The organism is Flagellimonas sp. 2504JD4-2 (assembly GCF_053642935.1).
This window is the reverse complement of the sequence record NZ_JBSIOV010000003.1, coordinates 57672-288357: the sequence shown is the minus strand read 5'-3', so window position 1 is coordinate 288357 and position 230686 is coordinate 57672. Positions and strand designations below refer to the sequence as shown.

Sequence of the window (230686 nt, the reverse complement as noted above, 5' to 3'; positions counted from 1 at the left end):
AACCGGAACATGCTTATCCCTATAACAATCGAGGCTTGGCAAAAATAAAATTAGGAAGAACCGAAGAAGGTCTTCAAGATATTGATAAATCCATGAGTTTAGACAAAGACAATTCCTACGCTCATATGAATCTAGGGGTTTACTATTTTGATCTGGGCGATTATTCAAAGGCGTTGGAAAAATTCAATCTAGCTCTGGAATTGGATGAAAACACCTATGAAATAAAAGAACGGATTAAAGAAGCTAAGGAAAAACTTAATCAATAGGCCATTTCATACACTTTCACCTCCCCCACTCTCTCCTTCTTCGCTACTCGAGCTTCGAAGGATTCGCTTGCGGTTTGGTAAACTTGAACCTATAGCAGTCTCTTTGCTCTTGGTTTAAGATCTGTAAGTTCGGATACCTTTATCGGGCGACCGCTCTCAATACTCTTGCGAGCTGCCACTCCAATCAAAATGGACATTGCACCATCCCTTACCCCTGCTGCCCTATCAAAAGGGTCCTTTGCGTCTGGGGTTTCAAATATTTTGTGATGTAACCGCTTATCGCCACCGCCGTGTCCTCCCCGCTCATAGGGAACTTGAATGGTTTTGTGTTGTTCCCATAAATTATGCAGAATCACCGGTTTGTATTGCTCTACCTTGGTGCCAGCTTCCCCTTGGCTCATTTCAAGGGCATGTAGCTCTTCTTGACTTAGCTGCTGGTTGGAGTGATATGGAATATCAAGCCAAGCCTCGATTCTCCCATCGGTTCCATTGAAAGCCACTCTCCATCCCTCAAAAGGTGAATAGGTGGTCAGGGAATAGTTTACCACGGTGTTGTTGGCGTACTTGATTTGAGCGGACATTTTATCGTAAATATTGATTTCATGCCTGAAAACACAATTGTCCCGTATGTATCCGTCGTGTGTTTCATTGTTCACATAGAGTTCCATGTCCCTTTTGCTCTTGGTAATATCCCAGTAATAATCACAGGTATTCGTATGTTCACAATTCCTGCAATTTTTGCCCCTAAAATTGTTGGCGCTGCCATAATGTTCCAAATCGCCATAGGCAAAAATCTCAACAGGATCGGAATCAATCCACCAGTTCAAAAGATCGAAATGATGGGTCGACTTATGAACCCAGAGTGTGCCACCAACCTGACGAAGTCCGTGCCACCTTCTATAATAGGAAGCCCCGTGGTGGGTATTCAAATACCAATGGAAATCCACTGATGTAATTTTCCCGATAGCCCCTTCCGACAGCAATTCCTTTACTTTGGTGCTATAAGGGCTCCAACGGTAGTTAAAGCCTACGATCACCTTATTCTTATACTTTCTTTCCGCATCAATAATTTCTTGACATTTGTCCTCATCCGTGGTCATCGGTTTTTCCGTCAATACATCACAACCTAATTCAAGGCTACGGATGATATATTCATGATGCGTGGCATCCGTTGTGGTAACGATTACAAGGTCGGGTTCGTTTTCAACAATCATTTTATCGAAATCGGTATATGTACCGCATTGGACTCCCATATATTTTTTGGCATAGGATAGTCTTCCTGGGTTGTTGTCGCACAGTCCAACAAATTCCAAGGTATCCGAATAAACATCCACCAATCTTTTGCCCCAAAAACTGGTGCCCCTAACGCCGGTTCCGACCAGAACTACTTTGAGCTTTCTTCCCAAAAATGAGAAGCTCAGTTCGGATGCTTCAACCATGGTGCCAGCCGCCAAAATGGAGACAGCAGATAAAAATCTTCTTCTTGTCTGTGTGGTACCCTTCATTTTAAACAAGCCTAAAGTGATTATTTCTTGAAGATAGCATATTCCCGCCCAAATTTCATAAATCCATTTCTGGTGCGGTACTTTTTAATCACTTAAGGCAGTTGGCCCAGTCATTTCATAATCCTAAAATAAAGTGGAGTTCTATTGCTCAGGTACAAGGCGAATAAGTCTGCCGGGGCCTTCTACCGCAATATAAAGATATCCATCTGTGCCCATTTCCGCGTCACGTACCCTACCTATGCCATCCAAAAGGGTTTCATGGCCAACAACCGAGTTGCCATTCATCTTTAAACGATGGAGGTATTCGAACTTAAGGGAAGCGACAAAGAGGTCATTTCTCCAATTGCCATAAAACTCACTGGATACAAATGTCATCCCACAGGGTGCAATGGACGGTGTCCAGTAATGTACAGGTTGTTCCATGCCAGCCATTTCGGTAAGGTCGGTAAATGTGGTGCCATCATAATTGATACCGTATGAAATCACGGGCCAACCATTGTTATTCCCCGCTTCCAAAAGATTGATCTCGTCACCACCCTGGGGTCCATGCTCGCCTTCCCAAACCGCTCCCGTCTCTGGATGCAAGGTCATGCCTTGGGGATTTCGTGTTCCGTAGGTAAAAATGGAATTGAACGCTCCTGCTGTATTATAAAAGGGATTGTCAGTGGGAATTTGACCGTCGTCATGGATACGGTGTATTTTTCCGATGGCATTGTCCAATTCCTGCGGGTAAACATCACGATATCCACGATCCCCTACCGAAACATATAGGTAGCCGCTGTTATCAAATACCAATCGTGAACCATAATGGTGACTGCTGTTGAGATACGGAAGTGCCGTAAATATATTCTCAACGTCCACCAAGCTGTTTCCCTGCAATCTACCTCTCGCAACTGCTGTGGTTCGCTGGGACCCATTATCAGGATTGGCACGGGAATAGGACAGATAAACATATGCGTTGCTTTCAAAATCTGGATGTATGACAACATCCAATAATCCTCCCTGTCCTTGCGATACAACACCCGGAACACCATTGATTTCCGTTAATTGCTTATCCGTACTTACCAAATACAGTCCTCCCCCACGCTCGGTAACCAAAATTTCACCATTGGGTAATTGTTCTATCCCCCAGGGAATACCGGGAATGTCGTCGGTCATGGTCTCCAATCTGAAGGTCAGATCATCGGATGAGATCAAACCGGACAAATCAGGGTTGTCCTCCTCCAACATCGCTTTGGTCTTTCCATCGATCTCGGTAAGAATGTAGTTGGTAAGATCCTCAATCTGTTGTGCGCTTAAAGTTGAACCGTAGGCTGGCATCCCGTTGCCAGAATATCCATCAGTTATGGATTGAATAACATCTTCCACGGTACTGCCATACGACCAATCGCGTTCCACAAACGAGGCCAGATCTTGTCCATGGCAGCCGCCACACTGATTTCGATACGTGAGGGCTACATCTGTTGGATCAATAATTCCATCGTCCGTACCCATGCCTTCTTCGGGTGATTCGGGATCCTGCGAATTGTTGCAGCCAAACAGGATGAACATGCAGGAGAACAGCACCAATTGCGCTGTTTTTAACCCTCTGCAGGTATATTTGAATTTGAATGTAATTTCAGAAAACGGATTGGAGGTGATTGGGGCCATAACACTTTGTACATCAACGTTATATAAATATAACGATGTTTGGTGGAATAAAGTATTGGGTCTGGACGTTTGGCTTTGCTTCTTTTAGACCTGTATTTGAATTCACGAAAGCATAATGGTACATTTTGCGGTTTTACCAATGGAAATTCTATGGTCCATTGAACAAAAATCAATTTTGTTAAATTTATATACTGGTGCTTGCCACCTTTATAATAACCATTTAGATGCCAACCAACTCTAAGGATATACATCCCGTCAATCCAACCAAGCGTTTTGAAATCATCGATATTATCAGGGGATTTGCTCTGTTTGGTGTGCTTTTGGCAAATATTCGATGGACGAGTCAGGATTTCGCATTGACAAACGCCCAATTGGAAGCTATTTCCTTGACCGAAATCAATGTTTGGTTGGATGGGTTCATTTTGACGTTTATTGAATTCAAATTCTACACCTTGTTTTCAATTTTGTTTGGATTGGGTTTTGCCATGCAGCTTAACAAATCCGAAGAAAAACAGCTGAATATAGTCCCCATTTTTAGAAGACGCATGTTTATACTCTTTGTCATTGGAATAGTGCACGCCACACTGGTATGGTTTGGTGATATACTACATATTTATGCTGCATTGGGGTTTGTTTTGATGCTATTTCGAAATGCCAGCAATGCAACTTTGATTAAATGGATATTAGGAATAGGTATTTTGACAGGATTGTTACCGTTTATTGACTGGTTAATTCAGTCTTATGTGGACCCCGTAGCGAATACTGTAGATTATGAAGCGATTAAAAGCATGCGGTTTGAGAGCTTATCCAGTACAAATTGGATTGACGTAATGCGATTGAATACCGAATGGAACATGGCAGAGTATACCAATTTGCGTATTGGTGGTGATGGTATTTTCTATTGGTACCTAAATGTTTTTTGGAAGTTTTTGTTAGGGTTTTATATGGGTCGAAACCTGATGTTACAACGGGCCCAAGAACAGTTAGGGAAATTTAAAAAACTGTTTGTGTATGGTGGAGTTTTGGGATTGATTGGATGTCTGGCCTGGTCTATTTCTTCCTTTGTTTTTGATAGATGGCTCCCAAGTAATGAATCCCCTTTATCCATTTCAGCACTTCTTTTGGAATTTGGAGTACTAGCCTTATCCATGTCCTATCTGTCGGCATTGGTGTTGTTATATTTTAAAACCGGATTTAGCAAACAATTGGCCTATTTGGCCCCATTGGGACGAATGGCGTTAACCAATTACTTAATGCAGAGTGTATGTATTATTGTTGTTTTTTATGGGGTCGGGCTAAATCAATTGGGTAAAATTGGTACATTTTATTGCCTAGTTGCCACCATTCTCATATTTGGCCTTCAAATCGCAATCAGTAAATGGTGGCTATCCAAATTCAAGTTCGGTCCAATGGAATGGTTATGGCGCAGTTTGACCTATGGTAAATGGCAACGTTTTAGAATTAGATAACTTTAATAGTGCAGGTTACCATTCAAAACTATCACATCCCTACCTCTATTTTGGAGGTTTTCTAAATGATTGCGGTGAAAACATACTTATATTAGTTTAATAATTTGGACTTACCGTAAAAACGTGATTTTCAGCCAACACCAAATACCGCCTCGATTAGAAAAATATGTAGCGGATTTGCTATATCATAAGGACTATTATCCGAAGCACGAAAAGGATAAATACTTACCGGACGGCACTATAAATATGATCTTTGAACTTAGTGATAATCCCAAGTTTATTTATGATAACAATACAGGTAAGAAAGTACAAGAATACAAGGATGTTTGGTTTTCAGGTGTATTGAAAGATTATATCACTATTAGCAGTCATCATGAGGAAATGATGGTGCTTGTCCTAAAACCAGGCGCTGGTTTTCCTTTAACAAACAGGAATGTCTCAAAATTTACAAATCAGGTTATACCTGCCGAACAGGTTTTCGGAACTGACATTCTTAAATTATTGCAAGAATTAAAATTACCATCTAAACCACAAAAAAAATTCTTGGCCATTGAAAACTGGTTAGACGGACAATTAAGGGAGGACGATTTCTATCTAGAAGTCATCCGATATTCCATTGAGGCTATAGAAGAGTCTCCAACACAGATCAACCTAGGGGAGCTTTCTGAAAAATTGGGATATTCCCAAAAACAGTTTATCCAATTGTTTAAAAAGTACGTAGGCCTAACACCCAAGCAGTTCCATCGAATTGTTCGATTCAACCAAATACTAACCGCTGTAGAGAACAAAGAAAAGATTTCTTGGACTGTTGTTGCTGCGGATTGCGGCTATTTTGATCAAGCACATTTTATCAAGGATTTTCAATCTTTTTCTGGTATCAACCCGAAAAAATACCTTAGCGATATTGAGGATTACCCCAATTTTTTACCTGTTAAATGACATCTTGATTTTTCTGGAGAATATCTGAAGGTAAATTTTTTACAATTTTTAGAAAAGCGCTTCCTATTTCTTTGCGGTGTATTAATCATCAAATAAAGATTTATGGAAACCATGTACATCAATCACATCGCGGTAGTTGTCTGCGCTATATTAAACTTGGTAATAGGAGCCATATGGTATAGTCCTGCACTATTTTACAAAGCTTGGAAAAAGGAAAATGGACTTACGGATGCCGACTTTGAAAATGTCAATATGGGTAAACTGTACGCAATCAGTTTCTTTCTGGCCTTGATCATTAGCTACAACATGGCGTTCTTCTTAGGAGATGCCAGCACTGATTGGATTTGGGGAATGTCAGCAGGCTTCCTTACCGGCTTCGGATTTTGCGCAATGATATTTACCGCCATAGCGCTGTTCGAAAGGAAATCGTGGAAATATATCCTCATCAACGGCGGTTACATCATTTTTTACTTCACCCTCATAGGATTCGTTTTGGGAATCTGGAGATAACTCTGCAATTATGAAAAAATTACTTTTTACAATAGGTCTAGCTTTAACAACATTGAGTTGCCAAGCACAAAAGAAAATAGTTTACAATGTATTGGAAGATGCGGCTACACAGGATTATGAAATCTATGTGATGGATACTGATGGGAAAAATCCCAAGAATATTACCAATTCTAAGTCAGTAGATTGGGTCTATGCAAGTTTTGATGACAAGATCTACTTTCTTTCAGATCGTAACGAGTGTTTTAGATGTCTATACCTCTATGAAATGGATGCTGAAGGAAACAACCTCAGAAAAATAACGGATTTCAGAGTAGCCGACAGTTGGTTCAATAGCCGAAACAATGGCCAACAATTTATTGTTAAACCAGCTGAAGCCAAAGATGCTACATTTTATATCATAGACTTGGAGGGTGAAATTCTTGAAAGGATCAATGTTGATATGGCCTATGCGAACGACCCCTCTTTTTCGCCAGATGGAACGCGTATCGTTTTCCGCGGAAGCGCTAAAAACTCTCCCCGGGAACTTGGTTTTACCGATGCGCTTTATGTAATGGATTTGAAATCCAAAGTGATCAAAAAAATAACCTCACATCCTGACGAAGGAGCTGGCAAGCAGTGGACAGGTTATTTGGCAGGGGCACCGAGATGGCGGGGTGACGGAAAAATTTCCTTTGCTTCAAAACGGGACAACAATTATGATATCTATCTTATCAGTCCAGATGGGACTGGGATGGAATCGGTTACACCCAAAGAAAATAACCAAGTGTTCCACCATTGGAACAATAACGGCGAACTCATCTTTGAGGCCTCTATGAACAACCATTCAGGATACGAGCTATATAAGCGGATGACCGATGGCAAAGTCATCCAACTCACCAATGATGATGTCGAACAGTACGCACCAGTATTTGTCAAATCAAAATAGGAAATCGCAAAAACACAGATATCTACAGAAGGAATGGTTATTGGACTTTAAGTAAATCAGCTATATTTTGATGATAGACTTTTTGCAGAACAGCTTTTGAAAGACCTAGGCCCATCGTTTTTTGGTTTCGTATTTCCAATGAATCCGTACTGCTTAAATACCTCCATTTCTGGCGGTAGGCTTCATGCAGTTCGTTACGCTCTTTTTGAAGTGCATCAGAACTCAATAAATCTTGGGAGCTGTTGTTGCCATAGTCCGTTCCGAACATGATCCTGTCTTGATATTTTTCGAAGAAGGCCCGAACTTTTTTTGAATCCTGACCCGCTAAATCGCCAAATCTAGCTGCTGGTTCGACGTAAATATTTCCAAATTTATCAAGACGTTCCGCAATCATGTCAACATCATGCGACATACTGCCCATATGGGCACACAATATCTTTAGGTCGGGATTTTTTGAGATCCAATTATCCCTCGCCGCAATAATGGTCTCGTAACTGGGAATTTCTGAATGTTTAAAGGCGTGGTATTGTGGATTTTGGGTATAATAACCATAGTGGGGATTGTTGGGGTCATCCAAGGGTCGCCATGCTTGGACTGGTTCGCCAATATGGGCCATGACGGGTATCCCCTTTTCCTTAAGAAAATCCCAGATGGGTTGTAACCGCTCATCATCTATCTGTATGAAAGCTCCACTGGCATCTTTGGTTACCATACCGAAGTTCTTCCAAACCTTGACCATTTTTGCGCCCTGTTCAATTTCCCCGGTAAGACGCTCAATCTCCTTGTTTACAAAATCAGGATCATTTATTCCGACACCGATGAGCGAAGAGCATAACCAAAAAACATCCGGCCTGGCTTTGGACAATTCAACATAATCATTCCAACTTCTCCGAACCCCAGTTGAGTCCTCAATAGCCACATCGACCAATATCCCTTGCATGTTCCATTCCTCGAAAAAGTCTTGTAGGTAATCACGATCGTAGTGATAGTGGGTATGAACGTCTATTTTTTGTATGGATCTCTCATCGAGGTTTATAGTTTCTTTTTTCTCATGATCATTGTTTGACTTTTCCTTACAGGAAGCGATACATATCATGACTACCAGCAAATACACATAATTTTTCATTGAGTGGTTTTTTGGTTATGCATTCAGCTTAATTCCTATTCAAAACATTGCATGACAATGAATATCGGTGATAGGTTTTAGCCAGCTATAATTTAGTGCATTTTTGAATACAAGTAAAATGTACCTTCTCACCAATTAAACCAATGCGTAAACTTTAGGGTAAGGGACCAACTTTTGCCCACATTGGGATCTAACAGCTGGGTATTCGTATACACCAAGAATAGGTCTGATGCCGGTTTATACCGCCACTGAAAGCGTGAATTCAAGTTAAAATTCCGGGATTGCTCATTATATTGGAACAAGGTGGCGAAGAATAGAGTGTTGGTAAAGGTTATATCCACCTCGGAACCGATCAGCCAAAACTCCGTATCGTTCCAGGGCGCAGGCAGACTGATGTGGTTATAACTAAGATTCGCATTTAAGCTTACATAGGGCTGAAACCGATAGCCCAAATTCCCGTTTAGGTTGATACGCTTTCCATCCTGATAATAGCCTCCATAATATCCGCCTGCGGTATAGGTGAACATACTCTGGGGCTTGGATGCATAATCCATTCGCACACCACTCCAACGATGTTTGGTGCCCGTTGCCAGGGAATCCTTGCCCGAACGTGTCGGGTCAAAAGGTTCCAACAGTTCCACATACTCATCCACATAGCCTACCTCAAAACTGCTGCGGTTTCGGAAACTCAACAAATATTCCAATTCGGTAAAGTCATCCGTTCGCTCCCATTTCTGGTTTAGAAAATAGCTGCTGTTGATTTTTGGACCATGACTCACCACTTTCCCCTCCTCATTCTTTGGAAAAAAGGTATGTCCCACAAAAGCATTGAGGTTGATAAAATCCTTACGGGGCACAAAACCTACTTCGGCCGTATAGTTTTCCCCTACCGATTGCTGCTGCACGCCCCAGTTCCAGGTGCGGCTCTTATACTCCAAATTGGCAGCTTGCGTAATCCCATTTCCATTTACTCGGCCGGGTGCGAAGGATTTTAATACAAAAGCCTTACCTGTCCAAAGGTTGTTGGAGGACGCCAGGTTGTATTCCACGCCCAAATTCCTGTTGAACTTTGGAAAAACCGTTCGCAATGAATCAGTTTCCTGCGGATAATTAAGCGACTCTTTGTTCACCAACAACAATCCAAGGCTTGATCGGCTAAACATCTTACGTTGCAATGAAAGCACGGCAAAATTCTGGCTGGGACGTCCGGTTTCGTCAACACTGGCCGTTTGCATGTCCATCACTCCCAAACGCCAATTCTCGTTCAGGTTTCCACTGAGCCTCGCCCCTGCCCGTATGGGGACACCTAAACCAATGCGCCTAGAGAAAAAAGGCCGTATGGTGGAATAGCCAAAACTGGCAAAGAGATCTGCGTTTTCAAGGAAAAATTGACGTCGTTCAGGGAAAAACAGTTCAAATCGGTCCAAATTGGTGACCTGACGGTCCACTTCGACCTGTGAGAAATCGGGATTTACGGTCAAATCCAGATTCAAGGAAGAACTTAAACTGATCTTTACGTCGCCCCCTACCCTTTTTTCAAACACTTCTCCCTCGTCAAAATCCTGGATCACTTCGCCCAACACATAGGGAATCACCGAAAAATTGGTTTTAGGCGTTGGAGGTGGTTCATCCCAGACCAACACACCCGTATAGGCCAAGGAAGCTGTTGGGAATTGTCGGGGTATGGGGGTCCAACTGGATTTTTCGCTGGATTTTAGATCTAACCTACTAAAATTGATGCCCCATTCGGTTACTCCATCCTTGTAGCGAATAGATTTAAAGGGGATGGCCATTTCCACCACCCATTTATCAGGGTCTTGTTTGACTTTGGATATCCATTTGGTGTCCCAATTCAGATCCACCCGGCCACCGTCGAACATGGTACCATCCCATTGTGCTCCGGACGCATTGGAACCAAAGGAAAACCCAGTGGTCTGATTGTTGAAAGGATCCATGAACAGCAAAAAGTTATCATTCTTTCCGAAGGAAAAATCACGCCGTAGCGATTCCACAAAATATTGGCCATGAACGCTGTTAAAAAAAGTAGCCGCTAGATAGATGTTCTTGACATCGTAGGTCATACGAATCTCGGAAGGTTCGTTGGCCCTTCCGGTATCCATGGGCAATACCATAAAGAAGTCTTTGGCCACATCGGCCACTTGCCAAGCTTGCTCATCCACAACCCCATCGATTATAATCGGTTGCGTTGTTTTTCGAATATGGTAACGAAAATCAGCGTTCTTTTTTTGAGCATTGGTTTGAAATATTCCAACTCCTAATACTAAAAGTAAAATCCCTAAATACCTTGAAAAGTTAAAAGTGCTTTTTAATCCCATACTAAACAGATGGGAAATTAGGGATTTCCTTGGCTAATCCGCTCGCTTTTTATCTGAACGACGTTATTGTGTACCTAAAAGACAGAAGAATCCCTTTCGATTTTCGAAAAATGTTATGATTGCAAACTAACACGAACCGCATTCATTCCTTTTTGACCTTTTTCCAGTTCAAACGTCACCGTGTCATTTTCATTGATTTCATCAATTAAGCCAGAAACATGTACGAAGTGTTTTTCTTGGGTTTCCGTGTCCATAATAAAACCAAAACCTTTGGAGTGGTCAAAAAAAGCAACTTTACCCTTACGAACAGGGTCAAACTCCTCTTCCTCTTTTTGCGGAATACCCAAAACAATTTCAGAAGCGTCGATCTCCTCTTCTTCCGATGGTTCCGGGGGAGTTTCGGTAAGATTACCGAACTTATCAACATAGGCAAAGGGTATGCCCTCATCGCTGTCTTTGGCTTCTGCCCTGCGAGCTTCTTTTTTCTTTTGTTTTTCTTCGCGCTTTTTTTGTCTTTGCTTTTCTTTCTCTCGTTTACTATAAGTTTGCTGTGATTTTGCCATGTATGGATTTATGCCATTAAGGTAGTGGATTTATTTATTAACCAAGAATTCTTGGAAACAAAAAAGCCCATCTTTCATAGATGGGCGTAAAAAAAAATCGGTTTTATGAATTTAGATGACCTTTACGTTTACTGCATTCAATCCTTTTTTTCCTTGCTCTAAATCAAACTCAACTTGGTCACCTTCGCGAATTTCGTCGATTAATCCAGAAACATGTACAAAGTGCTCTTTGTCTGCACCTTCTTCGTTGATGAAACCAAAACCTTTGGTGTCGTTGAAGAACTTTACTGTTCCTTTACTCATTACTGTTATTTAAAAATTAAAGTGCAAAGGTCGGATTAATTATCCAGTATCCCGTTATTTATTTCAGATTAATTTAATTGTTACCAAGGATTAAGGGATTATGTCATGTTTTAAAGTGAAAGAAATATGACGGAAGAACACTATAGACCACTTCATGATTTGATTACTTGGCATTTTTGCCATTCTTTTTTTTGATGTAATAAAAAATACATTGGATGAGGTAGTCGAGCACAAAAATTCCGATAATTACAGGAATCATCAATAGGTAAATGAAATCACTCCAGACATCTTCTATCCCAACGATATAGGTAATTATTGCGAAAAGAAAAATTACAATGCCAAGCGCATTCAAAACTGTTAATCTGTATTTCATTTAGAATCTATTCTTCTGTTGTAGAACTATGGCAATGGTTTGTGAATATACTAAAACCTAAATGGTCTAATCTACCCCCCCCATTTAAATACCCCTTTTACAACAGCTTTTAGGGTCTTGCCCACATTTTTTTTTCGATTCCACTGTTTTCCGCTTAATTACCATATGTTTTTTGTGTTTTCCCCCGAATTGAAACTTGTGGATAGATTAACGTCCATAGTATTCCTGTTTTGTTTTTCCATTCTTGGCAGTTTTTTGCTTTCTGCCCAGTCAGTCCTGGACACGATTTCTTTTCAACATCTGGAAACAGGGCTTTCCCAAAGTTCTGCAACACAAATATTCGAAGATAGTTCTGGCTTTCTTTGGGTAGGGACTCCAAATGGCTTAAATAAATTCGATGGCACGGAATTTCAAATATTTGACAAAAGTGTCGACGGGAAGTCGGGCTTGACCGATGGATACATTGAAAGCATTTATGAGGATCCTGATGGTGTTCTATACATCGGTACAAATCAGGGATTAAACGTATACGACCATGAATTCAATATTGTAAAACCCTACCCTTTTCAACCCAAAGGAGAATTTTTACAATCCAAGTACATCGGAGCCATCGCCCGTTCCCATAATTGGTTATGGTTGGGGACTGATAATAGTGGTGTCTACAGATATGATCTTAAAACAGGTGAGACCAAACAAATACGTTTTAATCCAATTTATCAGGATGGCCCCAGCAATCAATTCATTGTAGAACTGTTCCCCTTAGAGCAGGATAGATTGATGATTATCACACAAGCTTCGATTTACATCATCAGCAATGAGTTGCAAGTGATTTCCCAAATTCCCAAACCCCAAAATTTAAGCCATGCGCTAAAAATATCAGATGATTTGTACATGCTGGGAAGCTATGATGGAAAATTGATTGAGCTTAGCGTTCAAAAGGACTTTGAACTGGTGGCCAAGGAAATACAGATATTCCCAGGTCACGCCATCCTATCCATCGCTCACGACGATTTCGGTCAAATATGGTTGGGAAGCGAAAATGGCGGTCTGTCCATTTACCAGCCGAAAACTGATAAGGTGACCAACATCAAAGCCAATCTTAGAACTCCAAATTCTATTTCCAGTAATTCCATATGGTCCCTTCATAAAGCCCAAAACGGTGTAATGTGGATCGGACCCTTTAAAAAGGGATTGAGCTTCTATGACCCCGAATATTTTAAATTCAAGCATTATCAGACCCATCCATTTGATTCCAGCAGCCTCAACAATAATATCGTCAATAGCTTCTTGGAAGATAGCAAGGGCAATTTTTGGGTGGGCACGGATGGAGGTGGACTCAATTATTGGAATCGTAAAACCAACAGCTTCGAATCCCTTTCCCTCGCTAACGGAAAACTCAATACCGATGTTGTGCTTTCCCTGATGCAGGATGACCAAAATAGACTGTGGATTGGTTCATGGGCGCATGGTCTGGCTATACTAAACCCTAAGACAAAAAGATTTCAAACCTGGAATAAGTCGAATTCGTTTTTGGGATCCAACAACGTCACTGACATGCTACAGGATAAGAAAGGGCGGATTTGGATCGTGACCCTTTTTGGCGGATTGCATGTGTTCTATCCAGAAAGTGATACCTTCAAACATATACGAATCCGATCCGAAAAAGATGGCTCTGAACCCATAACCCTAGCACGACTTTTTGAAGATGAAAATGGCCAGATTTGGGTTGGATCCCAAACCTCCGGGCTCTTTAGAATCGAAGAATATGAAAGCAAGTGGGTCCCGATTCACTACCACACGCTGCATGATCAAAGAACGATAAGCAACGATTTTATAAACACCATGACCCAGGATGGTGATGGGAATTTTTGGGTGGGCACCCAAGCAGGTTTGAACAAATACATCCCTAAGTCCGATTCATTTACTTCGGTCACAAAAAAAGACGGCCTTCCCAATGATGCCATCAAAGGTATTATTCCCGATGATGGGTATTTATGGCTCAGTACAGGTAAAGGAGTGGTACGATATCACCCAGAAAACCGCGAGGTCGTCGAATATGATGCCAATGATGGTTTGCAGGGCGATGAATTCAATGCAGCTTCATCGTATAAGACTTCCTCGGGAGAATTGCTTTTTGGAGGTAGCAATGGCTTCAATATTTTTAGGCCTCAAGACGTGTTGAAAAGGCAAGATGTCCCTAAGGTCTTCATTTCCAACCTTCGTATTTTCAATAAGCAAATATCCCCAAATGATGAATTTGGCATATTAAAAAAAGATATAAGTCAAACAGATACACTGGTTTTGTGCTATGATCAAGATGTGATTGATTTTGAATTCCATGCGTTGACCTATCGTCATCCCAAGAAGGTCCAATTTGCCTATTTTCTGGAGGGCTTTGAAACAGAATGGAATTATGTGGGAAGAGATCAACATGCAACATACACCAGTTTGAACCCCGGGGACTACACCTTACGTATAAAATCAACAAATTCAGATGGTGTTTGGGTAGATAATGAAACAAAATTACTCTTGAAGATTACGCCTCCTTTCTGGCTAACATGGTGGTTCAGACTGATTTTGGGCACATTTATGATTTTGGCCGTTCTTGTTGTTTATCAATTACGTATCAGAAGTTTGAAAAAAACCCAGGTCAAATTGGAAAAAGAAATTGATCAACGCACCCAGGAATTAAAATTGAAACATCAAAAATTAATGGAAGCGGCAGATCAACTCTCCATTAAGAATGAAGAGATAAAGCGCTTCGCTTTTTCAGTATCGCACGATTTAAAAAGTCCATTGAACAGTATTAAGGGCATTGCCAGTCTCATACCTATGGAGTTGGACATGCAAAAACATCCCGAAATACAGGAGTATGTCGAATACATTGATGATACCTGTGATGTCATGAATAGTTTGATCACGGACATTACAAAAATTGCGAAGCTGGGAAAAATTGAAAATAAATTTGAGTTGATCGATACCAACAAAATTCTTGAAATATCCAAAGGCCTTGTTCAGGGCAGGATAGCTGGCACCAACATCAAACTCTATATTGACAAAAACCTTCCAAAGATTGTGGGGGACAGAAACAGAATGATCCAGGTATTCGAAAACTTGCTGGATAATGCCATTAAATATATGGGCAAGCAGGAATCACCAGCAATACGCGTCGAAGCTTCGAGACTTGAGAATGGGTGTCAATTTATGGTTATTGACAACGGTTCTGGTCTAACTGAAAAAGAACTTGATAAGTTATTTACGCCATTCGAACGTTTTGATGGTACTGTTGAAGGTTCCGGGCTAGGACTTTATATGGTAAAAAAGATTATCGAGGCGCATCACGGAACCATATCTGTAAAATCTGATGGAAAAGGAATGGGTACCACCTTCACAATTGCCTTACCAAATAACATTAAGGCCCATGCTTTGGAAAAGATATGGAAAGATTCGTCGAAGCCATAATTAAGTGCGTATTCCTAATTGTTTCTAGTAAAGCCGTCAAGGAATAAAATCCAAATCTGCGCGACTCATACCTATAATTTCGGGATTGCTGAGTACAATACCCAAAAGGATAAGTATGATTATTATCATGATAATAATCACAAGTCTGTAATTGTTATTTGAATTAGCCATCAGGTATTTTCAGGTAAACACCTATGGGTTAAGATAGTAAAAAGAAATGAATATAGTTTTTGTGGGCTAATATGAAGCCACTTTTTATATAAATTTTAAGGTCTCTTTATCCCTACCACTATGCGTTCCACAATGTCCTTGGCCGTGGTAAGGGTGGACAAGTCGGAATATATCGTTCCATTTTGGGCGGAATGATGCCCGTGCCCAATCAAATCCATTAAGTAATATGCTTTTCCGTCTCCAGAATCGACCAGCGCACTGAATACTATGGACGGCTGCCCCAATTGTCCTGTCCCATTATGAAAGGTTTCATCATCGGGAAAATCATATTCGGAATAGAACTCATTATCATCAAATGCCACATTAAGCTCTACTTTTATGCGGAATTTGGACAGTGGCTCGGTTGACATGGTCAGGATAAAATTATCAACCAGGGTTTCGCCAGTTATGGCATCGGGTAATGGCATATCCCTAGTCGGAACCACCGCGCCATCTTTGTAACGTACCCCTCGTTTATGGGACCAGACCGGTAACGCATTTACACGGCGGAACGAATATGAGCTTTGTTTTTCGGTATCGAATGTTTTAAAGTTTGATTTACTCCTACCTCCAAAAAACAATCCTTTAGCCGTCGCTTTTGAGACAAACAAGGTTTCGATATAATTGCCCACTTCGTCTTCTATCCAAACCGCCATCTGGGGATGCCAATAATGTTCTCCCCTTAAGAGATCAAGGGTTATGTGCATGCCTTTAGAAGTATTCATTTCAACCAATTCGTAGGCTTCAGGGTTCACCATTCTTTCTGAATTGGACTTTGCGCTGGCCCCAAAATCCATAAGTTGCTTAAAGGGAGGGGTTTCGTATTTGGCTCCCACAAAAAATAGAGCTCCTGCACAGACCACAAAAAGGGTCATTTTCCCCTTTGAATATGAGGCCAGGGGCCTAAAGTTATTTTTTAAATGAAATAGAACGCCCACAGTAAACAATAGTCCGAAAACGGTGTGTAAGGTGGCAATGGAACGTGAATAGGTTGTATAGAAGGATAGCAGGCCCGTAATAAACAGTACGACAAAACTTATGCCAATGGACAATCCAATTAGTTTTCTAAACTTCATAAGGGAACAAATAAATCCCCAGTCACATTGCTGGGGATTATTTATGTATACAAATTGTGGTTTAGAGTGAATTTTTAAGATTGGAAATCCTTTCACGCAAAAACTGTATTTGCTTGGCCTTGTTTTCCGGTAATACAAATGCAGAGGTGCTATACTTCAATTTTGAAGCAAAATCTTTTTCTATCAGTTGAACTTCTTTGCTAATGATGTCCAAACTCTGTTCATCCGTTTCCCCTACAATTCCATGAATATCAAAGGTCCGGGCTTCGAATTGAAGAGGTTGATATAGCTCCAGTTCGGACTTGAGTGCAACAAGCTCCTTTCGCAATTCGGTTATGACCTTGGCCTCTCCGAATTTGGTTTGTGCTCCCCTGCAACTGGAAGGCTTGCAACCCGATGTGAGTTCGGTTTTATCCTTCACTTCGCTTGGAGTCGTACATTCAGCGGATTGTGCATAGGTCTTCGCCGAAAAAGGCAAATACATCGCGAAAAATAGGATTGAAAAAGTTGTTTTAAGATTTGATTTCATGCCAATGGGTTTTAAAATTTACTTACCCATTAAGACGATATCAATAAAAAATGATGCAAATTGTTTCCAACTAACAACAACTAGATTTGTTGTTGTAACAAAGGATAGCCCCTCTCCCGCCCTGTTCTACTTGACAGCATTCGGCAAAGAGCTGTTTCAATTTAACCCGCCCACGCTGGATTTTGGAACGCACTGTAACATAGTTCATGTCAAGCCGCTCTGCAATTTCTTTCTGGGGAAGCCCCTCGATCTCATGCAGCTTTAATAGTTGGGCGTAGTCTTCGGGTAGGTATTCTATAAAAGTCTGAACACATTTACTAAGTTCATAAACAGTTGATGCATCGTCCATGCTTTCTGCACTGAATTGTTGTTCCAGCTCGATAAGTTCTATTTTCTTTTTGCGGTAATAATCGATAATGGCATTTCTGGCGACAGCATAAAGCCAGCTCTTTAGGTTATCGATCTTTTCCAGATCTGACTGTGATAGTTTTAAGAAGATATCCTGCAACAGGTCTTCTGCATCCAAGGTGTTGTTGACCCTTTTATTGATGTATCCCAAAAGAGGTTTATAGTAATGGACCAGCGTATCTTCCATAGCTTAAAATTATAAAAATAAGTACCATTAACTATAGACGCACGAATCGGAAAATGATGCATTAAATCTTTGCCAAAATATTTTCTTAGCTCTACGTCCGCTATTGAACTCTTGTTGGCGTCATAAACCATGTTGAACACAAACAAAAAAGTCAAAATTTGTGAACAAGGAACATGGCTAGAATGCTTATTTTTAGCAAAACAAGAATATGTTCCGCACCACCCTACTTATCGCTCTTATAGCGGTGTTTTGCTTTGTTTCTTGCAAGACCGACACAAAAAAGGAAGATCAAACTTGGCATACAAAAAAGAAGGCCATTGAAAACCAAGTACACAATCAATTGCTGGATATTGAAAAAGAACAAGGTTGGACCTTGCTTTTTGATGGTGAAACACTGAATGGATGGCATCTTTACAACAAACCCGACTCTACCCAGTTCTCCGCCTGGGAAGTTCGGGATGGCAATCTTTTTTGCAACGCAACTGATGAGTCCAAAGTCTTCGGGGATTTAGTCACTGATAAAGCATACAAAAACTACGAATTGGTATTCGAATGGCAAATGGCCCTTAGGGGAAATGGCGGTGTTTTTATCAATGTACAGGAGTCTCCAGAGTTTAAGGCTACCTATAATACCGGACCGGAATATCAATTGTTAGAACCGGCTCATTCGGATATAAAAACGCCCCTAAAACGACCTGGTTGTCTATGGGGATTATCTCCTCAACTTAATAAAGTTGAAGCCAAGAAGGTTGGACAGTGGAATACCGCTAAAATTATTCAACAAAACGGAAAGATCCAATTCTACCTTAATGGAAAATTGACCGCCCAAGAAGATATAAAGTCCAACGATTGGAAAAACAAAATTGCCAGTTCTGGCTTCAAGGACTCCCCGGCCTTCGGTAAAGCCACCCATGGGAAAATTGCCCTTCAAAACTGGTATTTTGAAGCTTGGTTCAGAAATATGAAGATTCGCGAGCTTTAGAAAACCTCCTTAAACATTTGTTGTAGACTTGCCCATGATTTTTCATCCGCATCCGCGTCATACGCAAGTGGCATTTGAAACTTTTCACCATTGGCATCAGCTTCCTTCGAAGTAAAACTATGTTTTACCCCAGGATAAGAGACATACTCATAAGTAGCGCCAATAGAATCCATGGCAGATTTAAATGCATCAACAGATTCTGCACTTACAAAGGGGTCATCGGCTCCATTGCACACCAATACGCGGGCTTTAAGTTCCTCACTTGGCATTATCGGTAGCTGAACCCCACTATGAAAAGCGGCTACAGCGTCCAAGTCAGCGCCACTATTGGCCATGGTTAAAGCTACGCTACCTCCAAAACAATATCCAATGGCGGCAATTTTTTCCGGGTCCACGGATTCTTGCTGCTTTAGCAAAGCAACAGCAGCATTAAAACGCGCTGTGGCTTCAGGTAAATTATTTATGACACTCATGGCAAACTTCCCCGCATCATCTGGGTGGTTGGCCTGTTTTCCATCTCCATACATATCCACCGCGATTGCCGTATATCCAAGTTCAGCCAACATATCTGCACGTTCCCTAACATAATTGTTATGCCCCCACCATTCGTGGATGACTAGTATTCCAGGACGCTTACCCTTTTTATTTTCGTCATAGGTGATATACCCCTTAAGGTTGGTGGAATCAGTAGCATAGGCAACCTCGGTTCCCTTCACTTTTGGAGCAAGTTCTTCTACTTCTGGCTTAGTTTCTTTGGATTCCGTTTTTTGCTTACACGAAAAGGTAAGTACGAGAACGGAAAATACGATTACGGTGGAAAGTGTTTTCATTTTCAAATCATTTTAATACCATAAATGTAAGGATTGCCAGCTATAGATGGGCAGTAATAGAGTCTAAATTAATAGGGAAGCCTATTTTGGATATGCCACAATGTTTCCTTATAGATTGCATTCAACGATTCACCTTTGGTAATGGTCGCCCACCTATAGTCCTTGCTTTACTTTTTGATACTCATCCTGAAGTTCGCTCAGTTGGCTTTCGGCTAACTTAATGTTATCCCTTTGGGTTTTTGTAATCTGAGAAGTTTCCCAATGTGCTCCCAACACCCGTTCTATGCGCTCTCGAATTCCAGGTAAATAATATTGAAATCTTTTTCTCTTGGTATCATTACCACCGAGCCTGTACTCCATTTGTAATAACTGTTGACGATTTTCCTCCAATTGTTCTAATTCCTCCACCATATTGATTCCCTTCAAAGCCTGCTTTCTTTTTGCAATGGCATCCAAGGTTTTGCTCAACTCATCCTGAAGTTTTTCAGCTTCCATGGAAAGTATAGCTGTTTTTCCATAGAACTCAAAACGGTCTGCTGCTGGTTTTTCTGAGGTTACTTCCAGTTCTTTCACGTTAAAACTTTGTGGAGAACCCAAGGCTCTCAATTTTCCTTGCTGTAACACAAACAATTGGGCGATGTACTTATCCTTGGGAACAAAATTCAGGGTTCTTGAATAGTCTGCATCATCAGATTTGATCTTTGTCGACAGGTCCCAGTACACTTCCTGAAAACCTTTTCTGTTGGCCACTGGAATAATGGCCACATTCTGGTTTTTCACAGTATTGATCCGAACAAAGATCTCGGTCTTGTCCTCAAAATCCTCTTTTTGTAATGCATCAGATGTGGGGTAGCTTTCTTTGGCGTCTTGCTTTTGCTTTCTAATGCTTGCCAATGAAGGATAGCTTTCATCCAAATACAATCTAATCTTGGCTCCATATTCGGGATTATCAGCAGTAAAACGGTCATCGCCCAGTGATCCCTTTCGTGAATATCCTATATCTCCCCGTTGAAAAAATTGCAATGCATCCTTTATTGGAAACAAATGGTTTCCCGAGACATTTTGAGTATGCCGCAATGGTGTGTAATCGTCCAGTACATAAAATCCCCTTCCAAAGGAAGCGGCCACCAAATCATTTTCACCTTGATGGATTTCCAAATCCCTAAAAGCGATAGTGGGCAATCCACCCTTCATACGCACCCACTGCCCTCCTCCATTTACACTGGCAAAGATTCCGAACTCCGTAGCCGCAAACAGTAGATTGGGATCAACATGATCTTCAACAATACTCCATCCCGTGTGTGAAGCACCAATTCCTGTGTTGATGGAGGTCCATGTTTTTCCCAAATCAACGCTCTTTACAAAATAGGGCCTAAAATCGCCCTCCTTGTGATTGTTGAATACGGCATAAATGGTATTTGTATCATGGTTGGAGGTATACACATCTGCTACATAAGCTTTTTGGGGTACCCCTTTTATATTGTCCGCAACACGCCACGAGGCTCCGTCGTTTTCGGTTATTTGGATAAGTCCATCATCCGTTCCAGCCACAATTAGTCCTTCTTTAATCGGAGATACTGATAACGACACAATAGTTCCGTATGGTGAGGTGAACACGTTTTTGTAGACAGCTTCAGGCGGCCAGACTTTGCCCATAACTTTTCTGTTGTTCCTATTTTCGCCCCTACTTAAATCTCCGCTAATAGGTTGCCAGCTATCTCCCCTATCATCACTTTTAAGAATGCGTTGGGCGGCATAATACAAACGCTTTGAATTATGGGGGCTCAATACCAAAGGAGAATCCCAATGCCAACGAAGCGCGTCATCGCCAAGACCTGGCTGGGGCTGGATGTCTATCCGTTGCCCAGTGCGTTTGTCATACCTAACGATTCCAGCATATTGGTACTGTCCATAGACAATATTTGGATCGTCTGGATCCACACGGGCCTGAAAACCATCTCCTCCTATGACCATCTTCCAATCACGATTTGAAATGCCGTGTCTAGTAGTATTTCGAACAGGAGCATATACGGTTGAATTGTCCTGCGTCCCTCCATAGACATTGTAAAATGGCTTGGCATTGTCTATTCCTACTCTGTAAAACTGGGTGATGGGTAGGTTGGAATGGTATTTCCATTTTTTTCCATAGTCCCAACTTTCGTAAATACCACCATCGCCCCCAACCAATTGATAATCAGGGTCAGTTGGATGGAACATCATCTCGTGTGTATCGCCATGCATATTGTTCATATTGATACGGTTGAATGTTCTTCCTCCATCCGTCGTGCGATGAATTCTGACATCCATGGTGTATACATGGTCAAAGCGATGGGGATCGGGATAAATCTCCCCATAATATTGAGGATCAACCACCGTTTGATTGCTCATCTTTACCCAATTTTCGCCACTATCGGAAGACCGATAAAATCCTCCACCCTCATTATTCATTCCCGGAATAAGAGCATACAACACATTCGACTTTTGAGGTGAGATAGCCAAAGCAGGACGGCCCCAATCCGAAGAAGGAAGCCCCGAGGTCAACTTTTTCCAGGTTTTTCCGGCATCGACAGATTTGTACATCCCTGTTTCCGGGCCACCTCCAATGAGTATGCCCACGTGGCGTCGTCGTTGATAGGATATGGCATAAACAATATCTGGATTTGTGGGGTCCAAAACCACATCCGTTACACCTGTATTCTTACTGATTTTAAGTACCTGCTCCCAAGTCTGTCCCCCGTCAATCGTTTTATACAATCCTCTATCTCCTCCCTCTTTCCATAATGGTCCTTGGGCAGCCACGTAGACAGTATTTCCATCCCTGGGATCAATCAAAATCTTTCCAATATGTTCTGATTTTTTGAGTCCCACATTGGTCCAACTCTTTCCATAATCAATGCTTTTATACACGCCATCACCCCATCCCACGGAACGTTGACTTTGATTCTCCCCTGTACCCAACCAAATAGTTCTACTATTGTTGGCATCGATGGCCAAGCAACCCGTGGAAAAAGATCCTTGGTTGTCAAAAATGGGTGTCCATGTGGTTCCGTTATTTTGGGTTTTCCAAACGTTGCCGGAAGCTACTGCCACGTACCAGGTACTCAAGTCATTGGGGTCTTTCTCAACATCAGCGATTCGTCCGGTCATAAAACCAGGGCCGATATTCCTAAAGGTGATGTTCGAAATGGTTTCTTTGGCCAATTGGGCATTGGTCAAAAAAGTAAATAGAGAGATGGATGCTAAGAGAATATTTTTCATGCTACACGGATATACTATGAATACATCTTAAATGTAGCAATTGGTCAAAAATTAGTAAAAAATATGCCTTCCAAATGAAACAACGGATAATATAGTATCAAATAGAGATAAAATTGAGTTATTTATTAGGTCTAGCTATTGGTTTTATAGCTATCAATATGCCTGGTTATGGCTTTTTCCAATTCTTCATAACTGGTCTGAATCAACCAATGACCTGAGTCCAATTCCAAAAACTCATAATGGTTTTTCATAAACTGATGGCTTTCACCAACGGAATATGCCCCAACAGCTAGGTCTTTGTTTCCCCAAATAAACAATGTTGGGACATGAATATCTCCCAGTATCTGTTCTTTGGCGGCTTTCTTTAGCAACTTGTAGTTGCTTCGATAGTAATTCAAAGTTGCTGTCAATTGCCTTGGATTTCGAAATACCTTTAAGTAATCCTCTATTTCCTCTGGAGGACTGTTCTTCCATAGTCTTTTGAATGCCTTGAAATCATCTTTTCTAAGCCCTCTTTCAGGGAGGTATGGCAGTTGAAAATTTTTAATGTACTGACTCTTTTTTTGTTGCTCTGCATCCGCCATGATCGCTTTTCCAAATGCATGAACATGCGGCACAGAAATCCCTGTCCAACTCAAAACCACCTGGGGATGGTCATGAACCAGCTTCCAACCAATAACAGCACCCCAGTCATGGCCGACCAGATGAAAATTGGGTTTTTTCAGCACTTGGGCAATCCCTAGAGCATCATTGACCAACATATCCAAACCATAGTGTTTTTTTCCTTTCGGACAGGCTCCTTTGCTATACCCTCTTAGATTGGGTGCAATACAATAGAATCCACTCTCTGAAAAATGGGACATTAACTTTTTCCACATGTACGATGTTTCGGGAAAACCATGTAAAAACAGTATCAATTCCCCGGTTTCGTTTCCATCGACTCGACAGTCAAATGTCAAATCTCCAACCTGAACCTGAATGATTTTTTCCATGTCTCATCTAATATTAGTTCGTCATTGCTTTTGTTGTCGATAGAGCTGGAAGTAGCCCCAAGCTGCAACACCTCCAATAAACGAAAATACGGCCAACATCCAAAACACATGCTGGTGCCCTTCCGCACCTGGCGAATTTTCCAAAAGATAGCCCATCGCCGGGCCGGCAAATATATCTGGAGTATATCCGACTAGCGAAATAAGGCCAACGGCGGTACCGGTAAGAACCAAAGGTATCCTACCCTCCTTCATTACTGCAAAGTATAGGGAACGAGCAGCATAGACTCCAGCCGCAACAATTAAAATTGAAATGAAAAATAAGGCCGTTACGGACTGTGTAACCATTCCTGTGGCAAACAATAGTGCCCCAAAAAATGAAACCACAAAACCAATGACCAACCAAAATGTAGTTTGCGTACGGTCCCCCAAAACCCCGATCAATACCCCAATCACTGGGCGGATAAACAATAAAAAGGTGCCAACTTGGGCCGACTCCACTTGATCATATAACATTACATCCTGCGCATATAGGGAAAACACATCCGTCATTTTATAGCCGACATATGCACATAGTATAATGATCATTAACAACCATACAGAGGGTAGACGAGACACTTCCTGTATTTGGGAGATTGTGATTTTCTCCAAAACAATCTCTTTTTCGGATTGTGGGTCAATTTTCAGGAAGAACCATACCAAGATACCAACAAAGGCTACAATTCCGGATGATACCAAAATCACATGTTTAAAGGCTTCCCGAATTTCTGAATCATCTGCTTGAGCAACCTCAGAAGTTATAAAAAATGAGAAAATAAATACCCCCATGGCTCCGAACAATGCACCTACCAATCCCCGTCCACCATCCAAAAATCCAAATGCTTTACCCTGTGAGGTTTCTCCTCCCCAAACCCGGGTAGCCTTGATCATAGGGGCCCAAAACAAAAATATAGTGGTGAAACCCCAATAACCATATAGTATTTTCAATACTGTAAAACTTGGGAAACTAGCATAAACCAATCCTCCAATAGCGGTCGTCCACAATGCTATAGCTATTAATTTTCTAGGAGGAAATTTATCGGCCAATAGACCTCCAAATGGATAGGATAAAAAAGCCACTATACCATATATAGAGCCATAAATGCCTATTTGTATGTTATCTAAATTAAATACTTCCAATACTGTGGGTCTAAAGACCCTTGCCAGGACAAATGGAAGTATAAATACTGACTCCCCGGCCAAGATGAGCAATAGGAGGAAATGCCAAGGGGCCTTTTTTTGACTCATATAGTTTGTGAACTCGTCTTTAAAATCAAGACATAATGATTGCCCCTAAAATAACAATTTGTTATGGTTTTCAAAATGAGTTACAACTCACTAGTGGTTTTCTTTTTTCCTTCAACAAATATTTCCCAAGTATCTATGGTAAGTTCACTTCCGGTGTCCGAATTGGTATATATGATGTACCCCATTTTTAATTTATCATACATTTCGAACTGGCATTTAAAGTCACCATTATTTCCCCCATGGAAAAAAGTGTCTCCATAATCTGTTTTTCGAATAAAAATGCCAAGTCCTGCACCTTCGGTCTTATCTGGGTAATTCCAATATTCTGAATTCGATTCCGTATGAATTGTTAGAAAATCGGAATAGGTCTTTGGTTTCAATCCCTTTCGCTCCAAAATGGTCTGGGCATATTTGGCAAAAGCGTTGGCCTCAGTATGCATGCTGAAGGCCATACCAGCTTCTTGGGGAATGCCCCAATTGGTCGGACGACCGCCTACGTGACCGTTGGACACTACCTCCCGTAACACCTCACTATCACTAAATTCCATGTGATAGAGACCATTGGGTGCAATGAGCTCCTCATCAAGAATTTGTTCAATTGGTTTACCTGTAATTTTTACAACCACTCGTTTAAGATATTCAAATCCTTCACCTGAGTATCCATATTTTTCTCCTGGCTCGTTGATCATCTCGATACCCCAATTCGGTAATCCACTGCGGTGTATCAGAACATGTCTTGCAGTCATTTTTTTGTACTCAGGATATTTTGCAAGTTGCTCGAATGGCAAATATTCATGTAAAGGCTTATCAAGATCAATGATATTGCGATCTGCCAATCTCAATACCACAAAAGCAAAAACCGGTTTGGTAATAGAAGCGGCCTCAAACAGGGTTTTTTCGTTTACAGCTTCTTTTGTTTCTGAATTCTTTACACCATAAGTCTTATGATAGACTACCTGCCCCTCTTTGATCAAGGCCAATGAAACACCTGGAATATTATAGAATTCACGGTAGGCTTCAATAACTTGATCAACCTCTTGTTTGGTGGCATCGTCAAAATCGTGCAATAATCCTTCCGCAGGAATTACATCAGGTTCGGGAAGCATTTCGACCTCGAGTACGGGAAGTGGGTCATGACCATCTTTTCCCAATGAAAATGTAATGGGACTGATCGGTGCCATTCTTTTGAACCTATAATCCACTTCCACAATCTTTGTTGGAATTTCAATTTGATAATCCCCAAGGGGCAATGGGACAGAAAAATTCCCTAGCGAGTCAACCACAGTCTGAACCCACATGTTTTCGTTATCGACACTACTGATTCTAACGCTTACGGGTATGGGTTCTGTGTCGAGTTTAGCCATATCTAGCTTGCCTTTGGCCAAACCTATTTCGGTATTATCCGCTATAAAAATCACATTGCCCAATCTATCTGGGTTTGACACTTTTTGGGTTCCTCTTCCCCAAGAAAGCCAGGTGAAACTATCATCACCATCCTTGTCAATAGCTACCACATCAACCCCCAAGGACATACCTTCATCAATTTTCTTGTCAAGCTTTACCTTCCACTCAACAGTTTTGCCATTTTCAGTGATAACTTTGGCCATTTCTACATTGTCCCATGCTGTTCTTGCACCATAGGCATTGCGATCATTGCCATACTCACTATATTGGGTAACAGGTGAACCTGATTTTAGGCTTTTTTCATTGATATACAGTTCCAATCCATCTTGATTATCCCAAAACGAAACCTCGGGAGATTCAATGACAAGGGATTCATCCATGATTTCCATGGCTATATAAATTTCACCATGTTCACTATTATAGCCAATACGAAAGTTACCTTTGAAGTCTTTGTCATTATCTGGAACTTTCCCTAGTTCAGCATTTTTAATGGGATATTTGACCATATTCGCTGGCCATTCCGATAAATCCCCATCCAAAACAATATCACTCAAAGGTGAGGCATAGGCAATTGCATCATCCGTAATGATGTTTTTGTTCTTTGTTGAATTTTGACACGAAGTCATCAAAAAAACTAAGAGTAAAGGCGCATAAAAAAATGAGTGGATCCGACGGTGACCAAGGAAGGTTTTCATGATACGGGTTTTTAGTTGTATAACTAAAGAGTCACTAAAAATCAAACTGTTACAGTAAAAAATGTAGTTTTTTGACCTCGGTCCTATTCAAGAAATGGCAACAGTTTTTGCAAGGAGGATTTGCCTTTGGAGGCCAAATAAAGATTGGTCTCAAATTGTCTGAGCATTGGAGATTCACACTCATGTTTACCGAAAAGCGTCTTTAAATCCGGTTCAAAGTTCAGTCCGGTTTCACTTCCAGAAGCAAGTATCCATATGGCCTCCATTGCTGTAGCATTCGCCAATGCCTTGTGCATACGTCTGAAATCCTCCTCAAAATAAGGTTTCATATAGTAGATTTCAGGCTTGGTAAACCCTTTCGAAGAGTCTACATTATGTTGCGTTTCAACGACTTCGTATTGAATGGAGACCTCTTTGTACTTTGCCGTATTTTTGGAAGCACAATGGTCTGAAAAATATTCCAAATATATCATCAAGTAGCGCTGGTACTTTTTCATTTCGTTGATCTTGCTAAAGCCGCTCATCAAATTTGGTTCTTGCAAATCATTTAGACCAACGGGAAATCCTTCAAAATCTCCATCATATACCTTTTTCATAAGTGCACCATTTGTATACGATATAAATTCTTGACTTGGTGCGGCATTCCCTTTAATGGTGTTCAAGATAGTTCGCATTTCAGCAGCTTCTCTTTTATAGTCTGCCTCAGTGTTCACCCTATCCTTGGGACTGGCATTATAGGCATTTGGATTTTGTGTTGTAGCTACTGCTCCTCTCCTACTTCTCGTGGCCCTTTGCCGGTTATAGGCTTCTCGTTGTTGCGTAACCCGCTGTTGCTGCGCTCGATTCCGGGATCTGTTTTGAATTTCATATTGGGAAATCCGATCATTTTCTGCTACTGAGCTATTGTTGATGGCTTTTACCTGGCGTTCCCAGGAATAGGCCATGTTTCCATTTTCAAACGCGGTTACAAAACCATTGGCCACATAAGGTTTACCATTTGCACAATGAAGTACATCAGTTTTTATTTTCTCCTTGTCCGTATTGGACAGGTCAGCATAGTTCTTTCCAAATACGGGTTTAAAATGGTCGTTATGAAAAGCTGGGGATGTGAACTTCATAACGGCAAAAGCGGCGAGGTTGTTTATATCAGTACCCTCAGCATAAGATTCCGCCTTTTCCAGCCAGTTATTGATTTTGTTGCAATCTTGAGCATATGCACAAGGAAATCCAGTACAAATCACCAGAAATAGGAAGGATAACGTACAAGTACTATTTTGAAATTTCATATCGATTGAAGATGCTTACTAAAGATACTGTTTTAAAAGATCCTTTTTGCGTTAGATTTCTTCAAAAACATTAATCCCAGTTTCCCCAGGCCTTGAACTCCATTCAAAATGCTCGATCAATCTGATTTTTCCATTGGCTGATAGCTCCAGCTCAGCATTTGAGGTTCCGTTGTCCAATACTCCATCGGTTTGTAGTTGACAATAGCTGAATTTAAGTGTATTGTCTTTTAGCACCCCAACTAGAAAGCCCGCTAAAATCTTTCCACCCTCGTATTTCGCTTCAACAAAATTGTTTTTCTGTTTGAATTCGAAAACGGTTTGGTCGTTCACAACACCATTTTCAGCCGTTTCCACAACGGTCATTTTTATCTTGTCCAGATGTATCATTTGGGTATAATCCTTGACCCTAAGGTAAAAAGTCCATATCACTATGCCTAATACCTAGCATCTCCGGATTACCGAATGCTACCCTAATGGCTACCAAGACAATCAGTATTAGGAGTATAATCAATAATCGATTCGTTTTTTTAGAACCTAGTTTTTTGTGGTTGTCATCTTGCATACCTGAACAAGATTTGTCCTATTCAAGGTACGCAAAACATTGAGAACAAGAAGGTTTTATCTTTTTTAAATTCTATCGCAGCTCAAAATTTCAAACCTTCACCCCAAAATATGAGCTTTAAGGTGTCCGATTATGAATGATTTTCTTTTTTATAGGCGGAGGGAGTGGTTCCCTCAAATTTTTTAAAGGCACTATTGAATGATGACAAGCTGCTAAAGCCCGAATCAAAGGCAATTGAGGAGATGGTATAATTTTTATTTTCCGAGTCGAGAAGCATCCTCTTGGCCTCTTGAACTCTATAATGATTTATAAAATCATTAAAATTCTGTTTGGAATGTTGGTTAATCACCTCAGAAGTTTTCTGGGTACTAATGCCCAAGAGCTTACTTAAGCTTCCCAACGAGACATCGGGTTCAAGATATAAGCTCTTATCCTTGACAAGCTTGGTTATTTGATCAAACAAATTGATGTTGTCATTCTTTTTAAACACATTTCCATCAATATCCGTCACCTTTAGTTGAAAGGCCTTAAAGCTCAAGAAGTAAACAACCGCTGAGTACATCATTGGCCCGATGATATAGGGAATTGTATCTTCAATAATGTTCAAGAAGTAGGAAATCCAGATAATCACAAAACCGATTACCACCAAACTTAGCCATGCTAGAATGGCCTTCTGGGATTTTGTCCGTTGTTCCACAGGAGTACTTCTCTTCGATTTCTTAACGGCCCGACCAACAATAAAAATATAAAAGGCAAAATGTAGATATATAAAAATGAGTCCGCTGCCGAATACGATTATAACTTCCTTGTTATGACTTTCGAACCAATCCCTGGTCACAAAAAGACTGCCTAAAAAGAGTAAGGCAAAGGGTAACAACTCAAAAATGAAGGACTTTGGCAATCTAAAGCCGACCGTTGTCATTCCAGCACTATACCAGCGCAATAATGGGCCTATCAATAACAAAAGGGCCAAGCCCGTAAAAATAAATACGGGCTCTAGATCATTACCAAAATTCAACATTACCGATTTGCCAATCCTAAACGCCATAAAGACGAGAATCAGTGCCAGCAAATAATTGGTCAGCGTTTTTTTCTTTTTGAAAAAACATAGGTATAGCGCAAATGTGATTCCATGCAAAAGACCTGCACTACTTATAATAACAAGAAGTATATCTAAAAAACCCAAATAGCTGTTTTTCCAAATTTACCTATATTTTCTATGTTTTGGATTCACATTTCTTAGCAAAGGAAACCAATCCGATAAGACCGGGGAAATCTGTTAATTCTCCTTTCATCACAGCAATTATACTGTGCTTTGCTATCAAAATTCTATCCACAGGCTCCCCTTTTTTCACCAACATGTTCTCAATCATTTCCTTAGCCTGTTTTTTGCCGTTCTTTTGATACTCCAACAGCACTTTAACTGCATTTTCCTCTCCACTTATTTCCCTATGTTTAGGCGTGTATCCCAATTGTTGGATCATGCGTTCTGCCAAACTCCATGTTGACCAAGGGTTCTGCCCTGTAATCAAATTTTGATCATGGCTTATGTTATCCAAGTACATGGAACCTTCATCAAAATTGGCTCCTTGCTCCTCGATCTTATCTTGCAAGAGAAATGGAAATATGGATTTTGCATCTGAAATCAACAAAAGCTCTTCCTCATTCGTAAACGCGCTAACTTTTTTGTTTTCCAATAGCGGGCGTCCATTGTCCAAAATAACATTCACCAACGCCGATGGTCCATGACAAACTGCACCAATAACTTTATTGGATTGGTAATAATTCTTAACCAGGGATTGAATCGCCGTATTGTTTGGGAAATCAAACATGGCTCCCTTGCCTCCCACAAAATAGACAGCTTTGTAATCGTCGGCAACAACATCCTTCATAGGAATGGTATGACTGGTTTTATGCTGGGCGATTGAATCGTTCAAAAAAGCGAAATCAAAGGCACCCATGTCCTCATCATCGATTACCACAGGGGGCTTCCCTCCTTCCGGACTTGCTACATCAACATCAAAACCATTGGCCATAAAGGTATAATAGGCACGCGCTAGTTCGGTTAACTCATACCCCGTACTTTTATCACTTTCCCCCATTTTATCAGTACTCGTTACAACAGCCAATATCTTTCCGCGGGCAGGAACAATGTTTTCCGATAAATAGGGCAAATCCTTTACCTGTGCGAATTCGACACTTTTATCGATGGGCGGCAGCAGGCTTCTAAACCAAAATCCAAAGCAAACGACCAGAACAACTACACTAAGAATAAAGAGTGATATCCATTTAAGAATCCGATACTTTTTAAACATAATCTTTCGTTTATAATTTTCGGCTAAATAAGAGCAGGTTGCCGACAAAAGCTGTCGAAATGATAATTCCGTCAGAGTAAAAGATTATTTCGAAAGGTATTGGTTAAGCAAAAATTACATCCAAGTTCCTCTGTCTATACTGATTTGGGGTGCATTTTTCATGTTTTTTAAAAACCGATGAAAAATACTGGCTGGTGGTAAAGCCGCATCGATAAGCCACTTCTGTTATGGTAAGATGGGAATCTTCCAACAGCATATTTTTGGACATCTCAAGACGTCTCATCGTCAAATAGCGCATCGGGGTTAGATTGGTGATTTGCTTACAGTGGTAAGTAAAACGGGTCACCCCTACTCCAGCCGACAATGACATGGACTCTATGGTCCAATTTTCGGTCAGGCTGTTTTCCAATTCCTTTAAAAAGAAATTTACGCTTCTGGAACTCTCCATAAGGGATTCGTTCAGCACTATATCGTCAGTATCCAATAAATCGAGCAAAAGTATTAGCAAATAATTGATGTGCAATCGAATTTTTGAAGCGCTACTCCCCGATGTATCGCTATCAATCGCCTTACCAATATTGATAAAGCAGTTCCGTACCTCTTTATTGGTCTTTAGGATGGATTTTTCATTTTGCCGTAATATCGTGGTCAATTTAAGCAAGTCCTTTTCGGTCATGGTAATCCAATCGGGCCATTGCCAATCCTGATGTGGCCTACGTACTCCCAAATCAATAATGACCCAATAAAATTTACCCATGCCGACATGTGGGTTTCCCACCTTGTGTACCTCCCAGGGTCTTGTAATGGTCAAGTAGTCCGGTTTCAGGATAACTTCCTTGTTCTCTTGCGCATACGGCATCGTTCCTGATTCCAAAAAATGAAATTCGATACCTTCATTTCTATGCCAGTCCAATCCCCAGTCCTGCGGTTCGTGTGCATCCCAATATCCAACGCTGTTCAGTCCCAAAGTGTTATCATCCAATCTGTCCCCTGGATAGGTATGTCTGGATAGCATTTTGGATTTAATCTTTTTGCGACGCGCTGCATCCACCAATGGTAGACATTTATCCGCTCGATACACTATTCCCTCTGCCTGGTAAGGTTGAATTTCCTGTACACTTTCTTTCATTGAAATTATTTAAACAAAATCGAATGAAAAGTAACTAAATTTATATGTTCAATCAAATTTGAGTTAAGTTTTAGCAGAAACAGCTTTCATGGAAAATCAAAATAAAACGTTCTCCCTAAAAAAAGTCGTAAATCTTCTTTTGTTTGGTCTTTTCGGTTTGTTTGCTTTCCTTCAACTCAACGACAAGGATGGCTTAATGTGGTTTTCGATCTATGGAGTTGTGGCATTAGTACATTTATACGCTGCTTTTAAATCCTTGAATCGAACATTCCTTTTGGTGTTGCTGATTGGACTGCTATTATATTGCTTGTACCACGCTCCATATTTTTGGGATTGGTTGCAGGTGAATAATAAATCGGAGCTTTTTGGTGAAATGGTTTATGAGAAACCGTACTTGGAAGGTGCCAGGGAATTTCTTGGCCTTCTCATTGCGATAATTTCATTGTCATTTCTACTTAAAAGCACAAAAAAGCGGTGAAATCAAAATCTTTACCGACCTTAATTTGATATGGAGAAATGATCATGAAGGAGATAAAATCACACATAAAAGAGTTGTTATGGCCTAAATTGTTGTCTAAAGAAAAGGAATGGGTCCAAGAAAAAACAGCCTTACCATCGGTTCAGTATAGCCAAAAATTCCCCATATTATTCAGTCAAGCATCCCGATATATTGAAAACCTTCCTACCTTATGGGAGCGTTCGGAGCTGCTGGAAATGCAGCAATTATATCCAGGTTTTGATGAGAATGCATGGACTAAACGAGATTTGGTGAGGGTTTATCTGATGCTGTCCCTAATACAGGATGATAATGGACAAGTCATCAAATCGTTCTTTACAATGGCTGAAATGAACGAACTGGTCGCTTTGTATAAGGGATTATTTTTTCTGGACAATGCCAAAGAGTTTACTGCACAAGTTAAAGAAGGCATCCGTACAAATATGGTCAATGTTTTTGATGCCATTTGTTTGGGGAATCCCTATGCTGCTGAATATTTGGATGAGGCCGCTTGGAACCAGTTGATTCTCAAAGCTGTTTTTATGGAGAGACCCTTGTTCAAGATTCATAATATTGATAAGAGAAAAAATAAAGCCCTGGCTGAAATGCTTCAAGATTACGTCAAGGAACGCTGGGCCGCAAGTAGAGATGTAACCCCCGAGATATGGAGAATGATGGATACCTATTTGAATGAAGATGTTAAAGCACTAATACTGAAGAGAGAGTTAAAAGAATTGGAAAAACAAGCCATAGCTGTAGTTATGCATCAAGATACTGTAGACAATGGGTTTTGGGATTCCGTCGGAAAAATGAACATAACAAAAACATAGCAATGCATTATATAGATCCACACATACATATGGTCTCCAGGACTACGGACGATTACGAAGCCATGAGAGCCGCGGGTATCGTAGCGGTTATCGAGCCCGCCTTTTGGTTGGGACAGCCACGAACTTCCGTTGGTTCGTTTAAAGACTACTATAGCATGTTGGTCGGCTGGGAACGCTTTAGGGCTTCACAATTTGGAATCAAACATTATTGCACCATTGGGTTAAATTCCAAGGAAGCCAACAATGAGGAATTGGCAGAACAGGTAATCGAAATACTACCCCAATTTTTGGTAAAAGAAGGTGTCGTGGCCGTAGGAGAAATTGGATATGACGACCAAACAGAGGCCGAGGACAAATATTTTCGCATTCAACTGGAACTGGCCAAGGAATTCGATTTGCCGGTCATGGTCCACACGCCTCACAGGGATAAAAAGAACGGAACTTCTAGAAGTATGGATGTCATCAAAGAACATGGTATTCCTGAACATATGGTAGTCATTGATCATAACAATGAAGAAACCGTAAAAGAGGTTTTGGACAGAGGCTTTTGGGCAGCTTTTACCATCTATCCCAAAACTAAAATGAGCAAAATGCGTATGGTCAATGTTGTGAACACCTATGGTTCAGAAAGAATAATTGTGGATAGTTCTGCGGATTGGGGAGTGAGTGACCCGCTTTCTGTGGCAAAAACAGCCGCCTTGATGAAGGAAAATGGCATAGCTGACCATCACATTCATATGACCTGTTATCAAAATGCATTGACGGTTTATGGACAAAGTGGACAGTTCAATGAAGCGGATTGGAAAAAAGAACTTACCGTAAACCGGACAGACCTGCATCAGGGAAACAGCGTACTTCGCGGACAAGAAGCCAAGGAAATCAACTTTAAGAATATCGTTGAGGAATAGCATATGGGCTGGTTTGGTTATATACAGCTCGTTCGACCTGCCAATATAATAACGGCCATTGCCGATATTATCGCCGGCGTTTCAATAGCAGGTGTTTTAACATTGGCCACTGACCAGCATGTATTGCTGAATCTAATCCTATTGATAATTTCCACTTCGTGTCTTTATGGGGGTGGCATTGTTTTTAACGATGTGTTCGATATTGAACACGATAAGGTCCATAGACCGGAACGGGTCATCCCATCAGGAAAAGTAAGTCTAAAAAATGCAACCATTTTTGGGATACTACTGTTCGGCTTGGGTATTCTTTTGGCCTTTGGAGTGTCCTACCTCAGTGGTTGCGTCGCTGCTGGGATTGCCTTATGTGCTTTACTGTATGATAAATATGCAAAGCATCATTTTTTATTGGGCCCGTTGACTATGGGTGCTTGCAGGGGAGGAAATTTGATTTTAGGGATGAGTATTTTAGGAAGCATCCCTCATCAATTTTTATGGATTGGGTTGTTACCTGTCATATTTATTGCTGCAATCACACTTACCGCCCAAAAAGAAACCCAAGGGAAAAATAAGATGGCCATTGTGGTTGCCATGTTATTGGATACGCTTATTGCAATTGGTTTTGTGCTGATGGGCAATTATTTTGATTTCTCTATGAAATCTGCTTTGCTATTTATAGTATTTTGGTACATAGTAAATGCCACAGCCAAACTAAAAGCCATTTTGAACAACCGCCCTGAATCCATCCAAAAAGCAGTAAAAACCGGAATATTATCACTTATCCCACTGAATGCGAGCTATGTTGCAGGTTTTAGTTCAGTGTATTTAGGGGTTGCAACCCTCTGTTTATTGCCACTGTCACTATACCTATCAAAAAAGTTTGCTGTAACCTAGTATGAAGAAAGATTTATGAGTCGAGAAAGAGTAATAGAACAAAATTTTCAAGTGAACTTTCACTTCAAAGTGGTGTTTACGGAGGATTTGTTTGACACTAACAATACCGTTCTTTATAATCTGCTATCCAAAGCACCGGAAAAAAGTAAAGCCTTGGTCGTTGTGGATACCGGCGTACTCCAAGCACATCGAATGTTGGAAGGGGCTATCCAAAATTACTTTGACCATTACCAAAATGACTTGGCCTTGCAAGGTGAAATTATACCAATTCCCGGAGGCGAAGCGGCTAAAAACGATGAGCGCTACATTAAAACCATACTGGACCAAGTGAACCATTATGGAATCGACAGACATTCCTATATCATTGCCATCGGAGGTGGTGCCGTATTGGATGCTGTTGGATTTGCAGCCGCAATAGCCCACCGTGGTGTCCGACTTGTTCGAATTCCCACTACGGTTTTGTCTCAAAATGATTCCGGAATTGGCGTAAAAAATGGGGTAAACACCTATGAAAAAAAGAATTTTACCGGAAGCTTTGCATGTCCCTACGCAGTAATCAACGATAGCTCCTTTTTGACCACCTTGGACGATAGGGATTGGAGGGCAGGAATATCCGAAGCAATCAAGGTTGCTTTGATCAAGGATGCTGATTTTTTCCATTGGATTGAGACAAATGCAAATGTTTTACAGCAACGGGATTTGAAAGCGATGAATGACCTTATCTATCACTGCGCGGATTTACATATGCATCATATCCGAACTTCGGGAGATGCTTTCGAACAAGGTTCTTCCAGACCTTTGGATTTTGGGCATTGGGCCGCGCATAAACTGGAACAGTTGTCCAATTTTTCATTACGCCATGGAGAGGCTGTGGCCATTGGTATTGCCGTAGACTGTGCGTATTCCTATTTAAAAAGTTATCTGGATGAGGCTTCCCTCTCCCGTATTCTAAATCTGATGAACAAACTTGGATTTGAACTTTACCATAAGGAACTGACGGATCATATTTTGTTAGGACTGGAAGAGTTCAGGGAACATCTGGGCGGTCAATTGACCATCATGCTGATCAAATCGGTAGGTCATGGATTTGAAGTCCATGAAATGGATAAAAAACTCGTATTGGAAGCCATCGAATACATCAAAGAATATAGCACCCAAAAGCTGGAGATCTAATGCATATTGAAAATAGTGGTCATCTAAGTTACTGCACGAATATTCATCCTGGGGAAAGTTGGGACGAGGTTTTCTCAAGCTTGCAAGAGTATTGTGCGCAGGTAAAGGATAAAATTACGCTAAATGAACCCTTTGGGATTGGTTTGCGACTTTCCCATAGAAGTGCAGAAGAATTGCTGCAAGGCGATGAACTACCAAAGTTTAAAGCCTGGTTGAAAGCCAACAATATGTATGTTTTTACCATGAACGGGTTCCCTTTTGGGGATTTTCATTATGTGGCGGTTAAGGACCAAGTGCACACTCCCGACTGGACCACCGCGGATCGCGTGGTATACACTAAAAATCTGGTCAAAATTTTAGCCTATCTGCTACCAGACCATATGGATGGAGGCATTTCCACCTCTCCACTTTCCTATAAGTTATGGTTTAACAATGAACAGCTGGAAGAAGTCAAAGACAAGGCTACATTTTCATTGATGTCCGTGGTTTTGGACTTAGTACGTGTTTGGGAGGAGACGGGTAAACTTATTCATATTGATATTGAACCGGAACCCGATGGTGTGTTGGAGAACACCCAAGAAGTCATTTCCTTTTATAAAGATTATTTGCTCCAGAAGGGGGCGGATATTGTTCAGGAGCATTTAAATTGTTCCAAAACTGAAGCTCAGGCCCACATCCTGAGACATTTGCAGCTTTGTTATGATGTTTGCCATTTTTCCTTGGCTTATGAAGAACCTAGGGATGTTATTTCCAAACTTCAGAAAGAAGGGATAGGAATCGGGAAAATACAAATCAGTGCATCGATAAAGTGCACCCCATCCAAAGACATATCCTTGGAGGAACAGCAAAAATGCTTGGAACAGTTTGATGAGCCTGTTTATCTGCATCAAGCCATAGTTCAAAAGTCAGATGGTCAACTCGTACATTTCCCCGATTTAAAAGAAGGTATTCAAGCGATGCAGGATGAAAATTTCAAAGAGCTTCGCACACATTTCCATATTCCCATCTTTATTCCTGATTTTCAGGTGTTGGAATCCACACAGGACGACATTATAAAAGCCTTAAATCTCTGGAAAGAAGTCAATTACACCCACCATCTTGAAGTTGAAACGTATACATGGTCCATTTTACCCGACCATCTGCAAACTGATATAACAAATTCAATTGCCAGGGAGCTCGAATGGGTGTTGGATCAATTGAAGCAATAATGCTATGAAGCAAGCCGTAGTTATAAACGTTGTGGGATTGTCCTCTTCCCTGCTCCAATATGAAGATTTATTTTTGGTGAAATGGTTGAAGGACAAGCAGGTTTCCAAAATCAAACCCGTACTTCCGGCAGTAACCTGTGCCGCCCAATCCACCTATTTAACCGGGAAATGGCCCAACAAACACGGAATTGTCTCCAACGGATGGTATTTTAAGGATGAATGTGAGGTAAAATTATGGCGACAGTCCAACCACCTGGTCCAATCACGCAAAATATGGGATATGGCCAAGGCGAAGAATCCTGATTTTACCTGTTCCAATATGTTCTGGTGGTACAATATGTACTCCAACTCGGATTTTAATGTTACCCCGCGACCGCAATACCGTGCGGATGGACAAAAGATTCCTGATTGCTATTCAAAACCCCCTGATTTACGTGATAAACTCCAGAAAACCTTGGGTACATTCCCCCTATTCAGTTTCTGGGGTCCGCGAACAGATATCAAGTCCACCAAATGGATCGCTGATGCTTCCAAATTGGTTCATAATTGGCATGAGCCCACCTTGCAGTTTATCTATCTTCCGCATTTGGACTATGTCCTTCAAAAATCCAATGACGCGTCCACCATCCATAAAAACCTAAAGGAATTGGATACGGTACTTGAGGATTTGATCAAGTTTTATGAAGCAAAAGGGATAGCGCCCATTATACTTTCAGAATACGGCATAAATCCTGTCAAAAAGCCCTTTCATATCAATCGTTTACTGCGGAAAGAGGGCTATATCCATGTACGGGAAGAAAACGGATTGGAAATTTTAGATGCTGGGGCAAGTGAAGCCTTTGCGATGGCGGACCATCAGATTGCCCATGTTTATGTCAATGATAAAACCAAACTATCCCAAATAAAACAGCTTCTTGAAACTTGCCTTGAAATTGATTTGGTTTTGGATGCGGAAGGACAAAAGCAATATCATTTGGATCATGAACGATCTGGAGATCTGGTCGTGGTAGCCAAAAAAGAATATTGGTTCACCTATTATTATTGGTTGGACGATAAAAAAGCACCCGACTTCGCCCGAACGGTTGACATTCACAAAAAACCGGGTTACGATCCCGTGGAAATGTTCACCGACCCGAACAAAAAGATGATGTTGGGTAGAGTGGCCCTTAAACTGCTGAAAAAGAAGCTTGGGTTTCGGACGCTGTTCAATGTAATTCCCTTGCAAGCTGAATTGATCCAGGGATCCCACGGCTCTGTAAATGTTGAAGATGCATATTACCCTTTACTTATTGGCAAAGCAGATGGAAAAACCAAGGCTGAAGAATATCTGGAGCCAACATCTATTTGTGACTACATTTTGGATCACATATTTGAAAAGTAAGTTTCAAAATGAGGTTGATTTTGTATAAAATTTTTCACTGTCCAAATATGAACAGATAAAAACCAATAAATACGTAACTTTCGCTGTTTAAATCCCAACGCTTAAGATAATAATGAATGCAATAAAATATCTGTCCGTACTTCTGTTGCTCAGTACGGTACTTTCCTGTGGAAAAAGTCAAAAAGAAATTTTAGTCCTTAGTAAAACGGCAGGGTTCAGACATGGATCCATTGAAGCCGGAATCACCGCCCTAAAAAAATTAGGGGAAGAAAACGACATTAAGATAGTCTTTACCGAAGATTCCGCTTATATCGTTGAGGATTCCTTGAAAAATTACAATGCAGTGGTATTTCTGAATACTACGGGGGATATTCTAAATGCCGGTCAAGAGGCCGATTTTGAAAGATACATTCAAGCCGGTGGTGGTTTTGTCGGAATTCATGCTGCAACGGATACCGAGTACGATTGGCCTTGGTACAACAAACTTGCCGGGGCTTATTTTATGGGGCATCCGGCGGTGCAATCTGCTACACTCAATGTAGTTAATAGAACCCATCCGACCACCCAAATATTGGACAGCACTTGGGTAAAGGAAGATGAATGGTACAATTTTAAAAACGTCAATAACGACATCAATGTATTGATAGAAATTGATGAAAGCACTTATGAAGGTGGAAACCATGGAGAACATCATCCCATTTCTTGGCATCATGATTATGACGGTGGAAGGGCCTTTTATACGGCCATGGGGCATACCGATGAAACGTTCATCGAGGAGGCCTTTTTAAAACATTTGTTAGCCGGGATACAATATGCCATGGGTAATGGTTCCCTCGATTATGGCAAAGCCAAAACAGACAGGGTTCCGCTAGAGAACCGATTTACCAAGGAAATTCTGGACTTCAACCTGGACGAGCCCATGGAATTGGATGAATTGCCCGGAAAGGGAATTTTATTCATTGAGCGCAGGGGTAGTCTCAAATTGTTTGATTTTAAAACCTCTACCACCAAGGTCATTTCCAAATTGGATTTGTTTTACGGGAATGAAGATGGACTTCTGGGACTGGCGGTAGACCCCAACTATGCTGAGAACAATTGGATCTATCTTTTCTATTCCGCTGCTGATGCAATAGAACAACGTATTTCCAGATTTACCTTAAAAGATGATATACTGGATTTGGATTCCGAAAAGCTCTTGATCCAAATTCCCCTAATACGCGAATGCTGTCATAGTGGTGGTGGATTGGAATTTGGACCGGACGGCAACCTATTTATAGGGACTGGAGATAATACCAATCCTTTTGAATCGCAAGGCTTCGCCCCTATTGACGAACAGGAAGGCAGGGCGCTTTGGGATGCCCAAAAGTCTGCAGCCAATACCAATGATCTTCGGGGTAAAATTCTACGGATAAAACCAGAGAACGACGGTACCTATTCCATTCCCGAAGGGAATTTATTCCCCGAAGGAACGCCAAACACTAGACCGGAAATTTATGTCATGGGTTGTCGTAACCCCTTCAGGTTCCATATTGATTCCAAAACAGGTTATGTGTATTGGGGAGATGTTGGGCCTGATTCTGGGAAGGATCTCGAAGATCGTGGTCCCAAAGGTATGGGTGAATTTGATCAGGCCAGAACAGCAGGATTTTGGGGATGGCCTTATACCCGTGGTAACAATCAGCAATACAACGACTATGATTTTGCCAAGGAAGCATCAGGTCCCAAATTTGACCCCAACAATCTAATCAATGATTCCCCGAACAATACGGGATTACAGAAGCTTCCACCAGCCCAAGAATCCCTTATCTGGTATTCCTATGACCGTTCGGAAGAATTTCCTTGGCTGGGCGAAGGTGGTGTAAATCCCATGGCCGGGGTGGTGTATCATGCCTCAGATTATCCGAATGCAAAGGATGATACTTTTCCAGCATACTTCGAAAACAAATTGTTTGTGTATGAATGGATGCGGGATTGGATCTATGTAGTGACCTTGGATGAGAATCAGAACTATGTAAAAGCCGACCCCTTTATGCCAAGCACGGAATTTTCACATCCCATGGATATGATTTTTGGGTCAGACGGAAATATGTATATGCTGGAATACGGCCAAAAATGGAACTCCCGCAACTTGGATGCCCGTTTGAGTAGAATCTCCTATATCGAAGGAAACCTAACCCCTGTGGCTCAAATAACAGCAAATAAGGAAATCGGAGCTGCCCCCTTATCCGTTGAATTCTCAGGATTGTCCTCCGAAGATTATGATGGTGATGCGTTGCGCTATGAGTGGTTCTTTACCAGTGGTTCAAAAGTTGAGTCTACTGAGGCAACTCCCACCCATACGTTTGAAAAGGAAGGTCTTTACAACGTTCGGTTAAAAGTGTCGGACCCATTTGGGAACGTTGGCACAACCAGCACCAAAATATTGGTGGGCAATACCCCACCAGAGCTCGAAATCCAAATTGAACCAAAGGATTCCATGTATTTCAACAACAAAAAAGTAAACTATAAGGTTGTGGTTGACGATGTAGAGGACGGCAATTCGGAAGCTGGAACCATCGCTTCAGATAAAATCAAGGTGACCTTTAGCTACATTCCTGAAGGTGAGGATATGATCAAAGCTACTGTAGGCCATCAACAAAATGTGGTGCCCGAAGGGAAGGTGATTATGGATGCTACCGATTGCGCCGCCTGCCATGCCATCGATGTGCAAGTAAATGGCCCAAGCTATAGGGAAATTGCGGAAAAATACACCAAGGAAAACCGCAATTACCTGATTGATCGCGTCAAAAAAGGTGGTTCCGGTGTATGGGGAGAGTCCCTGATGTCAGCCCACCCACAGTTGGAGATTGAGGAAATCGGTAAAATGGTCGATTATATCCTATCGCTCAGTCCGGACGAACAGGTGAAGGAAAAATTATTGCCCCTATCCGGAACAGTGGAGTTCAAAGAACATATAAAAGGTGATAGCGGTGGAAAATATGTGTTGATGGCCTCCTATCTGGACCAAGGCAACACCAAAGTGCCTAATTCCGCTTTGGCGACCAGCTCACAGGTCATTTTTAAAGCCTCAAAAATTGAAGCGGAAGAAGCGGATGACATGAGTGAAGATGTTGGGGAATGGGAAGCTGGTGGAGCCGAACTTGTTGGATCTATCAAACATGATAGCTATATCGGCTTTGAAAATATCAACTTAAGTGGGTTAAAAAATATAAGCTTTTCCGCCTTCTATATTGCTGACTATGCATACAAAGGTGTATTGGAACTGCGCGAAGGCTCCCCAACAGGCACAGTGATCGGGAGTACCGCCTTGGGCTATTTCCATGAGACCAAAGAAGGTTTCAAAAGTTATGAAATTCCCGTACGACCTACCGCAGATCTAAGTTCGCTTTATCTAGTGTTTAAAAATCCAGTCGACGAAAAGCAATTTGTGGCCAACGCCAACTGGATTATTCTGAACTATTAAACAAATCATGGCAAAGCCTGCTGTTAATTGCAGGCCTCGTTGGTTTGTTGATAATCGGATAGCTTAAGTGTGGGTATCGATTGTCCGCTATCAATTTGAATGCATAATAAATCAGGATTTCTATTGGCACTTAAGTAGTCCAACGCTCCAAAATTACTGACATCCAAGCTGGTCAATACGTTGCTAAAGCAAGACAGGTACTGCAAGTGCTGTTTTTCACCAAAATCAATTTGGTTCAATTTGTTGTCGCCCACATCAATGGTCTCCAGCAGTTTATTTTGGGTAAGATCTAGTGTTGTCATTTGATTTGTGGGTATAAATATGCTCTCTAAATTCACTGCAGCAGTGGCATCAAAGGTCGTCAGGTCATTATGGCTCATTAAGAAGTTGACCAAACTTGGGTTTTCAATGGTATACGCCTCAAAATAGTTAAAGGAAAGGTTTAACCATTTCAAGTTGGTCGCAGCCGACAGCCCGTTAAGCTCCGTAAGGTCGTTCACTTTTAAATCCAGTCTCACCAAGGCCTTGTTCTTGCTTAGATCAATTGCGGACAAATCATTACCGGATAAATCCAAAGTATCCAAAAGCACATTATTGCTTAAATCAATCTCGGACAAGCGATTTCCAATGGCAAAAAGCCTTTTCAAATTGGGGAAACCTTCAATACCTGTGAGATCATGAATCTCTTCTGATGTTATTTGCGTGGATATATCCAAGTATTCCACTTGGGCAGCATCAGATTTAAGTACTTTTTCATTCACTATTCCGTCGGTGTCTATGCCTAAACTGATCAATTTGGATTCAAACTGGGCATCTGGAACATAGATCTCTGTTTCGGGATCAATACGGTTGGTGTCATTGTCATTGGAACATGCGGCCATAAGCGCAAAAAGCGCAAGCGAAAAGCTCGGAGTTTTGAATTTCATAGGGAAATTTTAGGTTGTTTTTTGATTTGATAAATGCAAAAACAACCGGACAATAACCGTGCCCGAAACGCCGATTTTTTATGTCTCGCTCACAATGAGAAGATTAGAATTTTCAGCACATTTTGTCACCCATGTCCTTTTGACAGGAATGCTTTGGGATACTTTTAACCAGCTCGCTACAGTGCCCGCAAGTTTAATTTCTTACCAAATTTTGCTGAATATTGTCGGGAACCACCTCAAAAGAAGAAAACATCGAATTAAAAGTGGCCTTGCCCTGCGTCAGCGAACGTAAGTTTGTAGAATAACCATAAAGCTCCATCTCGGGTGTGGTACACTTTAAAATCTGGTAACGGTCTTCATTGTCTATTCCAAGGATGGTGGATCTACGGGACTGTAAATCCGTCATTACACTCCCCACCATTTCTTCAGGTACTTTTATGGTCAATTCGCGAATAGGTTCCAAAAGTTTGGGCTTGGCATCTAAAAATGCTGCCTTAAAGGCATGCGCGCCTGCAATTTTAAAAGCGATATCATTCGAATCTACCGAATGCATTCTTCCATCGTAGACCATTACCCTTACATCCCTTACGTATGAACCTGTCAACGGACCTGATTCCATCACTTCCAAAATTCCCTTTTTGATGGAGGGCAAATACCGAAGGTCTATTACCCCTCCCACAATACAGTTATAGAAAACCAGTTTCCCGCCCCAGGGAAGCGTTACTTCTTCCTTTCCCCTTATATTGAAGCCTTCAGGTTCTGGCATGCCCTCGTACCAAGGTTCAATTTTCAAATGTACTTGAGCAAACTGCCCTGCCCCTCCAGATTGTTTTTTATGGCGGTAATTGGCCGTTGAAGAACGTCTTATGGTTTCCCTATAAGCAATCTTTGGCTGTTCAAATTCGGCTTTCACCCCATAACCATTTTCAAGTATCCAGCCAATGGTGGCCAAATGTAACTCACCCTGGCAACCCAAAATTTGTTGTTTCAGCTCTTTGGAATAGTTGACTACTACAGTCGGGTCTTGGCTATGTAGTTTTTTCAGGGCATCACTTAACTTTTCTTCATCGGCCTGCTTTAGGGCCACTACAGATTTACGGGTCCGGGGCTCTGGATAGCTTATGGGCCTTATGGTAACCTGATGTCCTTGCTTGTAAAGCGTATCGGTGGTTTCGGTATGCTTCAATTTTAAGGTAGCACCGATATCCCCCACCATTAGTTTTGAAACCGGTTCCCGCTTTTTTCCGTCCATGATAAAGAGCTGGTGCAGGATTTCCGTCTCTCCGGTACGGGAATTCACCAATTTATCATTGGCATTGACGACACCGGATTTTACTTTAAAAAATGTTAGCTGTCCCAAATTGGGCATATGCACCGTCTTAAAGACGAAAAGGGCCGTTGGAGCCTCTTTGGTGCGTAAAACAGTTTTGTCCTCCACGCTTTGTTCCGGCTTTAAATCTGCGGCCGCGGGAGCTACATTGTCAATAAAGCCCATTAGTCGGCCACTTCCCATATCTTGAAGCGCGGATACACAGAAAACGGGAAAAAGTTCATGGTTCAACATACCTGCTTTAATGCCCTGGCGCATTTCATCTTCGCTCAAGGTTCCTTTTTCAAAAAACAGTTCCATCAGCTCCTCATCGTTCTCTGCTGCTTTTTCCACCAGTTCATTGTGCAATTGGTCAGCCAGTGCTTTTTGGTCATCGGGAATGGGCAACTTTTCAGGCTTTCCACCTTTAGGTGGAAACTTGTAGAGTTTCATTTTTAAAACATCCAGGATGCACTGGGCACCATCAATGACCAAGGGATATTGGATTTTTACGGCATTGTTGCCGACCAATTCTTTGATATCCCGGAAACTATCCTCAAAATTGGCATGCTCATGGTCTATTTGGTTTACGACAAACAGCGTGGGTTTATTATAATGATCAATATGGTTCCAGATGATCTGTGTGCCTATCTCCACCCCATGCCGGGCATTTATTACCGTAACCACGGTATCTGCCACCCTAATGGAAGAAAGTATTTCGCCAATAAAATCATCCAACCCAGGGGTATCTATGATGTTTATTTTGTAATTGCGCCATTCGGTATGCAAAGGTGTTGCAAAAACAGAAGCACCTCTTTGGTGCTCTATTTCATGATAATCGGATACTGTATTTTTACCTTCTACCGTACCCCTTCTATTGATCAGGCCCGCCTCAAAAAGCATGGTCTCGGCCAGGGTGGTCTTACCGCTGTTGTGGGCACCCACAAAAACGATGTTCTTTATGTGTTTGTCATCATATACCTTCATAATCACAACTGTTTAGAACATAAAAATCCCGATTCCTTTTTATAAAAAATATGACATTTCGCATCGCTTTATATGAAATAAGAAATGCTGGCCTGCCTAAAGAGGAGTTATCGGAAGTTTTGGTGTTATTGGATTCACTATCAAGATAATAAATATCTCGTCAGCACGCAATACAAGTTATATACCCCAGGAAACCACTAGCTTTTGGAAACCAATGGAAACACACGTTGCAAATTGGGCATTCTGAGCCATAGGGCCAGCCAGATGACTATCCCAAAAATCACGGGAAGGAAAATATTCAGCATGGGATCTTCGTGGATAACATGCGTAGCAACGGCTCCGCCCAACCAGCCTGTTAGCAATACGGCACCAATAATGGTAGTTTTGGGAATGGCATACAAAAGTGTACTCGCGAGCAGCACAATGCCCAGGCAAAGTACAGAAGATTCAGGGTAGCCCAAATCGGTGGCCCCTGTGATGGCATCTTCCGATTGGAAAATATTGCCTGCGGCTCCCATAAAAAATAATAGGACGATCAAGCCCTGAAGAATGTACGAAGTCCATAAACGGACTTTGGAGGTTTGTTGGTCTGTTGTCATTTTTTGGTGTTTTAGAGGATTGCGGTTCCCTACTAATGTACAAATTAGCTAAGTATGTTATGCAACTTAAACTCCCCGCCTTCAACGGGTTAAAATTGAATTATTCAGGCCATGCCATTTTATTGTAAATGGCCATATATCGAGGATCTTTAGCTTTTCTAAAGGACTGTAACCGGTGTTCCGTTTTAAACCAACAGGTCTCCACTTCTCTTCGTTCATAGGATTTCTGGAGCCATTCAAAAGCTGTGCTGTCCTCTCCAATATAGAAATGATACATGGCCAAAAACCATGCGGGCGAACCGGCCATCCCCTCATCAAATTGGTGTTGTAACATGTCCAAACGTTCCTGGATTTTTGCAGGGTCCGCGCCATCATAGGCCATTTCCACAGCATCATAGTACAGGTGTACGGCGGCCTTGTCCAAGAAGTTTGTGTTAAGAATGTGGTTCATCTCTTTAAAGGCATCCATATTGCCCATGTTCAAGTGTACCATGGCCACATCGCGCATATAAAATTGGTCATTTTTGAATTTGGCATCATAACGTTTCATTAGGCTATCCGCCTTTTTCACTTGCCCGGATAAAAAATGCGCCCGAATCATCTGCGCAAAGCCATTGCCAATCTCTGGAAAGCGTTTCACGTACTTTTCGGCATAACGGATACTCTCCTCAAACCGTCCCATGGTGCTGCAATAAACGGTATAAAAGGCACCATCGGGAAACGAGGGTAAAATGGCCACCAGCGATAAATGTTCATCGACATACTCAAAGTTTTGATCAAAGAAAAATTTAGTGATCAACAAAAACTGGGAAGCCTCCAAATTGGGCTTTAATTCCATGGAACGTTGCAGGTTTTCCGTGGCCTTGGCAGCCGCCAAATCTTGATTAAAAACGCCCCAGATAATTCCGCCCATGGCATAGATCCTACCCAATCCCCTATAGGCTTCGGCAAACTCGGGGTCGAGCTGGATTGCCTTTTCGTACAAAGGAATGGCCTGATAGAACGATTGCTTGTCCATTTTATCCGTTAGGGCATTTGCTTGGAGCACCAATTCGTACGCCTGTTTGTTTTCGGTAATTACCTCGTTGTTCGGAACATAGGCCGTCTGCTGAATATCCTCATTTAACTGTGAAACGATCTCGTTACCGATTACCCGCTGTATTTCCGTTTTATAATTCGCTCCCGAAATATGCAAGTACCGTTGCGACCAGATATATTTTTGTTTCAGGGGATCCACCAAGCGCATATCCAAGCTGTACAAACTATCGGAATGGTGCAGGGCACCTTCCAAAATGTAGCGGACCTCCAAGGCATTCGCCAAATCCTTTAAAGCTCCCCCTCGATTAAGAAAATCATTGACCAAGGAATTGGGCACCACCTTTCCGAGCTCCGATGTGTTGGACAACTGCTGCAAAAGCTCCCCGGTCAAGGATTCGGTCAAAACATCGTTCTGGTCCATGCCCGATAAGTTCTGAATGGGCAAAATGGCAATGGAACTTGAAGGGGTCGTACCTCCCTCCTCTTCCTTAGCACCGGAATTGGAGTTTTTATAAGCAAACAACAAACCTGCTGTTACCACTGCAATCAAAAAAATAAATCCTGCTAATTTTAGGAGTTTACTTTTTCTGTTGACGTTTGAAGTGCCGTCATTTGAAGCAGCTTCCGCTTCCGTTTTATCGTGGGAATCCTCATCGGTCACTTCCGGGACATGGATGGCATTATCATCCAGCGCAAACACAGGAACGGCATCCTTCACGTTTTTAAACTGGAATACCTTTAGGTATTTGGTCTGTATTTTTTTATGGCTGCGCAACTGGTCGTTCACATGGCCCGAGAAAAACACGGCCCCCGGTTCGGCCACCGCTTCAATTCGGGAAGCAATGTTCACGGCATCGCCAATGATATCGTTCTCCATAAAAACAATATCACCCGCATGAATGCCGATTCGTACAGGTATCACAGGTTCCTCCAAAAAAGCCTTCTGCAATTCCAGACCGCACTCCACGGCATCAACCGAGCTGTCAAAAACGGTCAAGGTGCCATCTCCAAAATACTGGATGATCTTCCCGCGATGGGCTTTTGTCCATGACTCAAAAATCTCGCGATGGCGATTGCGAAGTTTGATTGCCGTTTCCTCATCGTCCTGCATCAAAGCGGTATACCCTTGCATGTCGGTGAACATAATGGCCGCTAATTTGCGATGCATGGTCATTGGTTGGTACGGTTTTCAACCCTAAAATAATGAAATGACCCCATAAAACGGTCCGTACGGGTTTAATTCACACTAAATAGAACCTTCCGTTGAAATTCTATGTAACTTTCTGGCACTTTAGCCCGCTCGCAGCATTCCCTACAAATTGTATATCTGAACTATGAGCGTCCGTCCTACCAAGGAACAGAAAATTAAGGTCTTAAATTCTGTTGATGTCTACGATATAATGCAGTAGATACTGCTGCGCGAAAACAAGATCCGCCGCAACCAAGAACATTTTTGGGTGGTGGGGCTCAATACTAAAAACAAGATCCTTTTTATAGAGCTGATCGGCCTTGGTGCGGTAAACCGCGTAAATGCCGATCCGCCCGATGTGTTCCGTATGGCGATTTACAAATTGGCAACCAAGGTAATCTTGGTGCACAACCACCCCAGTGGTGTTGTGGATGCCTCCAAAGGGGACCAGGAGTTTACCGACCGTATTCTTCTTTCTAATCATTAAAGTATCCCTGAAGAGCTTAGACTTAAGAAATACGCTGTTGAATCTCAGCAAACAATTTTTGATAAGTTGGCGTATCAACACTAAAGTGTTGTGCTGCTTTTACCACGTAACCCACCAAGGCCTGTACTTCGGTATTGGCTTTTTTGGCTTTAACATCAGAATGTAGCGAAGAGGTTACCGCATGGGGCAAACTTTCCAGTTTGGCCAATACCTGTTCGGCCATATTGTTGGAGATCTCAATGCCTTTTTGCTTTGCAATCTGGGCCACTTCGTTGACCAGGGCGATCACGGTGTTTCGTTTGTCGGGGTCCGCAACTATGGGGCCTACGGGCTCGTCAAAATAGGTGGTGGCCGTGGCGGTTACGGAGATAAAGACAAACTTTTCCCAGATCACCTTTTTAATCTGTGGGGTCAGGGTCACTTCCATCCCAGCCTCTTGGAACAGCCTTTCCAAAGTATCCAACCGGGCATCGGAAAGGCCCTCCACCCCAAAAAACAGTTTTTTAATATTGCCCAGGTTCTCCACCACCCCTGGTCGTGACAGTCGGGCAATAATGTACACACAGCCATCGCACACCAAGTTGTTGGGCAGCAATTTTTGGATGCGTTCCCTACAGTCCACCCCGTTGAGCAGGGGCAAAATCACGGTTTCAGGGCCAATACAAGGTGCGAGCTGTTGTATGGTTTGCTCCAGATCATAACTCTTGGTAGCAACTATGATATAGTCTACCTCACCAATTTGAGTGGTGTCGTCCGTCGCCAACTTGGGATTGGTCACAAACTGCTCGTCACCTTCAACAACCTGTAATCCTGATTTCCGAATGTGTTCTAGATGTGCTCCACGGGCCAAAAAATGAACCTCCACAGCTTTGCTGTCCTCAAATTGCTTGGCAAGCAGGCCTCCAAAGAAACCTCCCACCCCTCCTATTCCGGCAACAAGGATCTTTGAAGCTGCCACGGTTACATTGCCCTTGGGTTGGGGTAATTATCGGATTGGTCCTCAGTGGTGCGGTCCATGCAGATAAAGTCTTTTTCCACCAACAAGAACAGCTCATTGCCATTGTTAAGGGCCAGGATGTGCTCAAAACCTACCACTTCGTTCTCGTACCAACCTTTGCAGGTGGCCGCGGGCACAATCAAGGTAATAGTGTCGTCCATAAATTCGGCATCCATATGCGTTTTGGTGTCCGATACCTTTACGGCATAGGTAAAGGTTCGACCATTGAACTCTGTGGTTTCGGTAAAATGGCCTGTATTGCAAAAAGTTTCCACCTCGCTGCGTGTAAGTCGATACCGGACGGAATTCCCTTTGATTCTTATTTTCATCTGTTTATTTTTTATTTCTTTTTGGATGTCACCTCGAGCGCCGCACCTTCCGAAGTTTCGTTCGGTGGACAGGCAGTCGAGAGGTCTTTTAAAATTTACCTGTTTAATTAGGTCTCGCCAGCTCCTTCGACAAGCTCAGGATGACAGCTCGACCTGACACTTTTTTTCAACATTTCAACTTAACGATAATTAAGCTGTTTCTGATTCCAGTACTTTCTTTTTCTTGTAGCGCAACTTGCCCAGTTCAATACCAATGGATGTTTTTGCCAACATGGTAAAGACAAAGGCGCCCATGGCCCAGATGCCCAAAGTTACCCAGATTTCAATCCAAGTAGGGGTGTATTCCGCTATTTTTCCGTAGGGCCCGGGGATAAAGCCGGGAACTATAAGACCAAATCCTTTTTCAATCCAAATGGCCACAAACAGCATAAAGCAACAGAAATACAAGACCTTAAAGTTATTGCGAAGTTTATGGAATGTCAATAAAACGGTTGCTAAAATATTCAGGGGGATTGCGGTCCATATCCAAGGCAGCAATGCGGTCTTTCCTTCCAATCCAAAAAACAGGTAATAGGCGCTTTCGCTATGGTGCGTAGGCGCATAAAATTCCTTAAAGAGTTCGGAAACCAACATGATCAGGTTGATCTGCGCCGCAACGGTAACGATCATGGCTATTTTGCTGATGGTCTTATCCTCTATTTTGAATTCTGAAAATTTTCGAATAGCCGCCAATACCAAAATGATCAAGGCAGGACCGGCGGCAAAGGCCGATGCCAAAAACCGGGGACCCAAAAGGGCATTGTTCCAAAACGGACGTGCCTGAAGCCCCTCATACAAGAAAGCGGTAACCAAATGGATGCCCACAGCCCAAAGCACAGATAAAATTGAACCGGGAACATATATTTTGGACTTTGCCTCTTTTCCCTGATAATGCCGAAAAAGAATGTACAGCGGAATGGTAATATTGATAAAGAGGTAGCCATTGAGCACGATAACGTCCCACGCCAGCATGGAATTCGGAAAATTAAAGACCCCAATCCCCGGAATCATATGCCACAATACCGAAGGACCTCCCATATCGGCCACCACAAAGGCCAAACACATAACAAGGGCGGCTACAGCCAGTCCTTCTCCGATCAAGACCGCTTGTTTAAAGTCAATGTCCTTTAGGACATAGGTGGGCATGACCAGCATTACGGCGGCTGCGGCAACCCCGACCAAAAAGGTAAAATTGGAAATGTAAAGCCCCCAGCTTACACGATCGGTCATTCCGGTTACGCTTAGGCCTTCATCCAACTGAATGGAATAGCAATACATACCGATGAGCATGATCACGGTTAAAAATATCATCCAAATATGGTAGGTTTTGGATCCATGGGTGATGTAATCCAAACTGTCCCTCACCATATGTCGAAATGCCCTAAATGTTCCCATTCATTTTATTTTTTTAAGGTTGAAAACCTGCAAACTTGCCCGACGATCCCTAATTTTATTATGGTTACCTTATTTCTATAAACTTTTCACATACAGTTTGTCATTCCGTACTCGATACGGAATCCACTATTTTCTATAGATTCCTGCTTTGCGCCACCGCTAAAGCTTTTGGCGGCACGCGGTCGCAGGAATGACAAATAGATATCAAACAACTTCATTTTTTTATTTAAATATATGGTTTTAATACCCTTATTATCAATATATTACTTTAATCCATAAAATACCAGAACTTCGGCTCGGTTCCCAAATCTTCTTTTAATCGAAATACCTGCTTGTTCTCCAATACCCATCGAATCGTACTATCGGGGTCCAACAAGTTGCCAAAGATTCTAGCGCCCGTTGGACAGGCCTCTACACAAGCAGGATCCTTCCCAGATCTGGAGCGCTGCACACAAAAGGTACATTTTTCCATCACCCCTTTTTTACGCAATCGGTTCCCCAGATAGTGTTGATTTTTATTGATTTCATCTTCGGGTACTTCAGGTTTGCTCCAATTGAAACGTCGACCATCATATGGACAGGCCGCCATACAATAGCGACATCCAATACACCAATCGTAATCCACCACTACAAGACCATCTTCTTCACGCCATGTAGCCTGGACCGGGCAGACATTCACACAGGGGGGATTGTCGCAATGGAAACACTGTGTCCCCATATAAAAATGTCCTTCTGCAGGGACTTCGTGATAATAGTTGTCGTCTGCTTCATTGAATTTAAAGCCTTCCCCATCCTTCATTTCGTGGATGCGGATATATTGCATCTGCGAATTCCGATCCTGATTGTTCTCCTTGACACAGGCACTTACGCAATCCATATAGCCCTGACATTTGGAAATATTAAAGGCGTATCCGAAGAGCACATCTTTTGATGCATCAGCGGCTGACATTTTTATGTTTTCCTTTTTGCGCAATTGATAGGATCGTACCAAACGATCTACAGTAGCCTGTTTTTCTTCTTGGGTCATCAGTTTATAGTTGCCCTTAAACTGTTCCTCCCAATCTATTTGTGCTTTTTCCTTGGCTTCTTCCCCGGCTGTTACGCTACAGGAAGTATGTACGGCTCCTGCACCTACCAACAGGCTTGCCGTGAGTTTGCGAAAGGCAGTTCGTCTATCCATTTTTACATCGAAGACCTGCTGAAAACCATCCTTACGGGTCTGTTCCACCATGGTTTCTCCCATAAGCTCTTGCTCCACAGCGGCATCGAACTCCTCGGCTGAAATGGCGTAGTCATCTTTTGGGGGTTCAACTGCATGTGAGCCACAACCACCGCTTGTTTTACCGCAGCCACAGCTACCGGCCACAACTTGTTTTTTGTTGAGGCCTAGATCCAATTGAAACCATTTCTTTTTATCTCCCATGATACGCGTATTGAATGGTTATTTCCGTTCTTTCTCTTTTTCTGTGTTGAACCGTGCCGGCCATTTTGAGGCAATCTGTGGTTCATGTGGGTTATGACAATTGACACAGGTCATTGCCGCCCTGGGTTTTGCCCATCCACCAATATTTTTGCCGTGGGCACCGCCTTTCCAATCTTCTACCTGATTATTATGGCATTGCGCGCACAATTGATAACTCTGGTTGAAGTCGATGGCATTCCCAGTTAAGCTATGCAGATTATCCATGTCGTTTCCGCTGTGACAGGTGGCACAATTCATCGCATTTGCATTGGCATGATCTATTTTGATATCCCAGTGCGCCTTTTGCTCTCCAGGTCCTTTTTGTAACTGCTTCAAAGGTTTCGAATGGCACTCGGTGCAGGCATATGATTTGATTTGACTCTTGCGTTCCGGAATCAAAAAGGTATGCCCACCTTCGGTAATTTCGATGGTTTTGATGTCACCAATATATGCTTCGGATGAAATCCCTGGGTCTTGGTAGTGTTTCCCCTCCTCCTCAATTTTTTCCTTGAGACTATGGTATTCGCCCTCTTTGTGTTTACAGGAAAACAAGCTGCAAAGTATAAAGAGGCCACAAACTATTCCAAGCTTTTTCATTCTATATTGGTATTGGCCCTTACGAACAGTTCTACATTTTTTACTTCTTGCGCCTTCGGTACATGGCATTGTCTACAATTGACCCGTTCGGGATGGTCTATCCAAAGTTCTTTTACGGCCGCTGGCCCTGCATGGCACGAAAGACAGTTCTCCCGCATCTGCAATTGATGTGGAATGGCGGGAGGACTGCCTGGCAAGGCATTATTGACTCCTACTTCAGGAGCCGGTTTTTTATAAAAATTGGTAGCGACAAAGTTGGACTTTGTTTGTTGCTCTACATGACATTGCTTGCAATTGATCATTTCAGGATGTGGTGTCACTGGTGCGTAGGCATTGAACTTTTCAACAAAACCCCCATTTTGATGACACTGCAAACAGACCTTGGCTCCCATACCGAGTTTTTCCTTAACTGGATGGGGAATACTGGGCGGTGCTCCAACGTAAGCCCTGTTGTTATAATAAGTATCCAAGGTCCGCTGATGGTTTTCATCTACGGGCATATTGAGATAGTCCAAGGCATAGCCAGACCGTTCAAAAACCTTTTTCTCCGAAGGAATAACAGGAATGTCACTTACTTCATGAATAGGAATATAGGCTTCCTCCAAACCCTGATAGTAACTATAGGTCCAGTTTGCTAAAAACCCGATGAACAAAAGGGCAAAAACCAATAAGATTCCGACTCTTTTTTTCATCTTAGGCTTTTTCAACTTTTACGGCACATTTCTTATAGTCCGGTTCTTTGGAAATAGGACAGAATGAATCCAATGTAATGTCATTGATGAGCATATTCTCATCGAAAAAGGGCACAAATACCTGCATGGGTGCTGGCACTCCCCTTTCATTTACAGAAGCCGGTAAAGTGATTTCACCCCTTCGTGTGGTAAGCTTCACGTTATCCCCTGTTCGAATCTGCATCCGCTTGGCATCGTCGGGATGTAATTCCACATAGGCGTGCGGCATGGCTTGGTGCAAAACGGGAATACGTCTTGTCATAGAACCCGTATGCCAATGCTCCACTACCCTTCCGGTGCCCAGCCAGTAAGGGAATTCGGCATCCGGCTCTTCCGCTGCGGGCTCGTAGGGACGTTGCCAGATGATGGCCTTTCCATCCTTCTTTCCATAAAAATGGAAGTCTTTTCCGTTGGAACAAGCCGGGTCATATTTAGCATTAAAACGCCATTTGGTCTCCTTACCATCCACGTACGGCCACATGGCACCTGATTGCGATTTCAATACTTCAAGCGGGGCCATATTGTGTTTTTTGTTATCGTGATGCTTTCGGTATTCGTTATAGATTTCCTCAATATGGGTTTCGTCCTTATAATAGAATTGCTTCTCAAAACCCATACGTTTTGCCACTTCGATCAATTGCATGGTATCGCTCATGGCTTCTCCAGGTGGCTCCACCATTTGTTCAAAATATTGTGTTCGGCGTTCTGAATTTCCATACATACCTTCCCGTTCCACCCACATCGCGGAGGGCAGAATCACATCGGCAATATCCGTGGTCGGAGTTGGATAGATATCCGAAACCACGATAAAACGGCCTTCTTTTTTGGCCCCATCCCGATATCTTTTCAGTTTTGGCATGGTGACCATGGGATTGGTAACCTGGATCCACATAAATCGAATATCACCGCGATCTAAAGCTCGGAACATTTCCACCGTATGATAGGTAGGTTTTGAAGGGATGTTTTCGGCCGGGACATCCCAAATTTTCGCTGCGAATTCTCGGTGCTCTTTGTTCATGACCACACCATGCGGCAGTTTATGGGTCAAAGTACCTACTTCCCGAACGGTCCCACAGGCACTGGGCTGGCCTGTTAACGAAAATGGACTGTTTCCTGGGCTCGAAATTTTTCCTGTGAGTAGATGGATGTTGTACACCAGATTGTTTATCCAAGTTCCCCTAGTGTGTTGGTTCATCCCCATACACCAAAGCGACATTACTTTTTTATTCGGGTCGCCGTAATGCGCAGCCAGATATTTGATGTCCTTTACCGAAACCCTGGATAGTTTGGAAACTTTTTCGGGAGTATAATCTTCTAAAAACTTCTTGAAATCATCCAGCGTTATGGGTTCCGGCTTGTCAGTAAATTTATAGTTGTCCTCCAAACCATATCCCATATTGGTCAGGCCTTTTCTCAGATTACAATGTTCTTCCACAAAAGCCTTGTTCATCCAACCATTATTGATGATCTCGTAACAGATGGCGTTCGCGACGGCTAAATCCGTCTGCGGATTGAAAATGATGGACTTATCCGCAGCCATACTCGTTCTGGTGGTCCGGGTCGCAAAATCTATGATTTTCACACCTCTTTTTAACCGTTGGTCCAATAATCGAGAGAACAGCACGGGATGCATCTCCGCCATGTTATTGCCCCATAATACAAAGGTGTTTGCGTGGTCAATGTCTTCATAGCAACCCATGGGCTCATCAATTCCAAACGAAGTTAAAAATCCAGTAACCGCGCTGGCCATACATAGACGGGCGTTGGCCTCCACGTTATTGGTCCCTATACATCCTTTAAAAAGTTTTGAAGCTACATATCCATCAGGAATGGTCCATTGGCCCGAACCGTAAATTGATACAGCATCCTTACCATGGTCTTTGATGGTCTCCTGCATCTTGGAAGCCACCAAATCCAAAGCCTCTTGCATAGAGGTTTCTACATATCTTCCATTCCTTTTGACCAAAGGTTTCGTCAAACGGTCCTGTCCATACATCGCCATAATGGAATGGTAGCCTTTTACACAACATAGTCCTTTGTTCACCGGTGATTTTGGATCTCCTTTGACAGCAATGGCCTTGCCGTTTTCTGTCCCGATAAGCACTCCACAACCTACACCGCAAAAACGGCATGGGGCTTTCTTCCAATCCAAATTGGCATTGGCCGGGATGCCTCTCTCCTGCTCCTCGGCGAAGACAATTCCCGGGAACATACTGGCCGCAGCTGTCATTGCCGACAACATCGCCATCTTTTTGATAAACTCGCGCCTATTGGTGTGTACGGATTGATACATAATTATGCGTTTTTGGGAGTGTTAAAGCCAGACACCAGCGCCATCAACTTTATATCACTTATTTTTTCAAGGTTTTGCTTCAACTCTTCTTCTTCCTGTTTCGAGTCCGTTTCTGTAATCAAAATCAATACGTCTTCGTTCTCCGCAGGGACTACCTCACAATGTTGCATATTGGCGAGTTCATTGGCCAATGCTTCTTTTTTTCCTTCCGTTGGATGTACCAAATAACTTTTTATCGGCATGATTACTGGTCTAAGGTTGTTTGGAACAGTGTCGGTTTTATGGTCACCATGACCCATCCCCAATAGTTGGCGTTACCGTCAAAATTATTCTTGAGGAATTCCATTCCTTCGGAAGCAAACAAATGGGAATACCCTGCTTTGATGTTCACATCCTTTTTGAAATTATAATTAAGGACAAAATCCGCTTCAATTCCCAATTGTTTGGAGTCGGTACCTGCTAAATCGGCGGCGGCTGAGAAATTATGGATACGCCCGCTTAGAGAAGTCTTTTCTCCCAATCCGACAACAGACCCAATATATACATCCAAAAGCCCTACATTGTTGGCGTGGTTGCCCACAAAAAAGTAATCCATGAGACCATTGAACTTGTGATTGGTGCCATAAAATGGTGTGAAGGCCTTGTTTTCACTATTTGTAACTACTCCATTATCATTACCACTTATCAGTTCACCCCCAAGAATCAAAGACCATTTGGGTTCTATTTTATAGCTTCCTTCAAGAGCCAACAAATAAGCGCTTATGTCATTGTTACCTACATCGTTTCCGAATTGATAATATAGGTTTGCGAACCATCCCAATTTTTCTTTGGCACCTTTGAGGTGGGTGCCAATGGTTTGGCTAAACCTTGTTTCATTATTATCCGCGTTTATGGCATCGGTAAATTGCAATCCGTTGTTCAAGAAAAGAAAACTTGCCGATACGCTCTCCCAATCCTGGTGAAACCAAGCATATTGAAGACTCTTATAAGTATTGGTTGTAAGCAGATTGTTCAGGTTGGCTTCCCCATCTTGATTGAAAGCCGCTCCAATATGGAAACTGGTTTTATCTTTTTTGTATTTCAATAACGCTACATCATGACTTCGGGCTTGCTGCGCCCAGGCCACACCACCAAATATCCGTTGGTCATCATAGTTGAGTACCTGTCTTCCCAATTTCAAGGAAAATTCAGGGGAGAACAGCAATTCGCCCCAAGCTTGGTGTACGCCAAACCCGTTACGGTCAGCTCGGTTCAATTGGGGCACATCGCCCCAAACACGAATATCCTGAACACTGAGATAAAAATTTAAGTATTCATTTTTATATCCCGCGTTCAACCGTGACCGCTGCGAAATAAAAGCGGATGGATCTGCATTATCCGGAAATAGGGATTGAAAACCATGTCTGAATTCAAAACGGGGCCTTAACTCCGCGTCAACCTTAACCTGCGCACGCGCTACCACTATGGCAAATAGAGATAGAAACAAACATGTAGCAGTTCGTATCATTTGGGAGGAGGTTGATTGTTGGAATGCGCTGTTTGAATTTACAAAATTTTTGTAGAAAAATTCCATCAAAATCGAAATATTAAGGGTTTATAAATCGATTGGAAATTTCTGATTTAAAAGGGATTCAAAACATGACAAACATCATGTTTTGTTGGATTGCTTTATTTATCTTACAGCCTCAGCTCCAATGAAATTTTATGTTTGTGCGTATATATTCATCTTTTGTCCAACGAAATAGTTTACCCAAACTGGCCGAATGAAGGTAAAAACAGAAAAAATAAGGGAGCTTATCGCTCAAATAGAAGCCATTTTGGAGGCTATCCGTAAATCAGAACCAAATTATAAAGGTTTTTTAAAGGAGGTAGACCCAGTTTATACAAAAAGTGCAAGAAATCTTGTCCACTATACCACCTTTAGAACATTCGATTTAAGAACGACCCAAAAGAGATTAAAAAATATTGCACTGACAAGACTCTCAAAAGCTGGGGGACATCTAAAATCCAGCTTATTGAAGACAAGATATATTTTATATAGTTTGCTTGGTGAACCCCCTACTCCAAATGACAAAGCCGGTCTATCCATTAAAAATGGAAAAAGGTTGTTAACCCGAAATACAAAAGAACTTTTAGGGTATCGTTCCAAAGGTCGTCGGGTGCGAATTATGGTTACCCAACCAACGGAGGCTGCCATTAATTATAAATTGATCCATGATATGGTGGGTAATGGTATGAACTGTGCGCGAATCAATTGTGCCCATGATGACAAGGAAATCTGGGGAAAGATCATCACCAACATTAAAAAAGCCTCCAAAGCACACGGGAAACAGGTCAAGATTGCTATGGACCTTTCCGGGCCTAAAATTAGGACAGGTAACATTGCACCAGGACCAAAGGTTAGGAAGTTCACTCCGGACCGTGACGACTCTGGAAACATCTTAAGTCCAGCTGAACTCATTTTTGTACCGGAGGTTACGGAGGATTCGGAGCCCAATACCGTACCGGTTCCTTTGGAATGGCTCAAAAAATTGAATCTGGGCGATGAACTAAGGTTAACGGATACACGTCATAAGTTGAGACGACTGAAAATAGTAAACGTAGGTGAGCTACAAGTCCATGCCCATTGCTATGAAACCTCCTACATCGGCACGGGTACGATCATCCGAAGTAAAGATGGTATGCTAGAGGAAGTTGTTGTTGGTGAACTCCCTCCAATTGAACAATACATTCTCCTAAGAACCGGTGATCTACTTACCATTATCAAGGCTAATGTAGATGGCAAGCCCGCAAAATTTGATGAGGATGGAATTCTTATTGAAAGCGCAAATATCTCTTGCCAGTTACCCGAGGTTTTTGATCGCGTAAAAAAGGATGAGGAAGTATTGTTTGATGATGGAAAAATTGAAGGCCGCATAGAAGCTGTGTTTAATGACCATTTTGAAGTACGTATTACCCGTGCAAAAGAAAAAGGATCTAAACTGAAAGCGGAGAAAGGAATGAATTTTCCCAATACGGATTTAGGAATTAGTGGTCTGACTACAAAGGATAAAGAGGATTTGGAATTTGTTGCCAAGCATGCCGACATCGTAAACTTTTCTTTTGTCAACTCCAAAGCTGATGTGGAAGAGTTATTGACTGAACTCGAAAAGTGGAAGGTTACCAACAAATTGAGCATCATTCTTAAAATAGAGACCAAATCAGCCTTTGACAATCTGGTGGAAATACTCCTTACAGCTATGCAAGTGAAATACATTGGTGTAATGATTGCAAGGGGAGATCTTGCTGTCGAAACCGGATGGGATTCCATTGGAAAAGTACAGGAAGAGATATTGGCCATTTGTGAAGCTGCCCACATCCCTGTCGTGTGGGCGACCCAGGTCTTGGAGAATTTCGCAAAGAAAGGGCTTCCCTCAAGAGCTGAGATAACTGATGCCACTGCTTCCTTAAAAGCTGAATGCGTAATGTTGAACAAGGGTGCATATATCAATGAGGTATTGCTCTTGCTTAACAACATCTTATCCGACATGGAACGGTTTCATGACAAAAACGATGCAATGTTGCCTAAAATGGAAAAGGCATAAATTGCCTTCAACCCAAACTTTTTTTCAGCTTAAAGGTGCTTTTTCAAGTTATTCTGTGTCTTCGAAGTTCTAAGTTCGGCCCTTGAATTGGTTGATGTATTTCCCCACCACTGCGGCGGTAATGATCACCAGATAAAACTGTCCCATCAACCCAATCAAAACAGCAGCTTTTTGGGCGAGCGCGGTGGTCGGTAATATATCTCCGTAGCCAATGGTGAGTAAGGTTATAAAGCTATAGTAAAGGAGTCTTTCTGTAAGCTGCTCCGGCCCAGTTTCAATAAGAAACAATCCTTGGAAGGAGCCTGGATAGGTCATTTCAATGCCCAGACAAATAAAAAATCCCAAAAGTCCCAATGAAATATATCCACTAATCAGCCCTAAAATCACATTCTTATTGACCTTTTTTATTGACCATACTTGCGAAATAATTTCGATTGTGACCACTATATAAAACAAAAAGAAAGACGCCATTTGTAAATAATCATAGGCTTTTGAGTCACTTTTCTCGAGTAATGTTGACCCAAATGCAAAAATTGTTACTACCAAAAGAACAATGAAAAACCACATCAATTTTCTTTTTTTGGAAATCAATACAATTCCCGCTGCGAGATTTGTAACAAAAAGTAATGGTGCCAAAATAGTTTCGAAAAATATGGGAGGAAAAATCAAAGAGCCGAATAAAATTGTAATCTGGCTAAAAAAGAAAATCTCGAATCGATAGCGGTATAGCTCTTTAATCATAGTGCCCAATGGAATAGATCTTAATTTCTTTCTTTTTTCCTTTCAACAACACTTCACCAATGGGTTTTGATGAAAAAGTTTCCTTTACGCCCAAATCCTTCAATAACTTTTCGGACAATAGGAAGTTTACATTGTGCTTGTTGCATTCTGCTTGGATACGCGCAGATGTATTGATGACGTCTCCATGGTACGCCAATTCCTTCTTTATAAAACCTACTTCAGCAGCCATTAAGGTGCCTCCATGCATACCGGCCTTAAATTCTGGAAAGACGCCATACTTTTCTAAATAATGATTATTTCTTGATGCCCGTTTTACTTCAAAAGCAAAGAAGATTTCTATACAATTGCTGTTGGACAACCCTCTTTTGTAAGACCAACTTAAAACCGCTTCATCCCCGACATATTGGTAAATCTCAGCTTCATATTTTAGTACTACCTCATTAAGGTCGAAAAAACAATCTTGTATAAACTGACTATACTTATGGTGACCCAACCGTTCTGCAATGGTGGTGGAATCCTTTAAATCCAAAAACATAAAAATACGCTCCTCTTCCTTCGGATTGCTGTAGACCCCCCGTAACATTTTTAGGAAGACACCGCTCCCAAACCGCTCGACCGCCATTTTTAAGGTTGAAAAAACAAGAGATGCAAGCAATAGGTAAAAAAGCAAGCCCCAGACCATTTTTTCCCGTAGCCACCAGCCCGGCTCTACATCAATATGAACAAAGGTGAACACCTTGGAAACTATTGTTGCGGTGATGGTAAGGACTATGATGGTCGAAATAAATTCCAAAAAGGTCTTTACGATCAGCATAAGACCTAGACTTAATCGCTTTGAAATCAGTTTGTCAAATAAAAAATCTATGGAAGCGTAAAGCACTCCCAATACTGCTCCCATAGCTGCAAAGGATGCCAAGGGTTTTAGAAAACCAGTCGGTCCAGCGATATCATCGATTACAGTAATCCCGTTTTCTTCATCCAACCCGAAATAACGAAATATGGCAAAACAAGCTAAAGCGGCACTCCAAAAGATAATGGATTGCCATAGCAGATTCAGGTAGCGTTTAAGGTTATGACCCATAGTAAATGGACTATTCATCCAATAAAGCCTCATTAAACTTATATCCCTTATAACTGACCCTAAAGAGGGCGCTGTATAAAGCCGGTATGAACAATAGGGTGATTATGGTACCAAACAACAATCCAATCATGATGCTCACTGCCATACCTTCCCACATTTCCCCTCCACTGAGATAGAGCGGAATCAAGCCCAATACCGTAGTAAAGGTAGCCAATAAGATCGGCCTGAAGCGCTGTAGACAAGCCCCAATAACAGCATCTTGTTCCGTACGACCCAAATCCCGTTGTTCAATCTCCATTCGGTCAATAAGCACAATGGCATTATTGATCACGATTCCCGCTAAGGAAATAACCCCCAAAAACGGCATGAAACCAAAAGCTTCCTGAAAGACCAACAAACCAATGACAACCCCGATTACCGCCAGCGGGATGGTAAGCACCACCATGGCCATTTTTCTAAAGGAATTGAATTGAATGATCAAGAGCAAAACAATGATAAAGGCCGATATGGGCAAATACCCTATCACAGAGCCCATACTTTCTGCCGTACTTTCTGCATCTCCACCAAATTTATAACTGTAATTATCGGGCCAGTTAATCGATTCTTGATCCAACCAGGGTGTAATTTCAGCGGTTATGGCCGAAGCGTTCGCTCCTTCACGCAACTCACTGCTGATATTGATGGTGCGACGCAAATCCAGGCGTTTTATCTTGGAGTATTGCCAAGCGGGGACAATTGATGCCACCTGCAATAAAGGAACTGTTTTCCCCGAATTTTGCGAATACACATTTAAGGTTTCCAAGGAGGCCAAGGACTGCTGTTGTGAGGCATCACTACGCATAATAATAGGGATTGATTTATCATCCTCTCGGAACTCTCCTGTTTGAAATCCATCCAAAACCGTTTGGAGTGAAGTGGCGATATCCTGACTGGTCACTCCTGCAGTTTGTGCCCTATTCTGATCGATCTCGATCAAAAACTTTTTACTTTTTGGGCCCCAATCATCTTTTACATTTTTGGTTCCAGCAATGCTGGCAAGCTTTAACTTAACCCGCTCAGAGATTTTGGACAATTCATCGGGATCACTCCCAGATACTTTGATTTCTATTGGGGTGCCGCTACCTCCAGACCCCAATGCTCCCACTTTAATATCCGCATTTGGGAAGTTATCAAATGTATATCTGTCCAATTGGGAAATCATGGCATTGTTTTCATTAAAGGAAGAGGTATTGACCAAAATATGGGCGTAGTTGGAATTGGCCTCATCCGGAGAATATCCAAGGTCATAAGATTCAGGTCCCTCGCCGATATAGGAAGACCAATCGACAATACCCAAACTTCGATTAGCATTGGTCTTGAGCGAATCGGTCATAAATTGTTCAATCTTATGAACCACTTCGGTGGTGCGTTCAATCTTATTTCCTTCTGGCAAATTAATATCGACGGTAATCATGTTCCGGTCACTATCCGGGAAAAAGATGAATGGAATCTTGGTGAAACCGTATAGCGAAACGAAAAAAGTAATAATTATGGTAATGATCACTTTGTATTTGTTTGCCAAGGCCATCAAAATCAAATTTTTATAATAGCTCTTACAAGCGTTGATGATTCTATCGACCAAACTTGGCTTTTTCTCTCCTTTGGGAGCAACCTTGAGAAACATATAACAGAACATGGTGATTACCGTAAGCGCAATAATCCATGAAGATGACAAAGCGATGGTTATGACTACAAAAATTGGCCCCACAATGTCTCCCATCGTGGTTGGGGATAGGTAAAATGCCAAAAACGCAGCCGATGTGGTCAAGGTGGATATCAGCAATGGCATCCATAGTTCGGAGAAAGCGTCTACCGCTGCTTTCTTTTTTTCAATCCCCTGTTCCAATTTTACCATAATGGTCTCCGCAACAACTATGGCATTGTCCACCAGCATCCCCAAAGCCATAATCAAAGCTGCAAGTGTTACCTGGTTCAATCCAACATTGATGAGCCCCATGATCATTAAGGTCATAATGGTCACAATGGGGATAAGACTTGCGATAACAAATCCTGTTCTAAAGCCAAGAAAAACCAGCATCACCAATAAAACAATGGAAATGGATTGCAATAGATTATTTATGAAATCGCTCACCTTAACGTCTATGTACGTATCCAGCGAAGAGACCCTTGTCAGTTCCAGTCCAATGGGTAATTTCTTTTTCCAGCCGTCCACAACTTGGTTGACAGCTTCACCCAAAGCAACGATGTTTCTGTTTTCTTTTAGATTGACATGCAATGAGATTGCCTCCCTTCCATTTATGCTCACGATTTGGTTGGGTGGGTCTATATAACCTTTGGTTACGGTGGTAATGTCTCCCAACTTTACTAACTGGGTTCCATTTCCAACGGCGATCAACATATCCCGAATGGCTTCTACGGAATCAAAATTACCCGTAGGTTCCAGTATGATGCGTTCGTCACCCACATTTACCTGACCACCAGAATTTAGAATATTGGTCGCTGAGATGCTCTGCTGTAGTTTGGATGCGGAAAGCCCATATTCCTTTAATCGTGTATTGTCGAACTCAACAAAAACCCGCTCTTCTTGTACGCCACCCAATTCTACTTTGGCAGCATCGGGCAATTTGATGAGTTCATCTTTGATGTCATCGGCATACTCCTTCATCTCGGCATAGGAATATCCGTCAGAGGTCAATCCCACCACAATACCATAAACGTCCCCTACGCCATCATCATTTAAATTTGGATTCACTCCACTCGGCAATCCCTGAATGGCATTCAATTTTCTTCGCAAGCGATCCCAAACAGATTGCATTTTTTCTTTGGATACTTCATCCTTTAGTGTAACGCTGACAATGGAAAGCCCGGTTCGTGACGTACTGTTCACTTCATCAAGCTCGGGAAGTTCCTGGGCTACCTTTTCAATTTTATCGGTTACCAGTTGCTCTACACGTTCTGGGCTGGCCCCTGGAAAGGAAGAGACCACGGTTGCCACACGTACGGTATAGGGCGGCATACTATCCCTTGAAAGTCCAAAATACATGGAAATACCCAGCAAAATAATGGTTGCTAGGACCATGAAGGTTATTCTGTTCTTTTCAATGGAAAACTTAGCTAAATTCATAGGTTGGTTTTAGTGAAAGTGCTCTTTTATTGCAATTTTACCTCTTGTCCATCCAAAAGGGTCTGCAAACCTGCTGTCGCGATTTTTTGTCCTTTTGATAAGCCGGATGTTATTTCGAATCCATCGGCGGCAAGGTCACCAATTACAATGGCTTGCTTTCTTACTTTGGTCATTTCGCCCTCCTCTTCAATCAAAAACACGAAACGGCCGTTGCTGTCCTCGCCCACAGCATGGGCCGGAACAACCAGTCGGTTTTCATCAATTTCATGATCTCCAAAATCAAAGGCAACATTGGCCGCCATACCACTTTTAATGGCCTCACTTGGATTTACTACTGTTACCCTAACCGGATAGGTGGCAGTATTCGCATCTACGGCCGGAGCCACTTCGGTTACCTTGGCCTTAAAGGTTTGATCAGGTATTGCTGAAAAATCGACAGCAACCTCCATACCTTCCTGTACACCGTTGATAACACTCTCGGGCAATCCCAATGAAATTTCCATGTCGGTTCCGGAATTCAGAATTGCTACGGACTGACCGGCTTGGGTGTTCTCATCAATCTCTGCGGAAATCGATGCTATGATACCATCCTCAGGGGCATAGATGTATCCATAGTTTATTTGTTCTTGTTGAATCTCGACACCTCGGTTAGCTGATTTATAACTCTCCTCCGCATTTTTAAAGGAGTTTTTTGCGGCTTCAAAATCGCTCAGCGAGGTACTTCCTTTTTCGTATAGGGAACGAATCCTATTTAAGTTTAACTTACTGGTATTCATTTGTGAAGCTGCGCTGTTTAGCTGGGTAATCGATTGCTCATAAGCCAATCTGGATTGTACATTATCCAATTTGGCCAATAGCTGTCCTTTCTTCACCTTTTGTCCAAGTCTCATATCAAATTGAGTGATAATCCCAGAGCTCCGGAAGCTTAAATTGATGATTTTGTCAGTACGGGCTGTTCCACTAAACGTTCTTACGCGTTCACCTCCCAGAAATCCCACTTCTTGGTATTTGACCGGTCGTAAGAACTTCTCTTCCTTCTTTTGCTCCCCACCGCAGGATAGGATCCATCCTGTTAACAGGAACAACAAGCCTAGTTTTGATATCACTTTCATCAGTCTGTATTTTTTGTCAGTTAATTTCTGGTGTTTAAATATTCAAAGAATCGTTGTCTGAACTCATTGTTTTTCTCCTCAGAGTTCAATAAAAAATAATAGCCTAAAAACCGTTCTACCTGCAACGAATTGATCAAGTAATTATAGGTGGCATTGGCTCTGGCCAACTGGGCATTCAAATAATTGTTCTGTGCATCCAACAATTGGACAATATTGACTGCTCCATTGGAATAAGAGGCTTGGGTCAGTTCCAAAGCTTCCTCAGCTGTTTCTTCGGATATTTTTGAAAGCTGGATATTGGAAACTTGGTTGATCAAATTCAATACAGCATTTCGAATATTCACGGCAATACCGAGTTCCACATTGTTTTTATTGATTTCCAACTGCTCCTTTTGGATGATGGCCGTTTGACGGTTGATATTGGATAAATTCTGATTTACAATGGGAATGGACAGGTTAAGGCCTGCGTTATAGGTATTGTCCAATAGCGAAGTACCTTGTGGAGGGGTACTCCCTGCACCTGATCTGTTGAACGTGGAGCTATATTGTCCCTGCAACGCCAAGGTGGGTAGAAGCCTTCCATAACTATTGAGTTTTATATTTCGCTCGGTTGCAAGCAGGTTGTAGTCCAACGACTTTAATTCGGGAGCATTGGTATAGGCTTCCTCAATCAAGAAATCGATAAAGGGTTCCCGTAATGTGGGGTTATCCAAAAGTTCAAAGAATTCTTCATAATTATATCGTTGAAAAATACCTTCATTCAATTCTACATCCTCGACATCGATCTCAAGGCCCACCTGGTTGTTCAATAATTGATTAAGTACCAAAAAGCCTTGCTCCAATTGGTTGACCGCCTCTATCATGGATTGGGTGTTTTGTGCCATTTCACTTCGGAAACGTAGCATATCTGATTTTCCAGATTGCCCAGCCTCAAAATTTTGCTGCGCGATTTCCAAATTACGCTTGGTTAGGTCAACGTTCCTATTTTGAATCTGCGCATTGACCTTTAATATCAATGCATTGAAATAAGCGTTGGACACATCGAAGATCAGATCCAATTCCGCGGCATTAAAATTGGCCTCTTGTGCCTTCTGCAAGCTCTTTTGTATGGAAATATTGGCATTGGCTGCCTCGGAAAACAGCGTCTGGCTCAGGGTAATATTTCCTCCCGTGGAGAATTCGGGATTCTGGCCTAGACTTGCTTCTGCAGCATCCGGGTCAACATAGGTGGCGGTACCTGCGGCGGTCAAGTTTGGAAGGTAATTGCTGTTCGCTGACTTTATATCCTGTTGGGCCAGCTCCACATCCTTTTGATTGGACAGCAGGGAAAGATTGTTCTCCATTGCATCATTGATAGCGGTCAGGAGGTCATAATCCTTTTCGGAAATAACATTTTTGAATTCCCCAACAAAATCGGTTTGTCCCACTAAACTGTATTTAATAGGGACGCCTATGGCTTCCGCAGTATTGTAATTGATGGTCAGTCGTGGGGTGTAATCAATATAAATGGGAAGTTCCGAGAGTGGCGTACCGGTAACATAGGCTTCAATGGTTAGCGCAATGCGTCTAAAAAACTGATTTAGATTATCATCCGATTGATAGGTCGCCATTATACCATCCTCAACAACTTCGACCCCATTTACGGTAAATGACGGGAGTTTGGCCTGGATAAAAGCGTTGGCCAATTGTTGATTTTCTTCTTTGCTAAAGAAAAAACCTCCTGCCATATAAATGGCGTCAATGCCTTGCAAATTGGAAAGGATATCTTGAACATTATTGAAGGGAATCAAGGTGTATCGAGAATCTATGTTTTTGAATTCCCTATCGAAGGTTTCCTTAAGTGGTAAGATTTCAAGAAAAGGTGCATCCACAGCTATGCCCAGGTTTTCGAAGTTCGTCAATTCATGAAACTTTTTAAAATCCTCTTCATAAGATTCAGATTCTACCAAATAGGTAAAATTTTCTATCCCTGAAGTAGCATTGGTCAAATCGAGGTTATGAAGGTCCCTATTGACCGCGCCAAACAAAATTGTGGGTTTTCTATGGACTTTAAGCGGGCTGATAATTTGATTGTTGACGATGCCAAAGGCCAGAATAATATCCGTACTGTTGTTCAAAAGCTTGTCATAGTTCTGCCTGGCTTTGGTCAAATCGAAATTGTTGACCAGTATATTTTCCTCCGGAAACTGTATTTCAGCATCCTCTCCCACCACCGCAACGATCTCGGATTCTAATTTTTCGAGCAATGGGGACAGCTCTGGGTTTATTTTATCAATAAGTATCCCTATCTGATACGTTTTGTCCGTTTGGGCGGCAAGTGTCAACGAAAAGAACAGGAACAGCAAAGGCAGTATTCGTTTTATATGGAAAGTAGCAACGCAACGGAAATTCCGGTTGATAGTATTCATGGGAGGTTTTTGTGTCTTCTTAAATTTAACAAAAAATATAATGCTCTCCATGTTATGATACACGAAGTTATTTGTTCCGAAATGTATCAAAAAAACAAATGGATATCGTCAATAAAGAAAACTAAATGCGTCTTCTGAGCTAGCCAGTAACTTTTGATTTAGTCCCTTCCGGGATTCTTGGGCAATACTTCCTCTGGAAATGGGAATAGGATCGTCGAGTTCTTTTCAGCGGCTATATTGGACAATGTTTGGTAGAGTCTTAATTTAATGGCTGATGGAGATTGGTCTATTTGAAGTCCCGCCTCTAGAAGTTTGGCGGCGGCCTGTTCCTCGGCCTCAGCAAGTATTATTCGCGCTCTTCTTGAACGCTCAGCCTCAGCTTGGTTGGCCATCATTCGCTTCATGTTCTCGGGCAATTGAATGTCCTTTATCTTAACATCGATAATCTCAATGCCCCAGTGATGGGTTTCGTTTTCAACAATGCTTTTGATATTCTTTCCCATTTCTTCCCTTTTGGACAAAATGGTATCCAGCTCTACCTTTCCACAAACGTCTCTCAGTGCAGCTTGGGAAAGTTGAGTGATTGCAAAATCGTATTCCTCTACTTCTAAAACTGCCTTTTCTGGATTATTTATCTTAAAAAAAACTACTCCATCTATACTGGAAGGTACATTGTCTTCGGTCATGACCTCCTGTGAAGCAATATTGATGGTGATGACTCGGATATCGACCACTTGAATGGTTTCCACCAGTGGTATAATCCATCTAAACCCAGGTTGGAGGGTCTTAACGTACTTTCCAAAGCGAAATTTTAGTGCTCTTTTATACTCAAAAACAATTCGAATTCCTGCCAATAGGACAATGCCAACAAGAATGCTTGCAAACATAGGAAAACCCATACTTTTGATATTATTGGTTTAACGTAAAAATCATCTATAAGTTACGAAAATAATTTGAAACCAAAAAGTATTAAACCGCTGAAAATCAATGTTGAATGACTACCTGGACACTTATAAAGTAGACCTTGTTTTCTCCTTCCATAAAACGTTCTTCATCTTATGGTCTTTGAAAACCTATCCATGCTTTTGTTTTCCCTTGGTTTCAGTTGTATTCCTTAATACGGCTCGCTGATCGCACTAAGTCCTATCAATCAACAGTTTTCAGTCGATCAAAAAGATGTTTTTGTTATTTTTATGGAATCAATTAATCAAAAAACATCTCCAACCCGCAGGATAACATGCCCACTAGTAAGTACGACCTGGAACAACGCATTACCGTAGCAGTGGACTGCATCATTTTCGGATTTGATTCTGAAAACCTAAAACTACTCCTGTTTAAGCGAAAAGTCGATCCCTTTATAAACTCGTGGTCCTTGATTGGATCATTGATCAACAACTATAGCTCTTTGGATGATGGAGCGACAGAAATCCTTTATCGTCTCACAGGTCTTCAGAACGTGTATTTGCAGCAACTAAAAACCTATGGAGAGGTGAACAGGGATCCCTTGGAAAGGGTGATTTCTGTGGCATACTATAGTTTGATACGAATCGAACAGTTCCACCTGGACTCGATTCAAAGCCACGATGCCAAATGGTTTAATTTGGATGAAACCCCAGAACTTATATTGGATCATGGTCAAATGGTAAAAGATGCCATACGAAGGCTTAGGACACAAGCGAGTTATCAGCCCTTTGGTTTTGAGCTTCTACCGGAACTGTTTACCCTGCCGCAATTGCAGACCCTTTACGAGAAGATTTATAATACCTCTTTTGATTCCAGAAATTTCAGGAAGAAGATGCTCTCTTTGGACATTCTTGCAAAAACGGATAAGAAGGATAAATCCTCATCTAAAAAAGGGGCTTTTTTATATAAGTTCAAAAAGAATGGCTCCACCCCTTCGGATTTTGAAATTGAAAGTCATGATTCGTTCAAGCCGATTATTAGACTGTAAAACAGATAATTATAGTTTATTTTGATTTGGATTAGAATGAATGATTTTTCGATTCTTTTTTAAACGTAAAAACTACGCTTATTTGTTTTATCTTAGCTCTGTCCATTCTGGAACCGTTTCCGAAAAACTAGCAAACCCAACGCTCAATCTCATGAATCAATTCAAAAAGATTACCCTATTCACTTTAAAAACTTTCTTGGCACTTTCCTTCCTGATAGCTCCAATGACCCTACTCTACGCACAGGTCAAAGAACCCGCAATAACGACCCAATGGACCAATCAAGTTGATAAGGAAAATCCACTCCAAGAATACCCCCGCCCACAAATGGTGCGATCCAAATGGAAAAATCTCAATGGGCAATGGAACTACACGGTTCAGCGTAGAACTAGTGGTATTCCCAATAATTTTGATGGAAAAATAACCGTTCCCTATCCTATTGAATCCTTTCTATCCGGAGTTCAAAAAAGAGTAGGTTCTGGAGAGGTTGTATGGTATCAAACCAATTTTAAGATTCCCTCAAACTGGAAAAACAAGAATATTCTCCTGCATTTTGGCGCTGTTGACTGGGAAGCGACAGTTTTTGTGAACGGAAAGGAACTCGGGACACATCAAGGTGGCTACGATCCGTTTAGTTTTGATATTACCGGAGCCTTGAACGGTTCTGGCTTGCAGGAGCTTACTGTAAAAGTGTGGGATCCCTCAAGTGAAGGCACCCAACCCAGGGGAAAGCAAGTGACCAAACCCCAAGGTATCTGGTATACCCCGGTTACCGGAATCTGGCAGACCGTATGGCTAGAACCTGTTCCAAAACAAATCATTGAATCTATTCGGATTACACCAGATATTGACCAAGAAAGGGTTTTAGTAGCCGTTAAATCGAATAAAAATCTTGGCAATGACTATGCTATCAACCTCAAGGTATTGGCAGATGGAAAACAAATCGCTTCAACAAAAGGAAAGATTGGGGAAAATATTGCCATACCGATTGCCAATGCCAACTTATGGTCGCCTGACAATCCATTTTTATATGATTTGGAAGTAGAATTATCGAAAGGCAATAGGCAGATTGACAAGGTGTCCAGTTACTTTGGAATGCGAAAAATTTCAACCCAGAAAGACGCCAATGGCCATGTCCGCATGGCATTGAACAATAAAATACTGTTCCAATATGGGACATTGGACCAAGGATGGTGGCCCGACGGACTTTACACTGCTCCTACCGATGAAGCACTGGCTTATGACATCGAGGTAACCAAAAACTTAGGTTTTAATTCCATTAGAAAGCACGTAAAAGTTGAGTCCGCTAGATGGTATTACCACTGCGATAGATTGGGGATGCTGGTTTGGCAGGATATGCCAAATGGCGACAAAAGCGCCGATTGGAGGGCGCCTTCAGGTTATGATGGCAGGGAAATGGAAAGAACTGCACAATCGGAACACCAGTTCTACGCAGAATGGCAACGGATCATGGATGCCTTTTATAACAACCCAAGTATCGTGATGTGGGTACCATTTAATGAAGCTTGGGGACAGTTTAAAACCGTTGAAGTCATCAATTGGACCATGGATTATGACCCATCACGATTGGTAAACGGGCCTAGCGGCGGAAACTATTTTCCAGCAGGACATACCGTTGATGAACACCAATATCCCGGTCCTAGCATGCCAAGGGCCAATCTTCACGCACCGGACATTTTAAATGGAAGAGTCTTACTTTTAGGTGAATTCGGAGGTTTGGGATTGCCCATCAAAGACCATTTATGGCAGAAAGATAAAAATTGGGGATATAGAAATCTCACGGGTAAGGATGAGCTATTACAATCCTATAAAAAGTTGATTGACCAAATGCCTGCGCTAATCAGCAAAGGGTTGGCAGCGGCCATATATACCCAAACCACCGATGTTGAAGGTGAAGTAAACGGATTGATGACCTACGATAGAAAAGTCATTAAGATGGATGTTGAACAAGTAAACAAGATCAATAAGGCATTGATAAATGGACAATAGGACCTAGTTCATTCTTCCCTTGTAAAGGGGACAAACCGGACAGCCATAAGGTCCTTTTTTACAATCTTGTTTTTTTTCTTGTGGATCAGTACTAGTTGACGAACTCCATTGTGGGGGCCGACTGGAATGATCATTCTCCCACCAACCTTTAGTTGGTCAACTAAAGGTTGGGGAATGTATTCCGCTCCTGCGGTCACCATTATCGCGTCAAAAGGTGCTTCTTTCGGCCAACCATTGTAGCCATCTCCCCTTTTGACTTTCACATTGGTATATCCTAGTCGTTTTAAACGTTTTTCCGCACTCAATGCTAAATCCTCAACGATTTCTATGGTAAACACGGCATCCACAACTTTGGATAGTACCGCAGCTTGATATCCAGATCCTGTTCCGATTTCCAACACCTTATAGTTCGACTTCAACTTTAAAGATTGGGTCATAAAAGCCACAATATAAGGTTGGGAAATCGTCTGCCCCTTGCCAATTGGCAAAGCCCTGTCGTAATAAGCAAACTGTTGGATATTCTCAGGTACAAATTCATGTCTTGGAACATTTAACATGGCGTAAAGTGTTCCGAAATCATAAACCCCTCTGGCCTTTATTTGCGTATCGACCATCTGCATTCTCTCGGTAGTAAAGTCAGTTTGCCCAAATGAAGCAGTGGCAGCGAACAAAACACATAAGGTGATGATAATAATCCTGCACATGCTATTCAACTCTAAATCAATCCCTTATAATTTACAAAAAGTTAATGAGATATGCTCGACCTGACCCAAAGTGGAAAAGCCTTAATAAATTAAGGCTTTTCCATGATTTTCATGCTATTCGGAATTTCCACAACACTACTGAAATGAAAGTGAAAATTTATGGGACTGCTCCCATTTCCTTTTTGAAAATCATTTTTGTTCCAAGATCAATTTATTTGAGAGATACATATAATTCGTATACGCCTTGGACCGCTCACCGGCATGTTCATAAGCCTTTCCAAAGTGAAAGACCACTTTCTTTTGATTTCCATCTTTGATGTAATATTCCCCCATGGCCAGATTAGCAATCCAATTGTTAGGGTCTTTTTTGAGCATTCCAGATAAAATTTCAAAAGTCTTAGCCTTGTTTCCTTCAAGCAGTATGAAGCTGAGCGGATAGTAATAATAATATGGGAAGCCTTTTCCCGCGGCTAAAGCCCGTTTTTCATATGCCCTGCTTTCCGATACCTTTCCTTGCTTTGCCAGCAGATTCGATTTTAATATTAGATTCCTAAACTCCTCACCAATTTCAAAGGACTTCTCAACATATTGCAACGCGGCATCCACATCTGAAGGATCTTTTACTATTGTCAACTGGGCTATTTTGACATAATCATCTACATTTTTCTCTTCTTTGGTTTTCAGGTCGGCCAGCACGGTCTCGGTCACATCCACCTCAATCTTAATACCACATTTTAAGTTCGACCACTGCAGCTCCAATACTGCTGACTGAGGCTCTCGAGTCACAAATTCGTAGTTCAACCATTCTTGATAAGCATTTTGCTGTGGGATTGCCGTTACTCGTAGCGCATCCTCTTCTTTTTTATAGCTGAAACTACCCCAACTATCGGCATTTTTCGAAAAAATATAGGTCCACTCCTTCTCTTTCACAAAAATGTGTAATCCGTATTTGCCTTTGGCCAATGGCTTCCCCTGTACCTTCACATCGTGACTGAACTCAACAGTGGTATTCTCGTTGGAACCCGCTCTCCATGGATATTCGACACCATCGACCACAAAATCATACGGCACAATTCCTCCGAAAATCTTTCGCTTCTTTGCAGATGGACTATGATAAACAACAGTGACATCAGTAGTTCCGATACGTTGCATAACTGAAGCCTTTGGGCTTACCTTGGTAGCCACGAGCATATCCTGGGCACTTAAAGTGAAGCTTGCTACACCTATAAAATAGATGCAAAACAGTATGGTATTCTTTATCATGATTGTTCGTTTTTGATTTGTTTTATTTGATTTTGAGACTCTCGGGGTTCGCAAACCTTCCGGTTACAAGCCAACCACCAAAATCCTCGGAAACAGCAATTAGTAAAGTGTTCTTACCCTTCTTTAAATCCAGATAAACAGCATCAAAAAGGCCAATAGTACCCAGATACCTGTAGTCCCTACTTCGAAAGCGATTGGTTCCCTTGTAGATAGGTTTATTGTTTAAAAAGACCAGTGCTCTATCACTATAGCCAAAATCGAAAAGTTTCATCTGATCTTTGTCCGAGGTTATATTCAGCCTGGCAAAAACCGTATTTCCAGGAACATCACCATCAATTTTTATGGCTCGAGCAATGTTGGCGGCCACTCCCTCCTCTACAGAGATTTTATTATTCCATTTTAGGCGCGACACCAAAGAACTTATCGTTTGTGGGTTGTCCAATTCTTTTTCCTCGAACTTGTTGGATACCGTCCACTCCCCTATGACATTTTCAATAGGTTCCCTGGTACCTGGCTTAAAATTTTGGATAACCGGGGTCCGTTGGTCCACTTTGATATTGGCGATGTGAAAGCCGCGAACCAATCCACCTGACAAACTAATACTACCCGCTTTGGGCTCATGGAACAATTGCCAAGAAAGGTGGGGTGTTTCCGAATAATCCAAAAACACTTGTGCTTGACGGTCATTGACGACAATTTTTACATGGGTCCAGGCATCAAAGTTATATTCATGGGGAAAGGAATATTTGGGACCGAAGTAAAACTGCCAATTGGCAAGTCCATTGGTTACCGGCGTAGCTTGGTTGGCATCCGGATTTCCAGATTGATGTGGTCTGATATAAAATTGTTCGGCATTGTCATCGTTAATTCTGAAGTATACCCCTGGGAATCCACGGTCTTCGGTTATGTAAATGTCATATTCGATGGTTCCGTTTAAAAAGGATATATCTTTTAAGCCAACTGTACCTCCTTTAAAATAAATGGTTTGATGACCTTTGAATTCTTCAAATATGTATGATGAAGTATTCATTTTGAGATGGACCGTATCGAGGGGAATAGCTTCTTGACTGAAACCAAAGTATAGGTTGAAAAGAAAGAGAACGGATAAAATGATTGATTTGTTCATGACTGAATATTTTTTTTGATGTATCGAAGCTCCAACAAGAGGCGCAAAATCCAAAAACAAGTTGGTTCAAGTTAATTCATTCCGGTTCAGGAACGCATTTTTTTGTGATCTTTGCTTTTATAACACATAGTTATGTATCCAGAGCATAAATGGGTTCAAAAATGTTTGCAGCAAATAGAAGCACAGCTTGGCTGGGGCGCTTCAAATTCGTGGCATAATGATATGTTCATAGAATTGAGTGAACGCATTCAGCAAAAGACCAAAGTGCTGCTAAGTCCGGTTACCCTTAAGAGAGTTTGGGGCCGAATTGATTATCACAGTGCACCAAGCATCACCACATTGAACACGCTTTCCCAATTTGCCGACTTCGATAACTGGAGGGATTTTAAGGGCCGGTATTCCAAAAAAAAGGGTTCAAGTATATCAAAAAAGATAAGCACCAATTTGGGCGTCATTATGTTGAGTGCCTCCGTAATGACTGTTATTTTCATTTCATTTTATTCTTTAAGAGATCCAAACACCGAGAATACTTCAATTGACATCTCGAAGGTGGTCTTTGAAAGCAGGCCTATTGCCAAAGGATTGCCCAACTCCGTTGTTTTTGAGTTGGATCTAAGTGAAATCAATTCGGATAGCATCCATATTCAACAATATTGGGACCCTACAAAAACCATAGACCTTAGCCCAGGTCAGACGCAGGCAACAGGGCAGTATTACTTTCCTGGATACTTTAGGGCCAAGCTCTTGGTCGATGGCATAGCCATAAAACAACACGACCTCTTTATAAAAACAGAAGGATGGCAAGGCACTTTGGATTATAGGCCAATTCCTAAATATGTCGCTTCACAAGATATCTATGATACAAAACTTTCTTTTCCTTCCGGAATTATAAAAGAGATGTCATCCGAGGAAAACCCTTTGAGTGCCACCTTTCATATGGTCAAGGATTTTGGGACCATTTCGGGTGATAATTTTGAGCTTCGGTCTACGATTCAAAATACCTATAGGGACAAATGGGCCGTTTGCCAAAAAGCTTGGGTCATAATCCTCGGAACAAAAGGTGCTATGGTCATATCATTTTCCATTCCTGGATGTGTTTCTGAACTTGGTGTAATGATGAATGATGTATATGTCAATGGGAAAGAGCATGATCTATCAGGCTTGGGACTGGATTTATCCGAACCGAAAGAAATCTTACTACATGTAAAAGACAAAAAGTTAACCATACTTCTAGAGGACCAAGAACTTTTTTCAAGCAGCTACAATGAAAGTATTGGCCGGGTTGCGGGATTGCGCTATCGCTTTTTAGGAGCTGGTGAAGTTTCAAAAAGTATACTTTCGGACCTTCAAGGCGAAACCACTATTGATTTTTTGGATAGCAGCGTAGTCGCTGACTAGATTTGAATACTTACGGTTTGTTAGGAATATTACTTTATGTTTCATTTTTGAAGAGTTCTTCATTATTACTCATACAATCGCTAATATTGAATGATAAATAATTGGAAATACATGAAAGTGCAAAAGGTATTGGTTGTAGGATGCGGAAATATGGGCACTTCGCATGCCCGAGCTTATCATAAGCTTGAACAATTTGAAATTATTGGATTGGTAAGTCGAAATCCTGAAAGTAGAAACAGATTGTCCAATGAATTAGGCGGACTACCCACGTATTCAGATTTTGATGAAGCGTTGAAAATCACCCAACCCGATGTGGTTTCCATCAACACCTACCCTGAAACTCATGCTGACTACGTAAGGAAAAGTCTAAAGGCCAAAGCCCATGTTTTTGTGGAAAAACCTATTGCAACTACCGTTGAAGATTCCATAGCATTGGCCCAATTGGCCAAGGCCAATAATCTAAAGTTGGTGGTGGGTTATATTTTAAGGGTGCACCCCGCATGGAAAAAATTTGTTTCCCTTGCCCAAGGTTTAGGCAAACCTTTGGTCATGCGCATGAACCTAAATCAGCAAAGTTGTGGTATCCAATGGGAAACGCATAAGAATCTCATGAAATCGATGTCACCTATTGTGGATTGCGGTGTGCATTATGTGGATGTCATGTGTCTTATGACGCAAGCAAAACCCGTAAAGGTCAGTGCCATTGGTGCCAAACTATCCAATGAAATAGATGCCGAAATGTACAACTATGGCCAGTTACAAGTGACCTTTGATGATGGCTCCGTAGGTTGGTATGAAGCCGGCTGGGGGCCTATGATAAGCGAAACTGCCTTTTTTGTGAAGGATGTTATGGGTCCAAACGGAAGTGTGAGCATCGCGGAAAAAACTGATACCGAATCCCAGAATATTGACGAGCATACGCAGACGGGAGCGTTGCATCTGCACTACAGCGATGTGGATGAAAATGGCAATTTTACCAAGAAAGATGAATTGATTCCCATTGAAAATGAACCTTCCCATGATGAGCTTTGCCAATTGGAACAAGAATATCTGATCAAAGCTATTGAAGAAGATTTGGACATGACCCAGCACTTGGACGATGCTGTGAACAGCCTCAATATTGTTCTGGCGGCTGATGAATCGTTTCGAACGGGAAAAACGGTATACCTCGATTAAACCGGGTTCTCGTTCAAAATAAAGCAATCGACATTAGGATGCTTCCACAGCAAAGAGGCTGGGCACATAGGGTCAACTTTTGAAGACAGCAATTGTTTTTTGGCTTCCTCCTTTCCTTCCCCAGAAACCAGAAGCAACACTTTTTTGGAATTCAGGATGTCTCGAATACCCAATGTCATGCCATACTCTGGTTTTTCTGCTTGACCCGCAACCATACTATGTTCCTGGGATAATTGGCTCAATCTGGCCACATGACATTTTTGGGCCGGAGAAGCAGGAGGTTCATTGAATCCAAGATGTCCATTTTTACCGAGACCCAATACACACAAATCAATGGGGCCATGCTGGTTCAACAAATGTCCTATTCGAAGACATTCATCTGTTGGCTCGGTGGTTCGTGCATTAAACGCAATATAATTTTTGTCCGGGATTTCCAGCGGAGCGATAAGTTCCTTTTGCAAATACGCCTCACAGCTTCCATTTTGATTTTCCAATCCCACCCATTCATCCAATTTGATTATGCGCAACTTGTTGTAGCGTTCTTTATAGATTTTGGCATCTTCAACCAATGCACGATACACCGGTAAAGGTGAACTGCCTGTTGCGGTACACATGAGCAAACCCGGGTTCCCATCAATCTCTTGGATTAACAAATCTGCAGCAGCGCCTATGAAATGTTCCTTGTTTTTAAAATGGTGGATCCGCATGTTGTCATTGGGTTTTGACCTTCTCAACCAATCGCAAGGTGAACCATCCACTCAATAGCCCTACCAGCAACAAAACCATTGAAAGCGTATATCTGCCAAGTACCGCGTGGCCAACACTGAAGAGAATACTGTTTAGGAAAACAACACCAAAAGCAAATCCCATCCAACTCTTCTTCGTCCCTTCGCTTTGTGTCTTATTGGAAACTTCTTGAGAGGCTATTGGTGCCCACCACCCTTTTGGTCTTACTTTTTTATAAAAAGAAATAAGCTTGTCATTTGCTACCGGTTTGGTCATAAACGTAACACCTAGACTGATTGCAGTTGATAACAGTAGAATAACCGTTGCCCTGATCAATGCATGCTCATCATTGTACCAAATATTTATTTTGTTGAGGAAAGCTTCATTACACCACCCTATTTTATGAAGTCCTTTGACGATTAAATGTCCATTGGCCAATATCAAAGCTGAAATCATCGCGGTTATTTCCGACCATGCGTTGATTCTCCACCAGAACCATCGGAGCATCAAAATTATAGCAATTCCCGAAACAATTTCAATGATGTAAATCCAAGCTCCAGCGATACTTTCCATTTGCCAAGCCGCCATTGCGGAAAGCAATAGCAAACCCGTAATACCTATTCGCGAAACCAACAGGTAGTGGGAAGCTGTGCCATCTTTCTTTATAAAGCGTTTATAGATATCATTTACAATATAAGATCCTCCCCAACATAGATGCGTATCAACGGTACTCATAAATGCAGCCATAAATGCCGCCACTAAAAGTCCCTTCAAGCCAGCGGGCAATACTTCTAGAATCATCATGGGATACGCCAGTTCTGGATCAGCCAATAAGGCATCAGAAGCTTCTGAAATTGGTAAAATAACAATTGACCCCAAACCAACCACAATCCATGGCCAAGTAAGGATGACCACGCCAGCAACTGCAAACCACAAAGAGGCTTTTATGGCATGCTTTTCCGCTTTGGCAGAAAACAACCGCTGAACGATATAACCATCTCCTTGGGCCTGCCCCAACCATAGAATTCCTATAAGGCATACAAATGCAATCATCTCCGTAGGTCCAATATGTGAAAGGTCGGGTAGCATATCCAGTACGCCTGGTGGCGCATCCGTGCGTGAAGCTATTTGAACGGCCAATTCCGTAGGTCCGCCTACCTGGACCAAAATCAGAATAGCCAATAGTATCGTGCTGATGGTTCCTGCTGAGAAGTGAAGCATGTCCAAAAAAACCACTCCTTTGATGCCTGAAAGCAAGGTGTGAATCAATGCGTAGCTGCATGTAACAACAAGCGCAAATTCAGCACTCCAACCCAACATGATCTGGGAAAACTTCAACATGGCCAACATAACCCAGCCCAATGTGATACAATTCTTGAAAATTCCGTAGAATGCGGCAGTAAATCCACGAAGTGCCGAGGCCGATTTCCCGCTGTACCGCATTTCAATAAGTTCGGCATCGGTCAAGATTTCGGACCTCCGCCAGTATTTGGCATAAAAAAACACCATCATCATAATCCCAAGTCCCAAATACCACCAAAGCCAATTCGCATAAATGCCCTTACTTCTCACTAAAGCGGTCACCGCTAGTGGCGCATCCGTAGCAAACCAGGTTGCCGCAATGGATGTTCCCAACAACCACCAGGGCAAACTTCTTCCGGCCACAAAAAAATCTGTGATGTTCTTGGACTTATGTTTGGCAATAAAAAGACCTATTGTCACGGTAATCAACATATAGAGCACAATAACAACCCAATCCAGTGTTTCAAGCCCCATATATTGCCTTATTTATTTTTTGAAAAGAATATGTCATCAATTTAAGGTAGGTAAAACTTCTTTTTGCAAATCCAACATCTCATTGCACATCGCAATGGCATTTTTATAGGAATCTACCGTAGGTTCAATTAAAATGGCCTGTAACAATTTATCCTTTGATTTTTCTTGATAGGCTTCAACCAATAATTGATGGATGCTTGCATGCAATCGTATGGTGGCAGCGATAGCCTCGGGCATGGCCTCAAGTTGAATCCCCTGGATTCCAGATGCATCACAAAAAGCCGGCACTTCAACAACAAGGTCATCTGGTAAATTGGGAATTGCTCCGTTGTTGGGTATATTAACCGCTTCCAACCATTGTTTTTGGCCCGTGACCATGGATTCCATAATTAGTGTTGCTATTTCCCCTGAGCTTTTAAAGCTGCCATCTTCGTTCTCCAAAACAATTTCTTCAGTGCTTCCGACCGGTAACAGTTTTTTGTTCCAATCCTTCACCCAAGGGCGCTCGTAGTTTACACGGTCCACGGTGTAAACACCTTCAGGAATCTGGTCATTTTCCCATGGGTGCCCATCATATGGATCATAGAAGAATTGCAATTGGGGTATAACAAATTCCTCGGCCCAACGCAGGTATTCCCCATAGTGATTGGACGCTGGCGACGGCCATTGACCAAATCTTCTGAATAAAATCCTTCCCAGTGCCAATTCATGCCATTTTGCAAGCCAATCCCCTTTTTGTTCTATTTCACGCAGTGTTGGATAAAGGTCCTTCCCAGTAGTTTTATGCTTTATTTCTTGGAACCAGGTAAAATGGTTGATTCCACAGGCTTTGGTCTGTAATTCGTCCAAGGGAATGTCCAGCAATTCCGAAAGCTGTTCACGGCCCATGAAAACACCATGGCAAAGTCCAACGGCCTTAATGCTGGTCAATCGAGTTACGGCCTCACATATTTTATGTTCAGGATTGGAAAAATTCAACAATAATGCATTCGGACAAAGTTCTTCCATTGCTCTTGCCAGGTCCATAATAACCTTAATGTTCCGTAATGCATGAAACAGGGAACCCACTCCTCCATTTTCACCATAAACCTGTTTAAACCCATATTTTCTTGGAACATGAAAATCCTGTGACCAGTAGACATTCCGGTCTTTTTCAAGAGCACAGATGACGAAGTCCGCATTTCGGATAGCCTCATCCCTGTTTGTTCCTGAATTGATTTTTACATTTCGATTCAATTTTTCCTTGACGTAGGTTGCATGGGAATGGACATGGTCTAAGTGTGCTTTTTCAATATCCATAAGGTATATTTCCAAGTCGCGGGAACACAACGCTTCGTTTAACAAAATATCTTGAACGATAATTGGACCAAATTGAAGACTTCCAGCTCCTATGTAGGCAATTTTCAACATAGTATTGGTAATTAGTTGGTTATGGACAACCTTTAAAATACGATTCGATTTAAAGTTAGCGTAGTTCCTTCAAATAAAAGAAACAATGGACACAAAAGATTTTATGTTTTAAGGTAAAGGGCTGCGTTCGTAGTTAAAGAAATTATAGGTGTTGAAAAACCTCTTGCAACAGTTCGTTGACCAACTCATATCGCAAAAGTGGTCCATTTTGGGATCTGCTCTGATTATTCAGCATGGCGATGCTGACTTTTGTAGTTGGGTCATAGAACATATAGGAGCCATATCCGCGCATTCCTCCAGTATGTCCCCACAAGGAGCTATTCCCAAAAGTTACCTCCCTTACCCCTAGTCCATACCCAGTAGCGATAGGGTCACCTAGAGGAGTAAAATTCAACATCTTATTTTTGGTAGCTTGTGACAATAGGGAGCCATTGAATAAGTGCTGTGCCCACATGGAGAGGTCGGATGCGGTTGAAAATACGTCAGCTGCTGTATAAAAGACACTATGGTAGGCCGGACCAAATTCAGAGGATATGTCTTGTAAGGTGCCATCTCCGTTGCTATCTCTCCAGGGCGTAGCAATTGGACCAACCAAATTTTCATTTGCAGGAAAATAGGTGTTCCCCAACTGCAAAGGCGTAAATAGTTTTTCCCGAAATACCTCTCCCACTGTTTTTTGGGTGACAGCTTCGATAATCAATCCCAAAATAAGATAATTGGAATTGGAGTATTCAAATCTATCCCCTGGAGCAAATACCGGTTCTCCAACATAGTCTGCCAATTCTACAGGAGGGATCGCAGTTCCGAGATCGCCTTCAACCCTGGGCCAAATATCTGGATGTCTGAAATAACCCAAAAGTCCAGCAAAATGACCTAACAGTTGTTGAATGGTTATGGACTCATCAATATTCACAGAATTAAGCGTCAGCCATTTGCTGATAGGATCATCCAAACTTAATTCACCTTCTTCCTCCAACTTAAGGACAGCAGCTGCAACAAAGGTCTTGGTGATACTGGCGATACCAAAACGCATATCTCCTGTAATGGGAGTGTTATTGTTGGAAATACCTCCTTGCAGCCTCCAACGTTCTTCTCCATCCACTCGAATGGAAACCGATACTCCCAGTAACTTATCCGAACCAATTTTTGAATCGACAACGCCTTGAAGTTCTTCAAGAAATAAGGCCGCTTCATCGATAGGCACCTCATTATTTTCTCCGTCGCTGGAACAGGCAACCAACAGTAAAACGCAAACAAAAGCTTTAAGAGTTTTCATGAATAGAGTACTATTTGAATTCGGCAAAGCCAATTCTAACTTAGAATGCACTTAAAAATAACAGATTTAACCTTTGAATTATAAAGATTCGTCGGCTTTTTTACTTTTAATCCACTCTACCATATATTTAATAAGCTTCCCGTTCACTCCTTCAACCTCCTGGTTAAGGCTACTCTTTTCCGAAGGGGTGTCCAAAAGCCAATGGTCTGCATTGGGAAATTCCTTGTAGGTTGCGATTCCTTTTTGATTTTTATTGACCATTTCGGCAATCAGTTCGTGCTCCTTCCCTGAGGAAACAAAATCTGAACTCCCATGTATGGCCAAAACATCTACTTTGTTTTCGCTCCATGTTTTATAAGTGTCCACATCAGCTACATCCTGAAAATAACTGTAATGCATTGGGTAGTTTTCACAGTTATCGCCCATGGTTTTATCAATTTTTCTGATTTCATCCGGAGTCATCTTCTCTGTAAAAAAATAATGTAGACGTTGTTGTTCCCGCTGCATATGTGCATTCAATTTTTCTGGGGAAATACCACTGAGCCGTGCTTGACGAAAGGTGTTTTCCAATTCATAGGAGTACCAGTCTTTCCCTCCAGTACCATACACCACCATTCCCTTTACATCAATTTCCGATGCCAGCAGAGGTGCCATTATTCCGCCCATACTTATACCGACTATAAAGACATTGGTTTGATCTACATTTTCATAGGATTTAAGTTTTTCCAATCCCGCCTGAAAGTGATTCAAGTCGGTGGTAAAGTTGATGTCCTGGCATGGAGGTCCTTGGCTATCCCCCACCCCAGAGCGCTCCATACGCATCGTAATAAATCCGTTTTGGGTCAAGGAAGTGATCAAATCGGAAACCCCATTCATATTTTTAAAAGGATTTTCGACCCTGCCACAGCCAATTCCCTGGATGATATAAACAGCCGGAAGTTTGGCCTCATCCGATTTTGGTGTGGTGATAATGGATCGTATCATATAATCGTTCACATTCACCGCATCATAGCTCGTTTCGTAGTCCGGGTGATATTCTCTTGGAAATTCCGTCAAAGTCATTTTCTTTGAAATCACCTTTTCATTCCTAATCAATTTAATTTTGACCTTATCGCCTGAGCGTTGATTGCCAATGAGTTTTTTGAAAGTAGCCTTGGAATCTATTTCAGCATTGTTATAGGAAAAAATAATATCCCCTTTTTCAAGTCCGGCACCTTCAGAAGAAGATTTAGGAACCACATACTTCACCTCTACTCCTTCAGGTAGTCGGTCTGAACGTTTTTGCTCCGGGGTATCATAAGCAACACCCAACAGTGGTTTGCGTTCCAAGGTCTGGGCGGTCAATGAGATGGAAAGAAATAGTACAAGATAACTAAGGCTGATTTTGATTGATGACATAATTTTAAGTTTATAGATTGTTTAAATATTTCTCGGGAATCTTGTTCTCTTCGGTTTCAGTGGCCCATGTGGTACTGGCGATCCACCATCTTCCATCCATTCGAACCAGCTGATAACTGTTTATCCCTTTTTTATCGTAAGTCCCTTTTAAATTTTTGGCATGATAGGACTGAAACACATTTGCAACCCCATTGAATTCATTGATGCTTAAACCAAGCACTTTTTCATCAAAACCATCCCTTCCATAAAGCGGGCCTACGTATCGAATGAATTCTTCGACGGTAAAGGACTGCACTCTGTTTGCAGGATTTTTTGCCTTTGGATTCAACAGTATTTTTTGTGCTGTTGGCAGGAACAGGTTCCGATACTCTTTCCAGTCGGGTTCCTCGCCTACGTCCACAGATATAATTTCGAGCATTTTGTTTACAGTTTCTTCCACCGTTTGATACTTAGAGTGCTGAGCCACACCAACGTGGATGGAAGCCATAAATAGAATTTGTATTATTTTCCTGCTCATAATTGTTGTTTATGGGTTAAACTTTGCCAGGCCATTTCCAATGTCGTTGAGACCATCTTGTCGGTCACTTCGAATTCGTGATTTAGCTTTATTTGAATGATGGTTGAAAGACTGTTGTACAACCATCTCATGATCAGCACTGGATGAATGTCCACGAAAATGCCAGCGCTTATCCCCTCTTCGACCAAATCAAAAGCGTTTTGGTAAAAAACCCGGGCATCTTCCCGAAGCTGGTTCGGAATTAAGGGGGAATAGCTATAGGTATCATGGAATCGAAAACGATTGGGATACTTTGTATAATAATCATAACCTTTCATCCAAAGCAAAGCGAATCGTTCTTTGAAAGCCATCGCATCCTCATCCTCATTAAAGGCGATATGTCTTCCCAAATCTTCAAGAATATAGAGATATACTCCTTCAATAAGTTCCTCTTTACTTTTAAAATGATGGTAAATGGTGCCAACAGCAACGCCAGAAGTCTCAGAAATCTGCGCCATCGATGTTTTTTGAATACCTTGATCTACAAACAGATTTAAGGCGGTTTCCAATAAATCTGCCTTTTTATCTACAGTTTTTATCATAATGACTGAATGTTCATTCGGTAAGTTATAAAATTTCCATGAAATATGAATCTTTTTTGTTTTTCAGGCTTTGACTGTTCTAAAATTTGAACGAGCACGTTAATTGCTTATTTTGTAAATTTTGAAGACCGATGAAATGGATTACTAGAGAACGTCCAAAAATAGATCGTTTAGCCTGCCCCTGGCTTGTTAAAAAATTTGTTGACCCTGAAGCCGAATTCTTTTACGTAAAATACGAAGATGTAAAAGCTAAGGCAATTGAATTGGGTGCGGTGCCATTCGATATTCCGGATGTGGAATATACCCATTATCGAGATCAATGCACTTTCGATTTCATTGTTGAAAAGCATGGGATTACAGACCCTGCTGTTTTTACCATAGCCAAAATTGTCAGGGCAGCTGATACGGATAGATATGACCTGGCCTCGCAAGCCTCGGGATTATGGGCAATTACGGCAGGGCTAGCCCACAATATTGAAGATGATCAAGAATTGCTACAAGTGGGTATGCTTATTTATGATGCACTCTATTCGTGGGCGAAATATCATAAAGGTGAAAAGCACGGCCAAAACCCAAAAGAGCATCTTCTTTTGGAGGTTTACCGAAAATTCATCAAGCAAAAATCCACTCTTAAAAAAATTCCCGATTGGGTCAACGAACTAAAGGAAATCATCCAAGATCAGATAGATACGGAATTAACCTTGAGCTTGAATGAAATATCCAAGACCCTTCAAGTCCACCCCTCCTATCTTTCAAGAGAGTTTTCAAAATATTTTGATAATGTTGGTTTTGGTGAATACATCCGAAAATTACGGATAGAAAAAGCTCTTGATTTACTGGAAACGACCAACTATTCCCTGTCTGAAATTGCATATTTAAGCGGGTTTTCGGATCAAAGTCATTTCACCAGAATTTTTAAAAAACACATGGGGATTCCTCCAAGTCTTTACAGAAAAAACAAATCCCTAGGGACCAAAAAGTAAAGTATATACCAATAGTAAGATTCGTTCTATTTATTGCAAGTATTAGTTTTTAGTCTTGTGAAAAAAGACAATGTATAAACTATTGTTTAAATCGGCTCTCCGAAACATCCTGAACAAAAAATTCTATACTGTAATTAACGGTGTAGGGCTTACCCTGGGACTCCTAACATTTTTTGCCGTTGTTCTGCATGTTTCTTATGAAAAAAACTATGATAAGTTCCATAAAAAAGCTGACAATATATATAGGCTCACTTCGGCTACAAAGGAAAGAACTGCAGCTATAGTCCCATATAGATGGGGCAATCAAATGAAGGAAGATATCGCCGAAATTGAAAATGTCGTATCCTTTCAGAACATTACTATAGCACTTACGGTTAAAAAAGGCTCCGAAATCTATGCACAACATGGTTTTCTGGGAGTTGATTCTACTTTCTTGGACATCTTTGATTACCCTGTACTTCAAGGAAACAGAAATGAACTCTTAAGAAAACCAGATAAAATGGTTATCACGCCCCAAATAGCAGTTAAATATTTTAATGGGGAAAATCCTATTGGTAAAACTCTAAAGGTAAACCTCTGGGGAACTGATGTAACGTTTGAGATCGAGGGCATTGTAGATTGTCCAAAGAATGCACATTTACAATTCAAGTTTCTTATCCCTATTGATCCCGTAAAAAAGAACTTTTTTGCTCCCACAGCATTTGACTCTTGGAGCACACATTTTGCACACTCCTATTTTCTCATGAAAGATGGTTTTAACCAACAAAAGGTAGAACGGGATTTAAAATCTTTCCTAGTCAACCACGGAGGTAATCAATTAGCGGACAAATACACTCCTGCCCTGCAGCCATTAACAGATGTCTATCTAAAATCGCATGGTATCCATTTTGACTTTCAACCTAGAGGTGATAATCAGCAAATCTATATTTTATTGGCCGTTGCTGTTGGGATTCTGATCATGGCCATTATCAACTTTACCAACATTGGTTCGGCCCAATCATTAAGTCGTTTGAAAGAAACCAGCGTACGAAAGATTCTAGGATCGCGGAAAACGGATTTGTTTCTTCAGTTTATCCTTGAGTCCACCATTTTGGTGCTATTTTCAACCGTAATCGCCATACTGCTGTTGTTCTTTTTCAATACATTTTTAACCAATTTTGCTGGAGTAACTTTTCTTTCTCCTGAATCCATTACACTGCCTAATCTTCTTGTTGTTCTTAGTATTGGTTTACTAATAGGAATAATCAGCGGAATATACCCAGCATTACTTACTTCCTCTTTTAAACCCATCAGTATTTTAAGCTCCAGGTTTGGTGGTAAGTTAAAAAGTGGACGAACAGGAAAGATTCTTGTTGTTATTCAATTTAGTCTGGCAATTGTTTTATTAAGTGCTACGGGCATAGTGTATAAACAAATTCAGTACATGGTCGATAAGGATCTGGGATTTAACAAGGAACAGATAATTATTTTGAGCAGTGCAAGAGAGGTGGCTTCAAATCCTTTAAAAATGGAACTGTTTAAAAATACCATTCTTGAATTTGAGGATGTCCTTTCTGCGACTGCCACTTCTTCTTTTCCTGGTGATCATGAGGGACAGTGGTCTGCCAGATACATTCCAGAAGGCATGACTCCTGATGAAAGTGTTTCGCTGTGGTCCATCTACGCTGATCATGATTTTGTTAAAACATATGATCTTGAAATTGTAAACGGTCGCGACTTTAACAAAGACATAAGTTCAGATTCAACTGTCACACTTCTCAATGAAGCAGCTGTAGAGCTATTTTCCAATTCAAATCCTTTATGGAAAAGTGCTCCATTGGACAGGTATCTGGAATCCGGAGGAGTACGAAGTCGGGTTATCGGGGTTCTTAAGGATTTTCACTTTCAATCTCTAAAACAAGAAATGAATCCATTGGTCATACAAATCAATCCTGAAAACGCGTTTTCAATCCAGATTCGGTTAAAGGCTTCTTCAATTGCCCAAGGAATACAAATAGTGGAATCTTCATGGAAAAAATTGTTTCCTGAAATTCCGTTTGGCTACAGTTTTTTAGATCAACGATTTGCCATTCACTTTGCATCGGATCAAAAATTGGGGAAAGCGCTGCAAATCTTTACATTCCTTTCCATTGTAATAGCAGCCCTTGGATTGTTTGGACTTGCCACGTTCTTGGTCCATCAGAAATCAAGGGAGATAAGCATTAGGAAACTTATGGGAGCGCCGGAAAACCAACTGACTTTGATGCTTTGCTGGGATTTTCTCAAACTGATTGTAATCGCAAATATTATTGCAATTCCCTTGAGTTATTTGCTAATGCATAATTGGCTACAAGGGTTTTCATTCAAAGAAAATCTGTCCTTGTCCGTATTTGCCCTGTCATCAGGATTGAGCGTTGTAATTGCCACCATAAGTATTTGGAAACAAGCGTACAAAACATCCACCGTCAACCCTATTGAAATTTTAAACAAAGAGTAGCGCTTAAATCAACTTCATTAATGTCTAAGATGTTTTCAGAGGATTATGCTGTTGTATCTCCTAATGTCAGTTATAGGTAACCCGGTAAATGGCATCACCAAAATCATCTGAAATCAACATAGAGCCATCCTTCAAAAACAGCATGTCAACCGGCCTACCAAAGGCTTCCTGCTTTTCTTCGTCAAGCCATCCGTCGATAAAAGGTTCATAGCTCACGGCCTTATTTCCTTCAAGTTTTACCAAGGTAATGCGGTAGCCCACCTTTGATGACCTGTTCCAAGAGCCATGTTCTGCCACAAAAGCATAGTCTCTGTATTTTTCTGGAAACATATCTCCCCTATAAAACTTCACCGCCAATGGAGCAACATGCGCTCCCATGGCCTGCGCAGGAGGCACAAAATCAGAACATGGAAATTTGTCCCCGAACTCTGGATCCTTAACCGTTCCTCCGTGGCAATACGGGTATCCAAAATGTTGACCAGCTTCTGTTGCAACGTTCAATTCACATGGTGGAATGTCATCCCCTAGCATGTCTCTTCCATTATCGGTAAACCAAAGTTCCCCAGTTTCAGGATGCCATGTAAATCCAACAGTATTTCTGACTCCTTTGGCATAAATCTCCCTGTTGCTACCATCTGGATCCATTCGTGTTATGGTTGCAAAACGCTCATCTTCAGCCGTACGTTCGCAAATGTTACAGGGTGCACCAACCGGGACATACAACTTATCATCGGGGCCGAAGGCAATATACTTCCATCCGTGATGGAACTCCGTCGGATAATCATCATAAATCACCTCAGGCTCAGGTAAATTCGACAATTGGTTTTCGATATTTGGATAGCGCAATAATCTACTGACCTCTGCAACATAAAGTGATCCATCCCTAAAGGCCACGCCATTGGGTGCCTCAAGAGTCGTATCCAAGACCATTATTTTTTCTGCATAAAAATCATTGTCCAAATCCTGAAGCGCATAGATGGTGTTCTCATTTCGGGTACCCACGAACAAAGTACCATCATCTCCCATGGCCATAGATCTGGCTCCATCCAGTCCTTGGGCGAACACCTGGATCTTAAAGCCGGGCGGCAGGTTTAAATTGGCAAGTGGTAAATCGGTTTCATGCTCGACTGCAGGCGCGGATTGTGCCATTTGGTCTTCGCTATCATTCTTCTGCTCCTTCTTGGTGTTGCAAGAACCAATCAAAAGGAATAAAAGAATCAACAAATAAGGCTTCGGGAGTGTTACATTTCTTTTTAATGCATTCATAACATCAAATTGCTTTAGGTTATGAAATTAGCCTAATAAAACCAATATCTAGCGCAAGAATGCTTAAATTTTGATATATAACATTCTCTATTGGGAAACATCGAAATTTAACTTATAGAATTCCGAATACTATTCCATCTTAAACAATACGTTGAAAGTAGAAATTACAGTTTAATGACCGTGTTTTGTTTGATAATTAATCCTCAAAAACCGCAGTTGTTTCCGAAACAGAAAAATTGCCTGCACCATCTTTGCTTATTACCTGAATTTCATAAATGGTGTTCACAATAACAGCTATTGGATCCAAAGTTGATACGGTAAGGTCCACATGTTCCTCTATAATGGCCCCATCTTCGCTTATGGTAACATCAAACATCAATTCATCCCCATCTTCATCACTCCCCTGCCATGAAACATTCATTTCTGAAGAATTGGAATTAAAATCAACTGTAATCTCGGCTGCATACGGCACATAATTTCCAATGGGTTCCCCAGGGGCGGTGAAAGAAAATGTATCACTTGCCGTTTCTCCGTCATCATTTTTAGAAATAATGGACCATGAATATGATTTTCCTCTATCCAAAACCACCTTAGTTTCGGTTGCACTTAATGTCTGGCTAAATATTTCATTTTGTGATTCAAACACTTTTAACTCGTAGCTATCGGCAAATTCTGCTGATGTCCATTCAAAAAAGATTTCTGCTTTGGAAGGCTCACTTGAGACATCTTGGAATTCTGAACATGGTTCGCCGTTAGCCGGCAAAAGACCTTGCGCTTTTTTAGGTAAATTAACTACTATAGGGTCTGGATCAGGGTCCGGGGTTGAATCGCCAGAGCCACCACATGAAAATAAAATTCCAACTAAAGAGATTGAAAAAAAAGCATTTCTGATATTTCCCATCATTTTTTGATAATCTTAAAGGTTTGGGTCTGTCCATTGGATGTTATCTGCACCGGATAAACTCCAGCCTCCAAGGATTGTACATTTATGAACGCATTCTCATTTTGAATAATTTCCTTTTGCAAAACCAACCTACCAGTTAAATCGAAAACCTTAACTGATAAAGTGTTCTGGTAATATCCTCCGATATTTACATTGCTAGAACTTATGATAGGATATAAATGCAATTCCTCAGAGAATGAAAAAGAATCGAAAATTTTACCCTGACAATCACTTTTTCCAGAAATGGAGATAGTGTTTTGAGCGTCTAATTTGGTAATTAAAATACTATTCTCGCCAGATGATTCAAACCGGTAATTTCTTATTTTTCCATTGAGCTCAACCGTATATTCATAACTTCCTGAAACTTGATAAACAGCAGTTTTATTTTGAAAATCCAGTGATTCTCTTTTACCTGTCACTGAATTCACCTCATTTATCGTAACTCCATAGACCTGTTCATAGCGTATATTAGGTATGGTAACCGTAATACTGTAATCACCTGTTGCTAAATCTTCAATGGATAAAGGTTTCGAAAGGGAAATATTGGAGAAATTGTTGGAGTAATTTTCACCTTCTATTGAAATGTCAAAAATATGGGAATCGAGTACCGTAGAAATCTCAATTTTGCCATTTGCCATACCCACGCATGTTGGAGTTTCTGCGTAAACCAAAATCGCATCAATGGCAATCCTCTCACATCCATTTTCATTTACCTCTACCCCTTCCCGAGTATCCAAACAAGTGTCCAAATGGTCTAAAACTCCATCACTGTCATTATCTTCATTGCATAATGGAATTTTTCCATCATCAAAAATCACCCATCCGTAATCATCAATCAAACTTTGTCTTGCTTCTTCCCCCGCACAAAATTGCCTACCATCTGCACCCATAGCCACTCCATTTTCAAGGGTTGGTAATTGACTCCAAGCAATCAACAGCTTATCATAATTATCCAAGGACAGTCCAGAGTCACTTAACATACCACTCATGTCTGTAACTTTCCCCACATCCCAACCAGAAAGGTCTTGATTGAACGAAGATGCCTCATTAAACATTGAGTTCAAGTCCGTAACGTTGCTTACATCCCACACTCCAATATCTTGATTAAATTCAGACGCCCTTAAAAACATTCCTCCAGTGTTGTTGACGTTACTTATATCCCATCCACTGATATCTTGGTTAAAAGAGGATTGCGCAAACATTACATTCATACTGGTAACATTGCTCACATCCCAAGAGCCAATATCTTGATTAAATGAAGCCGCTCCACTGAACATGGCATCCATTGTCAAGACATTGGAAACATTCCATGCATCTATATTTTGGTTAAAGCTGCTCGCCGCGGCAAACATTTGTGTCATGCTATTAACATTGCCCACATTCCACAAACCTATATCTTGATCAAAAGTAGAAGCTCTGTAAAACATGGAAAACATTATTTCAACATTTGCCACATCCCAAGAACCTATATCCTGATTGAATGAACTTGAACCTTCGAAAACCGATGTCATTATGGTAACATTGGATGTGTCCCATTTTCCTATGTCCATATTAAATTTGGAAGCATCCCTGAATATATTGCTTAAACTTGTGATGGTACTGATATCCCAATCCTCAAAAGCTGATGTCCCTATTAATTCCTCACAAGCGACAAACATCGTAGCCAACGAAGTAGCGGCAGAAAGATTAGGTAAATCAATAGCTTTTACATCAAGGTTTGAACATCCCGCAAATGCCCATTCCATGGATTCCCATGCCATACTTCCCCATTGGTCTACACTTAAGATTTTTTCTGTATCCCCTTGTTGCATAAACTGAATTTGGGGGAAATCCCCGTCGATGGATATTTGATACGTTCCAGGAGCCGAATAAGTGTGCGTTATATCGCCGGTTACATTTGTGTCCGAAGTGCCATCTCCCCAATCCACTGTGTAGGAATATGTGTTTCCAATATTTGTGGGAATCGTGATTTGGTTATTTTCTGAAGCTCCAGGATTGTCTGTTTTCCAGGTGGTGATAAAAGGGCAATTTTTACCGCCATCAGTGATGATCCAGCCATAGTTATCGATAATTCTTTTCCTTGAGACTTCCCCTGAACAATATTCCACACCCCCAAGGTCAAATCGCACATTGTTCTGAAGCGAAGGTAATTGGCCCCAACCTACTAAAATAGTATCATAGTTATTTTGAGATAGCCCAGAGCCTTGGAACATTTGAGTCATATTTTCAACATTGGTCACATTCCACAGACCCAAATCTTGGTCAAATCCACTAGCATTTCTGAACATTGATTCCATATTGGTCACACTTGAAGTATCCCAATTACCTATGTCCTGGTTAAAATTAATTGCTCCCTGGAACATAGATTTCATATTGGTCGCTGAGCCAATACTCCAATCACCTAAATCTTGATCAAACAGAACGGCTCCGTTGAACATAGACTCCATGTTTCTAACCGAGCTCACATCCCATCCGCTTATATCTTGATCAAAAGATGTGCTTACAAAAAACATTCCTGCCATGTTTTGTACATTTCCCACATCCCATCCACTAATATCTTGATTAAAACTAGAAGCTCCGTTGAACAGTGACTCCATAGTAGTGGCTGAACTTACATCCCAGTTGGTGATATCTTGATTAAAATGCGATAGGCCCCCAAGCATACCGGCCAGATTTATAACATTGCTAACATCCCAATCTCCAATGGGCTGATTAAATGGCGTTGCCCCTGAAAACATGGACCCCATTCGGATTACATTACTTACGTCCCAGAGATTAAAAGAAACGTTGCCAACCAGGGATTTGCATCTAGAGAACATATTGTTCATGGAGGTTACAATGGTCAAGTTAGGGGCATCAAAAGCTTTTACATCCAAATTTGTACAACCTATGAAAGAATTCTCCATAGAACTCCAGATGTTATTGCCCCATTGATCCACGGATAAAATTTTATCAACGTCACTTTCATTTCCAATGAAACCAGCAAAATAAATTCTTGGGAATTCTCCAGTAATTTCAATCCGATAGGTTCCCGGAACTTCATAGGTATGGTTAATGTCACCGTTTACGCCTGTATCGAAAGTACCATCACCCCAATCAACGGTATAGTTATAAGATTCACCCGAAAAAGTCGGAATAGTAATCTGGTCATCCGCGGAAACTCCGGGGTTATCTGTTTTCCAAGTTGTTGTAAAAGCTCCAGGAGTTGGCGGAAGTAAAGCTTCTGCTCTTGGGAGCTTCCAAACACTAGAGGCGAAAGCCCCTGCAAATATTTCGTCTCCCTTTAGCAGCAACTTGTCAAGAGCCTGAAGGCCTATACCAGGGCTATGACTATACCAGGAGTCCCTATTTTCTGAGGTCATAAAAAAACCATCACGGGTCGCAGCAAAAATTCTTCCTCTACTAATTTCTACGTCGTGTACCGGAATAAATTCAAAATGTACAAAAGACCAGTTTTGCCCCAAATCCTCACTCACCAGAAGCCCTCTAGCAGTGGCAGCATAAAGCTTACCCTCCACCAATTTTAGGTTATAGGTATAATAAAATCCATTGGGAATGGTAATATTGTCCCATGAAGCTCCCAAATCTTGTGTTATGTACATTTCAGCATCCGCAGTGCTAACTACTATGGTATTTCCTTGGATTAAAATACTTGTAAAAGATGTCCCTTGGTTAAGACCATCAATCTCCAAGGTGTTCCAAGTATCTGTGTTATCAGTGGATAAATATATTCCTGTGTCCGAGGGAGATGGACCCGTTACGAACACACCGTTATCATATCCGAAAACATCAGTGGCATTATTTAGACCTGGGTCTAACTTTCTAATCCAATTGTCTCCCTCATTGGAAGATTCATAAATACCCCCTCCAGTGGCTATATAGGTATTCCCTCCAACTTCGATGATTTCATTTATCGTCCAAGAATTAATAGCGTCAAGACCATTGTTTACCCTGGTCCATGATTCTCCGTTATCTTTCGACCTATAGATTCCTTGACTGTTGGTGCCGGCTAGCAAGGTATCATCATAACCATAAAGTGCATTGATGTTAACATTTAGAATTCCTTCATTGGACAAGGACCAAGAAACTCCAGAATCCAAAGATTCATAAATCCCCTCTGTGGTACTCATTAATATTTTTCCACCTGCAAAAAACAAATAGTTTACAAAACTATTGGTATTTGAATTCTGGGCCTGTGTCCAGTTTAGTCCTTGATTATCCGTATAAAAATATCGCCCTGAACTAGTTGCTGCATGAACTCGACCTTCATGATTTATAAGTTCAACAATAGTACTCCCTCCAGTCAGGGAAACTTGACTCCAACTAGCAAAATTGTCATCGGATATAAAAACACTTCCATCATTGGCGGCATAAAATACATCGTCAGTAGCGTTCAAAGCCCTCAGTCCATTTGGGCTTAAGCCTGGAATAGCAATTTGTTGCCAAGAGGCTCCGTTATCGGAGGATTCATATAAAGTAGGTCTCCCAGCGGCATAAACCTTTCCATTGTATACTTCAAAATCTTGAAATTGAACATTTGCAATATCTCCCCCGACGTAGGACCAGTTTAAGCCGCCGTCATTGGAATATGAGATTCCACCATTCGCATTGCCAGCGTAAATATTGGGGCCATCAACAAGTAAGGTATAAAAAGTATCATTAAATGTAATGTTTACATCCTCCCAACTTTCACCGGCATCAGTAGATTTATAGATTCCACTATATGTAACAGCCGCATAGAGATTATCTCCCGATGTAACCAGTGCATTAATTCCTGTGTTCATTGGCAACCCGCTATTGCTCGCTTGCCACGAATCTCCATTATCGATCGACCTATAAATACCTCCATTACCCGATGACGCAATGAGGACAGAACCTACTTGAACTATCTCACGTATTGAACCACCCGTAGGTCCATTGGTTTGTTGCCATTGGGCGTATCCCGTTCCGAGTGAAGTAAAAAGAATTATGGCTAACAGTAAAAATCTCTTCATAAGTAGGTTTGAATTGGTTGTTATTATTTGGAAAATGCACAAGTAACAAAAAAAATATTTGTAATTCAATTTATTGGCATTTTGTAAGAAGTTTAGACATAATCACTTGTTTTATCCACAAAGGAATCAATGCAACTTAAATTCTGAGCGGGCAGAGGCTATCAATTGATTATTAAGACCCTACTTAGCTATTACATTTATCCAGAAAGACAAATCTGAAACGTTCATGACGTTTTCATACAAGTTCAAGACAAAACTTACTTTCATGTTATTTTAAAAAATTCAATTAACCTTTTTTGTAGTATCATTTTAAAACGAACGGTAATGAACAGAAAAACTTTTCTAAAACAGAACTTACTTTTTGGCGGAGTCATGGTATTGGGCCCGGGTACTCTTAAAGCAGCTACAGGAAGCGGTCAAGAAGATCTTTTTGATTCGGAATTAATATTGGAATTTGTTTTCTCTGCGCATAAAAGTCTGGAAGAAACCAAAAAAATACTTGACAGGTATCCTCTTTTATTGAACTGCACGAGTCAATTCAAAAAGGGGGACTTTGAAACAGCCGTTGGCGGTGCATCCCATATGGGCAGAAAGGATATTGCGGACTTCTTGGTAAGTAGGGGCGCAAGACTTGACATCTTTAACTATGCTTTTTTGGGTTATGATGATTTTATAAAAAAATGGGTCTCGGACTACCCAAACTTTTTGAATGCCCCAGGACCTCATGGGTTTACCCTGCTGCATCACGCGGAAGTTGGCGGCCGTAAAGACTTGGCAGCATGGCTACGATACCAAGGTTTGACGGAAAAGATGTTCAAAGGAGTTTTTGGATAATATTGAAGACCGTTGGTTTTAATTCAATGGGATATATTTGGTAACTTACATGTTCTCTTTTTAAACTCCAGCGCGTGCTAATTCTTAGAAACGAAAGAAGGTTCTTGTATATATCGACCATTATCTTGATCGTGGTTTTTGCGATTACCTTGGTCCAAAATGTGATACGGTATAGCAATCACGACAGCTATAGTATATGGGTATCTATACTTTACCTCTGTGTTTCGGTGCTGTTCTTCATCCCTGTGGTTGCCATTTCTTTGAAAATCCAAATTGAGCTACATAAAAAGTATGGTAAATGGTATTGGGGGTTGATTATAGGGTTGATACCTGTTAGCCTATTCCTTTTTTATTTGATCACGAATATCGTCCTCCACGCACTTGGTTATTTTGACCATTTTGTTGATATGGAATATGCCCGTTACTATTTTGGGAGAGAGGCGCTCTATCATTTATTGATGCTGCTTGGATCTGCAGTGTATGTTCATCTTACGAAAAGAAAGGTCCAGACCATCGATGTGTTCAAGGGGCGAAAAAAATTGACAATCGAACTGCAAAGTGTGGATTGGATTGAAGCAGATGGCCACTATGCAAACTTTTATGTATCCGATGAAGCTTTTATAAAGCGCGAAAAACTAGGCTTACTTGCCAAAACATTAGGGCCAGGTTTTGTTCGAATCCACAGAAAATACATTGTAAATAAAAGTCAAATAAAGTCCAAGGAAAAGCAAGGAAGAGACGAATACCTTATCCTCAATTCCGGAATACGTTTAAAAATCGGGCAGTCATTTAAACCAATAAACTGGTAACCACACTTACTCAGAATCGTACTTTTCAACCTCTCCATTGTACCAAATAGCAGTTCTATGTGTACTGTTGATATTAATGGTACTTGATAAATCAGGGAACAACTCGGCAGCGACATCAAATGCTTCCGTACCGTCGGCTATTCTGAACGTGACAGTATATCCTGATGTTCTGGCATTGGAAACAATTTCGAAATCCTTGGGAACGCCATCAAACTGAACACCAGTTCTATTGGAATTGTACGGCGCAGCTATTTGTCGTTCGCCGTAGTACGGCAAATCCGCAGAAACACTATCCTTAAAAACCCTGAGATAGCTTGAGCTGCCTGTAAGGTCAATTCTGTTGACAGTGCTTCCCTGTGGCAACAGACCGGCATTGGCAACTCTACTTATCGTTCCGGTCGCCAAAGGTCTAGCGGAAATAACATTGATCACAAAAGACTTATCCGAAACCAACGAATTTAAACCTTCTATTTGAGCGGCAGTTGGGGCCATTTGTTTACCGGAGCCACAACCGACCAAAATCAATAGAGAAAAGAAAAATGAAAATTTCTTGAATATCGACATAGCTTTTTTTTCAGCCTATACAAGATACATGATCTTCAAACAATTTCCGATTTTAACTGTATCTTTAACGTATAACCCAGCCAACATTTATGAAAGTCCTGCTTCGCGGCGCTGTCCTTTTTTCAGCCTTATCCGTTGTTTCATTATCAGCACAAAAAACCTCTGAACGAGATTCAGTTCGCACCACACCACAATACTCCGCAACGGAGATTCCCCAAGGTCCAGAAATTGATGGCGAAATATTGAATGATCCCGTTTGGCAAAGTGTTCCGGCCATTGGAAATCTAATCCAAATACGACCCAATTATGGTCAACCAGTATCCGAAAAGACAGAAATACGCATAGCCTATACGGCCAGCACCTTTTATGTTTCGGTTATTTGCTATGATACCGATGCGGCCAATATTGTGGTCTCCGATTCGCGTCGCGATGCCAGTCTTAATGATGAGGACAGTTTTTTGTTCATTATTGACACCTATCACGACCGGCAAAATGGATTCCTTTTTGGAACCAATGCGCAAGGAATGGAATATGATGCACAAATTGACAACGAGGGAATTGGAAACTTTAATACCAATAGGCAGCAGGGAGGTGTAATTGGAGGGACAAACCTAAATTGGGATGCCACATGGACCGTTAAAGCACAACTGGGAGACTATGGCTGGAGTGCAGAGTTCGCCATTCCTTTTCGATCTCTGCGTTTCGCCCCTGGAAAAAATAGGACCTGGGGACTTAATTTTAGACGAAACATCAGCAAGAACACAGAAACTGCATATTGGACCTCCCTCCCACTAGGTTTTGATATGAAGCGGCTTTCGATGGCGGGTGAGCTCAATGGTCTCAACCTGAAGAATCCCGGTAATCTAAAATTGATTCCGTATGCTTTGGGCCAATTTGTGAATGACCAGTCTGTTTCACCAAGTGAGACAGATACCAATTTTGAAGTTGGCGCCGATATCAAATACAGTATTACTCCAAGTTTGACATTGGACCTCACTTATAACACCGATTTTGCACAAGTAGAGGTTGATGACCAGCAAGTAAACTTGGACAGATTCAATCTCTTTTTTCCAGAGAAGCGGGCCTTCTTTCTGGAAAACGCGGGACAGTTTAGTGTGGGAAGCCCAGGCGAGGTCGACCTCTTTTTTAGTAGAAGGATCGGTATTGGTAATGATGGAAGTCTAGTACCCATTATCGGTGGTGCCAGACTATCAGGAAAAGTAGGGCAAACCAATGTAGGTTTGTTGAGTATGTTCACGGATGATGTGGATTTGGCCGGAATCCAAAAGAACAATTTTTCAGTGGCCAGGGTGAATCATGACTTTCAAGGAACCAGATCTTCGCTAGGTGGAATTTTCATCAATAGGTCCGGGCTTGGCGATGTGGATAATGATTATAACCGGGTATACGCCATGGATGGAAAATGGGGAATCGGAAACAAGGCCGAGATCAATGGTTTCATTGCCAAAAGCACAACTCCAGGCATTCAAGATGATGACCATGCCTACAAAATCTTGGCAAGATACAACTGGAATGGATGGGATTTGCGGGCAGGATATACCGAGGTCGGCGAGGGATTTAATCCAGAAGTGGGCTTTTTACAACGTACGGCCTTTCGCAAACCGGAATTTTTGATATGGAAAGCACATCGCTTAAAAAATGGAGGACAATTATTGGAAATGCGTCCCCATGTCTCCTACAGAGGCTATTGGAATTTCGATGATGAGCTGGTCACCGGATTTTTGCACGTTGACAATCATTGGGAATTTAAAAGTGGTTTCGAAATACATACGGGGATAAACTTTACAACTGAAAGAGTACTCCAGGATTTCAATATTTCGGATGTTACTGTGCCGATTGGTAATTATAAGAATGAAGAACTACAGTTTATACTCATCACCAATCCGAACAACGCCTTTTCGTTGGATACACGAACGCTCATCGGAGGATATTTTAATGGAAAACGTATTACGAACAGCGGTACGGCTAGATATCGAATAGGAGATCGCTTTAATTCCTCACTCATATTTAGTCATAGTGACATTCAATTGGACACTGGAAACCTAACAGCACTTGTGGGTGGTTTGCGCTTGTCTTACTCGTTCACGCCAAGGTTATTCCTCCAGAGCCTTATCCAACGAAACAATGTATCTGAAATCACTTCGGCCAACATACGCTTTGGATGGCTTCAAAATGCCAATACCGGTCTTTTTGTGGTCTTTAATATCGTTAAGGATGATAACGATCTGGACCTTTTGAACAATCAGATCATTACCGTAAAGTATACACATCGAATAGATATACTCAATTAGATTACCCGGAAAACAAAACTGGAGAGTCCTGTCTTAGCTATCTTTTAAACCGCGCGAAAATGGCAAGGCTCTTCTTTGTATTGATAAAATAAACGCCCGTTAGAAGAATTACGGCTGCAATCACCGATTGCATGGTGATTTTTTCTCCCAAAAAATACCATCCTAAAATAAGCGCCACTATTGGGTTTACATAGGTGGATGTGGCCACCTTTTCCGGAGAAACGGACTTTAAAAGATAGTTGAACGAGGTAAACGCCAAAATGCTCCCGAAAATCACCAGCAAAACCATTACCACTTGAACCTCCGTACTCCAATCCACAGGGGACGCCCACTCCTCTCCAAATCCAAAGCTCATCAGGGCCAAGATTATTCCAGCAGTAAACATTTGATATCCTGTGTTCACAAAATAGTTGGATGGTAAATCCGCTTTTGCTACAAAAAGACTTCCATAACCCCAACTCAACATACAGACGAAGATCATGATCATTCCCATGATGGACCCTTCTTGGGTTATAATCTGCTTTTGGCTCACCAGCAGATAGATTCCAACAATTCCTAATATCACCCCGATAATGGACATGGGTTGAATCTTTTTTCCTTGCAAAATCCACATCAACAACAAAATTATAAGTGGTTGGGCGGATATTTCCAGGGCAGCGAAGCCTGTGTCCACATATTTTAATGCCCAGACCACTACCCCATTGCCAAAGCTCAAGAACAAAAATCCTGCGATAATGGTATTTATCAGTTGCTTTCTGGTAATGGAAAGATTAATGCCCATGATTCTTGCCAAAACAAAAATCAAAATCCCAGCTGTGGTAAACCGACATGAAGCCAACATAAAGGGTGGAAGTTCCAATACTGCTATCTTATTGAGCAGGTAGGTAGATCCCCATATCACGTAAATGGCAAAGAAGGCCAGGATTATCAAAGTTGTGTTTGAGGACTTGCTCATAACATTGTCTGATTGATGCATACAATATTACGGATGTTTGAAGGAGTAGAAAATAGATGCTTCAAGTTTTATTCAAACTTTCGCAGAAACCAAACAATGTTCTCTTAAAAATATTTATTGGTGGCCAATAAGTAAGCTGCCATGCCTTTTTCCAGTTCATCAAACCGCTTTAGATGCTCTTTGATCTCCGTTTCCAAATTACTTACCATGTCAGATTTCTTCTTAAGCAAATCCATGATACGATTTTGGTTAAGGTCGAACTGTTTGAAACTATGTTTTAGGGCATAGAATTTTTCAAAACAAGAAGAATCATGGGGCTCACAAGTGTATGAGTTTAGTTTCTTGGACAAGGTCTGGATAATCGTATGGTTTCTATCCATCCGAATCAACAACTCTTGGATTTTGGCCTTATTTTTTTGAGTTACATTTCCCATTCCGTTTTGTTTAACGCCCCCAACCATTAAAACACTCCTTTAAGTTACTAATTATCTTACAATTTTCCACGAATTTAACGCTAATTTTAACCTCAAAACTGCAAGTACCTTGGCGGTAGGATTAAATAACACTTTAGTAATCAAAAGTTTACAATTTAAACGAGCGAGCACGGCAATATGAGCATATCTCTGGAAAATGGATTTTTTGAAATGAACCAAAGGTTCAACAAAATGGCTTGTGCTGGTAGAATCGTAAGTTATTTAGTATGTTAATGACCAAGTAATCATTCTGAATTTGTGAAACTATGAAGCTTCCAACTACTTTTTTTGCCGTATTCGTTTTACTACTGACATCTACCGGCATTCAATCACAAAAAGTCGAAATTACCAATGCGGAAATCTCGTTTGTCTTTGTTTCAAAAGAGGTAAAGGGAACGTTTTCAGGTTTCGAATCCACATCCAGAATTGATTTGGATAATCTTGAAAATTCAGTCTTTCAAGGTTCGGTGGTTTCAAAAACACTGGATACCAACAATGGCCTTCGCAATTGGTCCTTACGCGGAGGCAAGTATTTTGATGTGAATGACTTTCCAAAAATTCACTTCCGAAGTACCAAGACGCTTTTAGAAGGTGATAAACTGATTGTGACCGGTGATTTGACCATTAAGGAAACATCAAAACCTATAACCATAACATTTACACGAAACCAAAATCAGTTGATTGGCAATACTTCGCTGTATGCTATCGATTATGGCATCAAAATCAAGAAAAAGCGGGAAGATAATTTGGTGAAGGTGAAAATGATTTTTGATTTAAAATAATCTATCTCCCGAAAAGAGCTGAATGTATTTTTCCTACTCCCCAGTTTCCCAAAGGAAAGTAGAGTGCAAAGAACAGCGCCATTCCCAAACTGAAATTCCTGATATTGAAAAAATGATCTAGTATATTATCGGGAAAGGCGTATGAAGTCCCCAAAGCATAGCCGCCAAATTCCAGCAATCCCATGGCTACCAATCCATAGGCGTATTGCGCATGAAATGGTAGACCGCGCAATAATAATGATATGGGCACCATATAAAAAATATAGCAGCTAATTACTTGCCACCAATAGGTGAACTTGGCAATCTCAACTTGGGTTCCAAACCAATCCATACCCATCCCCCAGAGAAAATAAACGATACAATAGATAGCAATAAGACGCTTATCAACTGATAATTTTCCTTTTGCATAGTCCAAAAAGTCCTTCATAATTTTATGGTGTGATTTTATTTGTCAGCTATCTTGGCATCTATAATATTCAAAGCATCTTTTACGGTTTGCATCCCGTCCATATCCTCATTTTCGAGCATAATATCGAAGGCATCTTCAACATCCAAAACGATATCCACAAGGTTAGCTGAATTGATATTCAACTCTTGGGTAAAGTTACTATTGATGTTGATGGATTCGGCGGCAACGTCATCTGGTAAATAGGTTTGTACTATTTGCTTTAATTTTTGATATCGTTCTTCTTGCATTCTTATTTGGTTGTAACCTTAACTATGGGCTTTAAAAATAACACAGGCATTTACATCTCCAAAGCCAAAGCTTGCTTTTGCTATAATTTTAGGTGTGATGCTCAAAGTTTTTTGCGGGATTCTGGAAACATCCACCACTTGAAGAATTTCAGGATTAATGTCCTCACAGTTCACATTCCCGAAAATTTGGTTTTCCTGAAATTGAAGCAGCGTCCCAATACATTCGATACTTCCTGCAGCTGCCAAACAATGTCCCATCAGACCTTTGAAGGAATTGACGTATGGGAAACTTGATCCTGCTAAACCAAGGGCTGAGCTCCAATTTTGTATCTCAACAGCATCTTTGGTAGTCGCTGTCAAATGTCCATTGATAGCGCTCAGTTGCTCTGGGACTATGTTGGCATCTGAAACGGCCTCTTTTATACATCGGATCACCGCTTGGCTATTCGGTGCTGTCATGGAGCCTCCTCCTCGCTGTCCCCCACTATTGATGGACCCTCCAATGATTTCCCCATAGATCTTTGCACCACGTTGTTGTGCACTTTCCAAAGATTCCAGCACCAAAGCCCCGGCACCACTACCTGGGACAAATCCAGCTGCAGTAGCGCTCATGGGCCTGCTCCCCTTTTCAGGATTGTCATTAAAATTTCTGGGAAGTATGCGCATAGCATCAAAGCCACCCCAGATATAGGGTCCACTATCCCCACAACTGCCAGCAAGGATTCTCGTAGCCTTGTTTGATTTTATCCGCTCATAGGCCATAAGGATAGCCTCGGTTCCAGTGGTACAAGCAGATGAATTGGTTGTCACTTGATTTCCACAGCCCAACATTCCACCCAAATAAGCGCTGATACCGCTGGCCATGGTCTGAACAACCGAAGTACTGCCCAAACGTCTTACGCTCCCCTCGTCCACTTTATAAATAGCTTCCCTAAACTTGTCGACCCCTAAAATTCCTGTTCCGAAAATAATTCCACTATTCCAGTCAGGGTTTTCTTTGTTGGCTAGTTCCAGTCCAGCATCTTGCCACGCATCTCTCCCGGCCATTACGCCATAGACCAATCCACTTGCATTCAATCCTTTCAACTGAACATTAGTAAAGTATTCATTTAAATTAGTGTTGTCAATATCCGGTTTACCAGCTATTTGACATGAAAAATTAAGTTCAGATAATTCTTGTTGGAATCGTATGCCGCTTAGCTGTTCTTTTAGACTTTTTGTAAACTCGGGAATTCCAACTCCATTAGGTGCACAAACCCCCATTCCTGTGACTACCACCCTATTTTCCATGAGCCCCCATTTTTATCATACCCGCTAAGATTCCTTTGCAAACCAATTCCTGTTCCGCATTGAACATTTTTACCTTACATTTAAGTTTGTTAAAACGGAAATATTCTTTTTCTGATACCACTTTTACCGTTTCCCCAGGAAAAACAGGAAGGTAGAATTCCATTTCTGAGCTGGATAGTGCGATTTGCATCTCTCCCTCATCCATGGCCTGTTCACTGTCGTTATCCAATAAATGAATGCCAAGACAAACCAAGCCTATTTGGGCGCAACACTCTGTCAAGATAACCCCGGGCGTAACCGGTTTGTCCTTAAAATGACCTCTATAGAATTCCAAAGTCTCCTCAAACGTATAAGTTCCCCTTGCCGAATTTTCATCGACATGTTCCAGTTCATCCACAAAACGAAAGGGTTCGGTATAGGGCAAGCGGGAGTATATTTTATTCGTATCAACCATTATTGCAAACTTTCCCCTCCATCAACTTTAATAACCGTCCCTGTAATCCATTTTGCCTCATCGGTGGACAACAGGTAGGCCGCATTTGCAATATCTTCAGGTTTTGTAAGTCGCTTGTTGGGATTTCTTTTCAGCGCCTCCTCCTTCAATATATCACTATTTGGTATCATCCGGAACGATTTGGTATCGGTAACTCCTGCTTGAATGCAGTTAGCCTTAACTCCCAAATCCGCAAACTCCAGGGCGATACTCCGGACTATGGCCTCTAAAGCAGCCTTGGCTGCGGAAACAGCTGCGTAGCTTTTCCAAGCTTTACTATTTCCTTCACTGGTATACGCCATTATTCGCACATCATCTGAAAACAATTTTTTATCCATCAATGCTTTTACCCAATCGTACAGGTTTATGGCCATGGCATCAATTGTTAAATGAAAATCTTGATTGTCCAAAGTACTTTCGCCATCAGCAACCATCGGTTTAAGGTTTCCTTTGGCCAGACTGTGTACAAGTACACCTATCTTCTCTTTTCCAATCAACTCCTTAATGCTTTGGAGCACTTCATTTCGCCTTTCCGGGTTGAGGGCATCAACATTAAAGCTGTGAAATCTCGAGGTCTTTTTAGCAATATCTTGAAACTGCTTTTGGATTTCCTCCATGTCTGTTTTTCTATCCCTGTGCAACACAATCACCCCGAAGTTATGCTTAGCAAACTTTTGTGCGGTTGCCAATCCAAGGCCACTGCTTCCCCCAATTATTATTGCCCATTTATCCATTAATGCTCGTGTCTATTACCACTCCAACAACACGCGTTGTGCCGAAAATCCAGGACCAAAACTCAGAATCAGACCTTGCTCCCCGGCTTTAATATCCTTCTGTAAAAAGCGTTCCAGTACATAAAGCACCGTTACGCTACTCATATTCCCAAATGCCCGTAACACTTCTCGTGTATCATCAATATTCTTTCCCAATTTACCGAACAATTCTTCTACTGTCCGAACAATTTTCTTGCCTCCAGGGTGAAAAATCAAATGGTCCACATTTTCTATGGAAGTGTTGTGCTTCTCAAGAAATGGATGGATGATTTTTGGAAAGTGCTCCGAAATCACTTCTGGAACTGCTGGATCCAGAATCATTTTTAATCCGGTATTGGTCAAATCAAAGCCCATAAGATGTGTGGCATCGGTAAAATGGTACATCTCCTCTCCAAGAATTTTAGGTCCATTCAGGTTAGTTTCTGAGGACAACAGTGCACAAGCGGCCCCATCTCCAAAAATTGCGGCACTTACCATATTGGCCATCGAATAATCATCGAGCTGAAAGGTGGCGGTCGGACTTTCAACAGCAATAATTGCTGCGCGCTTTCCAGGATTCGCCCTAAGAAAGTTAGTAGCATAAATTAATCCGGAAACGCCTGCGGCGCAGCCCATTTCGGTCACAGGAAGTCTTACAATATCCTGACGAAGTCCAAGCGCATTGATGAGATACGCATCCAGTGAAGGAATCATTACACCGGTACAGCTGACCGTAATGATGAAATCAATAGAATCAGATTCCCAACTGGCCTTGTCCAATGCTTTCTGCAGTACTTGCTCGCCCAATTGTTTTACCTCTCGAACGTAGATATCATTTTTTTCTTCAAAAGAGGTTGCCGTAAAAACCTCTTCGATATCCATAATTCCATAACGATGATCTACATCCGCTCCTTCAAATATCTTTACCACCTTCCTTCGAAAGCGATCTTCTTGTCCTGAGAGCCAAAGATTGACAAATGGGATGATGTCCGAGGTTTTTCTATTATATTTTGGCAACTGTTTTGAGACAGCTACCATGCGCACTTGCTCCATTAATCACTGTGGGTTGAGTTTCATAATCCATACATATCTAAAAGCCCATTTCCATTCAATTTCATGTATAACACCTGGTATTTTTTTGGAGAGATTGACCAACTCTTTCCTTTTAAAACCTTTTAGTATGGAAACAAGGCCATCATATCTGGCCACCTTTGTCCTTAGAAAGAGATGACTGAAAATCTTGAACAGGTAATAGGCCAATCCACTCCTATGCAGGTCATTAATCACCACCCCAGTTTTGGCCAATTTCACAAATTGGTTCAAGAAGGCATCGATGCGCTCTTCCTCAAAATGATGCATGGTCAATGTGTTGATCAAAATGTCACAACCAAAGCTATCATCTGCTTTTAAGATGTCCATTTTCTCGAAACTTATGTTGGGATATGCTGCAGTTTTTTTCTTGGCAATATGCAAAACATCATCCCTTAAATCGACTCCAATCATCCGATGGGAAACATGATGTTTGTTGAGAAAACGAGATAATTTCAACAACATAGTACCGTCACCACATCCCATGTCCAAAATCGTATACGATTTACTAAGGTCCTGTTTGACCAAATTCCAGACGGCATAGAGGGTAATGTTGTCCCCGCCCAGCCATTTGTTGCATCTGTTGATATCCTTGTAAGCGGCTTTTAGCTCCTCAAATTTCATATTGGGGTCGTCCATCATTTCCAATTGCCGACTTCTTAATGTCAAATCCATTAGCTCAAAATTGGGGTTCCATGGGTTCTACGTATCAGCCCTTTTACCAACAGCTCCGAGTTGGCCAAAGTGTTCATTCCAAGATTAAACCAGTTGGTATGCATCATCAGTCCTTGCAATTGCCTTCCCATCCAAAGACGCTTTTTAAAGTTTTTGCGCCATAGCATTTTATAGGTTCTTTCCATATCATTTCTGGAAAAACTGGTGTCTTCCAAAAAGGAAACAACCTGGTCGACAGCTAGCTTTGCACTGTGAATTGCCATGGCCATCCCATTTCCACACAATGGATGGATTAATCCCGCCGTATCCCCACACATAAGCACATGATTTTCCACAGGCTGCTTTTTATCAAATGATATCTGTGCTATGGTCTGCGGTTTTTCAAATACAGAGCTTGAATTTGCCAAGAAGTTTTCTAGCTGCGGGTTTTTCGATACCACATTCTCATTAAAAGAAGCAATGTCTGCACTTTGCTTAAAATATTCATACCTGACCAAGTAGCAAAAATTTATCTTCCCCTCTTCAACTCTCGATAAACCTCCGTATCCTCCTGGAAAATTATGCAACGACACTAAATTGGATGGATATTCTTGATTCAGATAGTGCCCCTTTACGGCCAACCATGGAGATCTTTGTTTAGTGAAGCCTCGTTTCATCTTAACATCCAGATTGGAACGCTTGCCATAAGCTCCCAAGACTACCTTACTTTTAAGTATCTCGTTCGATGACAGTTCAACATGGAGTAGGTCATTACGAAATTGGATGTCGACAACGGTATCATGAATAAACTCTACTCCTCTCGCTTTGGCCAACTCATAAAGCTCGAAATCAAACTTGTATCGACTAATTCCAAAACCACCCAAGGGTAGATTGACATCCAACACATTTCCTTTGGATGTACTTAAACGAAGCTTGTCAATTTGCGGAAGATCAAAATCGTGAAACGCAAAACCCAACTGTTCCAAATAAGGTTTTACTTCGTTGGAAACATACTCCCCACAAACTTTGTGTAATGGATATTTGTTCTTTTCAATAACGAGCACTTGCTTTCCCCTATTGGCCAAATCGAGGGCAGCAGTAAGCCCGGCCAATCCACCTCCGACAATAAGTACTTCAAATTGATTCACTCTTTGAAGATAGTCGATTACAAACAAAAAAACCGACATAAATATGTCGGTTTTAACAAAATCACCTGTAACAGGTACGATTTATCCTTTTGTTTTTTCGTAAGCTTCTTCCTTAAGTTCTTCGCTGGCCATGATAGCCAATTCAACTCTTCTGTTTTTAGCTTTTCCTTCGGAAGTTTCGTTACTCTCCCTAGGTTGGGTTTCTCCATACCATTTGGTGGTAAACCTTCCACTTGAGATTCCTTTACTTATCAAATAACTGGAAACGGATTCGGCTCGTTGCTTGGATAAATTCCAATTATATTCCTCGCTCCCTGCACTGTCCGTATGTCCTTCAACCAAAATAATGGAATTTGGATATTCTTTGAAGATTCCAGCTAATTTATCTAAAGTTGTAGCGGAAGTTCCTTTGACATCTGACTTATTAGTATCGAAATACACTCCAGCATCTTCGTTAAAGGTCACATTGATACCCTCACCAACCCTTTTTACCTCTGCTCCTGGTATTTCTTCTTCAATGCGTTCTGCTTGTCGATCCATTCGGTTACCGATGTATCCTCCAGCTGCACCACCAACAACGGCTCCGATAATGGCTCCAAGTGCTGTATTTCCACCTTTCCCTACGTTGTTTCCAATTATTCCCCCGATTACAGCTCCACCTGCAGCACCTATTGCAGCACCTTTCTGGGTATTATTGGCATTTTTAACCGCATTGCAACTTACCACTAAGCTAAGTGCCATAACCAATGCTGTACTTTTGATCAGTATATTTTTCATGTTATTATTTTTTTGTGAATTGGTAAACGATTGTGACAAGTTCTCCTTCAACAGATACATTGGACTTTAAGGTCATTGATTGCTCGTTTATACTTGCAATGTTCAATCTATAGCCAGTACCTCCTGAAATATCCTTTCTTTTATCGTCAATAAATTTGAACTGCAGTTGGCTGCTATAATTTTGTGAAGGCTCCACGACGGACCATCTAAAAAAACGATCTCCGCCTGTGCAAAGGGAACTTTGGGAAATGGTATATCTTCCGGTACTGTTATTGTCCCTGAAAAACCAATCACTCCCCTCAAAGCAGATGTCCTCCGCATCATTAAAGATTACCGATTTGAAATTTCCTGTGTTGTTCTCATAAGATACATCGTTCAGGGTCCAGGAACCGCTGAAAAGGTTTCGTTGTGTCCTTGCGCTCTTAGAAACTGAGCAAGACATCAAGAAAACCCCAATCAATGCTGTAAAAATTAGTGTTTTTTTCGCCATAAGAATTGGAATTAAATTTTAGTATATACGATTGAGACACCATATCTACCTTTTCGTTTTGTTAAATATTTGTTAAAACAAAAAGATCAATATGCGATAAGCTCCAATAATGTCGCCTCGAATCTTTTTTTCGGAAGGTAATTTTCCTCCAACTCCTTAGCAAAGGGCACAGGGGTCTCCAAACTTCCTACTCTTCTGACTGGTGCGTCCAGATATTCGAAGCAGTTTTCCATGACCATTGCGGCGATATCACTTGCAACGCCACCAAAAATGGTATCCTCATGCAAAACAATCAGTTTTCCCGTCTTCTTCACCGATTCGAAGACAGCATCTATATCAAGAGGTTGAAGTGTACGCAAATCTATGATATCTGCGTCAATTTCTGGATGTTTATCTAAAATTTCCAAGGCCCAATGAACCCCAGCTCCATAGGAAACCACCGAAACAGATTCTCCTTTCCGGATTAAGCTCGCTTTTCCAAATGGCAATGTGTAGTAATTTGTTGGCACATCACCGTAAACGCTGCGATACAATCCCTTATGTTCAAAAAACAAAACAGGATTCGGATCATTAACGGCCGTGTTCAAAAGTCCTTTGGCATCAGAAGGAAAGGCTGGATAAGCCACTTTGAGTCCTGGAGTCTTTGTAAACCATGCCTCATTTGTCTGGGAATGAAATGGTCCGGCTCCCACTCCGCCACCACAGGGCATTCGTATAACGACATCGGCATTTTGTCCCCAGCGGTAGTGTACTTTTGCCAAATAATTGACTATTGGATTAAATCCGGAACTTACAAAATCAGCAAATTGCATTTCCACCACAGCTTTCATTCCATTTATGGAAAGCCCCATGGCTGCCGAAACTATAGCGGATTCACAAATAGGAGTATTTCGAACCCTGCTTTTGCCAAACTTACTGGTAAAACCATCGGTTATCTTAAAAACGCCCCCGTATTCGGCAACATCCTGCCCCATAATGATGAGTTCATTGTACCGATCCATAGACTGCTCCAAGCCTTCGGATATGGCATCTACAAATCGAATGTTTTTTACTTCGGATTTTTTTTCAATATGTTGATATCTAAACTTTTGAAACACTTCATTTAATTCTTTAGTTTCATCAAGTTCCACTGGGTTTTGATCAAAAGCCACCTTCAGGTTTGAGTTGATTTCCTCGGTAATTACGGTCTTCAGCCCTTCAATTTCTGCTTCAGAAATCACCTTCTCCTTCAGCAGAAAGGCCTCGTAGTTGGCAATAGGGTCCTTTTTAGCCCACTTTTTCATCAATTTTTCCGGCACATACTTTGTTCCGCTTGCCTCTTCATGTCCGCGCATTCGGAATGTCTTGAACTCGACCAAAATGGGGCGGGGCCGTTTCCTAATGGATTTACAGAGCTCATTTATCTTGGAGAATATTTCCAAAATGTTGTTGCCATCAATAATACGCGACTCAATACCGTAGCCCTTGGCCCTATCCGCGAGATGTTTGCAATTGTATTGCTCATTTGTAGGTGTGGACAGTCCATAACCGTTATTTTCAATACAAAACAAAACAGGGAGATTCCATACTGAAGCAACATTAAGGGCCTCATGGAAATCTCCTTCACTTGTAGCTCCTTCTCCAGTGAAAACCGCAGTTACCCTTTTCTTTCTTCGTAGCATATCGGCAAGGGCGATGCCATCGGCCACACCAAGTTGAGGGCCCAAGTGGGATATCATCCCCACGATTTTGAATTCCTGGGTTCCAAAATGAAAACTTCGATCCCTACCCTGTGTAAATCCCCCAGGCTTTCCCTGCCATTGTTTAAAAAGAAGGTGCAAAGGAATATTTCGAGAAGTAAATACACCCAAATTCCGGTGCATTGGCAGAATATACTCTTCAGTTTTTAAGGCCTGGGTCACCCCAACGGAAATGGCCTCTTGCCCTATGCCACTAAACCATTTGGAAATTTTACCCTGCCGTAACAAGACCAACATTTTCTCTTCAATCAGCCTGGGCTTCAGCATTCCAACATATAAGTCGAGCAGTTTTTGTCGGTCCAATCCACCAATATGATATCTCATTCAGTACAAATTCAATGGGGCTAAATGTAATAAAAAAGCTATCGATGACGAGCGATATTTTCAGAAAGGTTTCGCAATATTCTGTACTTTTGGAATAACGTAAATTTGATATTATGAGTGCGATACCAAGTGTTGATTTAAGGGATTTCGTTTCGGGGGATGCTGCGAGAAAGGAAAAGTTCATACGGGAAATAGGGGCTGCATTTGAGAATATAGGTTTTGTTGCCCTTAGCGGTCATTTTCTGTCAGATGAACTTGTGGAGCAGCTTTATTCTGAAATCAAGAAATTCTTCCAGTTACCCCAAGAGGTCAAGGATGGCTACGAAATAGAAGGTATAGGTGGTCAAAGAGGCTACACTTCCTTTGGAAAGGAACATGCCAAGGGAAAAAAGGAAGGTGATCTGAAAGAATTTTGGCACTTTGGCCAGTATGTGGAGAACAATCCAAAATTAGAGGCCGAATATCCCGATAATGTTTCAGTCAATGAACTTCCAGAGTTCGACAAAGTTGGCAAGGAAACCTATAAGATGCTTGAAAAAACGGCGCAATACGTGCTGCGGGCACTAGCTTTACACTTGGATCTTGAAGAGACATATTTTGATGGGTGGATCAAGAACGGAAATTCCATTTTAAGGCCCATTCATTATCCCCCTATCACCAATGAACCGAAAAATGCTGTAAGAGCTGCCGCGCATGGCGATATTAACTTGATCACCTTGCTTATGGGAGCACATGGGAAGGGTCTACAGGTTCAAAATCACCAAGGTGAATGGGTAGATGCCATCGCCAAACCGGATCAACTGATGATCAATGTGGGCGATATGCTCTCAAGACTCAGTAACAACAAGTTGAAATCCACCATTCATCAAGTGGTAAACCCACCTAGGGAACTTTGGGGGACATCACGCTATTCCATTCCATTCTTTATGCACCCGATAAGCGAAATGCCTTTGAACTGTTTGGAGAATTGTGTTGATGAAGCGCACCCAAAAGGTTTTGAGGACACCACAGCCGGCGAATATCTGCATGAAAGACTTATAGAGCTCGGGCTAGTAAAAAAATAACATATGGACCTCCAAGACCAGCTTAAGAACCTATTTCCGGATCATGTTCCCGAGGATATTGATGGTGCCAAAGATGCGGAACCTGCTTATTGGATGCAGGATGCACCCATTATTTGCAAGTATGAAAAAAGAAAGGGCAAGCCTGTGACCATTTTGGAAGGTTACACCGGCGCAGATAGTGATTTCAAGAAATTGACAAGAGACCTTAAATCGTATTTGAGTGTTGGCGGAAGCTATAAAAACGATACGATTATTATCCAGGGAGATTATCGGGACAAAATCATGGATTTCCTAAAAAACAATGGTTTTGCCGTAAAAAGGGTTGGAGGTTAATCTGATTAGTCAATGATTTCTCTGGCTTTTTTTTCGAGCAATGTTAAAATTACTGACTGGCAACCAATGTTTTACAAAAAAAATTTTTGTGTTCTTGGTTTAAATCTTACATTTAATTCTTCTAACCGACGAAAACCGAACTGAAAATGAAATCACTGTTGCATATTACCAACGGGGACAATTTCACGTCAAAACTTCAATCGTTACATCTTAAGGGAGATATCATTACTTGGAGAGAAATGCTCTGTGAGGGCAAAACTCTTTGCAATGTTGGTAGTGAATCCTTCTGGAAAACACGTTTTGAATTTTTGAACAAGAACTACAAAGTATCCAAATCGTGGTTCGTTGAAAAAACCTTGAAAGAATATCGCTCCTTATGTAACCACAAGCAACAAGATCAGATTGTGCTTTGGTTTGAATACGACCTCTTCTGCCAAATAAACATGTTAGCAGTCCTAAGTTGGCTCAAAACACATAGAAGACACGCAGAAATATCTTTGGTATGCAGCGGAAATGAGGATGAAAGTGAGAGACTTTACGGATTGAATGAGCTAAGTGATGAAAAATTGATGGAGCTCTATGAGAATAGAACCATTTTATCACAAGATGATATCGAGTTTGCGGATTATGTATGGCAATTGTACTGCAGCGATAATCCTATACGACTGGAAAATCTTATCAACCACAATAATTTTCAGTTTGAATACCTCTCCAGTGCCTTAAAAGCACATCTAAGGCGTTTCCCGACGATTAAAAATGGACTTAACGAGCTTGAAAATCGTGTTTTGGAAACTGCACTGTCCAAAAAACCCAAGACTAGAAAGGAATTGTTGGGTGAAGTATTGACGGACCAAGGGTATTATGGTTTTGGAGACACCCAATATGAACGCATAATCTCCTCGTTGAAGCCGCTATTCGGCTCTTTCAACCCGGTCAAACTAACTAAAAAAGGTAAGGACATTTTAGAAAACAAAGCAAATTATTACTCGCAAATACGTGATAATCAATTATATCTGGGAGGTTCTTTAAAGTATAACTTCTTATATAACACTGCAACAGACCGCATTCTAAAACTTTAATATGTCCACATTAGGTAACTCAGAACTAATTCTGAACCCTGATGGCAGTATTTACCATCTCAACCTTTTACCAGAGGACATCTGTTCCACAATCATAACGGTTGGTGACCCTAGCAGGGTTCCCATGGTCACGAAGTACTTTGATTCCATTGATGTAAAGAAAGGAAAACGGGAGTTTTTCACCCAAACAGGGTCATATAAAGGAAAAAATATCACTGTAATTTCCACAGGGATTGGAACAGATAATATTGACATCGTTTTAAACGAATTGGATGCCTTGGTCAATATAGATTTTGATACTCGAAAGGAAAAGAATACTAAAACGCAGTTGGATTTTATCCGGATTGGAACCTCTGGCGCCATTCAACCTGACATCCCGGTAGATTCGTTTCTTTTGAGCAAATCAGCGGTGGGTTTTGAAGGCCTTTTACACTTTTATGACACTGGACAGGCAAGAAATACAGCATTGGAAGATGAGCTCAATGCTTTTTTGGGATGGAAGGACCATAATATCACCGCCTATGCCGTGGATGCCGATAAGAATCTAGGTGATAAATTTAACTCGAATCGTATACGATATGGCATAACCGCCACAAATTCAGGTTTTTACGGCCCTCAAGGCAGGGCGTTACGCCTGAAGCCCAAAGTTTCGGACTTCAATGCAAAACTTGCAGCGTTTTCATATAAGAATCAGCCTATTACCAACCTCGAAATGGAGACTGCCGGCATATACGGACTCGCAAAACTACATGGACATAGGGCAATTTCATTGAATGCCATTCTGGCCAACAGAGCTACCGGCGAATTTTCCAAAAACGCTTTCAAAACTGTAGATGACCTCATCAAATTCACCTTGGACAAGCTGATTTCTTAATCCCCTATTTGCCCGCGAACATCGGTTTGAATATGTTTACACTTTTAAATCGAACAATCCCTTTTGAAGTAAATGAAAACCGTTAGGATAATTGGCGTTCCAGAACACTTTAACCTTCCCTGGCACTTGGCCATTGAGGAAGGTGCTTTTGAAGACCGTGGCATTCAGCTTCAATGGACCGATGTTCCCGAGGGAACTGGTAAAATGTGTCAAATGTTGGAGAACAATGAAACGGATTTGGCCATTATCCTTACCGAAGGCATTATCAAAAGTATTTCCCAAGGCAACCCTGTTAGTATAGTCCAGGAATATGTATCATCTCCCCTACTTTGGGGAATTCATGTGGCCGCCGATAGCCCAAGACAATCTGTTTCTGAGCTTAAAAATGATAAAGTGGCCATAAGTCGAATGGGAAGCGGAAGCCATTTGATGGCTTATGTGCACGCCCAAAATCAGGGCTGGAATACCGCTTCCATGGAATTTGAAATCATAAACAACTTAAACGGGGCCGTTGAAAATCTAACTTCAGGGTCCGGCGCCTATTTTATGTGGGAGCATTTTACCACCAAACCGCTTGTGGACGATGGCACATTTAAAAGACTGGGAGATTGCCCTACTCCTTGGCCTTGTTTTGTAATTGCCGCGACGCACTCTTTCTTGGATTCACACGCCAATCTCCTAAAGCATATTCTTGAGGTGATTAATATATATTCCTCAGATTTCAAAAGAATTCCAAGTATAGACCGAACGCTGTCCAACAGATACGAACAAAAACTGGAAGATATTCAAGAATGGCTTTCCAAAACCGTCTGGGGACAATCCCAGATGCTGGAATCCGTTGTCAATGAAGTCCAAAAAAGACTCTTAAGTCTGGATTTAATCAAGGAGATTAAAGACCCTAGTGCTTTCCTGCACCAAGATTAAGAAAAGTACTTGTTGATCAAGACCCTGAATTTTAGGTCAGACAGGGGTTTCTGGGCGGTATCCGTGACGTTTGGGTTTGCCAAGGCCAAAGAGGTCGTTTCCTCAAGATCCAACGCCGTAAGCATCACTACAACCACATTTTTTTTAAAATTCTCATCAAACTTCCTTTCATAAGTGTCCAAAAACTCCCAACCGTTCATTACCGGCATATTCGTATCCAGAATAAGCAAACATGGCATATTTTCCTCGCTGGGAGCGGTTTCCAAAAACTCAATAGCCTCCTTTCCGTTACTTGCGGTGTTAACGGTTAGATTGTTGTCCAGCTGCTTCACAAAAAACCTATTCAGAAAATTGGTCGTGTCATCATCATCAACGAGAAGTACTGATTTTAATCTGCGCAAAATATAAGAATTTTCCTATATAGGGGTTACTCTCTTAAACGTACGAATTCTTATTATATTTTCAGAATTTACTTGCAAGAAATAATTCACCAACTTATTAACGATTTTCCCATTTGGGCCAGAAGTGTGTTGGTTTTGCTAAAATGTTGGTTTCCAAACCAAAGTCCCCTATTTGCACTTAAGGGCGATGGGTGTCCCGAAGTGAGTATGTGATGTTTGCTTTGATTTATTAATGCAGATTTTCTTTTGGCAAAGCCACCCCAAAGCAAAAAAACGACTCCTTCTAACTCGGAGGAAATGGTTTTGATAACAGCATCAGTGAATTTTTCCCATCCTTTTTTCTGATGGCTTCCTGCTTGATGGGCCCTGACCGTCAATGTAGCATTCAACAACAATACTCCCTGTTGGGCCCAATGTTCCAGATTGCCGCTTTCTGGATAAGGTTTTTCTAAATCCACCTTAATTTCCTTGAAGATATTGACCAAGGATGGAGGATGCGCAATACCATCTTTTACTGAAAAACAAAGTCCGTTGGCCTGGTTGGGCCCATGATAGGGGTCCTGCCCAATAACAACCACCTTGGTCTCATGAAATGGACAATGGTCAAAAGCCGCAAAAATGTCCCTACCCTTTGGGTAGCACGTATGCTGCGCGTATTCTTGTTTTACAAACTGAACAAGCTGTTGAAAGTATGGTTGCTCAAATTCTTGCTGTAAATGCGCCCGCCAACTCGAATCTATGTCTACGTTCATTAATGCTCGGTAATTTCTGCTGATAAATCTAAAAATAATATCTTTCCTGTCCACTAAAAGATTGATACCAACCTATGTCCATTTTTAAAAAAGTAAAATTCCCCACTGCCCATACTATTCTTTTTATCATAGCCGCTGTGGTTTGCTTGCTTACCTGGGTCATTCCTGCCGGGCAATATGACCGTTTATCGTATGACACGGATAGCAACACCTTTGTTATTCAATCCAATGAAGGAACAACCACCCACCCTGCCACCCAGCAAACCTTGGATCAACTGGCTATTCAAATTCCCTTGGAAAAATTCACAACTGGAGCCATCTCCAAGCCCATAAGCATTCCAAACACATACAAAAATCTGGAAGGAAATCCCCAAGGCATTGTTGGGTTTATCCAAGCCCCGCTAAAAGGGATAATGCAATCGGCAGATATCATACTATTGGTATTGATTATCGGTGGACTCATCAGTATTGTAAATGCTACCAAGGCTTTTGAGGCGGGAATCTCATGGTTGGCAGAAAAACTGAAGGGACGGGAATTTGTTCTCATCATCATGGTCACTGCTTTGATTGCTCTCGGAGGCACAACTTTTGGTCTTGAGGAAGAGACGATTGCCTTTTATCCCATACTGGTTCCCATATTTTTAGCGGCGAAATATGACGCCCTGGTTTGCGTAGCTTCCATATATGTTGGCTCCTCCATTGGCACCCTGGCATCCACGGTGAATCCATTCAGCACTATTATTGCTTCGGATGCTGCTGGTATAAACTGGACCGAAGGCCTCAATGGACGGCTAATCATGCTAGCCCTTGGACTTATTTTTTGTATTGCCTATATCATTCGATATGCGCAACGGGTCAAAAAAGATTCCAAAAAATCCCTGATTCACGATCAGAAGGACGAAATAGAAAATATGTTCTTAAAACAATCTGCTTCGATCAACACACGCCTAAATGGAAAACTCAAACTGGTGCTAGCTATTTTTGCCAGCTGTTTTTTTATCATGGTTTATGGGGTTTCCCAATTAGGTTGGTGGTTTTTGGAAATGACCTCCGTGTTTTTGGCAGCCGCTCTGCTAATTGGCCTCATTGCACGGATAAACGAGAAACAATTTGTGACTGAGTTCATGTCTGGAGCAAAAGATTTACTGAGTGTGGCTTTTATTATCGGTATTGCCCGCGGTATCACCGTGTTGATGGAAGACGGCCAAGTTAGCGACACCCTACTTTTTTATGCTTCGGAACTGACCTCTGGCATGCATAAAGGCTTTTTTATCAACGTTACTTTTTTGCTGTACAATGGACTGGCCTTTTTTATTCCGTCTTCCTCGGGAATGGCGGTATTAACCATGCCAATTATGTCCCCCTTGGCGGATAGCGTAGGTATTGGACGGGAAGTTATGGTCAATGCGTACCAATTTGGGGTCGGGCTTTTTAAATTTATTAGTCCAACTGGTATTTTGTTAGCTTCTTTAGCCCTGGTTAATGTTGGATATGACAAATGGTTGAAATTCATCATACCATTGGTCCTGATACTGGCGGTTTTAGCCATGACCATGTTGACCATTGGCGTATATTTTTAAAGTTAAAAACACTATGAAGATTCTAATTATAGGCGGAAACGGAACCATCGGAAAAAGGGTAAGCCAACACTTTAGCGAAAACAATGAGATTTTAATTGCCGGAAGGACTAATGGGGATGTAACCGTAGACATTGCGGACAGCGATTCCATTGCTAAAATGTTTGAACAGACAGGGAAGTTGGACGCCATCATCTGTATCGCCGGGGAAGCAAAGTGGGCGGAATTCAATCAGCTCTCCGAAGAAGATTACTATATCGGCATTAAAAGCAAGCTCATGGGGCAGGTGAATCTAGTTCGTCTAGGACAACACTATCTAACCCAAGGAGGTTCCATAACCTTGTCTACAGGTGTACTTGCGGACAATCCCGTACCAAAAACCGCTAGCGCCGCAATGGTGAATGGTGCCTTGCACAGTTTTGTCCAAGCGGCATCCCAGGAAATGGATAACAGAATTCGATTGAATGTGGTTTCCTTGGAATTGGTCATAGACGCTTATGAGAAGTACAAAGACTATTTTCCCGGCCACAACCCTATTTCCATGGAGAAAAGTGTCAATGCCTATGTTCGAAGCGTAAAGGGAAGAAGAAATGGGGAAATTATTCGAGTCTATAACTGATCATTCCCTTTATCTTTATAGCAACCAAACCGACCTCTGATTTTGAAACACGGAATTCAAATCATATGTATTGCATTGACCTTATCCCTCGCTGTCAATTGTAGAGGTCCACAATCAAAAGAAGTATCAATACAAGAAGCTCCTAAGGCTATTCCCACAGTTGATGCCTTGCCCACCCAAGTGGTGCATCCTAAGGATAACCCTCCTTCGGAGGCAAAAGAAAAACTGGGTAAATTGTTGTTTTACGATCCTATTCTATCTGGCAACAAAGATGTTTCTTGTGTAACCTGCCATCATCCAGATATGGGGTATGCCGAGTTTCTGGATATCTCCATCGGAACCAATGCTACCGGCCTAGGTAGCAAAAGAAAGTTCAACACTCCAAACAACATTCCCTTTGTAAAGCGAAATGCGCAAACGGTAATCAACACAGCGTTTAATGGACTTCAAAGCCATTTGACCTATGTTCCTGAGGACGCTACCATGTTCTGGGACGATAGGGCCAAAAGTTTGGAGAAACAGGCCATAGAGCCCATCAAAGCGCTTGAGGAAATGCGCGGAAATGATTTCACCGAAGATGAAATCATGCAAGAAGTGGTTGAACGACTGAAGAATATCTCGGAGTATCAAAAACTATTCGCTGAAGCTTTCGATGAACCAGAGTCCATCACCATTGAAAATTTGGGTAAAGCTATTGCCGCTTTTGAACGGACGTTGATTGCAAACAATTCCCGATTTGATCAATACATTCGAGGTGATAGTGAAGCGATTTCAATCAGTGAAAAGGATGGTTTTGAGCTTTTCAAATCCGTTGGATGCATCAATTGCCATAGTGGCCCCATGTTTTCGGATTATAAAATGCATGTTTTGGGAGTTCCCGAGAATTCCAAGTTGCCAGTCGTAGATCATGGCGTGGCTGATGTTGGATTAAAGGATAGTTTTGCATTCCGTACTCCTACCCTAAGAAATCTAAGATTTACTGCCCCCTATATGCATAATGGCAGCTTTGTGACGCTCCGCAGGGTTCTGGAATTTTATGAGGACATCTCAAATAATGTGGTCCGGAATCCTAATGTAGACCCCTCGAAATTTGACCCTTTTGTCCGTGAATTGCGCTTGTCCGTCAAAGAAATGGCATTGATCATTTCATTTTTGAATACTCTGAATGACGATGGATTCGACAAGTCCATTCCTGAAAATGTACCGAGTGGTTTGCCTGTTGGTGGACTTATAAATTGATTGCCAACTTTACTTGCCACCTAAATTGAATACCTATCTTTGCCCCGCCAGTAAAGGAAAATGCAGAACATTCATCCCAAAACACTTCAAGATTTAGAGTTTCCAACGGTTTTGGAACAGGTTTCAGCGCGTTGTAATACCGAGTTGGGCAAGGAGAAGGCTTTGGAGATTCAGCCATATGCAGACAAAGTGCTGTTGATGGATGTCTTAACGCAAACTTCTGAATATCTAGCCTCGTTTTCCAACGACAACCGCATTCCCAACCATGGCTTTGATGGTATTAATGGTGAACTGAAGTTACTGAAGATTGAAAACACAACTTTGGAAATTTCTGGTTTTCGAAGAATTGGCAATGTCTGCAAGACGGTAGCACTGCATCAAAAATTCTTTAAGAAGTTTAAAGAATACTACCCGAAGCTGTTCGCGCAAGCCGAGAAATTGGAGGTGAATACCGAGATTCCCAATGCGATTGACCATGTTATCGACAAGTTCGGAGAATTAAAGGATTCCGCATCCGAAGAACTGCACGGCATTAGAATGCGAATCAATGAGGTGCGTTCAAAAATCAACCAAAGTTTTGCTTCGGCGCTCACCCGCTACCAATCCTCTGACTTTTTGGATGAAATTCGGGAGTCTGTAATGGAGAACCGGAGGGTTTTGGCGGTCAAGGCCATGCACCGGAGAAAAGTAAAGGGAACTGTCTTGGGAAGCTCCAAAACTGGGAGCATCGTATATATAATTCCAGAAGCTACACTATCGTTTACCCGAGAGTTGAGCAATCTTGAGTTTGAAGAAAAGGAAGAAATCCAACGAATACTCAATCAACTTACGGATAACATACGCCCTTTTGATTTCCTTCTTTCCTCCTATCAAGATTTTTTGGTCCATATTGATATTACCGCCGGAAAGGCCAAGTATGCTGCGGATATGAATGGCCTACTACCGGAAATCAATGATGAAAAAGAACTCTTCCTCCGAGATGCCTATCACCCACTGCTTTATCTGACCAATAAGCTTAAAAAAGAAAAGACTTGGCCACAGACCATCCAACTGCATTCTGAAAATAGGATTATCGTCATATCCGGACCGAACGCTGGAGGTAAGAGTATTACCTTGAAGACAATTGGATTACTTCAAGTAATGCTTCAATCTGGGCTTCTAATTCCCGTTCATGAAAGAAGTTCCGTTTGTTTGTTTGATAAAATATTGACGGATATTGGTGATAATCAATCCATAGAAAACCATTTGAGCACCTATAGCTATCGATTAAAGAACATGAACCATTTCCTAAAGAAATGTAATAATAAGACCTTGTTCTTGATCGATGAATTTGGTACTGGAAGTGATCCAGAATTGGGAGGAGCTCTTGCCGAGGCCTTTTTAGAGGTTTTCTATGAGCGAGAGGCCTATGGGGTAATCACTACGCATTATGCGAACCTTAAAGCGCTTGCAGACGAGCTGCCGCATGCCACCAATGCCAATATGTTGTTTAATTCCAAAACCCTGGAACCTACTTTTCAATTGATTTTGGGCGAAGCAGGTAGCTCTTTTACGTTTGAAGTCGCCCAAAAAAATGGAATCCCCTATTCGCTTATAAATAAAGCCAAGAAAAAGATTGAACGCGGTAAGGTACGTTTTGATGCCACCATTGCCAAATTGCAAAAAGAACGGTCAAAAATGGTCCAGACAGGTTCTCGATTGCAAGATGAAGAAACCAAAGCCCGTGAAGAAGCAGATCGTTTGGAGAAACTGAATGCTAAAATAAAATCCAAACTGGAGAACTATCAAGAGTTGTATGACCATAACCAACGCATGATCCAATTGGGCGATAAGGTGAATACAGCTGCAGAGCGCTACTTTGTGGACAACAAAAAGCGTCCCTTGATCTCAGAACTCCTACGCATTGTGGAAACTGAAAACAGTAAACGCAAAAAAACCACTGCAAAACAGACAAAGGCCAAACAGGCACAAAAGAAACAGGTGGCCCAAGAACTGGAAAAAAAGATAGTCAAGGTTCGGCAAGAGAAAAAGATTGAAAAGAACAAAGCCATCCAAAAAGAAAAGAACAAGCCAAGACCGGTATTCAAGGTGGGTGACCGTGTCCGTTTGCAAGATGGAAAGGCCGTTGGCAGTATTGACACTTTGGAAAAAAACAAGGCCGTCGTCAACTACGGCATGTTTACGACAAATGTTAGTGTAGATCAGCTGGAATTAGTGGAAGCAAAAAAATAAATTCGGTGTCATTCCGCACTTGATGCGGAATTGATAAAAAGATTCCCGCTTTTGCGGGAATGACAATCAGAATAAAATAACAGCCGGCATCAGGTTGTTGAATCCAACCTGAGCGGCCAGCTGCTTATATTATCTCGTCCTAATTACAATTTACACTCTGGAACGTGTACTGCGTACAAAGACCTAAAACACGTTTAGAACAATAGGCCTCATAACAGTATTCCTTATCCAAATACCCAAGGGTTGTTTCCCCAAGGGTCCTCCAGACCAAATCCCAGTACTGGAATTGAATGGTCACATCATGGGCGCCTTTGGGAGGGGCCATGCTAAAGAATATGTTCTGTTTATCCACTTTTTCCCATTCGGTCTCTTTTACCGTCTGTGTGCCCTTCACCTTATAAGAGAATCGGAATCTTACATCAACTAGAATCTCTTTTCTAAGCTTTGCATTCTTATGGACATACTCAAATGTGGTACATTTTTCAACACGATAGTCGGTATTGTATCCCATTTTAGCAATTCTGTTGTCCTTTAAATACTTTACGGTATAACCAATTGGTGCTCCAGGGTTATCACGACTGTAGAGTGCACCTTCTGAAATAACGTAGTTAAGGCCACCTTTACCTTCCTCTATTTCACTACCCGTGATTATTTCAGTGGCTACTTGTGCATTTCCACCAATGGTCACCACATTGATGGTCGATTCTTTAATGATTTTTTCATATTCGGCATTAATTTCAACCGTGGCGCCTTTTTTAGCGGTTTTGTACTCTAAAACAGCCTCTAGATTTACATCAGTTTCCGTATCGGTGGTTTCCATTCGCATCATAATAATTCTTCCATACTGTACAGAGCTTACATAGGCTGGTGGGTTTTCATTGGAAAGAATGGACTCTGCTGTAGCCAGATCTACATCATTGCCGAAAACGGCAGCAGGACTTTCTGGGGTTTCCATAACTACATCATAAAAAACCTGTCTGTACAACAAGGTTGCTACTCTTTTCTCTGTGGTCTTGGTATAATCAAATTGTGATTCAAAAGATGACCCTTTGGACCATTCTGTGCTTACACCAAGGTCAAGGCTCATTTGTTCTCGACTATATGCCGTGGTTTTCTCAAAATAGGTGTCCGCATCTATTTCATATCCTTGGGGCTGGATTTGTGCATTCCAATATTCCAGAGCCTCATCAATACTGGCCTGCGTATTCTGGAAAGTGGGATTATCAACGGTAATGTTACCGCCATCTCCTATTCCTGGTAGATCCACTCTAAGTCTTGTTGGAGCCTTGGAAACTTGTAAGGGTAATGGAGCTCCATTCAATAACTCTCCATTACCAATAACCAAAGCTCCGGGGTAAATCACACCTATGGTTGGATCAAATACCACTACGTCCTCAAAATTGGAGCGGATGTTATAGTCAATAGTCCTACATTCTGTGACCCAACCCAAATCCGTATTTTTATTTGTTCGGTCATTGGTCGGCTCCGTACCTGTGGTGCTTTGAACATTTAAAATTTGTTCGGGATCATAGCTTAAGTTGGCTATCACCTCATTGATTGCATCAAGGTCTGGATTGTTATCTGGTTCAGAAGTTTCCTCCTCTGGGTTTTCAGTCACAGGGTTTTCTCCCCCATCGGTTTCAACAGGTGGTTCTACAGGCTCAATTTGGCTGCCGCAGGAAATTACACCTAATAACGATACACTTACTATCATTATCATAAATACTCTTAAGGTTTGGTGTTTTGTTTTCATAACTTTTTGGTTTTTAGGATTCAACACTCCAAACCTATATGAGAAAAACGCCCATCCCTAATTTTCACCATGGACAAAGTATGGACAGTATCGTCGGATCGACCTCTAATCATACATGGACAGGAATAATTTAACCAGTAAACAAAAAATCATGTGACACCAATAAAATCAACATTTTACAGAGGTTTTTTGTTTGCCATGTAGCTTGTTTTAATATGGACTTTCTATGGACGGACACTTTTTGAGGTGGAATAGGGCATGTCAGAACAAGAGATTTAATGGGTATCTTGGTGGTGTAATCAACCTCTCATGAAAAAACTACAATCTCTATTGTTGAGCATTCTTTTTATCCCAATGTATGGGTCGGGACAACTACAGGGCCAAGAAAAAGTTGATAGCTTATTGAGTGCTTATGAAAGTCACAAACAAGATACCCTGAAGATAAAAACATTACATAAGTTGTTTGATCAATATATGTATGTGGACTGGAAAAAAGCTTTAGAGTATGCGCAAAAAGAGCTTGAGTTATCGCAAAATATAGATTACCCACAAGGAATTGGCAAAGGGTATTTACATACTGGTATGGCATACTACTTTCTCGAAAATATGGATTCTACTAGATCCAGATTTGACAAAGCAATGCAAATATTCAACCAAATCGATGATCATTTTTTGATGGCAACTACCCTCAGAAACTATTCAATCATAGAATATGAAAATGGAAATTATGACAAGGCCATTGGAATTCTAGATAAGAGTATTTTGTTGTTTAAAAACAAATTAAACGATTCTATTGGTATGGGAATTTCGTATGAAACAAAAAGCAAAGTCTACGTTTCAAAAGGTAATTATAAGCTAGCATTACAAAACGCGTTAAACTGCCTTCGCATACTGGAAAAAGTAGATGATGGTCTTCATTATGCCAACTCCTTATATAATATGGGATACGTGGAATTTTTCAATAAAAATCATAAAGAAAGTATCAATTACAATTTGAGAGCTCTTGAAATCTACGAGGATCTAAATGAAACCTGGTGGTCAGCTCAAACTTACAACGATTTGGGTAACAATTATTATTATCTCGATGATTTTGAGATGGCTGAAGAAAATTTGATTCAGGCAATTGAACTGGCAAGGGAAGTTGATGCTAAATGGATTGAATGTTCATCGCTCGGGGCGTTAGGAAAGGTTAGAATTGCGCAAGAAAATTACGTTGAGGCTGAAAAACTGGGCGACAAAAGTCTAGGTATCGCCAACGATTTAAATCTGAAGCTTAAGATTGTTGAAGGTCTTAACCAGAAGGGTGAAGTAAATTTGAAACAGCAAAAGTATCAAAAGGCCATTTCATATTTAGACAAATCTGTAGCATTGGCGGATAGTATTGGAGCCAAAGACCAACTAAAAACTGCCTTAAGCCTTAGAGCCCAAAATCATTCAAAACTTGGTGACTATAGATTGGCCTCAAATGACTATGAAAACCTTATAACAATAAATGACTCAATCTACAGTGAAAAAAAGCTGCAACAAATTGAAGAGTTGACCACCATCTACGAAACCGAAAAAAAAGAAGCGGAGATCGCCCTTCAAGAAGAGGAAATCAACACTCTTAACGAAAAGGCCAAAGTAGATAAATTGACTAAAGGACTCTACGCCGGTGGTATGGCCTCTGCCCTAGCCTTGTTTGGCTTATCTGTTTTTGGGTACAGGCAACGTATCAAAAAGAACAAAATAGCCAGAGAAAAACAGGAGGAAATCTTTATGCAGGAAATCGAGCATAAGAAAAAGGAACTGGCCAGCCAGACTTTACACTTGGTTCAAAAGAACACCTTCATCCAAGAACTCAAGGAAAATCTGGAAAGCCTTAAAAACTCCCCGGAAAAGTTTAAGGTAGAATTTAGGCGAATCGTTATGCTCCTAAAAAAACAGAATGCCTCCGATAAGGATTGGGAAGTCTTTAAATCTTATTTCTCTGAAGTCCATAACGACTTTGATCAAAAACTCAAAACTCTCTATCCTGATATTTCGGAAAAGGAAATCCGCTTAGCGGCCTTTTTACGGATGAATCTGACCACTAAAGAAATCGCAGCTACGCTGAACGTATTGCCCGATAGTATTTTGAAGTCCAAATACCGATTGAAAAAGAAATTGGATTTGGACAAGGAAATGGACCTGACCACCTTTCTCAATACCTTATAGTCGGTTTGCGCAATGGAAGTCATCAAAAAATAACTTAACTTTTACTGTTAAATTTTTGATTTTGAGATCACTACCACTAAATACCTTCGCATTTTTTATTTCGATCGCACTGTTGGGATTAGCCCAATGCAAACCCATTCCAGATAACTCCGGTAACGGCAAGAAGCCATCAACAGCTAAGCTCGATTCCTTAGGTCAATCCATTATTCAGGGAGGCGGTGTCGTGGGTTTTTCCGTTGCAATCATGAAAAGTTCAGACACCCTTTATAATAGGGGTTTTGGTTTTGTGGATACAACAATGTCAACACCTGTGACCCCAAAGACACGCTTCAAAATAGCTTCCATTTCCAAACTTATGGGTTCAACCGTGGTAATGAAATTAGCTGAAGAAGGTAAGTTGTCACTGGATCAAACTTTGTTTGAGTTGCTTCCAGATTTTCCGAAATCCGAACAGGCAAAGAAAATCACCTTGGCACATATGATCAGTCACACCTCTGGACTGGCGGAATATGCCACTTTGATGGACACCATATATGTCCGCACCGGAAAGATGCCCGCAAAAAAGGATTATTATGATTTTTTCAATAACAATGATTTGATTTTTGAGCCGGGCACCAATTATAGCTATTGTAATTCTGGCTTTGTTTTGATGGGTATGATTGTGGAGAACATCACCCAGAACAGTCTGCAGGGAGAATTTGACAGGATAATCAATAAACCAAGCGGAATGGATTTAAGGTTGATTGCGGAAGCAGCTTCCTTACCCGAGATGTCGCCCTACTGGGAAAAAAAAGGCTCTCGTTTTATACCCTACCCGCATTGGCCCTGGATCAAAGGTGATGGTGGTTTAACCGCCACATCGATAATGCTGGCGCAATTCCCAAAATATTGGACCACAGGTAAGATAATCAAGCAGGAATCGTTCAACGAAATGAAAACTCCACGAACGCTTACCGATGGTGTCCCAACAGGATATGGCCTCGGAGTACGCAATGGGGAACTTTTCGGAGAGAAAATCATTGGGCATACCGGAGGTCACAAATCGACCTATGCGATCATGGCCCACTTCCCCGAACGAGACCTTACCTTTGTAGTGTTGGCCAATACGGACAACACTCCGATAAGCGCCAGAAATATTTTTGGGCAGTTTGCTGCTGCCTTTTTAGGTTATGATGCTTCCGATATTTCCATCCAGCCTCAGACACTTAGTAATCCTGCGGACTATTTGGGTACCTATACTGGATTTGATTCAAAAATTGAAGAAAAAATCCAGATCAAGGGGGATGGAGATAAACTAATGTATTGTTATGGAGACACTTGTTATCCCATGACTTATTTGGGCAATCACAAATTTTGGATTGAGCGTTGGCCTTACGATCATGTTACCTTTGAAGTTCATGAAACTGGAAAGGCATTGGCGCTCAAAGAATATTATACAGGGTTTTATGCCATACTTCGAAAAAGAATTAACCTTCCTAACTAAACTGAACATGAAACTAGTTGCCATTTCTATCTGCGCTTTTCTTGTTTTACTGTCTTGTCAATCAAACTCAAAGTCAAAAGAACAATCCTCTGCTCCACCTGCACAAACCGCACAGAAAAAAATAGTAGACCTCTCACACACCTATTCGGACAAAACGGTGTATTGGGTAACCGCCCAGGAATTTGAACTGGATACGGTATTCAACGGGCAAACTGAGAAGGGCTATTTCTATGCCGCCAATAATTTTAAAACAGCGGAACATGGGGGTACCCATATTGACGCCCCGATTCACTTTGCGGAAAACAAACAAACTGTGGACCAAATCCCATTGGAACGATTGATAGGAAATGCCATTAAAATAGACGTTTCTGCAAAAGCAATGGACAATCCGGACTATTTGGTAAGCACCACAGACTTTATGGACTGGGAGCAACAGCACGGAACCACTATTCCTGATGGGAGTATCGTTTTGTTGCAAACCAACTTCTCAAAATTCTACCCGGATAAAATCAAATATCTTGGCACTGACCAACGGGGTGAAGAAGCGATTAAGCTCCTTCACTTTCCAGGACTTTCCCCTAAGGCTGCACAATGGTTGGTAGATGAACGTAATATTGCCTCCATAGGTATTGACACTCCAAGCATCGATTACGGTCAATCCCAATATTTTGAAAGCCATGTAATCTTATTAGGGCAGAACATACCCGCTTTTGAAAACTTGACAAACCTAGATCGATTACCGTCCACCGGATTTGAAATCATAGCCTTACCCATGAAAATTGAAGGTGGAAGTGGTGCACCCCTTCGTATAGTAGCCATACTTTAAGTGAACGAATAGTCAATAGACAAAAAAATAGCAATGACCACTCCCGAACATCAACTGAACCTGCGACTACGCCATCCTGATTACCAAAAGTTTTTGGACTTCAACGAAGTAGAATCCCAAAAAGTCAAAAAAAACTTTAGCTGTGCTGTCGATCAAGCATATGGGCAGGAGGCATTGCAAACACTGGACATCTTCCCCTCTGCCATCCCAAACGCTCCCATTCTGATATTTATCCATGGTGGGTACTGGCGGGCATTGGATAAGAAAAGTTACAGCTTTGTCGCAGCTCCCTTTGTAGAGAATAATATGACGGTTTGCATTATAAACTACAGACTCATTCCAACGGTCAACATGAAATTTCTTTTGAATGACGTTAAGGATGCTGTGGATTGGATTCAAACGAATGCATCTCAATACAATGGAGACCCAAAAGCTATGATATTATCAGGTCATTCCGCAGGTGGACATCTGGCATTAATGACCTATCTGATGAACGAAAATTTGAGGTCAAGCATTCGAGCCATTTGCAGCCTAAGTGGCATATTTGATTTAAGTGTAATCAAGAATAGTTATCTGAATACAACTTTGCAATTGGATGATGCCGATGTCGACACTTTTAGTGTTTCAAACAAAGACCTAGCTGTGCTAAAATGTCCCACTTTATTAAGTGTTGGGTCGGGTGAAACGGAACTTTTTATTGAGCAGTCCAAAAATTTATTTGCCAAGAATACATCCTTGGCTCCTTTGGAGTACTTGGAGTACAACGAACTCAACCATTATGAAATCGTACATAAACTGGGAGATGAAAACAATGCCTTGTCACAGTTTATTCTGCAACACGCCAATAATGGAAGCAACACCTTAAATTAGCAATTATGGAAAGTTCCTTATCAGAATTTTAGCTTAACCCACTTTTCGAAAGATATAGGACAAGGAAAATCTCGAATCCAGTGTTGGCCGTATCTTTGATTGTGACCAAAATTTCTGCGAACTTAGCTCGGCTCTTGTCCATAACCTTACATACACTTCAAAGATGTTTCAACGCAAAAAATATTCCCTCCTTGTTTTCCTAACGTTCTCAATAACCTTAATGGGCTTTGCCCAAAATGCGGAAAACAACGATCGAACTTTAAAAGTGATGAGCTATAACATTTGGAATGGGTTTGAATGGGGAAAGGATGTGGAGCGAAAAGCACAGTGCATCGACTGGATTAAGAGCAAAAAACCGGATGTGGTGGCACTACAAGAATTATGCGGTTATGATGAGCAAATGCTAAAAGAAGATGCCTTGCAATGGGGCCATCAATATGTACAATTACTGAAAACAGAGGGGTATCCAACTGCATTGACCTCGAACCGCCCGATTGAACTAAAGGAACGCAAATTGGATGGCTTTTGGCATGGGATGTTACATTGTAAGACCTATGGTATAGATTTTTTCGTGGTGCACCTATCGCCGGCAGACGCCAAATTCAGGTTGAAAGAAGCAAAAATGATTGTTCAAAGCATCCAGGAAAGCAAACCCGACAACTTTGTTATCCTGGGCGATTTCAATGCCAATTCCCCTTTTGACGCCTATGCGCTTGAAAAGAACAATGCGCTCCGAGAAAAGTATAGACCAAAAAATGCCGATGACAAACATTCGAATCTACGCAACGGAAATTTTGATTACTCCGTTATTGGCCAATTTTTGGCCTGTCCGGCTGTAGACCTTGCCTTGAATAAAGTTGACTTGGTCAACAAGGGCCATACCTTCCCTACTCCAGCGCTAACGGTCAAATACAATCATACTAACAAATCGATAATGAAGAACCGTGTCCGTATTGACTATATTTTCGCCAGCCCAAACTTGGGAACTACCTGTACGGATTTTGAAATCTTCAACCAGCACAAAACACATGGACTATCTGACCATTATCCAGTAATGACCCAGTTTAAGCTGTTAGGAAAGTAGCCTGTAATGCCTCTGGACGTGGTCTTGGTATGACTTTTGTAGCCTGCTTGTACTATGTATGCGAATTTACGAGCAATATTTTTTTCGCTGGCACTTTTGTTTTGCCTTACTCCCCTTTTGTCCCAAAACAAATCTTTTATGAAAGGTTATATTTTGCTGCACAGTGGCGATACCCTAACAGGCTTTATCAAGGATAGGTCTCCTGAACCCTTTGTTTCGCTATATGCCAAGATTCGATTTAAACAGGATTCCTCTTCAAGAACCAAAAAATATGATGCCGATGATATTTTTGGGTATGGCTTTGATGGAAATCATTTCCTCTCCGTTCCGTTTAGGGAAGAACAAGAAATGTGGATAAGCAGATATTATTCCGATTCAAGTTCGCCCCGGAGATTCCTTAAAGTAATAAAACAGTCCGAACACCTGATGTACTACGAACAGCTGTTTATACATGACGACAATTTCTATTTGGATTTCATTCCCTTTTTCCACAAACCTAATTCCAACCAAATGGTAAGGGTTACCCAGGGGATTTTGGGATTTAAAAAAAAGAGACTTCTTGAGTATTTTTCCGAATGCCCTGATATAATTCAAGTTTTGTATGCCAAGGATTCAAGGACTCCCGATAATTTGTCACTGTACGAATATTATTTGGAACACTGCGCGCAATGAACTAATTTAAACCATAGTGTTTTTGCAAAAAACAAAATGCCCCTGACACACCTTTGTCATCGCGGACTTCTAATTTTGCGCATCATTAACTAAAAACCAACACAAATGGAAATTTTCAGTATTGCAACTTTGGCCCTATCGGGTCTTCTATTACTTATGGTTGGAATTGCACGATTGAGCAACCCGATAAAGAACTACGCCAAAAACTCCGGCATCACCCTTGCCGACGATGTGGACCTGCTGAACGAAGTCAGGGGAACCAGCGCCGTCATGCTAATAGGCGCGATTGTCGTTCTCTTGGGCATTCTTGTTCCTAATTTGGGCCTCACCTCGCATGTCATTGCCATTCTGCTCTTTTTGGGATTTGCCATAGGCAGATTTGTCAGTATAGCTGCGGATGGCCAACCAAACAAAAAGATAAAGCAGGGCATCCTATTTGAACTGGTTCTGGGTGCGGCAAATATCATCTGTTTGATTCCATTGCTTGGGTAAATCAAGCTTTGGCCAAATTCATGGGCTTGTCACTTTTTTAAAAAAAAGAGCAAGTTCAAGTTCAAAGTGTCAAAGCTTTAATTCCAGCAATCTAAAAATCAAACCGCCCCAATTAGCTTTCAATTTTCATCAGCTCAATTCACTCCCAAAATCCTCATGCCCAATGAGCTCCTTTTCTTCCTAAAGAATAAATCAACTTTTAACCACAAAACATGTTGATAACTTCTTACAACCTGATGATATACCTCTTGATTATGACAGAAAATTCAGTGAAATTAGAATTAAAATACTAGGACAACCTATTGTTCAACTTTCACATTAAACCAATTAAAATGAAAACATCGAATCTTATCTCACTATTTCTACTTTCATCCATCATGGCGTTTGCCCAATTAGACGATACCAGCTCAACAAGCAATGGCTCCATGACTTTGGGCACCGGAACAGGAACTCTTTATCAATTTGCTGGCGATCAGCGAGGGACCGATGGAACCAATCAATCTCAAGGCGGCTTTGGTATTTTGAGTGGTTCTAACCAAATTTCTCCTATTGTATGGATGTATGGCTATGGTGGTAAAAATGCTTTTCAGGTTAGAAAAAAGGGTTATAACGGAACGGTACAAAATGGCACCACTTTATTTCATGTTGATGTTGATGGAAAAGTTGGTGTCGGGACGTCTTCTCCTGATGCTAAATTACATGTTGAAAATTCGGCCATCACGCAAACTTCCACGGCCAAAACGGATGCCAACCTTATCGTCCAAGGCACGAGTACCACAAGAAGTACCTCTGAAGGAGCTGCTCTTGGATTCGTGGTTCCAGCAAATACGGATGGAAGCAATCACTGGCAACAAGGTAGAATTCTTGTGACCCCTGACAACACTAATAGCAGCAATGCCAGCGGAAGAATGTACTTGCAGGCCAGATATTATAGCAATGGGGCGTGGCGATGGAGAAATAATTTAGTGCTGCTCTCCTCTGGAAGAGTTGGGATTGGTACAGAAGTAACCGGAAGTCATGAGTTGGCAGTCGAAGGCTCTATTGGAGCTAGGGAAGTAAAAGTTGAGGCCACCGGTTGGTCCGACTTTGTTTTTTATGATGACTACAAGCTTCCCTCCCTGCAAGAAGTAGAAAACCATATCAATGAGAATGGACATTTAAAAGACATCCCAAGTACCAAAGAGGTTGTAGAAAATGGGTTTTATCTTGGCGAGATGGATTCCAAATTACTTCAAAAAATAGAAGAATTAACTCTTTATACCATCCAACAACAAAAGGAAATCGACAAACAAGCTGATGAGATAGAAGGGTTGAAATTGTTGGTCCAGCAGCTAATCGAAATTAAAAAATAAAAATATAACCTCACTCCCAGTAAGAAGGTATCTTGTGGTCAGAAAATCACATACACCTAATATGACAAACAATACCCAAAAAGAAATAAATTGTGGTCTTAAACAAGTAAGATGTAATCAGATAAAAAAACACTGTGATCGAGAAAAAGGACATTCAAAAGTTAGTATTGGACAAAAAGAAAAGTACGCTCAAGGCTCATTTTAAGGATGCCTTTTTCATTAACAATTTAAGATACAGTAGAGAGATCAGGGAGAATGAGGTTCTGCTCTGGTATTCCTCATACTAGTTTAGAGGTGGCTATCCAATTTTTCATCTGCAATTTGATACCGAAAACAAGCTTGTTGGTATTAAAACTGAACTGAATCCGTTCGGCAAACTAGTGGGAAAAATAATCCAGTTAACAATTGGCATTTTCGCACTTCTTCCAATCTTAGGAAATGGATTTGAACAAGGATGGTTTGGATCAATTTTCGTATTGATCGTGGCCTTTGTATTATTTCTAGTAATGAGAAAAGTTTCAAGGACGGAGAAAAAAATAATGACGGACGAATTAAAGGAAACCATTGAGAACATTGAAAAAGAAAAATTCCCGGAAAAGTTTATTGCACGGCTCGAAAAGAACATTCCCAAAGAAAACGAATGGACTTTAAAAAAGATAATCACCAGGATTTTCTTTTACCCCTTTTGCATGGGAATCATCTATTTGTGCCTTACTGGGTTTCTTCCAAAAGGGCAGTATTTTTATGCACTCTTTGGAACAGCGGTCTGTGGAGCCTATTTGTATTCTGACTTAAGCTCAATATTTAAAAAATAATGAACCAAAAGAGATAGATTGTGTTCAGATATCACTCCCTATAATTTGGATCAGATGAAAAAACTATTCCTACCTATACTTTGTGTTGTCTTTTACACAGGCCTATACGCTCAAAATGTGCATCGAACCGTCTGTAATGGTAATTTGGCCCGATTGGATAGTATGCTTTCCACAACTCCCCTTGATATAAAGGATAACCGTGGCCGTTCTTTATTGCATTGGGCAGTAGCCTGCAAACAGCAAGAATTGTTTGACTATCTCATTAAAAAGGGAATACAGGTTAATGCAATTGATAATCAAGAAAAAACGCCCTTGCACGTTGCGGTTCAATTCGATAATATGGCATATGCCGATCGTCTGATTCAATTGCAATCCGATAACGATTGGCAATCCAAATATGGCGCAGCCCTTTTGGAACTTGCATTGGTGAATAAAAACAAGAAACTCACTGAAAAACTGATTGGTAATGGAATCGATGTAAACATCAAAAACAAGAGAGGTAGCACCCCTTTGGAAATTTCGAAACGACTAGGTGCCGACGTTATTACCGAACTGCTGATTTCACGTGGAGCCGATGAAAATGCGGTGCGCAAATTCGAAATGAAGGGAAAATATATGGGATTGGAAAAACCCGGTGTACAGGGTAAAATGTTCGCCCCTAATTTCATCTCCACCGAGGAGCAAGAATTTGGTTCGGTATTCAATAAAAAAGGTACCGAGTTTTATTATGGCGTGGATGTGGGCAAAAGAAACGAAATTCGATACACCCAAATTAAAGAAGGTAAATGGAGTAAACCTATAACCCTAATTTCCCATGAACAATACAGTTATAATGACCCTTTTCTCTCCAATGATGAAAACAGATTGTATTTCATATCCACAAGGGCGTTGGACGGCAAGGGAGAAATCAAGGATGTCGATATATGGTATGTTCAGCGCGTAGATGACGGATGGTCGGAACCAATCGGTGCAGGTTCGAATATCAATACTAGCGGGGATGAATATTACATATCCTTTACCAATGAAGGAACCCTATATTTTGCCTCTGATGGCCACATCCGAACGGACACGACCCGCACGGACCATGATATTTACTACTCCAAGAAGCTTGATAATGAATTCCAAAAGCCTGTATTACTCGACGAAGCGGTTAATACGACAGGATATGAAGGTGATGTTTTTGTCGCTCCGGATGAATCCTACTTAATATTTTGTTCGACTCGAGATGGCGGTTTTGGAAGAGGGGATTTGTATATCAGTTTTAAAAATCCAGATGGAAATTGGACAAAAGCGGTCAACATGGGGGATAGTATAAACACAGAACATTATGAATACTGCCCTGTGGTAACCAAAGATGGAAAATATCTCTTTTATACGAGCAACCAAGATATCTATTGGGCAAGTACAGTACTAATAGATGAACTTAAGAAAAAAGGCAAGTAACACTATTTTTTGAAACCTTTGTCTCCTCAAGATTGCTATCTTGCAGTCATAACCAGACCTAACCAAAATTGACCAAGAAATACCTTTTAGTTTTTCTTTTATTGCTCTCATTCCCCCTAACCGCCCAGTGGGATTCCATAAAATCGAGATTTTCCTTTAGCGGTGATTTTAGGTTCAGGCTTGAGCAAGATTGGGATTCCCGAAATTCAGACGGAACGTTCAGGGAAGATAGATCAAGATTACGATATCGATTACGAGCGGGACTTGAATACAGACATAACCGCAACATTCTAGTGGGCGCCCTAATCCGAACGGGAAACCCTAGAAAGCAACAAGACCCACAACTTACCTTGGGTGACGCCTTCAACGAGTTCGGAACCTTGCCCGTTGCCTTGGAAAAGGCTTTTTTTCAGGCAGAGTTCAACAAATTCAAATTTTGGCTGGGCAAAAACACCTTCCCCTTTAAAAAACAAAACGAGCTGTTCTGGAGCGACAATGTCTTTCCCGAAGGTGTCCATCTACAAAAAACATTCAATCTTACATCCGACTGGGTCGATAATTTGAACATCAATGCCGGACATTTTATTCTAAATTCCCGAGGAGGGTCGTTTACAAATGATAGTTATTTCCAGGGAATTCAAATAGTTTCCCAGCACTTTGATGACAGGGTGTCCATTTGGCCTACCTTATATCTGTTCCGAAATATCCAAGACATTCCAGACGGCGCCGAAACTTTCTTCTTGGATTATTCGATTGTGAGCGTTGGTGGATACGTCACCCTAAGTAAATCCCCGCTTATAAAAGTGGAAATGGACTGGTACTATAACCTTGAAAATTATGATGACAATGACATGATACCGCAAAATTTGAGAGATCAGAAAAATGGACTTACCGCGGCCACAAGTTATGGGCAACTGGTAAACAAGGGAGATTGGCTCGTCATGCTTACCTATGCCAATTTACAACGTTTTTCCGCTTTGGATTTTATGGCTCAGAATGATTGGGCCCGATGGGATTATTCAGCTTTCGGGTCGCCGGACGGAAGACTTACCAACCTTGAAGGAATTGAATTTACCCTGGGAACTAAAATCGACAAGAGCATTGTGCTCAAAATGAAATATTACTTCGTGGATCAACTTGTGCCTTTGGGTGCGTTTACTGAAAATGGGCAAAGAATCCGATTTGATATAGATATTGCGTTCTAAAATTATCTTCAAAATGTAGCATGCACTCCTGTTGGATTGTATCTTGTGGTTTCTAAACACCAATGCATGATACGGATCATCTATAGCTGGAAAGTACCACCCGAAAAATTGGAACTTTTTGTGGCAACCTGGAAAAAAACCACCAATGGCATCCATGAAACGGTCAAGGGAGCACGGGGTAGCTTTATGCTGCAGAGTGAAAAGGATTCCACGGCAATAAAAACTATTGCAAGGTGGGATTCACTTCACGATTGGGAGCAATTTTGGCAGGATAGCAGGCCCAGCCAAATGCAATCCATGCACAATTTGGGAGAACGGACCTCCGTGGAAATCTTTACTGAAGTTGATGATTTTACAAAGTAAAAGGAAATTCGAAGTTTTTTACATGCAAGTAAATTTTAAGTATTAAAATTAAATCTTGATCATAAAGGCAATACAACATGGAAAAAGATTATGCCCACAAATCCATCCTACGGACTTCGGATTTTATAATGACCGTTATTTTAGTGGTTGGAGGTTTGATCGAATATTTTCTTATTTGGCATTGGGACCTCCCCTTACCCAACCACCTCAGAATTTTATTTGGACTCATCCCCTTGATATTTGGCATTTCGCTCATAGCACAGAGTAAATCAGAACTCAATAAGGCACAACAACCTTCTCAACCCGGAAGGCCTACATCTAAAATCATACAATCCGGAATTTATAGCAAGACGCGTAATCCCACCTATTTGGGATGCTCTATTATGTTACTTGGTTTGGGAGTAATCCTCAATTTTTATACCTGGATGATTGGTTCCGGCCTGTCGCTGATTCTGATGCATGTACTCCTCGTTTTACCCGAGGAAAGATATCTAGCTTCAAAATTTCCAAAAGAATTTTCCCGATACAAGGAAAAGGTAAACCGATGGATTTAATAGCTTTCGACCTGCTTGAAAAATCTTTCCAAAACATTTGCGTAACCGAATGATTACATATACATTTGTAACCCTTTAGTTACCTTTTTCAATGCGAAGAGATGTTTACCAAGCCATAGCCGACCCTGTCCGCCGAGACATTATTGACCTTTTGTCCAAGGAGGTGCTCTCGGTGAATGAAGTGGCCAAGGAGTTTAACATAAGTCGGCCTGCTATTTCAAAACATCTGAAAATATTGCATGAAAGTGGTCTTATCGCCATCAATAAAAAAGGAAGGGAACGCTACTGCCAAATTGAGCCTCGAAACCTGATTCCCGCATTCATGTGGCTGGAACAGCACAAACAACTCTGGGAAGAAAAAATAGACAATTTCGAAGCATATCTAATGAATCTAAAATCTCAAAATAACCAGAATGAACGATAGAACCGTAACCATTAAACGAACATTTGATGCCCCAATCGCTTTGGTTTGGGAAGCTTGGACACAACCAGAGCACATTGCCCATTGGTGGTCCCCCAAGGGAATAACAACCAAAATAATTGAACACGAATTCAAGGAAGGAGGCAAATGGAAATTTGCCATGCCCATGCCCAATGCAAAGGAGTTTATCGCCGAAGGCGTTTATATCGAGATTGTGGAACATGAAAAAATCATTTCAAAAGCAGACTTTAAACCCATGACCGAAGCAGTCGAAATTCAAGCATTGTTCAAAACGCTGGGTGATAAAACTGAGTTTACCTTCAACGTGGTCCACCCTACCGTGGAGTACCGTATCCAACAGGAAAAAATGGGCATATTAAACGGATGGGGCTCTGTCTTTGATAGACTTGAAGAATTACTTACAACAATGGTCAACCCTTAAACAATCAAGAAATGAAAACAATGACATGCAAACAACTTGGCGGTTCTTGTAATATGGAATTCCATGCCGAGACCTTCGAGCAAATTGCCGAAATGAGCAAACAGCACGGAATGGAAATGTATCAGAAGCAGGACCAGGCCCATTTGGCTGCTATGGGAGCTATGCGGGAGTTAATGCAGAATCCGGAAGCCATGCAGGAATGGATGGAAAGCAAAAGAAGGGAATTCGAGTCTCTGCCTGAAAATGGATAAAACCAATGGATTATAAAACCTTTCAGCCCCACCCTGACCTAGCTGCACTAATCAGTTGTCATTGGACCTTGGAGGTTCCTACCTCCGATGATTCCCAAAGGCAACGCATCATTCCAGATGGCAAAATTGAAATGGCGTTTATTTTGGGAGATGATATCAAACGCTATACTACGGGCGATGAATTCATTCTACAACCCCGCGCCATGGTATTGGGGCAAACTATGGAACCTTTTTATATCGAGCCTACAGGTAATGTCAATTCATTTTCCACTTCCTTCTACCCCTACGGTTTTGCCAATTTTGTAACCACACCCATAAAGACGCTGGCCAACAAAGAAACAGCTTTGGAGGTCTTATTTGGAGCACAAACTGCCAAAAAACTGGAGCAGGAAATCATTGAAGCCGCTGATACCCAACAAAGAATTGCAATCATCGAACGTTTTCTGTTGAACAGACTCAACGAACAATCCACAGTGGATAACATTGTCAAATCAACCGTGGATGCCCTCCTATCCACAAAGGGAAATACATCGATAAGTACTCTTCTTAAGGATGATCTATCCAAAAGAAGACAGTTGGAGCGGAAGTTTTCGAAACAAATCGGCATCAGTCCCAAACAATTGGGCAAGGTGATCCGATTGCAAAGTGCCCTTAAAATGTTGCTCAACCAAGAAGGTGAAAGCTTGACCAATATTGCTTATGAAAATGAATATTACGACCAGGCACATTTTATCAAAGACTTTAAAGAATTCACAGGAATCAGTCCAAAAGAGTTTTTGGGCAATGAAAACATGAAGCTCTCTTCGGCCTTCTACAAATAGATCAAACTGTCGCATTTTTACAATTCCGTCCTTCAAGGGTGTTCTAGTTTTGCTTCAACGGTTAATCCAAAAACATGAAACAAAGAGTACTCAGCCTTTCCGCAGTCATACTAATCATTGCATTTATGGCTTGCAATGCCAAAACCAAGCCTGAACCGGAAAAGCAAGAGGTAGATTCAACCATAAATCAAAGCGTAAAAGACATGAACAGTTATGTTTCAATTTTTGAAATTCCGGCTACGGACATTTCAAGGGCCATTGAATTTTATCAAGACATTTTGGATATTTCTATTGAAAAAATGGAAATGCCCGGTATGGAAATGGGCATATTACCCTACGAGGACCAACTGGTTACAGGTGTTATTTTTAAAGGCGAAGGATTTCAACCGTCTGCAGATGGCGTTACGATTTACCTAAATGGTGGCGATAACCTTCAGACCATTCTTGACAAGATTGAGCCCAATGGAGGAGAAATCATTGTTCGAAAAACACCCCATGCCGACGAAATCGGGTATTTCGCTTTGTTTCTGGATTCGGAAGGCAATAAAATGGGACTACACTCTCCAAATTGACTTTTCTATAGGGAATTGTTTGACAAAACCACTATCTGTTTAGACTAGGCTTTCAGTCCTAAGCTCCGTATCTTTGTGTTATGGAAAAGGTCAGTTCCAACAGCAGTGGAAACAAGTTAGATGGCAAAAAACTTATCCTGTTTGATGGGGTCTGCAACCTCTGCAACGGAGCGGTGCAGTTCATCATTAAACGTGATAAAAAAGATAGTTTCCGTTATGCCCCTTTGCAGAGTGAAATTGGAGAAAGGCTGATAGCAGAACGCGCCATCGACACTTCCAAAGTTGATTCCATTATCCTTATCGAGCCCGGTGTGGCCTATTTCACTAAATCGGATGCAGCTTTGCGAATTGCACAGGATTTTGGTGGACTTTGGAAAGGTATGGTGTTCTTTACCTGGATCCCCAAAGTCTTTCGAGATGCCATTTATAACCTCGTTGCCAAAAATCGTTATAAATGGTTCGGCCGTAAAGATGCCTGCATGATTCCAACCCCAGAAATACATGCCAAGTTCTTGGGATAATCATCTCCCAATATTTTTTTTACCCCCACTGACATAGGGTTGTCACAACGCAGTTCTAGTTTTGCTTTCAAATAAAACAATCTACGATGAGAGTAAACAAATCAATTCCCACTATCTGCTTGGCATTGGGTCATGCGTTAATCGGTTATGGGCAAAATTCAGGACAGGACATTCAGTTCCCTTCAGCTTCCGACTTTGTTTCCAGTCCCTTAAGAAATAGTATTACACTTGAACTCAACGCCACCGCTTCAGAGGTTTGGGCACTGGTCGGGAGACTGGAACGTATGCCAGAATACAGCAGTGGACTTAAGAAAGTGGACGCACAATACGATACTTTTGACCAGTGTCTAGGCTTTACTTGCACTTTTTTACCTATGGAAGCAGGTATGCCTGAAACCACCCATGCCGAAATCATGAAATGGTACAAGCCCAACGTCGGTCTGGCGTCGATTGCTGAGGAGCCGAATACTTTCGGCCTAAAAAATTCGCTGGGCATCTTGACTTTGGAAAGCAAAGGCAATAATACCTTGTTTCGATGGAGTCAGCATTTTGATTCAGATGACATGGAAACCCTTAAAATGAACATTGAAGGGTTTAGATTGGCACTTAATGAGGACATCGCCAATAATCTCATCAAAACCTTTGGTGGACGAATCGTTGAGAGTTATGTGCAACAGTTTTGATCAAAGCTATCACCTCTTTAAATTTTAATGAACAGTGGCAGAATTATTTAAAAACATCTACAATTCAACTTTTTTTGACCGGTTTACGCACTGCGTACAAGAAGTGTTTCCAGCATTTGACAAGACATCCTTTTTAAAAGAGATTTATGATGATGAATGGGACAATAAGGAGTTAAAGGAGCGGATGCGACATATAACCCACGCGCTCAAGAATCATCTAACGGAAGACTTGAATACGAATGTGGCCATACTGTTGAAGCTTATTCCTGTTTTAAAAGAAAACGATTTTAGATCGGACAATCTGGAGTTTATCTTCTTACCGGACTTTGTGGAAATTTATGGAATTGATGATTATGCTGTTTCTATGGAGGCGTTTGGCGAGATCACCAAATTTGTTAGCTGCGAGTTTGCCGTTAGACCTTTTATCATAAATCATCCTGAGAAAATGAAGCAACAAATGGAAGCTTGGTCGCATCACGAACACCCAATGGTGCGGCGATTGGCGTCCGAAGGTTACAGACCACGACTGCCGTGGGCCATGGCTTTACCTGACCTTAAAAAAGACCCCTCACCCATACTGCCCATACTTGAACGCCTTAAATCGGATGTATCTGAATCCGTTCGGCGCAGTGTAGCCAACAATCTGAACGATATTTCCAAGGACAATCCGGATATCGTCATCCAATTGGCCAAAACCTGGAAAGGAGAAAGCAAAGAAGTGGATTGGGTAGTAAAACATGCTTGTAGAACTCTGTTGAAGCAGGGCGTTCCGGAAGTGATGCGATTGTTCGGGTTTGGGAAAGTCAACAAAGTCAAAATCGAGAAATTCAAGGTAACAACCCCGACCGTAAGCATAGGTGAGGATTTGAATTTCTCCTTTGTACTGAACAATGTCAACGGCAAGAGTTCCAAAATCCGTTTGGAATATGGTCTTTACTATCAAAAAGCGAATGGTACACTTTCCAAAAAAGTCTTCAAGATCAGTGAAAAGGATTATGCTGCTGACTCATCCACAGAAATTCAACGAAAACAACCCTTCAAAATCATCACAACTCGAAAACTTCATACCGGACTGCATCAAGTTTCAATTATTGTAAACGGGGTGGAGTTCGATAAATTGGATTTTCAGCTTACTTCTGGGAAGTAATTTTAATATGATATATAGCCGGAAAGGTAATCTAGTATAATCCTTCCCTTAGCCAAGGGAAGGTGGATTGATGCCCGCATCAAGACGGAAGGGATTGAACAACACCCTTTCCGTCCCGCTTTCGGCGGGACACCTTTCCCTATAAAGGGAAAGGAATTAGAAGTTTATCTTTCTTCTACATTAATACACTTTGAGGAGTAGAAATCTATTTGCTTTTACAATACTTTCGAATGAAGTTCTCCGGTACTATCCGAGAAGCTTTCCGTTTCGATGTCCAATCGATTCAGCATATTTACAAATAGGTTTGACATAGGTTCCTCATCAAACTTCTCATAAGTTCCATGCTTCAAGCCCATATTGGCACCTCCGGCCAAAATCGTTGGGTAATTAACCGCATTATGGGTCGTACTACAGGCGCTCCCATAAAGAATCATGGTGTTATCCAATAGCGAGCCGTGCTCGTCGTGGGTGTTTTTCATTCGGTCTAAGAAATAGGCAAACTGTTTAGTCAACCACTGATCATATCTACCCCACTCTTCCCAATGCCCGGTACTGAGGTCATGACTGATGGTGTGATGTCCCTTACTAAGTCCTAAAGCCAACTTCGGGAAGTTTTCACCTAATCCTAGGCCGTCTTCACGGGCCATCATATAGGTCATAACACGAGTAAGGTCAACTTCCATACCTAACACCATTAAATCAAAAGTAGTTTTAATGTATGCTTCTGGATCTACCTTTACATCCGCGTTAAAATCAATATGACCGGCATCAAAATCCTTCATGGGGATATCCAACCACTGCTCATTCCTTTTTACTTGTTCTTCCACAGAATTTAAGGAATGCATGTATTCATCCATTTTGGTCTGATCGTGCTTCCCCAAACGTTTATGCAGTCGCTTGCTATCTTCAAGGATTAAATCCACAATCTTTTTATCCTGTTGAATGCTTTTTCTTCTTGCTTGTGTAGTTCCACCGCTTCCTGGGGCAAAATATCTTTCAAATATTTCGCGATGTCTATGCTCTGACGGAATTGGTTTACCTGATAGATCAAATGACAAGGTGGAAACCCTTGATTTGTAGCCAATTCCCCCGTCTGTAGACAACGCTAAATATGGATATCTAGTATGCCTGCTGAACTTTTGGGCAACCAATTGGTCAAGGGAAATACTGTTCATGTAAGCACTCCCTCTCACATCTCCTCCCGTTAACCAGGTATCCCCAGCCAAATGACCCAGCAAAGCCCTGCTTCGCGGATGACTCAACCCTCCAATTATAGACATGTTTTCACGATGTTCCACCAAAGGCTTTAAGGTTTGTGTGACTTGATAATCCCGACCTTCTCCCATAGGAAACCAACTCCATTTTTTATGAAATGAACTTTCAACAGGAGGTAGTCCGACACCATTTGGAAAATATACGCAGCAAAGCCTTTTCATTGCTTCACTTGATATGCTGGTACTTTTGAGCATAGTTCCCATGCCCATTGCTTCCATATACGGAATGGTACAAGTAACCCCAAGTCCTTTGAGAAATGTTCTACGATCTAAATGCCATGATTTACGGGCCATAGTCTAATCTTTAAAAATCACCAATAAACGATTTGCTTGTAATAATATGTTCAAATACAGCTTGAAAACGATAGCCATCTTCCTTAATAGCGCTAACTATGGATTCAATTTCGGGTTCATCAACAAAGGTCACATCCCGTCCAATTGCATAAGAGAATAGATGTTTTACCAATGAGCGTGTAAAGTCGTCTATTTTTTCATTTAAAATATACGCTTTTATTTCGTCAATTCCATCAACTATCTTACCATCAGGTAGTTCCGCTTTTACATCGATAGGATTCCCGTTGTTTGCCACGGTTTGGAAAAGTCCAACGGCATTGTAGTTTTCAAAGACGATTCCATAGGGATCGATCTTCGCGTGACAATCCATGCACGAAACTTTATTTCGATGTAAAAACAATTGTTCCTTCAAAGTCAATTTTTCAAAACCAGGGGTCTCTGGATCCAGCTCCGGTACATTTGGTGGCGGATCTGGTGGTCTGTCACCCAATATTCGTGAGCGAAGCCATACGGCACGTTTTATGGCATGGGCCTGGGTTCCATCAGAATGTCCACTTAAAAAGGAGCCTTGCGAGAGTAGTCCACCCCTCTTGGAATCAGGCGCCAAAGCAACCGGTCTGAAATGATTTCCTTTTACATCTTCAATCCCATAAAATTCAGCCAGGTTCTGGTTCAACATCGCAAAATCGGATTCTATCAAATTCCCGATATACATATTACAATTGAGTATATGGTGCACAAAATGATAGGTTTCCTCAGCCATATCACGTTTGACAAATCGGCTGTACGCCTCATACTCGTTCACATTGGTGCTCATGGTTTCGTGTCGGTCAAGACGGAGCCATTCTTTGGAGAAATTGCGAACCATTTCCCAAATCTTATCGTCCTGCAACATGCGCTGCACCTGTTTTTTCAATTCTTTTTTACGATGGAGTTTCCCTCTATCCGCCAAGGCCAACAACTCTTGGTCTGGTGGTGAATCCCAAAGGAAGTATGACAAACGTGACGCCAAGAAGAACTCTCTTTCATCGTCAGAAGTACCTTCTTCAGGCTCGGCCAAATAGATAAAGCTCGGAGAACACAGTATAGCAACAAGTACTTCTTTTATACTATCCTCATAACGCTCATAGTCGTCCTTAATGCCTCTCCAAAATTCTAGATATGGAGTAATTTCTTCTTTTTCCAATGGACGTCTGAAAGCCCTTTCCATAAATCTGCCCAAAACTTGGGCGGTATATTTTTCTTTATCGGCAACATCCGGGGAATCAAAAAATATTGCACTATGACTTTTAGGGGGCCATTCAGCATAATACGGTGCTTCAAATGCCAACTCATGGATCAAAAGCGGTGGTCCGGAATCCCTGTTATCTTTCACCAGATAATCGTTCCAGATTCCCATCCCCATAATATTGGCCAGAATTTCAGTTTCCACAGTATCAATTACTGGAATAGGTAAATCTTCCAGTCTACCTTTAAAGATATATTGCCTTTCGGCATCCGAATTAATTACATTCCTAAAGTCATCAAAGTTCTTATAGTCTATTCCATCATCTGTACGTGAACCCGCAAAAACCCTCATAATTGGGGATGCCAACTCATACTTCAACCTACTTTCCTCCTCCTCATTGTCCAATTGAATGGCAACCGAATGATCATCGGGAAAAGGAGTTACGATAACCTCGCCAAATCCTACAAAGAAGCGTCCACCGATCTCTAGGTTGTGTTTTCCTTCCTCCAAATAGGCCAAGGTCAATGGTGTTACCATATCCAACTGCTCGCCTTCTGGTTTTTGCAAATGCAGACGTTCTTGCAAACGGAATTGATCTATACGAATATTGACAGATGGCATACCATCTAGTGCAGCATAGGGATGGGTAAAATCAAACTGGTAGTATCCTGTTTTGGGGGCAAAAAAAGTAGTACGTGTGTAACTATATTTGGTTAAGTCCTCGGCCAGTAAATACTTTCCCTTGCGAATCAGATTTGTCTTGTTCGTAAAGGAATTGGGACGAAGATTGATAGTACCTTCCAACTTCTCCGCCGGTACTGGATTACGGAGACTGATCAATCCTTCTTTTTTCACGTGTTCCTGATATCCTTTGGAAGCTTTGATCCGAAATTCGAAGTCACCCTCCATAGGAAAGTAATCTTTGACCAACAGTTTTAAATTAGGTGAAGGTCCCTGCCATGATTTTGGACTTACTTCTTTATGCGGTAATGCGGAATAAAGAATAACTCCATTATCCACGACTTCGTAGCGATCCGAATGTGATCCCCGCATTCCTATTCCGATATTCTTCTTGACCTCTTCATAATGTGCCTCTTCAATACTGTCTTTGGGTTGAACAGGTAATCCATTTTCGTCCAAAATATCAACAATAATGTCATCAGAACTTATGGGCGCACTTTGATAACCGCCAACCGTTGCAGAAGGTAGGTCCATCCCTATTTCCTTTCCAAATTTGACCCTGTAATGGGTAGTCTTGGGTTTTTCAAGGGGCGCGATAGCCTTGTCCAATGCTTCTCGGGCAATTTGTTTATAATATTCTATATGCAAAGGAGAAATTTGCAGCTCGTGACCATTGTTGCTGAAGCCCATTTCCGATTTTTCATCATCGGGCAATACCTCGCCAAAATCAACAGTCACATCCAACAACTCATTCAAAGAATTGGTGTACTGCTTTTTGGTCAATCTTCGGATTACAGCTGTTTGATTGGATTTTTTAATCTTTATGGCATTCTGAACCGAGGCCGTGACCCAATCCACAAGCATTCTACGTTCTTCATCGGTTAGTTGCTCTTCTTCTTCCGGGGGCATTTCACCACTATTGATCATATCAAGCATCCCGCGCCATGTGGCCGCATCTGGACCATTCACCAAATCTGGGTTAATTTCATCCAAACGAAGACCAGCTTTCTGTTCTTCAGGTCCATGGCATTGCACACAATATTTCTCGATTACGGGTTGAATGTCCGCATTATAGTCAAAAGCACTCAAGGTCTTGTTCACTTTGGAATTGTCCATAGCTACCAATCCTTTTAATGCATAGGGGTCATCCCCAAAAATTGAACGGATACCGTCTGGAAGATTTTTGGTCAAATAGTCCGAGCCATGGGTTACGGAGCCACCATAATGACCAGCAACGGTAAGTAAAACCACATTGGCAAAAAGAGCTACCTGATAAACAGAAAAACGTCCTATCTTTTTGGCAATGTCACTTTTATAGATGACGTACAGCCAAATGCTCAGCAAAGCTGTGGCCAACCCAAACCACTTATGGAGTGCAAAGACATCGCTTCCATAACTACCTGAAGCAGCCAATAACGTTCCGGCCAGTACAGCTGGTATTGCAGTAATGACAACAAACTTGAGCACTACCCCCCGAATATGGGACATATGCTGTTTCGGAATGACAATCTCAAGGATGAAAAGACACACTAGAGCCCCAATTGGAAGGTGTACCAAAATGGGATGGAATTTTCCGAAGAAATCCAAAAACCAATGCATATCACCTCCATTAATAGGCATAAAAGGAATCGCAACGAGTACGACAGAAAGTATACTAATATAGATTAAGCTATTGCCCTTCATCCAAAATTAAGTTTATTAGGATCGTTTAAATTTTGCCTATAGCATCCTCTACAAGCAAGTTGATGTAACAAAATTAATTGAATAAAACTCCGGACTTTACCAAAAAACTTGCAGTATTCAATACTTAAATTGCATCGTGGCCTTCAAAAAGTTAAAATTTAAGCAAAATCGTAGTGCTTTGACCTTATAATTGAATCTTCACAAATTTTCTGGAAGGATATTTGTCTAATCTATAGTTTCAATTATAATTCACCCTCATAATACTTGCCCAATGCTTTACTCACCCAAAAAACCAGTTCACGGACCAATTAGTTTGGTTTACACATTTTGAGTTTCAATCTGCCATTTAAGGATTTAAGTTCACTCAAACTTTAAATCCAACAGTCATGAAAAAACTAATATTCTTAATTATCCTTTGTCCTTTATTGGGACTTGGAAATGACACAAAGGTCCCTTCCAAAATTAAAGATGTTACAGTGTACTTAAGTGGTGCCCAAATCTATCGTAAAGCGGAATGCCAACTTAAGGAAGGAAAAAACAAACTGGTTTTCACCGGGCTCTCACCAAAAGTAGAAGAAAGTAGTATTCAAATTTCCGGTTTGCAAACGGTTTCCATCTTATCCATGTCTTACGACTTGAATTATTTGGAGCAAATAGAAAGCGACCCTAGAGTGAAGCAGTGGGAAGATGAAATTATGGAACATCAGCATAAGACTACCCTGCTCAATAATATCATTGCTGGACTGGAGGAAGAGGAGAAAGTCATTACCTCGAACCGATCAATAAACAACAGACTTCAAGCCTTGGACTTAGATCGGGTAAAAGAAGTAAGTGCGTATTATCGAGAGCGAATTACGGCAATACGAAATGAAATATTCAGAACCAATCTCAAAATAAACGAACATAAGCTTGAAATCAATAAACTGCAGAAACAACTGGCCGAAATCAACAACGCCCCGGAAGAAGAACAAGGTGAACTCACCATCACCTTCGATGCACCCATAGATACAAACCTAAATCTGTCCATATCCTATTTGGTTCGGGATGCCGGTTGGATTCCCAACTATGACATCAAATCAAAAAAACTGAATGCTCCTATCGATTTAGCATATAAAGCCCACGTTTATCAGAAAACGGGAAAGGACTGGGACAATGTTAAGGTGACACTCTCCACCGGCAACCCCAACATCAATGTAAGTAAGCCCCATTTGGGCACCAAATATCTCAACTTTGTGAGCCGCTATGCCAAAAGAACGAAAACGACACCCAAAAAAAAGGGATATGCCTATAATCCGATGGTTCGAAAGATTTCCGGAACGGTGGTAGATCAATCCGGAGCTCCATTGCCAGGAGCCAATGTTGTCATAAAAGGTACCTCACGAGGAACTACCACTGATTTTGATGGGAATTTTATCTTAGATGTCACCAACGGAAAAGAGCTTTCCTTCTCTTATATTGGCTTTAGCTCTCAAGAAATCCCAATTTACTCCTCGGTGATGAACATTCAATTGGAGGAAGACACCTCTACTTTGGACGAAGTCGTCGTGACTGGTATGGGAATAAAGCGTGAGAAAAGAGCTCTTGGTTATGCTGTCAGCTCTGTTGGAGTATCGAATCTTAACGGGAAAACCTCAGGAATTACCATAAGAGGCCAGAATAGCATCCCTAAACCAGCGCCTCCATTATATATTGTAGATGGTGTTCCATTAACTGGGTTTATGGAAGGTGATCTTGATGAAAACGAAATTCAAAACATAGAAGTGTTGAAGGGTGATGCTGCATCAGCTATTTATGGTAACCGTGGTGTAAATGGGATTGTCCTAATCACCACAAAGAAAAGTAGTGTTCAGGATGATTTGACCAATACCAAATTCGTCATCAAAAAACCATACTCCATAGTCTCGGATGGTGATATCACAGCTATTGAGATCAATACCTTCCAACTGCCGGCCGAATATGAGTATTTTGCCGCTCCGCTGGTCAACGAGAATGTGTTTCTTACCGCTAGTTTGAAGGATTGAGAAAAATTCCAACTATTACCTGGAGAAGCCAATATCTATTACGAGGGAGGTTATGCCGGCAAAACGAACATTGACCCCTTTACCGTAAAAAAAGAAATGACCCTTTCTTTGGGAATAGATCCAAATATTACGGTCAGTCGAAAACAACAACGAAATTTTAAAAGCAAATCCTTTACCGGAAGCAATCGCATTTTGGACAGAACCTATAACCTGGAGATCAAAAACAACAAAACTTTACCCATTGATTTAAAACTAATGGACAGGGTGCCTATTTCCCAAAACCGTGAAATCAAAGTTGATGATATTGATCCACAGAATGCGGAATACGACAAGAAAACCGGTTTGTTGACTTGGAACATACAATTGTCCAGTAAAGAGGACAAAAAGGAAAGTTTCTCTTTTCAGGTGAAGTACCCCAGAGGAAAATATATTTCGATGTAAAACTTCAATAAGTATCCCCAAAAAGATAAAACATAGGTCATTTTGGGGTATACTTTGTTAAAATACAGTGATTAACTAAACTTTACCATTTTCTAAACCCTTGAAAATCAGGATCGGCACTGAATTTGTGGCATTTTTCTTTAAGGAACCTACTCAATTTCTTTGAGCTTTTATCCATGGTTTGACTTTCCAAATATTTTTTGGAAACCTATGGTCATACATATCCATGGCGTGTCTTTTGCCTTTGGCTCCTATTGCTAACAAAAATCAAAAATTGAAAATGAAAAAGTTAATTTTACCCTTACTCCTATCACTCTCTGTAGTGGTATTCGCCCAACAGGGCAACAACGACATTTTATTCACCAAATCAGGTGACATCATTCAAGGAAAGGTGGTGAAGGTTACCAAATCCACCATCAGTTTCAGTTATCCCGGAGAAACGCTGGTCAACGAATTGGATGCAAGCAATCTCCAAAAAATTGTGTTCTCCAGCGGAAGGACCCAAAGTTTTGGTGGAGCGGCCACTTCGGATGTAACTGTTGCACCTCCCCTACCATCGACCTCAACTACTGAGGAAAATGTGACAACGATACCCAAAGAGGAAATTTATCTCGGCCCTAATTTCGAAGAGAATAGATTAGCCGTTATCCCTTTGAGCTTCTTTAAAAATGGTACTTATGATAAAGATTTATCTGGTCAGATGACAAAGTTTGCCACAGATTATCTCGCCAGACAGAATCAATCCCTTCCCATTAATGTGCAGGATATGTCCGCAACCATAAAGGCATTGGTCGACGCAGGGATTAGGTTTTCACAACTTTCAGATACTCCTGTGAACAGGTTGCAGAATGTGCTTAGAGCGGAATATGTGGTGCTCATGGAGGTCAATGAAAAAAGTGTCGCGAAAGAGTCCAAAAAATCAGGCTTCTTTGAAGAGGCACAAATTACAGAAGTGGAATCTGGTCTTCGCTACGACATTGAATTAGTATTGTATGGTGGATTGGCCGATGAAAAATACTCCACGAAGTTCTCGGATGAACGAACGTTTTCATCTTCTGTTGCCAATAGCAACCCAGAGGTTTGGAAAACAGCGGTGCAATACGTATTGAACCAGGTTTTAACTTCAGGTAACCTATAAAACCTTTAAAGACGGTAGGCATCGAATAGGTTTACCGTCTTTGTTTTTTTGTACTATTTGAGATTGTTCAGAATAAAATCCAAGGTCTGATTGGTGTTCAATTTTTGGTTGAACGACAGTCCCTTGTGTGTTATTGGTTGCGCTAGGCCCAAAGTTTTCAAGTATCTGATGGTTTCTTCATCTTCCAAAGCCACTTTACCAGACAACAAAATATCAAGGCTCTCTTCGCGCTGGTACCGCTTGTAAATCTTGCGTAATCCGCTTAAGTATAAACGATCCTTTGTAAAACCACCGCCACGATGGGCTCGAAGTGTTATGCCAAATGCCTCATGCTTGTTCAATTTGTATTGACCGTGAATCAAATCAAAAGTATCGGCAAATGAATATCCTTTGATCAAACTGTCCGCTGCCAAGACACGATAGGCAAGTTCTTTTAAGCGTTTTAAAGTCAACGCGCCTCCCATGTACTCACTAAATACGGCCAAACCTTCTTGGGTTTCCACATTCTTTGGCAAACCATTTGAAAATATCTTTAGGGGCTGTAGCAAACCATTATAGGTAGTGACCAAATGCACGCCAATCTCGTGATTGGCCAGGGTCAGGAGTTGATTTTTGCTAAACTTGACATTCTTTTTGATCAACAATGCCTGTTCACTGTTGCTGACCATGGCCTCTGCAGCCATATTTTTCGAAAACCGAACATTTAAGGGGAAGTCATATCGTTTGGAAAAATCCTCAAAATAATCACAGGCTTCTTCGGGCGAAAATACTTTCTCCATATCTGAAGAAGCTGGCTCGTCGGCAAAATGAAGAATGAATCGCGCATTTTGCACATCCCTTTCCGTTGGGGTTCCATAAACCCGCAAGGAGTTAAAATAAAATTTCTTTCCCTTACCAATGGTCTCTATACATTGGATCATGTTGGAATAGTGATAAATCACCTCTTGATATAATCGCCGAATTTGATCGTCTGCAATTCGCTCCAACCGCTGGGAAAAGAACAAGCGATGTAACTTATAGGGGTCGAATTTGAGCTTTGGGTATTTAAATTCAGGTTCGACGGAGAATTTGGAGGCAAAAAACCGTTGCTTTTCCTTTTCAATATTCAAAGGATTTACATAACCCAACAATTCTATTCGTCGTACCAAACGATCAAGATTGGCGTCAATCTCGAACAGATGCCCATACTCTTTTTCCAGCCCTTGTATTTCCTTTGCGCTTATCATGCTTTCGCTCGTTCAAATTCATCCACCATTTTGGGAATCAAAACCTTTAGTTGGTCTTCAACGGATTGAACCACTTCAGGAAATATGATCCCCGTCAATTCGTCGCAGTATATTTTGGAAATCTCTGTCGCCAAAACCAAGGTATTCTTAAAATTCTTGGTAATATATTTTAAGAAATGACCATTCCCTTGAAAAGTATCGTTGATTCTTGAAGTTGTTGCTATACCATGCGGCAATCTAATACTTTCCAACATCGCTCTCCAACTTTCAACCAAAACTCCGAACCTTGCATTGTCGATATTTGAGGTTCCCAGATTCCAAACGGGTACTTCCCTATCCCATCGCTTCCAATTGTAACTGTGCATATCAAAAACAATCACGTTTTGAAATTTCGATTCCAACTTTGCTATCAAGGTTTGAACAACCCTATAGAAATTTTCGTGTTTGTTTAGGCTATGCTGTTTTTCTTTTTCCGGTAAAGCTTTTTCCCAAAGTTGCTTGCCCCATGCGGTATCAAAGATGGCGGTTTCCGGAGGTCGATTCAAATCGTATTCAAATCTGCTATCACATCCGGCTATCACTATCGGAAAACTTTGCACAATTTGTTTGGTGCAAGGATCTTCTTCATACCATCTTTCGTACTCGGTGTGAATGCAATTGTCCCAAAGGGATTTTCTAAACTGATGCCCATCGTGTACCGCTCCGCACACGTAAGGAACGTAAGCTTCAATCTTCAAGGTAAAGGAATAATCTTCAGAAACAGCTTCAAAACAGGTTTCCTCTTCGATCAATCCGATAATATCATCAATGCTACATCTACGCATTTTCAACTTCACTTCGCAATCTGGATCTTCTATCAAAAGCCTGCAACTTATCCACCACTTTACTCTCAATAAAATCGATAACCTTGCATTGGGCCTTTGTCTTGTATACTTTGTTGATATAGGTGATGCCTCCTGGTGACATTACATTGACTTCCACCAATTTTCCACCAATGACATCAATCCCTACAAAGTAGAGTCCATCCTTGACCAGTTTTGGGCCAATTTGCTTGCACAGGGCCTTTTCTTGTTTTGTCAATGAATGCTTCGCTACAGAGCCCCCAGCCGACACGTTGGAACGATGGTCATCGGATCCCGGAATTCTCCGCATAGCCCCAATCGGTTCACCATTCAACAACAGGATTCGCACATCTCCTTGATCCGCACCTTCAATATATTCCTGGAGGATTACATAGTTCGAGGAACCATCGGCATTGGTTACGTAAAAATCCAGCAGGGATTTTATATTGGACATGGCAGATTTTTCTATAAGAATCACTCCTGAACCTCCAAAACCATTTAGTGGTTTCAAAATCATCTTGTCGGCGGAAGATTCTTTGATCTGCTGAACCAGGTATCTTTTGTTTTTTGAAACATGGGTCACGGGGATAATATTGCTATGACTATCCCCAAAAGCTGCCGTATATAATTTGTTGTTTGCTTCCCGTAGTCCCTGTAAGGAATTCACAATAAATACATCGTCTTTAACGGAATCCAAAAAATTGAGCATTATTGGATCCAAGGGTGGGTTTGCACGCATAAAAATGACATCAAACCCGGCTAGAGGGAGCATTTCTTCCCGTAAGGAGGCCTGCTTATAGAAAGTCTTCAGACTGCTGGAAACTTTCTCCATGCGATTGATCACCGTGCAGAAAGCACTGGTCACACTGTTTCGAATTGTCAGGTTTGCCGGTGTGCACAGAGCTACCCCGTGGTTTCGCTTAACACATTCATGAATCAATGCGAGACTTGTATCGTTTTCTGGTTGGATTTCCTCCCAAGGGTACATTAAAAAGCAAATGTTCATAGCGTATACTTTTTTGGTTGCTTATCTAACTTCATCCAAATGGTCGTCCCATTCCTTGACATTGGGTTTCCCTAGCTTACCTACGGATTTTGCCACAATCATGGAAACTGTTGCATCGCCAGTTACATTGACAACTGTTCTGCACATATCCAAAGGTCTGTCCACCGCAAAAATCAAGGCCAAACCAATGGCCAATTTATCTGCTGGAAAACCAATGGCCTCCAACACAATGACGAGCATAACCATTCCTGCACCTGGTACAGCGGCAGATCCAATGGAAGCCAATAGAGCCGTCAACACAATGGTCAACTGATCTCCAAAAGAGAGATCAAATCCCAATGCTTGGGCAATAAACACGGCTGCCACTCCTTGATAGAGACTGGTTCCATCCATATTGATGGTCGCCCCCACGGGCAATACAAAACTCGACACCTCTTTATCCACTCCGATATGCTCTTCGACTCTTTCCATGGTAACAGGAAGCGTGGCCGCACTGGAACTGGTAGAAAAGGCAAGTAACTGCGCCGGACTGATTTCCTTCAAAAACCAAAATGGGTTCTTTTTGGTAAAGGTCGAAACCACAATAGTGTAAAAAACTACCATCAATAAAAGTCCTCCGACTACAACTCCGGTATATTTTAGCAGCGCTACCAACAAATCAGGGTCACTTGATGAAACCACAACACTTGCCAACAGTGCAAAGACCGCATAGGGTGCGGAAAGCATAATCAAATCGACCATTTTGAGCACTACATCATTTAAGGAATCGAAGAAATCCTTTAGCGGTTTGGCCCTTTTCTCCCCGATGAGCAACATAGAGATACCTAAGAAGATTGTAAAAAATATCACCTGTAGCATCAAGCCATTGTCACTCATTGCTGCCAAAGCATTGTCGGGTACCATATCGACCAAAAATTGAAGCGGTCCACTCTCCTTTTGGTTCATGGCTTCGTCCATTTTGGAGGTTACTCCTTCGGAAGATGCGTAGGTTTCGGTCATTTTGGCCACGGTTTCCTCTGAAATCCCATCACCGGGCTTCAAAATATTCACCAAAACCAACCCTATGGTAATCGCAACCACTGTGGTCAGAATATAAATCCCAATGGTTCTGACACCTATGTTCCGAAATTTGGAAATGTCTTTTAAGTCAGATATCCCTTTTACCAATGAGGCTATGATCAAGGGGATTGCAATAAGTTTAAGAAGTTTTACGAAGATGGTTCCCAGTGGTTGGATCCAGTCGGAGACAAAATCTTTTCCCCAATCAATTTGAATCATTACAAATCCAAACACTATTCCCAACAGCATCCCGATTAGGATCTGCCAGTGCAGTTCGAGTTTACGCATACGATGTTTTTAGGAAAGTAAGATACTATTTTGATCGGAAAAACCCTTATCCGCCCGTTAGATTTTATTGGTACGCGCCAAAAGGGTGTAATCAGCCAATACAAGTGCGGCCATTGCCTCTACAATAGGTACCGCTCTGGGAACAACACATGGGTCGTGCCTTCCTTTACCTTGGGTAGTTACCTTTTCCCCTTCCTTATTGATGGTTTCATAGGCCTGCAGCACTGTCGCCACAGGTTTAAAGGCGATGTTGAAATAAATATCCATTCCGTTGCTGATACCTCCCTGAACGCCTCCGCTTCGATTCGTGCTTGTGGTACCATCGCTGTTATAGGAATCGTTGTGCTCGCTACCTTTCATTTTGACGCCTTCAAAGCCGCTGCCATATTCGAAGCCCTTTACGGCATTGATAGACAACATGGCCTTGCCCAATTCAGCATGTAATTTGTCAAAAACAGGCTCTCCAAGACCGATGGGTACATTTTGAATCACACAAGTGATCACCCCGCCAATGGTGTCTCCCTCTTTTTTGATGGATTTGATATAGGCTTCCATTCTTTCAGCTGTATCCGTATCCGGACAGCGTACCGGGTTGGATTCAATTTTGGAAAAATCAAGCTCTTGATATTCCTTTTCCAGTTTCAAATCCCCCACTTGGGAAACAAATGCATTGATTTTTACATCTCCAAGAAATTGCTTTGCAATGGCTCCGGCCACTACCCTACTTGCCGTTTCCCGGGCAGAACTTCTACCGCCCCCACGGTAATCCCTAAAACCATACTTTTTATCATAGACGTAGTCCGCATGGGAAGGTCTGTACGAATCTTTGATATGGGAATAGTCCTTGGACTTCTGATTTGTATTGTGAATGGCGAACCCGATTGGGGTTCCCGTGGTCTTACCTTCAAAAATGCCCGAATAAAATTCAACAGTATCCGGTTCTTTTCGTTGGGTGACAATAGCGGATTGGCCAGGTTTCCTACGATTTAAATCCAATTGGATTTTTTCCATGTCCAATTCCAGCCCCGCTGGACATCCATCAATAACGCCGCCCAGAGCTTTGCCATGTGATTCCCCAAAAGATGTAAGCTTAAAAAGTTGTCCAAAAGTATTTCCGGCCATTCAATACGTATTCTGTAGACTTCAAAGGTAGATGTTAAATATGGTTTTCAAAAACAACCTTGCCATTTAATGTTAATGTAACATAAAATGATCTGTGATGATGATTTTTTAACCGTAAGCTTAGGAATTGATGATTTGAATTTGATTTTCAGTTTATTCCTACGCACTTATTTTGCAGTCAAACCCAACGTATTGAAAAAAAGGAAGATAGAATTGGCGGTAATTTCGGATGTCCATCTAGGAACGTACGGTTGCCATGCCGACGAACTCATCGCCTATCTCAATAGCATACAGCCCAAAAAGCTGATTCTTAACGGTGATATCATTGATATCTGGCAGTTTAGCAAACGGTACTTTCCATCATCCCATTTAAAGGTTCTCAAGAAAATCATCGGAATGGCTTCGAAAGGTACTGAAGTTTTCTATATCACTGGTAATCACGATGAAATGCTTCGTAAGTTTAGTGATACTTCAATGGGAAATTTTAAGATAGTTGATAAGTTGGTTCTCAATCTGGATGGTAAAAAAGCATGGATTTTCCATGGGGATGTGTTCGATGTTTCCATTCAAAATGCCAAGTGGTTGGCCAAACTGGGCAGTTATGGCTATGACCTCCTTATCTTAATAAACAGTTTCGTCAATTGGTGTTTGGCCAAAATGGGAAGGGAACGTTACTCACTTTCCAAACGCATCAAAAATGGTGTGAAAAGCGCGGTCAAGTACATCAACAATTTTGAAAAGACGGCCGGTGACCTTGCTATTGAAAATGGCTACGACTATGTGATTTGCGGTCATATACATCAACCTAAAAAGGAGCGCTACGAAAATAAAAATGGAAGTTGTACCTATTTAAATTCAGGCGATTGGGTCGAAAATCTTACCGCACTGGAGTATTCCTTTAAGCGTTGGAAAATCTATCATTACAACCATGATAGATTGTCTCCCTTCTTTGTTGATGAGGATTTAAAGGAAATGGACATGAACGAACTCATCGCTTCCATTACCGATGTAGACCTTGAACCGGAGACCGAAGAAATCATCGAAGAACACACCAAACTACTCGATGTCGAAGAATCCAATGCCAAGAACAAACTTGAGTTGGAAACCGAAGAACTAATAGACGAACAAGATTTAGACAACCAAGGCCCTGCGCAAAATTGACACAGGATGCTGCGCATCCCTATCAGTACCATCCTTAATTTGATGTCGACAGCTTGTACCGTTAGCGGAAATGATGGTTTTTTCTGAACTCTTCCTTACTGACGGGAACAATTTCAACTCCCCTACTTGCATACTTGTCTGGTAATGTTCTTTCTCATAACCAAAAGACCCCGCCATTCCACAACAACCTGAAGGAATAATGGAAACCTTGTAGTTCTTGGGTAAATTCAAGATGTCGAAAGTCACTTTCTGGTTTGACAATGCCTTTTGGTGGCAATGATTATGAATCTTGACTTGCTGCTCATCTTCAGTAAAACTTTCCGAAGTGATATGCCCTTTTTCTATTTCCGAAGCCAAAAATTCTTCGATTAAAAATGAGCTTGAAGCCAATTGCTCAGCTTTTTCTTTATCGTTGGAAAGGCGTTTGTATTCATCCCGAAAAGAAAGTACTGCAGAAGGTTCAAGCCCCACTATCGGAATATTTTGCTTCAAGATCCCCTCAAGTTTTGAAATGTTCGAAGCGGCTAACTTTTGCGCCTGTTTTAAAAAGCCTTTGGAGAGATAGGTCCGCCCGCTTTCAGCATAGAACAGCTGCACATCATACCCAAGTTTACAAAGTAAGACTATGGCATCTTGGCCAACCTCAATATCCAAATACTGGGTAAATTCATCAATATATAAAACAACCTTTTTGGACAAATCAGATGATGTTGCCTGAAACTTTTTTAGGTATTTTCCAAAATCAAAATTATGGACCTCGGGTAGACTTCGTTCTTGTGCCACACCCGAAGCTGATTTAAGCCAACCACCAAGAACCTTGGATTTATAGACCGCGTTGGTCAACCCGGAAACTTTACTGCCCAACTTGTTCAATCTTGTGTTATGGGCAAACAACTTACTTCTTAAAGGGTATCCGTTTGATTCTTGATATTGATACAAAAACTCAGCTTTTAGCGTAGCGACATCCACATTACTGGGACATTCGCTTGCGCAGGCCTTGCAGCTCAAACAAAGGTCAAACACCTCTTTCAGTTCTTTTTGGTCAAATCGATTGGGTTTTTCTGAATTGGTCAAAAACTCACGTAGAGCATTGGCCCTACCCCGGGTTGTATCCCTTTCATTTTTGGTAGCGTGATAACTGGGACACATCCCTCCGGACATGTTGTGGCTTTTTCTACAATCGCCACTTCCATTACATTTTTCGGCTGCCTTTAGGATTCCTTCACTATCCGAAAAATCCATCAAGGTCTTTACCTCAGGCTCATTTCTGTCAATTTCATACCGTAGGGACTCATCCATAGGAAATGCATCCACGATCTTCCCTGGGTTAAAAATATTTTTGGGGTCAAAAATGGCTTTTACCCGTTTGAGCAATTTGTAATTGGCATCACCAATCATTAAAGGGATAAATTCCGCCCTTACAATACCATCGCCATGTTCGCCACTAAAACTACCCTTGTATTTCTTGGTCAGCTTGGCCACATCGGTAGTGATGGCACGGAACAACACCACATCATCGGACTTTTTCAAGTTTAAGATAGGTCTTAGATGCAATTCCCCAGCTCCTGCGTGGGCGTAGTAGACCGCATCTTGTCCATACCCTTTCATGATTTCGGAAAATTCCATGATAAAATCTTTCAAGTCTTCCAAAGCCACCGCGGTGTCCTCGATGCAAGCAACAGCTTTTCTGTCCCCTACCATATTCCCCAAAAGACCCAAACCAGCTTTTCGCAGTTCGATGGCCTTGTTGATATCGTCGCCCTTCAAAACGGGATTTGCATAGCTCAAACCGGATGCTTTTATGGTTTCGAGCAGTTCGTTCAACTGTTTGTCCAAATCCTCTTCCGTGTGTGCCTTCACTTCCAACATCAAAATCCCGGCAGGGTCGCCATCCACAAAAAAGCGATTGGCCAATTGTGCTCGATTATTCTTTGTGCAGTCCAAAATCACCTTGTCCATCATCTCGCAGGTATGCAAATTATGCTGCATCACCGGAGCGACATCGCTCAAACAATCCTCGAGGGTCATGTAATGTGTGGCGACCATTGCAGATAATGGCGGGGGAAGGTCATCCAATTGCAAGGTGACCTCCGTGGTAAATGCCAATGTACCTTCGCTTCCAGAAAGGAGTTTGCTGAGGTTGAAATCGACAGCTGTTGTACCGAAAATGGAATTCTTCAAAAGTTCATCAACTGCATAACCCGTATTTCTTCTGTGGATGCTAGCCTTTGGAAATTCTGCATTGATGTTTTCCACTATCTCCTGATTGGAAAGCTCTTTTTCCAAATCGGCATAGATTTTTCCTTCGAGCGAAGTTTCACTCTTTTTTGAGGAAAAGGTATCCTCCTTTACATCTCCAAAATGGGCTTCACTACCGTCCGAAAGAATGCAGTTCATCGAAACCACTTTATCCCGGGTCACCCCGTATTGAATCGAGGTGGTTCCGGAAGAATTGTTTCCCACCATTCCGCCGATCATACATCTATTGGAAGTTGAGGTATTCGGTCCAAAGAAAAGACCATATGGTTTTAAATATTGGTTGAGCTCATCCCGGACAACTCCTGGTTGAATCTTGATTTGCTTCTTCTTTTCATCCAACTCCAAAATCTGCGTAAAATGCCTTGAGACATCCACCACAATACCGTCACCAACGCATTGTCCAGCCAACGAAGTTCCTGCAGTCCTGGGAATCAACCCAATGCTATTTTCATTCGCAAAGGCCACCAAAACCTTAATGTCCTGAGGGTTTTTCGGATACGCAACCGCAGTTGGGATTTTCCGATATACGGATGCATCAGTGGCGTAAAGTGCCTTACTTAAATCGTCCGTCAATAATTCGCCATGTAGTTCTTCTGAGAGCTTTTTTAAAAGAGATTTATCCACAATGGAACAATTTTTGGTCGTCAAAATAGTTTATTGTCAAGAAGCTTTGCAAAGCTATCTTTAATTTTTAACTAAACGAGAGACTTATGAAGATTACCACATTATTTACTGGTGTTTTTTTGTTCACAACAATTGCAATGAGTGCACAGGATATTTCCGAGCATGCATTGGGACTTCGATTGGGTGATAGTGACGGCTTCGGAGCCGAAATTTCGTATCAAAAATCCATTGGACGCTATAATCGAGCTGAATTTAACCTAGGATGGCGCGACAGTCGTGATTTTGACGCATTTAAATTGGCCGGTGTCTATCAATGGGTTCACCAACTGGATGGAAACTTTAATTGGTACTATGGAGTCGGTGGCGGATTGGGAAGTGTAGATTTTGAACCTATCCCTAGCGGTGCCGATAACGATGGCCTTTTTGTTTTTGCAGCAGGTGACATCGGGGTGGAATATAATTTTGATATTCCCTTGCTACTATCCCTTGATTTTAGACCAGAAATAGGGTTATTGGGCTATGACGGATTCGATAATGGCTTTGATTTTGATATTGCCTTGGGTATCCGATACCAGTTCTAAATGACCTTTACAAATACAGGCCCTTTGCTTTCCCAAAAAGTTAAGGGCTTTTTTATACCATATGGAATGAATACCTTAGCGCTTCTAAAACGCAAAAAATGAAAAAGATTTTTGGATTTGTATTTGCTCTGATATTGTTGGCCTCATGCGGTTCGGGTTCAGATGGCTATACATTGAATGGTACTATTGCTGGAGAATTGGCGGATGGCACGCAAGTTTTTCTTAAGACGACCGATTCGCTAAACCAGTTGGTTGAATTGGATACCACTACGGTTACCAATGGCAGTTTTAGTTTTACTGGCACGCAAGTGGAGCCAAAGCTTCATTATCTTTTTATGGGAGCAAACCCTGGAAATATTCCTTTTGTCCTTGAAAATGGGGACATAGATATCAAGTTTCAAAAAGATAGTCTCAGATATGCCAAAGTAAAGGGCACCGTTCAAAATGACATCTTTATGGATTTTCAAGCTGAAACGCGAAAATTGCAGGAACGGTTCAATTCCATGAGAAATGACATGAGTGCAGCTTCACAACAACGGGACACAGCTACTGTAACCGCGTTGCGGGAAGAATTCATTGAGCTTCAAGAAGAATTCAAAAACTACCAAATCAGTTTTCCAAAGGAAAATCCGAATGCCTTGATTTCCGTACACATCTTGGGCAACCTTATGGCTCAGAAAGCCCTATCTGAAGATGAGGTAAAGGAAATTTTTGATGCCTTTACACCGGAGATCAAAGAAACAGAGCCGGGCAAACGTCTTCAAGAACAATTGGAGAAGCTTAAAACCACCCAAATAGGTGGTGTGGCCCCTGAGTTTTCGGCCCCAACCCCTGACGGTTCTCCTTTAGCCCTGAGTGAGGTAAAAGGAAAGGTGACCTTGATTGATTTCTGGGCAGCATGGTGCAGACCATGCCGTATGGAGAACCCAAATATTGTTTCGGTATATAACAAGTATCACGACAAGGGACTTAATATTATAGGAGTTTCTCTTGATGCAAGGGCCGAAGATTGGAAGAAAGCCATAGAGGCCGATGGTTTGGAATGGAACCATATTTCAAACCTAAAGCGGTTTCAAGACCCGATTGCACAGCTATATAATATAAATGCAATTCCAGCAGCATTCCTTTTGGATGAAAATGGAGTCATCGTTGCCAAGGATCTTAGAGGTCCGGATTTGGAAGCAAAAGTGGCCGAGCTGTTGAATTAAGGTTAAAGATAGAGGCCGTCCAAAAAAATGAAAGCGTCATTCTGAATTTATTTCAGAATCTCAACAATTTGAAAACCAATGCTCATGGGAAACTGAAACAAGTTCAGTTTGACGCAAACTATACTTTTAGAAGTTTTTCACATCATCATATTTTACCCATCTTTTCGAGGGCAAAAAGAATGATGATAGGAATCGCCAACAATACCACAATCCAAGTATCGGTCGCAAAAAGTTCAGGTTTAAACAGCAAGGTTGTGGCATAGCCTCCTATTGCTCCACCAAAATGGGCGGAATGTCCAATATTTCCCAGTCTACTTTTCATTCCGTAAATAGAATAGAGCAAATACGCTATTCCCAACACATAGGCAGGCAACGGTATCGGAATGAACATGATGCCCAACTGCATTCCTGGGTTTAACAAAATTGCCGCATACAGAATCCCAGTCACAGCTCCACTAGCGCCAACTGCGCTATAATAAGGTTCGTTTTTATGAAAGAAAAGTGCCAATAGACTTCCTCCCAAAAGACTTATGAAATAAATAATTACAAATTTGGAAGCGCTAAAACCATTGATCACCACATTGGCAAAAAAATAAAGGGTGAACATATTGAAGAACAAATGCGAAATATCAACATGCAAAAAGCCAGATGTAATGGTTCTTTCTTGCTGACCCGCCTTTATTCCGCCAATACTGAACTTATACCGTTCAAAAAAAGTAGTGTCGCTAAAGCCTCGTAATGAGACCAGTATGTTTGCAGCAATAATGGCAATCGTCGCAACATGCAAATTGTACATAAGCCTTAAAATTTGGGTCTAAATATAGCTATATTTGCCCACAAGAATTACGTATGCAGTTGGCTGTTTTTTTACTTGCTTATCCCCTGCTCTGGTTAATTTCCAGACTTCCCTTCAGACTTCTTTACTTCATTTCGGATGGTGTATATGTTTTACTGTACCATATTATTGGATACCGTAAAAAGACGGTTGGGTACAACTTGAAATTGGTGTTTCCAGAGAAATCAGATGAGGAAAGATTGGCCATAGAAAAGAAATTTTATCGCCACATGTGCGATATGTTCCTCGAAATGATAAAGACCATGGGGATTTCCAATAAGGAGCTCCAAAAACGTTTCGTTTTCGAAAATTTGGATGTTTTGCACCAATTGGAAAAAAAGAACAAGAGCGTAATGCTCATGTTTCCCCATTATGCCAGTTGGGAATGGGTCATCGCATTGGACAAACATATCGAATCCAAGGGTTATGCCATCTATCAAAAAATTGGAAACAAGTATTTTGATAAGTTGGTCAGGGATATACGACAAAAGTTTGGCACCACCTTGATTACCACCAAGGACACCAAGGATATTGTGGCTACAAACCGAAAAGAAGGCATTTTAAGTATGTACGGTATATTGAGCGATCAATCCCCGATGCCAAAAAAGGCACATTTATGGACCCCTTTTATGGGAATCACCGTTCCAGCGCATACCGGAGCTGAAATGTTATGTAATAAATTGGATTTGCCCGCAGTGTATCTTAAGGTTGAAAAGAAGGGTAGAGGTTCTTATTCGGGATCCTTTCAATTGATAGCTGAAAACCCATCAGAACTTGAGGAGTTTGAGCTTACCAAGGCTTTTCTGAAGAACGTGGAGAAAGCGATCAAGGAAACTCCTGAGTTTTATTTTTGGACACACAAAAGATGGAAACACAAGGACAAGGTGCCTAAAGCGTTTCAAAAATCTTAAGCATACATGTCTTTTAAATCCAGATTTAAAAAAAGATACATTCTACTAACTGTTGTATTTGGATATCTACTATTTGCCAATTCTTGTATGACCATGCGAACATCGAGTCGTGCTACGTCCGAATTCTTCCAGCAACATGAACTTGATTATGTTGAGGAAAATCTAAGTATCCAGGATAGGGACCTGCATTACATCCAGACAGGGAGATCGGATGCCCCAACTTTGGTTTTTATACATGGGTCCCCTGGTAGTTGGGATGCATACAAGGCATATTTGGCCGACTCGGTATTTTTGGAGAAATTCAGAATTATTGCGCCTGACAGGCCGGGTTTTGGAAAAAGCGGTTTTAGAAAAAGTATGGCGCTCAAACCCCAGGCATTAATACTCAATGAGTTTTTAAAACAAGTAGATAACGGAAAACCCTATTCGTTGATCGGACACTCCTATGGCGGGCCACTCATAGTGCAAATGGCTTTGGAGCAACCCGATTTATATGAAAATCTTGTCATACTTGCAGGTGCATTGGATCCCGATGCTGAAAAACCTGAGAAATGGCGAAAACCGTTGACTTGGATTCCATTGAAATATTTGGTTCCCGGAGCCTTGAAACCTTCCAATGATGAACTTTGGATGTTGAAACAAGATTTGAAAGACTTAAAACCACAACTGCACGAGCTAAAACAACGCACTCTGATTATCCATGGTGAAGAAGATAATTTGGTTCCCTATCAAAATGTTCCATTTATGGAAACCCAATTTTCAAGCGTTGACAGTTTGCACATAATCCCCATTGAAAAAGAGAACCATTTTATTGTGTGGAACCAAGAAAAATTGGTCAAGGAATCCATATTGAACTGGGTCGAAACAGAATAGGCCTTTTCAAGGGATTGCAACGCGCTCCCTGTAAGTAATCGTTTCAGTTAAACGACCAAGGCTTAAAAAATTGATATGAGCAAGTTTCTATTCCCGCTTTTAGCCTTTCTGACAATAATATTTACTTCAACAGCCCAAGAATTCAATATCATTCCTTTCCATTCTGATTTGAGCACCTTACAAGATGGATGGTACAAATTTGAATTGGAAGGCACTTATTTTGATGTGGAATTTGCTTCCGGAACATTGAAAAAAGGAAATATAAAATGGGCGGATGGCGCAATGTACTCAGGAAATCTATCCGGGGTGTCCTTTTCCGGGAAAGGAACCTACACTTGGCCAAATGGAAGCCGATATGAAGGCGCATTCAAAAATCATAAACGTCATGGTAAAGGTTCATTTATCGATGTTGATGGAACCAAATGGGGCGGTAAATGGGCAGCCAACCAAAAAAATGGTAAGGGAACCGTTTTTGATGCAAATGGAAACGAGGTACAAAAAGGCGTCTGGGAATCCAATGAATTGGTCAAGGAATCTGTGCTTAAATAACTTCCTTTCCCTAAATGGATTACTAATAAGTCCTGCCTTGTTGTTCGTCTAAATTTTGTTATTTCTTAGATATTTTTCCATATCATTCAGTTATGGAAATTTTATCAATCTTATTTGAAGAGTTAATTGGGTTTCTCGGAATTTCCCAAGCTTTGGAGATTCTAAAGAGCGGGGATTATTCAGCTTTCAAGACCTATGAAGGGGTAGCCTCGTTGATTTACCCGATCATTCCGCTTTTGTTGCTTTTGGAATTCGTTGCAGGACTTATCTATAAGAAGCCTCAGATAAAGGTCTATAAGGTCAATTTCCTAATCTACATTTTCAATCGGTTTGTTGGGCGATTTATTGCCATTGCCATGGTTGCATTCTGCATTGGTTTTTTTCAGCCGTATGCGCTCTTAGAAACAAGTCCGACCTGGTATTGGTTTATTTATGCCTACATAATTTGGGAGCTTGCCCATTTCGTGTATCATTATCTAGGTCATAAAGTCCGGATTTTTTGGTGTCTGCATTCAACGCACCATGCCCCAGAGGATATGAACCTTTCCGTAACCCATGCGCACTTCTTTTTGGAAGCTCCATATGCCGATGCGATCAGAACCACGATTTGTATTCTATTGGGTGTTCCACCAGAGGTTTTGTTTGCGGTAATGTTCATTGATGGTACCTACGGTGCTTTTATTCACGTGGGCGAGAATTTGATCAAAGATGCCCGTTTTGGTTTTTTGAACAAGATTATGTTGACCCCTTCGCATCATAGGGTACATCATGCACGCAATCCGTTGTATATGGATACCAATTTTTGCAACCTACTCAATATTTGGGACAGGGTGTTTGGAACTTACCAAGAGGAACAGAAAAGCGTTAAAATAGAATATGGAATAACCCGGAAAATGGATTCGGGAAATTTTATTGATGTCTATTTCGGGGAGATCTTTGCACTTGCGAAGGATGTTGCAAGAGCCCCGGGATTACTGAACAAACTGCGCTATTTGGTAATGCCACCTGGATGGAGTCATACTGGGGAACATAAGACTGCAAAATTGGTCAGAACCGAATATCTTCAAAACAACCCTTCAGCCTAAATTTATACTAAAGTTTGCTTTGTCACAGTTTTGTTTTATAACTTGAATCAAATTCAAAAACCAAAAAATGAAACAGTTGACAATCCTTTTATTCCTTTTCTGCGTTACCATTTCTTTTGGTCAGAAAAAGAATGTCGTTTCCGATGAAATCATCGAAGCCATTAAAAATGATGTCTGGATTCCTTTTATGGAGTCCTATGATGAACTAGATCCCAATAAATTAAAATCGGTTCACTCTCAAGAAATTGTTCGAATTACCATTGATCAGAATGTGATCAGGTCTGGCGAGAGTTATCTGGAGCACTTTGCCAATTTTTTGGTCAACTCAAAAAAACAGGGAAACAAAGTTGCAATTTCATTCGCCATTTTATCAACGGCTGTGGATGAAAGTGAGGAATTGGCCTATCAAACTGGGTATTATCGCTTTAGTTCCCAAGGAAAAAACGATGAAGAAATGGTCGTAAGGGGTTATGGTTACTTTAATGTAGGCTTAAAGGAAGAAGAAGGTGTATGGAAGATATGGATCGATTCAGATCAAAAATCGGATATATCCGATTCTGATTTCAGCAAATCCAAAACACTTTACGAATTGGGTGGACCGTCCTAATCCAACCCTGCCACATCCTTTATCTCACCTATAATCCGGTCAGCTAACCCATCCGCTTCGCTCTGGGATTGGGCTTCTGTATATATTCGGATAATGGGCTCGGTATTGGATTTACGTAAATGGACCCAGTTCTCTGGAAAATCAATCTTCACCCCATCCACAGTGGACACCTGCTCATTTTTATATTTTTGGTGCATAGCATCCAAGAGCGCATCCACATCCAATTCTGGAGTAAGCTGGATTTTCTTCTTGCTCATAAAGTAACTCGGATAACTGGCCCTTAATTCAGCTACAGTACCTCCTTTTTCGGACATCAACATTAAAAATAATGCAGTTCCGACCAAAGCATCGCGCCCATAATGACTTTCTGGATAGATGATTCCACCATTACCTTCACCGCCTATAATGGCATTGTTTGCCTTCATTTTGTTTACAACATTCACTTCCCCTACCGCTGCAGCTTCATAAGTGCCGCCATGCTTTTCGGTAACGTCTCTAAGAGCTCTTGTAGAAGATAAATTGGACACGGTATTTCCTTTAGTTTTACTAAGCACGTAATCTGCACAGGCTACCAAAGTATATTCTTCACCGAACATTTCACCATCGTTACTAATAAAGGCCAAGCGGTCTACATCGGGGTCGACCACAATTCCGAAATCGGCCTTTTCCTTGACCACTAGTTGGCAAATATCAGTGAGATGCTCCTTTAACGGTTCTGGATTATGCGGAAAGTGTCCCGTGGGATCGCAGTATAGCTCAACCACTTCCACCCCAAGTGCTTTCAACAACTTTGGAATGGCAATACCACCTGTTGAGTTAACGCCGTCAACGACAACCTTATATCCGCCTTTTTGAATCACTTCCTTATCTACCAAAGGAAGTTTTAAGACCTCCTCTATATGTACATCTATATAGGAATCGTTCTTAACGATAGTTCCTAAATCATCAACTTCCGCAAATTCAAAATCTTCCTTCTCTGCCAATTCTAAAATGATCGCTCCTTGTTTTGCATCCAAAAACTCTCCCCTTTCGTTGAGCAATTTCAGCGCATTCCACTGTTTTGGATTATGGCTGGCCGTTAAAATGATTCCTCCATCGGCCTTTTCTAACGGCACAGCTATTTCGACGGTGGGTGTTGTGGAAAGTCCCAAGTCAATCACATCAATTCCCAGTCCAACCAAGGTTGACACCACGAGGTTCTGAATCATCTCACCCGATAGGCGGGCATCGCGACCAATGACAACATTCAGTTTATCCTTTCCTGAATAATCTTTTAACCACGTTCCATAAGCAGCTGCGAACTTCACAGCATCTATCGGGGTAAGATTATCGTTTGTGGCTCCACCAATGGTACCACGAATTCCAGAAATTGATTTGATTAATGTCATAGTTGTTGAAAAGTTTTTGCAAATATAACCGCCTGTCCCCTATCTCATGTTTCGAATTTGTAAATTTCACAAAGAAAACAAAATTGTATCGGTGAACTTTCTGGCCCATATTTACTTATCCTTTGATAACCAAGAAATTACATTGGGCAATTTCTTTGCTGACCACATCCGGGGAAACAAGTTCAAGCACTTTCCAGAAAAAATCCAAAAAGGAATTTTGTTGCATCGGGAAATCGACACCTTTACAGATTCGCATCCTATTGCAAAGCAAAGCAGTAAACGTTTGCATAAAAACTACAGTCACTACAGCAGGGTAATTGTGGACATCTTTTACGACCACTTTTTAGCGAAAAATTGGTCTATCTATTCTCCTGTTCCACTTAAAAAATACGTTGAAAACTTCTATGATCTATTGGAAGACAATTACGATATTCTCCCTTTAGGAACCCAACGTATGATGCCCTATATGATTGCCGACAACTGGCTCTATAACTATTCTAATCTCGCTGGAATTTCGAGGGTTCTTAATGGAATGAACCGCAGGACCAAGAATAAATCGAAAATGAATTTCGCCATTGTGGACCTTGAACAACATTATGCTGCATTCGAAAATGAGTTCACAAATTTTTTTGAAGAATTGATTACCTTTTCCCGTCAAAAACTAAAAGTTTTATGCGAAGACTGATATTTCTCCTTCCCCTAATCCTATTTCTACATTGTAAAAAACAGCCTGCAGCACCAACCGGTCTTGTAACCGAAAATGCGATGGTAGTCAGCGCTCGTGAGGAGGCCTCCAAAATAGGGTCCGAGATTATGGAAAAAGGTGGAAATGCCTTTGATGCCATGGTCGGCACCGAATTGGCCCTTGCCATCGCCTACCCATTTGCCGGCAACCTCGGAGGTGGCGGTTTTATCGTATACCGAAAAAGTGATGGTGATGTTGGTGGGTTGGACTATAGGGAAAAGGCGCCCTTGTCCGCCCATAAGGATATGTATCTCGATTCATTGGACAATGTTATTCCAGACATGAGCACCATAGGCGCAACCGCTGTTGGGGTTCCTGGTACGGTCGCTGGTGTGATGGAAGTTCATGAAAAGTTTGGTACGCTTCCCCTTGCCGACATTCTGAATCCGGTTATTGCACTGGCCAGAAAAGGAGTGATCGTAACAAAAAAGCAAGCAAAAAGGTTAGAAAATTATAGAGAGCGCATCATTACAGTCAATGGGGATAGTACCAAGTTTGCAACCACTTTCAAGGCAGGGGACACCATAAAATATCCGCAACTCGCCCAAACGCTTGAAAAGGTATCGCAACACGGCCGAGACGGTTTTTATAAGGGTGAGGTGGCTCAAAAATTGGCAGCTTTCATTCAAGAAAAAGGTGGTTTTGTGACCGAAGAGGATTTGGAAAAATATGAAGCCAAATGGAGACAGCCGGTGATTTTTAAGTACAAGGACTTGCGTATCATCTCCATGAGTCCGCCAAGTAGCGGAGGCGTAACCATCAATCAAATTTTTAAGATGATAGAGCCCTATAAAATCTCGAAATATGGGCACAACTCTGCCAAATCTATTCAATTGTTCACCGAAGCCGCGCGACGTGCCTACGCAGATCGTAATTATTTTCTTGGTGACCCAGACTTTGTTGACATTCCGTTGGATGTACTGTTAAGCAATTCCTATTTGACCAAAAGAATGGAAAACTTCTCATTCAAAAAACCAACACCATCTTCTGAGGTGTCCCACGGCAATGTCGAGATTATCGAAAGCAACGAAACTACCCACTACTCCATTGTGGATACGCAAGGGAATGCTATTTCTGCCACAACGACCTTAAACGGAGGTTACGGTTCTAAATTATATTGTGAAGAGTTAGGGTTTTTCCTGAACAACGAAATGGATGACTTCAGTTCCAAACCCGGAGTGCCCAATATGTTTGGACTTATCGGGGCCGAAGCCAACAGTATTGCACCTGAGAAGCGGATGCTGAGCAGTATGACACCCACTATTGTTGAAAAAGATGGCAAACTTTACATGGTGGTCGGCACCCCTGGAGGCTCAACAATTATCACGGCAGTGGCCCAGACTATTTTAAATGTGTATGAATTTAATCTAAGTATGCAGGACGCAGTCAATGCGCCCAGATTCCATCATCAATGGCTTCCCGATTTAATTTCCTTTGAAGAAAACAGTTTTTCAAGCGAAATAAAATCCGAATTGGAAGCTATCGGTTATGAGATACACGAGGGTAGAAATCCAATCATTGGTAAGGTTGATGCTATCCGTGTGCTTCCTGACGGAAAATTGGAAGGCGGAGCTGATAGACGCGGAGATGATGCTGCAGTAGGATTTTAACTAGGAATATGTTTGATGTTGTAGTACTCACGGATTCGCGGTATTTGAATCCAAAAAAAAATGGCCAACTGATCGAAAATGTGCTTTTGGAGGATCAATTGGTTTTAGATGCTCTGGAAAAAAATGGGTTGCGGACCACACGAAAAGCATGGGACGATGCTGATTTTGATTGGAAATCGACCAAATATGCCCTTTTTAGATCCACCTGGGATTGTTTTGACCGCTTTGAAGAATTTACCTCATGGTTTGAACAAACAAAGGACTTGACCCAGTTCATTAATCCGTATACACTGATTTCATGGAATATAGATAAGCATTACCTGAATGATTTGGCAAGTAATGGAATCAATATTCCCAAGACTCTGTTTGTCGAACCTCGGGCGGAAATCACCTTGGAGGAAGCTATCGATAAAGCCATACAGCAATTGAATTTCGATTCTGAAACTCTCGTTCTCAAACCTTGCATTGCAGGTGGTGCAAGACACACATACAAGTTTCATAGCAGCGAATGGGAAAAACATGATGCCCTGTTCCAAGAATTGATCGCTTCGGAAACCATGATGCTACAGGAGTTCCAAAAAAACATTGTTGCGCAAGGAGAAATTTCCATAGTGATGTTCAATGGAGGGTATTCGCACGCGATATTAAAAGTTGCGAAGCCCGGCGATTTTAGAGTTCAGGATGATTATGGGGGATCCATTCATAACTATCAACCTTTGCAGGAGGAAATCGAATTTGCCCAGCGTGTGCTTCATGCCAGTCCGGAAATGCCGATATATGCCCGGGTCGATATTTTTAGGGACAATAATGGGAATTTGGCATTGGCCGAATTGGAAATTTTTGAGCCCGAACTTTGGTTTCGACGTTATCCAGAAGCTGCTAACTTTTTTGCAGAAAGTATCAAGGAAAAGTTGTTTGATTGATGTCGGTCCTATTCCGTCAGCAATCTCAAGAACACCTCAAGCGCCTGATTGTTTGTCTTTTTGTTCCAAACAGCAAAAAGTTCTGTTTTAAAAGGCTCGTCTTTGAGCTCAATAAAGTTGATTTTGTATTTGGCCCCCAAGGTCAACGACTTGGGCACAATTGAAATCCCCAGCCCGCTTTCCACCAACTTAAAAATGGCAGGGCCATTTATGGATTGATGTGTAATCTTTGGTGTAAAACCATAACTCGCACAAAGTCCTATTATTTGGTGATAGTAGGATTGACTTTGCTGATTGGGAAATAGTATAAAAGATTCCCGCGACAGTTGTTTTAGGCTTTTGAAATTCTCAGCGTTTACCGAATGTTTTCGGGGTAAAACCAAACATAAGTTTTCCACTGCAACGGATTTAAAGTTCATCGTACTTGGCACCTCATTGGAACGCATCAAACCAACATCTAATTGGTTTCGTTCCAACAGGTCCAATTGCACCTGATTGCTCCCTTCCTGCAAAACAAATTGGATTTTCGGATAGGCTTGGTTCAATTCCTTTATTTTTTGGGGTAGAAACTCCTGAATTGCAGAACCCACAAAGCCAATTTTTATCATTCCGGTGTGCCCTGCCAGGGAAACACCCCATCGCTCCATGGAACTTTGCATCTGACCTATGATGATTTCTGCTTCGGTTTTGAAAAGTTCACCTGCATGACTCAATTCCACCTTACGATTATGCCTTTTAAAAAGCGCCTGTTTTAAGATAACCTCAAGTCGCTGTATTTGTTGGCTCAAGGCCGATTGGGAAATCAATAATCGTTCAGCAGCCTGCCCGTAGTGCAAGGTATCAGCAAGAGTCAAAAAATAATTAAGGTGTCGTATTTCCAATTGATTATACAAACTAATCATTCAATATAAATTAATAATTAAATATGATTAAATGTACAACTAATTTTGTACTGGATTATTATCACTAAAGCATAGATTATGAAATTTGATGACAACACCCCTTTGGATATTATTTTGAAATCAATTTTTAACCCCTATAAAAGAAGTGTAGCTGATGTAGAAGCTATAAGTTGCGCTATGATCAACAAGGGGTTGATTGGTAAGGAGGAGGACATTATCAATGATCATATTGCCTTTCGGACCTTGGGAGTACCCAACTTGGGGATAGCTTCCTTGGAAAAAATATTTCTAGCTTACGGATATCGGAGAAAAGAAGCATACTATTTTCAAGAAAAAAAATTGGACGCATATTGGTATGCTCCACCACATCCAAAGTATCCACGGATTTTTATTAGCGAGCTCAGGGTGCAGGAGCTACCTCAGAACGCTCAAACCATCATCAAAAAATATACAGCCCACATTACAAAGGATCCTGTGGATTCCTTGGATTTTGCAAGCCCTAAAGAAGTGGGTGAATTCTTTTACCAACCGCTGTGGGATGTTCCTTCGCTTGACGAATTTTTGGAGTTGGCCAAGGCAACCGAATATGCGGCTTGGGTTATTTACAATAGATATTATCTTAATCATTATACCATAAGTGTGCATGCATTGCCAGAACCCTACAACACCTTAAAAGCGTTCAATTCCTTTTTGGAGGAAATTGGTATTGTGCTGAATACCGCTGGAGGTAAAATCAAGATAAGTAAGGATGGGCTTCTAAAGCAAAGTAGTTCTGTGGCCAAAATGGTGAATGCCACTTTTGCCAACGGGGAACAAATGAAGATAGCTGGCAGCTATGTGGAATTTGCAGAAAGATTACCATTACCCGAATTTCAGGGCATGCCCAAAACTCTTCTAAAGCAGGAGCATCTTCGTGAAGGATTCGAATCGGCCAATGCCGACAAGATATTTGAAAGCACGTATGATGAGCAGGTGAAAAAAGCGGTCAACTGCTCTTAACCTGACCTACTTGTCGTTTCAATTCTTCCATGGACTGCTGAAGTTGTCGTAGTAAACCTGTCTCTGTTGTTGCATCAACATTAAAGGTAAGCTTACTACTTACCTCCCATATCTCCTGTATTTGGAAGGGTTTGATCTCATATGGAGGATAAGTCTCATTTAAGGAAACCAAGGTGACATTGTTGGAATTTGGTCGCTTTTCAATCTTTTTCACCATAACCGAATCCTGAAGCACCACCACATACATTTTACTGGAGCTTACATGGTCAATATGTTCTATGGCCCTGGCCAAAACCCACTCGCCCGGTCTAAGATTTGGCAGCATACTGTCTCCTTCTACCTGAAACCCTCGATATGTGGCATTCCTAAATTCAGGAATGGGCAAATCAAAAGCCGGTAACTGTTGGTACCAGCTGGTATCTTGAATATTTTGTGGGTAGCCCGCAGCAGCTTTCGCATTTACCAAGACCATATTGTCCTGATCCGCGCTATCGACCGTAACCACTTTGGGAATAACACTTGTTTTGGCTGTATCCAAATGTTTTTGGTCACTTTCGCCAAACAACCAAAGGGGGTTTATCTTGAATTGTTTTAACAGCTCCGCCACTACCCTACCCGATAATTTGGTGCGGCCACGTTCGATATCGGCAGTTGTATTGGAAATTCCCAACATTTTGGCAAATTCTGCTTGTGTATGCCCAAGTTCCCTTCGTATTTCCGTAAACCGTTTTAAGGTCAGTTCATTTTCCATAGTGCTTTCTATTGATTACTTGGGTCTTTAAAAAGTTGGATTAAATCCCAATTTTTCACGGTACCACGCCAGTCTTAGTACCCCAAATATAGCTAAATTGGATTATTTCCAAAAAAATATTTGGATTATTTCCATATTTAGGAATAATTCCATAATTTTGGATTAATTACAAAATGTGTGAATCATGAGAAATTCAACAACTTTAGTTTACGATGGAACCTTTAATGGTTTTCTTACCGCTGTTTTCGTTGCTTTTGAAGAAAAAATCAACGTTAGCGATATTCAAAAGAATGGACAGAACCAAAGTGTTCTATTTTCTGATACCAAGACTATTTTCACGCATGTTGACAGGGCAAAGCGTGTATGGAACGGTATTCGGAGCAGGAGTCATAATGCCATTACCAATATATATTTCTCGTTTTTAAGTGAATCTGAAGGCATTGAGCTCACCTTGTATACTTATATCCAAAAGCTAATGGAGTCCAACGCTGGAAACCATTTGAATTATTCAGATGGTGTTGTCCAAAGAGTCAACCAACTGGCGAGCTCCGTACGAAGGGAAAAACAACGTACAGAAAGCTTGGTAGGATTCCAACTGACTAAGGATGAAGTGCATTTTGCCACTATTGAGCCAGATTCAAATGTCCTACCCCTTGTTTCCAAACATTTTAGGAATCTCTTATCCGATCAAAGTTGGTTGATCTATGATATCAAACGTAAATATGGCATCTATTACAATCAGGACCATGTCGAAATGGTTTCCTTAAATCTAAAGGATATCCACTTTACCAAAATCCATAAAAGTGATGCCTTTCTGAATGATGAGTATGATTACCAAACACTTTGGAACGATTACTTTAAAAGTACCGAGATCAAATCTTTGATCAATAGAAAATTGCGTACTGCCCAAGTCTCTAAGAGCGATAAAAAATATCTGTCAACAGAAAAAGAAGCGGTGTAGTCCATTACTTGGATCGTTCCCCAACAAATTGGTCGCTTTTATTTTTAAACAGTACATTGAACGAGGTAAGACTCCCATAGATTCGGGTGATATATTGCTGCAGATCCACTTTTTCCTGATCGTCCAAATTTTTGCTGCTGTTTATTTTTTGCTCCATTACCCTGATTCTATCCCGAACCATAACTATCTTATGAAAAAAGGTGTCGATGGGCATTTCTTTGGATGCCAATCCATCTTCGGGCTCCAAAATCAATTTCCCCTTCTTCCACTTATCTGCTAAGGCCACTTTTTCATGCGTGTCACTCCATTTTTCCAAAATTTTGACCAAGGAACGCTCTACATCAAAAAAGCTAACGGTGTCAACATCATCCTCCACGCCCTCAATAACCTCAAATTCCGAATCCAAGTCGATGGTTTCCAAACCATTTTCCAAAAAAGTGACCCAATAATGTCTCGAGGATACATTGGTAACAACTCCTTTGCCGTATTCAGGATGATCAATTCGGGATCCAATGCCAAGTAATTTCATATTGCTATAATTGATTGTTGGTATATTATATCAGGTTTTTCATTGTGGCTGCCAAAAATAATCTACTCTTTTTCAAATGCCAACAGGGTTTCATAAAAATCGTTATAAATTTTGCATCGATGGAGCCATAAAAGCCATAATTCTATTTCCACCATCCCTAGAGGTTGCAATCGTGATTACTTTACAAAACAGAAAGCTAAACCTGCTTCATTTTTAAATCCCAAATCGTTATTTTTGAAGTTTGCTATAATTTTTATGATTAACTACGAAGAACATATTGAGGTCAAGGGCGCAAGGGTCCATAACCTCAAAAATATTGATGTTACAATTCCCCGGGAGAAGCTCGTAGTGATCACCGGACTTTCTGGTAGCGGAAAATCCTCTCTTGCCTTTGATACTATATATGCCGAAGGTCAAAGAAGGTATATTGAAACCTTTTCGGCCTATGCGAGACAATTTTTGGGAGGTTTGGAACGGCCTGATGTTGACAAAATCGATGGCCTTTCCCCAGTAATTGCGATTGAGCAAAAAACCACATCAAAATCTCCTCGTTCAACGGTTGGAACCATTACGGAGGTATACGACTTTTTGCGTCTTCTTTTTGCCCGGGCCGGGGATGCTTACAGCTATAACAGCGGAGAAAAGATGGTTAGCTATAGCGATGAGCAGATCAAAAATCTTATCATTGATTCCTATCGCGATAAGAAAATAAACGTATTGGCACCTGTGGTAAAATCCCGTAAGGGTCATTATAGGGAACTTTTTGAACAGATTGCCAAGCAGGGTTTTGTCAAGGTTCGTGTAGACGGTGAAATCATGGATATCACCAAAGGCATGAAAGTCGATCGCTATAAGACCCACGATATAGAAATTGTAATTGACCGTCTAAAGGTTACCGAAAGTGAAGATTTCCACAAAAGACTTAACGAGACCATCAATACAGCAATGTATAGCGGTGACAATGTGCTCATGGTTTTGCAAGAGGGCGAATCGGTACCGAGATATTTTAGCCGGGATTTGATGTGCCCTTCTACTGGTATTTCATATCCCACGCCTGAACCTAATACATTTTCCTTCAACTCACCAAAGGGAATGTGTCCCGTTTGCAATGGTTTGGGACATATCCATGAGGTAAATGAGCAGAAGATTTTTCCCAATAAAAAGCTTTCAATAAACGCCGGAGGTATTGCTCCACTAGGGGAATACAAGAAATCATGGGCTTTTAAGCAGCTTGAGACTATTGCTCAACGCTATAAATTCAATCTTTCAGACCCTATTTCCAAAATTCCTGCGGAAGCCATGGAGGTAATTCTAAATGGAGGAAAGGATAGTTTTGAAGTGGATTCCAAGACCTTGGGTGTTAAAAGACAATACAAAATAGATTACGAGGGTATTGCCAATTTCATCAAAACACAGTTCGATGAGGCAAATTCTACTTCGATCAAGCGTTGGGCCAAGGATTTTATGGATAAAGTTCCATGTCCCAATTGTGAAGGCGCACGCTTGCGGAAAGAGTCGTTGTATTTCAAGATTGGAAACAAGAACATAGCCGAATTAGCTCAGTTGGATATTGCCGAATTGGCCGATTTCTTTGAAAAACTTGAAAGCACACTTGAAGGCAATCAGCAGAAGATAGCTGAGGAAATTATCAAGGAAATCAAGACCCGAATTCGTTTCTTGCTGGATGTTGGGTTGGATTACCTATCGCTGAATCGAAGCTCCAAATCCCTTTCCGGAGGTGAAGCACAACGCATTCGATTGGCCACCCAGATTGGCTCCCAACTTGTTGGGGTGCTTTATATTTTGGATGAGCCCAGCATAGGACTTCACCAACGGGACAATGAACGTTTGATCAATTCATTAGAATCCTTGCGTGACATCGGAAACTCTGTTATTGTTGTTGAACATGATAGAGATATGATCGAGCATGCAGACCATGTTATCGATATTGGTCCAAAAGCAGGAAGGCATGGGGGTGAAATTATTTCCGAAGGAAAACCCGAAGATTTAAAACATCAAAAGACACTTACTTCCCAATACATATCAGGAGAACTGGAAATACCGGTTCCCCCAAATCGCAGAAAAGGAACTGGCAAAAAGATTGTGATTTCAGGTTGTACCGGAAACAATCTTAAAAATGTTACCGCAGAATTTCCCTTGGGCAAGCTAATTGGAGTCACAGGTGTATCAGGTAGTGGAAAATCCACTTTGATCAATGAAACCCTGTATCCGATTATGAATGCCCATTATTTTAATGGCGTTAAAAAGCCAATGCCCTATAAGAAAATATCAGGGCTCGAACATGTGGATAAGGTAATTGATATTAATCAATCCCCTATTGGACGTACCCCTAGATCAAATCCCGCTACATACACTGGGGTATTTAGTGAAATAAGGGCCTTGTTTGCAAAAACCACCGAAGCGACCATAAGAGGCTATAAGCCGGGGCGTTTCAGTTTTAATGTTGCTGGGGGTCGATGTGAAACTTGCCAAGGCGGTGGGTTGAAAGTGATTGAGATGAATTTCCTCCCTGATGTCTATGTTGAATGCGAAACTTGCAACGGCAAACGTTTTAATAGGGAGACCTTGGAAATTCGGTATAAAGGAAAGTCCATTGCCGACGTTCTCGAAATGACCATCAACGAAGCTGTGGATTTCTTTGAAAACATTCCAAAAATCCACAGAAAGTTAAAGACCATAAAAGATGTGGGCTTGGGTTACATTTCGCTGGGGCAGCAGTCCACTACCCTTTCGGGTGGTGAGGCCCAACGGGTAAAATTAGCTACGGAACTTTCCAAAAGGGATACCGGGAACACCTTTTATATCTTGGATGAACCTACAACGGGACTTCATTTTGAAGATATTAGGGTGTTGATGGAAGTTTTGAACCAATTGGTGGACAAAGGGAATACCATTTTGGTCATAGAACACAATATGGATGTCATAAAAATGATGGATTACATCATAGACATTGGATACGAAGGTGGTCGAGGTGGAGGAATGATCGTTGCAAAAGGCACTCCAGAAGAGGTCGCCAAAGACAATAAAAGTTATACTGCCAAGTTCTTGAAAAAGGAGTTGGACAATTCAAAAAGAAAAATTGCCCCCGCGGTCTGATAAAAAGTAGAAATATGCGAAAAGAACAACACCATAAAGGTTGGAATGAAATAAAGACGAATGACTCATGGGCCATTTTCAAAATAATGGGCGAATTTGTCAATGGTTTTGAGAAAATGAGTGCGATCGGCCCCTGTGTTTCCATTTTCGGATCTGCTAGGACCAAACCAGGAGAACCTTATTACGAGCTCTCCGTAAAGGTCGCCAAAAGTGTAGCCGAGGCAGGTTACGGAATCATTACAGGTGGTGGTCCAGGAATAATGGAGGCAGGTAATAAAGGAGCCCATTCAGCTGGTGGTACCTCGGTGGGTCTTAACATCGACCTTCCTTTTGAACAGCATGACAACCCCTATATCGATGCAGATAAAAACCTCGATTTCGATTACTTTTTTGTCAGAAAGGTCATGTTTGTAAAGTATTCGCAAGGTTTTGTGGTTATGCCGGGAGGTTTCGGAACACTGGATGAATTGTTCGAGGCCATTACATTAATACAAACCAATAAAATACATAAGTTTCCCATAATTTTGGTAGGAACCAAATTCTGGAGCGGACTTTTCGATTGGATTAAGGACACTATGTTGAATGCAGGTAATATAAGCCCAAAAGATTTGGATTTGATCAAATTAGTGGACACTGAAGACGAGGTTGTCCAAATTATCGATGCATTTTACAAAGGGCGAAATCTTAGTCCTAACTTTTAACCCCCTGGTTCTTGTTTCGAAATAATTCTTTTTTACATATAATTTCCTTGCTACATTTTTTGTGCTGCGCAATACTAGTTGGACAGCATACAAATGAAATCACTGCTACCCTTACCCGTGCCAGCAATGAAATCCATGTAAAGCAGAAGTTTACTTATGTAAACAATTCGCAAGATGGGCTCTCAGTGTTGTATTTCAACGACTGGACCCATGCCTACTCCAATAAGAATACGGCTCTTGCCAAACGTTTTGCCGAGGAATTCAAGCGCAATCTGCATTTGGCAAAGGACAAGGAACGAGGCTGTACTGGAATTATGAGCATCGTTGACTCCGAATATACAGGTCTTGAATGGAGGCAGACGGAAGACGAGGATGTATTGCGAGTTAAACTTAACGAGACTTTACAACCGGGAGAATCGGTCCAGTTGTTTTTTACTTATACGGTCAAACTACCGCATTCAAAATTTACGTCTTACGGGCATAACCCCAACGGAAGTTATTATTTGACAGATTGGTACTTGACCCCAGCGGTTTATGACAATGGGTGGAAATTGTATAACAACATGGATCTTGGTGATTTGTATACCGATATTGCAAATACCACCATAGACTTCAAATACCCAAAAGGCTTGTTCCTAGCAACAAATTTTAGCGGATATGGGAATTCCAGTTTTCCTGGTGGGCAATATGTAAAACTAAATGGGATTAATCAAAAAGGTTGTGAAATCATCTTAACCCCAAGGAAAGATTTCACAAAACATGTTACACGTTACATGACGGTGGTAACAGATTTGGATTCCAATAAATACGATAATATTTCCCAAGGCATTTCCATCAATAAGATTGTTGACTTTTTGGATAAAAACCTAGGTCACTTCCCACATACCAATTTGTTGGTCAGCGAAATTGCTTATAACAAATCCCCCTTGTATGGCATAAGCCAACTTCCCTCATTTATCAGGCCCTATGAAGCTCAGTTTCAATTTGAAATGAAGTTTTTGAAGACGGCCCTGCATAGTTTTTTAAAGGAAACATTGTTTTTAGATCCAAGGAAAGAGCGGTGGGTAAATGATGCCATCAGCAATTACCTGATGATAAAATATGTTGAAGAGCATTATCCTGATCAAAAGTTGGCCGGTAAGCTTTCCAGGATTTGGGGTTTTCGAGGGTTCCATCTGGCTCAAATGGACTTTAATGAACAATATGCGCTACTCAGTATGCTTTCCGCTCGAAAAAATATAGATCAAGCACTTACCACACCAAACGATTCTTTGATCAAATTCAACCAGAAAATTGCAAATGGCTACAAGGCAGGATTGGGTATGTCCTATTTGGATGAATACTTGGGAGAGAAGAAAATTGATAGTAGTATTTTATCCTTTTACAAAACCCACAATCTGAAGTCCAAGGTTCAGGCTAGTGATTTTAGAAAAGAAATTGAGCGGTTCGCTGACAAGGATATTGATTGGTTTTTTGATGAATATGTATCGACCCGTAAAAAGATTGATTATAAAATCAAGAAAATAGAAAAGACGGAAGACTCCATTACATTCATCTTAAAAAACAAAAGGGGTACAAAAGTTCCGATTTCCATGTTTGGACTCCAGAAAGATTCTGTAGTCTCACAATATTGGTTCACTGACATTGATACCTCCAGAACATTTACAATTCCACGCAAGGGAGAAGACCGTTTGGTACTTAACTATGACCAAAAAATTCCGGAGTTCAATCAACGGGATAACTGGAAAACACTGAATGGTTTCTTTTCAAGCAATAAAAAACTGAAGTTTCAATTTTTCAAGGATACCGAGGACCCTTATTACAACCAGGTCTTTTATGTGCCCGTGGCCAACTTCAATGTTTATGATGGAATTACCCCTGGATTAAGAATCTACAACAAGACCTTTTTGGAAAGACCCTTTCAGTATGATTTTGCCCCCACCTATTCGTTTTTGGAAAAGACATTGGTTGGAAAAGCAAGTCTTCGCTATCGAAAATACCATGGCAAAAGCGGTCTTTATGTTTCCAATTATTCCTTTTCGGGTTCTACCTCGCATTTCCAGATCAATTCGAGGTTTACAACCCTTACCCCTGCCATTAGTTTTGGGTGGAGACCTGATGATTTGATATCCAATCGAAGACAACTTCTTCTTTTTAGGTATCGAAGTGTTTTTAGAAACATTGATGATGCCATTGCAGACCAGATTGATACAGATCCTGATTACGGTGTATTTAATGTTAGGTTTCGGGACGTTGACAATAGCATTCTCAACTATTCTTCCTGGTTTCTGGATGCACAACACTCCAGTGAGTTTACAAAGTTGGCCTTTGAACTGGAATATCGAAAATTGTTTCAAAGTAACCGACAGCTAAACGTCAGGTTTTACGCTGGAAAGTTTTTAAGAAATAAAACGAATTCTGATTTTTTCAGTTTTGCATTGGATAGGCCAACAGATTATCTATTCGACCTGAATTATTTAGGAAGGTCTGAAAACTCTGGGATTTATAGTCAACAGATTATTATAGCGGAAGGTGGATTTAAGTCCATGTTGGAAAATCCGTTTGCTGATGACTGGATTGCCACAATGAATGCCAGTACGAATATTTGGAGATGGATTGAAGCTTATGGCGATATCGGTTACATTCGAAATCGTGGCGAGAATGCACGTTTTGTATATGACTCAGGTATACGTTTAAATCTTGTTACCGATTATTTCGAACTTTACTTCCCCGTGTATTCCAATCGGGGTTGGGAGATTGCCGACCAAAATTATGGAGAACGTATTCGATTTGTGGTGACCATCAGCCCACGAACACTTATTGGCCTCTTTACCCGAAAGTGGTTTTAATTGCCATATTCACAATAAACGTAGTTCTAAAAATACAATTATTGAGAAATTTGTTATCAAATAGGTAATTTGTTAGCAAATTATTATATTATTAACATCGAACAAGGTTGTCCAACCCAATGTATTTTTGTAATTTTGCAAAAAATCCTACATAGCCTATGAAACCCGATTCCAAGACGAGCAACGATATTTCCTTTGATGATTTTCAATCTCAAATTCTACAGGATTATAAGGTTGCTGTCACCAGTAGGGAATGCAGCCTGTTGGGCAGAAGAGAAGTTTTATCAGGTAAGGCGAAATTCGGAATTTTCGGAGATGGCAAGGAATTGCCCCAATTGGCAATGGCCCGTGCTTTTCAAGATGGGGATTTCAGAAGTGGCTATTATCGGGATCAGACCTTTATGATGTCTTTGGACCTCCTAAGCCCCACGGAATTTTTCCATGGTTTGTATGCCACCACGGATTTAGAAAAGGAACCTATGAGTGCCGGCAGGCAAATGGGAGGCCATTTTGTTACCCACAGTTTAAATGAAGACGGTTCCTGGAAGGATTTGACCAAACAAAAAAATAGTAGCGCCGATATATCATGTACCGCTGGGCAAATGCCAAGATTGCTTGGACTTGCACAAGCTTCCAAAATTTATCGAAACCTGAAGGAAGTTGACCCATCCAATTTTTCCAATAACGGAAATGAAGTAGCTTGGGGAACAATAGGGAATGCAAGTACCAGTGAGGGTCATTTTTTCGAAACATTGAATGCCGCCGGGGTAATGCAAGTACCCTTGGTCATGTGCGTTTGGGATGATGATTACGGAATTTCGGTTCCTTCGGAATTCCATACCACCAAAGGCGATATTTCAGAGGTGCTTAAAGGTCTTCAGCGGGATGAAAATAATGATGGATATGAAATTTTAAAGGTCAAAGGATGGGACTATACTGGACTTATCCATGCCTTTGAAAATGCTTCGGATATTGCAAGAGAGGGACACGTTCCTGTATTGATCCATGTCACCGAGCTTACACAGCCCCAAGGGCACTCCACCTCCGGTTCCCATGAACGTTATAAATCAGCAGAACGTCTTGAATGGGAACGGGAAAATGATTGTAATAAGAGGTTCAGGGAATGGGTCATTGAAAATGGTATCGCCACCGAAGAGGAACTCAAGGGACTCGAAAGAGAAATAAAACAAAAAGTCAGGGCTGCAAAAAAAGAAGCCTGGTCAGAGTTTCTTAAGCCCCATCTGGACGCCAAAAAGCAATTGGTCAAGCTTTTGGAAAGTGTAGCCAGCCAAAGTCCGAACAGAACATTTATTGGTAAAGTGAAGAATGACTTGATTGCCATTGAGGAGCCTCTAAAAAAGGACCTCGCAGCACAATCAAGAAAGGCATTGCGCTATCTGCTAGGTGAATCTACTCCGGAAAAAAGAGAGCTTCAACAATGGATAAATAATTTTCTAAGTACCAATCAGCCAAAATATAGTTCACACCTTTACAGTGAATTGGAAAATAATGCGACCACCGTTACCACCCAATCACCGGAATATTCCAGCGAAACCGAAATGGTCGATGGCAGGATTATTTTGAGGGACAATTTTGATGCGCTGTTTGCAAAACATCCTGAAACCATGGTATTTGGTGAAGATACTGGAAATATTGGGGATGTTAACCAAGGATTGGAAGGTCTACAGAAAAAATATGGAGAGCTGCGCGTAGCGGATACTGGGATTAGAGAAACAACCATTGTCGGGCAAGGTATAGGCTTGGCCTTAAGAGGTCTCAGACCTATTGCCGAAATACAATATTTGGATTACATCCTTTATGGCTTGCAGACTTTAAGTGATGATTTGGCCACCTTGATGTATCGAACTGTCGGTAAACAAAAAGCTCCGTTGATCATTAGGACCAGAGGTCACAGACTTGAAGGTATTTGGCATTCAGGCTCTCCGATGGGCGGACTTATTCATCTGTTAAGAGGGATGTATATTCTTGTCCCAAGGAACATGACCCAAGCCGCTGGTTTTTATAACACCTTGATGAAAAGTGATGAGCCCGCATTGGTCATCGAAAGTCTTAATGGGTATCGTTTAAAGGAAAAGAAACCAGCCAATCTTGGTGAATTCTGCACTCCAATTGGAAAAGTAGAGGTTATGAAGGAAGGGGCTGATATCACACTTCTTTCCTATGGTTCGACCTTAAGGATTGTTGAGAAGGTTGCCTCCGAGCTTTTGGAAGTAGGTATCGATGCCGAAGTCATAGATGCGCAGTCACTACTACCTTTTGATTTAGACCATGATGTGGTAAAAAGTCTGAAAAAGACCAATAGATTGTTGATCATTGATGAAGATGTACCTGGGGGTTGTTCAGCATATCTGATGCAGGAGATCATGGAAAAACAAGGTGGATACAAATACCTTGACAGTGCTCCCCAGACCTTGACTTCAAAGGAGCATAGACCCGCTTATGCCTCGGATGGTGATTATTTTTCCAAACCCAATGCCGAGGATATTTTCGAAAAGGTCTACGAAATCATGAGCGAAAGCAATCCTGAGGAATATCCTACTTTAAGATAAAACTAAGCTCGCTTTTAGCGGGTATTTTCTTTAAGAATGTAATTTCAGTGTTGTTCGCTTTAACTTCCATGCCAGATATGACGGGGCATAAGTTTTGGTTTCCCAATCCATATACATTTATCTGTCAATCAGAATCTTGCTAATTATCAAGGATGCCTCTTGTAAAGAACCGACCATGCCTTGATTATCAATTTAATGACATTTTTATCCTTTATTAAGGACATTATTTATACATTCGGGAAATTAAAATCCCCCATCATGAAAAATAATCTTTTGATTCACCTAGGTCTAGCACTCCTTCGCATAGTTCCTTCAGCCCTACTAATGACCCATGGTTATCCAAAACTTCAAAAACTTATCAGTGGAGATACCGAATGGTTAAATCCAATAGGTATTGGACAGGCGCCTTCGCTTTTTTTGGCTATGCTCGGTGAGTTTATTTGCCCTATTCTAATCATTATTGGATTTAAGACCAGATGGGCGGCTATTCCATCCGCGATAACCATGTTTGTGGCAGCTTTTATCCACCATGCTTCCGACCCTCTTGGTAAAAAAGAGCTTGCCCTGGTTTATTTTGTTGTTTTTGTGGTGATTTATCTGCTGGGTCCCGGTAAATACAGCGTAGACAAAAAATAAGTTAGTCTATTTGAACCAGTAGTTCTTTCAATAGATCTGCCTGGGATAAATTATTGGCATTTACACCTTTACTTTTTAAGTCCAATTTCCTTAATCCGGAAACAATCGCACTGACCCGTTTCATGGGGTAATTTTTGGCAGCTGTGGTGAATTCATTTACGAAATAAGGATTCACTCCAAGCACTTTGGAAACATTGCCTGGTGAATGGTCCTGAAGACCATGATATTGCAATAGCTGGGTAAAAAAGGTGCTCAACAAGGATATGGTCACCACAAAAGGATTGTCCTTTGGATTCTGAGCAAAATAGTCAATGATACGGACGGCGTTCTTTATATTTTTTTCACCGATCGCCTTTTTTAGCTCAAAATTGTTGAAATCTTTGCTGATTCCAATATGTTGTTCTATCAGCTCTGGGGTAATCTCAGTTCCTTCGGGTACAACCAAGGTCAGTTTATCCAGTTCATTGTTGATTTTGCTCAAATCAGTACCCAAAAACTCAACCAACAACACACTGGCTTTCGGGGTAATTTTATATTTTTTGCCGCTAAGTGTTCTCCTTATCCATTCAGAAACTTGGTTTTCATAGAGCTTTTTACTTTCAAAAAGTTCGCCATTTTTCTGGATCGCTTTGTATAGTTTCTTCCGCTTATCAAGTTTCTTGTATTTGTAGCAAATGACCAATACTGTTGAAGGCTGCGGATTTTCTACATAAGAAATAAACTTCTCAATGTTACGCGACAGATGTTGGGCCTCCTTAACAATGACCACCTGATGCTCCGCCATCATGGGAAACCGTTTGGCGTTTGAAATTACTTCATCCACACTAGTGTCCTTGCCATACAATACCATCTGATTGAATCCCTTCTCTTCCTCCGCAAGAACGTTGTCCCCAATATATTTCGATATCTTATCAATATAGTAGGGCTCCTCCCCCATCAAAAAATATACTGGTTTGGGAGAACCTTGATCTATATTGTCCACTATTTCCTTAATCTTATCCATTCAGAAAAAATCATCAAATTTGTCCAATGCAACGATTGAACTTCCCCGGGTATCAGTTTAGAATCAAAAGTAGCGAAAATAGCCTCCATATTTTTGACTTGATCCGCAAAAAATTTGTGCTGCTCCAACCTGAGGAATGGGTACGTCAACATGTGCTACATTTTTTGATTTTCACCAAGAACTATCCAAAGAGTCTTATCAATGTGGAGAAGCAATTGACTGTGAACACTTTGAAAAAACGATATGACATTGTTGTATTCAAATCGGACGGAAGCATTGATATTTTGGTGGAATGCAAAGCACCAGAAGTTAAAATTGATCAGTCAACCTTTGATCAAATTGCCCAGTACAATCTCAAATTGAAGTCAAATTATCTGATGGTGACCAATGGAATGGAGCATTATTATTGCAAAATGGACTTTAATCGTGAAAAATACACGTTTTTGAAGGAAATTCCTGATTTTAGCCGTTAATTTGCTGCCGTTTTGAAAGTTGCTATAGTCATATTGAATTGGAACGGTGAAGGCTTGTTGGAAAGATTTCTTCCCGCGGTGGCTGCCCACTCCGATGATGCTGACATATACGTGGTTGACAACGCCAGTACGGATGGATCGATTGCATTCTTAAAAAGCAACTATCCGAGGATAGGTGTTGTTCAAAACGCCTCCAATGGAGGTTTTGCAAAAGGATACAACGACGGGTTAAAGCACATACAGGCCGACGTATATTGTCTTTTGAATTCCGATGTTGAAGTAACTCCCAACTGGTTAGGCCCCATTCTGAAAACTTTCAAAAACAATCCAGAAGCGGCCATTATTCAACCTAAAATTCTAGACTTAAACCGGAAGGAATATTTTGAATATGCCGGAGCCGCTGGCGGATTTATTGACATGCTGGGATATCCTTTTTGTAGGGGAAGAATATTCCAAGCTTTGGAAAAAGATGAAGGTCAATATAATGATGTCAGGGAAGTATTTTGGGCAACCGGGGCTTGTATGTTCATCAAAAGTGATGTTTTTGCAGCATTGAAAGGATTTGATGAAGACTATTTTGCGCATCAGGAAGAAATAGATCTTTGCTGGCGGGCCAAAAATTCTGGACACAAGGTTTTTTACGTTGGAGAAAGCCATGTTTATCACATGGGAGGATCCACACTCAAAAACATGGATCCCAAAAAGACTTTTCTAAATTTCAGGAACTCTCTTTACTCCATTACCAAAAACCTACCGGGCAAAAGGGCTTTTTCGCTTATATTTTTGAGATTGCTATTGGATGGAATAGCAGGATTGCGTTTTATTTTTCAATTCAAGTTTAATCACTGTATGGCCATTTTAAAGGCGCATATGAGTTTTTATATTAATTTTAGAAAGATTTACAGCAAAAGGGAAAAAGCTAATTTTTTGCAAAAATATTATTCTACAAGATCCATCGTTTGGTCTCATTTCGTACATCAAGTAAAGAATTTTAACATTTTAGTAAAAGATTAACTAAGCCAGACCGCATGTACATTGCATTTTATATAATTTTGGTCTCTGTTTTCAATACTGAAATAAACCACAAACATATCTATAATTTATATCTACAATTATGAAAAAAATTTTCCTCGGAACACTATCAATGGCAATTTTGTTGTCTTCCTGCGTATCACAGAAAAAATATGCAGAACTTGAAGCCAAACAAAAAGAAACTCAGGATCTATTGAATTCTGCAACAGTTAAACTTAACGACTGTTTGGAAGAAAATGCTACGACTTCATCAAGACTTAAAACCCTAGAAGATCAAAATGCTTTCCTTAAAGCGAATAACCAAGAGTTGATCAACAACATGGGTAACTTGACAACACTTACAGCCAAAGGTGCTGAAAACCTTGAAAAATCTTTGGAAAGTCTTCGTGAAAAGGACTTGACCATTAGAAAATTACAAGATGCCGTTACGCGTAGAGACTCCGTTAACCTTGCTTTGGTTCAAAGTCTAAAAGGAGTTCTTGGAAATTTGGATGACGAGGACATCGAGGTTAGCGTGGAAAAAGGTGTGGTATATGTATCTATATCTGATAAATTATTGTTTAGTAGCGGAAGCTATAATATCACAAGCGCAGCAAGAAACGTCTTGGGCAAAGTGGCCAAGGTAGTTAACAACAAGCCTGATTTTGAATTCTTGGTTGAAGGGCATACGGATAACGTACCTTACTCTAGCGGTGTTCTTGTTGATAACTGGGATTTGAGTGCAAAACGTGCTACTTCCATAGTTAGAACATTACAAAACGATTTTAACGTGGATCCCAAGCGTATGACCGCTGCCGGAAGAAGCTACTATGTTCCATTGGCATCCAACGATTCAGCTACCGATAGAGCTAAAAATAGAAGAACAAGAATTGTGGTTCTACCAAAAATCGATCAGTTCTACAACATGATCGAAGAAGGAATGAAAGATCCTGCCATCGGGGGTTCCGGAAACTAATTGTTTCTTATTACAGCATTAAAAAGCGGTCTTTGGGGCCGCTTTTTTTATTTTAAAAGATATCCAGGTCTCCCTTCCCTTCCCTAACTACTTCAGGATATCCTTTGGATAGGTCAACCACAGTTGAAGCTATATTACCTCCATACCCTCCATCAATGACAACATCAACCAGGTTCTGCCATTTCTCATAAACGAGCTCTGGGTCCGTAGTATATTCGAGGATATCATCCTCATCATAAATCGAAGTGGAAACAATGGGGTTACCCAATTCCGTAACCAAGGCTTTTGCGATGGCATTGTCTGGGACGCGGATTCCAACGGTCCGCTTCTTTTTAAAATCCTTGGGAAGATTGTTATTTCCCGGAAGGATAAACGTATAGGGGCCGGGCAATGCCCGTTTTAATATTTTAAAAGTGGACGAATCTATTTGCCTTACAAAATCGGAAAGATTGCTGAGGTCGGCACAAACAAAAGACCAATTGGCTTTTTCAAGTTTTACGCCTTTGATTCGTGCTATTTTTTGAAGCGCTTTTGAATTGGTAATGTCACAACCCAATCCATAGACCGTGTCCGTCGGATAAATCACAAGCCCTCCCCTTCGGAGTATATCCCCGATTTTCTCAATCTGTCTGGGATTAGGGTTTTCCTCAAAAAGTTTAATGAGTTCGGCCATTAGCAATTCTTATTTATACAAAGAAACGAAGATTATAACCAATGCAGCGAATTAGAAGTGTCAGAACGATTTATCCTTCAATAACTTCCAACTTGGCAAATCTGAGAAGCAGTTTCTTCACATCGCCTCTTTCAAACTTAATTTCAGCCTTCTTATCGTTACCAACTCCTTCGATCTTCAGCACCTTTCCCTTACCAAAGCGGGTATGGTTGACCAATGAACCTTCGGTTAGATTAGGGTCAACAGTGTTGGTGTTGCTTGCTGGGGATGAAATTTCCGGTTTTAACTTTCTAAGCTTACGTAATTGGTTTTCATTAGGTCGCTGTACACTTGGAGCTGTCCCATTTTTGGGCTTTATCTGTCGTAGTTTACTCTTATCCACCTCCCCAAAGATATTCGCATCGATCATAGATTTATAGCGATAACTATCAGCAACCGGGGTAAGGTTTTCAACATATTGGTCCTCTATTTCCTCCAGGAATCGACTGGGCTCTGCATCGATAAGCTTACCCCATCGGTATCTATTTTGTGTATAGGTTAGATAGGCCTGTTTTTCTGCCCGGGTCAGTGCCACATAAAAAAGTCTTCGCTCCTCTTCCAATTCGCTTCGAGTGTTCATGCTCATTGCCGAAGGGAAAAGATCTTCTTCCATACCCACAATATAGACATAAGGGAACTCCAGTCCCTTTGCTAAGTGGATCGTCATCAATGCAACCCGGTCATCATCCCCAGTGTCTTTGTCCATGTCCGTGGCGAGGGCCACATCTTCCAAAAATTCAGTAAGGCTTCCAGTGGCATCCACCAATTCCTTTTGCCCCTCAACAAAATCTTTGATACCATTTAGAAGCTCCTCAATGTTCTCCATCCGGGCAATACCTTCCGGTGTGCCATCCTTTTTAAATTCCAACAAAAGACCGGTCTTCTTGGACACATGCTCGGCAAGGGTAAAAGCATCGGTTCCTTCATTCATTATTTGGAAACTCTTGATCATGGTCACAAAATCCTCCAGCTTGCGTTTAGTGCCGGCATTGATTTTCAACTCGAGTTTTTCCAAATGTTCCATGACCTCAAAAATGGAACGTCCATAATGATTGGCCGCAACGACCAATTTATCTATCGTGGTTTGTCCAATGCCACGAGCGGGAAAATTGATGATTCGCTTAAGAGCTTCCTCATCTTTTGGGTTGATGACCATTCGCAAATACGCCAACACATCCTTGATTTCCTTGCGCTGGTAAAATGAAAGTCCGCCGTAAATCCGATATGGGATATCGCGTTTACGCAAGGCATCCTCAATGGCCCTGGATTGGGAATTTGTTCGATACAACACAGCAAACTCACCATTCTGCATCTGCTGTTGCATCTTGTTTTCAAAAATGGAACTTGCCACATACCTGCCCTCTTCCGCATCAGTGATACTTCGGTGGACCTTTATCTTATTTCCTTCATCATTGGAGGTCCATACCACCTTCTCCAACTGGTTTTTGTTCTTTGCAATGATGGAGTTGGCTGCATTGACAATATTTTTTGTGGAGCGATAGTTCTGTTCCAAACGATAAACCGCCACATCGTCATAATCCCGTTGAAAGTTGAGGATATTACTGATGTTCGCCCCTCTAAAGGAATAAATACTTTGGGCGTCGTCACCTACAACACAAATATTTTGGTACCTGTCTGACAAAGCTTTTACAATCAGGTACTGTGAGTGGTTGGTATCCTGGTACTCATCCACCAGAATATATCGGAACCTGTCCTGATACTTCATCAACACTTCAGGAAAACGGGTCAATAGTTCATTGGTGCGCAGCAACAGGTCGTCAAAATCCATGGCGCCCGCCTTAAAGCAACGATCAACATAATTTTGGTATATCTCACCCAATCTCGGTCGCTTCGCCATGGCATCGGCCTCCACAAGTTCCGGGTTTTGGAAATAAGCCTTTACCGTAATCAAACTGTTTTTATAGGAAGAAATCCTATTCTGAATTTGCTTGTACTTATAAATATCCTTGTCCAACCCCATCTCTTTAATAATGGATGCGATCAGCCGTTGCGAATCTTGGGTATCATATATGGTGAAGTTGCTCGGGTAACCCAATTTGTCACCATCAAATCGTAAAAGTTTGGCAAAAACGGAGTGAAAAGTCCCCATCCAAAGATTTTTGGCCTCTGAATTCCCCACGATCGTGGCAATACGCTTTTTCATTTCACGTGCCGCCTTGTTGGTAAATGTTAAGGCCAAAATATTAAAGGAATCTACCCCCTGCCCCATCAAATGTGCTATTCTATACGTCAATACACGGGTCTTGCCCGAGCCTGCACCCGCAATGACCATCAAAGGACCATCTTTGTGCAGCACCGGGGCTCGCTGGGCATCATTCAATTCATCCAAGAAAGTACTCAAACCTTTAGCTATTTTAAAAGTAGACGTGAAATTAGCCAATAATGGTTTCATGCTAAAATGATGCTGTTAATACTTATAAACACCAGCAAGTTTTGATTTGAATTGAATATATTTAGGAAATCAAAAAAATATGACCAAACCCCTGCTGTTATTTCTCTTCTCCTGCACCTTCTTTTTGACGAATTCCATAGTTTCCCAAACGCCGAAAGCAGGTCCGGTAGTTAACGAATTCGGCAAAGTCTATAAAATTGACAACCCAGATTTCAAAGTGCATCCAGACAGGGAGTATAAAGCTGTAATCGATGTTACAGGAAAGCCAGATTCCCATGATAGCAGAAACCCTTTGATAGAGACTGCAGCACGTTTTTTGAACATGCATGCCCAAAGTGGTGTTCCTGCCAAACAATTAAAGGTGGCTTTGGTGGTGCATGGAGGTGCCTCCAAAGATGTCATTTCCAACAAGGCTTATAATGATAGGTATGGAAAGGACAATCCGAACACCGCACTTATCAAATCTTTATTGCAAATTGATGTTCCTGTAATTATCTGTGGGCAATCTGCGACCTATCATGGGATTGACAGATCTGACCTTATTGAAGGGGTCCAGCTTTCACTGTCTGCCATGACAGCCTTGGTCCATTTGCAGGATGAAGGTTACCAATTGATAAAATTCTAAACTCAAAACTCATATGTACAAAACTCTAACATTCACATTCCTGCTAGCGAGCCTATCCGTTTGGGCCCAAGGTCCCAATTTAGAAAAAGATTATGCTGCTGTTGAAAACAAGGTAATCGAATGGCGACGGGACATTCATCAAAACCCTGAACTAAGCAATCGAGAGTTCAAAACCGCCGAAAAGATTGCCAAACATCTAAAATCTCTTGGAATAGAGGTACAAACAGGAATCGCACATACGGGTGTTATAGGGCTGTTAAAAGGAAATCAACCAGGAAAAGTAGTTGCGCTTCGGGCCGATATTGATGCGCTTCCCGTTACCGAACGTAACGACCTTCCTTATAGATCTGAGGTAAAATCAACGTTTTTAGGTAAGGAAGTTGGTGTAATGCATGCCTGCGGACACGACACGCATACAGCAATTCTAATGGGTGTAGCAGAAGTACTTACCAAAAATAAGGACAAGATAAAAGGAACGGTAAAGTTCATCTTTCAACCCGCTGAAGAAGGACCACCCCCAGGTGAAGAAGGTGGTGCCCTATTGATGGTAAAAGAAGGAGTGCTCAGTAACCCAGATGTGGACGCCATCTTTGGTCTACATATCAATTCGCAAACTCCCATAGGGACCATCAAGTACAAGCCTGGAGGTAGTATGGCCGCCGCACAGCGCTTCGTAATTAATGTAAAAGGAAAACAAACACACGGTTCACAACCTTGGGGCGGTGTGGATCCTATTCTAATAAGTGCCAAAGTCGTTGACGGATTGCAGACCATTATCAGTAGGGAAACAGAATTGACCAATGAGGCAGCGGTAATCTCTGTAGGCAAAATTACAAGTGGTGTACGTTTCAATATTATCCCCGAAAGCGCCGAAATGATCGGTACAATTCGAACATTGGATTATGATATGCAAAAACATATCAATAAGCGCATGGAAGAAATGGTGCCGGCCATTGCCAAAGCATATGGAGGTGAAGCCACCATCGATATCAAGAGTTCCACCTCTATTACCTTCAACGATCTTGAGTTGACCCCAAAAATGGTTCCTACCCTTGAAAGGGTTGCAGGTAAGGAGAATGTTGTGGTCCATAAAGCAATAACCGGAGCTGAAGATTTTAGTTACTTTCAAGAGAAAGTTCCAGGTCTATATTTCTTCTTGGGCGGAATGACTCCTGGAAATACGGAATCCTTTCCGCACCATACTCCAGACTTTAAAATTGATGATAGCGGACTACTGTTGGGTGTTAAAGCCATGACAGAGCTCACCATAGACTATTTGAATATGTAAGATGGAAATGATATTGGATTTTTTGGGCTCGATTCCTTGGTGGGTCTGGCTGCTGGTATTCCTACTATTTGTGGCTATTCGGGATATATTCTTTCAAAAATCCCATACCATCAGCCATAATTTTCCGATTATAGGGCATCTTAGGTATTGGTTGGAAAGTATTGGTCCAGAAATGCGTCAATATTTCGTGGCCAACAATCGAGAAGAACTTCCATTCAATCGCATTGAAAGGGGTTGGATCTATGCCTCTGCCAAAAAGGAGAACAATTATGAAGGTTTTGGAACTGATCGTGACATCTATGCGCACCAGCACATTTTTGTCAAGAACGCTATGATCGGGTATCAGACGCCCACAAACCATCCGAACAATGAAAACCCATACTTTCTTCCATGCGCCAAGGTGATCGGAGCTTACAATAAACGAAAAAAGCCATATCGGCCTGCCTCGGTCATCAATGTGTCCGCAATGAGCTTTGGGTCTTTATCGGCCGCAGCCGTGGAGTCCATGAACAAAGGGGTTCAAAAAAGCCAGGCCTATCACAACACTGGAGAGGGCGGCCTATCTCCCTATCATAAAAGTGGAGGTGATGTTATCTTTCACTTCGGAACTGGATATTTTGGTGTTCGATCTCGGGAAGGTAATTTTTCAATGGAAAAAATGAAGATTTTGGTGGATGAAAACCCTTGCGTCAAAGCTATTGAAATCAAACTTTCCCAAGGTGCAAAACCTGGCAAAGGCGGTGTACTTCCAGGGGCTAAGATTTCCCCTGAAATTGCAGAAATCAGGGGCGTTGAAGTCGGTAAAGATGTGCTCTCCCCTTCCACCCACAAGGCTTTTGGCTCCATTCCAGAACTTTTACAGCTCATCGAGGACATTGCCGGTGAAACCGGACTTCCGGTTGGAATCAAAGCCGCTATTGGGAAATTGGAACAATGGGAAGAACTGGCCGATTTAATGAAAAAATCCGGGAAGGGTCCAGATTTTATTACGGTAGATGGAGGTGAAGGTGGAACAGGCGCTGCTCCACCAAGTTTTGCAGATCACGTTTCCCTGCCATGGGTCTACGGCTTTTCTTCCGTTTATAAGATTTTTCAAGATAAAGGGCTAGCGGAACGCATCGTTTTTATAGGCAGTGGGAAATTAGGCTTTCCGGCCAAAGCTGCTATGGCCTTTGCCATGGGAGTGGATTGTATCAATGTGGCTAGAGAGGCCATGATGAGCATCGGGTGTATTCAGGCGCAGGTATGTCATACAAACCGTTGTCCAGCTGGTGTGGCTACACAAAGTAAATGGTTGCAAAGAGGAATCAATGTTCCCTTAAAATCGGACCGTTTGGCCCAATACTTTAAGACCTTCCGAAAGGAGTTTTTGGAAATCACGCATGCCGCAGGGTACGAACACCCATGTCAGTTTACCATGAACGATGTCCAGGTAAATGTGGATGACGACTATTTGAGCAGTGATCTCGAAGCGGTGTATGGATATAAAAAAAATAAAGTCCCATTTAGGTCGATGCAAGAGCTTTATGATTGTGTTTATTTGGGTGGAAAAATAACTTCCGAAAAAACATCCTAATTTTGATGCGTAAATTATCGAACCAAATAGTACTTACTTATGAAAAAACTATTACCCTTTATCTTGTGTTTATTACTTACAACAATAGGTGTCGCACAGAAGAAAAGTGAACTGATTGCTGAGATTGAAGAATTAAAGACCAACATTCACGATGTTGAGCAGCAGCTTGCAGAAAAAAAACGGGAGGTCGTGTCCAGTCAGGCCAAAGCGGAAACTTTGGAGATTGAAAATGTTGGTTTACGTGATGCCAACGCCACCTTACTTAAAAATCTGAGCAGTTTTTCAGAGCTTTCCAAAAAGAACAGCGAAAATGTAAACAAAACCTTGGCAGCCCTCGAAAGGAAGGAAAAACAATTGAGTGTTTTGAATGAAATGATTGCTTCCAACGATTCCACAACAATCGTGCTGCTGGGAAAAGTTAAACAGACGCTGGGAGAAAACGCCAATGCGGATGTTAGCGATGGAGCTATTGTGATATCGAATAGTCTCACGAATTTATTTGCATCTGATACCTCTTCAGAACTTACTGAAACTGGTAAAGTGTGGTTGGCCAATGTTGCGAAAGTCATCATCGCCAATCCTTCACTTAAAACGGAAATCGAAGGATTGAACATTACCGGGGAATTTGGGGTTACCTTAGATCAGACTGCATCAGTTTCCAAGGAATTGATCAGTACATTACAAGTTCCAGCGGATGCATTGCGTGTTTCTGTTAAGGATGGGAATTTTAAGGAAGGTATCGTTATAAAGATGCAACCTGACCATAAAGGTTTTTACAACAGAGCTAAGGAACGCTTAACTAAAGGGCTATGATCTAAGGTATGGCTCGAATGAGGTCCATTTTTTCAATAATAGCATTTATCGCTTGTACAATATCTTTTGGGCAAGCGGAATTAATTTCCAAAACCCGAAATATAACGGTCGTTGGAGGAACTCCAATCAGTTCTGATAATGCTTATAGCCTATTGACCGGAAAAAGGTTGAGTCAAAAAGAGCTTAACCACTTGTTACGGAACAAGCCAAACGTTTATGTTGAGAATGAATTTGACAAATATGGCAAAGTTGTAAAATATTGGTTCAACCCCAATAAGGTTATGGGTGGCAGGCCTACAACTATTGGTAGGACCGCGACTGGTGAAGAATTTCCCGAGTTCGCGTTCACTACAACCAAGGGAGTGACGATGGATTCCAAAAACTTAAATGGAAAATGGATAATAATTCGATTTGAAGGGCACCCCGAAGACCATATGTTCAAAGCCCATGAAATAGAAGAATTAGATCAAAAAATAGAAGCTTTTGAGCAAGTTGGTCATCAAGTAGAAGCTTTTGATATAATTGGATGGGATTCTGAGAGGGCGAATCGAATTTTTACTATTGATAATTCCCATTTTCATATAATTCCCAACGGTGGAAATTTCCATAGAAAATTCAAAATGAATAGAACCCCGAAAACCCTTGTCATAAATCCTGATGGAATGTTAATGGGATACTACAACTATTCAGAAGATATTGATTTGGCCGCGCTAGCAAAACAATAACATATTGGTTGGCATTCTCCAGTTATTGGTCGATTTAAATCTTAAAAAGAAATCTCTTACCTTAACTTGATTTTCTTTTCAAGGTAAATTAAGATTTCATGGTCGCTCCAATCACAAGATTTCTCTTTGTTAGCATTGTATCACTATTCGTTTTATCCTGCTCACAAGAAAAAAATGCTCCTCAAAAACAGATTGACGCCCTAGGTTACGTAGATCCTTTTATTGGTACTGGATTTCACGGCCATACTTTTCCAGGGGCAGTTCTACCCCATGGTATGGTTCAATTAAGTCCTGATACCCGATTAAATGGATGGGATGCTTCAAGTGGCTACCATTATAGCGACAGTACCATTTATGGTTTTTCGCACACTCATTTGAGTGGGACTGGAATTGGGGATATGGGTGATGTATTGGTACTTCCCTTTACTGGAAATAGGAACGAAAAACCAATTGCCACCTTCAAAAAGGAAAATGAGCATGCTGAAGTCGGCCTGTATGCTGTGAAATTTGACAATTATGATGTGGAAGCGCAGTTGACGGCAACCGAAAGAGCCGGCATGCATCAATATAACTATGGTGCATCCGAAAAAAAGAACTTACTGTTTGATATTGGACATATTTTACAACGGACTTGGGGGCATAGCAATATTGCCAATGAACTTGAAATCGTCAATGATAGTACCATAAGGGGTTTAAAGCATTCTCAGGGATGGGCCTATGACCACAAGGTTTATTTCTATGCGAAATTCTCCAATCCTTTCACTATTGAAGAGATAGTAGTGGATAGTGCCGCAACAAATTCGGGGACAGCATTGCACAAGGGAACCAACATACATACACGTCTGAGTTTTCCATCTATAAAAAATAACGAATCCCTACAGCTAAAAGTCGGAATATCATCAGTGGATCATGCGGGTGCAGAAAAGAACCTGAAAACCGAAATCCCGCATTGGGATTTTGACGCTGTGGTTGCAAAAGCGAAAGAAAAATGGGAGAAAGAGTTGGGTCGAATTAAGGTCAAAACTGATGATGAAGAAGTGCTCACCTTGTTTTACACATCGCTTTACCATAGTATGATAGCCCCAATGCTATATCAAGATGTTGATGGGAGATACCGAGGGATTGACAAGAAAATTCATCAAGCCAAAACAGACGAGACCAACTACACGGTCTATTCACTTTGGGATACGTTTAGAGCACTTCACCCATTGATGACAATTATTGACGAGCCAAAATCCGTTGCCTATGTGAACAACTTGCTATCAAAATATGAGCAAGGCGGGTTATTGCCCAAATGGCCTTTGGCTTCAAACTATACGGGCACAATGGTTGGATATCCGGCTGTGGCCAATATTGCCGATGCCATGGCCAAGGGATTACCTGGGATTGACCCATATTTGGCTTTGGAAGCCTCCATTACCAGTAGTTCCTACATTCCAGAATTGATTGCTGATGAAGCCGAGCCTAGGAAAAAAAGGGTAATGTCCGAGCACAACAAATATATCAATGAAGGTTCCCACATTCCTTCGGACAAGATTACAGGTTCGGTTTCGTATGGCCTTGAAAACGCCTATTACGATTGGTGTATATCTCGAATAGCATCATTTGCCGGTAAAGATTCCATAACAGAGCAATTTCAGCATAGAGCTTTGGCATACCGTCAATATTTTGATGCGGAAACAGGTTTTATGCGAGGAAAAAATGCTGATGGAACCTGGAGGACTCCTTTCAATCCAAAATACTCGGATCATGACCACTCAGATTACATTGAGGGCAATGCCTGGCAATGGAGCTGGTTTGTACCACACGATATAGAGGGTTTTGCGCAACTCTATGGCGGTTATGAGCCTTTTACGGTCAAAATGGACAGCCTATTTTCAACCTCTTCGGAAATCGAAGGAGAAAATGCAAGTAGCGATATTACCGGTTTAATTGGACAATATGCCCATGGTAACGAACCAAGTCATCATATCGCTTATATGTATACCTATGCGGGCCAGCCTTGGAAGACACAGGAACTTGTAGACCAAATTCTGAAGGAATTTTATACGACCAAACCTAATGGTATTATCGGCAACGAAGATTGCGGACAGATGTCTGCTTGGTATATTCTAAATGCTATTGGGTTTTATCAAGTAAGTCCAGGAAAGCCGGAGTATGTCATTGGAAGGCCTTTATTCGATCATGTTGAGATTCCCCTGGAGAACGGAAAGGTCTTTAGTATCGAAGTGGGCAACAACGCTCCGGAAAACAAATATGTACAATCGGCAAGCTTGAATGGGCGAGAACTCAGCGGTTTGTTCTTTACCCACAATGACATTAAAAACGGGGGTGTTTTGACCATTGTCATGGGAAATAAACCTAAAAAACAGTGATGTTAAGATTGGGAATACTTTTTAACCTTTTCATCCGTTCTTGTTTCTATAAAATCCAAAAACAAACTATCCTATGAGCGGAGATGATATCTTTCAACTTTTCGGCTTCCTATTGCCAGCTGTTGTAACCGGAGCTGTTGCATTTTATTTTTTCAGATTACATACCAGAAATGAAGATGGTAGAAGACGGTTCTTATTGCATAAAGATTCGCAAAAGGATACCCTACCGATTCGATTACAGGCCTATGAAAGAATGGTGCTCTTTCTAGAGCGTATTTCCATAAACAGTTTGGTTGTGCGTGTTGCTCCAAAAGGAAAAGGTAAAAGTGACTATGAAAATCTGCTCATCAAGCAAATTGAAACTGAGTTTGAGCACAATCTTTCTCAACAAATTTATATGTCCGATGAATGTTGGAACATCATAAAAGCTGCTAAAAATGCTACCATTCAAATTATCCGTTCAGCTGGTATGAGTGAAACGGATTCGCCGGATAAGTTAAGGGAAGACATTCTTAACCAAACCATGGAAAAACAATCTCCTTCGGCAACCGCTTTGGCATTTGTCAAAAAGGAGGTAAGTGAACTTTGGTAATTCCTATTCCATGTGATCCGGGTCTATAGGACTTGTTTCCTCATTTTTATTTTTGGCATATAAATACCCTCTTTTCCACCAAAGCGTCATGCGCTCTTTGTTGAAAATCAATGAATTTGTGGTAAGGACTGTAGGAGTGTAGTAAAAATTAATGATGGCATCTTTCTGATTGGCCACCAATTTTCCAATTCGGATATTTTGATTTTCAATCCGGTCCAGCATAAAGCTGAAAATGGTTGTCATTAACTCAAATGGGTTCCGTGCAGGCATTCGGTTGAGGTAGTTCACCTCGGTATGAAGCACCACAACGTCCACTTCCGTAGCTCCTCGCCTAACCGCTTCTTCTATGGGCACAAGACTTCCCAATCCACCATCGGCATACTCGCATCCATTACGTTTCGCCAAACTCATAAAAGGGGTGTAATTGGATGAGATCCAAATCCAATCGCAAAACTCATCATAGGTACAATCGTTGATGGATTTATATTCTACTTGATTCAGTGAAAGATTGGAAACCGTCACCACTACATCGGTTTGACCCTGTTTGAGTTCTTCAAACTCTTTCGGGGTAATAGATCTTCGGATAAGCTTTCGCAGATTTTCACTTTCCCCAAAGGTTTTCTTCCCCCGGATAAAGTTTTTGACCACATTCCAGTGATTTATGGCAATGACCTCTACCCCATGTTTCTTTTTAATGATGAACGGACAATTGTTGAAGATACTGCTTTGATTGACGGAAGAGTATATCTCTTTGATCTTGTCCAGTTTGTTCAAGGCCAAGTGGGAAATAAGCAAGCTCCCTGTCGACGTGCCCACAAACAGATCATATTCGTGCTGTGCTTCTTGAATTAGGAATTGCGCCACTCCACCGGCAAAAGCTCCCTTACTACCGCCTCCAGAAATTACCAATGCCCTCATTTGCCCAAGGTTTTGTCAATATATTTTTGCTCCGTCAAGGTTAAGGTCGGGTATATTCCCCTCAACCTTTCTTTGTTGCCTTCTCCTTTTAAAAATTCCTTGAGCATTTTTCGACATGATTTTTTAAAATGCCAAACGTGATGGTTACATGCATTGACCAAGTTTTTTACGGCTTCATCACTAAATGCACCAATACCTTTAAGGTACTGAAACGTCAATAAGCGCACCTCAAAATGATGTTCAGAGCCTGTGTATCCCGTCAATTCCTTGAAATACTTTGATTTATCTGCAGTACGGTACTCGGGTGTAACCAAAGCAAGAGTGAGCCATAAAAGTCGTACGTTTTTATTGGGCAATCCAATGATCTTCGAGGTACCATCCAAATAATGGGCTTGTCTTTCAGGGAAATCCGTCCACAACCGAAAGAGAGCAGATTCGATGGTTTTATAACTCTTATCATCCAAAAGGCTTTCTACCTCAACTTGAATCTCTGCTGTTGTTTTCTTCAAGGAAAGCGCTACGGCCTGTCGTACCTTGAGACCTTCATGTTGCAATACTTGTTTTAGAAAGCTTGGGGATAAGTCCGCACCATAATCCAATAGCAATTCATATTTTAACTCTTCCGCATCAAGTTGATCCCATTTCTTTTCCAGAATGTTTTCTGCGGATTCTTTTTTTAGATTGATTGCATTCCGGATTTCGAAATAGGTTTTTATTGAAGGACTTTTTTTAATTAAAAATTCCTTTACAGCTTTAAATGGAAATTCAGATTCTTGTAGCCATGCTTCCTCATAATCCTGTAACTTCATCCCGGAAGCTTTTTCCATTTCCCACATAAAATCAGCAATCGTCACATTCCCATAAGCATAGTTATTCAGGTAATTTTTTATCCCTTCCTTAAAATTGGCACCTCCTACTCTTTCTCTCAACATCACCAAGGCCCAAGCTCCTTTCTCATAAAACGTTAGACTTCCTGCACCGGAGTCCGTCAAAGCCTCACCGTTCCCTTCCCCTGAAAAATTGTCCAAAGCCCTTGCGGTTCCCAATAGGTGCCAGTAGAAATAGTCGTCCCCAAAAATGTCTTTTTCAGCCAAATAGGCGTAATAAGTGGCAAAGCCTTCGTGTAACCAGTGATGCTTCCCACTCTGTTCGGTAACAAGATTCCCAAACCATTGGTGCGCCATTTCATGGGCATTTACATTAACGTAGTTCTTATCCATAAAGGCCGTGGAATCGACCACAAAAGTGTTTGAGAAAATGGTGGTGCCCGTGTTTTCCATTCCTGCATAGAGAAAATCCTGGACCGGTATTTGTTTATAGTTCTGCCATGGATAGGGTACTCCGATTTCGTTTTCCAAGAAATCAAACATTTCTTTTGAATAGCGGTAGGTGGGTTCTACTTTTAGACTATCCTTGGGTTCATAATATAATTCTATCGGGATTCCAGACTGTGAGTTCACCTCAAAAGCTTTGTAGTTTCCAATGGCAAACCCCAATAAATAACTGCTCATCGGCTTTTCCATGTCAAATTTCCACACGGCCCCTCCCTTATGATCACTGACAATTTCAGTTCGTTTGCCATTTGCAATGACGTTGTCTTTCAAAGGATAGGAAATATTCAAGTCAAATTCCACCTTTTCATTCATATCGTCGAAACTTGGCAACCAATGGCTTGTGTATTTACCCTGTCCCTGTGTCCATACTTGGTTGTTGGAAGGATTTTTATCCTCCCATCCCAAAAAATAGATGGTTTGTTTTGGGGTGGCTTCATAGGTAAGCACTACAGAATGGGTGTTCCCTTTTCTAAATTTCTTGTTGATAGATATTCGCTTCCCATCATTTTGGTATTTAACTTTCTTTAAATCGACCAAAACAGAGGAAAAATCCATGTTCCTGGCATCTAAAAAGATGGAATCCACATCTTTTAGCACATTAAATTCATACTTGACAGTACCCGAAATCTTCTTCTCGACCGGAACAAGTTCCACATAAACCTCAGCGCTTTCAAAATCCACTTTATCCTGAATTTGAGCGCCTAAGAATAGCGTAAAAAGAAAAAAAATAAATGTGGGGGCAACCTTCATATCGGGGATGTATCAAAAGTCCTTCCAAATTACATATTTTAGTTTGATGAATCCCAATTTTCTACAAACTCCTATTCCCTATCTTAAAGGTGTTGGTCCCAACCGGGCTGAAACACTTCGTACGGAATTGGGCATAGAAACCTATCGGGATTTACTGCATCTGTTTCCCAACCGATATTTGGACAAAACCCAATATTATAAAATCAACCAATTGCAACCCAGTGGGGCCGATGTTCAGGTAGTAGGTAAAATCATCCATATTAAAACCGTTGAGCAAAAGCGAGGCAAACGTTTGGTAGCAACCTTCATTGACGAAACCGGAAAAATGGAGTTGGTTTGGTTCCGTGGCCATAAATGGATCCGGGAAAATTTAAAGCTGAACGAACCCTACGTGGTGTTTGGCAGAACAGCCCGTTATGGCAGTACATTCTCCATGCCCCATCCTGAAATGGAATTGTTGTCGGAGCATCAACAAGGATTAAAGATTGCTATGCAGCCTATTTATCCTTCCACAGAAAAATTGATTGCTAAAGGCATTACCAATAGGGTTATCAGTAAGATGGTGCAGCAGTTGTTCTTGGGGTGCAAAGGCCAATTTCCTGAATCCTTGTCTCCGAGCATTCTTGACGAATTGCGATTGATTTCCAAAAGTGATGCTTTATTCAACATTCATTTTCCAAAAAATCAGGAATTATTGGCCAAGGCTCAATTTCGATTAAAATTTGAAGAGTTATTCTTTGTTCAGTTGCAGCTGATTTCCAAAAAAATGCTCCGAAAAAAGAAGATAAAAGGACTTCCCTTTGACCAAGTAGGGGTTAATTTCAATTCCTTTTTTACTGAACACCTTCCCTTTGAGTTGACCAACGCGCAGAAGAAGGTCATTAAAGAAATCCGCAAAGATATGGGCAGTAATGCCCAAATGAACCGCTTGCTGCAGGGCGATGTCGGTTCCGGGAAGACCATTGTAGCCCTCATGTGCATGCTATTGGCGATTGACAACGGATTTCAGAGTTGTTTAATGGCTCCCACTGAGATATTGGCCCAGCAACACTACAATGGTTTAAAGGAACTGTTGGGTAAAATGGAAGTGAAAATCGCCCTGTTGACAGGTTCTACAAAAAAATCGGAACGAACGCTATTGCACAATCAATTGGAAAACGGCAATTTGAATATTCTTGTAGGAACCCATGCGGTGCTCGAGGATAAGGTGCAGTTTAAAAACCTTGGTTTGGCCATTGTTGATGAGCAACATCGTTTTGGGGTGGCCCAACGTTCCAAACTATGGCATAAAAATGAAATTCCTCCCCATATCTTGGTTATGACAGCCACTCCTATTCCACGGACATTGGCCATGAGTCTCTACGGAGATCTCGACATCTCAGTAATTGATGAACTTCCTCCCGGTCGTAAACCTATTAAAACCGTACATCGATTTGACAGCAATAGATTAAAGGTTTTTCAATTTATCAAAGATGAAATCAAAAAAGGAAGGCAGATATATGTTGTTTATCCCTTGATCAAAGAATCCGAAGCCTTGGATTATAAGGATTTGATGGATGGATATGAAAGTATTGTCCGGGATTTTCCAATGCCCGACTACCAAATCTCCATTGTCCACGGAAAGATGAAACCTGCAGACAAGGACTATGAAATGGAACGTTTTGTAAAAGGCGAAACCCAAATTATGGTCGCAACAACGGTTATAGAAGTTGGTGTAAACGTTCCGAACGCCTCTGTAATGATCATAGAGAGCGCTGAGCGGTTTGGACTTTCACAATTACATCAGTTGCGGGGCAGGGTCGGAAGGGGTGCCGAGCAAAGCTTTTGTGTTTTAATGACCAGTCATAAACTATCGGAAGACGCCAAAACACGACTGCAGACCATGGTTCGGACCAATGACGGATTTGAAATAGCGGAAGTGGACTTGAAATTACGCGGTCCTGGGGATTTAATGGGCACTCAGCAAAGCGGATTGCTTAATTTGAGGATTGCTGATATTGTTAAGGACAATCAGATTTTGAAATCAGCCCGGTATTACGCCATTGAACTGCTAAAGGATGACCCTACACTTGAAAAGAGCGAAAATGCATCCATTCTAACAGCTTATTCAAGGATGATGAAACAATCGAATATCTGGAATTATATAAGTTAAAATGCCCAGTTCTCACCGGGCATTTTTACATAGGATTATGTAGAAAAATCTAGTTGATTCCCTCTCCTTTTTCTGCTTTGGCCAAATTGGCAGCTACTCTATCCTTATTGGGTTGGGCAGGCGCGTTTTCCAAAGCGATCTTTAAATGCTTAACGGTGGATTTGTTATCCCCTAACGCAGAATATCCTCTGGCTAGACCATAATGTACGGGCCATGTACCTTTGTGGTTTTTGGCATTCCATTTGAAGATCTCCAACGCTTCATCATTCTTTCCTTGTCCAATAAGTTGTCTCCCATAGCCATGTACCTGAAAAACGGTTCCAAGTGGCAATGCTTCTTCCATCAGGGCTTCGGCTTCAGCTGTTTTGCCCTGCTTGGCCAATATCTGGGATTTGATGCTCAAATTATTGAATGTTTTTTGACTAAAAAACTGTCCGGCAATAGCTGCATCAACCCAACCAAGGGCTTCGTCCAAATCCCCACCGTTATTTTGGGCATAGTTTGCAGCTTGCTCCCAACTTTGTCTACTGAATCCAGGCGTAGTTTGCAACTGTTTACGTATTTCCGCTAGAACATTATTGGTTACATCCGCTTCTACCTTAAATGGGATTTGTTTTTTCTCCCAGCTCAATGAAGCAACTGCGGATGTTGCATCAACATTATCGAAGTTGAAGGTCAACTGCTCTACATGCGGTACTTCCTTGGTTTCCACGTCCACTCGGACCACATCATCCCCAGGCTCATAAAAATAGCTTCCCCATGCCGTATGGTTCTTGGAAAAAATAACAGTGGCCGTATTGTCTTCGTTCACTATCATGTGCAAGCCATACTTGCCCGCTGGTAATGACTTTCCACCTACAGTAAGGTCGTGCGTTGTCTTAAAAATTGTGTTTTCGTTGGCTCCCGCTCTCCAAGGCGATTCGCTGGCGGTGCCAAACCCAAGATTGTTCATGCCATAAGGTACCAGAGCACCCCAGACCTCCCTATCATTTACACTTGGTCGAGAATAAATAATGGTAACATCGGTATTTCCAATTCGCTGTGAGACTTTTGCCATTTGGCTACCACGTGGTAAGAAACTCAATTGGGCAACTGAGCTGTAGGAAATAAAAAAGACTGCAATTAGAATCATGGCCGAAAAGGCCGAGTAACTTTTTTTCATTTGTTCGTTTTTGATGAGTTAATGAATAAACTTTAGGTCGTTCCCCCTAAAGTAGGCAGCGCATTGTTGCCATAGCGTTACAGCAATGTTAAAATAGCGGTAAGCGTGTTAAATTTCATGATGCAATCCACAGATAATGAGCAATTTTATAACAAACCATAGACAATTTTTCGTTTAAGCCGTAAATATGGTTCGGGAATCAGGTTTACCTTTCAAAAAAAGCTGTCCGGAAACAACTTGAAACAAGTATTGCTAACATTAGTTCCATTTTTTGTTTTAAATACCAAAACATGAAAATTTGAAGTGCCTTTTCAACCAAAACCTAGGTTGAACATCGTAATTTTCGTCCCGAAATAAGTATCATTTTTTTTTCATATTTTAAATTTACCAGCTTATAAATTATTGAATGCAGTTATGAGTAAGACACTATTTGATAAGGTTTGGGATTCACATGTGGTACAGCACATAGAAAATGGTCCCGACGTACTTTTTATAGATAGGCATTTGGTCCACGAGGTCACTAGTCCCGTGGCTTTTCTAGGTTTGAAGAACAGAGGTATCAAAGTGCTTTATCCTGAACGTACTTTTGCAACCGCCGACCACAATACCCCAACAAGAAACCAGCACTTGCCGGTCAAAGACAAACTATCCGCCAACCAATTGAAGGCACTCGAGGAAAATTCGAAAGCCCATAATATACCGTACTGGGGACTTGGGCATGAGAAAAATGGAATAGTTCACGTAATAGGTCCAGAGAACGGAATTACGGTTCCTGGTGCCACTATTGTTTGTGGGGACTCCCATACTTCTACACACGGGGCTTTCGGAGCAATTGCCTTCGGAATAGGTACCAGTGAGGTCGAAATGGTGCTCTCAACACAATGCATCATGCAACCTAAACCAAAAAGTATGCGCATCAATGTTGATGGTAAACTCAACAATGCTGTTACGCCAAAAGATGTTGCTCTTTTTATCATATCAAAATTGACCACATCAGGAGCTACCGGATATTTTGTGGAATATGCAGGTGAAGTCTTCAGAAACATGTCCATGGAAGGTCGTATGACCGTGTGTAACCTTAGCATTGAGATGGGAGCACGTGGAGGAATGATCGCTCCGGATGAAAAAACTTTTGATTACATCAAAGGAAGGGAGTATGCGCCAAAAGGCGCTGAATGGGACAAAGCCATGGAATATTGGCAAACGTTGTATTCTGAAGACGATGCCAGTTTTGACAAGGAAATCACTTTTGATGCTTCCGAAATAGAGCCCATGATTACCTATGGAACCAATCCAGGAATGGGTATGGGAATCAAAAACGACATTCCACAGGCCGAGGCCGTTGAAGGCGGTGCAGCCACTTATAAAAAATCGTTGGAGTACATGGCGTTCAATGAAGGTGATGCCATGATCGGAAAACCTATTGATTTTGTTTTCTTAGGCAGTTGTACCAATGGTAGAATAGAAGATTTCAGGGCATTTGCATCGATAGTGCGAGGAAGAAAAAAGGCAGATAATGTTACCGCTTGGCTTGTTCCCGGATCACATCGTGTTGAGGAAGCAATTAAGGATGAAGGCATTTTGGATGTTTTGCACAATGCTGGTTTTGAGTTGAGAGAGCCAGGGTGTTCAGCATGTCTGGCCATGAACGATGATAAAATTCCCGCCGGGAAGTATGCCGTGAGTACGTCAAACAGAAACTTTGAGGGAAGACAAGGACCAGGTGCCAGAACGCTTTTGGCAAGTCCGTTGGTAGCCGCTGCGGCCGCTGTAACAGGCAAAGTAACGGACCCAAGGGAATTAATGGAACTAGAAACCGCATAAACTAAATATAAAAGATATCAGAATTCAGAGCTCAGCAATCTGATAACTGATATCTGACAACTGACAATAGATAACGACAATTGAAAAAATGGCTTACGATAAATTCAACATATTAAAAAGTTCTTCGGTTCCATTACCCATCGAAAATGTGGATACCGACCAGATAATCCCAGCTCGATTCTTAAAAGCGACGGAGCGTAAAGGTTTTGGCGATAATCTTTTTAGGGACTGGAGATTTAACCCGGACAATACACCAAAAGAACACTTTGTACTGAACAACCCGATCTATAGTGGAAAAATACTTGTAGGTGGGAAAAATTTTGGTTCTGGCTCTTCCCGAGAGCACGCTGCATGGGCCGTTTATGATTATGGCTTCCGTTGCGTGGTGTCCAGCTTTTTTGCGGATATCTTCAGAAACAACTGCCTGAATATTGGTGTACTTCCAGTTCAGGTGAGTCCAGAGTTTTTGGATAAAATATTTAAGAATATTGAGAGCAATCCAAATACGGAATTGGAGGTAAACCTTCCTGAACAGACGATAACCATTTTGGAATCCGATGAAAGCGAAAGTTTTGCCATAAACGATTATAAAAAACAAAATATGCTCAATGGGTTTGATGATATTGATTTCCTGTTGAACATCAAAAACAATATTCAGGAATTCGCGCAGAATACTCCTCTATAAAGCGCAATAGAATAGATAGGTCTAGCACTTGAAAATGAAAAAAAGGACTGTTGAAATCATGGATACCACCCTTCGGGATGGTGAACAGACCTCTGGGGTGTCTTTCTCCGCTTCGGAAAAGCTCACCCTAGCTAAATTATTGTTGGAAGAACTCAAGGTAGACCGCATAGAAATTGCTTCGGCACGAGTGTCGGACGGAGAGTTTGAAGCCGTAAAAAATATAACCGATTGGGCCAAAATCGAAGGTTTTCTATCCAAAGTGGAGGTATTGACTTTTGTAGATGGTGGTGTTTCCCTTGAATGGATGCAACAGGCAGGTGCCAAAGTGCAAAATCTCTTGACCAAGGGCTCATTGAACCATTTGACCCATCAGCTCAAGAAAAAGCCGGAGCAACATTTTAAGGACATTGAAACCGTTGTGTCGAAAGCGGGCGAATTGGGTATCGATACCAATGTCTATTTGGAAGATTGGAGCAATGGCATGCGAAATTCGCCTGAATACGTGTTCCAATACTTGGATTTTCTTGTCAACTTACCCATAAAACGTGTTTTGCTTCCGGATACCCTAGGTGTTCTTACACATCAGGAAACTTTTGAGTTTTTGCGTCAAATTATAGAACGCTATCCTGACACCCATTTTGATTTCCATGGGCATAACGACTACGATTTAAGTGTAGCCAACGTAATGGAAGCACTCAAAGCAGGGGTCCGAGGATTGCATTTGACCGTCAACGGAATGGGAGAACGTGCGGGAAATGCTCCTCTCGCAAGCGTGGTCGCCGTGGTGAACGATTTTATGCCAGATATTTCAATTGGCGTCAAGGAATCATCTCTATTTAAAGTGAGCAAATTGGTCTCTGCTTTTACCGGTTTTGGAATTCCGGTGAACAAACCAATAGTTGGTGACAATGTATTTACTCAAACAGCTGGCATACATGCAGATGGAGATAGTAAAAAGAATCTTTACTTTAATGATTTACTACCTGAGAGATTCGGTAGAAAACGCAAATATGCACTTGGTAAAACTTCGGGTAAGGCCAACATCCAAAAGAACCTTCAAGAGTTGGGGCTCACCTTGAACGATGAAGAGCTAAAAAAAGTAACTGAACGCATAATCGAACTAGGTGATAAGAAAGAGCGGGTCACCAAAGAAGACCTCCCCTACATCATTTCCGATGTGCTCAACAGCGAACTGCACCAGCAGCGGGTTTTTGTAAAATCGTATGTGCTTACACATTCCAAAGGTTTAAAGCCCTCCACTACTCTTTCCATCGAAATAGATGGAAAGTCCTATGAAGAAAATGCGCAAGGTGATGGACAGTTTGATGCATTTATAAATGCTTTGCGAAAAGTCTATCAAAAAGAAAAAATGGAACTTCCCAAATTAGTGGACTATGCAGTACGTATTCCTCCGGGCAGTAACTCGGACGCGCTTTGCGAAACTATTATAACCTGGCAGACCAAGGATAAGGATTTTACCACGCGAGGTCTGGATTCAGACCAAACGGTATCTGCCATAAAAGCAACGGAAAAAATGCTGAATCTTGTCTAGGCACAGTGAACAATTGGACAATGGACAATGAACAATAAACAGTGAACAATTAGCAATTGCCTTTTTTACGTTTCACTCAAACTAACTTAGAACAGATAATAATCGATAATTGACCAGAAAATAATGAAATTAAACATAGCTCTTCTAGCCGGAGATGGAATTGGGCCTGAGGTAATTGATCAGGCAGTTAAAGTATCCGATGCAATAGCCAAAAAATTTGACCATGAAATCAATTGGACACCAGCACTGACAGGTGCAGCCGCTATTGATGCCGTTGGAGAACCCTATCCTGATGAAACGCACGAGATCTGTGCCAATGCAGATGCAGTACTGTTCGGTGCTATTGGTCATCCGCGATTCGACAACGACCCTTCGGCCAAGGTGCGTCCTGAGCAAGGTTTGTTAAAGATGCGTCAAAAACTTGGCCTTTTTGCAAATGTTCGTCCAACCTTCACTTTTCCATCTTTGATTGATAAATCACCTTTAAAGCGTGAGCGCATAGAAGGAACCGACCTGATCATACTTCGCGAGCTCACCGGTGGTGTTTACTTTGGAGAACGTGGAAGAAAAGACGAGGGCGATACTGCATTTGACACCATGACCTACCAGCGTTTCGAAATTGAGCGTTTGGCAAGAAAAGGTTTTGAAATGGCACTGAAAAGAGGCAAAAAACTATGTTGCGTTGACAAAGCCAACGTTCTGGAAGCTTCACGTCTATGGCGTGAAACCGTGCAGGCTATGGAAAAAGAGTATCCCGATGTAGAGGTATCCTATGAATTTGTGGATGCCGTGGCCATGCGTTTGATTCAATGGCCAAAAGGCTACGATATCATCATCACAGCTAACCTTTTTGGAGATATCTTAACGGATGAGGCCTCCGTGATCTCTGGATCAATGGGATTAATGCCCTCTTCCTCTCTTGGAAACAAAGTTTCCTTGTATGAGCCTATTCACGGATCATATCCCCAAGCGGCAGGAAAGGACATTGCCAATCCTTTGGCAACCATTCTTTCCGCAGCCATGTTGTTCGAAGACTTTGATTTAAAGGACGAAGCTGAGGCGATCAGAGACGTTGTAAACAAATCTCTTGCTGAGGGTGTAGTCACCGAAGATTTGGCGGAAGGCGGAAAAGCTTACAAAACCAGTGAAGTTGGGGATTGGCTGGCCGCAAACCTTTAACTTTAAGATACGAGCCGTTATTCAAACATATCTAACTCCGTTACCCAACCAAAAAAGATAATCCACATGCTTTGGTCCGAGAACAAGATATTTTAAGCTCAAAGCAAATTAAATTCTAGTGCAAAACTCCGTATATCCCCACGGAGTTTTTTTCTTCACAGTTTCAATCATCAGGCTCAAAAGGATACCTGTCCTTAGAGCTTCGACTCTTGGTTTTACCTATCAATTCATATCTACTATCCATCAATTGATGTGGGACGGAAGGCAAACGGAACTATAGTTTCGCAAGAATTCAAATAATCTCTTAAGGTTGCCCAAATAAGTCCTGTTAAATCAATGATAGCTAACGATCAGGTTTTTTGGCAATCGAACTCAAAAAACAAAACTTTATGAAAAATTCTAAAATTGCATTCCATTTAATTGTATTTGCGTCTTTCTTGCTTTTTGGCTCGTGCAATGATGACGAAAACGCCGAATGCGCTACCAATTTTTATTATTACGATGGTGATGGTGATGGCTATGGAGACAGAAGCATCTCGGTAAGCGAATGTGTCCAACCTGCCTCATATGTTACTGATGGTTCCGATCCTGATGACACGGATGCGGCAGTGACACCTATTTGTGATAAAACAAGCTATTATGAAGATGCTGATCAAGATGGTTTCGGAAACCCTGGAGAAGTTAGGGTACTATGTGTTGGTGCTACTGTTCCTGATGGTTTTATAACCAACAACGAAGATTGTGATGATGAGGATGCAGATGTCAACCCTGGGATACAAGACATCTTTTATGAAGACAAGGATCAAGATGGTTTTGGAGATCCCGGAGCAACAATTACCCAGGTTGCATGTCCACTTCCGGATGGTTATGTCCGGAACAATCTTGATTGTGATGATAACGATGACACAATCTTCCCAGGTATGACGGTATATCAGGATAGCGACGGTGATGGTTATGGTGATCCCCAGGTTTCAATAGAATTGGAGGATTGCTCTGACCTCAACAATGGTTACGTAATCGACAGCACCGATTGTGATGACACAGATGCCAATATCAATATAGGTGAAGATGAAATTCCAGGAGACGAAATCGATAATAACTGTGATGGCATTTCAGGAATTGTTTGGGATGGCGAAGAAATAGAATTTAGCAAGGAAACCTATGCCCCTTGGAGTTCGGATGAAAATCAAGATTATCTTACCGATAATGTAACTTTCACACGTCAAGATGCTGGTCCCATATACAATTATACATGGTGGCAAAATAATTTTGGCACAGATGCCACCCACAGTGACGGTGAAGCATCTGATTTGGCCGCTGATTTCACTAATGACATATCCATCTCATTTAAAGATATTACCGAAATCAACCCAACCGGAGGAACAAAAGGAGTGTTATGGACCTTATTGGATGATACCGGAGCAAACAACCCAAATAGTTCTTGGGACAGCTACCAACTATATGGTTCTCTGGGGAATCCGGAACATTTCCATAGTTTCCGAAACCTAGTATCCATAATTACCAGTTTAGAGAATAACTCAGATGTTCTTCTTGTAGCTGATGACTTTACCATCATATCAAGTGTTGAAGATGAAGTTGAAGTGAATAGTGATGTAGATATGAGTGCATTGGTTGGAAAAAAACTTGGACTATGGTTAGTAGATGATGATATCTACCTGACCTTGACATTTACAAAATGGGACGCAGGAAAAGAAAATCCTGGAGGAGCTTTCTCTTACACGCGGTCTACTCCATCAAGCGAAGACTAGCTTTGCATAATTAGAATTAGTCTTATCTAAAAAGGCCGCGGGAAATTCCTGTGGCCTTTTGTTATAATCTGTTGAAAGTTTAGAACCTATAGATAACCGCTATAAAATATAATCCGTGCTCAAAAAGTTGCTGACCTTAGCTTCCAGTAGCTGCTCAATGGTCTCATTGTTTAGGTCATTGTCCTTGAATGCAACAAATGTCCGAATGGAAAACGAACGTAAAGCATCATGCACACTTAACGTAGATTGTGCGGAGTCTTTTCGTCCGGTGAAAGGATATACGTCCGGCCCTCGTTGGCAAGAGCTGTTCAAATTCACACGACATACCAAATTAGCCAAGGTATCAATCAATGGTGACAAGGTATAAACATCCTTCCCAAACAAACTCACTTGTTGCCCATAGTTGGAAGCTGCCATATCATCCAAGGGTTCTTCGATATCCTTAAAGGATACCACAGGAATTATCGGGCCGAACTGCTCCTCCTCATATACCCGCATATCTTTGGAGACGGGATATAAAACTGCAGGCCATATATAATTTTCAGACAATTTTCCTCCTTTTTTGTTCTGAACCTTGGCTCCTTTCTTCTTGGCATCATCCAATAATTCTTGAATATAAGCCGGTTTTCCCGGCTCTGGAAGTGGAGTCAGCTGCGCACCTTTGTCCCATGGATTGCCCAGTTCCAATGCATCTACAGCTGCGGAAAATCGTTTTAAAAACTCTTCCTTCACATCATCATGTACATAGATTACTTTCAAGGCTGTACAACGCTGTCCATTAAAAGACAAGGTTCCCGCAATACATTCCTTAATGGTCAAATCCAAATCAGCGTCCGGTAAAATAATCGCCGGGTTTTTAGCTTCCAATCCCAAGACAAGTCTAAGACGGTTACTTTTTGGATGTTGATCCTGCAATGCATTGGCCGATTTACTGTTACCTATCAAGGCAAGCACATCAACCTTTCCAGTTTTCATGATTGGTGCGGCCACTGCCCTTCCCCTACCGAACAAAATGTTGACCACTCCTTTAGGAAAACTGCTTTGAAACGCTTCCAAAAGCGGTGTTATCAACAACACGCCATGTTTCGCGGGTTTAAAAATTGCGGTGTTTCCTATGATAAGTGCAGGGATCAACAATGCAAAGGTCTCGTTTAAGGGATAGTTGTATGGCCCCAAACATAATACCACTCCTAAAGGTCCCCGGCGGATATGGGCATATACCCCATCATGTTTTTGAAACTTGGCAGAATTGCGGTCCAGCTGCTTATAATCCTCAATGGTATCATAAATGTATTCTACCGTTCGGTCAAACTCTTTTCTGGAATCTGGCAGGGATTTTCCAATTTCCCACATCAGCAGTTTTACTACTTCCTCGCGCTTCTCCTCCATTTTTTTTACGAAAGACTCCATACACTCGATGCGGTCCTTCACCTTCATCGTAGGCCATACCCCCTGTCCTCTATTGTAGGCATTGGTTGCGGCATCTAAAGCTTCCATTGCCTCGGTCTCGCCCATATCCGGGATACTACCTAGTATGGTATGTGCATATTCCTCCGTAGTGGATATTGTGGAGATGACCTCCGAGTTTTTTCCATTCCATTCCTTTAAATCCCCATTTACCAAATAGGTTTTTTGATGGATTTGCTCCTTAATCTGAAATTCTTCTGGTATTGCTATCTGTGTCTGCATAGCCCTTTTGTTTTGGGTTGTTATTCATCCGGCATGGCCAAATACAGCACAAAGCTAACACAAAAAAGACTGAAAAAACCTTTATTTACAAAGGTTTGCCTACTCAAACGTTTTAGTAGAACCTTTATCAGAAATAAACGTGAAATTGTTAAGATCATAGCCTCTTTTTCTAAGACAATATGTCTCGAGTTCCTATTGGGCAAATGGTTTGATTTACCAAATTTTAGATAGAATGAATGAAGTACAGAATAGGAGATATTTAACGCCAAACCATCAATCTGTTTTTCTTCTTTCGGAAACTATGCCCCATCGTTTATTTTTATTACTTTTTGGCTTAAACCAATCAAATCCAACCAAACAATTCCCTTATGCAAAAACAACAGCTGGGCATTTTGTCCAACACCCCCATCTTACCGTTTATTTTAGTTACTGTTTTATTTTTTGCTTGGGGTGTACCCAACAATATGACAGAGCCGTTAATTGCGGCCTTCAAGGATATATTCAAGGATATGTCCACTTTTCAAGCCTCGTTGGTGCAATCAGCTTTTTATGGATCTTACTTTGTGTGGGCCATTCCAGCTGCCTTACTCGTCAAAAAAACAAGCTATAAAACCACCCTTCTGCTTGGGATATTTTTGTTTGCGGCCGGATCCTTCCTTTTCTTTCCAGCCAGTGTTAAACAGGAATATTGGTTTTTCTTGACCGCTTTGTTTACCCTAGCTGCAGGCCTTTCGTTTTTGGAAACTGCCGCAAACCCATATATCATAGCTATGGGAGATCAGAAAACCTCGGTCCGTAGATTAAACCTAGCGCAATCGTTTAATCCGATCGGTCAGCTAACCGGCACCTTCATCGCCACCAACTTTATTTTAAAAAATTTAAGTGACGACGCTGAAAAGGCAAAATTAAGCACCCAAGAGCTTGTAGATTTACAAACCCAGGAATTGGCCATACTTGCAAAGCCATACATTTATATTGCCATAGTAGCTGCAGTCTTTTTTGTTATTTTTCTGCTTAACAAAATGCCACGTTTTCAAGCCAGTGAAAATGAACTCAAGGATGGCTTTTTTGCCATTTACAAACGCATCTTAAAAAAGAAAAGATATGTTTTATCTGTAATGGCGCTCTTTGCTGCAATGTGCGCTCAATTTGGAACATTTGCCTTTACAATTCCATATTTAAAGGAAAATTACAAGTTACCCGATGGAACTTTTATCAGTACGGGAGATGCTGGCGATATCCTGTTCTACGGGGTCATTGTATTTGCTATCATGCGTTTTGTGTGCACATGGTTGATGAAATTCATAAAACCCTCAAAGCTTCTGGCCCTTTTGGCAAGTATTGCAACCCTTGCTGCCATAATAGCTATAGTATTTCCTGGCAATTTTGGTGGATATATGTTGATAGTAATGAGCGGTTGTGCAGGTTTACTTTTTCCAACCATTTATGGCCTTGGACTTGAAGGGTTATCTGAACAAGAAGCTAAAGTCGGGGCTTCCGGATTGATTATGGCCATTATCGCTATTGGAATTATGAACCCCATCCAAGGATTGATCATTGATTTGTCCAGTGTGAACATATCATACATATGTGTAGCGGCAGCTTTTGCCCTTTTGGTAGGATATGGTGCAGTGATTGCCAAGTATTCAAACAAGGCCAATTAGAAGGGCCTTATACCAAATATTGAAAGAGATCCGGTTTATCATTTAGATAATCCCCGAAAAAATTGTTGGATTTCATCCGTTGAATCAATGGTTCCAAATCTTCTGAAGATTTTAGCTCAATACCCACAACGGCAGGAGCATTTTCCCTGCTTGATTTCTTGGAGTATTCAAAATGGGTAATGTCATCATCAGGTCCTAAGATATTGGCCACAAATTCCTTTAAAGCTCCAGGGCGCTGCGGAAATCGTACAATAAAATAGTGTTTTAGGTTTCCATAAAGTAGAGCACGTTCCTTTATTTCTGCAGTGCGGGTAATGTCATTATTACTTCCACTTACCACACAGACCACGTTTTTTCCCTTTATTTCATCTTTAAAATCATCCAATGCGGTAATTGTAAGTGCCCCTGCCGGCTCTACAACGATAGCATCCCGATTGTACAATTCTAAAATGGTTTGGCAGACCTTGCCTTCAGGAACGGTTTCCATTTTATACAGATGCTCTTTGCAAATGGGAAGGGTATATCGTCCAACTTTTTGAACCGCTGCACCGTCTATGAACTTATCAATTTGATCAAGCTCTACCAATTCTCCCTTTTCAATGGAAGTCTTCATGGAAGGTGCTCCTGCAGGTTCGATACCTATGATTTTGGTTTTTGGTGATAAAGCCTCAAAGGTGCCGCAGAGTCCCGCAGCCAGTCCCCCACCTCCAACAGCAACAAAAATATAATCTATCGGTTTTTCAGATTGGTTAAGCAACTCCAAACCGATGGTGGCCTGCCCTTCGATAGTCTTTGGGTCATCAAACGGGTGTACGAAGGTCTTGTTCTTCTTTTCGCAATAGGACTGTGCAGCTTTTTGGGAATCGTCAAAGGTATCGCCTTCCAGTACAACTTCAACCCAGTCCCCTCCAAACATTTTGGTCTGGTCAATTTTTTGCTTGGGTGTCACCACGGGCATGTAAATGGTTCCTTTTACTTCCAAATGGTTACAAGCGAAAGCAACACCTTGGGCATGGTTACCTGCACTTGCGCAAACCACACCATTTTGTAGTTCCTTTTTGGAAAGGTAGCTTATTTTGTTGAATGCACCACGAATCTTGTAACTACGCACCCGGTGCAAGTCCTCCCGTTTGAGCAGAATATTGGCGTCGTATTTTTTGGAATAGCGGATACTTTGCTGCAAAGGTGTTTGGTCGGCTACTAGTTTAATAGTCTGCGCAGCTTTATAAATATCCGCTATATCCGGAAAATATGTTGTCGCTGTTCCTTTCATATAGATGGTATCAGCGTGGTTTAAATGTGCTATACTATAGGCTTCATTGCAGTCATGGACTCACGCAATCTAGCTCCTACAACTTCAACCGGATGTTCACGTAAAGCTTTGTTTACTGCAATCAATTTTACATTGTCAACACCATTGTCATCACCTTCGCCGTATTGCTTTCCGATGATGTCTGTATCCACTGTTTTCATAAAATCGGTCAACAAAGGCTTACATGCATGGTCAAAGAGATAGCAGCCGTACTCAGCGGTATCAGAGATAACACGATTCATTTCAAAAAGCTTCTTTCTGGCAATCGTGTTCGCAATCAAAGGAGTCTCGTGCAAAGATTCGTAGTAGGCGGATTCACCAATGATACCAGATTCGGTCATCGTTTCATAAGCCAGTTCTACACCAGATTTAACAAGGGCCACCATCAATACGCCGTTGTCGTAGTATTCCTGTTCTGAAATGTCATCGCTTCCAGCTGGAGTCTTCTCAAAAGCGGTTTCGCCTGTAGCTGCTCTCCAATCCAATAGATTTTTATCGCCATTGGCCCAATCTTCCATCATGGTTTTGGAAAAATGACCGCTCATGATATCGTCCATGTGTTTTTGGAACAAGGGACGCATGATTTCTTTCAATTCTTCCGCCAACTCGAACGCTTTGATCTTAGCAGGGTTGGACAATCTATCCATCATGTTGGTGATTCCACCATGTTTCAGTCCTTCGGTGATGGTTTCCCATCCGTATTGAATTAATTTTGAGGCATAACCCGCATCAATTCCCTTTTCCACCATTTTATCAAAACATAGAATAGACCCGGTTTGTAGCAGACCACATAGGATAGTTTGCTCACCCATTAAGTCAGACTTCACTTCGGCAACAAAAGATGATTCCAATACTCCGGCCTTATGTCCGCCAGTTCCTGCGGCATAGGCTTTAGCTTGTGCCAAACCTTTACCTTCTGGGTCATTTTCAGGGTGCACAGCAATCAAGGTAGGTACCCCAAACCCTCTTTTATATTCTTCCCGCACCTCAGAACCTGGGCTTTTTGGTGCCACCATAATTACGGTCAAATCCTCACGTACTTGCATACCTTCCTCCACGATGTTGAATCCGTGGGAGTATGAAAGCGTGGCCCCTTTTTTCATAAGCGGCATCACCGTGCTCACCACGTTGGTATGCTGCTTGTCGGGGGTAAGGTTGATCACCAAATCCGCAGTTGGAATCAATTCTTCGTAGGTGCCCACGTTAAAATTGTTCTCCTTAGCATTCTTAAAGGATTGCCTTTGTTCTTTAATAGCGGCTTCACGAAGCGCATAGGAAATATCCAAGCCCGAATCCCTCATATTCAATCCTTGGTTCAATCCTTGGGCGCCACAACCTACAATTACGATTTTTTTCCCTTTAAGTGCGGTTACACCATCGGTGAACTCACTGGCTTCCATGAACCTACATTTTCCTAATTGTTCCAGTTGGTCTCGAAGCGACAGCGTATTAAAATAATTTGTCATTTTCCTTTTTGATTTGTGCTATTTATTTTATTGATTTTGAAATTCTTCCAAGATTTCGGTAATGGGCATGGTTGCCTTTGTAACCGCAATACGCCCGGATCTGACAAATTGCATGATGCCATAAGGCTCAAGCGCATCGTGCATCTCATCTATCTCATAGCGACGTCCCGTTTTAGCCAAAACAAAGAAGTCTCGGGCCACCGTCACGATTTGCGAATTGCTTTCTTTAATAATATTCTGAATCTGCCTTTCATCAAACAATAAATCCGATGCTATTTTGAACAAAGCCGACTCTTGATAAATTGTTTCATCGTCAGTATGATAGAAAGCTTTTATCACTTCTATCTGCTTTTCAACCTGTCCGACAATATTTCGAACCCAGTCCTCAGTTGTAAAAACTACAATGGTAAATTTAGATACGTTCTCAATCTCTGATTTTGAAACATTTAAACTCTCTATATTAATGTGTCTCTTTAAGAATATTCCTGATATCCTATTGAGAAGCCCTACGTTATTCTCGGAGTAAACCGAAATGGTATACCACTTATTTTCCATTCTTATTTTGTTTTGACCGCTACAACCACACCTGTTGACCAGTCCATTTTTGTAATTGTTAAATCTGTTCTTTCTTCCAATTTGTCAATCAATGAAAAAACATTGTCTAGGTGCCCTTCGGGCCAATTCGGTTGGTGTTTCATATCATCAATGATGTAGAATCCACCTTGCTTGATCAATCCAAGAGTCTGTTCTAGACAACTGTATTTACCAGGCCACGCATCAGCAAAAATCAGGTCGAACCGATTTCCGTCATATGTGGATAACCATTCCTCTCCATCCACATGTACCAGTTTTAATCGCTCCTCTTGACCAAAAAAATCTTTAGCTATCTGGATAAGCTCAATATCATTATCAATACTTGTAATCTTGGAATTTTCATCTGCACCTTCCAATATCCAAGCCAGTGATAATCCCATGCCTGTCCCCAACTCCAAGAAATTTCCCCTAGGTTTTGACGCGACCAATGTTTTCAAAAGTGTTCCGATATACACATCTGAAGGCATATTGAACCCTATTTCCTCAGATTTGGCAAGCAAATCGGGATATATAGATGGTTTATCTACTATACTGGCTTGATTCATTCTATTTGAGCCTAATATCAGAAACAGATGCCCCGGACGGAATCATTGGAAAAACGTTATCCTCTTTTTCAACCCTAACCTCCAAGAAATATGGATCTTTGGAAGCAATCATTTCAGAAACAGCATCCTCTAATTCTGAACGCTCCACTACCCTTCTCGATTTGATATGATATCCTTCGGCTATCTTTACGAAATCCGGGTTGGTCATTACGGTTGAGGCATATCGACTCTCAAAGAAAAGTTCCTGCCATTGTCTTACCATACCTAAGTGGTCATTGTTAAGGACCACAATTTTCACAGGAACATTATGTTGGAAAATAACACCCAACTCCTGAATTGTCATTTGATAGCCTCCATCACCAATGATAGCAACCACCTCTCGATCCATAGCCCCCATTTTGGCACCAATGGCGGCTGGAAGCGCAAATCCCATGGTTCCAAGGCCTCCAGAGGTGATGTTGCTCTTTGATTGTTTGAATTTTGCATACCTGCAAGCAATCATTTGATGTTGTCCTACATCGGTTACGATTACAGCTTTATGACCAGAAGCGATATTGATTTGCTCAATCACTTCCCCCATGGTCAGCCCCTCCTTGGTAGGCTTCAAATCCTTTTGGATCACCGTCTCGTACTCAATCTTGTATTTTTTATCAAACTCAGCTCTCCACTCCTTGTGCTCATTTTTATTGATCAATGGAAGTAAAAGGTCCAATGTCTGTTTTGCGTTGCCCAACACGGCAATGTCCGCTTTTACATTTTTATTGACTTCCGCTGGGTCAATTTCAAAATGAATCACTTTGGCTTGTTTGGCATAGGTATCCAAATTACCGGTGACCCTGTCATCAAAGCGCATACCTATTGCAATAAGCACATCGCACTCATTGGTCAGCACATTTGGTCCATAGTTTCCGTGCATGCCAACCATACCCACATTCAAAGGATGATCAGTATCCATGGCGGAAAGCCCCAAAATAGTCCACGCCGCAGGGATTCCGGCCTTTTCAACAAAATCTTTTAGCTCTGCTTCCGCCTCACCTAAAATAATCCCTTGACCAAACACGATATAAGGTTTCTTCGCACTGTTTATCAATTCAGCCGCAGCTTCAATAGCTTTGATATCTGGTTCAGGTGCCGGCTTATAGCTTCTTACCCCGGTACATTTTTCATATGCAAAATCGAACTCATCAAACTGGGCGTTTTTTGTAATATCAACCAATACCGGACCTGGTCTTCCTGATCTGGCAATGTAGAATGCCTTGGCCATGATTTCCGGAATTTCACTCGCCTTTGTAATTTGATAGTTCCACTTGGTAACCGGAGTGGAAATGCCAACTATATCCGTTTCTTGAAAAGCATCTGATCCCAATAAATGTCTTGGCACCTGTCCGGTGATACAGACCATTGGGGTGGAATCAATTTGGGCATCGGCCAAACCGGTCACCAAATTGGTAGCTCCCGGTCCAGAGGTTGCCATGGCCACGCCCACTTTGCCGTTAACACGGGCATATCCTTGGGCTGCATGGGTGGCTCCTTGCTCGTGTCTAGTAAGGATATGTGTCAATTTATCTTGGAACTTATAAAGTTCATCATAGACCGGCATGATAGCTCCTCCGGGGTATCCATAAATCAAATCCACACCTTCAGCCAGCAAACAATGTATTATGGCTTCGGCCCCACTTATCCGAATGGTTTTGGCTGTTTTGTTTTTTTTCTTTTTTAAAGTTTCCGTATTCATAAGGTCAACTTTGATGATAATATTCCTGCATCAACAGAAATCACATTTTTTAATATTTATCGGTTACGCATCCCTCTGAAGCTGATGCAACAGATCTTGCGTATTTGTACAATATTCCTTTGGTAAATTTTAATGGTGGAGCTTGCCATTTGGTCCTTCTTCTTTCCATTTCCTCATCCGAAATGTTCAAGGTAATGGAATTGTCCAACGCACTAATGGTAATAAGATCACCGGTCTCAACAAGGGCAATGGCCCCTCCTACTTGGGCTTCTGGGGTTACGTGACCAACCACAAAACCATGGGTTCCACCTGAAAAACGGCCATCAGTGATAAGCGCAACAGATTTTCCCAAACCAGCTCCCATAATCATGGATGTAGGTTTTAGCATTTCGGGCATTCCTGGACCTCCTTTGGGTCCCACATAGCGAATCACCACTACATCACCTTTTTCCACTTCGCCTTTGGATATTCCTTCATTGGCTTCAGGTTCGCTATCGTACACTACGGCCTTACCTTCAAACGTTAAACCTTCTTTACCTGATATTTTTGCTACGGCGCCCTCTTCCGCCAAATTTCCTTTTAGGATCTGTAGATTTCCTGAAGATTTTAAGGCCTTGTCCACGCTGTACAGCAAATCTTGCTCTTCAAATTCCATGGCTTCAACATCCGCAAGGTTTTCAGCCAAGGTCTTACCGGTCACCGTCATACAGTCTCCGTGCAAAAAGCCTTGCACCAACAAGTATTTCATGATTTTGGGGGTTCCACCAATACCGTGGACATCTTCCATGAGGTATTTTCCTGAAGGTTTTAAATCACCAATAAGGGGTGTTCTATCACTTATCCGTTGAAAATCATCCAAGGTAAAATCAATATCGGCAGCATACGCGATGGCCAAATAATGCAATACCGCATTCGTAGAACCACCAAGGGCATTGACCAAAGTGATTGCATTTTCAATTGACTTTTTGGTAACGATGTCCTTTGGTTTTAGATCGAGCTCCAAAAGATTCTTTATGGCCAGTGCAGTACGTTCCGCCTCTGAGAGTTTGTTGGGATTGACCGCTGGAATAGATGAGTTATACGGTAAGGCCATACCCATACATTCTATGGATGAAGCCATTGTATTTGCCGTATACATTCCCCCACAGGCACCTGCTCCAGGAATTGCTCTCTTAATAATTTCCTTATACTCGGCTTCATCGATTTCCCCGGCAATCTTCTGCCCCAAAGCTTCAAATGCAGATACAATATTCAGCTTTCGTCCTTTATAGTTTCCCGAAGCAACACTACCTCCGTATACCATAATAGAAGGTCTATTAAGCCTTAGCATGGCTATAATAGCTCCGGGCATGTTCTTGTCACATCCAACGACACCAATCAATGCATCATAAGACATTCCGTTCATCACAGTTTCCATGGAATCTGCAATAATATCCCTGGAAGCCAATGAATATTTCATTCCCGGCGTTCCCATCGAGATACCATCAGATACTCCAATAGTACCGAATGTCAAACCCACTTGTCCCGTGTTATTTACATGCTTTTTTATTTCCTGCGCTATTACGTTTAGGTGCATATTACAAGGATTGCCATCATAACCGGTGCTTCCAATGGCTATTTGGGCCTTTTTCATATCCTCCTCCTTTAAACCTGCGGCGTACAACATGGCTTGTGATGCCGGTTGCGAAGGGTTTTGGGTAACGTTCTTGCTGTGTTTGTTTAATTCCATTAATAACTTTACTTGAAATCTAAAATTCCATTGAATTTACTTCAGTATCCAAAGATAGATGTTTCAAATACCCAATAATTTTAACAGTTTTGGGGGTTCTAAATCCATTTGCATATATATCTATGTATTGAACTGAAATTCAAATACTTATCTCATTTTAAAATACCATATTCATTTATTTCAATACCCATAAAAAAAGCCTGTATCTTGTTCGATACAGGCTCTTCTCAATCAATAGCAAGTCTGTATCATTCCCTCCAGGGAACAATAATGACCACGTTATTGATTACATTCTTTTGATTCATGCTTCAATAGTACAAAAAATTATTTTAGTGACAAATTGGTTTGGGTATCTTTAAACCTATGGAGAAAAAAGTTACCGAAGCGATACACTATCGACGCTCTGTCCGGATTTTTAAAAATGATGTTGAATTGGATACTGAAAAGGTAAAAAAGTGCATTGAAAATGCAGTTTTGGCTCCTACCAGCAGTAATCTTCAACTTTGGGAATTTTACCATGTTACCCAAAAAGATATTCTAAGCAAACTAACAACCGCTTGCTTGGGTCAAAAGGCAGCGAAAACCGCGCAACAAATTGTTGTTGTTGTAGCTCGAAAAGATTTATGGAGAAACAGGGTAAATGCGAATCTTAAATTTTTAAAATCCTCATTTGGCGATAAGCCGAAGGAAGATTACACCACTCCAGAAAAATTCGCCATCAATTATTATGAAAAAATCATGCCTACGGTTTATTTTGATTTTTTGGGTTTGGTGGGAATATTAAAATATGTAATGTTCCAAGTAATGGGCCTGTTTAAACCCACCTATAGGCAGGTAAGACAATCGGACATGCGCATAGTTGCCCATAAGAGCGCCGGACTTGCCGCTCAAAATTTTATGGTAAGTATGGCCGCTATTGGATATGACACATGTCCCATGGAGGGTCATGATTCCCTACGTGTTAAGAAAGCGTTGGGTCTGCCATCCAGTTCAGAGATAAATATGGTCATAGGTTGCGGTGTAAGGGAAGAACATGGAGTGTATGGTCCCCGTTTTCGCGTTCCATTCAACGAAGTCTATAAAAGGTTATAGTAATTTGAAATTCAAGGAGTCCCCAAATTTTTTCTGGGCCAACACACAAATGGCTTCATCAGAGAGTTGTAAAATCCGTGGGTATCCCCCAGTAGTCTGACCATCTTTCATTAAAATAATCAACCTGCCCGCGGGAGTAAACTGCACTGTTCCCGGAAGCGTTCCAGAAGTCAACATGGAAGTATCATGGCCATCAATAAGTTCTGAAAGTTGATAGGCCATTCGGTTATTGGCCTTTGATACTGTAAATGGTTTTGAAAAAAGCGAAGCCAACTGCCTGTCGGATAGCATATCGTATTCCGGGCCCCTATAAACCTCGAGATAATCTTGGTCGAAATGGCTTTTTATTTTCACCTCGGAAACTGGAGGTTCAAAACTGATGTTCGCATCAAAAGGTATTTCATCACCATCCTTGATGCATTTCTTTTCAGTAACAGGAAAGTATTGTGATCGACTCCCCAACACTTTGGGAGTGGTAAATCCTCCTTTGATCGCTAAATAATTTCGAAAACCATTCTCAAGTCTACCATAGGATAGAATATCTCCCTCTGAAACTTTTATGACCTGATAATTGTCGATGGGCTTGTTGTTCAAGGTAGCGGAAAGTTGAGCTCCCGAAAGACAGATGTGCGTTGCATCTTCAAACTGTAAGGTGGGGCCGGTCATTGTTATTTCCAATACCGCGTCATTAGAGTCATTTCCCAACATTTTATTGGCCATTTTTACCGATATGGAGTCAAGAACACCCGAAATGGGAACACCTAAATGTCTGTTGCTCAACCGACCTAGATCTTGGATGGTAAGAAAAAAACCGGATTTTAAGACCTTAAGCATCCAATGGGATTTTTTCGAGTTTATAAATGCCCACTTCGGTCTCTATTTTATGCAGATCATATTCCGCCCTTGAGATTTGATAAAACTGGATTTTATCGCCCACCTGAACAAAGCAAGGGTTCTCCAACTTGGCATCGAAGACAGGAATCGGGCAACTCCCGATGATATTCCATCCCCCTGGTGAATCTTGCGGATAAATTCCTGTTTGCTTTCCTGCCAATCCCACAGAACCTTTGTCCACCGACAATCGAGGTTCCTTTCGTCTCGGAATCTCCAATGCCTGAGGCAGTCCACCGAGGTACATGAAACCAGGTAAAAAACCAATTCCATATACAGTGAATTGGCTTGCGGTATGGAGGTCAATCAGTTTTTCAGTGGTGGTTTTGAGAAATTTACATACTTCCTCCATATCCAATGCAAACTCATCATCATAGCAAACGGGAATACGCCATAAATAACGCCCGTTTTTCGTTTTCGAAGTCTTTCTTTTGGTATAACAATCTTGAATCAGTGTCTGGGTTTCACCAAAGTCCAATTCTCCATTATGGTTTACCAAGGTGACTGAATTGTATGCCGCCGACATTTCCCAATTTGGAAGGCTCAAACTCTTAAAAGCATTGGAAAAATCAAGGATGTCCTCCAAAATGGATTCATCGACCTGTTTTGGCCATTCAATAAGAACAGCTTGTTTTCCGAAGGGCTTAATGTTAATGGAATAGTTCTTCACTTCAACTGTATCCCACAGTGGGGTAATTCTTCGGAAAGATACATCAATATTTGCAATGCCGAAGGAGTATCTCCATGAATGCACAGGGTATCTGCCTTGATTTTCACACGTTCATTGGAAATTGTTACAACTTCCCCCTTCTTGATTATTGGTATAATATGTTTTAGCACATGTTCAGGTTCCTTGATCAATGCATTGTCCAATTGGCGGGAAACCAGACTTAAATCAATATTATAGTTTCTATCCGCAAATGCTTCATAAATAATATTGAATCCCCTTTCAACAGCCAATTTGGTTATTATAGAACCAAAGGGCACGTATAAAAAAGCGTCTTCCCGATAGGAATCAACGGCATCCAAATATAGCGTTGCCAAGTTTTTATCTTTTGCTGTTTGATTATATAAGGCTCCATGTGCCTTAATATGGTGAAGATTTCCTCCTTCACCTTTAAGCACCTCATCAAATATCTTAAGTTGTTCAACAATACTTTGTCTTAGGTTCTCGTCTGAAATCGACATTACTTGTCTCCCAAAGTTAAGCTTGTCGGGGTATGAAGGATGGGCACCGATCTTTACGTTGTTCTTTTGCGCAAGTCTTACCACCTTCTCCATTGTTTCAACATCGCCAGCATGGCCGCCGCATGCAATATTACAGGAGCTAATCAGTGGTAATAGTTGGGATTCATTGCCAACACCTTCCCCCACATCACAGTTGATATCAATATACCATTCTTCCATCTAAAACAATCCAATAACTTTTAGAATACTTTTCATTCCAAGGAAAATTGAAAAGCCGACAATCAGAAAACCAAAGGTATTTTGGGCAATGGAATTGGTATGTTTCCCCATAACCGTCTTTTTGTTGACCACCCAAAGCAATAAAATAGCCATTATGGGTAAAAGGATGCCGTTTGCGATCTGGGCAAATTGAATAATCTGAATAGGTTTAATATCAAATGATAAAAAGGCCACACCCAATGCCAAGACTATAGCCCATGTCAGTTTAAACTTTTTGTTTTGCATCCCTTTGTCCCATCCGAAACAACTGCTTGCAACGAACGCTGCTGCCAACGGAGCTGTAATTGCAGAAGTGATTCCCGCTGCCAACAAACCTATCCCTAAAAAGTAACGGGCCATTTTTCCGAACAAGG

At 41.4% G+C, this 230686-nt stretch carries 196 protein-coding genes (2 of these 196 only partly in view); 97 read left to right on the top strand and 99 right to left on the bottom strand.

The window, feature by feature from the left end; translation table 11 throughout:
- On the top strand, positions 1–266 hold the 3' portion of the coding sequence (locus ACULLH_RS12435; protein ID WP_454089073.1) for a tetratricopeptide repeat protein. The gene continues 943 nt to the left of window position 1, outside the view; 266 of the gene's 1209 nt are visible here — the last part of the coding sequence; the start codon falls outside the window, past its left edge; it ends in the stop codon at positions 264–266.
- A gap of 89 nt (positions 267–355) precedes the next feature.
- On the opposite strand, the gene ACULLH_RS12430 is transcribed toward ACULLH_RS12435, so the two are convergent.
- Positions 356–1771 (bottom strand): Gfo/Idh/MocA family oxidoreductase, encoded by a 1416-nt coding sequence (locus ACULLH_RS12430; protein WP_454089072.1) that lies wholly within the window; start codon positions 1769–1771, stop codon positions 356–358.
- Positions 1772–1912: 141 nt separating this feature from the next.
- Positions 1913–3421, bottom strand: coding sequence for a PQQ-dependent sugar dehydrogenase (locus ACULLH_RS12425; RefSeq protein WP_454089071.1), 1509 nt, complete (start codon positions 3419–3421; stop codon positions 1913–1915).
- A gap of 224 nt (positions 3422–3645) precedes the next feature.
- Between ACULLH_RS12425 and ACULLH_RS12420 the strand changes: the two genes are divergently transcribed.
- The 4 genes from ACULLH_RS12420 (at position 3646) to ACULLH_RS12405 (ending at position 7264) form a co-directional block, all read left to right on the top strand.
- A complete protein-coding gene (locus tag ACULLH_RS12420; RefSeq protein WP_454089070.1) occupies positions 3646–4890 on the top strand; it encodes a DUF418 domain-containing protein in 1245 nt (414 codons plus the stop codon).
- A 123-nt stretch (positions 4891–5013) separates the two neighbouring features.
- The gene (locus tag ACULLH_RS12415; RefSeq protein ID WP_454089069.1) at positions 5014–5829 is read left to right on the top strand and encodes an AraC family transcriptional regulator; all 816 of its coding nucleotides are present in this window, start codon (positions 5014–5016) and stop codon (positions 5827–5829) included.
- Positions 5830–5931: 102 nt separating this feature from the next.
- The gene (locus ACULLH_RS12410) at positions 5932–6339 is read left to right on the top strand and encodes a DUF1761 domain-containing protein (protein WP_454089068.1); all 408 of its coding nucleotides are present in this window, start codon (positions 5932–5934) and stop codon (positions 6337–6339) included.
- Between the two features lie 10 nt (positions 6340–6349).
- Positions 6350–7264 carry a hypothetical protein gene (locus ACULLH_RS12405; RefSeq protein WP_454089067.1) on the top strand — a complete coding sequence of 305 codons (915 nt, stop codon included), beginning with the start codon at positions 6350–6352 and terminating at the stop codon, positions 7262–7264.
- 37 nt (positions 7265–7301) lie between these two features.
- Here the strand turns inward: ACULLH_RS12405 and ACULLH_RS12400 are convergent, their stop codons facing one another.
- The 5 genes from ACULLH_RS12400 to ACULLH_RS12380 all read right to left on the bottom strand — a co-directional run bounded on the left by ACULLH_RS12400 (position 7302) and on the right by ACULLH_RS12380 (position 11965).
- The gene (locus tag ACULLH_RS12400) at positions 7302–8390 is read right to left on the bottom strand and encodes an amidohydrolase family protein (RefSeq protein WP_454089066.1); all 1089 of its coding nucleotides are present in this window, start codon (positions 8388–8390) and stop codon (positions 7302–7304) included.
- Positions 8391–8518: 128 nt separating this feature from the next.
- The gene (locus tag ACULLH_RS12395; protein ID WP_454089065.1) at positions 8519–10726 is read right to left on the bottom strand and encodes a DUF5916 domain-containing protein; all 2208 of its coding nucleotides are present in this window, start codon (positions 10724–10726) and stop codon (positions 8519–8521) included.
- Positions 10727–10839: 113 nt separating this feature from the next.
- Positions 10840–11289: a cold-shock protein gene (locus tag ACULLH_RS12390; RefSeq protein WP_454089064.1), complete on the bottom strand. Its 450-nt coding sequence runs from the start codon at positions 11287–11289 to the stop codon at positions 10840–10842.
- A gap of 111 nt (positions 11290–11400) precedes the next feature.
- Positions 11401–11592 carry a cold-shock protein gene (locus ACULLH_RS12385; RefSeq protein WP_249656546.1) on the bottom strand — a complete coding sequence of 64 codons (192 nt, stop codon included), beginning with the start codon at positions 11590–11592 and terminating at the stop codon, positions 11401–11403.
- A gap of 163 nt (positions 11593–11755) precedes the next feature.
- A complete protein-coding gene (locus ACULLH_RS12380) occupies positions 11756–11965 on the bottom strand; it encodes a hypothetical protein (RefSeq protein ID WP_454089063.1) in 210 nt (69 codons plus the stop codon).
- 198 nt (positions 11966–12163) lie between these two features.
- On the opposite strand from ACULLH_RS12380, the gene ACULLH_RS12375 reads away from it, so the two are divergent.
- Positions 12164–15427 carry a ligand-binding sensor domain-containing protein gene (locus tag ACULLH_RS12375; RefSeq protein WP_454089062.1) on the top strand — a complete coding sequence of 1088 codons (3264 nt, stop codon included), beginning with the start codon at positions 12164–12166 and terminating at the stop codon, positions 15425–15427.
- A gap of 266 nt (positions 15428–15693) precedes the next feature.
- Here ACULLH_RS12375 and ACULLH_RS12370 read toward each other — a convergent pair whose 3' ends face one another.
- The 3 genes from ACULLH_RS12370 to sigZ form a co-directional block, all read right to left on the bottom strand.
- On the bottom strand, positions 15694–16713 hold the full coding sequence (locus ACULLH_RS12370; RefSeq protein WP_454089061.1) for a hypothetical protein: 1020 nt from the start codon (positions 16711–16713) through the stop codon (positions 15694–15696).
- A 61-nt stretch (positions 16714–16774) separates the two neighbouring features.
- Positions 16775–17242 (bottom strand): hypothetical protein, encoded by a 468-nt coding sequence (locus tag ACULLH_RS12365; protein WP_454089060.1) that lies wholly within the window; start codon positions 17240–17242, stop codon positions 16775–16777.
- Positions 17243–17312: 70 nt separating this feature from the next.
- Positions 17313–17837 carry an RNA polymerase sigma factor SigZ gene (gene sigZ, locus ACULLH_RS12360; RefSeq protein ID WP_454089059.1) on the bottom strand — a complete coding sequence of 175 codons (525 nt, stop codon included), beginning with the start codon at positions 17835–17837 and terminating at the stop codon, positions 17313–17315.
- Between the two features lie 208 nt (positions 17838–18045).
- On the opposite strand from sigZ, the gene ACULLH_RS12355 reads away from it, so the two are divergent.
- Positions 18046–18819: a 3-keto-disaccharide hydrolase gene (locus ACULLH_RS12355; RefSeq protein ID WP_454089058.1), complete on the top strand. Its 774-nt coding sequence runs from the start codon at positions 18046–18048 to the stop codon at positions 18817–18819.
- Here the strand turns inward: ACULLH_RS12355 and ACULLH_RS12350 are convergent.
- The 10 genes from ACULLH_RS12350 to ACULLH_RS12305 all read right to left on the bottom strand — a co-directional run bounded on the left by ACULLH_RS12350 (position 18816) and on the right by ACULLH_RS12305 (position 32574).
- Positions 18816–19649, bottom strand: coding sequence for a dienelactone hydrolase family protein (locus tag ACULLH_RS12350; RefSeq protein ID WP_454089057.1), 834 nt, complete (start codon positions 19647–19649; stop codon positions 18816–18818). The two genes, ACULLH_RS12355 and ACULLH_RS12350, sit on opposite strands and share 4 nt — an antisense overlap.
- Before the next feature lie 153 nt (positions 19650–19802).
- On the bottom strand, positions 19803–22907 hold the full coding sequence (locus ACULLH_RS12345) for a VPS10 domain-containing protein (protein WP_454089056.1): 3105 nt from the start codon (positions 22905–22907) through the stop codon (positions 19803–19805).
- A gap of 131 nt (positions 22908–23038) precedes the next feature.
- A complete protein-coding gene (locus ACULLH_RS12340; RefSeq protein ID WP_454089055.1) occupies positions 23039–23899 on the bottom strand; it encodes an alpha/beta fold hydrolase in 861 nt (286 codons plus the stop codon).
- 21 nt (positions 23900–23920) lie between these two features.
- The gene (locus tag ACULLH_RS12335) at positions 23921–25183 is read right to left on the bottom strand and encodes an MFS transporter (protein ID WP_454089054.1); all 1263 of its coding nucleotides are present in this window, start codon (positions 25181–25183) and stop codon (positions 23921–23923) included.
- Between the two features lie 80 nt (positions 25184–25263).
- The gene (locus ACULLH_RS12330) at positions 25264–27282 is read right to left on the bottom strand and encodes a serine hydrolase (RefSeq protein ID WP_454089053.1); all 2019 of its coding nucleotides are present in this window, start codon (positions 27280–27282) and stop codon (positions 25264–25266) included.
- 83 nt (positions 27283–27365) lie between these two features.
- Positions 27366–28568, bottom strand: a complete 1203-nt coding sequence (locus tag ACULLH_RS12325) for a hypothetical protein (RefSeq protein WP_454089052.1) — start codon at positions 28566–28568, stop codon at positions 27366–27368.
- A 51-nt stretch (positions 28569–28619) separates the two neighbouring features.
- Positions 28620–28955: a hypothetical protein gene (locus tag ACULLH_RS12320; RefSeq protein ID WP_454089051.1), complete on the bottom strand. Its 336-nt coding sequence runs from the start codon at positions 28953–28955 to the stop codon at positions 28620–28622.
- 305 nt (positions 28956–29260) lie between these two features.
- The gene (locus tag ACULLH_RS12315; protein WP_454089050.1) at positions 29261–30316 is read right to left on the bottom strand and encodes a helix-turn-helix domain-containing protein; all 1056 of its coding nucleotides are present in this window, start codon (positions 30314–30316) and stop codon (positions 29261–29263) included.
- Positions 30317–30347: 31 nt separating this feature from the next.
- Positions 30348–31445 (bottom strand): type 1 glutamine amidotransferase domain-containing protein, encoded by a 1098-nt coding sequence (locus tag ACULLH_RS12310; RefSeq protein ID WP_454089049.1) that lies wholly within the window; start codon positions 31443–31445, stop codon positions 30348–30350.
- A gap of 103 nt (positions 31446–31548) precedes the next feature.
- Positions 31549–32574, bottom strand: a complete 1026-nt coding sequence (locus ACULLH_RS12305) for a helix-turn-helix domain-containing protein (protein ID WP_454089048.1) — start codon at positions 32572–32574, stop codon at positions 31549–31551.
- A gap of 88 nt (positions 32575–32662) precedes the next feature.
- On the opposite strand from ACULLH_RS12305, the gene ACULLH_RS12300 reads away from it, so the two are divergent.
- The 8 genes from ACULLH_RS12300 to ACULLH_RS12265 all read left to right on the top strand — a co-directional run bounded on the left by ACULLH_RS12300 (position 32663) and on the right by ACULLH_RS12265 (position 42924).
- On the top strand, positions 32663–33052 hold the full coding sequence (locus ACULLH_RS12300) for a transmembrane 220 family protein (RefSeq protein WP_454089047.1): 390 nt from the start codon (positions 32663–32665) through the stop codon (positions 33050–33052).
- Positions 33053–33096: 44 nt separating this feature from the next.
- The gene (locus ACULLH_RS12295; protein WP_454089046.1) at positions 33097–33900 is read left to right on the top strand and encodes an EboA domain-containing protein; all 804 of its coding nucleotides are present in this window, start codon (positions 33097–33099) and stop codon (positions 33898–33900) included.
- Between the two features lie 2 nt (positions 33901–33902).
- Positions 33903–34808 (top strand): TatD family hydrolase, encoded by a 906-nt coding sequence (locus ACULLH_RS12290; protein WP_454089045.1) that lies wholly within the window; start codon positions 33903–33905, stop codon positions 34806–34808.
- Positions 34809–34811: 3 nt separating this feature from the next.
- The gene (gene eboC / locus ACULLH_RS12285; RefSeq protein WP_454089044.1) at positions 34812–35699 is read left to right on the top strand and encodes a UbiA-like protein EboC; all 888 of its coding nucleotides are present in this window, start codon (positions 34812–34814) and stop codon (positions 35697–35699) included.
- Positions 35700–35714: 15 nt separating this feature from the next.
- Positions 35715–36872: a 3-dehydroquinate synthase gene (locus tag ACULLH_RS12280; protein ID WP_454089043.1), complete on the top strand. Its 1158-nt coding sequence runs from the start codon at positions 35715–35717 to the stop codon at positions 36870–36872.
- Complete coding sequence (gene eboE, locus ACULLH_RS12275; RefSeq protein WP_454089042.1) at positions 36872–38080, top strand: metabolite traffic protein EboE; 1209 nt, start codon at positions 36872–36874, stop codon at positions 38078–38080. The genes ACULLH_RS12280 and eboE overlap by 1 nt, the downstream gene beginning before the upstream one ends.
- Positions 38081–38084: 4 nt before the next feature.
- The gene (locus tag ACULLH_RS12270) at positions 38085–39461 is read left to right on the top strand and encodes an alkaline phosphatase family protein (RefSeq protein ID WP_454089041.1); all 1377 of its coding nucleotides are present in this window, start codon (positions 38085–38087) and stop codon (positions 39459–39461) included.
- Positions 39462–39573: 112 nt separating this feature from the next.
- On the top strand, positions 39574–42924 hold the full coding sequence (locus ACULLH_RS12265; RefSeq protein ID WP_454089040.1) for a ThuA domain-containing protein: 3351 nt from the start codon (positions 39574–39576) through the stop codon (positions 42922–42924).
- Positions 42925–42947: 23 nt separating this feature from the next.
- Here the strand turns inward: ACULLH_RS12265 and ACULLH_RS12260 are convergent, their stop codons facing one another.
- The 4 genes from ACULLH_RS12260 to ACULLH_RS12245 all read right to left on the bottom strand — a co-directional run bounded on the left by ACULLH_RS12260 (position 42948) and on the right by ACULLH_RS12245 (position 48951).
- Positions 42948–43850 carry a leucine-rich repeat domain-containing protein gene (locus ACULLH_RS12260; RefSeq protein WP_454089039.1) on the bottom strand — a complete coding sequence of 301 codons (903 nt, stop codon included), beginning with the start codon at positions 43848–43850 and terminating at the stop codon, positions 42948–42950.
- Between the two features lie 193 nt (positions 43851–44043).
- Entirely contained in the window at positions 44044–46146 is a 2103-nt protein-coding gene (locus ACULLH_RS12255; protein ID WP_454089038.1) for an elongation factor G, read from the bottom strand.
- A 197-nt stretch (positions 46147–46343) separates the two neighbouring features.
- Positions 46344–46745 carry a DoxX family protein gene (locus ACULLH_RS12250; protein ID WP_454089037.1) on the bottom strand — a complete coding sequence of 134 codons (402 nt, stop codon included), beginning with the start codon at positions 46743–46745 and terminating at the stop codon, positions 46344–46346.
- A 100-nt stretch (positions 46746–46845) separates the two neighbouring features.
- Entirely contained in the window at positions 46846–48951 is a 2106-nt protein-coding gene (locus ACULLH_RS12245) for an adenylate/guanylate cyclase domain-containing protein (protein ID WP_454089036.1), read from the bottom strand.
- A 241-nt stretch (positions 48952–49192) separates the two neighbouring features.
- On the opposite strand from ACULLH_RS12245, the gene ACULLH_RS12240 reads away from it, so the two are divergent.
- Positions 49193–49459, top strand: a complete 267-nt coding sequence (locus tag ACULLH_RS12240) for a JAB domain-containing protein (RefSeq protein ID WP_454089624.1) — start codon at positions 49193–49195, stop codon at positions 49457–49459.
- Positions 49460–49481: 22 nt separating this feature from the next.
- Here the strand turns inward: ACULLH_RS12240 and ACULLH_RS12235 are convergent, their stop codons facing one another.
- The 9 genes from ACULLH_RS12235 to ACULLH_RS12195 all read right to left on the bottom strand — a co-directional run bounded on the left by ACULLH_RS12235 (position 49482) and on the right by ACULLH_RS12195 (position 58809).
- The gene (locus tag ACULLH_RS12235; RefSeq protein ID WP_454089035.1) at positions 49482–50417 is read right to left on the bottom strand and encodes a ketopantoate reductase family protein; all 936 of its coding nucleotides are present in this window, start codon (positions 50415–50417) and stop codon (positions 49482–49484) included.
- 2 nt (positions 50418–50419) lie between these two features.
- A complete protein-coding gene (locus ACULLH_RS12230; RefSeq protein ID WP_454089034.1) occupies positions 50420–50785 on the bottom strand; it encodes a DUF7009 family protein in 366 nt (121 codons plus the stop codon).
- 189 nt (positions 50786–50974) lie between these two features.
- Entirely contained in the window at positions 50975–52219 is a 1245-nt protein-coding gene (dsrP, locus tag ACULLH_RS12225; RefSeq protein ID WP_454089033.1) for a sulfate reduction electron transfer complex DsrMKJOP subunit DsrP, read from the bottom strand.
- Between the two features lie 268 nt (positions 52220–52487).
- Positions 52488–53642, bottom strand: a complete 1155-nt coding sequence (locus tag ACULLH_RS12220) for a 4Fe-4S dicluster domain-containing protein (protein WP_454089032.1) — start codon at positions 53640–53642, stop codon at positions 52488–52490.
- 18 nt (positions 53643–53660) lie between these two features.
- The gene (locus tag ACULLH_RS12215) at positions 53661–54278 is read right to left on the bottom strand and encodes a cytochrome c3 family protein (RefSeq protein ID WP_454089031.1); all 618 of its coding nucleotides are present in this window, start codon (positions 54276–54278) and stop codon (positions 53661–53663) included.
- Entirely contained in the window at positions 54275–54970 is a 696-nt protein-coding gene (locus tag ACULLH_RS12210; RefSeq protein WP_454089030.1) for a multiheme c-type cytochrome, read from the bottom strand. The genes ACULLH_RS12215 and ACULLH_RS12210 overlap by 4 nt, the downstream gene beginning before the upstream one ends.
- A gap of 1 nt (position 54971) precedes the next feature.
- Positions 54972–57302, bottom strand: coding sequence for a molybdopterin-dependent oxidoreductase (locus ACULLH_RS12205; RefSeq protein ID WP_454089029.1), 2331 nt, complete (start codon positions 57300–57302; stop codon positions 54972–54974).
- Positions 57303–57304: 2 nt separating this feature from the next.
- On the bottom strand, positions 57305–57544 hold the full coding sequence (locus ACULLH_RS12200; RefSeq protein WP_454089028.1) for a chaperone NapD: 240 nt from the start codon (positions 57542–57544) through the stop codon (positions 57305–57307).
- 2 nt (positions 57545–57546) lie between these two features.
- Entirely contained in the window at positions 57547–58809 is a 1263-nt protein-coding gene (locus tag ACULLH_RS12195; protein ID WP_454089027.1) for an alginate export family protein, read from the bottom strand.
- Between the two features lie 256 nt (positions 58810–59065).
- Between ACULLH_RS12195 and ACULLH_RS12190 the strand changes: the two genes are divergently transcribed.
- Positions 59066–60886, top strand: coding sequence for a pyruvate kinase (locus ACULLH_RS12190; protein WP_454089026.1), 1821 nt, complete (start codon positions 59066–59068; stop codon positions 60884–60886).
- Between the two features lie 69 nt (positions 60887–60955).
- Here the strand turns inward: ACULLH_RS12190 and ACULLH_RS12185 are convergent, their stop codons facing one another.
- From ACULLH_RS12185 to ACULLH_RS12160, 6 genes are all read right to left on the bottom strand, one after another.
- Positions 60956–61627 carry an ion channel gene (locus tag ACULLH_RS12185; protein WP_454089025.1) on the bottom strand — a complete coding sequence of 224 codons (672 nt, stop codon included), beginning with the start codon at positions 61625–61627 and terminating at the stop codon, positions 60956–60958.
- Positions 61620–62708 carry an adenylate/guanylate cyclase domain-containing protein gene (locus tag ACULLH_RS12180; protein ID WP_454089024.1) on the bottom strand — a complete coding sequence of 363 codons (1089 nt, stop codon included), beginning with the start codon at positions 62706–62708 and terminating at the stop codon, positions 61620–61622. Before ACULLH_RS12180 ends, ACULLH_RS12185 begins: the two co-directional genes overlap by 8 nt.
- Before the next feature lie 10 nt (positions 62709–62718).
- Positions 62719–65832, bottom strand: a complete 3114-nt coding sequence (locus ACULLH_RS12175) for an efflux RND transporter permease subunit (protein ID WP_454089023.1) — start codon at positions 65830–65832, stop codon at positions 62719–62721.
- Positions 65833–65858: 26 nt separating this feature from the next.
- A complete protein-coding gene (locus ACULLH_RS12170) occupies positions 65859–66944 on the bottom strand; it encodes an efflux RND transporter periplasmic adaptor subunit (RefSeq protein ID WP_454089022.1) in 1086 nt (361 codons plus the stop codon).
- A 20-nt stretch (positions 66945–66964) separates the two neighbouring features.
- Positions 66965–69352 (bottom strand): TolC family protein, encoded by a 2388-nt coding sequence (locus tag ACULLH_RS12165; RefSeq protein WP_454089021.1) that lies wholly within the window; start codon positions 69350–69352, stop codon positions 66965–66967.
- A gap of 158 nt (positions 69353–69510) precedes the next feature.
- Positions 69511–70239 (bottom strand): slipin family protein, encoded by a 729-nt coding sequence (locus ACULLH_RS12160; RefSeq protein ID WP_454089020.1) that lies wholly within the window; start codon positions 70237–70239, stop codon positions 69511–69513.
- Between the two features lie 350 nt (positions 70240–70589).
- On the opposite strand from ACULLH_RS12160, the gene ACULLH_RS12155 reads away from it, so the two are divergent.
- Positions 70590–71303 (top strand): NUDIX hydrolase, encoded by a 714-nt coding sequence (locus ACULLH_RS12155; RefSeq protein ID WP_454089019.1) that lies wholly within the window; start codon positions 70590–70592, stop codon positions 71301–71303.
- Between the two features lie 151 nt (positions 71304–71454).
- A complete protein-coding gene (locus ACULLH_RS12150) occupies positions 71455–73311 on the top strand; it encodes a glycoside hydrolase family 2 protein (RefSeq protein WP_454089018.1) in 1857 nt (618 codons plus the stop codon).
- An 8-nt stretch (positions 73312–73319) separates the two neighbouring features.
- Here ACULLH_RS12150 and ACULLH_RS12145 read toward each other — a convergent pair whose 3' ends face one another.
- The 3 genes from ACULLH_RS12145 to ACULLH_RS12135 form a co-directional block, all read right to left on the bottom strand.
- Positions 73320–74015, bottom strand: coding sequence for a protein-L-isoaspartate(D-aspartate) O-methyltransferase (locus tag ACULLH_RS12145; protein ID WP_454089017.1), 696 nt, complete (start codon positions 74013–74015; stop codon positions 73320–73322).
- A 189-nt stretch (positions 74016–74204) separates the two neighbouring features.
- A complete protein-coding gene (locus tag ACULLH_RS12140) occupies positions 74205–75278 on the bottom strand; it encodes a DUF2911 domain-containing protein (protein WP_454089016.1) in 1074 nt (357 codons plus the stop codon).
- Positions 75279–75300: 22 nt separating this feature from the next.
- Positions 75301–76404 carry a hypothetical protein gene (locus ACULLH_RS12135; RefSeq protein WP_454089015.1) on the bottom strand — a complete coding sequence of 368 codons (1104 nt, stop codon included), beginning with the start codon at positions 76402–76404 and terminating at the stop codon, positions 75301–75303.
- 132 nt (positions 76405–76536) lie between these two features.
- Here ACULLH_RS12135 and ACULLH_RS12130 point away from each other — a divergent pair, with 132 nt between their 5' ends.
- Both ACULLH_RS12130 and ACULLH_RS12125 read left to right on the top strand, forming a co-directional pair.
- Positions 76537–77802: a hypothetical protein gene (locus ACULLH_RS12130; protein ID WP_454089014.1), complete on the top strand. Its 1266-nt coding sequence runs from the start codon at positions 76537–76539 to the stop codon at positions 77800–77802.
- A gap of 111 nt (positions 77803–77913) precedes the next feature.
- Positions 77914–78978 (top strand): Gfo/Idh/MocA family protein, encoded by a 1065-nt coding sequence (locus ACULLH_RS12125; RefSeq protein ID WP_454089013.1) that lies wholly within the window; start codon positions 77914–77916, stop codon positions 78976–78978.
- Here the strand turns inward: ACULLH_RS12125 and ACULLH_RS12120 are convergent.
- The 7 genes from ACULLH_RS12120 to ACULLH_RS12090 form a co-directional block, all read right to left on the bottom strand.
- Entirely contained in the window at positions 78975–79685 is a 711-nt protein-coding gene (locus tag ACULLH_RS12120) for a galactosamine-6-phosphate isomerase (protein WP_454089012.1), read from the bottom strand. The two genes, ACULLH_RS12125 and ACULLH_RS12120, sit on opposite strands and share 4 nt — an antisense overlap.
- A 4-nt stretch (positions 79686–79689) precedes the next feature.
- Positions 79690–81480 carry a sodium:solute symporter family protein gene (locus tag ACULLH_RS12115; protein ID WP_454089011.1) on the bottom strand — a complete coding sequence of 597 codons (1791 nt, stop codon included), beginning with the start codon at positions 81478–81480 and terminating at the stop codon, positions 79690–79692.
- 36 nt (positions 81481–81516) lie between these two features.
- Positions 81517–82890, bottom strand: coding sequence for a family 4 glycosyl hydrolase (locus tag ACULLH_RS12110; RefSeq protein WP_454089010.1), 1374 nt, complete (start codon positions 82888–82890; stop codon positions 81517–81519).
- 142 nt (positions 82891–83032) lie between these two features.
- The gene (locus ACULLH_RS12105) at positions 83033–84166 is read right to left on the bottom strand and encodes a serine hydrolase domain-containing protein (protein ID WP_454089009.1); all 1134 of its coding nucleotides are present in this window, start codon (positions 84164–84166) and stop codon (positions 83033–83035) included.
- Between the two features lie 78 nt (positions 84167–84244).
- Positions 84245–85564, bottom strand: a complete 1320-nt coding sequence (locus ACULLH_RS12100) for an alpha/beta fold hydrolase (RefSeq protein WP_454089008.1) — start codon at positions 85562–85564, stop codon at positions 84245–84247.
- 10 nt (positions 85565–85574) lie between these two features.
- A complete protein-coding gene (locus tag ACULLH_RS12095; RefSeq protein WP_454089007.1) occupies positions 85575–86081 on the bottom strand; it encodes a hypothetical protein in 507 nt (168 codons plus the stop codon).
- Complete coding sequence (locus ACULLH_RS12090; protein WP_454089006.1) at positions 86078–86662, bottom strand: TetR/AcrR family transcriptional regulator; 585 nt, start codon at positions 86660–86662, stop codon at positions 86078–86080. The genes ACULLH_RS12095 and ACULLH_RS12090 overlap by 4 nt, the downstream gene beginning before the upstream one ends.
- A gap of 131 nt (positions 86663–86793) precedes the next feature.
- On the opposite strand from ACULLH_RS12090, the gene ACULLH_RS12085 reads away from it, so the two are divergent.
- Together ACULLH_RS12085 and ACULLH_RS12080 are read left to right on the top strand one after the other, a co-directional pair.
- Positions 86794–87645, top strand: coding sequence for a chromate resistance protein ChrB domain-containing protein (locus ACULLH_RS12085; protein WP_454089005.1), 852 nt, complete (start codon positions 86794–86796; stop codon positions 87643–87645).
- Positions 87646–87715: 70 nt separating this feature from the next.
- The gene (locus ACULLH_RS12080; protein WP_454089004.1) at positions 87716–90121 is read left to right on the top strand and encodes an ABC transporter permease; all 2406 of its coding nucleotides are present in this window, start codon (positions 87716–87718) and stop codon (positions 90119–90121) included.
- A gap of 66 nt (positions 90122–90187) precedes the next feature.
- On the opposite strand, the gene ACULLH_RS12075 is transcribed toward ACULLH_RS12080, so the two are convergent.
- The 3 genes from ACULLH_RS12075 to ACULLH_RS12065 all read right to left on the bottom strand — a co-directional run bounded on the left by ACULLH_RS12075 (position 90188) and on the right by ACULLH_RS12065 (position 97324).
- Complete coding sequence (locus ACULLH_RS12075) at positions 90188–91387, bottom strand: PQQ-dependent sugar dehydrogenase (RefSeq protein ID WP_454089003.1); 1200 nt, start codon at positions 91385–91387, stop codon at positions 90188–90190.
- A gap of 196 nt (positions 91388–91583) precedes the next feature.
- Entirely contained in the window at positions 91584–92291 is a 708-nt protein-coding gene (locus ACULLH_RS12070) for a hypothetical protein (protein ID WP_454089002.1), read from the bottom strand.
- Positions 92288–97324, bottom strand: coding sequence for a BspA family leucine-rich repeat surface protein (locus ACULLH_RS12065; RefSeq protein ID WP_454089001.1), 5037 nt, complete (start codon positions 97322–97324; stop codon positions 92288–92290). The genes ACULLH_RS12070 and ACULLH_RS12065 overlap by 4 nt, the downstream gene beginning before the upstream one ends.
- Before the next feature lie 324 nt (positions 97325–97648).
- On the opposite strand from ACULLH_RS12065, the gene ACULLH_RS12060 reads away from it, so the two are divergent.
- On the top strand, positions 97649–98158 hold the full coding sequence (locus ACULLH_RS12060) for a hypothetical protein (protein ID WP_454089000.1): 510 nt from the start codon (positions 97649–97651) through the stop codon (positions 98156–98158).
- Between the two features lie 74 nt (positions 98159–98232).
- Positions 98233–98967: a LytR/AlgR family response regulator transcription factor gene (locus ACULLH_RS12055; protein ID WP_454088999.1), complete on the top strand. Its 735-nt coding sequence runs from the start codon at positions 98233–98235 to the stop codon at positions 98965–98967.
- A gap of 6 nt (positions 98968–98973) precedes the next feature.
- Here ACULLH_RS12055 and ACULLH_RS12050 read toward each other — a convergent pair whose 3' ends face one another.
- Positions 98974–99531 (bottom strand): DUF4251 domain-containing protein, encoded by a 558-nt coding sequence (locus ACULLH_RS12050; protein ID WP_454088998.1) that lies wholly within the window; start codon positions 99529–99531, stop codon positions 98974–98976.
- A gap of 89 nt (positions 99532–99620) precedes the next feature.
- Here ACULLH_RS12050 and ACULLH_RS12045 point away from each other — a divergent pair, with 89 nt between their 5' ends.
- Positions 99621–101843 (top strand): DUF5916 domain-containing protein, encoded by a 2223-nt coding sequence (locus tag ACULLH_RS12045; RefSeq protein ID WP_454088997.1) that lies wholly within the window; start codon positions 99621–99623, stop codon positions 101841–101843.
- A gap of 37 nt (positions 101844–101880) precedes the next feature.
- Here the strand turns inward: ACULLH_RS12045 and ACULLH_RS12040 are convergent, their stop codons facing one another.
- Complete coding sequence (locus ACULLH_RS12040) at positions 101881–102798, bottom strand: EamA family transporter (protein ID WP_454088996.1); 918 nt, start codon at positions 102796–102798, stop codon at positions 101881–101883.
- A 104-nt stretch (positions 102799–102902) separates the two neighbouring features.
- Positions 102903–103232 (bottom strand): hypothetical protein, encoded by a 330-nt coding sequence (locus ACULLH_RS12035; protein WP_454088995.1) that lies wholly within the window; start codon positions 103230–103232, stop codon positions 102903–102905.
- A gap of 305 nt (positions 103233–103537) precedes the next feature.
- Between ACULLH_RS12035 and ACULLH_RS12030 the strand changes: the two genes are divergently transcribed.
- The gene (locus ACULLH_RS12030; protein WP_454088994.1) at positions 103538–104053 is read left to right on the top strand and encodes a YceI family protein; all 516 of its coding nucleotides are present in this window, start codon (positions 103538–103540) and stop codon (positions 104051–104053) included.
- Between the two features lies 1 nt (position 104054).
- Here the strand turns inward: ACULLH_RS12030 and ACULLH_RS12025 are convergent, their stop codons facing one another.
- From ACULLH_RS12025 to ACULLH_RS11975, 11 genes are all read right to left on the bottom strand, one after another.
- Positions 104055–104480 (bottom strand): hypothetical protein, encoded by a 426-nt coding sequence (locus ACULLH_RS12025; RefSeq protein ID WP_454088993.1) that lies wholly within the window; start codon positions 104478–104480, stop codon positions 104055–104057.
- Between the two features lie 17 nt (positions 104481–104497).
- Positions 104498–104749 (bottom strand): acyl carrier protein, encoded by a 252-nt coding sequence (locus tag ACULLH_RS12020; RefSeq protein WP_454088992.1) that lies wholly within the window; start codon positions 104747–104749, stop codon positions 104498–104500.
- Between the two features lie 18 nt (positions 104750–104767).
- Entirely contained in the window at positions 104768–106039 is a 1272-nt protein-coding gene (locus ACULLH_RS12015; protein ID WP_454088991.1) for a beta-ketoacyl-[acyl-carrier-protein] synthase family protein, read from the bottom strand.
- The gene (locus ACULLH_RS12010; RefSeq protein WP_454088990.1) at positions 106029–106493 is read right to left on the bottom strand and encodes a 3-hydroxyacyl-ACP dehydratase FabZ family protein; all 465 of its coding nucleotides are present in this window, start codon (positions 106491–106493) and stop codon (positions 106029–106031) included. Before ACULLH_RS12010 ends, ACULLH_RS12015 begins: the two co-directional genes overlap by 11 nt.
- Positions 106493–107266: an SDR family oxidoreductase gene (locus tag ACULLH_RS12005; protein WP_454088989.1), complete on the bottom strand. Its 774-nt coding sequence runs from the start codon at positions 107264–107266 to the stop codon at positions 106493–106495. Before ACULLH_RS12005 ends, ACULLH_RS12010 begins: the two co-directional genes overlap by 1 nt.
- 15 nt (positions 107267–107281) lie before the next feature.
- Positions 107282–108337, bottom strand: coding sequence for a type III polyketide synthase (locus tag ACULLH_RS12000; protein ID WP_454088988.1), 1056 nt, complete (start codon positions 108335–108337; stop codon positions 107282–107284).
- 3 nt (positions 108338–108340) lie between these two features.
- Positions 108341–109048, bottom strand: coding sequence for a methyltransferase domain-containing protein (locus ACULLH_RS11995; protein WP_454088987.1), 708 nt, complete (start codon positions 109046–109048; stop codon positions 108341–108343).
- Positions 109048–110214 carry an NAD(P)/FAD-dependent oxidoreductase gene (locus tag ACULLH_RS11990; protein WP_454088986.1) on the bottom strand — a complete coding sequence of 389 codons (1167 nt, stop codon included), beginning with the start codon at positions 110212–110214 and terminating at the stop codon, positions 109048–109050. The genes ACULLH_RS11995 and ACULLH_RS11990 overlap by 1 nt, the downstream gene beginning before the upstream one ends.
- A 42-nt stretch (positions 110215–110256) precedes the next feature.
- Positions 110257–110952: an OmpA family protein gene (locus ACULLH_RS11985; RefSeq protein WP_454088985.1), complete on the bottom strand. Its 696-nt coding sequence runs from the start codon at positions 110950–110952 to the stop codon at positions 110257–110259.
- 4 nt (positions 110953–110956) lie between these two features.
- Positions 110957–111442: a lipocalin family protein gene (locus ACULLH_RS11980; RefSeq protein WP_454088984.1), complete on the bottom strand. Its 486-nt coding sequence runs from the start codon at positions 111440–111442 to the stop codon at positions 110957–110959.
- A gap of 86 nt (positions 111443–111528) precedes the next feature.
- Positions 111529–113505: an alpha-ketoacid dehydrogenase subunit alpha/beta gene (locus ACULLH_RS11975; protein ID WP_454088983.1), complete on the bottom strand. Its 1977-nt coding sequence runs from the start codon at positions 113503–113505 to the stop codon at positions 111529–111531.
- A 113-nt stretch (positions 113506–113618) separates the two neighbouring features.
- Here ACULLH_RS11975 and ACULLH_RS11970 point away from each other — a divergent pair, with 113 nt between their 5' ends.
- The 5 genes from ACULLH_RS11970 to ACULLH_RS11950 all read left to right on the top strand — a co-directional run bounded on the left by ACULLH_RS11970 (position 113619) and on the right by ACULLH_RS11950 (position 117779).
- A complete protein-coding gene (locus ACULLH_RS11970) occupies positions 113619–114569 on the top strand; it encodes an isopenicillin N synthase family dioxygenase (protein ID WP_454088982.1) in 951 nt (316 codons plus the stop codon).
- A gap of 3 nt (positions 114570–114572) precedes the next feature.
- On the top strand, positions 114573–114902 hold the full coding sequence (locus tag ACULLH_RS11965; protein ID WP_454088981.1) for a translation initiation factor: 330 nt from the start codon (positions 114573–114575) through the stop codon (positions 114900–114902).
- A gap of 146 nt (positions 114903–115048) precedes the next feature.
- Positions 115049–115981 (top strand): DUF1835 domain-containing protein, encoded by a 933-nt coding sequence (locus tag ACULLH_RS11960; protein WP_454088980.1) that lies wholly within the window; start codon positions 115049–115051, stop codon positions 115979–115981.
- 1 nt (position 115982) lies between these two features.
- Positions 115983–116855 (top strand): nucleoside phosphorylase, encoded by an 873-nt coding sequence (locus tag ACULLH_RS11955; protein WP_454088979.1) that lies wholly within the window; start codon positions 115983–115985, stop codon positions 116853–116855.
- A 72-nt stretch (positions 116856–116927) separates the two neighbouring features.
- Positions 116928–117779, top strand: coding sequence for a substrate-binding domain-containing protein (locus ACULLH_RS11950; RefSeq protein WP_454088978.1), 852 nt, complete (start codon positions 116928–116930; stop codon positions 117777–117779).
- Here ACULLH_RS11950 and ACULLH_RS11945 read toward each other — a convergent pair.
- Positions 117776–118180 (bottom strand): response regulator, encoded by a 405-nt coding sequence (locus ACULLH_RS11945; protein WP_454088977.1) that lies wholly within the window; start codon positions 118178–118180, stop codon positions 117776–117778. The two genes, ACULLH_RS11950 and ACULLH_RS11945, sit on opposite strands and share 4 nt — an antisense overlap.
- A gap of 86 nt (positions 118181–118266) precedes the next feature.
- Positions 118267–118932 carry a uracil-DNA glycosylase gene (locus tag ACULLH_RS11940; protein WP_454088976.1) on the bottom strand — a complete coding sequence of 222 codons (666 nt, stop codon included), beginning with the start codon at positions 118930–118932 and terminating at the stop codon, positions 118267–118269.
- Between the two features lie 74 nt (positions 118933–119006).
- Here ACULLH_RS11940 and ACULLH_RS11935 point away from each other — a divergent pair, with 74 nt between their 5' ends.
- Genes ACULLH_RS11935 through ACULLH_RS11920 form a run of 4 tightly spaced genes read left to right on the top strand, consistent with a single transcriptional unit; the run spans position 119007 to position 124599 of the window.
- On the top strand, positions 119007–120512 hold the full coding sequence (locus tag ACULLH_RS11935; protein ID WP_454088975.1) for a YfcC family protein: 1506 nt from the start codon (positions 119007–119009) through the stop codon (positions 120510–120512).
- A gap of 13 nt (positions 120513–120525) precedes the next feature.
- A complete protein-coding gene (locus ACULLH_RS11930) occupies positions 120526–121128 on the top strand; it encodes a short chain dehydrogenase (RefSeq protein WP_454088974.1) in 603 nt (200 codons plus the stop codon).
- A gap of 42 nt (positions 121129–121170) precedes the next feature.
- Positions 121171–122367, top strand: a complete 1197-nt coding sequence (locus ACULLH_RS11925; protein WP_454088973.1) for a cytochrome-c peroxidase — start codon at positions 121171–121173, stop codon at positions 122365–122367.
- A gap of 60 nt (positions 122368–122427) precedes the next feature.
- Complete coding sequence (locus ACULLH_RS11920; protein WP_454088972.1) at positions 122428–124599, top strand: endonuclease MutS2; 2172 nt, start codon at positions 122428–122430, stop codon at positions 124597–124599.
- 139 nt (positions 124600–124738) lie between these two features.
- Here the strand turns inward: ACULLH_RS11920 and ACULLH_RS11915 are convergent, their stop codons facing one another.
- Positions 124739–126352, bottom strand: a complete 1614-nt coding sequence (locus ACULLH_RS11915; RefSeq protein ID WP_454088971.1) for a thiol-activated cytolysin family protein — start codon at positions 126350–126352, stop codon at positions 124739–124741.
- A gap of 309 nt (positions 126353–126661) precedes the next feature.
- Between ACULLH_RS11915 and ACULLH_RS11910 the strand changes: the two genes are divergently transcribed.
- The 22 genes from ACULLH_RS11910 to ACULLH_RS11805 all read left to right on the top strand — a co-directional run bounded on the left by ACULLH_RS11910 (position 126662) and on the right by ACULLH_RS11805 (position 144565).
- Positions 126662–128548 (top strand): tetratricopeptide repeat protein, encoded by a 1887-nt coding sequence (locus ACULLH_RS11910; protein WP_454088970.1) that lies wholly within the window; start codon positions 126662–126664, stop codon positions 128546–128548.
- Between the two features lie 61 nt (positions 128549–128609).
- Complete coding sequence (locus ACULLH_RS11905) at positions 128610–130031, top strand: serine hydrolase domain-containing protein (RefSeq protein ID WP_454088969.1); 1422 nt, start codon at positions 128610–128612, stop codon at positions 130029–130031.
- Positions 130032–130038: 7 nt separating this feature from the next.
- Positions 130039–130857 (top strand): cyclase family protein, encoded by an 819-nt coding sequence (locus ACULLH_RS11900; RefSeq protein ID WP_454088968.1) that lies wholly within the window; start codon positions 130039–130041, stop codon positions 130855–130857.
- 33 nt (positions 130858–130890) lie between these two features.
- Positions 130891–131727: an alpha/beta hydrolase gene (locus tag ACULLH_RS11895; RefSeq protein ID WP_454088967.1), complete on the top strand. Its 837-nt coding sequence runs from the start codon at positions 130891–130893 to the stop codon at positions 131725–131727.
- Between the two features lie 163 nt (positions 131728–131890).
- The gene (locus ACULLH_RS11890; RefSeq protein WP_454088966.1) at positions 131891–132811 is read left to right on the top strand and encodes an endonuclease/exonuclease/phosphatase family protein; all 921 of its coding nucleotides are present in this window, start codon (positions 131891–131893) and stop codon (positions 132809–132811) included.
- Positions 132812–132949: 138 nt separating this feature from the next.
- The gene (locus ACULLH_RS11885) at positions 132950–133483 is read left to right on the top strand and encodes a hypothetical protein (protein ID WP_454088965.1); all 534 of its coding nucleotides are present in this window, start codon (positions 132950–132952) and stop codon (positions 133481–133483) included.
- A 105-nt stretch (positions 133484–133588) separates the two neighbouring features.
- Positions 133589–133975, top strand: a complete 387-nt coding sequence (locus tag ACULLH_RS11880) for a DUF4345 family protein (RefSeq protein ID WP_454088964.1) — start codon at positions 133589–133591, stop codon at positions 133973–133975.
- A 332-nt stretch (positions 133976–134307) separates the two neighbouring features.
- A complete protein-coding gene (locus ACULLH_RS11875; protein ID WP_454088963.1) occupies positions 134308–135327 on the top strand; it encodes a hypothetical protein in 1020 nt (339 codons plus the stop codon).
- A 134-nt stretch (positions 135328–135461) separates the two neighbouring features.
- Positions 135462–135614: a hypothetical protein gene (locus tag ACULLH_RS11870; RefSeq protein ID WP_454088962.1), complete on the top strand. Its 153-nt coding sequence runs from the start codon at positions 135462–135464 to the stop codon at positions 135612–135614.
- A gap of 219 nt (positions 135615–135833) precedes the next feature.
- Positions 135834–136142 (top strand): hypothetical protein, encoded by a 309-nt coding sequence (locus tag ACULLH_RS11865; RefSeq protein WP_454088961.1) that lies wholly within the window; start codon positions 135834–135836, stop codon positions 136140–136142.
- Positions 136143–136196: 54 nt separating this feature from the next.
- A complete protein-coding gene (locus ACULLH_RS11860) occupies positions 136197–137585 on the top strand; it encodes an ankyrin repeat domain-containing protein (RefSeq protein WP_454088960.1) in 1389 nt (462 codons plus the stop codon).
- A gap of 68 nt (positions 137586–137653) precedes the next feature.
- Positions 137654–138790, top strand: coding sequence for a putative porin (locus tag ACULLH_RS11855; protein WP_454088959.1), 1137 nt, complete (start codon positions 137654–137656; stop codon positions 138788–138790).
- Positions 138791–138856: 66 nt separating this feature from the next.
- On the top strand, positions 138857–139153 hold the full coding sequence (locus tag ACULLH_RS11850; protein WP_454088958.1) for an antibiotic biosynthesis monooxygenase family protein: 297 nt from the start codon (positions 138857–138859) through the stop codon (positions 139151–139153).
- Between the two features lie 77 nt (positions 139154–139230).
- Positions 139231–139707 (top strand): methyltransferase family protein, encoded by a 477-nt coding sequence (locus ACULLH_RS11845; protein WP_454088957.1) that lies wholly within the window; start codon positions 139231–139233, stop codon positions 139705–139707.
- A 91-nt stretch (positions 139708–139798) separates the two neighbouring features.
- Entirely contained in the window at positions 139799–140131 is a 333-nt protein-coding gene (locus ACULLH_RS11840) for an ArsR/SmtB family transcription factor (RefSeq protein WP_454088956.1), read from the top strand.
- On the top strand, positions 140121–140570 hold the full coding sequence (locus ACULLH_RS11835; protein ID WP_454088955.1) for an SRPBCC domain-containing protein: 450 nt from the start codon (positions 140121–140123) through the stop codon (positions 140568–140570). Before ACULLH_RS11840 ends, ACULLH_RS11835 begins: the two co-directional genes overlap by 11 nt.
- An 11-nt stretch (positions 140571–140581) precedes the next feature.
- Positions 140582–140821, top strand: a complete 240-nt coding sequence (locus ACULLH_RS11830; protein WP_454088954.1) for a DUF1059 domain-containing protein — start codon at positions 140582–140584, stop codon at positions 140819–140821.
- A gap of 5 nt (positions 140822–140826) precedes the next feature.
- Positions 140827–141642: an AraC family transcriptional regulator gene (locus ACULLH_RS11825; RefSeq protein ID WP_454088953.1), complete on the top strand. Its 816-nt coding sequence runs from the start codon at positions 140827–140829 to the stop codon at positions 141640–141642.
- A gap of 74 nt (positions 141643–141716) precedes the next feature.
- Positions 141717–142214: a VOC family protein gene (locus ACULLH_RS11820; protein WP_454088952.1), complete on the top strand. Its 498-nt coding sequence runs from the start codon at positions 141717–141719 to the stop codon at positions 142212–142214.
- An 80-nt stretch (positions 142215–142294) separates the two neighbouring features.
- A complete protein-coding gene (locus ACULLH_RS11815; RefSeq protein ID WP_454088951.1) occupies positions 142295–142735 on the top strand; it encodes a thiol-disulfide oxidoreductase DCC family protein in 441 nt (146 codons plus the stop codon).
- 86 nt (positions 142736–142821) lie between these two features.
- Positions 142822–143418 (top strand): SRPBCC family protein, encoded by a 597-nt coding sequence (locus tag ACULLH_RS11810; RefSeq protein WP_454088950.1) that lies wholly within the window; start codon positions 142822–142824, stop codon positions 143416–143418.
- 34 nt (positions 143419–143452) lie between these two features.
- Complete coding sequence (locus tag ACULLH_RS11805; RefSeq protein WP_454088949.1) at positions 143453–144565, top strand: DNA alkylation repair protein; 1113 nt, start codon at positions 143453–143455, stop codon at positions 144563–144565.
- Between the two features lie 215 nt (positions 144566–144780).
- On the opposite strand, the gene ACULLH_RS11800 is transcribed toward ACULLH_RS11805, so the two are convergent.
- Both ACULLH_RS11800 and ACULLH_RS11795 read right to left on the bottom strand, forming a co-directional pair.
- Positions 144781–146133: a DUF1552 domain-containing protein gene (locus tag ACULLH_RS11800; protein ID WP_454088948.1), complete on the bottom strand. Its 1353-nt coding sequence runs from the start codon at positions 146131–146133 to the stop codon at positions 144781–144783.
- 10 nt (positions 146134–146143) lie between these two features.
- Entirely contained in the window at positions 146144–149725 is a 3582-nt protein-coding gene (locus ACULLH_RS11795) for a DUF1592 domain-containing protein (RefSeq protein WP_454088947.1), read from the bottom strand.
- A gap of 386 nt (positions 149726–150111) precedes the next feature.
- Here ACULLH_RS11795 and ACULLH_RS11790 point away from each other — a divergent pair, with 386 nt between their 5' ends.
- From ACULLH_RS11790 to ACULLH_RS11780, 3 genes are all read left to right on the top strand, one after another.
- The gene (locus tag ACULLH_RS11790) at positions 150112–151746 is read left to right on the top strand and encodes a mucoidy inhibitor MuiA family protein (RefSeq protein ID WP_454088946.1); all 1635 of its coding nucleotides are present in this window, start codon (positions 150112–150114) and stop codon (positions 151744–151746) included.
- A gap of 96 nt (positions 151747–151842) precedes the next feature.
- On the top strand, positions 151843–152187 hold the full coding sequence (locus ACULLH_RS11785; RefSeq protein WP_454088945.1) for a DUF4139 domain-containing protein: 345 nt from the start codon (positions 151843–151845) through the stop codon (positions 152185–152187).
- 280 nt (positions 152188–152467) lie between these two features.
- The gene (locus ACULLH_RS11780) at positions 152468–153325 is read left to right on the top strand and encodes a hypothetical protein (protein ID WP_454088944.1); all 858 of its coding nucleotides are present in this window, start codon (positions 152468–152470) and stop codon (positions 153323–153325) included.
- 53 nt (positions 153326–153378) lie between these two features.
- Here ACULLH_RS11780 and ACULLH_RS11775 read toward each other — a convergent pair whose 3' ends face one another.
- Genes ACULLH_RS11775 through aroC form a run of 5 tightly spaced genes read right to left on the bottom strand, consistent with a single transcriptional unit; the run spans position 153379 to position 158868 of the window.
- Complete coding sequence (locus tag ACULLH_RS11775; protein WP_454088943.1) at positions 153379–154551, bottom strand: flavohemoglobin expression-modulating QEGLA motif protein; 1173 nt, start codon at positions 154549–154551, stop codon at positions 153379–153381.
- Entirely contained in the window at positions 154548–155375 is an 828-nt protein-coding gene (locus tag ACULLH_RS11770; protein ID WP_454088942.1) for an N-formylglutamate amidohydrolase, read from the bottom strand. The genes ACULLH_RS11775 and ACULLH_RS11770 overlap by 4 nt, the downstream gene beginning before the upstream one ends.
- The gene (gene gshB / locus ACULLH_RS11765; RefSeq protein WP_454088941.1) at positions 155368–156399 is read right to left on the bottom strand and encodes a glutathione synthase; all 1032 of its coding nucleotides are present in this window, start codon (positions 156397–156399) and stop codon (positions 155368–155370) included. Before gshB ends, ACULLH_RS11770 begins: the two co-directional genes overlap by 8 nt.
- A gap of 21 nt (positions 156400–156420) precedes the next feature.
- Positions 156421–157746: a dicarboxylate/amino acid:cation symporter gene (locus ACULLH_RS11760; protein ID WP_454088940.1), complete on the bottom strand. Its 1326-nt coding sequence runs from the start codon at positions 157744–157746 to the stop codon at positions 156421–156423.
- A gap of 57 nt (positions 157747–157803) precedes the next feature.
- Positions 157804–158868 carry a chorismate synthase gene (gene aroC, locus ACULLH_RS11755; RefSeq protein ID WP_454088939.1) on the bottom strand — a complete coding sequence of 355 codons (1065 nt, stop codon included), beginning with the start codon at positions 158866–158868 and terminating at the stop codon, positions 157804–157806.
- Positions 158869–159060: 192 nt separating this feature from the next.
- Between aroC and ACULLH_RS11750 the strand changes: the two genes are divergently transcribed.
- A complete protein-coding gene (locus tag ACULLH_RS11750) occupies positions 159061–160029 on the top strand; it encodes a UDP-2,3-diacylglucosamine diphosphatase (RefSeq protein ID WP_454088938.1) in 969 nt (322 codons plus the stop codon).
- Here the strand turns inward: ACULLH_RS11750 and ACULLH_RS11745 are convergent.
- A complete protein-coding gene (locus tag ACULLH_RS11745) occupies positions 160000–162912 on the bottom strand; it encodes an FAD-binding and (Fe-S)-binding domain-containing protein (RefSeq protein ID WP_454088937.1) in 2913 nt (970 codons plus the stop codon). The two genes, ACULLH_RS11750 and ACULLH_RS11745, sit on opposite strands and share 30 nt — an antisense overlap.
- Before the next feature lie 86 nt (positions 162913–162998).
- Between ACULLH_RS11745 and ACULLH_RS11740 the strand changes: the two genes are divergently transcribed.
- Both ACULLH_RS11740 and ACULLH_RS11735 read left to right on the top strand, forming a co-directional pair.
- The gene (locus tag ACULLH_RS11740; RefSeq protein ID WP_454088936.1) at positions 162999–163493 is read left to right on the top strand and encodes a hypothetical protein; all 495 of its coding nucleotides are present in this window, start codon (positions 162999–163001) and stop codon (positions 163491–163493) included.
- A 98-nt stretch (positions 163494–163591) separates the two neighbouring features.
- Entirely contained in the window at positions 163592–164701 is a 1110-nt protein-coding gene (locus ACULLH_RS11735) for a DUF4369 domain-containing protein (protein WP_454088935.1), read from the top strand.
- A gap of 145 nt (positions 164702–164846) precedes the next feature.
- On the opposite strand, the gene ACULLH_RS11730 is transcribed toward ACULLH_RS11735, so the two are convergent.
- Positions 164847–165497 (bottom strand): rhomboid family intramembrane serine protease, encoded by a 651-nt coding sequence (locus ACULLH_RS11730; protein ID WP_454088934.1) that lies wholly within the window; start codon positions 165495–165497, stop codon positions 164847–164849.
- Positions 165498–165550: 53 nt separating this feature from the next.
- Here ACULLH_RS11730 and ACULLH_RS11725 point away from each other — a divergent pair, with 53 nt between their 5' ends.
- The 5 genes from ACULLH_RS11725 to ACULLH_RS11705 all read left to right on the top strand — a co-directional run bounded on the left by ACULLH_RS11725 (position 165551) and on the right by ACULLH_RS11705 (position 169561).
- Positions 165551–166447: a lysophospholipid acyltransferase family protein gene (locus tag ACULLH_RS11725; RefSeq protein ID WP_454088933.1), complete on the top strand. Its 897-nt coding sequence runs from the start codon at positions 165551–165553 to the stop codon at positions 166445–166447.
- 93 nt (positions 166448–166540) lie between these two features.
- A complete protein-coding gene (locus tag ACULLH_RS11720; RefSeq protein WP_454088932.1) occupies positions 166541–167320 on the top strand; it encodes an alpha/beta fold hydrolase in 780 nt (259 codons plus the stop codon).
- A 75-nt stretch (positions 167321–167395) separates the two neighbouring features.
- Positions 167396–167869, top strand: a complete 474-nt coding sequence (locus ACULLH_RS11715; RefSeq protein ID WP_454088931.1) for a hypothetical protein — start codon at positions 167396–167398, stop codon at positions 167867–167869.
- Positions 167870–167961: 92 nt separating this feature from the next.
- Positions 167962–168954, top strand: a complete 993-nt coding sequence (locus ACULLH_RS11710) for a sterol desaturase family protein (RefSeq protein WP_454088930.1) — start codon at positions 167962–167964, stop codon at positions 168952–168954.
- Between the two features lie 67 nt (positions 168955–169021).
- Positions 169022–169561, top strand: coding sequence for a hypothetical protein (locus ACULLH_RS11705; RefSeq protein WP_454088929.1), 540 nt, complete (start codon positions 169022–169024; stop codon positions 169559–169561).
- Here ACULLH_RS11705 and glmM read toward each other — a convergent pair.
- Entirely contained in the window at positions 169558–170949 is a 1392-nt protein-coding gene (glmM, locus tag ACULLH_RS11700; RefSeq protein WP_454088928.1) for a phosphoglucosamine mutase, read from the bottom strand. The genes ACULLH_RS11705 and glmM overlap by 4 nt on opposite strands.
- Before the next feature lie 91 nt (positions 170950–171040).
- On the opposite strand from glmM, the gene ACULLH_RS11695 reads away from it, so the two are divergent.
- The 3 genes from ACULLH_RS11695 to ACULLH_RS11685 are packed head-to-tail and all read left to right on the top strand — an operon-like array spanning position 171041 to position 174227.
- Positions 171041–171634, top strand: coding sequence for an acyl carrier protein phosphodiesterase (locus ACULLH_RS11695; protein WP_454088927.1), 594 nt, complete (start codon positions 171041–171043; stop codon positions 171632–171634).
- Entirely contained in the window at positions 171622–173304 is a 1683-nt protein-coding gene (gene ggt / locus ACULLH_RS11690; protein WP_454088926.1) for a gamma-glutamyltransferase, read from the top strand. The genes ACULLH_RS11695 and ggt overlap by 13 nt, the downstream gene beginning before the upstream one ends.
- Before the next feature lie 8 nt (positions 173305–173312).
- On the top strand, positions 173313–174227 hold the full coding sequence (locus ACULLH_RS11685; RefSeq protein WP_454088925.1) for an ATP-grasp domain-containing protein: 915 nt from the start codon (positions 173313–173315) through the stop codon (positions 174225–174227).
- Between the two features lie 8 nt (positions 174228–174235).
- Here the strand turns inward: ACULLH_RS11685 and ACULLH_RS11680 are convergent, their stop codons facing one another.
- Positions 174236–175129, bottom strand: coding sequence for a LysR family transcriptional regulator (locus ACULLH_RS11680; RefSeq protein WP_454088924.1), 894 nt, complete (start codon positions 175127–175129; stop codon positions 174236–174238).
- 78 nt (positions 175130–175207) lie between these two features.
- On the opposite strand from ACULLH_RS11680, the gene ACULLH_RS11675 reads away from it, so the two are divergent.
- Entirely contained in the window at positions 175208–176128 is a 921-nt protein-coding gene (locus tag ACULLH_RS11675) for a 2-oxoadipate dioxygenase/decarboxylase family protein (RefSeq protein WP_454088923.1), read from the top strand.
- Here the strand turns inward: ACULLH_RS11675 and ACULLH_RS11670 are convergent.
- Positions 176115–176879, bottom strand: coding sequence for an XRE family transcriptional regulator (locus ACULLH_RS11670; RefSeq protein WP_454088922.1), 765 nt, complete (start codon positions 176877–176879; stop codon positions 176115–176117). The two genes, ACULLH_RS11675 and ACULLH_RS11670, sit on opposite strands and share 14 nt — an antisense overlap.
- Before the next feature lie 184 nt (positions 176880–177063).
- Here ACULLH_RS11670 and ACULLH_RS11665 point away from each other — a divergent pair, with 184 nt between their 5' ends.
- Positions 177064–177840 carry a TIGR03915 family putative DNA repair protein gene (locus ACULLH_RS11665; protein WP_454088921.1) on the top strand — a complete coding sequence of 259 codons (777 nt, stop codon included), beginning with the start codon at positions 177064–177066 and terminating at the stop codon, positions 177838–177840.
- Between the two features lie 4 nt (positions 177841–177844).
- Here ACULLH_RS11665 and ACULLH_RS11660 read toward each other — a convergent pair whose 3' ends face one another.
- Entirely contained in the window at positions 177845–178369 is a 525-nt protein-coding gene (locus tag ACULLH_RS11660) for a hypothetical protein (RefSeq protein WP_454088920.1), read from the bottom strand.
- A gap of 255 nt (positions 178370–178624) precedes the next feature.
- On the opposite strand from ACULLH_RS11660, the gene uvrA reads away from it, so the two are divergent.
- The 5 genes from uvrA to ACULLH_RS11635 all read left to right on the top strand — a co-directional run bounded on the left by uvrA (position 178625) and on the right by ACULLH_RS11635 (position 188242).
- The gene (gene uvrA / locus ACULLH_RS11655) at positions 178625–181486 is read left to right on the top strand and encodes an excinuclease ABC subunit UvrA (protein WP_454089623.1); all 2862 of its coding nucleotides are present in this window, start codon (positions 178625–178627) and stop codon (positions 181484–181486) included.
- A 14-nt stretch (positions 181487–181500) separates the two neighbouring features.
- Entirely contained in the window at positions 181501–182187 is a 687-nt protein-coding gene (locus ACULLH_RS11650; protein WP_454088919.1) for an LOG family protein, read from the top strand.
- A 47-nt stretch (positions 182188–182234) separates the two neighbouring features.
- Entirely contained in the window at positions 182235–185036 is a 2802-nt protein-coding gene (locus tag ACULLH_RS11645; protein WP_454088918.1) for a metalloprotease, read from the top strand.
- 158 nt (positions 185037–185194) lie between these two features.
- A complete protein-coding gene (locus tag ACULLH_RS11640) occupies positions 185195–187606 on the top strand; it encodes an alpha-ketoacid dehydrogenase subunit alpha/beta (protein ID WP_454088917.1) in 2412 nt (803 codons plus the stop codon).
- A 258-nt stretch (positions 187607–187864) separates the two neighbouring features.
- Positions 187865–188242 carry a DoxX family protein gene (locus ACULLH_RS11635; protein ID WP_454088916.1) on the top strand — a complete coding sequence of 126 codons (378 nt, stop codon included), beginning with the start codon at positions 187865–187867 and terminating at the stop codon, positions 188240–188242.
- 1 nt (position 188243) lies between these two features.
- Here ACULLH_RS11635 and holA read toward each other — a convergent pair whose 3' ends face one another.
- Positions 188244–189245 carry a DNA polymerase III subunit delta gene (holA, locus tag ACULLH_RS11630; protein ID WP_454088915.1) on the bottom strand — a complete coding sequence of 334 codons (1002 nt, stop codon included), beginning with the start codon at positions 189243–189245 and terminating at the stop codon, positions 188244–188246.
- A 26-nt stretch (positions 189246–189271) separates the two neighbouring features.
- Between holA and ACULLH_RS11625 the strand changes: the two genes are divergently transcribed.
- The 3 genes from ACULLH_RS11625 (at position 189272) to ACULLH_RS11615 (ending at position 191705) form a co-directional block, all read left to right on the top strand.
- The gene (locus ACULLH_RS11625; protein ID WP_454088914.1) at positions 189272–189718 is read left to right on the top strand and encodes a type I restriction enzyme HsdR N-terminal domain-containing protein; all 447 of its coding nucleotides are present in this window, start codon (positions 189272–189274) and stop codon (positions 189716–189718) included.
- Positions 189719–189730: 12 nt separating this feature from the next.
- Positions 189731–190732, top strand: a complete 1002-nt coding sequence (locus ACULLH_RS11620; protein ID WP_454088913.1) for a glycosyltransferase family 2 protein — start codon at positions 189731–189733, stop codon at positions 190730–190732.
- 100 nt (positions 190733–190832) lie between these two features.
- On the top strand, positions 190833–191705 hold the full coding sequence (locus tag ACULLH_RS11615; protein ID WP_454088912.1) for an OmpA/MotB family protein: 873 nt from the start codon (positions 190833–190835) through the stop codon (positions 191703–191705).
- A gap of 52 nt (positions 191706–191757) precedes the next feature.
- Here ACULLH_RS11615 and ACULLH_RS11610 read toward each other — a convergent pair whose 3' ends face one another.
- Both ACULLH_RS11610 and ACULLH_RS11605 read right to left on the bottom strand, forming a co-directional pair.
- Positions 191758–192378 carry an L-threonylcarbamoyladenylate synthase gene (locus tag ACULLH_RS11610; RefSeq protein ID WP_454088911.1) on the bottom strand — a complete coding sequence of 207 codons (621 nt, stop codon included), beginning with the start codon at positions 192376–192378 and terminating at the stop codon, positions 191758–191760.
- 70 nt (positions 192379–192448) lie between these two features.
- A complete protein-coding gene (locus ACULLH_RS11605; RefSeq protein ID WP_454088910.1) occupies positions 192449–194830 on the bottom strand; it encodes an ATP-dependent helicase in 2382 nt (793 codons plus the stop codon).
- 79 nt (positions 194831–194909) lie between these two features.
- Here ACULLH_RS11605 and ACULLH_RS11600 point away from each other — a divergent pair, with 79 nt between their 5' ends.
- From ACULLH_RS11600 to ACULLH_RS11570, 7 genes are all read left to right on the top strand, one after another.
- Positions 194910–195455: a DsrE family protein gene (locus tag ACULLH_RS11600; protein WP_454088909.1), complete on the top strand. Its 546-nt coding sequence runs from the start codon at positions 194910–194912 to the stop codon at positions 195453–195455.
- 13 nt (positions 195456–195468) lie between these two features.
- Complete coding sequence (locus tag ACULLH_RS11595; protein ID WP_454088908.1) at positions 195469–196743, top strand: amidohydrolase; 1275 nt, start codon at positions 195469–195471, stop codon at positions 196741–196743.
- 1 nt (position 196744) lies between these two features.
- The gene (locus tag ACULLH_RS11590; protein WP_454088907.1) at positions 196745–198319 is read left to right on the top strand and encodes an FMN-binding glutamate synthase family protein; all 1575 of its coding nucleotides are present in this window, start codon (positions 196745–196747) and stop codon (positions 198317–198319) included.
- A 39-nt stretch (positions 198320–198358) separates the two neighbouring features.
- Positions 198359–199132, top strand: coding sequence for a hypothetical protein (locus tag ACULLH_RS11585; protein ID WP_454088906.1), 774 nt, complete (start codon positions 198359–198361; stop codon positions 199130–199132).
- 17 nt (positions 199133–199149) lie between these two features.
- The gene (locus ACULLH_RS11580) at positions 199150–199857 is read left to right on the top strand and encodes a peroxiredoxin family protein (RefSeq protein WP_454088905.1); all 708 of its coding nucleotides are present in this window, start codon (positions 199150–199152) and stop codon (positions 199855–199857) included.
- A 98-nt stretch (positions 199858–199955) separates the two neighbouring features.
- Positions 199956–202232: a GH92 family glycosyl hydrolase gene (locus ACULLH_RS11575; protein ID WP_454088904.1), complete on the top strand. Its 2277-nt coding sequence runs from the start codon at positions 199956–199958 to the stop codon at positions 202230–202232.
- Positions 202233–202305: 73 nt separating this feature from the next.
- On the top strand, positions 202306–202824 hold the full coding sequence (locus ACULLH_RS11570) for a DUF7935 family protein (protein ID WP_454088903.1): 519 nt from the start codon (positions 202306–202308) through the stop codon (positions 202822–202824).
- Positions 202825–202827: 3 nt separating this feature from the next.
- On the opposite strand, the gene ACULLH_RS11565 is transcribed toward ACULLH_RS11570, so the two are convergent.
- Positions 202828–203742, bottom strand: coding sequence for a patatin-like phospholipase family protein (locus ACULLH_RS11565; protein ID WP_454088902.1), 915 nt, complete (start codon positions 203740–203742; stop codon positions 202828–202830).
- Positions 203739–205757: a M1 family metallopeptidase gene (locus ACULLH_RS11560; protein WP_454088901.1), complete on the bottom strand. Its 2019-nt coding sequence runs from the start codon at positions 205755–205757 to the stop codon at positions 203739–203741. Before ACULLH_RS11560 ends, ACULLH_RS11565 begins: the two co-directional genes overlap by 4 nt.
- Positions 205758–205872: 115 nt before the next feature.
- On the opposite strand from ACULLH_RS11560, the gene recG reads away from it, so the two are divergent.
- Positions 205873–207978, top strand: a complete 2106-nt coding sequence (gene recG / locus ACULLH_RS11555; RefSeq protein WP_454088900.1) for an ATP-dependent DNA helicase RecG — start codon at positions 205873–205875, stop codon at positions 207976–207978.
- Positions 207979–208027: 49 nt separating this feature from the next.
- On the opposite strand, the gene ACULLH_RS11550 is transcribed toward recG, so the two are convergent.
- Positions 208028–209140: a DUF2911 domain-containing protein gene (locus tag ACULLH_RS11550; protein WP_454088899.1), complete on the bottom strand. Its 1113-nt coding sequence runs from the start codon at positions 209138–209140 to the stop codon at positions 208028–208030.
- A gap of 414 nt (positions 209141–209554) precedes the next feature.
- Between ACULLH_RS11550 and leuC the strand changes: the two genes are divergently transcribed.
- The 5 genes from leuC (at position 209555) to ACULLH_RS11525 (ending at position 216149) form a co-directional block, all read left to right on the top strand.
- Positions 209555–210964: a 3-isopropylmalate dehydratase large subunit gene (gene leuC, locus ACULLH_RS11545; RefSeq protein WP_454088898.1), complete on the top strand. Its 1410-nt coding sequence runs from the start codon at positions 209555–209557 to the stop codon at positions 210962–210964.
- Positions 210965–211052: 88 nt separating this feature from the next.
- On the top strand, positions 211053–211649 hold the full coding sequence (gene leuD, locus ACULLH_RS11540) for a 3-isopropylmalate dehydratase small subunit (protein WP_454088897.1): 597 nt from the start codon (positions 211053–211055) through the stop codon (positions 211647–211649).
- A gap of 34 nt (positions 211650–211683) precedes the next feature.
- Complete coding sequence (locus ACULLH_RS11535) at positions 211684–213201, top strand: alpha-isopropylmalate synthase regulatory domain-containing protein (RefSeq protein ID WP_454088896.1); 1518 nt, start codon at positions 211684–211686, stop codon at positions 213199–213201.
- A gap of 123 nt (positions 213202–213324) precedes the next feature.
- On the top strand, positions 213325–214380 hold the full coding sequence (leuB, locus tag ACULLH_RS11530; protein ID WP_454088895.1) for a 3-isopropylmalate dehydrogenase: 1056 nt from the start codon (positions 213325–213327) through the stop codon (positions 214378–214380).
- Between the two features lie 389 nt (positions 214381–214769).
- The gene (locus ACULLH_RS11525) at positions 214770–216149 is read left to right on the top strand and encodes a putative metal-binding motif-containing protein (RefSeq protein WP_454088894.1); all 1380 of its coding nucleotides are present in this window, start codon (positions 214770–214772) and stop codon (positions 216147–216149) included.
- Between the two features lie 99 nt (positions 216150–216248).
- On the opposite strand, the gene ACULLH_RS11520 is transcribed toward ACULLH_RS11525, so the two are convergent.
- Complete coding sequence (locus ACULLH_RS11520) at positions 216249–217838, bottom strand: NADP-dependent glyceraldehyde-3-phosphate dehydrogenase (RefSeq protein ID WP_454088893.1); 1590 nt, start codon at positions 217836–217838, stop codon at positions 216249–216251.
- Between the two features lie 368 nt (positions 217839–218206).
- Here ACULLH_RS11520 and fucP point away from each other — a divergent pair, with 368 nt between their 5' ends.
- Positions 218207–219502: an L-fucose:H+ symporter permease gene (fucP, locus tag ACULLH_RS11515; RefSeq protein ID WP_454088892.1), complete on the top strand. Its 1296-nt coding sequence runs from the start codon at positions 218207–218209 to the stop codon at positions 219500–219502.
- A 7-nt stretch (positions 219503–219509) separates the two neighbouring features.
- On the opposite strand, the gene ilvA is transcribed toward fucP, so the two are convergent.
- Genes ilvA through ilvD form a run of 6 tightly spaced genes read right to left on the bottom strand, consistent with a single transcriptional unit; the run spans position 219510 to position 226883 of the window.
- On the bottom strand, positions 219510–220775 hold the full coding sequence (gene ilvA, locus ACULLH_RS11510) for a threonine ammonia-lyase IlvA (RefSeq protein ID WP_454088891.1): 1266 nt from the start codon (positions 220773–220775) through the stop codon (positions 219510–219512).
- 29 nt (positions 220776–220804) lie between these two features.
- On the bottom strand, positions 220805–222280 hold the full coding sequence (gene ilvC / locus ACULLH_RS11505; protein WP_454088890.1) for a ketol-acid reductoisomerase: 1476 nt from the start codon (positions 222278–222280) through the stop codon (positions 220805–220807).
- Positions 222281–222307: 27 nt separating this feature from the next.
- Positions 222308–222835, bottom strand: a complete 528-nt coding sequence (ilvN, locus tag ACULLH_RS11500) for an acetolactate synthase small subunit (protein WP_454088889.1) — start codon at positions 222833–222835, stop codon at positions 222308–222310.
- Positions 222836–222837: 2 nt separating this feature from the next.
- Positions 222838–223419, bottom strand: a complete 582-nt coding sequence (locus ACULLH_RS11495) for an O-methyltransferase (RefSeq protein WP_454088888.1) — start codon at positions 223417–223419, stop codon at positions 222838–222840.
- A gap of 1 nt (position 223420) precedes the next feature.
- Entirely contained in the window at positions 223421–225154 is a 1734-nt protein-coding gene (gene ilvB / locus ACULLH_RS11490; protein ID WP_454088887.1) for a biosynthetic-type acetolactate synthase large subunit, read from the bottom strand.
- A 49-nt stretch (positions 225155–225203) separates the two neighbouring features.
- Complete coding sequence (ilvD, locus tag ACULLH_RS11485; protein ID WP_454088886.1) at positions 225204–226883, bottom strand: dihydroxy-acid dehydratase; 1680 nt, start codon at positions 226881–226883, stop codon at positions 225204–225206.
- A 363-nt stretch (positions 226884–227246) separates the two neighbouring features.
- Here ilvD and ACULLH_RS11480 point away from each other — a divergent pair, with 363 nt between their 5' ends.
- Positions 227247–227975: a nitroreductase family protein gene (locus ACULLH_RS11480; protein ID WP_454088885.1), complete on the top strand. Its 729-nt coding sequence runs from the start codon at positions 227247–227249 to the stop codon at positions 227973–227975.
- Here the strand turns inward: ACULLH_RS11480 and ACULLH_RS11475 are convergent.
- The 4 genes in view from ACULLH_RS11475 to ACULLH_RS11460 are tightly spaced (each overlapping or abutting the next) and all read right to left on the bottom strand, a layout consistent with a single transcriptional unit that may run on beyond the window.
- Positions 227970–228809 carry a 5-oxoprolinase subunit C family protein gene (locus ACULLH_RS11475; protein WP_454088884.1) on the bottom strand — a complete coding sequence of 280 codons (840 nt, stop codon included), beginning with the start codon at positions 228807–228809 and terminating at the stop codon, positions 227970–227972. The two genes, ACULLH_RS11480 and ACULLH_RS11475, sit on opposite strands and share 6 nt — an antisense overlap.
- Positions 228802–229620: a 5-oxoprolinase subunit PxpB gene (pxpB, locus tag ACULLH_RS11470; RefSeq protein WP_454088883.1), complete on the bottom strand. Its 819-nt coding sequence runs from the start codon at positions 229618–229620 to the stop codon at positions 228802–228804. The genes ACULLH_RS11475 and pxpB overlap by 8 nt, the downstream gene beginning before the upstream one ends.
- Entirely contained in the window at positions 229533–230273 is a 741-nt protein-coding gene (gene pxpA / locus ACULLH_RS11465; protein WP_454088882.1) for a 5-oxoprolinase subunit PxpA, read from the bottom strand. Before pxpA ends, pxpB begins: the two co-directional genes overlap by 88 nt.
- Positions 230274–230686, bottom strand: the 3' end of a protein-coding gene (locus tag ACULLH_RS11460) for an Nramp family divalent metal transporter (RefSeq protein WP_454088881.1). It continues 784 nt past the right edge of the window; 413 of the gene's 1197 nt are visible here — the last part of the coding sequence; its start codon lies off the right edge, out of view — the gene reads right to left on this strand; the stop codon is at positions 230274–230276. It lies immediately after the preceding gene.

What these genes read in the sequence shown, in the direction of transcription:
- ACULLH_RS12430 (WP_454089072.1), bottom strand. Translation starts at nt 1,771, where the DNA reads ATGAAGGGTACCACACAGACAAGAAGAAGATTTTTATCTGCTGTCTCC.
- ACULLH_RS12425 (WP_454089071.1), bottom strand. Translation starts at nt 3,421, where the DNA reads ATGGCCCCAATCACCTCCAATCCGTTTTCTGAAATTACATTCAAATTC.
- ACULLH_RS12420 (WP_454089070.1), top strand. Translation starts at nt 3,646, where the DNA reads ATGCCAACCAACTCTAAGGATATACATCCCGTCAATCCAACCAAGCGT.
- ACULLH_RS12410 (WP_454089068.1), top strand. Translation starts at nt 5,932, where the DNA reads ATGGAAACCATGTACATCAATCACATCGCGGTAGTTGTCTGCGCTATA.
- ACULLH_RS12405 (WP_454089067.1), top strand. Translation starts at nt 6,350, where the DNA reads ATGAAAAAATTACTTTTTACAATAGGTCTAGCTTTAACAACATTGAGT.
- ACULLH_RS12400 (WP_454089066.1), bottom strand. Translation starts at nt 8,390, where the DNA reads ATGAAAAATTATGTGTATTTGCTGGTAGTCATGATATGTATCGCTTCC.
- ACULLH_RS12395 (WP_454089065.1), bottom strand. Translation starts at nt 10,726, where the DNA reads ATGGGATTAAAAAGCACTTTTAACTTTTCAAGGTATTTAGGGATTTTA.
- ACULLH_RS12390 (WP_454089064.1), bottom strand. Translation starts at nt 11,289, where the DNA reads ATGGCAAAATCACAGCAAACTTATAGTAAACGAGAGAAAGAAAAGCAA.
- ACULLH_RS12385 (WP_249656546.1), bottom strand. Translation starts at nt 11,592, where the DNA reads ATGAGTAAAGGAACAGTAAAGTTCTTCAACGACACCAAAGGTTTTGGT.
- ACULLH_RS12380 (WP_454089063.1), bottom strand. Translation starts at nt 11,965, where the DNA reads ATGAAATACAGATTAACAGTTTTGAATGCGCTTGGCATTGTAATTTTT.
- ACULLH_RS12370 (WP_454089061.1), bottom strand. Translation starts at nt 16,713, where the DNA reads ATGAAGTTTAGAAAACTAATTGGATTGTCCATTGGCATAAGTTTTGTC.
- ACULLH_RS12365 (WP_454089060.1), bottom strand. Translation starts at nt 17,242, where the DNA reads ATGAAATCAAATCTTAAAACAACTTTTTCAATCCTATTTTTCGCGATG.
- sigZ (WP_454089059.1), bottom strand. Translation starts at nt 17,837, where the DNA reads ATGGAAGATACGCTGGTCCATTACTATAAACCTCTTTTGGGATACATC.
- ACULLH_RS12355 (WP_454089058.1), top strand. Translation starts at nt 18,046, where the DNA reads ATGTTCCGCACCACCCTACTTATCGCTCTTATAGCGGTGTTTTGCTTT.
- ACULLH_RS12350 (WP_454089057.1), bottom strand. Translation starts at nt 19,649, where the DNA reads ATGAAAACACTTTCCACCGTAATCGTATTTTCCGTTCTCGTACTTACC.
- ACULLH_RS12345 (WP_454089056.1), bottom strand. Translation starts at nt 22,907, where the DNA reads ATGAAAAATATTCTCTTAGCATCCATCTCTCTATTTACTTTTTTGACC.
- ACULLH_RS12340 (WP_454089055.1), bottom strand. Translation starts at nt 23,899, where the DNA reads ATGGAAAAAATCATTCAGGTTCAGGTTGGAGATTTGACATTTGACTGT.
- ACULLH_RS12335 (WP_454089054.1), bottom strand. Translation starts at nt 25,183, where the DNA reads ATGAGTCAAAAAAAGGCCCCTTGGCATTTCCTCCTATTGCTCATCTTG.
- ACULLH_RS12330 (WP_454089053.1), bottom strand. Translation starts at nt 27,282, where the DNA reads ATGAAAACCTTCCTTGGTCACCGTCGGATCCACTCATTTTTTTATGCG.
- ACULLH_RS12325 (WP_454089052.1), bottom strand. Translation starts at nt 28,568, where the DNA reads ATGAAATTTCAAAATAGTACTTGTACGTTATCCTTCCTATTTCTGGTG.
- ACULLH_RS12320 (WP_454089051.1), bottom strand. Translation starts at nt 28,955, where the DNA reads ATGATACATCTGGACAAGATAAAAATGACCGTTGTGGAAACGGCTGAA.
- ACULLH_RS12310 (WP_454089049.1), bottom strand. Translation starts at nt 31,445, where the DNA reads ATGTTTAAAAAGTATCGGATTCTTAAATGGATATCACTCTTTATTCTT.
- ACULLH_RS12305 (WP_454089048.1), bottom strand. Translation starts at nt 32,574, where the DNA reads ATGAAAGAAAGTGTACAGGAAATTCAACCTTACCAGGCAGAGGGAATA.
- ACULLH_RS12300 (WP_454089047.1), top strand. Translation starts at nt 32,663, where the DNA reads ATGGAAAATCAAAATAAAACGTTCTCCCTAAAAAAAGTCGTAAATCTT.
- ACULLH_RS12295 (WP_454089046.1), top strand. Translation starts at nt 33,097, where the DNA reads ATGAAGGAGATAAAATCACACATAAAAGAGTTGTTATGGCCTAAATTG.
- ACULLH_RS12290 (WP_454089045.1), top strand. Translation starts at nt 33,903, where the DNA reads ATGCATTATATAGATCCACACATACATATGGTCTCCAGGACTACGGAC.
- eboC (WP_454089044.1), top strand. Translation starts at nt 34,812, where the DNA reads ATGGGCTGGTTTGGTTATATACAGCTCGTTCGACCTGCCAATATAATA.
- ACULLH_RS12280 (WP_454089043.1), top strand. Translation starts at nt 35,715, where the DNA reads ATGAGTCGAGAAAGAGTAATAGAACAAAATTTTCAAGTGAACTTTCAC.
- eboE (WP_454089042.1), top strand. Translation starts at nt 36,872, where the DNA reads ATGCATATTGAAAATAGTGGTCATCTAAGTTACTGCACGAATATTCAT.
- ACULLH_RS12270 (WP_454089041.1), top strand. Translation starts at nt 38,085, where the DNA reads ATGAAGCAAGCCGTAGTTATAAACGTTGTGGGATTGTCCTCTTCCCTG.
- ACULLH_RS12265 (WP_454089040.1), top strand. Translation starts at nt 39,574, where the DNA reads ATGAATGCAATAAAATATCTGTCCGTACTTCTGTTGCTCAGTACGGTA.
- ACULLH_RS12260 (WP_454089039.1), bottom strand. Translation starts at nt 43,850, where the DNA reads ATGAAATTCAAAACTCCGAGCTTTTCGCTTGCGCTTTTTGCGCTTATG.
- ACULLH_RS12255 (WP_454089038.1), bottom strand. Translation starts at nt 46,146, where the DNA reads ATGAAGGTATATGATGACAAACACATAAAGAACATCGTTTTTGTGGGT.
- ACULLH_RS12250 (WP_454089037.1), bottom strand. Translation starts at nt 46,745, where the DNA reads ATGACAACAGACCAACAAACCTCCAAAGTCCGTTTATGGACTTCGTAC.
- ACULLH_RS12245 (WP_454089036.1), bottom strand. Translation starts at nt 48,951, where the DNA reads ATGCATCGCAAATTAGCGGCCATTATGTTCACCGACATGCAAGGGTAT.
- ACULLH_RS12230 (WP_454089034.1), bottom strand. Translation starts at nt 50,785, where the DNA reads ATGAAAATAAGAATCAAAGGGAATTCCGTCCGGTATCGACTTACACGC.
- dsrP (WP_454089033.1), bottom strand. Translation starts at nt 52,219, where the DNA reads ATGGGAACATTTAGGGCATTTCGACATATGGTGAGGGACAGTTTGGAT.
- ACULLH_RS12220 (WP_454089032.1), bottom strand. Translation starts at nt 53,642, where the DNA reads ATGGGAGATAAAAAGAAATGGTTTCAATTGGATCTAGGCCTCAACAAA.
- ACULLH_RS12215 (WP_454089031.1), bottom strand. Translation starts at nt 54,278, where the DNA reads ATGAAAAAGCTTGGAATAGTTTGTGGCCTCTTTATACTTTGCAGCTTG.
- ACULLH_RS12210 (WP_454089030.1), bottom strand. Translation starts at nt 54,970, where the DNA reads ATGAAAAAAAGAGTCGGAATCTTATTGGTTTTTGCCCTTTTGTTCATC.
- ACULLH_RS12205 (WP_454089029.1), bottom strand. Translation starts at nt 57,302, where the DNA reads ATGTATCAATCCGTACACACCAATAGGCGCGAGTTTATCAAAAAGATG.
- ACULLH_RS12200 (WP_454089028.1), bottom strand. Translation starts at nt 57,544, where the DNA reads ATGCCGATAAAAAGTTATTTGGTACATCCAACGGAAGGAAAAAAAGAA.
- ACULLH_RS12195 (WP_454089027.1), bottom strand. Translation starts at nt 58,809, where the DNA reads ATGATACGAACTGCTACATGTTTGTTTCTATCTCTATTTGCCATAGTG.
- ACULLH_RS12190 (WP_454089026.1), top strand. Translation starts at nt 59,066, where the DNA reads ATGAAGGTAAAAACAGAAAAAATAAGGGAGCTTATCGCTCAAATAGAA.
- ACULLH_RS12185 (WP_454089025.1), bottom strand. Translation starts at nt 61,627, where the DNA reads ATGATTAAAGAGCTATACCGCTATCGATTCGAGATTTTCTTTTTTAGC.
- ACULLH_RS12180 (WP_454089024.1), bottom strand. Translation starts at nt 62,708, where the DNA reads ATGGGTCATAACCTTAAACGCTACCTGAATCTGCTATGGCAATCCATT.
- ACULLH_RS12175 (WP_454089023.1), bottom strand. Translation starts at nt 65,832, where the DNA reads ATGAATTTAGCTAAGTTTTCCATTGAAAAGAACAGAATAACCTTCATG.
- ACULLH_RS12170 (WP_454089022.1), bottom strand. Translation starts at nt 66,944, where the DNA reads ATGAAAGTGATATCAAAACTAGGCTTGTTGTTCCTGTTAACAGGATGG.
- ACULLH_RS12165 (WP_454089021.1), bottom strand. Translation starts at nt 69,352, where the DNA reads ATGAATACTATCAACCGGAATTTCCGTTGCGTTGCTACTTTCCATATA.
- ACULLH_RS12160 (WP_454089020.1), bottom strand. Translation starts at nt 70,239, where the DNA reads ATGTTTGCAAGCATTCTTGTTGGCATTGTCCTATTGGCAGGAATTCGA.
- ACULLH_RS12155 (WP_454089019.1), top strand. Translation starts at nt 70,590, where the DNA reads ATGCCCACTAGTAAGTACGACCTGGAACAACGCATTACCGTAGCAGTG.
- ACULLH_RS12150 (WP_454089018.1), top strand. Translation starts at nt 71,455, where the DNA reads ATGAATCAATTCAAAAAGATTACCCTATTCACTTTAAAAACTTTCTTG.
- ACULLH_RS12145 (WP_454089017.1), bottom strand. Translation starts at nt 74,015, where the DNA reads ATGTGCAGGATTATTATCATCACCTTATGTGTTTTGTTCGCTGCCACT.
- ACULLH_RS12140 (WP_454089016.1), bottom strand. Translation starts at nt 75,278, where the DNA reads ATGATAAAGAATACCATACTGTTTTGCATCTATTTTATAGGTGTAGCA.
- ACULLH_RS12135 (WP_454089015.1), bottom strand. Translation starts at nt 76,404, where the DNA reads ATGAACAAATCAATCATTTTATCCGTTCTCTTTCTTTTCAACCTATAC.
- ACULLH_RS12130 (WP_454089014.1), top strand. Translation starts at nt 76,537, where the DNA reads ATGTATCCAGAGCATAAATGGGTTCAAAAATGTTTGCAGCAAATAGAA.
- ACULLH_RS12125 (WP_454089013.1), top strand. Translation starts at nt 77,914, where the DNA reads ATGAAAGTGCAAAAGGTATTGGTTGTAGGATGCGGAAATATGGGCACT.
- ACULLH_RS12120 (WP_454089012.1), bottom strand. Translation starts at nt 79,685, where the DNA reads ATGCGGATCCACCATTTTAAAAACAAGGAACATTTCATAGGCGCTGCT.
- ACULLH_RS12115 (WP_454089011.1), bottom strand. Translation starts at nt 81,480, where the DNA reads ATGGGGCTTGAAACACTGGATTGGGTTGTTATTGTGCTCTATATGTTG.
- ACULLH_RS12110 (WP_454089010.1), bottom strand. Translation starts at nt 82,890, where the DNA reads ATGTTGAAAATTGCCTACATAGGAGCTGGAAGTCTTCAATTTGGTCCA.
- ACULLH_RS12105 (WP_454089009.1), bottom strand. Translation starts at nt 84,166, where the DNA reads ATGAAAACTCTTAAAGCTTTTGTTTGCGTTTTACTGTTGGTTGCCTGT.
- ACULLH_RS12100 (WP_454089008.1), bottom strand. Translation starts at nt 85,564, where the DNA reads ATGTCATCAATCAAAATCAGCCTTAGTTATCTTGTACTATTTCTTTCC.
- ACULLH_RS12095 (WP_454089007.1), bottom strand. Translation starts at nt 86,081, where the DNA reads ATGAGCAGGAAAATAATACAAATTCTATTTATGGCTTCCATCCACGTT.
- ACULLH_RS12090 (WP_454089006.1), bottom strand. Translation starts at nt 86,662, where the DNA reads ATGATAAAAACTGTAGATAAAAAGGCAGATTTATTGGAAACCGCCTTA.
- ACULLH_RS12085 (WP_454089005.1), top strand. Translation starts at nt 86,794, where the DNA reads ATGAAATGGATTACTAGAGAACGTCCAAAAATAGATCGTTTAGCCTGC.
- ACULLH_RS12080 (WP_454089004.1), top strand. Translation starts at nt 87,716, where the DNA reads ATGTATAAACTATTGTTTAAATCGGCTCTCCGAAACATCCTGAACAAA.
- ACULLH_RS12075 (WP_454089003.1), bottom strand. Translation starts at nt 91,387, where the DNA reads ATGAATGCATTAAAAAGAAATGTAACACTCCCGAAGCCTTATTTGTTG.
- ACULLH_RS12070 (WP_454089002.1), bottom strand. Translation starts at nt 92,291, where the DNA reads ATGATGGGAAATATCAGAAATGCTTTTTTTTCAATCTCTTTAGTTGGA.
- ACULLH_RS12065 (WP_454089001.1), bottom strand. Translation starts at nt 97,324, where the DNA reads ATGAAGAGATTTTTACTGTTAGCCATAATTCTTTTTACTTCACTCGGA.
- ACULLH_RS12060 (WP_454089000.1), top strand. Translation starts at nt 97,649, where the DNA reads ATGAACAGAAAAACTTTTCTAAAACAGAACTTACTTTTTGGCGGAGTC.
- ACULLH_RS12050 (WP_454088998.1), bottom strand. Translation starts at nt 99,531, where the DNA reads ATGTCGATATTCAAGAAATTTTCATTTTTCTTTTCTCTATTGATTTTG.
- ACULLH_RS12045 (WP_454088997.1), top strand. Translation starts at nt 99,621, where the DNA reads ATGAAAGTCCTGCTTCGCGGCGCTGTCCTTTTTTCAGCCTTATCCGTT.
- ACULLH_RS12040 (WP_454088996.1), bottom strand. Translation starts at nt 102,798, where the DNA reads ATGAGCAAGTCCTCAAACACAACTTTGATAATCCTGGCCTTCTTTGCC.
- ACULLH_RS12035 (WP_454088995.1), bottom strand. Translation starts at nt 103,232, where the DNA reads ATGGGAAATGTAACTCAAAAAAATAAGGCCAAAATCCAAGAGTTGTTG.
- ACULLH_RS12030 (WP_454088994.1), top strand. Translation starts at nt 103,538, where the DNA reads ATGAAGCTTCCAACTACTTTTTTTGCCGTATTCGTTTTACTACTGACA.
- ACULLH_RS12025 (WP_454088993.1), bottom strand. Translation starts at nt 104,480, where the DNA reads ATGAAGGACTTTTTGGACTATGCAAAAGGAAAATTATCAGTTGATAAG.
- ACULLH_RS12020 (WP_454088992.1), bottom strand. Translation starts at nt 104,749, where the DNA reads ATGCAAGAAGAACGATATCAAAAATTAAAGCAAATAGTACAAACCTAT.
- ACULLH_RS12015 (WP_454088991.1), bottom strand. Translation starts at nt 106,039, where the DNA reads ATGGAAAATAGGGTGGTAGTCACAGGAATGGGGGTTTGTGCACCTAAT.
- ACULLH_RS12010 (WP_454088990.1), bottom strand. Translation starts at nt 106,493, where the DNA reads ATGGTTGATACGAATAAAATATACTCCCGCTTGCCCTATACCGAACCC.
- ACULLH_RS12005 (WP_454088989.1), bottom strand. Translation starts at nt 107,266, where the DNA reads ATGGATAAATGGGCAATAATAATTGGGGGAAGCAGTGGCCTTGGATTG.
- ACULLH_RS12000 (WP_454088988.1), bottom strand. Translation starts at nt 108,337, where the DNA reads ATGGAGCAAGTGCGCATGGTAGCTGTCTCAAAACAGTTGCCAAAATAT.
- ACULLH_RS11995 (WP_454088987.1), bottom strand. Translation starts at nt 109,048, where the DNA reads ATGGATTTGACATTAAGAAGTCGGCAATTGGAAATGATGGACGACCCC.
- ACULLH_RS11990 (WP_454088986.1), bottom strand. Translation starts at nt 110,214, where the DNA reads ATGTCGGTTTTTTTGTTTGTAATCGACTATCTTCAAAGAGTGAATCAA.
- ACULLH_RS11985 (WP_454088985.1), bottom strand. Translation starts at nt 110,952, where the DNA reads ATGAAAAATATACTGATCAAAAGTACAGCATTGGTTATGGCACTTAGC.
- ACULLH_RS11980 (WP_454088984.1), bottom strand. Translation starts at nt 111,442, where the DNA reads ATGGCGAAAAAAACACTAATTTTTACAGCATTGATTGGGGTTTTCTTG.
- ACULLH_RS11975 (WP_454088983.1), bottom strand. Translation starts at nt 113,505, where the DNA reads ATGAGATATCATATTGGTGGATTGGACCGACAAAAACTGCTCGACTTA.
- ACULLH_RS11970 (WP_454088982.1), top strand. Translation starts at nt 113,619, where the DNA reads ATGAGTGCGATACCAAGTGTTGATTTAAGGGATTTCGTTTCGGGGGAT.
- ACULLH_RS11965 (WP_454088981.1), top strand. Translation starts at nt 114,573, where the DNA reads ATGGACCTCCAAGACCAGCTTAAGAACCTATTTCCGGATCATGTTCCC.
- ACULLH_RS11960 (WP_454088980.1), top strand. Translation starts at nt 115,049, where the DNA reads ATGAAATCACTGTTGCATATTACCAACGGGGACAATTTCACGTCAAAA.
- ACULLH_RS11955 (WP_454088979.1), top strand. Translation starts at nt 115,983, where the DNA reads ATGTCCACATTAGGTAACTCAGAACTAATTCTGAACCCTGATGGCAGT.
- ACULLH_RS11950 (WP_454088978.1), top strand. Translation starts at nt 116,928, where the DNA reads ATGAAAACCGTTAGGATAATTGGCGTTCCAGAACACTTTAACCTTCCC.
- ACULLH_RS11940 (WP_454088976.1), bottom strand. Translation starts at nt 118,932, where the DNA reads ATGAACGTAGACATAGATTCGAGTTGGCGGGCGCATTTACAGCAAGAA.
- ACULLH_RS11935 (WP_454088975.1), top strand. Translation starts at nt 119,007, where the DNA reads ATGTCCATTTTTAAAAAAGTAAAATTCCCCACTGCCCATACTATTCTT.
- ACULLH_RS11930 (WP_454088974.1), top strand. Translation starts at nt 120,526, where the DNA reads ATGAAGATTCTAATTATAGGCGGAAACGGAACCATCGGAAAAAGGGTA.
- ACULLH_RS11920 (WP_454088972.1), top strand. Translation starts at nt 122,428, where the DNA reads ATGCAGAACATTCATCCCAAAACACTTCAAGATTTAGAGTTTCCAACG.
- ACULLH_RS11915 (WP_454088971.1), bottom strand. Translation starts at nt 126,352, where the DNA reads ATGAAAACAAAACACCAAACCTTAAGAGTATTTATGATAATGATAGTA.
- ACULLH_RS11910 (WP_454088970.1), top strand. Translation starts at nt 126,662, where the DNA reads ATGAAAAAACTACAATCTCTATTGTTGAGCATTCTTTTTATCCCAATG.
- ACULLH_RS11900 (WP_454088968.1), top strand. Translation starts at nt 130,039, where the DNA reads ATGAAACTAGTTGCCATTTCTATCTGCGCTTTTCTTGTTTTACTGTCT.
- ACULLH_RS11895 (WP_454088967.1), top strand. Translation starts at nt 130,891, where the DNA reads ATGACCACTCCCGAACATCAACTGAACCTGCGACTACGCCATCCTGAT.
- ACULLH_RS11890 (WP_454088966.1), top strand. Translation starts at nt 131,891, where the DNA reads ATGTTTCAACGCAAAAAATATTCCCTCCTTGTTTTCCTAACGTTCTCA.
- ACULLH_RS11885 (WP_454088965.1), top strand. Translation starts at nt 132,950, where the DNA reads ATGAAAGGTTATATTTTGCTGCACAGTGGCGATACCCTAACAGGCTTT.
- ACULLH_RS11880 (WP_454088964.1), top strand. Translation starts at nt 133,589, where the DNA reads ATGGAAATTTTCAGTATTGCAACTTTGGCCCTATCGGGTCTTCTATTA.
- ACULLH_RS11875 (WP_454088963.1), top strand. Translation starts at nt 134,308, where the DNA reads ATGAAAACATCGAATCTTATCTCACTATTTCTACTTTCATCCATCATG.
- ACULLH_RS11865 (WP_454088961.1), top strand. Translation starts at nt 135,834, where the DNA reads ATGAGAAAAGTTTCAAGGACGGAGAAAAAAATAATGACGGACGAATTA.
- ACULLH_RS11860 (WP_454088960.1), top strand. Translation starts at nt 136,197, where the DNA reads ATGAAAAAACTATTCCTACCTATACTTTGTGTTGTCTTTTACACAGGC.
- ACULLH_RS11850 (WP_454088958.1), top strand. Translation starts at nt 138,857, where the DNA reads ATGATACGGATCATCTATAGCTGGAAAGTACCACCCGAAAAATTGGAA.
- ACULLH_RS11845 (WP_454088957.1), top strand. Translation starts at nt 139,231, where the DNA reads ATGGAAAAAGATTATGCCCACAAATCCATCCTACGGACTTCGGATTTT.
- ACULLH_RS11840 (WP_454088956.1), top strand. Translation starts at nt 139,799, where the DNA reads ATGCGAAGAGATGTTTACCAAGCCATAGCCGACCCTGTCCGCCGAGAC.
- ACULLH_RS11835 (WP_454088955.1), top strand. Translation starts at nt 140,121, where the DNA reads ATGAACGATAGAACCGTAACCATTAAACGAACATTTGATGCCCCAATC.
- ACULLH_RS11830 (WP_454088954.1), top strand. Translation starts at nt 140,582, where the DNA reads ATGAAAACAATGACATGCAAACAACTTGGCGGTTCTTGTAATATGGAA.
- ACULLH_RS11825 (WP_454088953.1), top strand. Translation starts at nt 140,827, where the DNA reads ATGGATTATAAAACCTTTCAGCCCCACCCTGACCTAGCTGCACTAATC.
- ACULLH_RS11820 (WP_454088952.1), top strand. Translation starts at nt 141,717, where the DNA reads ATGAAACAAAGAGTACTCAGCCTTTCCGCAGTCATACTAATCATTGCA.
- ACULLH_RS11815 (WP_454088951.1), top strand. Translation starts at nt 142,295, where the DNA reads ATGGAAAAGGTCAGTTCCAACAGCAGTGGAAACAAGTTAGATGGCAAA.
- ACULLH_RS11810 (WP_454088950.1), top strand. Translation starts at nt 142,822, where the DNA reads ATGAGAGTAAACAAATCAATTCCCACTATCTGCTTGGCATTGGGTCAT.
- ACULLH_RS11800 (WP_454088948.1), bottom strand. Translation starts at nt 146,133, where the DNA reads ATGGCCCGTAAATCATGGCATTTAGATCGTAGAACATTTCTCAAAGGA.
- ACULLH_RS11795 (WP_454088947.1), bottom strand. Translation starts at nt 149,725, where the DNA reads ATGAAGGGCAATAGCTTAATCTATATTAGTATACTTTCTGTCGTACTC.
- ACULLH_RS11790 (WP_454088946.1), top strand. Translation starts at nt 150,112, where the DNA reads ATGAAAAAACTAATATTCTTAATTATCCTTTGTCCTTTATTGGGACTT.
- ACULLH_RS11785 (WP_454088945.1), top strand. Translation starts at nt 151,843, where the DNA reads ATGACCCTTTCTTTGGGAATAGATCCAAATATTACGGTCAGTCGAAAA.
- ACULLH_RS11780 (WP_454088944.1), top strand. Translation starts at nt 152,468, where the DNA reads ATGAAAAAGTTAATTTTACCCTTACTCCTATCACTCTCTGTAGTGGTA.
- ACULLH_RS11775 (WP_454088943.1), bottom strand. Translation starts at nt 154,551, where the DNA reads ATGATAAGCGCAAAGGAAATACAAGGGCTGGAAAAAGAGTATGGGCAT.
- ACULLH_RS11770 (WP_454088942.1), bottom strand. Translation starts at nt 155,375, where the DNA reads ATGCGTAGATGTAGCATTGATGATATTATCGGATTGATCGAAGAGGAA.
- gshB (WP_454088941.1), bottom strand. Translation starts at nt 156,399, where the DNA reads ATGAACATTTGCTTTTTAATGTACCCTTGGGAGGAAATCCAACCAGAA.
- ACULLH_RS11760 (WP_454088940.1), bottom strand. Translation starts at nt 157,746, where the DNA reads ATGCGTAAACTCGAACTGCACTGGCAGATCCTAATCGGGATGCTGTTG.
- aroC (WP_454088939.1), bottom strand. Translation starts at nt 158,868, where the DNA reads ATGGCCGGAAATACTTTTGGACAACTTTTTAAGCTTACATCTTTTGGG.
- ACULLH_RS11740 (WP_454088936.1), top strand. Translation starts at nt 162,999, where the DNA reads ATGAAGATTACCACATTATTTACTGGTGTTTTTTTGTTCACAACAATT.
- ACULLH_RS11735 (WP_454088935.1), top strand. Translation starts at nt 163,592, where the DNA reads ATGAAAAAGATTTTTGGATTTGTATTTGCTCTGATATTGTTGGCCTCA.
- ACULLH_RS11730 (WP_454088934.1), bottom strand. Translation starts at nt 165,497, where the DNA reads ATGTACAATTTGCATGTTGCGACGATTGCCATTATTGCTGCAAACATA.
- ACULLH_RS11725 (WP_454088933.1), top strand. Translation starts at nt 165,551, where the DNA reads ATGCAGTTGGCTGTTTTTTTACTTGCTTATCCCCTGCTCTGGTTAATT.
- ACULLH_RS11720 (WP_454088932.1), top strand. Translation starts at nt 166,541, where the DNA reads ATGCGAACATCGAGTCGTGCTACGTCCGAATTCTTCCAGCAACATGAA.
- ACULLH_RS11715 (WP_454088931.1), top strand. Translation starts at nt 167,396, where the DNA reads ATGAGCAAGTTTCTATTCCCGCTTTTAGCCTTTCTGACAATAATATTT.
- ACULLH_RS11710 (WP_454088930.1), top strand. Translation starts at nt 167,962, where the DNA reads ATGGAAATTTTATCAATCTTATTTGAAGAGTTAATTGGGTTTCTCGGA.
- ACULLH_RS11705 (WP_454088929.1), top strand. Translation starts at nt 169,022, where the DNA reads ATGAAACAGTTGACAATCCTTTTATTCCTTTTCTGCGTTACCATTTCT.
- glmM (WP_454088928.1), bottom strand. Translation starts at nt 170,949, where the DNA reads ATGACATTAATCAAATCAATTTCTGGAATTCGTGGTACCATTGGTGGA.
- ggt (WP_454088926.1), top strand. Translation starts at nt 171,622, where the DNA reads ATGCGAAGACTGATATTTCTCCTTCCCCTAATCCTATTTCTACATTGT.
- ACULLH_RS11685 (WP_454088925.1), top strand. Translation starts at nt 173,313, where the DNA reads ATGTTTGATGTTGTAGTACTCACGGATTCGCGGTATTTGAATCCAAAA.
- ACULLH_RS11680 (WP_454088924.1), bottom strand. Translation starts at nt 175,129, where the DNA reads ATGATTAGTTTGTATAATCAATTGGAAATACGACACCTTAATTATTTT.
- ACULLH_RS11675 (WP_454088923.1), top strand. Translation starts at nt 175,208, where the DNA reads ATGAAATTTGATGACAACACCCCTTTGGATATTATTTTGAAATCAATT.
- ACULLH_RS11670 (WP_454088922.1), bottom strand. Translation starts at nt 176,879, where the DNA reads ATGGAAAATGAACTGACCTTAAAACGGTTTACGGAAATACGAAGGGAA.
- ACULLH_RS11665 (WP_454088921.1), top strand. Translation starts at nt 177,064, where the DNA reads ATGAGAAATTCAACAACTTTAGTTTACGATGGAACCTTTAATGGTTTT.
- ACULLH_RS11660 (WP_454088920.1), bottom strand. Translation starts at nt 178,369, where the DNA reads ATGAAATTACTTGGCATTGGATCCCGAATTGATCATCCTGAATACGGC.
- uvrA (WP_454089623.1), top strand. Translation starts at nt 178,625, where the DNA reads ATGATTAACTACGAAGAACATATTGAGGTCAAGGGCGCAAGGGTCCAT.
- ACULLH_RS11650 (WP_454088919.1), top strand. Translation starts at nt 181,501, where the DNA reads ATGCGAAAAGAACAACACCATAAAGGTTGGAATGAAATAAAGACGAAT.
- ACULLH_RS11640 (WP_454088917.1), top strand. Translation starts at nt 185,195, where the DNA reads ATGAAACCCGATTCCAAGACGAGCAACGATATTTCCTTTGATGATTTT.
- ACULLH_RS11635 (WP_454088916.1), top strand. Translation starts at nt 187,865, where the DNA reads ATGAAAAATAATCTTTTGATTCACCTAGGTCTAGCACTCCTTCGCATA.
- holA (WP_454088915.1), bottom strand. Translation starts at nt 189,245, where the DNA reads ATGGATAAGATTAAGGAAATAGTGGACAATATAGATCAAGGTTCTCCC.
- ACULLH_RS11625 (WP_454088914.1), top strand. Translation starts at nt 189,272, where the DNA reads ATGCAACGATTGAACTTCCCCGGGTATCAGTTTAGAATCAAAAGTAGC.
- ACULLH_RS11615 (WP_454088912.1), top strand. Translation starts at nt 190,833, where the DNA reads ATGAAAAAAATTTTCCTCGGAACACTATCAATGGCAATTTTGTTGTCT.
- ACULLH_RS11610 (WP_454088911.1), bottom strand. Translation starts at nt 192,378, where the DNA reads ATGGCCGAACTCATTAAACTTTTTGAGGAAAACCCTAATCCCAGACAG.
- ACULLH_RS11605 (WP_454088910.1), bottom strand. Translation starts at nt 194,830, where the DNA reads ATGAAACCATTATTGGCTAATTTCACGTCTACTTTTAAAATAGCTAAA.
- ACULLH_RS11600 (WP_454088909.1), top strand. Translation starts at nt 194,910, where the DNA reads ATGACCAAACCCCTGCTGTTATTTCTCTTCTCCTGCACCTTCTTTTTG.
- ACULLH_RS11595 (WP_454088908.1), top strand. Translation starts at nt 195,469, where the DNA reads ATGTACAAAACTCTAACATTCACATTCCTGCTAGCGAGCCTATCCGTT.
- ACULLH_RS11590 (WP_454088907.1), top strand. Translation starts at nt 196,745, where the DNA reads ATGGAAATGATATTGGATTTTTTGGGCTCGATTCCTTGGTGGGTCTGG.
- ACULLH_RS11585 (WP_454088906.1), top strand. Translation starts at nt 198,359, where the DNA reads ATGAAAAAACTATTACCCTTTATCTTGTGTTTATTACTTACAACAATA.
- ACULLH_RS11580 (WP_454088905.1), top strand. Translation starts at nt 199,150, where the DNA reads ATGAGGTCCATTTTTTCAATAATAGCATTTATCGCTTGTACAATATCT.
- ACULLH_RS11575 (WP_454088904.1), top strand. Translation starts at nt 199,956, where the DNA reads ATGGTCGCTCCAATCACAAGATTTCTCTTTGTTAGCATTGTATCACTA.
- ACULLH_RS11570 (WP_454088903.1), top strand. Translation starts at nt 202,306, where the DNA reads ATGAGCGGAGATGATATCTTTCAACTTTTCGGCTTCCTATTGCCAGCT.
- ACULLH_RS11565 (WP_454088902.1), bottom strand. Translation starts at nt 203,742, where the DNA reads ATGAGGGCATTGGTAATTTCTGGAGGCGGTAGTAAGGGAGCTTTTGCC.
- recG (WP_454088900.1), top strand. Translation starts at nt 205,873, where the DNA reads ATGAATCCCAATTTTCTACAAACTCCTATTCCCTATCTTAAAGGTGTT.
- ACULLH_RS11550 (WP_454088899.1), bottom strand. Translation starts at nt 209,140, where the DNA reads ATGAAAAAAAGTTACTCGGCCTTTTCGGCCATGATTCTAATTGCAGTC.
- leuC (WP_454088898.1), top strand. Translation starts at nt 209,555, where the DNA reads ATGAGTAAGACACTATTTGATAAGGTTTGGGATTCACATGTGGTACAG.
- leuD (WP_454088897.1), top strand. Translation starts at nt 211,053, where the DNA reads ATGGCTTACGATAAATTCAACATATTAAAAAGTTCTTCGGTTCCATTA.
- ACULLH_RS11535 (WP_454088896.1), top strand. Translation starts at nt 211,684, where the DNA reads ATGAAAAAAAGGACTGTTGAAATCATGGATACCACCCTTCGGGATGGT.
- leuB (WP_454088895.1), top strand. Translation starts at nt 213,325, where the DNA reads ATGAAATTAAACATAGCTCTTCTAGCCGGAGATGGAATTGGGCCTGAG.
- ACULLH_RS11525 (WP_454088894.1), top strand. Translation starts at nt 214,770, where the DNA reads ATGAAAAATTCTAAAATTGCATTCCATTTAATTGTATTTGCGTCTTTC.
- ACULLH_RS11520 (WP_454088893.1), bottom strand. Translation starts at nt 217,838, where the DNA reads ATGCAGACACAGATAGCAATACCAGAAGAATTTCAGATTAAGGAGCAA.
- fucP (WP_454088892.1), top strand. Translation starts at nt 218,207, where the DNA reads ATGCAAAAACAACAGCTGGGCATTTTGTCCAACACCCCCATCTTACCG.
- ilvA (WP_454088891.1), bottom strand. Translation starts at nt 220,775, where the DNA reads ATGAAAGGAACAGCGACAACATATTTTCCGGATATAGCGGATATTTAT.
- ilvC (WP_454088890.1), bottom strand. Translation starts at nt 222,280, where the DNA reads ATGACAAATTATTTTAATACGCTGTCGCTTCGAGACCAACTGGAACAA.
- ilvN (WP_454088889.1), bottom strand. Translation starts at nt 222,835, where the DNA reads ATGGAAAATAAGTGGTATACCATTTCGGTTTACTCCGAGAATAACGTA.
- ACULLH_RS11495 (WP_454088888.1), bottom strand. Translation starts at nt 223,419, where the DNA reads ATGAATCAAGCCAGTATAGTAGATAAACCATCTATATATCCCGATTTG.
- ilvB (WP_454088887.1), bottom strand. Translation starts at nt 225,154, where the DNA reads ATGAATACGGAAACTTTAAAAAAGAAAAAAAACAAAACAGCCAAAACC.
- ilvD (WP_454088886.1), bottom strand. Translation starts at nt 226,883, where the DNA reads ATGGAATTAAACAAACACAGCAAGAACGTTACCCAAAACCCTTCGCAA.
- ACULLH_RS11480 (WP_454088885.1), top strand. Translation starts at nt 227,247, where the DNA reads ATGGAGAAAAAAGTTACCGAAGCGATACACTATCGACGCTCTGTCCGG.
- ACULLH_RS11475 (WP_454088884.1), bottom strand. Translation starts at nt 228,809, where the DNA reads ATGCTTAAGGTCTTAAAATCCGGTTTTTTTCTTACCATCCAAGATCTA.
- pxpA (WP_454088882.1), bottom strand. Translation starts at nt 230,273, where the DNA reads ATGGAAGAATGGTATATTGATATCAACTGTGATGTGGGGGAAGGTGTT.